The following is a 230,686-nucleotide window of genomic DNA, read 5'->3' on the forward strand; positions in this document are numbered from 1 at the left end:
TATATGAACGATGGAAATGAGATCCACGGCATTTTGAGTACCTTGGCTGAAAAAATTAATTATTATCCTTCTGTCATTGCTCAATTGGAAGAAGGGCAGAAAGGCATTATCGATATGGAAGTCGGGATTTTCTTCCGTTCTTATGCAGATGTCTTTGGCCTCGAGAAGGAAGGTGCCGACGATGAAGAACCCGAAGAAGAGTAACCGCAAAAACTTCAGTAAATCGATCGTTTTTTCACTGGTCTTTTTGGTTCTTGGTTTTATCATGGCTTATTCCTACAGCTTGTCGAATGCCAATAAAGAAACAGAAGGATTTACAGGTGGAGCCTTTTTTGAACAGGAAGAACGGTATCGGAAAGACCTGATCGAGCAGCAGGAACACAATAAGGAATTGCGTGAAGAATTGCAGGAAAAGCAAGGCAAGGTCCAAGAATTTGAAAAATCATTTGCGGATGGAGAAAATCGCTATACCGAATACGCAGCCGAAGCCGAAGAACTGCGGCGGTACCTTGGGTTGGTGCCAGTTCAAGGGAACGGTTTGAAAGTGACGTTGCAGGACGGCGATTACAATCCCAATTCAGTGAATCCGAACGATTACATTGTTCACGAAAGCCATGTTTTCCAAGTGATCAATGAATTGTATATTTCCGGAGCTGAAGCCATTTCCATCAATGGCCAGCGCATTCATGGAAACTCCTACATCGTCTGTACAGGGCCGGTCATCACCGTCGATGGCGTGCAATACCCAGCACCGTTTGTCATAGAAGCGATTGGTGAACCTGATGTATTGACTTCTTCGATGGAATTGACGGGTGGCATCATGGATCAATTGCTGAATGATAATATCATTGTGACGTTGGATGAGGGGCAATTGATTGAAATGCCTGCTCTTCTGGCGGAATCATGAGTCAGGGGGGAATTGCGTGAAGAAAAGGATTCTTACCCGATTTACGGTGATTATGTTTATAATCGGTTTAATGACAGCCATTCAGTACAATACGATCAATGAACCGGACATCCGTGATACACGGGATGCCTGGGAAATCAGACAGGAATTGGCAAGAGAAAATCAGCTTCAATCAGAGCTGTTATCTGAAATCAGCTCACTCGATGATACTTTAGGCAAATACGAAGCTGCTTCGGATGCGAGCCCAGAGCAAGCGCTGCGGGAAACAGCGGGTGAACTTAGAAAAGCCGCTGGCCTGGCAGAAACTGTTGGACCCGGCATCGAAGTCCTGATTGAACCTTCCCTGGAAGCGGTTGCGATGGGACTGGACATTGAAGGGATTTCACCAGATTTGCTTATTCGCCTGGTAAATGAAATCAACCGTTTCAATGGCTTATATGTATCGATTGATGGCAAACGAATCATCAACACGACAGCGATCCGGGATATAAACGGCCAAACGACCGTCAATACGAAACCGGTCGATACACCGCCGTTTTCCATCAAAATCATCTCGAAGTCGTTGGAAGACTCGGAAAAGCTGTATAATCATTTATTGGCGTCGCGTATTCTGGACGACTTCTATATCGATAACTTGACATTGACAGTCTCTGAGCCTCAAACTGACCTTGTCATCGAGGCATACGACGGTGCTATCGACACCAAATATTTACAGGCATCAGAGGGGGAATAGCGATGTGGTTGTCCATATTAGGTTTAATACTCGGAATATCGCTCGGGCTTTTGACGGATATTCAAATCCCTCCGGAATATGCCAATTACCTGTCCATAGCCGTATTGGCGTCACTCGATACGCTTTTTGGCGGAATTCGTGCACATCTTCAGCAGGTTTATGACGACAAGGTATTTGTATCCGGTTTTTTCTTTAATATCGCCCTTGCAGCAGGTCTTGCTTTTCTGGGTGTCCATTTAGGGGTAGATTTATACTTAGCGGCAATCTTTGCGTTCGGCGTTCGGCTATTCCAAAATATCGCAGTCATTCGACGCATCATTTTAGCGAAATGGGCAGAAAAGAAAGAAGTTAGAGAAATAAATTGAACAATTGAAGGAAATTTTTCTAAGTTTTGCGATTTTCTTAGACAAGGTGCATGATTTGCAATAGAATATAAGTACAGCAGTTTATAAGGAGGTGCCACGAATTGAGTCAATCAGAATTATACGTTAGTCTAGATATCGGTTCGTCATCCGTTAAAGTTTTAATCGGGGAAATGGCCAACAAGTCGCTGAATGTAATCGGCGTCGGAAATGTAAAATCTAATGGAATCAGAAAAGGTGCGATTGTTGACATAGATGCAACTGTGCAGTCCATTAAAAAAGCAGTCGATCAGGCAGAACGCATGATCGGAAAATCCATCCACGAGGTCGTATTGGGAATTCCGGCAAACAAAGCGGTGCTTCAACCTGTTAAAGGGATTGTGGCAGTTAACAGTGAAAACCGGGAAATTACAGACGATGATTTGGATCGCGTATTGGAAGCGGCACAAGTTATGTCGATTCCGCCAGAACGCGAATTGGTCAACATCATTCCTGAACAGTATGTGGTCGATCATTTGGGTGAAATCAAAGATCCACGGGGCATGATTGGTATCCGCCTTGAAATGGATGGTACAATGGTGACGACTTCAAAGACCATTTTACACAACGTACTTCGCTGTGTGGAAAGAGCAGGCTTGGAAATTCGTGATATTTACGTACAACCGCTTGCTGCAGGAAGCTACGCATTAACTGAAGATGAAAAAAATCATGGTACAGCGTGTATCGATATCGGTGGAGGTTCTACTTCTATTGCCATCTTCCAAGAAGGCCACTTGACCGCTTCTTCTGTTATTCCAGTTGGAGGCGACCACGTTACAAAAGATTTGTCCATCATTCTAAAGACACCGACGGATCAAGCTGAAAAAATCAAACTCGAGCATGGCCATGCATTTTTTGAAGATGCTTCAGAAGATGAAGTGTTTGAAGTTCCGGTCATCGGATCAGATTCCACAGAACAATATAATCAAAAATACATATCTGAAATAATCGGAGTTCGCCTGGAAGAACTTTTCGAACTGATTTTGGATGAGTTTTACCGCTTAGGTGTACAAGACCTGCCAGGAGGAGTCGTTTTAACCGGTGGTATGGCTAAATTAGATGGCTTGCCTGAACTTGCACGGAACATCCTGCAAACGCGTGTCCGTCTGTTCACTCCGGAGTTTATCGGTGTACGCGAACCTCAGTACACAACAGCAGTTGGCCTGATCCAATACGCATACATGGAAGATGTCTTCTATGGCCGAGTTGGAACTGGAACAGCTGCCGCAAGCGCTGTGAAAGTTGAGCACCAAGAAGTACAACAGCCTAAGAAACAAAAACAGCCAAAACAAAATTCCGAAGGTGTCGTAACTAAAGCCAAGAAGATGTTTGATCGATTCTTTGAATAAAATCAACATTGTATCTAGCTTGCAAGTAAAAAAGCTGAGCAATTTTAGGAGGAAAAAGAATGTTGGAATTTGATACAAATATTGATGCAATGGCCATAATTAAAGTCATCGGTGTAGGCGGCGGCGGGAACAACGCTGTCAACCGGATGATCGAGCATGGAGTCCAAGGTGTAGAATTTATTGCAGTAAATACAGACGCACAGGCATTGAACTTGTCAAAAGCGGAAGTACGCCTACAAATCGGCGGTAAATTAACGCGCGGCCTTGGTGCTGGAGCAAACCCTGACGTAGGGAAAAAAGCTGCAGAAGAAAGCAAGGAACAGATTGAAGAAGCATTGCGCGGAGCGGATATGGTATTCGTAACTGCAGGAATGGGCGGCGGTACAGGTACTGGCGCAGCACCGGTTATTGCCGGAATCGCTAAAGAACTTGGCGCTTTGACTGTTGGTGTCGTAACTCGTCCTTTCACATTTGAAGGCCGCAAGCGTTCAACACAGGCAATCGGCGGAATTTCCATTATGAAGGAATCTGTTGATACACTGATCGTTATTCCAAACGACCGTTTGCTTGAAATCGTAGACAAAAACACACCGATGCTTGAAGCATTCCGTGAAGCGGATAATGTGTTGCGCCAAGGTGTATCGGGTATCTCAGATTTGATCGCCGTCCCTGGATTGATCAACCTGGATTTTGCCGATGTTAAAACAATCATGTCCAACAAAGGTTCTGCATTGATGGGAATCGGTGTCTCTTCAGGAGAAAACCGTGCCTCTGAAGCTGCTAAAAAAGCAGTTTCGAGCCCGTTGCTTGAAGTATCCGTTGATGGGGCAAAAGGCGTCTTGATGAACATTACAGGCGGCTCTAACCTTAGCCTTTATGAAGTACAGGAAGCAGCGGATATCGTAGCTTCAGCGTCTGATGAAGAAGTGAACATGATTTTTGGATCGGTTATCAACGATAACTTAAAAGACGAAATCATCGTTACTGTAATTGCTACTGGATTTAATGAAGAACAGTTGCAGCCAAGAACTCCTAGAGGTTCTGGATTGAACTCGAGCCGTGTCCAGTCGATCCAACAGCAGACTCCTGCACCTTCAATCCGTGATGCACGCCGTGAAGAACAACGCCGCGACGAGCAACGCCGTGAAGAGCAGCAGCCGTACTACAATCAGGAACCACAAAGACAAGAAAAACATAACGAAGATGCATTGGACATCCCGACGTTCTTGCGTAATCGTCAAAAGAGACGTTAATCCGAACAGCTGCCGGTTGGGCAGCTGTTTTTTTTAGGAAATGGCTTAATTGATAAATCAGCCGAATCTTGTTACAATATACTGGACTTCTATAGAAAAGTTGTGAAAGCATGGAACCTATCAAACCAGTTTTTGAAGAAATCACTGAACAGTTAAATTCGATAAGAGAACACATCCAAGTGATTGCTGTCACCAAACAAGTAGGTGTGGAACGCACCAAAGAAGCCATACAGTCGGGAATCCGCCATTTAGGTGAAAACCGTCCTGAAGGGTTGGCCCAAAAACTTGAGGCGATCGACGAAGATGTTTGCTGGCATTATATCGGCAATCTTCAAACCAGAAAAGTAAAAGACGTCATCGACGAGATTGATTACCTGCATTCCCTGGACCGTTTAAGCTTGGCAAAAGAAATTCAAAAACGTGCGACCCGCCAAGTAAAATGTTTTGTACAGGTAAATGTATCGGGTGAAGAGTCAAAGAGTGGAATTGCTCCGGAAGAGGCAATTGATTTTATACAATCCTTGGAAGCCTTCGACAAAATCCAGGTAGTCGGATTGATGACGATGGCACCGAATACAACGGATGACCAAGTGATTCGTAAAGCATTTAAAGGATTAAAATTACTCCAACTCCAAGTATCAGAGAAACAGTGGGCGCATGCTCCATGCACAGAATGCTCCATGGGCATGTCCAATGATTACTTAATCGCTGCAGAAGAAGGGGCAAGTTTCGTCCGGATCGGAACAGCATTAGTCGGGTCGGAAAGTGAGGCAAAACAATGAGCATGAAAAATAAATTTAAAAACTTTTTCTACTTAGATGAATACGAAGAAGAACAAGTTCGTGAACAGCCTGTTCGTGAACAACCAGCAATTCAACAAAAGCCAGCTCCGCGGTATGAAAAACCGGCAGTCATGCAAGAGCCGAAAAAAACACCAAAAGAACGGCGCCAGAAAGTGGAGGAGACCATTGTGCCTAATTTAGTTAGTTTGCAGAGTGCTTCAAAATCTTCAAAAGTCAGCTTGGCAGAACCACGGGTTTATGCAGAAGCGCAGGATATTGCAGAAAGCCTGAAAAGCAAGCAGGCCGTTGTCGTAAATCTTCAACGTATTGAAAAAGATCAAGGTCTTCGGATCATCGATTTTTTGAGTGGAACAGTTTACGCCCTAGGTGGAGATATTCAACGCATCGGAACTGACATCTTCCTATGTGTACCAGACACTGTTGAAGTGGATGGCGCCATTTCAGGATATTATTACGATGATCAAGAATAAGAGGGGTGCCATAAAATAATATGATAGTTCTTGTAAATTTATTGCTCTCGGCCATTAATATCTATTTTTACATTTTAATCGTCAGCGTCTTTATGAGCTGGGTGCCGAGCATCAAGGAATCAGGATTCGGCCAAATGATTTCTAAAATCACCGATCCCTATTTGGATATTTTCAGGCGTTTTATCCCGCCGATCGGAATGATTGATATTTCACCGATTGTTGCGATTTTCACGTTAAGCCTGGCTAGCCAGGGGATTGTTGTATTAGCGAATTACTTCATTTAACTCAAAACCTCACGTGATGTGAGGTTTTTTTCTTGAACACATGACCATAGGTAAAGGAGCATCCATATGGAAGAGATATTTCAGCATTTCAGAAAAGAAGAACAGCAATTTATTGAGCAGGTATCAGGCTGGCTGCGTGAAGTGGAAGACCGCTATTCACCGAAATTGACTGATTTTCTGGATCCGCGCCAGCGTTTTATCGTTGAGGCGGTCGTTGGCTCGAGTGATGTGCAGATAATGGCTTCGGGACGCTTTAAAGATGCGGAAAGACAGCGTGTGCTGTTGTATCCTTCCTATTTTGAACCACAGCAGGAGGATTTCAACATCACAGTCTTCGAGTTGAAATACCCTTCGAAGTTCGTGAACCTGCGCCATCCTGATATTCTGGGTTCGTTGATGTCGTTAGGTTTGGACCGCAGTAAATTTGGTGACATCCGGATAGAAAATGAGCGCGTACAGCTGGCTGTCATGGATGAAATCAGCCCTTATCTGCAGAGCAATTTCGTCAGTGCGGCTAAAGTGAAGGTGCATTTGAATGAAGTGACCGTTGCTGAAGAGCTGATTGAGACGCATGAGGAATGGTTCGAAGAATCGTACACAGTCAGTTCGATGAGATTGGATACTGTCATGAGCTCGGTCTATAACATTTCACGGCAGAAAGCGTCTGCTTTAATTCATGGCGGAAAAGTGAAGGTCAATTGGACGCTGCAGGAGCAGCCATCTTTTGAACTGCACGAATCGGACATGATTTCTTCAAGAGGCTACGGACGTGTTCGTTTGATCATGATTGAAGGGCGCACGAAAAAAGACAAGGTCCGTCTGCAAGTCGGCCGCCTGGAAGCGAAAAACTAGGCGGCTTTTAAAAAAAACGAAATAATACTGAAATTTTGGGCCGTGGACTGTATAATAGGAAGATAAGATGACAAGTTAAGGAGAGGTTTACTCAATGCCATTATCCCCGTTAGATATACATAACAAAGAATTCAGCCGAGCATTCCGAGGATATCAGGAAGATGAAGTAAATGAATTCCTGGAACAGATCATGAGAGATTATGAAATCCTTTTGAAAGAAAAGGCGGCACTTGAAGATCGTTTGAAAACGACCGACGAGCGTGTGGGCCATTTCAATACAATCGAGTCGACCTTGCAGAAATCGATTTTTGTAGCTCAGGAAGCTTCAGAAGAGGTTCGCCGGAATTCACAGAAAGAAGCGGAATTGATCATTAAGGAAGCTGAGAAAAATGCTGACCGGATCGTCAATGAGTCATTGACGAAAGCACGTCGCATCGCTTCAGAGATCGAAGAATTGAAAAAGCAGTCGCGCATTTTCAAAAACCGTTTCAAAATGTTGGTTGAAGCCCAATTGGATTTGATCGATACAGATGATTGGGAAACGTTGTTGGAATACGATATTGATACACAGAACTTAGAAAAGATTGAGAAGGATAAAGAAGAGTCGAACTCTTGACTCTGAGACTTTCTGCTTCTATAATTACGACATACAAAAAAACGCGCTGATAGAGACAGTACGCCATGCAGGAAGGCAAAGCGAACCAGGGACAGTGAAAGCCTGGCACGGATGCATGGAAGAAAATCACTCTTGAGCAGGATTGGTGAACGACAGTATCCAATTCCGTCTACGCCACGTTACGGTGATCGAGTGGCAGCTATCTAGCTGCAACAAGGGTGGTACCGCGAGTCTAAGCTTCTCGTCCCTTTCCAGGGATGGGGGCTTTTTATTATGCCTACAGGAGGAATAGAGATGGAATACAAAGATACCTTATTAATGCCGAAAACAGATTTTCCGATGCGCGGCAATTTGCCGAACCGGGAACCGGAAATGCAAAAGAAATGGGAAGAGATGGACATTTACAAAAAAGTATTGGACCGGACAAAAGGCCGTCCTTTCTTCGTCCTTCATGACGGACCGCCTTATGCGAACGGCGATTTGCATATGGGCCATGCCTTAAACAAAGTTTTGAAAGATATGATCGTCCGTTCCCGTTCAATGATGGGCTTCCATGCACCATATGTTCCAGGCTGGGATACCCACGGCTTGCCGATTGAGCAGGCTCTAACGAATAAAGGTGTAAATCGCAAAGAAATGTCTCTGGCTGAGTTCCGCAAACTCTGTGAAGAATATGCTTACCAGCAAATCGACAGCCAGCGTTCGCAATTCAAACGCATTGGTGTGCGTGGGGATTGGGAAAATCCTTATGTGACATTAAAACCGGCATATGAAGCACGCCAAATTGAAGTATTCGGCAAAATGGCCAATAAAGGCTATATCTATAAAGGCTTGAAACCTGTCTATTGGTCCCCATCAAGTGAATCGTCACTTGCTGAAGCGGAAATCGAGTATCATGACAAAAAATCTCCGTCCATTTATGTCTCTTTCCCTGTCACTGACGGAAAAGGCGTATTGGCTGAAGGCACGAACTTAGTGATCTGGACGACGACTCCTTGGACAATCCCGGCAAACCTTGGGATTTCTGTACATGCCAAATTGGATTATGCAGAAGTTTCCGTAAACGGATCGCTGTACATCATTGCACAGGAACTGTTGAAGGAAGTTGCTGATGAATTGGGCTGGACGGATTATGAAGTTGTCCGTCTGTTGCAGGGGGCTGAGTTGGAGCATATTCTGGCGAAACATCCATTGTATGACCGCACATCGCTAGTGATGCTTGGCGACCACGTAACGACCGATTCCGGTACAGGCTGCGTTCATACAGCTCCTGGACACGGTGAAGATGACTTCTTGATCGGCAAAAAATACGGACTGGATGTTCTGTGTCCAGTGGACGAACGTGGAGTCATGACAGACGAAGCGCCTGGATTCGAAGGTGAATTCTACGACAAAGCCAACAAGTCCATCACAGAAGCATTGGATAATGCAGGAGCTCTTGAAAAACTTTCATTCATCACACACTCGTATCCGCATGATTGGCGGACGAAAAAACCGGTCATTTACCGTGCGACAGCTCAATGGTTTGTTTCGATCGATGCTTTCCGTGATCAGATCCTGAAAGCGATCAAAGAAACGTCCTTCACACCGGCATGGGGCGAAACACGCCTGTTCAACATGCTGCGTGACCGCGGCGATTGGAATATTTCACGCCAGCGCGTGTGGGGCGTTCCGATTCCGGTCTTCTACGCTGAAAACGGTGATCCGGTCATCACAGAAGAAACCATTGCCCACATTGCGGATCTGTTCCGCGAGAACGGATCAAATATCTGGTTTGAACGTCCAGCGGCAGAGTTGTTGCCACCAGGATTCACTCATCCGAGCAGCCCGAACGGCTTGTTCACAAAAGAAATGGACATCATGGATGTCTGGTTCGATTCAGGATCATCTCACCAAGGTGTACTGGTTGAGCGCGAAGATCTGCAATACCCGGCTGACCTTTATCTTGAAGGATCTGACCAATACCGTGGCTGGTTCAACTCATCGTTGACGACAAGCGTAGCCATCAACGGCATCGCACCATATAAAGGCATCCTGAGCCATGGCTTTACGCTTGACGGCAATGGCCGCAAGATGAGTAAATCATTGGGTAACGTCATCGTGCCGGCTAAAGTGATGAATCAAATGGGAGCGGATATCCTGCGTTTATGGGTGGCTTCTGTAGATTACACAGCGGACGTCCGTGTGTCTGACGAGAACTTCAAGCAAGTATCGGAAGTTTACCGCAAAATCCGCAACACGCTGAAATTCCTTCACGGAAACTTGGCTGATTTCAAAGAAAAAGAGCATCGCGTGGCATTTGAAGATATGCGCGAAATGGATCAATACATGGCGATGAAATTGCAGAAGATGGTGGAAACTGTGCGCAAAGCGTATGAAACTTACGAGTTCTCATCCATCTACCATGCATTGAACAACTATTGCGCAAATGACTTGAGCTCATTCTACTTGGATGTTGCAAAAGACGTTGTTTACATCGAAAGCCAGGATCATCCGCATCGCCGTGCTATGCAGACAGTGATGTTCGATTCACTGATGGCAATTCTTAAGTTGTCAGCACCGATCATCCCGCACACAGCAGATGAATTATGGTCATACTTGAGCTTTGTTGAAGAAGAAAGTGTTCAATTGACCGACTTCCCAGAAGCAGTTTCCAATCCGGCATTTGAAGGCCTGGATGAAAAATGGAGCCGTTTCATGGATGTTCGAGATGATGTGCTGAAAGCACTTGAAGAAGCGCGTGCAGCTAAAACGATCGGTAAATCACTGGAAGCGAAAGTGACAGTTTACGGCAATGAAGAATTGGCCGCATTGCTCGCTTCAACAGACGACAACCTGGCCCAATTGTTCATCGTATCCAAATACGAATACGGTGGTGCACAAGACCAGGCACCGGCTCACGCAGTGAAATTGAACGAAGTTTCGGTAACAGTCGAAAAAGCTGAAGGCGAAAAATGCGAACGCTGCTGGACGATTTCAGAAGAAATTGGCCAAAGTGAAGCGCATCCGGCATTATGCCCGCGCTGTGCAAGTGTCGTAGAAACACAATACGCTTAATTCCAGCAATGGATAAAGCCGATAGTAGAGGTCTGGAAAACCGGAATGCCGGTTTTTCAGACCTTTACTTTTTTTGCTGACATTGTGTTAAAATAGATTGACTGCTGAATTGACGGAGGATACGGATGTTTATTTATTATGGAATCGCATTGTTGATAATTGCATTGGATCAATGGACAAAATGGCTGGTCCTGAAGAATATGGAATTGGGTGAACGGATTTCAGTGATCGACCCTTATCTCGGGTGGCTTTCACACCGCAACCGTGGCGCTGCCTGGGGGATGCTGGAAGGGCAGATGTGGCTGTTTGCAATCATCACGGTAGCGGTCATCATCGGAATTCTATACTATTTTCATAAACATGCAAATGGACAGCCTTTATTCCAGCTGAGCCTGATGGTTCTTTTAGGCGGAGCAGTCGGCAATTTTATTGATCGCATGCTGCGTGGGGAAGTCGTCGATTTTGTTGATGTGCTGATTCCAGTGATCAATTATGATTTTCCGATATTTAATGTTGCGGATGCCGCTTTAACGATCGGTGTCGTATTGATGATCATCTATATTATTTATGACGAAAAACAACAAAAGAAAAAGGTGTCTTAATGGAAGATTTAACGATTGAAATCACAGAAGAAATGGCCGGCGAACGAGTAGATAAAGCCGTGTCATCGATAGATGAAGACTGGTCGCGTTCACAGATCGCGAACTGGGTTAAAGAAGGTGCGGTAAAAGTGAACGGCATTACCGTGAAGCCGAATTACAAAGTGCGTTTGCAGGATGTCATCATCGTCACACCTCCAGAGCTTGAAGAACTGGATGTCGTGCCCGAAGACCTTAACTTGGAAATCGTTTACGAAGACGAGGATGTGCTGGTCGTCAACAAACCGAAAGGCATGGTTGTTCACCCGGCTCCCGGACATGCCAAAGGGACATTGGTCAATGGCCTTATGCATCATTGCACAGACCTTTCAGGAATCAACGGCGTCGTACGCCCAGGAATTGTCCATAGAATCGATAAAGATACGTCTGGTTTGCTGATGGTGGCGAAAAATGACGTTGCCCACACCTCATTGGTTGATCAATTGGTGAAAAAAACCGTAACACGCAAATACGTGGCATTGGTCCATGGCCATATTCCGCATGATAAAGGAACAATCCAGGCGCCGATTGCCCGTGATCCGAAAGAACGCCAGAACATGGCAATCGTCGATAAAGGCAAGCATGCCGTGACACATTTCCGTGTCTTGGAACGTTTCGGCAATTTCACGCTGGTGGAATGCCGCTTGGAAACAGGTAGAACCCATCAAATCCGTGTCCATATGAAGTATATCGGCTATCCGCTTGTGGGCGATCCGAAATACGGACCGAAAAAAACGATGGATATCGGGGGACAAGCTTTGCACGCTGAAGTGATCGGATTTGTTCATCCGAAAACGAATGAATACATGGAGTTTTCTGCAGAGCCGCCGTCTGAATTTGCAGAACTTCTTGAAACTCTTCGAGACAAGGATTGACAAACCACACCATCTATATCTATACTTGAAAAAACGAATCGAATATTGAACACCTTTAATAACAGTCCAGAGAGGCTGAGAAGGTATTTACGCAAGCCGGAAGTCTGTCTTCCGTGCTGAATTTTTCTGCGCATCTATCCTCTTGCCTCTCAGGCAAGAGGTTTTTTATTTGCAGAAAAGGAGCGGATCTCATGGTTGAAAAAGCGGATATTTTGGATGAACAGGCGATCAGCCGAGCGATCACACGCATTGCACACGAAATTATCGAGCGGAACAAAGGCATCGATGAATGCATACTGGTCGGCATCAAAACGCGGGGAGCTTTCATCGCGAAGCGGCTGGCAGAAAAGATTGAAAAGATCGAAGGGCGTCCAATTATGGAAGGCGAACTCGATATCACCCTTTACAGAGACGACTTGAGCGTCAAAACAAAAAATCAGGAGCCGCTAGTCCAACAGGTCGATATCAAGCACAGCATTCTTGATAAAAAAGTGATTCTGGTGGACGATGTGCTTTACACAGGGCGGACAGTCCGGGCTGCGATGGACGCAGTTATGGATCTGGGGAGGCCCTCACAAATCCAACTGGCAGTGCTGATTGACCGAGGTCATCGTGAGTTGCCGATCCGTGCGGACTTTGTCGGAAAAAACATTCCGACTTCAAGCGATGAACGGATTGTCGTCCAGATGATTGAAAGCGATCAGGTTGACCGGGTAGCCATTCACGAATAGAGAGTTAGAGACAGGGGAGAACGGAAATTGAGCGAAGCCATTTTAGATGTACACGATAAACCGAAAGCCGGGCAATGGATTTCATTAAGCCTGCAGCATATGTTCGCGATGTTCGGCGCAACCATCCTGGTGCCACAGTTGGTCGGCTTGAGCCCGGCCATCGCCTTATTGACAAGCGGCATTGCCACGATCATCTTCATCATCATCACCCAATTTAAAGTGCCGGCCTATCTGGGATCTTCATTCGCCTTTATCGTGCCGATTACCATCGCCACTGAAACCGGCGGAATCGGATCGGCAATGATCGGTGCCATGTTCGTGTCATTGGTTTACGCCATCGTCGCGCTGATCATCTGGAAGACAGGCTATCAATGGCTGATGAAATTGCTGCCTCCGATTGTGGTGGGGCCTGTCATCATCGTCATCGGACTGGCTTTATCCGGAACAGCGGTGGATATGGCAATGACTATTCCAGTCGGCGACGCTTCGGAGTACAGCCTGCTGCATTTCTCAGCAGCGCTCGTAACATTGATGACCGCGATCATCTGCAATATTTACTTCAAGAACATCATTTCCTTGATGCCCATCCTGATCGGCATCATCGTGGGTTACGGCTACTCAGCCGCGATCGGCATCATCGATTACACGGCAATCAGTTCAGCGAAATGGTTTGCAGTGCCGGAATTCCTGATTCCAGGAGTGGATTATTCATTCCAAGTAACACCCACCTTGCTGTTCGTCATGGTTCCGATTGCCATCGTCACGATTTCTGAACATATCGGACATCAGCTGGTTCTCGGCAAAATCGTAGGCCGCAATTACATAAAAGATCCGGGCTTGCACCGCTCAATCTTGGGCGACGGAATCGGAACGTTCATCTCTTCACTGGTCGGCGGTCCACCAAAGACCACATACGGTGAAAACATCGGTGTATTGGCCATCACGAAAGTGTTCTCGGTCTATGTCATCCTCGGTGCTGCTATATTCGCCATCGTCTTTTCTTTCTTCGGCAAACTGATGGCAGTCATCGAGACGATTCCGACAGCAGTTCTTGGCGGAATTTCCATCCTGCTGTTCGGCATCATCGCTTCTTCCGGATTGCGCATGCTGGTGGACAATAACATCGATTTCGGCAATAACCGCAATTTGGTGATCTCCTCGGTTATCCTGGTCATCGGCATCGGAGGAGCCAAGCTGGAGTTCAGTGAAACCTTCTCGATTGAAGGAATGGCGCTCGCAGCAATTGTCGGCGTAATTCTGAATTTGATACTGCCGGGTCTGGACAAAAACGAATTAGATGACGGAACTGAATAATCACCTTTTAATGAATGTCCAGAGAGGCATGGAAAGGGTTGAAGAATGGGGAGTACTCTGCCCTTTTTTCCTCACACCTTCCTGCCCCTGGGAAGGTGTTTTTTTTGTAGGATGGATGAAAGGATGAGAAGACTATGCCGAACTTACTATCCATGAACAACCTGGAAAATAAAACGATTATGAGTTTGCTGGAACGTGCAGAACAATTCCGGCAGGGAGAAAAGGCCCCAATCGATGGGGCGGTCGTCAATCTGTTTTTTGAACCGAGCACGCGGACGAAGATGAGCTTTGAAATGGCCGAGCACAAAATGGGGTTGGCGGTGCTGCCCTTTGAAACAGCTTTTTCCAGCATCTTGAAAGGGGAAACGCTGTACGACACAGTCAAGACGATGGAATCGATCGGCGTGGACGCAGTCATCATTCGCCATGAAGAAGAAGAATATTACCAGCAGCTTGAAGGCTGCCAGGTAGCGGTCATCAACGGAGGAGATGGATCGGGGCAGCATCCGACGCAGTCCTTGCTGGACTTGTTGACGATTTTTCAAGAGTTTGGCCGCATCGAAGGCGTACATGTGACGATCGTCGGAGATATCGCACACAGCCGTGTGGCAAAATCGAATGCAGCGGCTCTTCAGCAGTTGGGTGCAGAAGTGAACTTCATCTGTCCGGCTGAGTGGAGCGGTGAGTATGATTCATCGGAACACTTGGATGACTTTATTGACAAGACGGATGTCGTGATGATGCTTCGGGTTCAGCATGAACGCCACGCCGTATCAGCTCTCTTTTCGAAGGATAATTACCATGAGCAGTACGGCTTGACGGTTGAACGGGAGAAAAGAATGAAAGACGGTGCCATCATCATGCATCCGGCGCCCATCAACCGAGGCGTGGAGATTGCAGATTGCCTCGTTGAATGTGAACGCTCACGGATCTTCAAACAGATGGCTAACGGAGTATTTGTCCGGATGGCAGTACTTGAATACGCATTGAAAGGGAGAGATTGAATTGAATTTATTCATTAAAAACGTAAACATGCTGCAAGATGGAGAATTGGCACCAACGAATGTTCGCATCACAGATGGCAAGATTGATGAAATCGGTCAAGAGTTAGCAGCGAACAACGAAACAGAAATTGACGGCAAAGGCCGGATGATCGCACCAGGATTTGTTGATGTCCACGTGCATTTGCGTGAACCGGGCGGTGAGCAGAAAGAAACGATCGAAAGCGGGACGAAGTCAGCAGCTAAAGGCGGATTCACAACCATTTGCGCCATGCCGAATACACGCCCTGTACCCGATACGAAAGAAAATCTGCAGCTGGTCAACGGATTGATCGAGAAAAATGCGCTTATCCGGGTTTTGCCGTACGCCTCTATCACGATCAGGGAAGCCGGAAAAGAACGCACGAACTTGCAGGAACTCAAGGAAAACGGCGCATTCGCTTTCACTGATGACGGCGTCGGCATACAGCAGGCAGGAATGATGTATGAAACGATGCAGGATGCAGCGAAAATCGATATGGCAGTCGTGGCCCATTGTGAAGACAATAGCCTGATCTACGACGGTGTCATGCACGAAGGCAAGCGCAGCAAAGAGTTGGGGTTGAAGGGCATACCGTCGATTGCGGAATCGGTGCATATCGCACGCGACATCCTTCTTGCGGAAGCAGCAGGCGCACATTATCATGTCTGCCACGTCAGTACGAAAGAATCGGTCCGCGTCATCCGTGATGCCAAACGGGCAGGGGTCCGCGTCACAGCTGAAGTGACGCCGCACCACTTGTTGTTGACAGAAGATGACATTCCTTCAGACGACGCGAATTACAAGATGAACCCACCGCTCCGCGCGAAGGAAGATTGGCAGGCATTGCACGAAGGCTTGCTTGACGGGACGCTGGACTTTATTGCAACGGACCATGCTCCCCATACAGCGGCAGAGAAAACAAACGGCATGAACGGTTCGATGTTCGGCATCGTGGGATTTGAAACAGCATTTCCACTGCTCTACAGCAAGTTTGTCAAAACAGGCAAATGGACGCTGCAGCAATTGATCGACTGGCTGACGATCAAGCCGAGTGAAACTTTCCAGTTGCCGTATGGCAGCATGGAACCCGGACAAACAGCAGACTTGGTACTGCTGGATCTGGAAAAAGAGCAGACGATTCAAGCAGATGCCTTTTTATCAAAAGGCAGAAATACACCATTTGACGGCTGGAGTTGTACAGGCTGGCCGGTAATGACCATTTTTGGCGGAGAAATCGTATGGCAGGAGGAGACAAATTGATGAAACGTTATTTGATCTTAGAAGACGGTACGGTATTTGAAGGAACAGCATTCGGGGGCGAGGGCGCTTCAGTAGGGGAAATCGTTTTTAATACCAGCATGACCGGCTATCAGGAAATCTTGTCAGATCCTTCTTACTGCGGACAAATCGTCACTATGACTTACCCGCTGATCGGCAACTACGGCATCAACAGCGATGATTTCGAATCAATCGAACCGGCAGTCAAAGGAATGGTTGTCCGTGAAATCGCTGAGTTCCCATCCAATTTCAGAAACAACGCAACGCTGGATGAATTATTCAAAATTAAAGACATTCCCGGAATTTCAGGAATTGATACACGGAAATTGACGCGTCTGATCCGTTCGAAAGGTTCCATCAAAGGCGTATTGACTGCAGCAGGTGAAGACGTTCAAGTTGAAGAAGTGGTCAAGACCCTTCAAGCAACCGTTTTGCCAAGCAATCAAGTGTCACAAGTTTCAACAGCACGCCCTTATCCAAGTCCGGGACGCGGCAAACGAGTGGTGCTGATCGATTATGGCATGAAGCATGGCATCCTGCGCGAGCTTAACAACCGTGACTGCGACGTCATCGTCGTGCCGTACAATACTTCCTCAAAAGAAATTTTGGCATGGGGGCCGGACGGCGTCATGCTGTCGAATGGCCCGGGAGATCCAAAAGACGTGGAAGAATGCGTAGAAGTGGTCCGCGAGCTGCTTGGAGAAGTTCCGATTTTCGGCATTTGCCTAGGGCATCAATTGTTCGCGAGAGCCTGCGGAGCGGATACGTTTAAACTGAAGTTCGGCCATCGGGGAGGCAACCATCCGGTACGCGATCTGGTCACCGGTAAAATTGAAATCACTTCCCAAAACCATGGCTACGCTGTAGATGAAGAGACGCTTCAAGGCACCCGGTTGAAAGTGACGCACAGCGCATTGAACGACGGAACGAATGAAGGACTGGCACATCTGGACTATCCTGCATTCACTGTCCAGTACCATCCGGAATCCTCACCGGGACCGGAAGACTCGAACTACTTATTCGACCGCTTTATTGATGTTATGAACGCAACTCGAAAGGAGCAACAACATGCCTAAAAGACAAGATATTCAAAGTATACTCGTAATCGGATCCGGACCAATCGTCATCGGACAAGCAGCAGAGTTCGACTATGCAGGAACGCAAGCCTGCCTGGCTCTAAAAGAAGAAGGCTATCGCGTCATCCTGATCAACTCGAATCCGGCGACCATCATGACGGATACCGAAATTGCAGATAAAGTCTATATCGAACCGATCACTTTGGAGTTCGTCAGCCGCATTCTGCGCAAAGAGCGGCCTGATGCCTTGCTTCCGACACTTGGTGGCCAGACTGGGCTGAACATGGCGATTGAGCTCGACGAGTCAGGAATTTTGGACGAATTGAATATTGAAATCTTGGGCACTAAGCTTGAAGCGATCCATAAAGCGGAAGACCGTGATTTGTTCAGAACCTTGATGAACGAGCTCGGAGAACCGGTGCCGGATTCAGACATCATCCACAACATGGCAGAAGCCGAAAACTTTGTCGCACGTGTCGGTTATCCGGTCATCGTCCGTCCGGCCTTCACGTTAGGCGGAACGGGTGGAGGCATTTGCCACGATTATGAACAGCTCCAGGAAATCGTCGCCAGTGGTTTGAAATACAGCCCGGTTACACAATGCTTGCTGGAAAAATCAATCGCCGGCTTCAAGGAAATCGAATACGAAGTGATGCGCGATAAAAACGATACGGCGATAGTTGTCTGCAACATGGAGAACATCGATCCGGTCGGCATCCATACTGGCGATTCGATTGTCGTGGCACCAAGCCAGACCTTATCGGACCGTGAATACCAGATGCTGCGCAACGTGTCGCTGAAGATCATCCGCGCATTGAAAATCGAAGGCGGCTGCAACGTGCAGCTGGCACTCGATCCATTCAGCTTTAATTACTACATCATCGAAGTAAACCCGCGTGTCAGCCGGTCTTCAGCTCTGGCTTCAAAAGCGACCGGTTACCCGATCGCCAAACTGGCTGCCAAAATCGCAGTCGGCCTGACCTTGGATGAAATGATGAACCCAGTCACGGGCCGGACCTATGCTGCATTCGAACCTGCACTGGATTACGTTGTAACAAAGATTCCGCGCTGGCCTTTCGATAAGTTCGAAGCAGCAAAACGCAATCTGGGTACACAGATGAAAGCGACAGGCGAAGTGATGGCGATGGGCCGTACTTTTGAAGAATCCATCTTGAAAGCGGTCCGGTCATTGGAGACAGGACAATTCCATCTGGAGCTGAAAAATGCGGATGCCATGAGCGATGAGTGGATACAAAAACGCATCTGCCGTGCGGGAGATGAGCGTTTGTTCTTTATCGGAGAAGCGCTGCGCCGAGGCGTGACAATTGAAACCATCAATGAATGGAGCCAAATCGATCTATTCTTCTTGAAAAAGTTCGAGAACATCGTCAAATACGAAGATGTGCTGAAAAACGCCGCTTTCGACTACGATACTGCCAAGCGTGCGAAACGCCTTGGCTTTGCTGACCGGACAATCGCCAAACTATGGAATACGACGGAACAGCAAGTGTACAACTGGCGCAAAGAAAATAACTTAATGCCGGTCTATAAGATGGTCGATACATGCGCGGCAGAGTTCGAATCCGAAACGCCTTATTTCTACGGTACGTATGAAGATGAAAACGAATCAGTGAAAACGGACAAAGAATCGGTCATTGTTCTCGGTTCAGGACCGATCCGCATCGGACAAGGAGTCGAATTCGACTACGCAACCGTGCATTCTGTCTGGGCAATTAAAGAAGCAGGCTATGAAGCGATCATCGTCAACAACAACCCGGAAACCGTTTCAACGGATTTCTCGATTTCAGACAAACTCTATTTCGAACCGTTGACGATCGAAGATGTCATGCACATCGTCGACTTGGAGCAGCCGAAAGGCGTCGTCGTCCAATTCGGCGGACAGACAGCCATCAACTTGGCCGAGAAGCTGGAACAGAATGGTGTTACCATTTTGGGTACATCACTGGAAGATACAGACCGTGCAGAAAACCGCAATAAATTCGAAGCGGCCCTTCACGAAATCGGCATTCCACAGCCATTAGGCAAAACGGCTGTCAACGCAGAAGAAGCAATCATCATTGCAGCAGACATCGGCTATCCGGTCTTGGTCCGCCCATCTTATGTACTCGGCGGACGCGCAATGGAAATCGTCTACAACGAGGAAGACCTGAAGCATTATATGGAACATGCCGTAGAAGCAAGCCCGGAACATCCGGTCTTGGTCGACCGTTACCTGACAGGCATTGAAATCGAAGTGGATGCCATCTCGGACGGAGAAAACGTCTTGATTCCTGGCATCATGGAGCATATCGAACGCGCAGGCGTCCATTCGGGCGACTCGATTGCGGTTTATCCAACGCAAAATATTTCAGCGGAATTATTGGATACGCTGGTCGACTATACGACGCGCCTTGCAAAAGGGCTGAACATCGTCGGGTTGCTGAATATTCAATATGTCATTTCCAAAGGTGAAGTGTACGTCATCGAAGTCAACCCGCGCTCAAGCCGGACGGTTCCGTTCATGAGCAAAATCACATCGATCCCGATGGCCAATATCGCGACAAAAGCGATTTTAGGGCAAAGCATCGTCGATCAAGGCTTTACGCCTGGGCTTGCACCGATTTCAAAAGGCGTCTTCGTTAAAGTCCCTGTCTTCTCATTTGCGAAGCTTCGCCGTGTCGACATCACACTTGGGCCGGAAATGAAATCGACAGGAGAAGTCATGGGCAAAGACACGACACTTGAAAAAGCGTTGTACAAAGGATTGGCAGCAGCTGGCATGGAAGTCAAAGATCATGGCACTGTGCTCTTGACGGTGGCAGATAAAGACAAAGAAGAAGCGGTTGGTTTGGCAAAACGCTTTAAAGCGATCGGCTACCAGATCATGGCGACCGGCGGCACAGCGAAAGCTTTCGAAGAAGCAGGCATTGTTGTTGCGCCGATCGGAAAAATCGGATCAGAAGGCAAGACCTTACTGGACGTCATCCAAAACGGCGATACGCAAATTGTCATCAACACGTTGACAAAAGGCAAACAGCCACAGCGTGACGGTTTCCGCATCCGCCGCGAATCTGTCGAAAACGGCATTCCGTGCCTGACTTCGCTGGATACAGCCGAAGCGATGCTGCGTGTCATCGAATCAATGACTTTCTCTGCGGAGGAAATGGGTGCAGGCGTATGATCAAACAAGAGCGCATGCAGGTCGTCAAACAGCAGGAAATCGCCAAGCATATCTTTGAATTAACGGTACAGGGCGGGCTGGCCAATGAAATGGCCGAGCCCGGGCAATTTGTCCATATCCGTGTCGCAGACAGCTTTGAACCGCTGCTGCGCCGGCCGATTTCTGTGGCGTCCATTGATTTGGAAGCTTCACAATTCACGATGATTTACCGGGCAGAAGGCCGCGGCACCGGATTGCTTTCAGAAAAAAAACCGGGTGATCTATTGGATGTCCTAGGACCGCTCGGCCACGGGTTTCCTGTGGAAGAAGCGCAGAAAAAAGCGTATTTGATCGGCGGCGGCATCGGTGTGCCTCCTTTATACGAACTCGCCAAGCAATTAAATGAACGGGGCATTGAAACCGTCCATATTCTCGGATTCGAAAGCAAGCAGGCTGTGTTTTACGAAGACAAGTTCCGAGAACTTGGCGACACGCATATTGCTACAGTCGACGGCTCTCATGGCACCCAAGGGTTTGTTACGCATATTCTCAATGAACTCCCGAGTGATTTTGATACGTATTACAGCTGTGGCCCGACGGCAATGTTAGAGGCTGTGCAATGGGCGTATCCCCAGAAAAAAGGCTTCTTGTCTTATGAACAGCGGATGGGCTGCGGCATCGGGGCATGTTTTGCCTGCGTCTGCCGTACAACGAAAAGCGAAACGGATTACATCAAGGTATGTTCAGATGGACCGGTATTTCCAGCAGGAGTGGTGATTTCATGACAGATTTAACAGTTGAACTTCCAGGACTCGATTTAAAAAATCCAATCATGCCGGCATCCGGCTGCTTCGGGTTCGGCAAAGAATATGCGCAGTTGTACGACTTGTCTCAGCTTGGCGCCATCATGATCAAAGCGACGACGGTTGAAACGCGGCTGGGAAATCCGACGCCGCGGGTTGCGGAAACGGCATCCGGCATGTTGAATGCCATCGGACTGCAAAATCCCGGACTTGAAAAAGTAGCGGGGCAGGAACTGCCTTGGCTTGAACAATACGATGTGCCGATCATCGCGAACGTGGCTGGCACGACGACTGAAGATTATGTGGAAGTCGCGAAAGCCATTTCGGAGGCGCCGAATGTCCATGCACTGGAAATCAATATTTCCTGCCCGAACGTCAAACTCGGCGGCATCACTTTTGGAACAGACCCGGATGTAGCCCGCGAACTGACGCGTGCAGTGAAAGAAGTTTCTTCCGTGCCTGTCTATATCAAATTATCGCCGAATGTCACGGATATCGTGTCGATCGCCAAAGCGGTCGAAGAAGGTGGAGCGGATGGCATCACCATGATCAATACACTGCTCGGCATGCGCATGGACACCAAAACAGGACGCCCGATCATCGCCAACATCACAGGGGGCTTGTCAGGTCCTGCCATCAAGCCGGTAGCGCTGCGGATGGTCTACGAAGTCAGCAAGCACACCAAGCTGCCGATTATCGGAATGGGCGGCGTCACCAATGTGGATGATGTCATCGACTTCTTATCAGCTGGGGCCAGTGCAGTGGCTGTCGGTACAGCCAACTTCGTCAATCCTTTTGTCTGTCCCGAAATTATTGGGCAATTGCCTGAACGCTTGCATGAACTTGGATTTGATTCGGTAAAAGAACTTGTCGGAAGGAGCCACCGTCTGTGAATAAACCCATCATCGCTTTAGATTTTGCATCGAAGGAACAAGTAGAGGAACTTCTGTCGCGGTTTTCCGAGCCGCTTTTTGTGAAAGTGGGCATGGAACTTTATTTCCAGGAAGGTCCGGATCTCATCCGTTACATCAAGTCACAGGGGCACGACATTTTCCTGGACCTGAAACTGCACGATATTCCGAATACGGTGGAATCCGCTATGCGGGGCTTGGCCAAACTGGGTGTGGACATGGTCAACGTCCATGCCGCAGGCGGGCTGGAAATGATGAGAGCCGCCAAACGCGGATTGGCAGGCAGCAGCACAAAACTCATTGCCGTCACGCAATTGACGTCGACGAGCGAAGAAGAGATGCATGAAGATCAGCTTGTCTATGTCAGCCTTGAAGAATCCGTGCTGCATTATGCAAAGCGGGCGATGCAGGCAGGGTTGGACGGAGTGGTTTGTTCGGTTCTGGAAGCTGAAGCCATCACCAAAGTCTGCGGCCCGGATTTCCTTATGGTGACACCGGGAATACGGCCGGCATCGGTTTCAGCCGATGATCAAAAACGGGTGGCGACACCTGCGGAAGCGCGTGTAAAAGGCTCTAGCCATATCGTCGTTGGGCGAGCTATCACGAAGTCGGAGAATCCGGCAGAAAGCTATGCACAAATTGCAGCAGAATGGAGTGGAAGATCTTGAAAAATGAAATTGCAGACCACTTATTATCCATCGGAGCGGTCGAGTTGCGTCCGCAAGATCCTTTTACGTGGGCATCAGGGGTCAAATCACCGATTTACTGTGACAATCGCCTGACGATGTCCTATCCCGCGGTGCGCAAAGACATTGCGGCTGGATTAGCAGAAACCATCAAAGCGTATTATCCGGAATGCCAAGTGGTTGCCGGAACAGCGACTGCGGGAATCCCGCATGCAGCATGGGTCAGCGACTTGCTTGAATTGCCGATGGTCTATGTCCGGTCCAAAGCGAAAGAGCATGGCCAAACGAACATGATCGAAGGCAAAATTGAGCCTGGCCAAAAAGTGGTAGTGGTGGAAGACCTCATCTCTAAAGGCGGATCGGTGCTGCAGGCGGCACAGGCACTTGAAGCAGCCGGTTTTGAAGTATTGGGCATCGTAGCCATCTTCACTTACGAGTTGCCGCAGTCGATCCAAGCGATTACCGGAGCAGGCTATACGTTCCATACGTTGACGGATTTTTCTACACTGGTGGAACAAGCTTTAAATACCGGTGCTATTAGTGAAAACGACATGCCGATGCTTGCGGATTGGCACGAAAAATTAAAAGCAGGAACTTTGTAAAGCCGGCCTCTTGGTCGGTTTTTATAATGAATCAAGAGAATTGGTTGACAAAATGAAATTGAATGAATACAATGAAAACAACTAATTGGTAATGCAAGGTAGTTATTTTTTTGGATCACTATCATGTATCGCCAAGTACCGTAAGGAGGAACAGATATGGCTCTCAGAAGCCAGTTGCTGAAAGGGGTACTGGATGCTTGTGTCATGGCGGTAGTAGAAGAACAGCCTGTTTATGGCTATGAGCTTTCGCAAAAACTGCAAGGAATCGGTTTGCCGGACATCAGTGACGGCACCATATATCCGGTATTGCTGAGGCTTCAGAAAAACGGATTTATCCGAGGTGAAATGAGGCCGTCTGCATCGGGACCCAACCGCAAATATTATTTTTTGACCGATCAAGGAAAAGCGGAGTTGGAACAAATTGCTGCTGAATGGCTGGAAATCGCCAAACCGGTCAGCCAATTATTGAAAAGGGGTGGAGGATATGAGGGAGACAATGGAATTAATTAAAGAGAATAACCACAAAAGAGATTTTTTAAATGCGGAAAACGAGAAAATTTACGAAGATTTATTGCTATATATCCGGACAGACTTACGAGTCAATGAACAGGCAGCAGAAGAATTATTAATGGATTTACTAGACCATTTGATCGAAGCGCAAGAAAATGGTAAAGCTGCTGCAGATCTTTTCGGTGATTCTCCTGAAACCTATGCAGATGAACTCATTGCCAATATGCCGAATGAAGACAAGAGAAATCTCATGTTGCTTTTCGCGTCAGGAATATTGGGGCTAGTCGGTTGGTTTGCAGTTTCTTATGGAATAATAAATGCTGCCATTTCTATTTTTACTTCTGTAGAAAATGATTTTGCTTTAGGAAGCGGTTTAATGATTTTAGTGGCATTAATTCTTGTTGGAGTGATTGGAGTTTTTTTCATTTTCCGTATTATCCGCTCTACTGTTTTCAAACCGGCAAATCAGGAATGGAAAATTTATGTGTACTCAGGATTATTCAGTATGGCAGCATTTGCTTTTGTTTTAGGAATTGGTTTTTTCTTTGATGGAATTGGTCCAGTCATCCATATACAATGGTGGTTATTCATTGTAATTGGCTTAGCTCTACTAGGAATTAACAAAGGAATGAGCCGGTTGTCTGCCAACCAGTAAAAACATACTTTATGAGGATTAATTTTTTATAGTGGTCCTGTATGATTAAACTAACCGCATGAACGACTGAAAGGGGATTCGTAAGATGAGCATGGGACAACAGGAATTAAACAGCTGGATCGAAAAGTATCCATTGCTGAAGACTATCATCGATTTGAAACCGGTCGTCTGGCAAAATCCGAAACGGCAAAAAATCAATGCAATGAAGCTTCCTATCGGTCTGCAGGACATGGAGCAGGCAGAAAAGCTGTGGCAACGATTTGCCCCGTATCTGTCAACGGAATTTCCGGACACCGCAGCAACAGGCGGTATTGTGGAATCGCCGCTGCGCGAGATTCCATCCATGAAAAAGCGGCTCAGTGAATATGTTGATGGAGCTATAGCTGGCCGGTTGTTTCTTAAATGCGATAACGAATTGCCGATAGCGGGATCGATTAAAGCTCGCGGCGGCGTTTATGAAGTGCTGCATCATGCGGAAAAATTGGCTAGTGACGCCGGCTTGCTGGAAGCCGGGAAATCCTATGAACAATTCTCATCTGATCGGTTCAAGCAATTTTTCAGCCAGTATGCCATTGGTGTTGGCTCAACGGGGAATTTGGGCCTCAGCATCGGCATCATCAGTGCCAAACTCGGTTTCCAGGTATCTGTTTATATGTCTGCAGACGCCAAGCAATGGAAAAAAGACTTGCTGCGTGAAAAAGGTGCCAGGGTGGTGGAATTTGAAGGAGATTTCAGCGAAGCAATTTCTGAAGGGCGAAGAGAGACACTTGCCAAGCGGGATGCTTATTTTGTCGACGACGAGAAATCCAGACACCTGTTTTTGGGCTATAGCGTCGCGGCTTTCCGACTCAAAAAGCAATTGGAGGATAGGGGCATCCAAGTGGATGCCGAGCATCCGCTGTTTGTCTATCTTCCGTGCGGAGTGGGAGGTGCTCCCGGCGGCATTGCATTCGGTCTGAAGCAGGTTTTTGGTGACGCTGTCCACTGCTTTTTTGTGGAACCGACGCATTCGCCTGCCGTGCTGATTGGATTGATGACCGGTGAAAAAAACAAAGTCAGCGTCCAGGATTTTGGCATCGACAATGTGACCGAAGGCGACGGGTTGGCTGTCGGCAGGCCATCGAGCTTTGCTTCAGGCATCAGTGAACAAACAGTCAGCGGCATCTACACGGTGGAAGACCGGGAGCTGTTCAAATTATTGGCGCTGCTGGCGGACAGCGAAACGATTTTTGTTGAGCCATCGGCCACTGCCGGACTGCTGGGGCCGTTGAAAATACAGGCGACAGATTATGCCGAAACAAATCAGCTGCAGATGGCTGCGGCTAGTCATATCGTCTGGTCGACTGGAGGCGCCTTGGTGCCGAAAGAAGAAATGGAAGGGTTTTACCAACGCGGAAAAACCTATTTGGGAGGTGCTGAATAAATGGATTTGTCATGGATTATGATTATTATTGGGGCTGTTCTTGTATTGGTCTATATCTTTTATAATGCCACGGAACAGCGGATTAAAGCCTTGGAAACCAGAGTCAGGCATATGGAGAAACTTCTCCAGAAATCCTCGCAAGGTGAAACGTTTACAGAACCTGAAATCAATAAAGAACTCCGGCGACTGCTGCAGCAAGGGAAAAAAGTCGAAGCCGTCAAACGAACCAGACAGGAATTCGGCTGGTCACTGTTGGAAGCGAAACAATATGTAGACGGGCTGAAGGGTGGAGAATGATGCAGCGATGTGAAATCTGCCAGACTTCATTTACTTGGAAACAAGTCAGCAAGTCTCTTTGGCTGGCCTATAAACCGATTGCCTGCCCGGCTTGCGGCAAGCTCTATAAAGTCCAATTCCTTTCAAGGATTTTGGCATCGGTTTTGCTAGTTGGACCAATCTTCGCTTTCAGCTCCTTTGCCTATCCAATTAGCACATATGCATTAATTTTTAGCGTCTTGGTCTTGTTTCCGGTTATTTCTCTCTTGCTGCCTTATATATTGCGATACCGCCTGGCTTAAAAGATCCTTTTAAAGGATCTTTTTTTTATTGGGCAGGAGATTTTGTTCTAACAGAGAATAATGCAGATAACAAAAAAACAGGAAAGGAGGGGAGAAAAATGAGTGTCCAATCCAAGCATATTTTTGTCAACTTGCCGGTAAAAAATTTAGATCGGTCCAAAGCATTTTTCGAAGAAATGGGCTTTGGGTTTGATGAAGAGATGACAGATGAAAAAGGAGCCTGCATGATTATCGGGCCATCGATTTACGGGATGCTGCTGACTGAAGAGTTTTTCAAGAGTTTTTCAAAAAGAGAAATTGCGGATACCTCGAACAGTGCGGAAGTGATCACAGCTATTTCTGCAACCAGCAAAGATGAAGTGGATAGCCTGGTCAATGCTGCTTTCGCAGCAGGAGCTCAACAAGCCGGTGAAAAAATGGATGATGAATATATGTATCTCAAGAGTTTCAAGGACCTGGACGGGCATATGTGGGAAGTCCTCTATATGACTGAGGAAGAAACAAAATAAAGTAAAAAAAAGCATCTCGGAGAAAAATCTCCGGATGCTTTTTAAAGGTAGTCCGCATAACGCTTTTCAAGGTAGTTCTGCAAAATGGTCATCGCTGAACAGATCGCCCAGTAGATCAACGCCACCAAAATCAACATGGTCAATAAATCATATTCACGGGCGCCGACGATCCGCGCTTTCTGAAAAATCTCCGGAACGGTGATCATGGCAGCCAATGAAGAGGCTTTGATCAAATCCAAGTAGACATTCGATAAAGGCGGGACCGCAATCCGCACTGATTGCGGCAAAATGATCCGGCGCATCGATTGCCAATAGGTCAAGCCGAGTGCAGTGGATGATTCCCATTGCCCTTTATCGACTGAGGCAAGAGATGAACGGAATACTTCAGCGATATAAGCGGCGCTGTTGATGGTGAATCCGATCAAGGCGGCCTGTACGGCTGAAAATTCAATGCCGATGACCGGCAGGGCGAAATACAGCAAGAACAGGATCACCAGAATTGGAACACCTCGCATAAAGGAAATATACAGGCGTGCAGGAAATTGCAGAATCTGTAACCGCGATGTACGGGCGAGTGCCAGGAAAAAGCCGATGAATATGCCAAGAACCATACTGACTACGGAAATCAATAAGGTATAGCCGATTCCTTCCAGTACGTAGGGAAGGGATTCGATCGCCAATGCCGGGTCAAACAGCAATCCCCATTCGATATCATTCATCAGACAACCTCCTGCTTAATTTTCTTCAATGTCCGGTTTGACAGAGACATCCGCACCGCCGAAAAATTCTGCAGAGATTTCAGTGATCGTGCCGTCTGCAAGCATCTCTTCCAATGCTTTATTGACGTTATCGGCCAATTCGGTATTGTCTTTGTTCATAACGAGCCCAACTTCTGACGGAGCATATTTGATGTCAGGGTGAATGGTGATATTCAAGTCAGGAAAAGCTGCGACACCGAATGTGGATAGATAATAATCGTTCAGGATAACATCGGTACGGCCGATTGAAACATCGCGCAAATACACTTCGTTTGTGGCGTTGTCATAAGTTACTTCTTCTGCGCCGTATTCACGTGCAATTTCCATATAGATTGACGTAGAAGCACCTGCTGCTTTTTTCCCAGGAAGGTCTTCCAAACTTGCGATGCCGGACAAATCATCTTTTCTCACAACCGCAGTCCCATAGGAATGCTTGATCGGAGTCGAGAAGATAAACTCTTCCGCACGGTCTTCAGTGATTTCAATATCATTGGCTGCAATGTCAATTTGCCCTGTATTGACACTTGTCAGCATTTCATCAAATCCGATTTCAGTGAACTCAATATCAAGATCCAAACGTTCCCCAAGTTCCCGGACAACTTCCACTTCAAAACCCGTCAGTTCATCCGTCTCCGCGTCATGAAAAGATGTGGCCAATAGCGTCCCGGAAGTCGCAACAGTCAATGTTCCTTGTTCCTGAATTTCATCCCACGCGGTTTTCTTTTCTTCAGTTTGTGTTTCGTCATTGCCACAGCCTGCCAGCATAGCTACAGCAATGGCACTTGCAGCAAAAAATAAATTTCTCTTAGTTGAGTATGTATACACGTGTAAAGCCCCCTTAAATTTTCAATCCTTTATGAACATAGCATTTAAGTCTGGCAAGGGCAACGGGTTATGCTTAATATGTGTGAAAACTCTTTCGGTTTAACATATTAATGTTATGTAAACTAAATGAGTGCAGCCATTACGCTTTCAATTTCGCAGTAAATAAACTTGTTAACATGATGTCTAAGAGTGATGAAGGAGTAAACAGACTGCTTGGATAAATAGGTCAATTCTCTCCAATAAACTGTGGAATTCCATGTTAATTGCAGTTCACTGATTAACTTCAATAAAAAACCGGAAAGCATAAAGCTTTCCGGCATCCTAACTTATTTTTTCAATTTAATGACCAGTTCTTCATCTGGCGTGACGAATACGGTTTTCTGTTCAAAATAAATGACGAATCCAGGTTTTGAGCCATTCGGCTTTTTCACTTGGCGGACTTCAGTGTAATCGACCGGTACAGAAGAAGATTCACGTGCTTTGCTGAAGTAAGCAGCAATCGTAGCAGCTTCGAGTATAGTCGTTTCATCGGGATTGCTGTCATGGATGATGACGTGTGAACCCGGAATGTCTTTTGTATGAAGCCATGTATCGGATTTGGAAGCTACTTTGAATGTCACGTAATCGTTTTGCTTGTTGTTTTTGCCGACAGAGATTGGCGTTCCGCTAGAAGAAACATAGGCTTCTACAGAAGGCTTGGTCGGTTTTTTCTTTTTCTTTGATTTTTGAGCCTTCATAAACCCTTGCTCAGCGAGTTCTTCACGGATTTCTTCGATATCGGAAATGCCGGCTTGTTGGACTTGAGACATCAAGGTCTCGAAATACTCGATATCCTCTGTCGTTTTGTCGATTTGTTCCTGGGTTTTGACGACGGCTGTTTTCGCTTTCTGGTAGCGTGAATAATAACGCTGGGAATTGTCGATCGGCGTTTTCCGCGGATCCAACGTGATGGTGACTTTTTCATCGTTGTAATAATTGTCGACTTCGATTTCCTTCATGCCTTTGGTGATGCGGTGAAGGTTGGCCATGATCAATTCGCCATTTAATTGAAGCGTTTCACGTTTTTCAGCCTGATCCTGTTCTTTTTTCAATTTCTTCAGCTTCAGTTTCAACTTGGAAATTTCATTTTGCAGCCATCTTTCCAGATCCCCGGCCTGCTGTTTAACACGGTCGCGTTCGGCTTTTGCGTAATACATCCGGTCAAGCAGTTCACCAAGTGTCGGGAATTCCAGTCCTTCTTCTTGGATATGGGTCAACGGAGTGGCAGAGAAAAAGCTTTTGCCGCCATGTTCGACATAATAGCCTTGTGGCTGCTGTTTCAGGAAATCTGCCAGAAATGCTTCAGCAATTGCCGCCTTCTTGTCGGAAGTTTCCAGACGAAATGCAAGTTCACGCGCATTTAATGGAGAAAATCCGGAAAATTGGCTGACGATTTCTGTTGGCTCTGTAACCGCTAATTCCTCAGCAGCTTCGAACGGATCTTTTTTCTCCTGGGATGGAGGGAAGATATAGGGCTGGCCGGGAAGAATGGTGCGGAAAGAGTTGACGCTTGGGGGCAAATGTTTCAAACTGTCGAGAATCATCGTACGCTCCGCATCAATCAGGATGACGTTCGAATGCCGACCCATCATTTCGACGTGGAGTTCACGTTCGATGTCATCGCCGATTTCATTTTTTGCTTTGATCTTCAACATGATCAGGCGGTCCATCCCGTATTGCGAGATTTCGGTGATGACGCCGCCTTCGATGTGCTTGCGAAGCAGCATGCAGAACATCGGCGGTTCAGAAGGGTTGATGTTTGCTGCGGCCGTCAAGTGAATCCGTGAATAGGACGGATGGATGGAAATCAACAATTTATGGTTCTTTCCTTGGGCACGTATATGTAGAAGCAGTTCAAGCTGGTTGGGCTGATGAACTTTTGAAATTCTGCCGGTGACGAGCTGTTGAAGTTCGCTTGTCATCGATTTTGTAAATAATCCATCAAATGCCATTAAATATCCCTCTTTCAAATCGTTTTGTTCCATCTTATCATTTTCTCGGTGTATTATGATATAATAAGACAGTTAGTTAGAAAACGAAGAATAAGGTTCAGCAGAAAATGTCCGTGAAACAATCTGTGAAAAGCAGGAGAATTCAGTTCGATTTGCTGGATGCGAAAATGGAACGGCACATCGGGTGATCCGGTAACGGCAGAGCAGGAACCTGTAGTTCTGGCGTTTGAAAGAAAATGATGATGAGGCAAGTGAGGGATAAAATGAGAAACCAACGTGGACTGCTGATAGTCCTATCAGGGCCTTCGGGTGTTGGAAAAGGCACCGTAAGAAAAGAGCTGTTCTCACAGCCGGATACAAATTATGAATACTCCATCTCGATGACGACTAGAGCGCCACGGGAAGGGGAAGTTGATGAAGTCGATTATTTCTTCAAAACACGCAGTGAGTTTGAGGAATTGATCGAGCAGGATCAACTGCTCGAATATGCAGAGTTTGTCGGAAATTACTATGGGACACCACTTGAGTACGTCAACAAGATGCGCGATGCGGGTCGTGATGTATTTCTGGAAATCGAAGTACAGGGTGCTGCCCAGGTCCGTTCGAAAGTTCCGGATGGCCTGTTTATCTTTTTGGCGCCGCCGAGCCTGTCGGAACTTGAAGAACGGCTGGTCGGGCGTGGCACCGAATCGGATGACGTGATCGCTTCCCGCCTGCAAGCCGCGAGGCAAGAGTTGGAAATGATGAACTTGTACGATTATGTAGTCGAAAATGATGAAGTTGAAAATGCCTGTGACCGAATCAATGCCATCATTATTGCGGAGCATTGCAAACGTGAACGTGTTGAAAAACGATATTTTGATATGCTAAAGGAGAATGTCTGATGTTATACCCATCCGTTGATAAACTGAAAAGCCGAATTGATTCAAAATACTCGCTGGTTGCGCTTGCTTCTAAACGTGCACGCCAATTGCACGAACACGGTGATGAAAAATTGGATTCATATGTTTCTACTAAATCGGTCGGAAAAGCACTTGAAGAAGTAGCCGCCGGCGCTTTGACACAGGAAAAACAAGATGAATTTGCAGTATACGAAGACGAAATTTAACCATTAATCGCAACAGACGACTCCCAGAGCAAACTTGTTCTTTGGGAGTTTGTTGTTTAGAAAGGGTGTTTGAGTTGTTGGAGAATCGTAAAATCCTACTATGTGTCAGCGGAGGAATTGCCGTCTATAAAGCTGTGGCGCTTGTCAGCAAGCTTTCTCAGGCGGGAGCTTCCGTTAAAGTCATCATGACCCGTTCAGCACAGCAATTTGTGCAGCCGCTGACGTTCCAGGTCATGTCCAGAAACGATGTCTATACCGATACATTTGATGAGAAGGATTCTTCCGTCATCGCGCATATCGATCTTGCGGATTGGGCAGACCTGATCATTGTTGCGCCGGGCACAGCCAATGTCATCGGCAAATTGGCCGGCGGCATTGGTGACGATATGGTCACGACTACTTTGTTGGCAGCAACCGCTCCTATCTGGATTGCTCCGGCAATGAATGTCCATATGTACGACCATCCGGCAGTGAAACGCAACATCCAGCAGCTTCATGCAGACGGCATCCGTTTTATCGAACCTTCCGAAGGCTTTTTGGCCTGTGGCTATGTCGGCAAAGGACGCCTTGAAGAGCCGGAGAAAATCACAGAGCTCGTCAAAGGTTATTTTACGCGCGAGCATAAACTTGCTGGAAAAAAAGTCATTGTTACCGCTGGGCCGACACGTGAACGCATCGATCCTGTTCGGTTTCTGACCAATTTTTCAAGCGGCAAGATGGGCTATGCCATGGCAGGTGCTGCTGCGGAGATGGGAGCCGAAACCATTTTAATCAGCGGTCCCGTGTCATTGCCGGTGCCAAGCGGCGTTACCCGGATACTGGTGGAAAGTGCTGAAGATATGCTGCAGGCAGTCGAAGCGCATTACGACAGTTCAGATTACGTCATCAAAACGGCTGCTGTGGCTGATTACCGACCAAAAACAGTAGCTGATCGAAAAATGAAGAAACAAGAAGGCGGCTCGACCATCGTTCTTGAACGGACAGTCGATATCCTTCAACAGTTAGGCGAAAACAAGAAAAACCAGGTGTTGATCGGTTTCGCGGCCGAGACCAATGATGTTGGACAATACGCCAAAGATAAATTGGAACGTAAAAATGCAGATTATATTATTGCCAATGATGTAACAGAAGCACAGGCGGGCTTTGAATCGGATACCAATCGGGTGACAGTCTACGGGAAAAACGGCTTTGAACAAGCATTTGACATGATGTCCAAGCAGCAATTGGCCCGCCAATTGCTTGACTTGATTACGGAAAAGGAAAAACTGCATGATAGCTGAAGTCATTGTGGACGTAGCTGCCCATCCGATCGACCGCCCTTTTGATTATGCCATTCCAAAAGAAGTGGCAGTACTGGCAGAGCCGGGAATGCGTGTCAAAGTGCCTTTTGGCAACCGCAAAGTACTGGGGTTCATCACTAAGCTCAAAGAGACTTCAGAATTTGACCCGAAACGCCTGAAACCGATTCATGAGCTGATGGACGTGGTGCCGGTTTTAAATGAAGAACTGCTGAAGATGGCCCAATGGATGAAAGAGCAAACGGTTTGTTTTGAAATTGACGCGCTGCAGGTCATGGTGCCAGCAGCTTTGCGGGCAAAATACGAGAAGCGTTTTGTACTGAATGCACCGCTTGAAGAAATTGCAGCGCCTTTGCGCATTTATTTCGAAAAACGGCCTTTTATCCGGCTGCAGGACGCAGTGGACATATACAGTCTGCTGAAAAAAGAGATGGAAAAAGGCACAATCATTGCGGATACCGATATTCAACAGCAAACCGCTGTTAAAAAAGTCCGTATGATTCATATCTCTGACAGCATTGAAAAGCTGGAAGCCATTGAAATTCGTGCCAATGCCAAGCAACAGCTCAAGTTGATGGACTTTTTCCTGAGAAATGCAGGCCGCTCGATCGAATCTTCCCAACTTCAGAAAGAAGCGGAGGTTTCGCTGCCGACAATCTACAGCTTAGTGGAAAAAGAAGCCGCTCAGATTTCCAATATGGAATCGTACCGGGATCCGAAGCTGCTGACTGAAATCGAGCAAAAATCGTCGCTGCAATTGACCGGAGCCCAACAAATTGCTTTTGATTCGATTGAAAATGCATTGAATACACCGAAGACCTTTCTGCTGCATGGCATTACTGGCAGTGGGAAGACCGAAATCTATCTGCAGACCATCGACCAGGTGCTGAAGCAAGGAAAAGAAGCGATCATGCTGGTGCCGGAAATTTCGCTGACCCCTCAAATGACCATTCGCTTTAAAGAGCGTTTCGGAGACCAGGTCGCTGTTTTGCACAGTGGATTGTCGGCTGGCGAAAAATACGATGAATGGCGAAAAATCCAGCGGGCTGAAGTGAAAGTGGTAGTAGGGGCACGTTCGGCTATTTTTGCGCCTTTTCAGAATCTGGGTCTGATCATTCTGGATGAAGAGCATGAATCCAGCTATAAGCAGGACGATTCCCCACGCTATCACGCACGCGACATGGCCATTTGGCGCAGTGAATACCATAATTGTCCGGTTATTCTTGGCAGCGCAACGCCTTCATTGGAATCATATGCACGTGCACAAAAAGGCGTCTATGAATTGCTGGTACTGGAAAAACGGGCAAAAAACCAACCATTGCCCGATGTCCATATTGTGGATATGCGGGAAGAACTGCGCAACGGCAACCGGTCCATGTTTTCGGTGCAATTAGCGGATGCTATCCGCGACCGTCTGGAGAAAAAGCAGCAGACCGTATTGTTCCTCAATAAACGCGGCTATTCATCATTTGTGTTATGCCGGGATTGCGGAACGGTCATGCAATGCCCCAATTGTGATATTTCGCTGACTTACCACCGCTCAAGCGAAACGATGAAATGCCATTATTGCGGCTATGATGAACGCGTACCAAAAACCTGTCCGGAATGTGAAAGCGAGCATATTCGGTTTTTCGGAACCGGCACGCAGAAAGTCGAAGAAGAGCTGGCGAAAGTGGTGCCGGAAGCACGCGTTCTTCGAATGGATGTCGACACGACGCGCAATAAAGGTGCGCATGAGAAAATCCTGTCCGCTTTTGGCGAAGGCAAAGCAGACATCCTGCTGGGTACCCAAATGATCGCCAAAGGCTTGGATTTTCCGAATATCACATTAGTAGGTGTGTTGTCGGCGGATACTACTTTGCATCTGCCTGACTTCCGGGCGGCGGAAAAGACCTATCAATTGCTGACGCAGGTCAGCGGCCGCGCAGGGCGGGATATTCTGCCGGGGACGGTTTTTGTCCAATCCTATACGCCGGAACATTACGCCATCACATTGGCGAAAGACCAATTGTATGAGCCGTTTTATGAACAGGAAATGGCCATGCGCAGAGCGAGCGGTTATCCGCCGTATTACTATGTCGTCAACATCCAGTTTACGCATGAAGATTTAATGACAGTGGCTGAATATGCCGATCAAACGGTCCGTTATTTGAAGAGCCACTTGTCTCCCAATACCTTGATCATCGGGCCCTCAGCTTCCCTGATCGCCCGTGTCAACAATAGATATCGCTATCAATGTTTGATAAAATACAAAAAAGAACCGAAACTGACCGATACGATGCAGCAACTGATCAAAATCCATCGTACGGAATGGCTGAAAAAAGGCGCCACGCTGTCGATTGACATGAATCCGACATCGGTCATGTAAAAGAAAAGAGGAAATGAATATGTCTATTCGAATGGTAGTAAAACACCCGAACGAAGTATTGGAAACGAAATGTCAGCCGGTGACGGCTTTTGATAAAAAACTGGCGGCTCTTTTGGATGATATGCATGAAACGATGGTGGAATCGGATGGCGTCGGCATTGCCGCCCCTCAAGTAGGCGTAGCAATTCGTGCCGCGATCGTTGATTTCCGTGAAGGGCAGGATCCGATTGAAATGATCAATCCGGAACTGGTGCTATTTGAAGGTGCTGAAACCGATATTGAAGGCTGTCTCAGCTTCCCAGGGATTTTTGGGGAAGTGGAGCGCTATGATCACATCAAGATTAAGGCACAGGAACGCGACGGTTCCTGGTATGAGCTGGAAGCAGAAGGTTATGAAGCCCGCGCGATCCAGCATGAAATGGACCATTTGGACGGCGTCTTGTTTACCAGCAAAATAACAAAATATGTGACACAGGAAGAATTGGATGAAATGATCCGCCAGCAGGAAGAAGAGGAGGAACAGGTTTGACCAAAATCGTATTTATGGGAACCCCTGCCTTTTCCGCACCGATCTTGCGGATGCTCGTCGAAGAAGGCTATGAAGTCATTTCCGTCGTTACGCAGCCGGATCGGCCAGTCGGTCGCAAAAAAATTATGACGGCAACACCGGTTAAAGAAGAAGCGATGCGCCTTGGATTGCCGGTCTATCAGCCGGAAAAACTGAAAAATCCGGAAGAGCTTCAACATGTGTTGGATCTTGAAGCTGATTTAATTGTTACTGCAGCTTTTGGGCAGATTTTGCCAAGTGAGATTTTGGAAGCACCGAAACTTGGAGCCATCAATGTCCATGCGTCGTTGTTGCCGGCATACCGCGGAGGCGCGCCGATCCATCAAGCCATCATGGATGGCCAGAAAGAAACAGGCGTTACAATCATGTACATGGTGGACCGGTTGGACGCTGGCGATATCATCTCGCAGGTGGTCGTACCGATTGAAGAACGCGACCATACCGGCAGCATGTTCGACAAGCTGAGCATTGCTGGTCGTGATTTGTTGAAGAGAACGCTGCCGCCGATTATTGCGGGAACAAACGAACGCATACCTCAGGACGAACAGGCGGTTACTTATGCCCGCAATATTTCGCGTGAGCAGGAACGCATCGACTGGTCGAAGCCAGCTGCGGCCATCTATAATCAAGTTCGGGGATTGCATCCATGGCCAGTTGCTTACACAACGTTCAATGGAGCGAATATGAAAATCTGGTGGGCTGAAAAAACGTCATCAAATGCCAGCGGCCAAGCCGGCAAAGTTGTCGGCTTGACCGAAGACTCGATTTTGGTCCAGACCGGAGACGGCGTTTTGGCCATCACCGAATTGCAGCCGGCAGGAAAAAAACGCATGACGGCAAAAGAGTATTTAAAAGGACCTAAAATCCAGGCAGGAGATTTATTCGAATGAAAAATAAAAAACTTCAAGGCAACGTCCGCGATGCCGCATTCTCAATCCTATGGGCAGTGGAGAACAAGCAGGCTTACAGCAACTTATTGCTTCACCAGACGATTGAAAGCTATGGCATTGCAGCTAAAAACAGGGGCTTGCTGACGGAAATCACATATGGCACTCTCCAGCATCAAATGACACTGGATTATTACCTGGAACCTTACCTGAAAGGGAAAATCGAACCTTGGGTTAAAACCTTGCTGAGATTATCCTTGTACCAGATTGTCTACTTGGATCGGATTCCTGCACACGCAGTGGTCCATGAGGCGGTTGAAATCGCAAAACGCCGTGGACATGGCGGAGTGGCTTCTGTGGTCAATGGCGTTCTGCGTTCAGTTCAGCGCAATGGCGTCCGTTCGTTCAACACCATCAGTGACCCATACGAAAAGATTTCCATCGAAACGAGCCACCCAATCTGGATGATCAGACGTTGGGCAGAACAATTCGGTTTGGAAAAAACACGTGAAATGGCATTGGAAAACAACAAAACGCCATTGCAGACTGTCCGTGTCAACACCACCCGTGCCACAGTCGAAGAAGTGATTGAAATGCTTGAATCAGAAGAACTGGAGGCAGTGCCGAGTAAATTCATCCCGGAATGCCTGATTGTCACAAATGGCCAACCTGCCCGCACGGCTACATTCGAAAAAGGTTTTATCACCATCCAAGATGAAAGTTCCATGCTGCCGGCTTATGCCCTGCAGGTTGAACCGGACATGACCGTGCTTGATATGTGCGCAGCACCTGGCGGCAAAACCACCCACATTGCGGAAAAGATGAACAATAGCGGAACTTTGTATGCGCTTGATCTGCACGCACATAAAGTAAAGCTGATTGACGAAACAGCCAAGCGATTGGGCCACAAGGTCATTGAAACAGAAGTGGGCGACGGCAAGAAAAGCGTTGAACGTTTCGGTGAAGAAAAATTCGACCGCATCCTGGTGGATGCTCCGTGCAGCGGTTTGGGTGTCATCAAACGTAAACCTGATATTAAGTATACGAAAAAAGAAGAGGACTTCGCCCGTCTGCAGAAAATCCAACTCGAGCTGCTGGACCAGGCAGCCCGCCTATTGAAAGAAGGCGGCATACTGGTCTACAGCACCTGTACAGTGGATGCCATGGAAAACAGAGGGACAGCTGAACAGTTTTTGAAAGAACATCCTGAAATGGAGAAAATCCAGGCAGCCTTGCCTGCAGCCATGGGCATCAAGCATACAGGCTTTGTTCAGGTATTTCCGCAGGATTATGGAAGCGATGGTTTTTTCATCGCGGCTTTTCAAAAGACCCAGAAAACAGCAACAGCTTAAAGCAGGATAAGATTAGAATCGGGGTGTCATGATTTGTTTCGGTATGTGGTAGAAAGTGATACAGGTAGGATCCGTGAAGTAAATGAGGACAGTGTGGCGGTATTAAAACGCCCCGACGGCCTCCTATTGGCAGTCGTGGCGGATGGAATGGGCGGACATAAAGCCGGCGATGTTGCCAGCAAAATGACCGTCGATCAGCTCAGCCAGTATTTTCTGGAAGATGAGGCAATGTCGTTCCTGACGCTTGACAGCAAAAGAAAATGGCTTTCGGAACGTATTCAAACAGTCAACCGGCTGGTTTTTGAACATTCGTTGGCCAATCCGGAATGCAAAGGGATGGGCACGACGTTGATTGCGGCGCTGATTGATGACAAAGAAGGCATTCTATGCCATATCGGCGACAGCCGTGCTTACTTGATCAATGGCGGCATCAATCAGATTACACGAGACCATTCGTATGTCAATGTGCTGGTCGACAGCGGGGAAATCAGCCAGGAAGAAGCTGAAGAACATCCGAAGAAAAATTGGATTGTCCGGGCGCTCGGGACCGAGGCTGAGATTGAAAGGGAAATGATCAATTTCTCTTTTGATGAAGCCTCCTATCTATTGATTTGTTCAGATGGTCTCAGCAATAAAGTTTCGAAAGAGGAATTGGCTTCCATCGTCAGATCAACAGCTCCGCTTTCCCAGAAAGGGCAGGAGCTGGTCACTTTGGCCAATGATCTTGGAGGAGAAGATAATATTTCCTTGATTCTTCTGTACTCTGTGGATGAGGAGGTATAAGTATGTTGATAGGCAAAAGCGTCAACGGCCGCTATAAAATCAAGGAATTGATTGGCGGCGGTGGAATGTCCAATGTGTATTTGGCACATGACATGATTTTGGACCGTGACATCGCGATCAAAATCCTCCGTTACGATTTTTCAAATGAAGAAGAACTGCGCAGACGTTTCCAACGGGAAGCGTTGTCCACCACCAGTCTGGCACATCCGAACATCGTCAATATTTTTGACGTGGGCGAAGATGGATCTGTCCATTACCTGGTGATGGAATACGTTCCAGGAAAAACCTTGAAAGAGTACATAATCGAACATTCACCAGTATCGCCTGAGCGGGCTGTTGAGATTATGAAACAATTGACATCGGCTTTGGCACATGCCCATCACAATCAAATCGTCCACCGGGACATTAAACCTCAAAACATTTTGATGGATGCAGAAGGCAATGTGAAGATTTCCGATTTCGGTATTGCCATGGCGTTGAGTGCAACGTCCTACACCCAGACCAATTCTGTGCTGGGGACCGTCCATTACTTGTCTCCTGAACAGGCACGCGGGGGCACAGCAAATAAAAAATCCGATATTTACTCACTCGGTATTGTCATGTACGAATTGATCACGGGCAAGCTGCCGTTTTCCGGTGAATCGGCTGTATCGATTGCCTTAAAGCATCTGCAGACCGAAACACCTTCTTTGCGTGATACAGTTCCGGCACTTCCTCAAAGTTTGGAAAATATCGTTTTAAAAGCCACGGCAAAAAACATGCAACACCGTTATCAGTCGGCTGATGAAATGGAAGAAGATCTGGCTACAGCTTTATTGCCGGAACGTCTGAATGAACCCAAATTCATGGTTCCTGAGGATCAGGATGAAACGCGTGCCATGCCAGCAATCAAAGACGCCGCTGCTTATACGACTGTGACGGATACGAAAACGATGCCATTGCCGGTCAATGAAGTGAAAAATGAACAGCAAGTTCCACCCAAGAAGAAAAAGAAAAAATGGCCATGGATTTTAGGGATTCTAGCTTTTCTGCTGATCAGCGGATTGGTTCTCGCTATTGCTTTTCCGGGTTTATTCGAACCAAGACAAGTAGCTGTTCCGGATATAACCGGCATGGAGCGCAACGAAGCACTTGAAGAACTGCAGGCCGCAGGGTTTATTGCGGGTGAAGAAACAGATGAATACTCGGAACAGATAGCAGCTGGTCATGTGGTTCGAACGATACCGGAAGCCGGAAAAATGAGGGATCGCGAAACCCAAATTCAATTATTTGTCAGTATGGGCAAAGAAGTTGCTGAAATGGATGATTTTGTCGGCAGTACCCTCGAAGAGGCAGAAGAAGCACTGGAAGAACAGAAATTTGCGCCAGCTGAGTCCAGTGAAGAATTTTCCGATCAGCCGGTGGGCACCATTCTGACTCAAGAACCCGCAGCTGGTGAAGAAGTCATCATCAGTGAGACCACTGTAGAGTTTATTGTCAGCAAAGGTCCGGATCTTCGCAATGTGGAGAATTTGGCAGGATTTACAGAAGAGAACCTCAATGAATACGCCCGTTCTTCCGGATTTAATATCCGCATAATATCGGAACAAGCATCTGATGAAGTCGAAGCGGGGAAAGTCATGTCCCAGACCCCTGCTGCTGGAGAACAGTTGGAAGCTGGCAGTACAATTGAAGTCGTTATCTCAGCAGGCCAACCGGAAAAACCGATGAAAACCTATATCCATACTGTAGAAATTCCATATGAACCTGCTGAACCCGCCGCAGAAGGCGAAGAGCCTGTGGAGCAGACCGTCCAGATCTATGTCCAGGACAATTCACAGACGATGGTAGAGCCTGTCGAGGAGTTTGCCATTACAGAAGACAAGCAGCATCGCATCGAAATGCAGATTGCCGAAGGAGAAAGGGCTTCTTACAGGATCGTCCGGGATTCTACGGTCATCCAAGAAGAAACTTTTGAATATTCAAGCGTAGACTAAACAGCAACTAAAGGAGTGGAAAGATGCCGAAAGGTCAAATCAGAAAAGCATTGAGCGGATTTTACTACGTATTGGATGAAGACGGACAGCGTTACATCCAATGCCGTGGCCGTGGGGTATTTCGCAATCGCCAAATAACGCCGCTCGTCGGGGATTATGTTGACTACAAAGCGGAAAACAACGATTTGGAAGGGACGATCCTGCATGTTTATGAGCGGAAAAACGAATTGGTGAGGCCCCCAATTTCAAACGTCGATCAAGCCATCCTTGTTTTTTCAGCCAAACAGCCGGACTTCCATCCGTTGTTATTGGACCGTTTTTTAACCGCTATTGAGTCGCATTCGATTCAGCCGATCATTTGCCTGACAAAAATGGATCTGCTGAAAGAGGCAGAGAAAGACAAAATCCAACGCTATGTAGCTGATTACGAAAAGATTGGTTATGAAGTAATTCCGACTTTCATTGATGATCCTGCGTTAAAAGATCGTTTGATGCCCGTCCTGGAAGGGAAGATCAGCGTTCTGGCAGGGCAGTCGGGAGTGGGGAAATCAACTTTGTTGAACACCATCCTGCCATCTTTGGAGTTGAAGACGGACGATATTTCCAAAGCGCTGAACCGCGGAAAGCATACCACGCGCCATGTTGAACTGATTGCTGTCAATAATGGCTTATTGGCGGATACGCCTGGCTTCAGTTCATTCGATTTTGAAACCATCGAACGGGAAGAGTTGTCTGCCTGTTTCCCGGAATTCGCAGCGCGTTCCAATGACTGCAAATTCCGTGAATGTTTGCACATGAATGAACCTAAATGTGCGATTAAAGCGGCCGTAGAGGCTAATGAAATTCCTGATTACCGTTATAAGCATTACCTGAAATTCCTGGAAGAAATAATGAGCCGAAAGCCGAGGTATTCAAATGATTAAAATTGCACCGTCTATTCTAGCAGCCGATTTTGCAAAACTTGGAGAAGAAGTATTGGAAGTGGAAAAAGCAGGAGCAGATTGGATCCATGTGGATGTTATGGATGGCCATTTTGTACCGAATATTTCATTTGGGCCGATTGTCTTGAATGCCATCCGTCCGTTGACCAAATTACCGATGGATGTCCATTTGATGATTGAAAATCCGGATCTTTATATTGAAGAGTTTGCGAAAGCAGGTGCTGACTTTATCACTGTTCATGTAGAGGCATGCCCGCACCTTCACCGGACTATTCAATTGATCCGTTCGTTTGGCGTCAAACCGGGTGTCGTTTTGAACCCGCATACACCGATAGAAACGATACAGCATGTGTTGGAAGATATCGATTTGGTCCTGTTCATGACTGTAAACCCTGGTTTTGGTGGACAGAAATTCATTCATTCTGTCGTTCCAAAAGTCAAGCAGCTGTCGGATATCATTAAGGAAAAAGGCCTTTCCATCGAAATTGAAATAGATGGCGGCATCAACGAAGAAACCATCAAACCTTGTGCAGAAGCTGGCGCGACTGTCTTTGTGGCAGGATCAGCCATCTACAGCAAGAAAGACCGGACGCAGGCTCTTCAAGCGATCAGGAAAGCGGGAGAAGAGGCGATTTCGTGAAACTCATCCTGATTGCAGGAGGTCCGGCAGGTGAACTGCCGGACTTTTCTTTTTTTCCGGAAGCTTCTTATATCGGCGTCGATTCGGGTACGTTGACGCTTCTCGAAAAAGGCATTCGGCCATTAGCGGCCATAGGCGATTTTGATTCGGTTACTGCTGAAGAATATGAAAAAATACTTGCAGTCATGCCGGAATTGACACGGGCTCCATCTGAAAAAGAACAGTCCGATACCGAGTTGGGGCTGGAGAAGGCGATGACCTATCATCCGGATCAAGTCATCTTGACAGGGGTAACAGGCGGGCGGCTCGATCATTATATGAGTGCTTTGCATATCATGTTCAGTTACCAGCAGAAATTCCCGGAAACCCACTTTCTCCTATTGAATAACCAAAACCGCATTCGCTTCCTAAGTCCAGGCACGCACGCCGTGGAAAAGGATGAACGCTACCGTTATGTTTCGTTTTATCCATTTGCAGAGGAAGTGGAGGGGTTGACTTTGTCAGGATTTAAATACCCAGTGACCGATGAAGCTGTACCTTACGGGACCACGCGCTTTGTCAGCAATGAACTGCTTGGGCATGGCAGTGTCATTATACAAAGCGGAAGCTGTCTGATGGTGGAAAGTTCCGACGCTTAAACATTCAAAGCGACACAAAACAGGCAGCGAGAAGGAGACTCCTTCTCGTTGCCTGTTTTACAGTTTTATATTACGTTGAAGCGATTATGTAAGCATACTTTTACAACGAAAAAATGCCGGGCTGATTAGATCAGCACCGGCATTATCCATGAGCGATTATACGCGCTCAACTTTTCCTGATTTCATGGCTCTTGCAGAAACCCATACACGTTTCGGTTTACCGTCTACAAGGATGCGAACTTTTTGAAGGTTTGCTCCCCATGTACGTTTCGTCGAATTCATTGCGTGCGAACGGGCATTTCCGGCGCGAGCTTTACGTCCACTAATTGCACATACTTTAGGCATGTAAGTCCCTCCTCACAAGTGAAGCTGAAAATTATTATAGAATTTCAGTTCGTTTTTCGTTTCACATACTTTAATAATTTACCACAGACATATCGGGTTTGCAACTATATTTCGAGGTCTTTAAAGAAAAAAACCTTTACACCCTAAAACGCCTCCTTTTCTTCTATAAGGGTTTAAGGTAGAATGAAAAGAGTGAAATAGGACTCAAGGAGGAATTTCAATGTCGATTGAATTGAAGAACGAATATGGTCAAATCGATATTTCCAATGATGTAATTGCTCAAATAGCAGGCGGCGCCGCTATCGAATGCTATGGTATTGTAGGCATGGCAACGAAACACCAGATACGTGACGGCTTGACAGATATCCTTCGCAAAGAAAATTTTGCTAAAGGAGTGCTTGTGCGCCAGGAAGATGACGATTTGGTCATTGATATGTATGTCATCATCAGTTATGGTACGAAAATTTCTGAAGTGGCTTATCAAGTCCAGTCCAAAGTGAAATACACAGTAAACCAAACATTAGGAATGTCAGTAAAAGCAGTAAACATTTTTGTCCAAGGAGTTCGTGTAACGAACCCGTAGGAGGAGGAAGAGTCAGTTATGAAGTCATTAAACGGATTAAAGTTCGCTGAAATGGTTCAGATGGGATCACACCATCTTTTTCAAAATGCGGATTATGTTGATGCATTAAACGTGTTCCCGGTGCCTGATGGCGATACAGGAACGAATATGAATTTATCGATGACTTCTGGAGCGAAGGAAACGACTGCCCAAGCAGAAGAACACATCGGCAAAACAGCAAACGCTTTATCAAAAGGCTTGTTGATGGGTGCCCGAGGAAATTCGGGTGTTATTCTTTCTCAGCTTTTCAGAGGTTTCAGCAAATACATTGCAGCCGAAACGGAATTGTCCGCACTTAAGTTTGCTGAAGCTCTTCAGCATGGCGTAGAGACGGCGTATAAAGCTGTAATGAAACCGGTTGAAGGAACAATTTTGACGGTCGCAAAAGATGCGGCTGCCAAAGGCATGGAAACAGCGAAGACAGAAGAAGATATCATTGTATGGTTCGAAACGGTTTTGGCGGAAGCACAGGCTTCTTTAGAGCGGACTCCGGATCTTTTGCCCGTTTTGAAAGAAGTGGGTGTCGTTGACAGTGGCGGACAAGGTCTTGTATATGTCTACGAAGGTTTCTTGGCTTCATTGAAAGGCGAAGAATTACCGGAAAAACATGCGCATAACTCAATGACGGACTTGGTCAGCGCAGAACATCATAAAAATATTGCCAGCTTCATGGATACAGCTGATATTGAATTTGGCTACTGCACGGAGTTTATGGTGAAATTTGAAAAAGGCAAGAAAGAGTTTAACGAAGCTTTATTCCGTTCTGATTTGAGTGAGTATGGAGATTCTTTGCTGGTCATCGCTGATGATGAAATCGCAAAAATTCATATCCATTCGGAAGAACCAGGAAAAGTGCTTACATATGGGCAGGACTACGGAAGCCTGATCAGCATGAAAATAGAAAATATGCGCCAGCAGCATATTGATATTGTCGGCGAAGACTTCCAGAAAAATGCGCCAAAACAGCAGACAGTACAGCCATACGCGGTGGTGACGGTTGCAATGGGCGAAGGTATCGCAGACTTGCTTCGCAGCATCGGCGCTTCCTATGTTATTGAAGGCGGCCAGACGATGAACCCATCGACAGAAGATATCGTCAACGCGGTCAAGTCGATCGGCGCAGAGCGCGTGCTGATCTTGCCGAACAACAAGAACATTATTATGGCTGCAGAACAGGCAGCTGAGCTTTTGGATATAGAAGCAGCAGTCGTACCGACAAAAGATGTACCTCAAGGGATGTCTGCTTTGCTGGCCTTTAATCCAGATGCTTCGGTGGAAGATAACCAGGCTGCCATGGCGAGCGCTTCCAAACATGTGAAGTCAGGATCTGTGACATTTGCGGTCCGCGATACTTCAATCGATGGCATCGAAATTAAAAAAGATGACTTCATGGGGATTTCTGAAGGCAAAATCGTTGTCTCTGACAGCAACCTGGATTCGGTAACCGAAAAACTGGCTAAACAGCTGGTGGACAGTGAAGCGGAAATTGTCACCATTCTTTTCGGTGAAGATGTGACAGCGGCTGATGCTGAAAAGTTGGGTCAATTCATTGAAACGCTGAACAGCGACGTCGAAGTTGAAATTCATGAAGGCAAACAACCTCTTTATCCGTTTATAATTGCTGTAGAATAATATTATTTTTTAGATTTTCCAATAAAATTAAGATTTGAGCGCATACCCTGTATGCGCTTTTATTTTTGTTAAATATGTCGAAATAGTGTAAACTATTGATATACGTAAATTGAAAGAAAGGGGTTTGAGCCATGAAGTTCAAATCTGTTTTTGATATAATCGGCCCAGTCATGATTGGGCCATCCTCTTCGCATACTGCGGGAGCAGCCCGCATCGGAAGAGTAGCGAGGGATTTATTCGGCAGACAGCCGGACTGGGCAAAAGTGCATCTTTATGGCTCGTTTGCAGAAACCTATAAAGGACATAGCACGGATGTCGCAATCATTGGCGGGTTGTTGGATTACGATACGTTTGACGAACGCATCAAAACCTCATTCGAGGAAGCAGAGAAAGTGGGCATGACGTTTGAATTCATTCCCGAAACCGGACATGTAGACCACCCGAACACTGCTCGCATCGTCATCGGTGACAAGGATTCTGAAATGTCGATGATGGGCATTTCAATCGGCGGCGGAAAAATTGAAATTACGGAATTGAACGGTTTTCCGCTTCGCTTGTCAGGGAATCATCCGGCCATACTCGTAGTTCATGAAGACCGTTCAGGCTGTATTGCGAATGTGGCAAACTGCTTGTATAAATACGACATCAATATTGGCCACATGGAAGTATCCCGAAAAGAAAAAGGGCATATGGCATTGATGGTCATCGAAGTTGATCAAAATGTGGATCGAGAAGTAATGGATGAGTTGAGAAAACTTCCGAACATCACGCAGGTGACGAGAATCGCCGATTAAATTGGAGGGTATAAAAATGGAAGCTTTATTCCGCAATGTACGAGAATTGGTTGAACGGGCTGAAAAAGAGCAGAAATTGATTTCTGAAATCATGATTGAACAAGAAATGCTCATGACAGACCGTTCACGTGAAGATATTATGAAGCAGATGGACCGTAATTTAACGGTCATGGAAGAAGCCGTAGAAAAAGGCCTGCAAGGCGTTCATTCCGTATCAGGATTGACAGGTGGAGACGCCGTCCTGTTGCAAGCTTATCGTGCGAAAGGCAACACGCTCTCAGGCGACCTATTGCTTGATGCAGTCAGCAAAGCAGTTGCGACCAACGAAGTAAACGCTGCCATGGGAACTATTTGTGCTACACCAACAGCAGGATCAGCTGGCGTTGTACCGGGAACATTATTTGCGGTACAGAATAAATTGAATCCGACTAGAGAGCAGATGATCCGTTATTTGTTTACAGCAGGTGCCTTCGGATTTGTCGTAGCCAATAATGCTTCGATTTCCGGAGCTGCAGGCGGTTGCCAGGCAGAAGTAGGATCGGCAGCCGGAATGGCATCGGCGGCGATAATCGAAATGGCGGGCGGAACACCTCAGCAAAGTTCGGAAGCCTTTGCAATCACGATGAAAAACATGCTTGGCTTGGTCTGCGATCCAGTGGCGGGATTAGTGGAAGTGCCATGTGTGAAGCGTAATGCAATGGGAGCCGCCAATGCAGTTGTAGCTGCGGATATGGCCTTGGCCGGTGTCACCAGCCGTATTCCATGCGATGAAGTGATCGGTGCCATGTTCGAAATCGGCCAATCCATGCCGAGTGCATTGCGGGAAACTGCAAAAGGCGGACTTGCTGCAACACCTACCGGAAAGTGGCTTGAGTCCAAAATCTTTGGTGGAGCAGTTGTTGGCAGTGGGCAGTAAAGATTCAGTCGCCACATTAAAAGGGGTCGGCAAACAGGCTGCCGAAACCCTGCAGGAAATGAAGATTGAGACTATACATGACTTGATCATGACATTTCCGTATCGCCATGAAGATTTTCAGTTGAAGGATTTGGCAGATACACCGCATAATGAACGCGTGACGGTGGAAGGAAGGGTGGAGAGCGAAGCTTCCATCCTTTTTTTGGGTAAGAAAAAGTCACGCACACAAGTACGGGTGTTGGTTGGACGCCACTTGGTTAAGGCTATTTTCTTCAATCAGCCCTATGTGAAAGCCAAATTGCATCTAGGGGAAGTCATCACACTTACAGGGAAATGGGACCGTGGCCGCCAGGTAATTACGGTATCAAGCCATTCCATCGGTCCGCGCACCGGCGGAGCGGATTTTGAACCTGTCTATAGCCTGAAAGGCAGTATCCACCAAAAAACGTTCCGTAAGCTGATGAGGCAGGCATTAGATTTGGCGAAAGAAGACATTGAAGAATGTCTGCCACAGCGATTTCTTGCCACTTATCAGTTGGCTTCAATTCAAGATGCCTTGGAATGGGTTCACTTCCCGCCGGATGGTGAAGCAGTCAAACAAGCGCGCAGGCGTTTTGTTTATGAAGAATTATTGATGTTTCAATTGAAGATGCAGGCGCTCCGCAAAAAGAACCGCGAAGAAGAAGGCGGTTCGTTTATCGATTATGATTTGGAGCGATTGAAGCTCTTTATTGACGCCTTGCCTTTCGATTTGACTGCTGCGCAAAAACGCGTAGTCAATGAGATTTGCAAGGATATGAAAGAGCCGTTCCGCATGAATCGCCTGTTGCAGGGCGACGTGGGTTCAGGGAAGACAGTTGTGGCAGCCATTGCGCTATATGCAGCCCATACGGCTGGGCTGCAGGGTGCTTTGATGGCGCCGACTGAAATTCTCGCTGAACAGCACGCCAATACATTGTCCCAATGGTTTCAGCCGTTTTCTTTGAATATCGCTTTATTGACGGGGTCGGTAAAAGGCAAGAAGCGCCAGTTGATCCTGCAGCAGCTGGCAGCGGGAGAAATCGATTTGCTGATCGGTACACATGCGTTAATTCAGCCGGAAGTGCAGTTCCGTAAACTCGGGCTTGTCATAACCGATGAACAGCACCGTTTTGGTGTAGACCAACGCCGTGTCCTGAAAGACAAAGGTTATAATCCGGACGTGTTGTTCATGACAGCCACGCCGATTCCAAGGACTTTGGCCATTTCTGCTTTCGGGGAAATGGACGTGTCCATTATTGATGAAATGCCGGTTGGCCGAAAAGAAATCGAGACTTACTGGATGAAAAAAGAGATGTTCGGAAAAATTGTTGGCCGAATGGAAAAAGAATTGTCAGCTGGACGACAAGCTTATGTCATTTGCCCGTTGATCGAGGAATCCGATAAATTGGATTACCAAAACGCAGTCGATCTGTTTCAACAGCTGGCGATGTATTTCAAAGACCGTTTTACGGTCGGGCTGATGCACGGCCGCCTGCATTCTGAAGAAAAAGAACAGACCATGCGCGAGTTTACAGAAGGAAAAATCGATGTATTGGTATCGACCACCGTAGTTGAAGTCGGAGTCAACGTACCGAATGCGTCCTTTATGCTCATTTATGATGCTGAACGTTTTGGGTTGTCACAGCTGCATCAATTGCGCGGCCGTGTCGGACGCGGCAGTGAGCAATCCTATTGCGTCCTATTGGCGGATCCGAAAACGGAAATCGGCAAAGAACGTATGGCGACGATGACTGAAACCAATGACGGGTTTGTGCTTGCAGAAAAAGATCTGCAGCTGAGGGGTCCTGGAGACTTTTTCGGCCGTAAGCAAAGCGGTATTCCCGAATTTAAAATGGCAGATCTCGTGCACGATTATCGGGCATTGGAAACAGCCAGAAAAGATGCAGAACAATTGATCAACAGTGAAGAATTTTGGCAGGCGGATGACATGCGCTGTCTGCGCCGCCAAATAGAACAGTCCGGTGTATTATCAGGTGGAAGATTGGATTAAGAATGCAGGGTGCATAATTTCCCTTGCATTCTTTTTTTGTTATTTATATACTGATGTTAGTACCAAGTGCTAATAGCGGGCGGTGACATAGTGAGAAGACCAAAAAAAGAGCGGCAACAAGCATTGAAGGATACGATCAGGGATAATCCATTTGTAACGGACGAAGAGCTGTCGGTTGAATTTGATGTCAGCGTGCAGACGATCCGTTTGGACCGGATGGAACTTGCCATACCGGAATTGCGGGAGCGCATTAAGCACGTAGCCGTAAAAACCTTTGAAGACGAAGTGAAATCCCTCCCGATTGATGAAGTCATTGGGGAGATTATTGATATTGAATTGGATAAAAAAGCAATTTCGATTTTTGATGTAAAACCGGAGCATGTTTTTCAGCGAAATCAGATTGCCAGGGGACATCACCTGTTCGCGCAGGCCAATTCTCTGGCAGTTGCGGTGATGAACGAAGAGTTGGCATTGACCGTGAAATCGGAACTGCAATTTTTGCGTCCGGTTACAGCGGGCCAACGTGTCGTTGCGAAAGCGGAAGTGGTCGACAGCCATCCTGAAAAAAATCGGGCGTTCGTGAAAGTCGTTTCGGCAGTCGATCAACTGACGGTTTTCATCGGAACATTTGAAATGTATCGAATGACAGAGCAAAGTGAAGGTGACGAGAAATGAAAATAGCGGTTGACGCAATGGGTGGAGACAATGCCCCCAAAGAAATTATCGCAGGAGTATACAAAGCATTGGATGAATTCAGTGATATTGAAATCCAACTATACGGCCATCAGGAAAAAATGCAGGAATTTCTTAAGGAACATGAACGCCTGACAATCGTCCATTGTGAAGAGGTCATCGAGTCGGAAGATGATCCGGTCCGGTCAGTCAGACGCAAGAAAGACGCTTCCATGGTCCGTATGGCTCAAGCTGTAAAAGACGGCCAGGCAGACGCATGCGTATCAGCAGGAAATACAGGAGCACTCATGTCAGCAGGCTTGTTTGTTGTAGGCCGAATTGACGGTGTGGACCGGCCTGCATTGGCACCAACCTTGCCGACTATTGATGGAAAAGGGTTTGTTATGCTGGACATGGGCGCCAATGCAGAAGCCCGGCCGGAACACCTTGTGCAATACGCCATCATGGGAAGCATCTATGCGGAAAAAGTCCGAGGTATTGAAAATCCGACGGTCGGGTTACTGAATATCGGGACGGAAGAGAAAAAAGGCAATGATTTGACCAAAGCAGCTTTTCCTTTATTGAAGGAAGCGCCTGTCAACTTTATCGGCAACGTGGAATCGCGTGATCTGTTGAATGGTGTTGCGGATGTTGTGGTCACCGATGGGTTTACAGGCAATATGGTGTTGAAAACAATAGAAGGTACGGCAATGAATGTCTTTTCCATGATTAAAGATGTGTTCATGAGTTCTGCTAAAACAAAAGTTGCCGCTTTCTTGGTGAAAGACAATATCAAAGGCTTGAAAGGCATGCTGGATTACAGCGAATACGGCGGTGCTGGCCTGTTTGGTTTGAAGGCGCCTGTCATCAAAGCGCATGGTTCGTCGAACGCTACAGCATTGTTCAATGCGATACGCCAGACACGCACGATGGTGGAATATGATGTAACCGGAACAATTTACAGTACGCTGAAAAAGGAGACTGTCCATGAAGACTAAAATTGCATTTATCTATCCAGGCCAAGGATCTCAGGCGGTCGGAATGGGCGAAAGCTTTTTAACTGATGATACAAGCCGGAAGTTTTTTGAAAACGCGGATCAGTCCCTAGGCCTGAACTTATCCAAACTGATGCTTGAAGGGCCGCAGGAAGAATTGACGCTGACTTATCATGCTCAACCTGCCTTGCTGACAGTCAGTTCAATGATTACAGAACGGTTGATCCGTGCTGGTATCCGGCCTGACTATACAGCCGGCCATAGCCTTGGTGAATACAGCGCGCTGGTTACTTCCAATGTGATGGAATTTCCGACAGCTGTCGACATCGTACATAAACGTGGTTTGTTCATGAATACCGCTTTTCCTGCAGGAGAAGGCACGATGGCGGCTATTCTGGGTATGGACAGTGCAGAGCTGGAAAAAGTGACCAATGAAGTCACTGATACCACAGGTGTTGTTCAATTGGCCAACTTAAATTGCCCAGGACAAATCGTTATCTCTGGAACAAAAGCAGGAGTGGAGCAGGCTTGTCTGCTGGCCAAAGAACGCGGTGCCAAAAGAGCGATTCCGCTTGATGTCAGCGGACCCTTCCATTCGGAATTGATGCGTTCGGCATCGCAGGACCTGGCAAAAGAATTGAGTGCTGCTTTCCTATTGGATGCTAAAGTACCGGTGGTTTCGAATGTTACGGCCAAATCGGAAACGAATGCTGCTCAAATACAGGATCTATTGGTACGCCAATTGTATTCACCGGTGCTATGGGAGCAATCTGTCCGTGAAATGATCGATTTGGACGTTACGGTCTTCATCGAAATCGGCCCAGGAAAAGTATTGAGCGGACTTGTGAAAAAAATTGACCGTTCGGTTAAAACCTTGCCGGTCTATGACCTGGAGTCATTTGAAAAAGCGGTAGAGGAGTTGGCGAAATGAGCAAATTAGCTGGGAAAACAGCAATCATTACCGGAGCGTCCCGCGGGATCGGAGCGGAAATCGCTCGGCAATTCGCAGCAAACGGAGCTAAAGTGGTTGTCAATTACAGCGGCAGCCAAGAAAAAGCGGAAGCGGTTGTAGCAGATATCCAAGCAAACGGCGGAGAAGCGATTGCAGTCAAAGCCAATGTCTCAGATTCAGAATCAGTCAAGGCATTGGTGGATGGAGCCATGAAAACTTTCGGGTCTGTGGATATTTTGGTCAATAACGCCGGAATTACCCGTGATAACCTGATGATGCGCATGAAGGACGATGAATGGGATGATGTCATCAACACCAATTTAAAAGGTGTCTTTGTTTGCACCAAAGCGGTGACCCGCCAAATGATGAAACAACGTGCTGGCCGGATCATTAACATCGCTTCAATCGTAGGTGTCATGGGCAATGCGGGACAGGCAAACTATGTCGCATCAAAAGCGGGTGTCATCGGATTGACTAAAACAACAGCCCGTGAATTGGCAAGCCGCGGCATCACAGCCAATGCTGTAGCGCCCGGATTCATCACGACCGATATGACCGACCAATTGACCGAAGATGTCCAAAAAGCGATGTTGGGACAAATTCCGTTGGGCCGGTTCGGTGCGCCTGAAGATGTCGCGAAAGCTGCGCTTTTCCTGGCTTCTGATGATGCTTCCTATATGACGGGCCAAACGCTTCATCTTGATGGCGGAATGGTCATGTAAGAAAGTTTTTTGTATACTGATTTGAGGGGAGGTGACGACATTGTCAACAGTATTAGAGAGAGTAACTAAAGTAATCGTGGATCGTCTAGGTGTAGAAGAAAGCGAAGTGAAACTTGAAGCTTCATTTACCGGTGACCTAGGTGCAGATTCATTGGACGTAGTGGAATTGGTTATGGAACTTGAAGATGAATTCGATATGGAAATTTCTGACGAAGATGCTGAAAGCATGGCTACAGTAGGCGACGCAGTAACGTACATCGAGAAGAAGCAAGCTTAAGGCCGAAATGCTGAAGCGATCGTTAAGACCCGACAGGCATAAGGCGCGTTGACGAAGCGGCGTGTTTTTGCCGCACAGTCGACGTGACTTATGACCCCGAGGGTCTGATCGCTGAAGCTGGACACCACGAAATGCAGAAGCGCCTGTGTAGCTCTGACGGGCATAAGACGCTCCGTCGAAGCGGCGTTTTCAGCCGCCTAGCTGGAGTGGCTTATGACCCTAGAATCTGGCCGTTGAAGCTGGACACCAAGAAATGCAGAAGCGACCAAGCGGTCCTTTCGAAAAAGATACTTAAACACCCATTGACGCACAATTGCTGTTATACTAAGCAGTTGTGCGTCAATTCTCTTTTTGCACAATAGCTGAAAAAAAGGTAAAATTGATGGAAGTCCACAAAGGAAGGCAGATAAAAAATGGCAATGAATAGAAAAGCGAATCATCAAAAGCCAGGCGTTATAAAAGAAAGTGCCAAAGCGGCGTTTGAACAACTGCAAAAAGAGCTGAACGTTTCATTTAATAAACCCGCCCTGCTGTATCAGGCATTTACGCATTCATCTTATGTGAATGAGCATCGGAGAAAACAATTTACCGATAACGAACGATTGGAATTTTTGGGAGATGCAGTGCTGGAACTATCGGTTTCGCATTACCTCTATATGAAATATCCTGAAATGAGCGAAGGCGAATTGACGAAGCTGCGTGCAGCCATCGTTTGTGAACCGTCACTTGTTTTATTTGCCAATGAACTCCAATTCGGCAAATACATCCTGTTAGGAAAAGGGGAAGAGCTGACAGGGGGCCGGACGCGTCCAGCTTTGCTTGCAGATGTATTTGAATCCTATATCGGCGCTCTGTACCTGGATCAGGGAATGGACCCAGTTGTCGCGTTTTTGGAGAAGATATTGTTTCCAAAAGTAGAAATCGGTGCTTTTTCGCATGTGATGGATTATAAAAGCCAATTGCAGGAATTAATACAGCAGAAGAATAATGGGGCATTGAGTTATGAAATTATCGATGAAACCGGACCTGCACACAGCCGTGTGTTCGTGACGCGAGTGTCTCTGGCAGACCAGGAGCTCGGAGTCGGCAACGGCCGGTCCAAAAAAGAGGCGGAACAGCAGGCAGCTCAGCTGGCAATCCGTAAATTGCAAGAAGCAGCGGAGGATTAACGATGTTTTTGAAGAGATTGGAAGTCATGGGGTTCAAATCGTTTGCTGATCGCATTGGCATTGATTTTGTACCCGGAGTAACAGCCGTCGTCGGACCGAACGGCAGCGGCAAAAGCAATGTCACCGATGCCATCCGTTGGGTGCTCGGTGAACAATCCGCGAAATCACTGCGCGGAGCCAAAATGGAAGATGTGATCTTTTCAGGAAGCGATTCCCGAAAACCGCTGAATTTTGCGGAAGTCACGTTAATTTTAGATAATGCAGATGGCCGTGTCCCTCTCGATTACAGCGAAGTCAGCGTAACGAGAAGGGTTTTTCGCAGTGGCGAAAGTGCCTATTTGCTGAACAAGCAAAATTGCCGGCTAAAGGATATCACCGACCTGTTTATGGATTCAGGGCTTGGAAAAGAAGCCTTTTCCATCATTTCACAGGGGCGTGTAGACGAGATCCTGAATTCCAAAGCAGAAGAGCGCCGGTCGATTTTTGAAGAAGCCGCCGGTGTCCTGAAATACAAACAGCGCAAGAAAAAAGCTGAAGTGAAATTAAACGAAACCGATGAAAACCTGAATCGGGTGCTGGATATCCTGCATGAATTGGATGGCCGGATGGAACCGCTTCAGATCCAAGCTTCTACAGCGCGCGATTATTTGGATATGAACGAACAACTGAAAGATGCCGATATCGCTTTATTGGCATTTGATGCGGGCAACTTGGAGCAGGAATTGGAACAGCTGACGTTCGATGCTGCAGCACATACGGAAAAAGAACAGCAATTATCAGCTGATATCCATCTGAAAGAACGTGCAGTTGCAAAAATCCGCCGTACTTTGGCTGATCTGGATAATAAAATAGATCAGGCGCAGAATTCTCTTGTGGAAGCGAGTGCGGAGACCGAGAAATGGCAAGGGCGCAAATTGCTCATGTCCGAGAAAAAGAGCAATGCCCATCGGCAAGCCAAGCAATTGCAGGGAAATGTGGATGCTGAAAAAATAGAAAATGTTTTTTTGCAAAAGAAGCATACCGAGCAATTAGTTTTGCTGGAAGAGCGCAAAGTGGAGCTGCAGACAATTAGAGCGGCAATCAAACAACTTGAAGAACAATTGAACCGCAGCCCGGCTGACATCGAAAATGAAATTGAAAACTGCAAGTCTATTTATATTGAATTGATGAATGAACAGGCAACAGTTAAAAATGAATTGAAGAATATCGGTTTGCAGGCACAGCAATTATCCGAGTCGACAGGACGCATCGAATCACAGCGCACGGACTTTACGGCAGAGTTGTCCAAGCTGGAAAGTGAAAAAACGAAAGCGGAGCAGAACGCTCAAGAAATCCGAACGTTATTGGATGACAAACGCCAGCAATACAAAGACAGCGAAGCTGCCTACCAACAGCAGAAGCAAAACTTCGAACAAAAACAGTCGATGCTGTTCCAGGCGTATCAATCGCAGAAGCAATTAGCTGCACGGATTGGCACACTTCAAGAACTGGAAGCTGATTTTTCGGGGTTTTTCCAAGGGGTACGTGAAGTGTTGGTAGCGCGTGAAAAAGGTCATCTAGCAGGAATTAGAGGGGCTGTCGCTGAGCTTGCGCAAGTGGAGAAAACCCACGCCAAAGCCATCGAAACGGCTTTGGGCGCTTCCAGCCAGCACATTGTCACGGAAAATGAACAGCATGCCCGTGAAGCCATCGATTTTCTTCGGAAGAAAAGAGCAGGCCGTTCCACGTTCCTGCCGATGACTGTCATGAAGGCCAGAAAGATTCCAGAACATACACTGGCCACAGTCCGTGAACATCCTTCCTATATCAGCATGGCTTTTGAATTGGTCAGCTACGATTCACAATACAGCATGATCATTGAAAACTTATTGGGCAATGTCATCATTGCGACTGATTTAAAAGGTGCCACGGCTATTGCAAGAGCAACCGGCAACCGTTTCCGTGTTGTGACACTAGAAGGCGATATCGTCAATGCCGGTGGATCGATGACAGGCGGAGCCAGCAAAATGCAAGCCTCTTTCTTTACGCGAAAAGCGGAGCTTGAACAATTGCTGGTACAGGCTTCGGAATTGAAAGAAACGATCCTGAATGCAGAGAAAACCGTTCAGAAAGAGCAGGCGGATGTCAAAGCAGCTGAAGAATCGATTCAAATTCTGCGGGCCGAAGGCGAAAAATACCGCGATATGGAAGCCGAAAGTGCCATTATCCTGCGTGAAATTGAGGCGGTACTAAAAACCACCATTGAGCGTTTCCGCCTTTTCGAAGCGCAACAGAAAAACAGGGAATACGATTTGACGGCCATTACCGGGCGTCAGGAAACAGCCGCCAGCCGCCTTGAGAGCATCGTTAAAGAATTGCACGCCATTACTGTGAAAATCGACGAATTGACGCTGTTCAAGCAGCAAAATGAATCAGCACGCGATCAGGTTCTGGAGAAATTAGCTGAACAGAAGTCCTTATATGCGGTGACAAAAGAACGTGTCACGCAATTGACTGCCAGCGAAGCTGAACTTTCTGAACGCTTGGAGAAAAGTAACCGCAAGCTGCAGGAACATCAAAAAGAACTGCAGTGGATCCAGTCGGAAGAAGCGGCAAAAGTCTATTCGGATGAGGAAATCCTTCGTGAAATCGAGTCTTGGTCAGCGAAGAAAGTGCAGATTCAGCAAACTGTCAACCAGACGAAAGAACAGCGGGCAGAGCAGCAAAATGGCCTGAATGAGCTTGAAGAAAACCTAAGGGAACAACAGCGCATCTACAAAGGCTATGTAGAGGCCATCCGAATCTGTGAAGTCAAATCGACGCGATTGGATGTCCAGATCCAAAGCCTTATTGCGCAGCTTGAAGCCAGTTACCAGCTGACACTGGAGCAGGCGAAACAATTTGAAATGATGGACGAAGAAACAGTTGTCCGCAGAAAGGTCAAGTTGCTGAAGCAGTCGATTGAGGAACTCGGGCCGGTGCATCTTGGCGCCATCGAGGAATTCGATCATGTTTCTGACCGCCATGCATTTTTGACGGAGCAGCGCAATGACTTGAATGAAGCAAAAGATACTTTGCGTACATTGATTCGTGAAATGGATGGGGAAATGACCAGCCGTTTCGATGAAACCTTCCACGCAATCCGCAAACAGTTCCAACGTGTCTTCAAAGAGCTTTTTGGTGGAGGTTCGGCGGATCTCGTACTGACCGATCCGCAGGACTTGCTTATGACCGGTGTGGAAATAATCGCTCAGCCGCCAGGCAAAAAACTGCAGAACCTGACCCTTTTATCGGGAGGGGAACGTGCACTGACTGCCATCGCTTTATTGTTTGCGATTTTGAATGTGCGCCCTGTGCCATTCTGTGTCCTTGACGAAGTAGAAGCGGCGCTTGATGAATCGAATGTCGTGCGTTACAGTCAATACCTGAAGAAATTCAGCGAAGACACACAGTTCATCGTCATTACGCATCGTAAAGGAACAATGGAAGGCGCGGATGTTTTGTATGGCATAACCATGCAGGAATCTGGAATTTCGAAATTGGTTTCCGTTAAACTTGAAGAGAAAATTTAAAAGAGGAGTGGTCACGTGAGTTTCTTTAAAAAATTAAAAGAAAAATTTGCTGGGAACGCCGAGGCTGAAGAATCAACTGAAAAATACAAAGAAGGCTTAGCCAAAACCCGTACAGGCTTTACTTCAAAAATCAATGATTTAGTGGCGAAATACCGCAAAGTCGACGAAGACTTTTTTGAGGAACTGGAAGAAATCCTTTTGCAGGCGGACGTTGGATTTGAAACAGTCCTTGAGTTGATGGACGACTTGCGTTTTGAAGTGCAGCGGAAAAACGTCAAGGACACATCAAACGTTCAATCTGTCATCTCTGAAAAATTGGTTGAAATCTATCAGGCTGGCGAAGCCGAAATCAACGAAATCAATTTCGTTGAGGGTCTGACGGTTATTTTAATGGTCGGCGTCAATGGGGTCGGAAAAACTACCACAATCGGTAAATTAGCGCATCGTTTCAAAAACGAAGGCAAAACCGTCATGTTGGCCGCAGGTGATACATTCCGTGCGGGAGCAATCGAACAATTGGATGTTTGGGGCCAGCGTGTAGGCGTTGACGTCATCAAGCAAAGCGAAGGTTCAGATCCTGCGGCCGTCATGTATGACGCTGTCCGTTCGGCTAAATCCCGCGGAGTGGATGTTTTGATCTGTGATACGGCTGGCCGTCTCCAGAACAAAGTCAATCTGATGAATGAACTGCAGAAAGTGCACCGTGTCATATCACGTGAAGTTCCAGGCGCGCCCCATGAAGTGCTGCTGGCACTTGATGCCACAACCGGACAAAATGCCATGATCCAAGCGCAGACGTTCAAAGAAGTAACGGATGTCACAGGCATTGTCCTGACCAAATTGGATGGAACGGCAAAAGGCGGTATTGTCTTGGCGATCCGCAACAAGCTGAAGATTCCTGTGAAATACGTAGGCTTGGGTGAAAAATTGGATGATCTCCAACCGTTTGACGCCCAAAAATATGTCTATGGTTTATTTGCTGAAGGCTTGGATAAAGAGCAGCAATTGGAAGATGCACAGACAGACAAGTAAAATTACTTGACAGCACTATTAAAATTCAGTATTCTAAGCAGTAGAATGAGTGGGGTGAGCATCAATGATGGGATTGGAAAAAACAACACGCATGAACTATTTGTTTGATTTCTATCAGGAGCTCCTGACGCCTAAACAGCGCAGCTATATGATGCTGTATTATTTAGATGACCATTCACTGGGCGAAATTGCGGAAGAATACGACATCACCCGCCAGGCAGTTTATGATAATATCCGCCGAACGGAAGCGATGCTCGAAGAATATGAACGCAAATTGCAGCTGTTCGAGAAATTTCAGAAACGGCAGCAATTGGTTTCGTCATTTGAAAAACAGCCATTCACAGAAGAACACGTCCAGCAATTTCTGGACGAACTGAAGGAATGGGACTAGGAGGCGGAAAGAATGGCATTTGAAGGATTATCCGAACGCCTGCAAGGCACCATGACAAAGATCAAAGGCAAAGGAAAAGTCAACGAAGCAGACGTTAAGGAAATGATGCGGGAAGTCCGTTTCGCCTTAATCGAAGCGGATGTCAACTTGAAGGTCGTCAAAGAATTCGTCAAGAAAGTCAGCGAACGCGCGGTTGGTGAGGATGTCATGGAAAGCCTGACTCCTGGCCAGCAAGTCGTCAAAATCGTTAAAGATGAACTGACTGAATTGATGGGCGGCGAAGAACGGAAAATCGAATTTTCCACAAAACAGCCAACCGTCATTATGATGGTCGGGCTGCAAGGAGCCGGTAAAACGACCACTACCGGAAAACTCGCCAATCTGTTGCGCAGAAAACACAACCGTAAACCACTGCTGGTAGCAGCCGATGTTTACCGTCCGGCTGCAATTCAGCAGCTTGAGACAATCGGTAAACAACTGTCTCTTCCAGTCTTTTCGAAAGGGACAGAACTGTCTCCTGTTGAAATTGCCCGCCAGGCGATTGAACATGCAAAAACAGAACATTTGGATACAGTCATCATCGATACGGCAGGCCGTCTGCATGTCGATGAAGCCTTGATGCAGGAATTGAAGGATATTCGTGCCCTTAAAGAGCCGGATGAGATTTTCCTGGTCGTTGATGCTATGACTGGTCAGGATGCCGTAAACGTGGCGCAGAACTTCGATGAAGCTGTCGGCATTTCAGGTGTCGTCTTAACGAAACTGGATGGCGATACGCGAGGCGGTGCAGCTCTGTCAATCCGTTCTGTTACCCAGAAACCGATCAAGTTTGTCGGGATGGGTGAAAAAATGGATGCGCTGGAAGCTTTCCATCCGGAACGTATGGCATCGCGTATCCTTGGGATGGGCGATATGTTGTCGCTGATCGAAAAGGCGCAGTCAAGCGTGGATGAAACAAAAGCCAAAGAACTGGAAGAGAAGTTCAGAACTTCCACGTTCACTTTTGATGATTTCCTTGAACAAATGTCTCAGGTCAAGCAAATGGGGCCATTGGATGAAATTCTGAAGATGCTTCCAGGGGCCAATAAAATTAAAGGCCTTGAAAACGCTAAAGTTGATGAAAGCCAAATGGATCGTGTGGAAGCCATCATCTATTCGATGACGACGAAGGAAAAAACCACACCCGAAATCATCAACGCAAACCGAAAAAAACGAATTGCCAAAGGTTCAGGAACGAGCATTCAAGATGTCAACCGGCTCTTGAAACAGTTTGAAGACATGAAGAAAATGATGAAACAAATGTCTGGCATGACCAATAAAAAAGGCAAAAAGAAAATGGGAATGCCAGGCCTGGACTCACTTTTCAAGTAAAAATTTAAGGTGTTAAGAAAAAATACTTTACAAACTATTTAAAGCTTGCTAATATAATATCTTGTGTGAAACTATTCGGAGGTGCTTTAAGAAATGGCAGTAAAAATTCGCTTGAAACGTATGGGAGCTAAGAAATCTCCTTTTTACCGTATTGTAGTAGCTGACTCACGTGCTCCACGTGACGGCCGTCAAATCCAGACAGTAGGTACTTACAACCCGCTGACAGTTCCAGCTGAAGTTAAGATCGACGAAGAACTAGTGTTGAAATGGCTTCATGATGGTGCTAAACCATCTGACACTGTGCGCAACTTGTTTTCTCAAAAAGGCATTATGGAGAAATTCCATAACGAAAAATTAAGCAAGTAAGGGAGATTTTCTTATGAAGCAGCTGATTGAGACCATTGTGAAACCGTTAGTTGATTATCCGGAACATGTTCATGTCGAAACCGACGAAAACGCAAGCCGAATCGTCTACAAGCTTTCTGTGCATCCTGAGGATACAGGGAAAGTGATCGGGAAACAGGGACGAGTAGCGAAAGCTGTCCGTTCAATTGTGTACTCAGCAGCAGGTGGTTATCATAAGAAGAAAACTTACCTCGATATTGTGGATTAAGAAGAAGGAAGGAGCCCTGGTTCCTTCCTTTTTTTTCAGAAAAAACGAAAGGATGTTTGCTTGTGCAATGGTTTAATGTAGGGAAAATTGTCAATACCCATGGAATCCGTGGCGAAGTGCGTGTTTTGTCGCGCACCGATTTTCCGGAAGAACGATTTGCGGTAGGAACGAAACTGGGGCTTTTCACGCCGGATGCAAAAAAACCGATCATGGTGAAAATCGCCAGCCATCGCCAGCATAAGAATTTTGAATTGGTGACGTTTGAAGGCTACCCAAACATCAATGATGTAGAACCGTTTAAAGAATCCTATTTAAAGATCGCTGAACACGATTTGTCGGAGCTTGAAGACAATGCGTTCTACCATCATGAAATTTTAGGCTGTACAGTTTTTTCAACTGATGGAGAGGAAATCGGAACCATCAGTGAAATTTTGGAGACAGGCGCCAATGATGTTTGGGAAGTGACCCCGAAAACAGGGAAGAAACACTACATTCCTTATATTGAAGATATTGTAAAAGAAGTGGATGTAGATGAAAAGAAAGTGATCATCGAAGTGATGGAAGGTTTGTTGTCTTGATGAACATTAACGTCCTATCGCTGTTTCCTCCGATGTTTGAAGGCGTCTTTCAACATTCGATCATGAAAAAAGCGCAGGAAAAAAATGCGGTCAGCTTGAATGTCGTGGATATCCGTGAATTTGCCGATAACAAGCGGCAAGTTGATGACTATCCATTCGGCGGAGGTGCTGGCATGGTATTGAAACCTGAGCCCATTTTCAATGCCGTTGAAAGTCTGACTCAAGAAAGCACGCCAAGGGTCATTTTGATGTGTCCGCAAGGCGAGCGTTTTACGCAGCAAAAGGCAGAAGAGCTGGCGGCTGAGAAGGAACTGGTATTCATCTGCGGCCATTATGAAGGCTATGATGAACGCATCCGCGAACACTTGGTGACGGATGAGATTTCGATTGGGGATTTTGTGTTGACTGGCGGGGAGCTTGCAGCCATGACAGTCATCGACAGTATCGTCAGATTGCTTCCAGGGGTATTAGGGAACGCAGACTCGCCGGTTCGCGACTCATTCTCTACCGGGCTCTTAGAACACCCACAATACACACGCCCAGCCGAATTCAGAGGGTGGAGGGTGCCGGAGGTCTTGACTTCCGGGAATCATGGCAAAGTCGATCAGTGGCGTGAAGAACAAACCTTGAAACGGACGTTGGAGCGCCGGCCGGATTTGCTTGAAAAAATCGAATTGAACGACAAGCAACAGAAAATAATCGCTCAGCTGAAAAAACAAAAATAGATCGCAGTATACTCTTGCACTGGAATATGTTTAGTGGTAGTATGGATACTGTACTTTTATGTGAAGTACAGGATCACGATGTTCCGCTGCAACAGTCCATTTGGGTGTAAGAGCATCTGTAGAAGGAGAGAAAAATAATGCAAAACATTATTACAGAAATCACTAAAGAACAGCTTCGTACGGATCTTCCAACGTTCCGTCCTGGAGATACTGTCCGCGTCCACGTTAAAGTTGTAGAGGGTACACGCGAACGTATTCAGGTATACGAAGGAGTAGTTATCGGTCGTCGTGGAGGCGGAATCAGTGAATCATTCACTGTTCGCAAAATCTCATACGGTGTTGGTGTTGAGCGTACATTCCCTGTACACACACCAAAAATTGCACAGCTTGAAGTTACCCGTCGTGGTAAAGTACGTCGTGCGAAATTGTACTACTTGCGTGATCTACGCGGTAAAGCAGCTCGTATCAAAGAAATTCGATAAGATTGCATTAATGAAAGAGGGCGCTTGCGCCCTCTTTCTTTTTGCTAAAAAGTTTATTTCCTTGTACAATTAAAGCAGTACGCATGGGGAGGAACACGCATGGAGACTGAAGTGAAGAAGAAGAATGAACTGTGGGAATGGTCCAAAGCTCTGTTGATCGCCTTCGGTTTGGCAGCAATTATCCGTTTCTTTTTATTCACGCCGATTGTAGTGGATGGAGAATCGATGATGCCGACTCTAGAACATGGAGATCGGATGATCGTCAACAAGATCGGTTATTCTGTCGGAGAACCTGACCGTTTCGATATCATCGTTTTTCATGCACCGGAACAAAAAGATTATATCAAGCGTATAATCGGATTGCCGGGAGATCATGTCGCCTATGAAAACGATCAGTTATATATAAATGGTGAAGCAGTTGAAGAGCCCTATCTGGATATCTACAAGCAAGGAATAACCGGTACATTGACAGAAGATTTTGCTCTGGAGGATGTAACGGGAGAAAGCACCATACCCGAAGGATCTGTTTTTGTGATGGGCGATAATCGCCGCCAAAGCAAAGACAGCCGCCATATCGGATTGGTCCCGACCGACGAAGTGATCGGGGATACAAGTTTCGTTTTTTGGCCGTTGGCTGAAGCGGGAGTTGTCAAATAAGGAGTGGTTTTATGACGATACAATGGTTTCCTGGACATATGGCAAAAGCACGGAGACAAGTTACTGAAAAATTAAAGTTGGTTGATATCATTTTTGAACTTGTGGATGCCAGGTTACCTTTATCTTCACGAAATCCGATGATCGATCAAGTGATTCAGCAAAAACCCCGTCTCATTATCTTGAATAAAATGGACATGGCAGATGAAGTTGAAACGAAAAAGTGGATTCGTTATTTTGAGGATCAAGGTACCCGGGCGGTAGCCATCAATTCCCTTGAGGGAAGAGGGCTCCAGCTCGTGACAAAAGCGTCGAAAGAAATACTGTCAGACAGATGGGATCGCATGATTGCCAAAGGCATCAAGCCCCGTGCCATTCGTGCGATGATTGTCGGCATTCCAAACGTCGGAAAATCGACGCTCATTAACCGTTTGTCGAAGAAGAGTCTTGCGAAGACCGGTAATATGCCGGGGGTGACAAAAGCACAGCAATGGATTAAAGTCGGCAAGGAAATTGAGTTGTTGGATACCCCTGGTATTTTATGGCCGAAGTTTGAGGATCCGGAGACCGGCTTGAAATTAGCGGTAACGGGTGCCATCAAAGATTCAGTCATCCAAATGCAGGAATTGGCGATTTACTCTTTGAAATTCCTGGAAGAGCGCTATCCGGAACGCATGATGGAGCGCTATGGCATTGACCATGTTGACGAGGAAATCGTCAATACCTTTGATCACATCGGCAAAAAACGCGGTTGTTACGACCAACATGGCGATATCGATTATGAAACGACGGCAGAAGTAGTGGTTCGGGATATCCGCAACCAGCATTTAGGTAAAGTGACGTTCGATTACAGAGATGAAATGATTGAAGAAGAGTGAGGATTCGCTCCATTCGGTAACTGGCTGTTCCTCAGGTTTGAGGAACAGCTTTTTATGTTGAAGCGAAGAATAATGGGCTTTTAGATCTTGGCAAGGTATGCGGCAAACGAGAAAAATTGCAAAAGAAAGAAGTTGGAAAGATGCAAAAAACAAATGAAATAAAAATCAGGCTGAACGCGACCACAGAATGGCAGCTGTGGATGGATGAACTCCAAGATGATCCACGCAAAAGCGTACAGGCTTTATTGGCCTCATGGCATAGAAAAAGAATGCAGCAGGAAAAATTGCTGGAAAACCATAATGCTAAATTGCATTTCGACAGTTTGTTTAGAAAGCAAGGCTCTGCCTTAGTGGCAGGCATCGATGAAGCAGGCAGAGGTCCGCTTGCTGGCCCGGTTGTCACGGCTGCAGTCATTCTGCCTGAGGATTGTTCCAGCCTTATAGGGTTAAATGATTCCAAACAATTAAGCAAACTTAAACGCGATCAGTTTGCCGAAATTATCAAACAAATTGCTGTCAGCTACTCAGTGCACGTTCAGCCGCCGGCAGAGATCGATCGTCTTAATATTTACCAGGCGACTAGGAATTCCATGACCAGAGCAGCTCTGGCACTTTCTCCTGCGCCTTCTGTAGTGCTGGCAGATGCCATGATGCTTGAATTGCCGATGCCTTGTGAATCCATCATCAAAGGCGATGCCAAGAGTTTGAGCATTGCAGCGGCTTCAATTTTGGCAAAGACCGGAAGAGACGCCATCATGGAAAAGTATGCAGTTCAATATCCACAATATGGTTTTGAGAAACATGCCGGATACGGCACCAAAGATCATGTTGCTGCACTTGAAATGCATGGTCCATGTGAGATCCATCGCAGCACGTTTGAGCCTGTTAAATCTCTTTTAACGCAAAGTTCTCTGTTTTAAGCATAGGAAGTTTCATCCATACAGCTAACTTCGGTGGACATTTTGTGTCAACTTTAATACAATGGTAAAGGTAGTGAAATAACGATACAGATGTTTGATTGGAGGATGACAGATGAATATCCATGAATATCAGGGAAAACAAATCCTAAAGCAATATGGAGTAGCAGTTCCTGAAGGTTATGTAGCTTTTTCTCCGGAAGAAGCCGTAAAAGCCGCTAAAGAACTTGGTACAGATGTTGTTGTGGTGAAAGCCCAAATCCATGCAGGTGGCCGAGGTAAAGCTGGCGGAGTAAAACTTGCAAAAAATTTAGACGAAGTGCGTACATATGCTAAAGAGCTTCTTGGCAAAGTGCTTGTTACGCATCAGACAGGTCCAGAAGGTAAAGAAGTGAAACGCTTGTACATTGAAGCGGGTAGCGACATTCAAAAAGAATATTACCTTGGATTGGTTCTAGACCGCGAAACTTCACGTGTAACTCTTATGGGTTCTGAAGAAGGCGGAATGGACATTGAAGAAGTAGCGGCAAACACGCCAGAACGCCTTTTCTATGAAGAAATCGATCCGGTTGTCGGATTGACTGGCTTCCAGGCACGCCGTATGGCTTTCAACATGAACATTCCTGCAAAATTGGTCAATAAAGCAGCTAAATTGATGCTTGGCTTGTATCAAGCTTATGTTGACAAAGATGCGGCAATCGTTGAAATCAACCCATTGGTTGTCACTGGAGATGGACAAGTTGTAGCGTTGGATGCGAAATTCAATTTTGACGCCAACTCTCTTTACCGTCACCAAGACATTATGGAGATGCGCGACTATGACGAAGAAGATCCAAAAGAAATTGAAGCTTCCAAGTACGACTTGAGCTATGTTTCTTTAGATGGGAATATCGGCTGTATGGTTAACGGCGCCGGACTTGCTATGGCAACGATGGACACGATCAACTATTACGGCGGAACACCCGCTAACTTCCTTGACGTTGGGGGCGGTGCCACTGCTGAGAAAGTAACAGAAGCTTTCAAAATCATTCTGTCTGATAAGAATGTAAAAGGAATCTTCGTTAACATTTTCGGTGGTATCATGAAGTGTGACATCATTGCGGAAGGTGTTATTCAAGCTGCTAAAGAAGTAAGTTTGGAAGTGCCGTTAGTTGTCCGTCTTGAAGGAACTAATGTTGATTTAGGTAAAAAACTGCTAAACGAATCAGGTCTTAATATTATCGCTGCTGGCACAATGGCAGATGGCGCTAAACAGATCGTAGAACTTGTAGGCTAAAGAAGGGCAGGGACAAAAATGAGTGTATACATTAACAAAGACACAAAAGTGTTAGTACAGGGAATTACAGGGTCAACTGCCCTTTTCCATACGAAGCAAATGCTTGAATACGGAACGAAAATCGTTGCGGGTGTAACACCGGGTAAAGGCGGAACTGAAGCTGAAGGCGTGCCTGTTTTCAACACAGTTGAAGACGCAGTTAAAGCTACAGGTGCCAATGTATCTGTAATTTATGTGCCGGCTCCTTTTGCAGCTGACGCAATTCTTGAAGCTGTTGATGCTGATCTTGATATGGCCATCTGCATCACTGAACATATTCCTGTATTGGATATGGTCAAAGTGAAGCGTTACATGGAAGGCAAGAAAACACGTCTTGTCGGACCAAACTGCCCGGGCGTAATTACTCCGGACGAATGTAAAATCGGCATCATGCCGGGCTACATTCACAAAAAAGGACATGTTGGCGTTGTTTCGCGTTCAGGTACTTTGACGTATGAAGCGACTCACCAATTGTCAGAAGAGGGAATTGGCCAGTCGACAGCTGTAGGCATCGGTGGTGACCCGGTCAATGGCACGAACTTTATCGACGTATTGAAGGAATTCAATGAGGATGAAGATACTTACGCAGTCGTAATGATCGGTGAGATTGGCGGAACAGCTGAAGAAGAAGCTGCTGCGTGGATTAAAGCGAACATGACGAAACCTGTAGTAGGATTTATCGGTGGACAAACTGCACCTGAAGGAAAACGTATGGGCCATGCCGGTGCGATCATTTCTGGCGGTAAAGGAACAGCTGCCGATAAAATCAAAGCTATGAACGAAGCAGGCATCGAAGTTGCAGACACTCCATCCGTTATCGGAGAAACTTTGATCAAAGTCATCAGAGAAAAAGGGTTGTACGACAAGTGTAAAACCCATTAATAATAAAGGCTCAAAACGCTGCTTATATAGCGTTTTGAGCCTTTTTCTTTGTATGTGTATTGATGAAGCGGAAAAGTCTTGCGCAGCTTCCAGTGGGCGTTTTTTGAAGGCAATGAAACTTTATGAAACCTTCGATAACTTTCCGTACATTCATTACTTTTTGCTTGTAAAAGCCCCGGAACTGCCAAAAGCAATTCCAATCCCTATGCCAAGTGCGATGCCAATAGCCAAATTATCCATAGCCACCCCGATAGCGGATCCAATAGATACCCCAAGTGCAATGCCGACGCCCATGTTGATAGCGTTGTCTTTGTTTCGTTTTTCTTCTTGAACATCTTTATTTTCACCCATACTTGCACCTCCATCATTTTATTCTGGAGAAGTTCGAATATCTTTATATACGGACAAAGTTAACGATGGTTTCAAGAATTCAACAAGTGAATTTCAGGGTGAGCTTTTTAAACTGCAAATCAGAAAGGGATAAGTGTTCATCTAGCGTATTTCTATTATTATATAGAAGAAAAACGGATTTTTGTGGATGGAATTTAGAGATGATGGCAATGCCATCCCCTTGTCGGTCTACCTAAATGTCCCTGTTAAAGCTAAAAACAGATCTGCAGTAAACCAAATGGCGAATCCGATATAGAAAATGAAAATAAACAAATTCACTTTGTTGAAGCCCAACCGACTTATAATGACAATAAAATATAAAAACAAGCTGACATACAACGGATTTTTCCAATACCCCGCATTCAAATAATAAATATAGACGAGATAAGCAGCAGAGAAAGACCAGAGGACTGCCGCTAAGCAATGAATGATGATTTTGATCTGCATTATATGGACTCCTTCCGATAATCAGCTCATAAAAAGCAGGAGGTTGTGTCTGATGGATAGCTATTTTTTTCAATGTGGTGTATGCGGAATGCCGGAAAACCAATTTTAAAAATCAAAAGGCAAGCCCACAAGCAATAATAATATTTTCCGGTTTACGGTTAGCCTAAAACCCATTAGTATAGAGACAAGGTGCTCTTTTGCTGAAGCAGTTTATTTTCATCCAAACTAGAACAGGAGGAACAAAATGGACAAAAAATTTACGAAGCGCTTATTGGCGTTGCACTATGTATTTCCGAAAAGCTTGCAGAAATTACTGCCGCTTTTGGCACAGGATCCGGATTTGACGAAGCTTGAACAAAAATCTCCATACGAGCTGATGCTGTTATTGAACATAAAACTGGAACAGGCGACCAAGCTGAAGGCCTCTTACCGACAATCTTTGACATTCCCCTTGATTGAAACCTACGAAAAGTATAAGATAATCCCCGTATCTTATCAACATCCCCTGTATCCTCAGAACCTGTTTGAATTGATCGATCCACCCGCTGTGCTCTATGCTAAGGGGGACCTTACTTTATTGGCTGAACCGAAAAAGATAGCGATCATTGGTTCACGAAAAGCATCCTCCTACTCACGGGCAGCGTTGCAGAAGATTGTGCCGCCACTCGTTGAAAACGGCTTTGTCATAGTCAGTGGACTGGCAAGAGGCGCAGATGCGATGGCCCACCAAAAAACGATCGATCTTGGTGGCCGGACGATTGCTGTGACCGGCAGCGGCTTTCTTCACCCTTATCCAAAAGAGAATGCGTCATTGAATAATATAATAGAAGAAAAACATTTGGTTATAACGGAATATCCACCGTATATGGAACCGAGAAAATGGAATTTTCCGATGAGGAACCGCATTATCAGTGGATTGTCTAAGGGCGTTGTTGTCACAGAAGCCTACGTGAAAAGTGGAACTTTGAGTACAATTGAACATGCCCTAGATCATGGCAGGGATATTTTTGCAGTGCCAGGGGACATTAGCTCTCCATTATCCGAAGGGCCGCATAAATTAATTTTAGAGGGTGCAAAACCAGTTTGGAATGGCTGGCAAGTGCTTGAAGAGTACCAACAAATGACAGCTGAAAAAGAATGAGGAAATGAAAAGCCTTGCATTAAGCGAAAATCTGTTATACATTTTGCAACAGGTAATTCTTTAAGCAGTTCTGAGAAACCTCTATGAGGAGGAAAATATTATGGCGGATTTTTTAGTGATTGTTGAGTCGCCTGCAAAGGCGAAAACAATCGAACGGTATTTGGGCAAGAAATATAAAGTCCGTGCATCACTAGGACATTTACGTGATTTGCCCCGCAGCCAAATGGCTGTGGATGTTGAAAACAATTATGAACCTCGTTACATTACAATCAGAGGCAAAGGGCCGATCTTGCAGGATCTTAAAAAAGAAGCGAAAAAAGCGAAGAAAGTCTTTCTCGCGGCTGACCCCGACAGAGAAGGGGAAGCGATTGCATGGCATTTGGCGACAGCGCTCGGCATTGATCAAACCTCGGATTGCCGAGTGGTATTCAACGAAATCACCAAGGATGCCATCAAGGAATCATTCAAGCATCCCCGCAAAATCGATATGGATTTAGTCGATGCGCAACAGGCGCGCCGAATATTGGATCGTCTCGTGGGCTACAGCATCAGCCCATTGTTGTGGAAAAAAGTTAAAAAAGGCCTATCGGCTGGACGCGTGCAATCCGTTGCACTTCGACTCGTCATTGACCGTGAAAACGAAATCAAAAACTTTGAACCAGAAGAATACTGGTCCATCACTGGTGATTTCGAGAAGGACAAGAAGAAATTTGAAGCGCAGTTCTACGGCAATGCAAAAGAAAAAATGAAATTACAGAATGAAGCTGACGTTAACGCCGTTATGGCCACCATGTCCGGCAAAGACTTTACGGTAAACCGCGTGGTGAAAAAAGAGAGAAAGAGAAACCCATCCCCCTCTTTTACAACCTCTTCACTCCAGCAGGAAGCTGCCCGCAAATTAAACTTCCGTGCTAAAAAAACAATGATGCTCGCGCAGCAATTGTATGAAGGTATTGCAGTGGGTAAAGAAGGCATCACCGGTTTGATTACGTATATGCGGACAGATTCCACACGGATCTCCGATACAGCGAAAAAAGATACAATCGATTTCATCGTTGATAATTACGGTGAACAATACGTCACGCAAAAAGCTGCTGCCAAGCAATCAGCGAAATCTCAGGATGCCCACGAAGCGGTGCGTCCGACAAGTGTGATGCGGACACCGGAATCGATGAAGAGCATTCTATCAAGAGATTTATATCGTTTGTATAAATTGATTTGGGATCGTTTCGTAGCGAGCCAGATGTCACCGGCAGTCCTGGACACGGTTATGGCTGAATTGCAGAACGGAGAAGCGGTATTCCGTGCGAATGGTTCCCAGGTCAAATTTCCGGGCTTCATGAAACTTTATATTGAAGGCACGGATGACCAAAAAGAAGAAAAAGACAATATTCTGCCGGAAATGGATGAAGGGGATATCGTGACAGCGCTTGAAGTTACGCCGAATCAGCATTTTACGCAGCCGCCTCCACGCTTTACGGAGGCCCGCTTAGTGCGGACACTCGAAGAACTGGGGATAGGGCGTCCGTCCACGTACGCGCCTACACTGGATACCATCCAAAAACGCGGCTATGTGACATTGGATGCCAAACGGTTTATCCCGACCGAATTGGGTGAGATTGTCCATCAGCTGGTGCTCGAATTTTTCCCGGACATTTTGAATATCGAGTTTACTGCCAAAATGGAACACGATCTAGATACCGTTGAAGATGGCGAAGTCGATTGGCGCGCTATTATTGACGCATTTTATCAAGACTTTGAAAAAAGTGTTGAAGTCGCGGAAAGTGAAATGGAAAAAGTCCAGATCAAAGATGAGCCTGTGGGAGAGGATTGTGAGTTATGCGGTTCGCCGATGGTCTATAAATTGGGGCGTTACGGCAAATTCATGGCTTGCAGCAATTTCCCGGAATGCCGGAATACAAAAGCGATCGTCAAACACATCGATGTCAAATGCCCGACCTGTAAAGAAGGCGAGATCGTTGAAAGAAAGAGCAAGAAGCGCCGGATATTCTACGGTTGCGAACGGTATCCGGAATGCGAATTCGTTTCATGGGATAAACCGATTGAACGGCCGTGTCCGAAGTGCAACGAATTGCTGGTAGAGAAAAAAGTGAAAAAAGGCGTTCAAATCAATTGCACGAGCTGTGATTACAAAGAAGAAGTTCAATAATAATTATAGAGGTGTTCGAAAATGACGAAATATGTAAACGTAATTGGCGCAGGACTGGCGGGCAGTGAAGCTGCTTGGCAAATCGCGAAACGGGGAGTAAACGTCCGTCTATACGAAATGCGTCCGGTAAAGCAGACAGCAGCCCATCATACGGACAAGTTTGCGGAACTGGTATGCAGCAATTCATTGCGCGCCAATTCCCTAACAAATGCAGTTGGTGTCATCAAAGAAGAAATGCGCAAATTGGATTCGGTGATCATTGAATCTGCAGACCGGGCATCTGTGCCAGCTGGTGGAGCACTTGCTGTGGATCGCCATGAGTTTGCCGGAGCTGTGACCGACAAAGTAAAAAATCACCCATTGGTGGAAGTGATCAACGAAGAAGTGACTGAAATTCCGGAAGGCATCACAATCATTGCCACTGGTCCATTGACTTCTCCGGCACTTGCGGAAAAAATTCGCGTTTTGACAGGCGAAGAATATTTGTATTTTTATGATGCAGCAGCGCCGATCGTCGAAAAAGACAGCATTGATATGGACAAAGTTTATCTGAAATCCCGTTATGACAAAGGGGAAGCGGCTTATCTGAACTGCCCGATGACAGAAGAAGAGTTCAAGCGTTTCCATACAGCTCTTGTCGAAGCAGAAGTGGTGCCATTGAAAGAATTCGAAAAAGAGATTTATTTTGAAGGCTGTATGCCAGTCGAAGTAATGGCAGCCAGAGGCGAGAAGACCTTGACGTTTGGACCGATGAAACCAGTTGGACTGGAAGATCCGAAAACGGGCAAAATCCCTTATGCAGTCGTTCAGCTTCGCCAGGATGATGCGGCTGGAACACTTTACAATATTGTGGGTTTCCAAACGCATTTGAAATGGGGACCTCAAAAAGAAGTGCTTAAATTGATTCCAGGACTTGAAAATGTTGAAATCGTCCGTTATGGCGTGATGCACCGCAATACATTCATCAACTCACCGCGCGTTCTGAAGCCGACATACCAATTGAAGGCTGATGAAAACATTTTCTTCGCGGGTCAAATGACTGGAGTCGAAGGCTATGTTGAATCAGCGGGAAGCGGATTGCTGGCAGGAATCAACGCAGCTAAAATGGCTTTAGGTGAAGAATTGCTGGTATTCCCGGCTGAAACAGCCCTGGGCAGCATGGCGCGTTACATTACGGAAGCCGACAGCAAGAACTTCCAGCCGATGAACGTCAACTTCGGACTGTTCCCGGACTTGGGTGAACGCATCCGTTCGAAGCAGGAACGAGCTGAGAAGCATGCCGATCGTGCATTGGCGGCAATTCAAAATTATATGAATACAGTGACTGTTTAATTGATAAAAGCCTCTAAATGTTGGTATAATTTAGAGGCTTTTGTATTTGGTGAAAGGTGGAGCATATATGGAAAAAGAAAAGATGCTTGAATCTTTTATGACCTATATTCAACTGGAGAAGAACTATTCTGAACACACCGTCCACCATTATGAACATGATTTGATGGATTTTTTTCTGTTTTTGAATGCCGAGGGCGTACCTGATATCAAAGAAGTCGAATATATACATGCACGAAATTACGTGACGAAATTATATGATGCCAAATTATCCAGAACGACGGTTTCCCGGAAGATTTCAGCAATCCGCTCATTTTTCCGTTATGGAAACCGTGAATTTGGATTGAATGAAGCAGCATTCAGGTCATTGTACCATCCGAAAAAAGAAGAGCGGCTGCCGCAATTCTTTTATGAAGAAGAGCTGGCTCAGCTGTTCAAATCGGTTGTGGGAGAAGATAAATTATCGATCCGCAACACCGCGTTATTGGAATTGCTGTATGCTACGGGCATGCGTGTCAGTGAATGCGTTTCGATTCGAATGGGAGATTTGGATCAAACGATGCAGATTGTCAAAGTGATGGGGAAAGGCCGGAAAGAGCGCTATATCCCATACGGACAGTTTGCCCAGGATGCCCTGGAACATTACATTGAGGATTCGCGTCCTAAGTTGATGAAGAATCAAAAACACGATCATCTGTTTGTTAACAGCCGGGGTGAAGCTTTGACAGACCGGGGTGTTCGCCATATTCTAAGTGAATGCATGAAGAAGGCATCTGTCAATTCATCGATTTATCCGCATATGATCCGCCACACATTCGCTACTCACCTGATCAATAATGGTGCTGATATCCGGACTGTACAGGAACTGCTGGGGCATTCCCATTTAAGTTCAACACAGGTATACACCCATGTCACCAAAGAGCATTTACGGAATACCTATTTAAATTCACACCCAAGAGCTTAGAGAGGAGATTTTATCATGCAAGAATTCCATGCCACCACGATATTCGCGGTTCAGCATAACGGCAAATGCGCCATGTCAGGCGATGGCCAGGTAACATTCGGCAACGCCGTAGTCATGAAACATACAGCCAGAAAAGTACGGAAATTATACAACGGGCAAGTGCTGACCGGATTTGCAGGATCGGTTGCAGATGCTTTTACCTTGTTCGAGATGTTCGAAGGGAAGCTGACGGAGTACAACGGCAATCTTCAACGCGCTGCAGTTGAACTGGCTAAACAATGGCGCGGGGACAAAATGCTTCGCCAATTGGAAGCTATGCTCATCATCATGAACAAAGACGAATTGCTGCTGGTATCCGGAACAGGTGAAGTCATCGAGCCGGATGATGGCATTTTGGCAATCGGTTCAGGCGGAAACTATGCATTGGCAGCAGGGCGTGCCTTGAAAAAATACGCAGGCGATAATCTGACCGCTGCGCAAATCGCACAATCCGCTTTGGAAACAGCCGCGGATATCTGTGTCTACACCAATCATCAAATCGTTGTGGAGGAATTGTCCTAATGAAAAATCAATCTGATTTAACGCCAAGACAAATCACTGACCATTTGGATCGCTACATCGTCGGCCAAAAAGAAGCGAAACGTTCTATTGCCATCGCATTGCGCAATCGGTATCGCCGAAGCCGGCTGGATGAAGAAATGCGTGGTGAAGTCATTCCGAAAAACATCTTGATGATCGGGCCGACAGGTGTGGGCAAGACGGAAATCGCCCGCCGTATCGCTAAACTGACGGGAGCGCCTTTCATCAAAGTGGAAGCGACGAAGTTTACGGAAGTCGGCTATGTCGGCCGTGACGTCGAATCGATGGTACGCGACCTGGTTGAAGCCGCTGTAAGAATCGTCAAAGAAGAAAAATTCGAAGCTGTGAAGTTCCAGGCGGAAACCGCTGCCAATGAGCGGATCGTCAAGTTGCTGGCACCGTCCATGCGCAAGAAACAAACGAACCAAAACCCGCTGGAAATGCTTTTTGGCCAGAAATTCGAGCAGGAAGAGGAAGAACCGACAGCGGAAGTGGAAGTTCGGGTGAAGAGAAGAGAAATTGCTGCAGACCTGAAAGCTGGAAAGCTGGAAGATGAATGGGTAACAGTGGAAGTGCTTGAAAACACATTGTCCATGTTTGATGCCATGCAAGGCTCGGGAATGGAACAAATGGGTGCGAACATGCAGGATGCGTTATCATCGCTGATGCCGAAGAAAAAGAAAAAACGGCGTTTGCAGGTAAAAGAAGCCCGCCGCATTTTAACGACTGAAGAAGCCGCTAAATTGGTGGATGATGAAGAAATTTCGCAGGAAGCGATTGACCGCGCTGAGCAGCACGGCATCATCTTCATCGACGAAATGGATAAAATCGCCAGCAAGAGCAATTCTTCATCTGCTGATGTTTCGCGTGAAGGTGTCCAGCGTGACATTTTGCCGATCGTTGAAGGTTCCACGGTTTCGACTAAGTACGGTGCAGTCCAAACGGATTATATGTTGTTTGTTGCTGCCGGGGCATTCCACATGTCGAAACCATCCGATCTGATCCCTGAGCTGCAAGGCCGATTCCCGATCCGTGTGGAATTGCAGAAGCTTGAAGTTGAAGATTTTGTCAAAATCTTGACGGAACCGAAACATTCTTTGATAAATCAGTATAAAGCCCTTCTCGAAACTGAGGGGATTGTGGTACACTTCAATGATGCCTCAATAGTCAGACTTGCAGAAATTGCATATGAAGTAAATCAGGACACAGATAACATCGGTGCTCGTAGGCTGCACACTATACTCGAGCGCCTGTTAGAGGATTTGTCTTTCGAAGCTTCCGAGATTTCACCAGCGCAAATTGACATTACCCCCCAATATGTGAATGAAAAGCTCGAAAATGTGGCGAAAAATAAAGACTTGTCACAATTTATTCTGTAAATCAAGGCGAATTAGTTTCAATAAAGAGTAAAAACCTTTAGAATATTGAATAAACAGGGTACGAATTATGTAGGAGGTTCATTTAAATGAATTTATTAGGAAAAACAAGACGAATTAACTCTATGCTGGAAGCAGCAGGCGGTAAAAAAGTAAACTTTAAAGACATGGCTGAGACATTGAGCGAAGTAATTGAATGTAACGCTTTCGTAGTTAGCCGCAAAGGTAAAGTATTAGGTTATGCAATTAACCAACAAATCGAAAACGAGCGTATGAAAGGGATGTTGGAAGAACGCCAATTTCCGATTGAATACACTCAAAAGCTTTCGAACATCACTGAAACAACTGAGAACTTGGATGTTAACAGTGAACACACGATCTTCCCGGTGGAAGAACGTGAATTGTTCAAAAACGGCTTAACAACAATCGTTCCGATCAATGGCGGCGGAGAACGTTTAGGAACACTTCTTCTTGGACGTGTAGATGCAGAATTCCATGACGACGATTTAATTCTTGGAGAATACGGCGCTACTGTAGTAGGGATGGAAATCCTTCGTGAAAAAGGCGACCGCATCGAAGAGGAAGCACGCAGCAAAGCTGTTGTGCAGATGGCGATTTCTTCACTTTCATATAGTGAGCTTGAAGCAATCGAACATATTTTCGAAGAACTTGACGGCAACGAAGGCTTGCTGGTAGCTTCGAAAATTGCTGACCGCGTGGGTATTACACGTTCAGTTATCGTAAACGCACTTCGCAAGCTTGAAAGTGCAGGCGTTATCGAATCACGCTCTCTAGGAATGAAAGGGACATACATCAAAGTATTGAACACGAAATTCCTTGCTGAACTTGAACAATTGAAAATGAACTAAGTAAACAAGAAACGATGCGGGGATCTGCCTGGCATCGTTTTTTTAATGGATTAAAACCGGTTTTTCTGTACTTAACGGATTGAAGCATACAAGTTCTTCTTTAAGAGCTCGGATGACTTGAATGTATGGAGGGCGCTTCTGCGAGAGTATTCCCGTAAAACTGCCAAAGTGATGAAAGAAAAGGCATTTGATCATTTTAAATTTGTTTTAGTTTTTATGAGAGAAACTTGTTGCGGTCTTCGCGTAAAGCGTGGTATAATTTCAAATGGTGTTAAATACACACGCATTTCGATTTGAGTCGTAGGTGCCCATGCGGGTAACGGTTCAGAGAAGAAAAATGCGGAGGGAAAAAATAACCTATCAGGAGGAAACAAATCATGGCAGTAATCTCAATGAAACAATTGTTAGAAGCTGGTGTACACTTCGGTCACCAAACTCGTCGTTGGAACCCGAAAATGAAAAAATATATTTTCGTGGAACGTAACGGTATCTACATCATCGATCTTCAAAAAACAGTCCGCAAATTGGAGGAAGCTTATAGCTTCATGAAACAAGTGGGCGAAGAAGGCGGTAAAGTACTTTTCGTTGGTACGAAAAAACAAGCTCAGGACGCAATCAAAGAAGAAGCAGAACGTTCTGGCAACTACTACATCAACCAACGTTGGTTGGGTGGAACACTTACTAACTTCGGTACAATCCAAAAACGTGTGAACCGTTTGAAACAAATCGAGCGCATGGAAGAAGATGGAACTTTCGAAGTTCTGCCGAAAAAAGAAGTTGTTCAATTGAAGAAACAACACGAACGCCTTGTTAAATTCCTTGGCGGTATCCGTGATATGAGTTCACTACCGGACGTTATGTTCGTAGTTGACCCACGCAAAGAACGCATTGCAGTTGCAGAAGCAATGAAATTGAACATTCCAATCGTTGGTATCGTTGATACGAACTGTGATCCGGATGAAATCGATTATGTTATTCCTGCAAACGATGATGCTATTCGCGCAGTTAAATTGTTGACTGGTAAAATGGCGGATGCTTTGCTTGAATCAAAACCGGAAGAAGAAGAAGAAACTCAAGCTGAATCTGCTGAGTAATTCGTAATTTACACAGGTGATAAGCGGCCAACCCCTCTTATCACCTTTTTTTGAGAAAATGATAGCAAGCAAATACAGAGGAGGAATTTAATCATGGCAGTTACAGCACAAATGGTAAAAGAATTGCGTGCAAAAACAGGCGCAGGTATGATGGATTGCAAAAAAGCATTAGTAGAAACAGACGGTAATATGGAAGCAGCTCTTGATTTCCTACGCGAAAAAGGCCTTTCAAGCGCTTCTAAAAAAGCAGACCGTATCGCAGCTGAAGGAACAACTTCTATTCTTGTAAAAGAAAACGAAGCAGTAATCTTCGAAGTGAATGCGGAAACTGACTTTGTTGCGAAAAACGAAGGGTTCCAAACATTAGTAAAAGAATTAGGCGAGCACTTGATCACAACTAAACCAGCTACAGTAGAAGAAGCCAACGCTTCAACTATGTCTAATGGTTTGACAGTTGCTGACCACATTTCTAACGCTATCGCTAAAATCGGTGAAAAAATTACTTTGCGCCGCTTTGAAGTACGCACAAAATCAGATGCAGATGCTTTCGGTTCTTACCTGCACATGGGCGGAAGAATTTCAGTACTAGTTGTTCTTGAAAACTCTACTGATTCAGATGCTGCACGCGATATCGCTATGCACATTGCTGCATTGAACCCTAAATATGTATCACGCGATGAAGTTTCTGCTGAAGAAGTAGAACACGAGCGCAAAATCTTGACTGAGCAAGCATTGAATGAAGGCAAACCTGAAAAAATCGTTGCTAAAATGGTCGAAGGCCGCCTTGGCAAATATTTCGAAGACATCTGCTTGCTTGACCAAGCATTCGTTAAAAACTCAGATCAAAAAGTTCGTGATTTTGCAGCTTCAACAGGTGGATCTGTTAAAGAATTCATCCGTTACGAAGTTGGAGAAGGCATCGAAAAACGTGAAGATAACTTTGCTGATGAAGTTATGAGCCAAGTTAACAAAAAATAAGATCATTTATCATATGATTCATTTCGGGGAACACGAGAATGTGTTCCCTATTTTTCAATAAATTATGTAATGGAGGGTACCGATGAGTGTTCAGCAATATAAACGCATTGTATTAAAACTAAGTGGTGAAGCAATGGCAGGAGGGCAAGGTTTCGGATTGTCCCCTGAAATTATCAAATCAGTAGCAAGCCAAGTTAAAGAAGTGGTTGAACTCGGAGTGGAAGTGGCAGTCGTTGTAGGCGGCGGCAATATCTGGAGAGGCAAAGTCGGTTCTGAAATGGGAATGGACCGTGCGACAGCTGATTACATGGGCATGCTGGCAACAGTTATGAACTCATTGGCTTTACAGGATTCATTGGAAAAGCAGGATGTGGAAACCCGCGTATTGTCCTCCATTGAAATGCGCCAAGTAGCTGAACCTTATATCCGCAGAAGAGCGATTCGCCATTTGGAGAAAAAGCGTGTCGTCATTTTTGCAGCCGGTACCGGAAATCCTTACTTCTCAACTGATACAACAGCAGCATTGCGTGCGGCAGAAATTGAAGCCGATGTCATCTTGATGGCGAAAAACAATGTTGATGGTGTTTATTCAGCTGATCCGAAGACGGATTCAGAAGCTGTGAAATACGAAGAGCTTTCTTATTTCGATGTGATCCAACAAGGCTTGCAAGTGATGGATTCTACAGCTTCCACACTTTGTATGGACAATGATATCCCACTCGTAGTATTCTCAATTATGGAAAACGGAAATATAAAACGGGCTGTTCTCGGAGAGAAAATCGGGACAGTAGTGAGGAGAACAATATAATGCCGAAAACAGTGATGAGTGAAACTAAATCTAAAATGACTAATGCAATTCAGGCTTTCTCGCGCGATTTGTCTTCAATCCGTGCCGGCCGTGCAACGCCGTCGATTTTGGATAAATTGACGATCGATTATTACGGTTCTCCAACACCGGTTAACCAGGTTGCTGGAATCTCGATTCCAGAAGCGCGTCTAATCATGATTCAGCCATACGACAAATCAGTTCTGGGCGATATTGAAAAAGCGATTCTTAAATCTGATCTGGGATTAAGCCCATCAAATGATGGTTCAGTGATTCGCTTGGCAGTTCCTGCTTTAACGGAAGAGCGCCGCAAAGACCTTGTGAAGCAAGTGAAAAAAGAAGCAGAAGAAGCGAAAGTCGGAATCCGTAATATTCGCCGTGATGCGAATGACGAGTTCAAGAAGCTGGAGAAGAAAAGTGAAATTACAGTGGATGACTTGCGTGGCTATACCGATGATGTCCAGAAATTGACGGATGACAACATCGCCAAGATCGACGAAATGGCTAAGGATAAAGAAAAAGAGATTATGGAAGTTTAAATCGAACTTCATTTCATGTCAGGCGTCCTGTTAAGCAGGACGCTTTTTCATGCCAAAAATAAATGCTGTATTGGGAAAGAAGCGCACAATGCCGTTTTTTTTGATATGATAAGCAATAGACATGCCGATTTGTAATAGGTGGAGGACTAACTATGTTTAATAAACTACTAAAGCGAAATACTGATTTGGTCTTGGAAAGTGGAGATCGCTCAGTTTTGATTTCGAATGAAGCCGTTCCGGCCCATATAGCAATTATTATGGACGGTAATGGACGCTGGGCAAAAAAACGTTCGTTGCCAAGAGTCGCTGGACATCACGAAGGAATGAAAACGGTCCGAAAAGTGACCAAACTGGCCAATGAACTTGGGGTTGGCGTATTGACCTTATATGCATTTTCCACTGAAAACTGGAAACGCCCAAAAATCGAAGTGGATTTTTTGATGCGTTTGCCTGAAGAGTTTTTGACAACTTTCCTTCCAGAACTCATTGAAGAAAATGTTCGTGTGGAAATGATGGGGTATCATCATAATTTGCCTTTGCATACATTGAGAGCCATCAAAAAGGCAAAAGAGGCGACCAAGGAAAATACGGGGCTTGTTTTGAACTTTGCTTTGAACTACGGCAGCCGCGCAGAAATAGTCGATGCCGTCAAAGACATTGCTGCACAGGTTGCTGCGGGAACGTTGGATGTCAGTGATATCAACGAAGACCTTATTTCGGGGGGCTTAATGACAAAAGGGCTGCCTGAGCCGGATTTATTGATCCGCACAAGTGGTGAAGTTCGTTTAAGCAATTTTATGCTTTGGCAATTAGCCTATACCGAGTTTTGGTTCACGGAAACTTTATGGCCCGATTTTAATGAAGATTCCTTACTGGAAGCGATTGAGAATTACCAAAAACGCAATCGCCGGTACGGAGGGTTGAAAGGAGACGAAGTGAAATGAAACAGCGTATTATAACAGGGGCTATTGCGGCTGCGCTTTTTATCCCTTTTGTCATTTATGGAGGAGTGCCATTTATCCTCTTGGTCTATTTGCTGGGGACAATCGCATTGCAAGAGCTTTTGAAAATGAAAGGCCGGAGTTTATGGAGTATTCCCGGCCTTATTTCTTTGTTGGCGCTATACGCGTTTATGCTGCCCGATCAATGGGCAGACAATGTACTTGAATGGACAGGCTATGAAAAAGTCGAATTTGCCTTTTTAGCTGTTATTCTTTTATTGATACATACGGTTATTGTGAAAAACAGCTTCACCTTTGATGATGCGGCTTTCGCTATTATGGGTACTTTATATGTCGGCATCGGGTTCTTTTATTTTATTGAGACACGTGAAGCCAGTTTAAGCTTTTTGATTTTTGCATTGTTGGTTGTATGGTTCACAGATTCAGGTGCTTATTTTACAGGCCGAAAAATCGGCAAGCGGAAGCTATGGCCGGAAATTTCCCCAAACAAAACAATAGAAGGTTTTGTGGGTGGCATCATCTGGGCGATTGGAATTGCTTTGATCTTCAATTATTTTATTCCTTTAAACCATTCAATCTTCCTGATTATCATTGTGACGATCATCGCCTCGATTTTTGGGCAAATGGGTGATTTGGTGGAATCTGCATTAAAACGCCACTTCAATGTGAAGGATTCAGGTTCGATTTTGCCGGGGCACGGCGGAATTCTGGATCGTTTTGACAGTATTTTATTTGTAATGCCTTTGCTTCATTTTTTACATTTCATCTAAGAGAGGAAATTGCTGAATGGTTAAGAAAATTACGTTGCTGGGTGCTACGGGTTCAATTGGTGTACAGACAGCTGACATCATCCGTGAACATCCACATGAATTTAAATTGGTCGGTTTTTCTGCCGGAAAAAATATGGACGTCACACGTAACCTGATTGCTGAATTCAAACCTGAAATCGTCTGTGTGCAGCGGAAAGAAGACGCTAAGGATTTAGCGGCTGAATATCCGGCTGTGGCAATCGTATCAGGCGCTGAAGGGCTTATCGACATTGCTGTTTATGAGGCTGACATTTTGGTTAATGCAGTTCTTGGCAGTGTGGGACTGGAACCGACCCTTGAAGCCATCAAACTTGGACGAACCATTGCGATTGCCAATAAAGAAACCTTGGTGACAGCAGGACATCTTGTGATGGAAAGCGCCAAACAATTCGGTGCGGCCATCCTGCCTGTTGACAGTGAGCACTCAGCTTTATTCCAAGCCTTGAATGGAGAAAAGAAAGACCAGGCAAGCCGTTTGATTCTAACGGCTTCAGGCGGCAGTTTCCGTGACTTGACGCGTGAACAGTTGAAAAACGTCACCGTCCAAGATGCGTTAAACCATCCGAATTGGTCAATGGGATCGAAAATCACCATTGATTCAGCCACTATGGTCAATAAAGGGCTTGAAGTGATCGAAGCACACATTTTGTTTGATTTCGCATATGCGGATATAGATGTGGTGCTTCACCGCGAAAGCATCATCCATTCCATGGTCGAGTTCCAGGACACCAGTGTTATGGCACAGCTCGGCACACCCGATATGCGTGTCCCGATTCAATATGCCTTATCGTATCCTGACCGCCTTCCACGTGAGCAGGCGAAACGGTTGAATTTGGCTGAAATCGGAAAACTGAATTTCCAAGAGATGGACTACACGCGGTTTCGGGCATTGCAGCTGGCATTTGATGCCGGTGTTGCAGGAGGCACGATGACCACTGTCCTCAATGCCGCAAACGAACAGGCTGTTGCGCTATTCCTGAATGAGGAAATTAAATTCCTTGAGATTGAGGAAATGATCGAGCGGGCGATGGATCAGCACGAAGTTATTGCAACACCTGACTTGGAAACGATCTTGCATGTCGATGCTGAAACGAGAAAATCTGTAAAAAACATGCTAAAATAGCTAAAGATCAAAACCGAATAACTTTATAAGGATGGGTTCAAAATGGAGACAGTTATCTCGTTTATAATAATTTTCGGTGCTTTAGTGTTTTTCCATGAATTTGGCCATTTCCTGTTTGCCAAACGCTCCGGCATTTTAGTGCGCGAATTTGCAATCGGAATGGGCCCGAAAATTTTAGGGATCACCAAAGGGGAAACGCTTTATACACTGCGTTTATTGCCGATTGGTGGATATGTACGCATGGCAGGGGAAGATATGGATACCATTCATCTTCAAGCAGGCCATCGCATCGGCGTTCTGTTGAACAAAGAAGGCCAGGCTAAAAAGATCATCATGAACCAAAAGCATGTTTATCCGGAGATCTTGTTTCTTGAAGTAGAAGAAGCGGACCTGGAAAAAGAATTGTGGATCAAAGGATATGATGAAGAGGAAAAGCTGATCCGCATCGAAGTGGCACGAGATGCAGTTGTAGAGGAAAATGGCAGAGAAACCATTTTGGCTCCTTACGACCGTCAGTTTGATTCGAAGTCAGTCGGAAAACGGTTTATGACGATTTTCGCAGGTCCGTTATTCAACTTCATCCTGGCGTTTCTGATTTTCACGGCGCTTGGCATGATGCAAGGAATTCCTACCTTTGAACCTGTCATTACCGAAGTGACAGAAGACAGTCCGGCAGCAGAAGCCGGGATGCAAAACGGCGATTTGGTGACTGAAATTGAAGGGAATCCGATTGGCACTTGGGATGAACTGGTTGAATCAGTTCAGAACAATGCCGGCAATGCTCTTGAGTTCGAAGTTGAACGTAACGGAGAGCCATTGAATTTCACCATCACTCCTGAGGTATCCGAACAATCGCCTGAAGAAATCGGCGTAATCGGCGTACTGTATCAAAGTCCTGTCGAAAAAGACTTTTTTGGATCTTTTGTGTACGGTGCTGAACAAACCGTCTTCTGGTTCAAAGAGATCTTCCGTTTGCTAGGAATGCTTGTAACCGGCCAATTTACGATTGATGCTTTATCAGGTCCGGTTGGAATTTACAAGACGACTGAAGAAGTAGCCAAATACGGTTTCTTCACATTGATGAGCTGGGCAGGTATGCTCAGCATCAACTTGGGAATCATGAACCTGCTTCCGCTTCCGGCATTGGACGGCGGACGTCTTATGTTCTTCATTCTTGAAGCGGTGCGCGGCAAGCCGGTTGATCGGCAAAAAGAAGGAATGGTTCATTTTGTCGGGATCATGCTTCTCATGCTGTTGATGATTGTCGTCACGTGGAACGATATCCAAAAATATTTCTTTTAATAATTGATTGAGCATTACCGGACAGGCGATTATTATTGCCTGTCCTGAACTTTTAATCCCTTTATAAAAATTCTATAGTCAGTTGAGGTGTATTCTGGAATGAAACAAACAGCAACTTTTATCCCAACATTACGTGAAACTCCAGCCGATGCCGAAGTAAAATCGCATCAGCTTTTATTGCGCGCAGGCTTTATCCGCCAAAACACAAGCGGCATTTACTCATTCCTGCCGCTCGGCAAACGTGTACTGCAAAAAGTGGAAACCGTTATCCGAGAAGAAATGGAAGCCGCTAACAGTGTTGAAATCTTTATGCCAGCACTTCAGCAAGCTGAATTGTGGCAGGAATCAGGGCGTTGGTATTCTTACGGCGACGAATTAATGCGTTTGAAAGACCGGAATGATCGTGAATTCGCTCTAGGTGCGACACACGAAGAAGTGATCACCAGCTTGCTGCGTGATGAAATCAAGTCCTATAAAAAGCTGCCTTTAAATTTGTTCCAAATACAGTCGAAGTTCAGAGACGAAAAACGTCCGCGTTTCGGGTTATTGCGCGGCCGCGAGTTCCTGATGAAAGATGCTTATTCATTCCATGCTACTCCTGAGAGCCTGGACGAAACTTATGACGTCATGATGAAAGCTTATACCAATATCTTCACACGCCTTGGTCTTGATTTCCGTGCTGTAATTGCGGATTCAGGTGCCATCGGAGGAAAAGACAACCACGAGTTCATGGTATTATCGGAAATCGGGGAAGATACGATTGCGTATTCCGACAGTTCTTCTTATGCAGCGAACATCGAAATGGCAGCAGTCAATGTTTCTTATCCGGTTTCAGACGAAACCCCGGGAGAAATGGAAAAAGTGGCAACGCCAGGCAAAAACACCATTGCAGAGGTAGCGGAATTCATGGGGACGACTGCTGAAAAATGCATCAAAACCCTGGTTTTCAAAGCGGATGACGAACTGGTAATCGTTTTGGCGAGAGGCGATCATGATATCAATGACGTCAAAGTCAAACACGCAACAGGTGCTAAAGTTGTTGAGATGGCAACACCTGAAGAAGTACAGCAATTACTGGCGTGTGACATCGGCTCTCTTGGACCGATTAATCTTCCTGCTGAAGTCCGCTTGTTTGCTGATCACGCGGTGGAAAACATAGTCAATGGTGTAGCTGGCGCGAACGAAAGCGGCTATCACTACAAAAATGTTACGCCCGGAAAAGACTTTAAGGTCGCTGCTTACCACGACCTTCGTTTTATCCAGGAAGGGGATGCATCGCCGGACGGCCAAGGCACAATTCAATTTGCCAAAGGCATTGAAGTCGGACATATCTTTAAATTGGGCACGACTTACAGCATTCCGCTTAAAGGCACATTCCTGAACGATCAAGGAAAAGCGATGCCTTATATCATGGGATGCTATGGAATCGGCGTATCACGTGTGATGGCTGCCGTTGCTGAACAATTCCAGGACGACAATGGCTTTACATGGCCGGACATCGTTGCTCCTTACGAAGTCCATCTCGTACCTGTAAACGTCAAAGACGATGCACAGCGCGAGCTGGGTGAAGAGTTGTATTCCCTGTTGAAATCAAATCACTACGAAGTGCTGCTTGATGACCGCAAAGAACGGGCAGGCGTGAAATTCACAGACGCTGACCTGATTGGGTTGCCGGTTCGCATCACCATCGGTAAAAAAGCGGCTGAAGGAATTCTGGAAGTCAAAATACGTCGGACAGGTGAAACATTCGAATGGACACGTGACGAATTGCTTGATCAATTGCAGCAGTTTTTTAAAAAATAACAGCAAAATCTGATATGATGAAAGGAAAGTACAAATTGTACTTTCCTTTCTTTTTCTGCTTGTTCGAGAAAATTGTAAATGTGAGTTTGCACTTTTTTAAGGTGAACGAAAGAAATGGTTTTAGCAAAATAGTTAAATGTGTAAAGTGTAAAGGAATCGTTGCGGGAAAGCAGATCAGTGATACAGCTCTCATTTTGTATCAGAGCTATCTCAGCTGTGCAGATGTTAAAGCTTGGGGTTTAGTGGAACTGGATGGCGAAAAATCCATACCAGCAAATGTTTAGTATGTTCAAATGTTAAATTGCCCTAATCCAACGCCGCCAGACAAAATGCACGTACGCTTTCTTAAATCACTACTACGAAGGGGATAATTATGACAAACCAGCAAGATCCTAAGATGCGGTTTAAAATGCTGCTTCAGCATCTCGACTTAACGGACGATGTACATATGCCCTTTTTCGAAGAGGCTGAACTGACACGGATGACTGTCCATAAAAAAGAACGATCGTGGAAATTCCTTGTAAAAGTAAAGAATATCCTGCCGATCGATTTGTACCTATTACTTAAAGAACGACTATATAGCACATTTTCTCCAATTGCTTCGGTTCAATTGAACATCGAATCTGCACAGGAGACAGCACAGGAAAACCTCGTCTTATCCTACTGGAGATACGCGGTTGAAGAATTGGCTGATATGGCGCCGCCGCTGCGTGAACGATTGCTGTCACAGGCGCCGGTTTGGAACGGCAACAAGCTTCTGCTGCAATGCAATCATGAACACGAAATGATGGCATTGAAATCAAAATACAGCGATAAATTAGCGGGTGTCTACCGCCAGTTTGGCTTCCCGCATGTTTCAATCGATTTCCAATTGTCAAACGAAGACCAGGAAGCGGCACATGCAGCATTCATGGCAGAACGTTTGCGTGAAGAAGAGGAGATGGCGAATAAAGCCTTGTCCGATATGAAAAAGCGGGAGACGAACCGAAAAGAGAACGGTACGCCTTCTGGGCCTTTCCAGATGGGTACGGCTATCAAACCGGATGAAAATATTGTGGAAATCCAATCGATTGTTGATGAGGAACGTCGAGTGACCATTGAAGGCTACGTCTTTGATGCAGAAGTCAGAGAACTTCGGAGCGGCCGTTCATTATTGACCGTCAAGATTACAGACTATACCGATTCGATTCTTGTGAAGATGTTCTCACGTGACAAAGAAGATGCTGAATTGATGGCCAATGCTAAAAAAGGCATGTGGTTAAGAGCTCGCGGTTCGATTCAGACGGATACCTTTGTGCGGGATCTAGTGATGATGGCACAGGATATGGTTGAGATCAAACCGGTTCTTCGCCAAGATACAGCTGAAGAAAAACGCGTCGAGTTGCATCTGCACACACCGATGAGCCAAATGGACGCCGTTTCGTCTGTTGAATCATTGGTCAGCCAAGCTGCCAGATGGGGCCATCCGGCGATTGCCATTACGGATCATGCCGGCGTACAGTCATTCCCGGATGCATATGCAGCCAGCAAAAAACATGGTATTAAAGCGATTTTTGGCCTGGAAGCGAATTTAGTGGATGACGGTGTACCGATCGCTTATGAAGAGCGCCATGCTTTATTGGAAGATGAAACGTTCGTTGTGTTTGACTTAGAGACCACGGGCTTGTCCGCTGTTTACGATACCATCATTGAATTAGCTGCTGTTAAAATCAAAGGCGGCCAGATCATCGATAAATTCGAGAGCTTTGCGAATCCTCATCATGAGCTTTCATCGACAACGATTGATTTGACTGGCATCACCGATGATATGGTCAAAAACGCACCGGAAGTGGAAGAAGTGATCCGCAAATACCACGAATGGGCAGGCGACCACATCATGGTTGCCCATAACGCTTCATTCGACATGGGCTTCCTGTATGTCTGCTATAAGAAATACGGTATTGAAACAAAGCATGCCACGATCGATACACTGGAATTGGCGCGTATGCTTCATCCAGAACTGAAAAACCACCGATTGAACACGTTGGCCAAAAAGTTCGGAATCGAGCTGACACAGCATCACCGGGCCATTTACGATACGGAAGCGACATCTTATTTATTGACGCATCTCTTAAAAGAAGCAGATCAAAAAGGCATTCTTTATCATGACCAATTAAACGATTATGTGGGCAGCGGAGACGCTTATAAACGTTCACGGCCGACACATTGCACACTGTTGGCGCAGAACGATGAGGGGCTGAAAAATCTCTTCAAACTGGTGTCTGCATCTCACATCGATTATTTCTACCGGGTGCCTCGCATTCCGCGTTCATTGCTCCAACGACATCGGAAAGGCCTGCTGGTCGGTTCCGGTTGTGACAAAGGCGAAGTTTTCGAAGCGGTCATGCAAAAATCAATGGAAGAAGTTGAACAGACTGCGCAATTCTACGATTATCTGGAAGTTCATCCAAAAGAGGTTTATTCCCATTTGATTGAGCGGGAAATGATCCGCGATGAATGGAACTTGGAAGACATTATCCGGAAATTGGTGAAAATCAGCCGTAAGTTGGAAATACCTTTGGTTGCAACGGGCAATGTCCATTACTTGGATGAGACAGATGCCATTTTCAGACAGGTACTTATCGGATCCCAAGGCGGGGCGAATCCGTTGAATCGCCACAAGCTGCCGAAAGTGCATTTTAGAACAACCAACGAAATGCTCGATGCATTTGATTTCCTCGGTGCTGAAACAGCCCATGAACTGGTTGTGGAAAACTCGGTTAAAATCTCCGAGATGATCGATGTTGTCAAACCAATTAAAGATGAATTGTATACACCGAAAATTGAAGGCGCTGATGAAGAGGTTCGGGAATTGAGTTACAACATGGCCCGACAAATTTACGGAGATACTTTGCCTGAAATCGTGGAAGCGCGGATTGAGAAAGAATTGAAATCCATCATTGGACATGGTTTTGCGGTCATCTATCTGATCTCCCATAAGCTGGTTAAAAAATCATTGGATGACGGTTATTTGGTTGGTTCCCGTGGATCGGTCGGTTCTTCGCTTGTAGCGACGCTGACTGAAATAACGGAAGTCAATCCGTTGCCGCCGCATTATATTTGCCGGAAATGCAAGAAATCGGAGTTTTTTGATGACGGTTCTGTCAGTTCAGGATTCGATTTAAAAGACAAGAATTGCCCGGATTGTGATGTTCCTTATCAAAAAGAAGGCCAGGATATTCCGTTCGAAACGTTCTTAGGATTTAAAGGGGATAAAGTTCCGGATATCGATTTGAACTTCAGTGGAGAATACCAGGCAGTTGCCCATAACTATACGAAGGAACTGTTTGGAGAAGACAATGTTTTCCGTGCAGGCACCATCGGCACAGTAGCGGAAAAGACGGCTTATGGCTATGTCCGCGGCTATGCCAATGATCGAGACATGACATTGCGCGGGGCGGAAATCGACCGGCTTGTACAAGGATGTTCGGGCGTTAAGCGCAGTACCGGACAGCATCCGGGGGGGATCATCGTTGTTCCGGACTATATGGACATCTATGATTTCTCGCCAATCCAATTCCCGGCAGATGCGCAGGATTCAGAATGGAAGACTACACATTTTGACTTCCACTCTATCCACGATAATCTATTGAAGCTCGATATACTTGGTCACGATGATCCGACAGTGATCCGCATGCTCCAGGATTTGTCCGGCATCGATCCGAAGACCATCCCAACTGACGATCCGGAAGTCATGAAAATCTTCGCCGGACCTGAATCACTCGGTGTGACGAAAGAGCAGATTGGCTGTAAAACAGGCACGCTCGGCATTCCGGAATTCGGTACGCGTTTTGTGCGCCAGATGTTGGAAGAAACAAAACCGAACACGTTCTCGGAACTTGTCCAGATTTCCGGATTGTCCCACGGGACGGATGTATGGTTGAGCAATGCGCAGGAATTGATCCAAAATGGAACCTGCCAGCTGTCCGACGTAATCGGCTGCCGTGATGACATCATGGTCTATTTGATTTACCAGGGACTTGAATCTTCCTTGGCATTTAAAATCATGGAGTCTGTCCGTAAAGGTAAAGGATTGACGCCTGAATTTGAAGAAGCCATGAAAAAAGAAGGCGTGCCGAACTGGTACATCGAGTCCTGCAAAAAAATCAAGTACATGTTCCCGAAAGCGCACGCCGCCGCCTATGTTTTGATGGCTGTCCGCATCGCCTACTTTAAAGTGCATTTCCCTGTTCTTTACTATGCGGCTTATTTTACAGTGCGCGCAGAAGATTTTGATGTCAACGCTATGGCCAAAGGATCACATTCGATTCGTGCTGTGATTGATGAAATCAACAGCAAAGGCCTGGAAGCATCGACAAAAGAGAAGAACTTGCTGACGGTTATGGAATTGACGCTGGAAATGGTGGAGCGGGGCTACAGCTTCCAAAAGGTTGATTTATACAAATCATCTGCTGATCAGTTCATCATAGATGGCAACAGCCTGATTCCGCCATTCAATGCCATTCCTGGATTAGGGACCAACGCCGCAAAATCCATCGTTGCTGCACGCGAACATGGGGAATTCCTGTCCAAGGAAGACCTTCAGCAACGTGGCCGCGTTTCAAAAACAATCATCGAGTACATGGATGATCATGGCTGTTTAGAAGGGATGCCTGAAGCCAACCAGCTGTCTCTCTTCTAGCCAGTTGCACCACAGCGCGATTTGTGGTATTATTGTAGTAACATTTACTGATAGCTCTGTCGCAGAAGAGTGGGTTCTCCCGCTCTTTTCTGTTTGTTATGGCATAAAATTGGCGGGAGGCATGTATGAGCAAAATTACAGAACAAATCGAGAAGATAGCACAACCCATCACCAGTGAACTAGCCCTGGAACTTGTAGATGTGGAATTCCTTAAGGAAGGCCGCAACTGGTTTTTACGAGTGTATGTGGACAATCCGGAAGCACCGATTGATATTGATCAATGTGCTTTAGTAAGTGAAAAGCTCAGTGAGATTTTGGATCAACTCGATCCGATTGAACAAAATTATTTCCTGGAAGTTTCATCTCCGGGTGCAGAACGTCCGTTGAAGAAGGAAAAAGATTTCGAGAAAGCTATCGGTAAATTTATTTACATCAAAACTTATGAGCCGGTTGAAGATGCAAAAGAGTTTGAAGGCTATTTAAAGTCCTATGACGATGAACAAGTGGAAATTGAAATTAAAATCAAAACACGCAGAAAAATAATCAACATTCCGAAAGATAAGATTGCGATAATCCGTTTGGCCATTGATTTTTCTGTTAAACCTGATTGAAGAACCTGGGAGTGAATAAAATGAGCAGTGAGTTATTGGATGCTTTTGAAGTACTAGAGAAACAAAAAGGGATTTCCCGTGAAGTCCTGATCGAGGCAATTGAAGCTGCATTGGTAACGGCATACAAACGGAATTTCAACCAGGCACAAAATGTCCGTGTGGATTTGAACTTGGACACCGGCACGATGCTGGTCTATTCCCGCAAGGATGTTGTAGAAGAAGTGGAAGACGAACGTCTTCACATTTCATTGGAAGATGCTAAAGTCATCAACCCTGCTTACGAGCTTGGAGATGTGGTGGAAGAAGAAGTGACGCCGCGTAATTTCGGACGTATTGCTGCACAGACAGCGAAACAAGTTGTAACTCAACGTGTTCGTGAAGCTGAGCGCGGCCTAATCTTCGAAGAGTTTGTTGATCGTGCTGACGATATCGTCAACGGCATCGTTGAACGCATGGACGCACGCAACTTGTACGTAGGACTTGGCAAAGTTGAAGCAGTGCTTCCACAGACTGAGCAAATGCCGAATGAGCATTACAAGCCTCATGACCGCATCAAAGTGTATATCACAAAAGTGGAGCGCACAACTCGCGGGCCACAGGTATTTGTGTCGCGCACCCATCCGGGATTGCTTCGCCGTCTGTTTGAAAACGAAGTGCCTGAAATTTATGACGGCATCGTTGAAATCAAGTCGATTGCACGCGAAGCAGGAGACCGTTCTAAAATTTCCGTATTCGCACACCGCGATGACATTGATCCAGTAGGGTCATGCGTCGGATCTAAAGGCGGACGTGTCCAAACGATCGTCAATGAGTTGAGTGGAGAAAAAATCGATATTGTTGAATGGTCTGAAGAGCCGGTAGTCTTTGTAGCCAATGCACTTAGCCCATCCAAAGTATTGGATGTGCAAGTCAATGAAGAAGCAAAATCAACGACGGTTGTTGTTCCTGACTATCAATTATCTCTTGCGATCGGCAAACGTGGGCAAAATGCCCGTTTGGCAGCAAAATTGACTGGATGGAAAATTGACATTAAAAGCGAGACTGACGCTCGGGAAATGGGCATCTACCCGAACCCGAATGCTGATATCGAATTAGTGGAATCCGGTGAAGAACTGGACGATTTTGATTTTTACGAAGAAAAAGAATAATGTAGAAAAGGTGATGTCCGTTGGCTCTGCAAAAGAAAATTCCATTACGGAAGTGTGTAGCTACAGGCGAGATGCATCCTAAAAAGGAAATGATCCGCGTTGTCCGTTCAAAAGAAGGCGAAGTAGCCGTCGATTTGACTGGCAAAAAATCAGGACGCGGCGCATACCTTTCGAAATCGGAAGATGCCATCGCGACTGCCCGCAAAAAGAAAGTGCTGGACAAGCAATTGGAAGTCAAGATTCCAGACGAAATCTATGATGAGTTAATTCGCGTCGTTCTCAGAGAGCAGTTGAAATAATGACGAAACAAAAAATTCTTCAATTACTTGGATTGGCGACACGTGCAAGAATGACCATTTCCGGTGAAGAAATGACCGTGAACGAAGTTCGAAAAGGAAAAGCGAAATTAGTGATAATTTCAGAAGACGCTTCGGACAATACCAAAAAGAAATTGCAGGACAAATGCAAATCATTTGGAGTGGATCTGCATGTTTTAGGATCGCGGTTCGATTTGGGACATGCGATAGGCAAAGAAGAGCGGGTAGTGATTGCAATCACCGATAAAGGTTTTGCAAAAAAAATAACCAGCTTATTCGAAGAAATTAATCGGGGGCGAGCAGATGACCAAAATTCGAGTACATGAATACGCTAAGAAGGTAGACAAGCCAAGCAAAGAAATCATCAATGAATTGTCTAAACACAATATTAACGTGCAAAACCATATGGCTACATTAGAAGACAATGCTGTTTCGAAATTAGACAGCATCTACAAAAATGCGTCTGCAGGACAGCGTCCAGCAGCACAATCGCGTCCATCAGGACAAAGCCAATCCCGTCCGTCACAAGGCGGCCAGTCCCGTCCATCAGGACAAGGGCAATCACGTCCATCACAAGGCGGCCAGTCCCGTCCATCAGGACAAGGGCAATCGCGTCCATCACAAGGCGGCCAGTCACGTCCATCAGGGCAAAGCCAATCACGTCCGGCAGCAGCTCCAAGCCAAGGACAATCCCGTTCGCAAGGAAACGGCCAGCGTCCGACTACACCAGCAAAAACTGGTTCGAACTTCACACCAAAAGCAGCTAAACCGACGGCAGGCCCAGGCCAACGTTCTTCAGGACGTCCAGGAGGCGGAAACCGCAATGGCTTCCAAAACCGCAACCGTAAAGGGAAGCAGCAGCAACCGGTAAATCCGTTGCCGCCAATGCCTAAAAAAGAGAAAGAATTGCCGGCTAAAATTACATTCAGCGAGTCATTGACTGTAGCTGAGCTGGCGAAAAAATTAGGGCGCGAGCCTTCTGAAATCATCAAAAAATTATTCATGCTTGGTGTAATGGCTACCATTAACCAAGAGTTGGATAAAGATGCAATTGAATTGATCTGTGCTGAATATGAGGTTGAAGTGGAAGAAGAGATTCTTGTTGATAAAACAGATCTTGAAGTTTACTTTGAACCTGAAGACGAAAGCCTGAACGAAGAACGTCCACCGGTTGTGACAATCATGGGGCACGTTGACCATGGTAAAACAACATTGCTTGATTCAATTCGCCACACGAAAGTGACGGCAGGAGAAGCCGGCGGAATTACGCAGCATATCGGTGCTTACCAAGTTGTAGACAACGGCAAAAAGATCACATTCCTTGATACTCCTGGACACGCAGCATTTACAACCATGCGGGCACGCGGAGCGAAAGTGACAGACCTTGCCATTATTGTTGTTGCAGCAGACGACGGCGTTATGCCACAAACAGTTGAAGCCATCAATCATGCTAAAGCTGCAGAAGTTCCGATCATCATCGCAGTCAACAAAATGGATAAGCCAAGCGCAAATCCAGACCGTGTTATGCAAGAACTGACTGAGCATGGCTTAGTTCCTGAAGCATGGGGCGGAGACACGATTTTCGTACCGATTTCCGCATTGACTGGAGACGGCATTGATTCGTTGCTTGAAATGATCTTGCTTGTTTCTGAAGTAGGGGAATTGAAAGCTAACCCGGCACGCCGTGCAATTGGAACGGTTATTGAAGCAGAGCTTGATAAAGGCCGTGGTTCAGTAGCTACACTTCTAGTACAGGACGGTACGTTAAATGTTGGAGATCCGATCGTTGTCGGCAACACATTTGGACGCGTCCGTGCAATGGTTTCGGATGTAGGCCGTCGCGTAAAAGAAGCGGGCCCATCAACTCCAGTTGAAATCACTGGGTTGAATGATGTACCACAAGCAGGAGATCGTTTTGTTGTCTTTGAAGATGAAAAAACAGCTCGTCAAGTGGGCGAAACACGTGCAACATCTGCGCTTCAAGTTCAGCGTTCAGAAAAAACACGCGTAACACTTGATAACTTGTTTGATCAGTTGAAACAAGGCGAAATGAAAGAATTGAACCTGATCGTCAAAGCAGACGTTCAAGGAGCAGTTGAGGCTATGGCAGCATCACTTCTTAAAATCGATGTAGAAGGCGTCAACGTGAAAATCATCCACACAGGCGCTGGTGCGATTACAGAATCTGATATCTCATTGGCAGCTGCATCAAATGCCATCGTTATCGGCTTTAACGTTCGTCCGGATGCAAACGCGAAACGCGCTGCTGAAGCAGAAGGCGTAGATATCCGTTTGCACCGCATCATCTATAAAGTGATCGAAGAAATTGAATTCGCAATGAAAGGGTTGCTTGACCCGGAATTCGAAGAAAAAATCATCGGCCAAGCTGAAATCCGCAGCACATTCAAAGTATCTAAAGTCGGAACGATTGCCGGAAGCTATGTAACCGAAGGCAAAATTACACGTGACAGCGGCGTTCGCGTCATCCGTGAAGGCATCGTAGTATTCGAAGGTGAAATTGACACATTGAAACGTTTCAAAGACGATGCAAAAGAAGTGGCTAAAGGCTATGAATGCGGTATTACAATCAAAAACTTCAACGATGTGAAGGAAATGGATATCATTGAAGCGTATATTATGGAAGAAATCGTACGCAAATGATCCTGTACATGGAATGCGAATTTTTCATTCCAACGGCACATTCGTTAAAAGATAAGCGGGCAGTCGTGAAAAGCATGCTGACCCGCAGCAGACAAAAATTCAACGTTTCCGCAGCGGAAATTGACCACCAAAATGTTTGGCAGCGGACCCGCATCGCTTTTGTTATCGTCTCTTCCTCAAAAGAAATGGCTGATAAGGAAATGGCGCAGGTTCTCTACTACTTGGAAAGCAACCCCGCTTGGGAATGTTTGGAGATTGAGAAAGAATATTTGTAAGAACGAGGTGGATTAGCAATGACAATGCGCGCGAATCGTGTAGCTGAGCAGATGAAAAAAGAGCTCAGCGATATCATCAGCCGAAAACTGAAAGATCCACGTATCGGATTTGTCACTGTAACAGATGTTGAAGTTACAGGAGATCTCCAGCAGGCAACTGTATATATCAGCGTGTTAGGTGAAGACCATGCAAAAGAACAGACATTGCTTGGGTTAACGAAGTCGAAAGGATTTATCCGCACCGAAATCGGACAGCGGATCCGTCTTCGCAAAACTCCTGAATTGTCTTTTGAAATCGATTCATCGGTTGCTTACGGCAATCGAATCGATACATTACTGCGTGATATTCAAGAACCAAAAGAAGATTAAAAAAAGCCTGCTGTCTATTTCAGATAGCAGGCTTTTTTTGCATCAAGCAAAGGAGTTAAGGCATATGGCGCTGAACGGAATTCTACCATTGTGGAAAGAAAAAGGGATGACCTCCCATGATTGTGTCTTTAAGTTAAGGAAGATCCTGCAAACGAAAAAAGTCGGACATACTGGGACTTTGGATCCTGAAGTGGATGGCGTACTGCCTATCTGCATCGGCAATACGACCAAAGTGGCAGAATATATCACCGACCAAGGAAAGACTTATGAAGCGGAAGTGACCATCGGCTATTCGACTGAAACAGAAGATGCAACAGGCGAAACGGTGGATACGGACCTTTCAGAGAAGCTCATTACCCGCCAGCAAATTGCTGAAGTCTTTTTGCAGCTTACCGGAAATATTAAACAGATTCCCCCAATGTATTCAGCCGTCAAAGTGAACGGCAAAAAGCTATATGAATATGCACGCCAAGGAATCGCCGTTGAACGGCCTGAGCGGACAGTCCGCATCGATTCGATTGAGTTATTGGATGATGATCTTCAATGGACTGGCCAGCAAATCAAATTCAATATCCGTATCCGCTGCGGCAAAGGAACTTATATCCGGACTTTGGCTGTGCAAATCGGAGAAGCATTAGGCTTTCCTGCGCATATGTCCCGGCTGACCCGGACAGAATCCGGTAAATTCGCCAAAAAAGATTGCGTAACACTTGCCGAAGTGGCTGAACTTGCTCAAAATGGAGTTATCGGCGACATTTTGAAACCGCTCAGCTATGGTCTAGAGGTGTTTCCATTCATGGAAATCGAACCGAAACAGATATTTGCTGTAAAAAACGGGCAAGTACTGGCGCGTCATGCCATACTTGATCAAATGGGATTTGTAGTTTTGACCTATCAGGGACAACCTGTGGCACTCTATAAAAACCATCCTGAAAAAGCGGATAAGATGAAGCCTGAAAAAATGTTCGGTTTTCCGACAGCGGACGAGGTGTAGTATGGAAATTATTCATTTAAGTTATCCGATTCACGTTAAACCCGATAGTGAGACGGGACCATTGTCCTTGGCCCTCGGCTTTTTCGACGGTGTACATAAAGGACATCAGCGCGTGATAGGCGACGCCATCAAACAAGCTGAAAGCAAAGGCATTAAATCAGCGGTTATGACGTTCGATCCACATCCTTCATTGGTTTTGGGCGGCAGAAAAGAAGAAGTCTTTTATATTACGCCTATGCAGCAGAAGATGGAAATCCTTGAAGGAATGGGCGTCGATTATTGCTTTATCGTGCGCTTTACTTCAGAGTTTGCCAAATTGACGCCGCAACAGTTTATCGAGATATTCATTAAGGAACTGAATGTCAGCCATGTCACAGCCGGGTTCGATTTTTCGTTCGGCAGCAAAGGCAAAGGCGATATGACCTTGATGAAAGAGCTGGGAGACGGGCAGTACGGCGTCACTGTCATAGAAAAACAGGAAGATGGCAATGAAAAAATCAGTTCGACACGCATCCGTGAGCTATTGAAAAACGGTGCAGTCGAGCAGGTTTGCCATTTGTTGGGCCGGCCATTCCGTGTTTTAGGAACCGTGGTCAATGGTGATAAACGGGGACGCACCATCGGATTTCCGACGGCCAATATAGAGCCGGAACTGGGTGCTGTCGTGCCAAGCCGCGGCGTTTATGCGGTGAAAATTCAAGTGCAGGGGCAGACTTACAATGGTGTCTGCAATATTGGCTTCAAGCCGACGTTTAATAATCCCGATGTGAAAAAGCAAGTCATCGAAGTGCATATTCTTGATTTTGACAAATCGATCTACGGGGAAATGGTGGAAGTCGAATGGCATGAACGGATCCGGGATGAGCAGAAGTTCTCCGGCATTGATGAGTTGAAAGCGCAAATTCAGCGAGACAAGATGACGGCTGAGCAGTTTTTCGCTGGCATTAATTAATCAGTGTGGTTGATTTCGGAAATGGCTTATGCTATTATTTATGAGTACTGAATGTACAAACCGTTGCTTGGCAAATCGAATCACCAACGTTTGCTCGGTAATTGGGGATATCAGAAATTAGGAGGTGGAAACAGTATGGCAATCACACAAGAACGTAAAAATGAATTGATCAATGAATACAAAGTGCATGACACTGATACTGGGTCTGCAGAAATTCAAATCGCCATTCTTACAGAAGACATCAACAACTTGAATGAGCACTTACGTACTCACAAAAAAGATCATCACTCACGTCGTGGTCTATTCAAAATGGTTGGACGCCGTCGTAACTTGCTAAAATACTTACGTGAAAACGAAGTTGCTCGCTACCGCGAGTTAATCGCAAGACTTGGCCTACGCCGTTAATAGCAAAAAGTAAAAGCGGGATTCGTCCCGCTTTTTCTTTATGGATAAAACTTTAAATTATCGCATCGCATACCGGATGCTTTTTTGATACACTACTATTGGATACATATAGTATAGAGAAACAAGGTAAGAGAGAGGAGCTCGATATTATGGGGCAAACAAAAAAAGTCTACACACTTGATTGGGCTGGCCGCGAATTACAGGTTGAGGTCGGCCAATTGGCAAAACAAGCAAACGGAGCAGCATTGATCCGTTATGGTGATACAGCAGTTCTTTCAACTGCAACCGCTTCAAAAACTCCGAAACCTTTGGATTTCTTCCCATTGACGGTCAACTACGAAGAGCGTCTATACGCTGTCGGTAAAATCCCAGGCGGATTCATCAAACGTGAAGGACGCCCTTCTGAAAAAGCGACTTTGACAAGCCGTTTGATCGATCGCCCAATCCGCCCGTTATTCCCGGATGGTTTCCGCAACGAAGTTCAAGTCATCTCCATGGTTATGTCTGTAGATCAGGATTGTCCATCAGAAATGGCTGCAATGTTCGGTTCTTCTCTAGCCTTGATGATATCGGATATTCCTTTCGGCGGTCCGATCGCTGGAGTAATCGTCGGTTTGATCGACGGACAATTTATCATCAATCCGACAAACGATCAGCTTGAGCAAAGCTCGATCAACTTGACGGTTTCCGGTACTAAAGAAGCCATCAACATGGTGGAAGCCGGAGCGAAAGAAGTTTCTGAAGAAGTGATTTTGGAAGCTATCATGTTCGGGCACGAAGAAATCAAGAAATTGATTGCCTTCCAAGAACAGATTGCTGCAGAAGTCGGCAAAGAAAAAACGGCAATCCAGCTTTACGAATTGGATGCAGAATTGACGGCGACGCTTAAAGAAGCAGTAGAAGCTGAATTGAATGCAGCTGTCCAAATCAATGAAAAACAAGCACGCAATGAAGCGATTGACGAAGTCAAAGCCCGTGCAATGGCGGCATACGAAGAATCGGATGATACTGTGAAAAAACAGGCTGGCCAGATCCTTGATAAAATGGTCAAAGACGAAGTACGCCGTTTGATCACAGATGAAAAAATCCGTCCGGACGGCCGTGGACCTTCTGAAATCCGTCCATTGTCATCAGAAGTCGGCATTCTTAACCGCACACACGGTTCAGGCTTGTTCACTCGCGGTCAAACGCAGGCGATGAGCATCTGTACGCTAGGCGCTTTAGGTGATGTTCAAATCATCGACGGCCTTGGCATCGAAGACACAAAACGTTTTATGCACCATTACAACTTCCCGTTGTTCTCGGTAGGTGAAACCGGATTCCTTCGTGGGCCTGGACGCCGCGAAATCGGACACGGAGCACTTGGTGAGCGCGCTCTTGAAGCAGTCATTCCAAATGAGAAAGATTTCCCTTATACGATCCGCCTTGTTGCAGAAGTATTGGAATCTAACGGTTCGACTTCACAGGCGAGTATCTGTGCTTCCACACTGGCGATGATGGATGCCGGTGTTCCGTTGACAGCTCCAGTTGCAGGTATTGCGATGGGCCTTGTCAAAAAAGGTGAAAACTACACAGTACTTTCTGATATCCAAGGCATGGAAGATCACCTTGGCGATATGGACTTTAAAGTAGCCGGTACTGCAAAAGGCATTACCGCTCTTCAAATGGACATCAAGATTGATGGCCTGTCACGTGAAATCTTGGAAGAAGCGTTGACGCAAGCTCAAATCGGACGTATCCACATCCTTGAATCGATGCTGGCGACGATTGCTGAACCAAGAACGACACTTTCCAAGTATGCACCGAAAATCATCATGGTGAAGATCAATCCTGACAAGATCCGTGATGTTATCGGACCTGGCGGAAAAGTGATCAACAAAATCATCGATGAAACAGGCGTTAAGATCGATACGGAGCAAGACGGTACGATCTTCATTTCTTCAGTAGACGAAGAAATGAATGCGAAAGCGAAAGCGATGATCGAAAATATCGTGCGTGAAGCGAAAGTCGGCGAATATTACGAAGGCAAAGTCAAACGCATTGAAAAGTTCGGCGCATTCGTTGAATTGTTCCCGGGCAAAGACGGACTCCTTCACATTTCGGAAATCCAGGAAGAACGGACGAAAGAAGTGGAAGATGTTCTGAAGATGGACCAGATCGTCCAAGTCAAAGTAATTGAAATTGACCGCCAAGGACGTGTAAACTTATCACGTAAGGTTGTTTTGAAAGAACAAAAAGAAGCAGCTGAAAAACAAAACCAAGAATAATCATCTATTCAAATTGCCGACTTTGTCGGCAATTTTTTACTATGAGGAGGAACATGCACATGGTGACTACACAGACTTGCAAAAATGGATTGCGCATTGTTTCCGAACACATTCCCCATTTTCATTCCGTAGCAGTTGGGGTTTTTGTCAATAACGGTTCACGGGATGAATTGCCGGAAGAAAACGGCATTACGCATTTTATTGAACACATGCTGTTCAAAGGAACGGATTCGCGCACTGCGAAAGAAATCGCCCGGGAATTCGACCGCATCGGCGGCGATATCAATGCCTATACATCAAAAGAATATACCTGTTACTACGCAAAGGTTTTGGACCATCATGCGGAACATGCTGTAACGGTACTCGCGGATATGCTGTTCAATTCGCAGATGGATCCGGTGGAATTCGACAAGGAACGCCAAGTCATCCTTGAAGAAATCAGCATGACTGAAGACATGCCGGACGACGATGTGCATGAGCAATTATGGCGTGTCATGTATCCGCAGAACTCGATCGGTGCACCGATTCTTGGGACCGCTGAAACCTTGGCAAGCTTTACGCCTGAGAAGATCCGCGACTATATGGATCGCCATTATACACCTGCAAATACGGTCGTTTCGGTGGCAGGCAACATCACTCCAGCTTTACTGGAAAAGATTGAAGCGTTATTCGGCTCATTCGAGAAAAAAGAAAGTCCGAAAAAGTACGAGCTTCCTGTTTTCACATCCGGCTATTCACTGAAAAATAAAGAAACAGAACAAGGGCATCTATGCCTTGGCTTTCCCGGCCTGTCTTTAAATGATCCGGATATCTACAGCTTCACGGTTCTGAACAACATCATCGGCGGCTCCATGTCTTCAAGGCTGTTCCAGGAAATTCGTGAACAACGTGGATTGGCCTACTCGATTTTCTCCTATCATTCTGCTTATTCCGATCATGGAACATTGGCGATCTACGGAGGAACATCAGATGAACAAATGGCTGAAATGCAGCAAGTCATTATGACCTTGTTAAAGGAATTGAAAAATGGCGGTATTACGGAAGAGGAAGTGACCGACTCCAAAGAACAGCTGAAAGGCAGTTTGATGCTGGGTCTTGAAAGCACAAGTGCGCGTATGAGCCGCAACGGCCGTCACGAACTATTGCTGGGCAAACATCAGACTTACGATGAAGTGCTTTCTCAAATCGACCAGGTAACATTAGAAAAAGTTTATTCCTTATTGGAGATCCTGGTGGAATCGCCAGCGGTTTCCATTATACGTCCGAAAGAAGCTTCCTTAGTATAAAGGGAGCTTTTTTGCTGTTTTGCTCCTTTAGCAGAGTAAATTATGTTACAATAATTCAAATCAACATTGAAGGAGCGAATATTGTGAAAACATTCAACGTAGCGATAATGGGAGCAACAGGTGCAGTCGGCCAGCAAATGACAGAGCAATTGGAGAAACGGAATTTTCCTATAAAAGACATTGTCTTTTTGTCTTCAAGCCGATCTGCCGGAAAAGAGATTACATTCAATGGCCAGACTTTCACCGTTCAGGAAGCCAAACCTGAATCATTTGAAGGCATTGATATTGCCTTATTCAGCGCAGGAGGAAGTGTTTCAGAAAAATTCGCCCCTGAAGCGGTTAAGCGTGGTGCCGTTGTTATAGACAATACCAGCGCGTTCCGTATGGACAAGGAAGTGCCTTTAGTTGTTCCTGAAGTGAATAAAAGCGATCTTTCTCTCCATAAAGGAATAATTGCCAATCCAAACTGTTCTACAATCCAGATGGTCTGTGCATTGCAGCCATTAAAAGAACTGTTTGGCATGACGAAAGTGGTGGTTTCCACTTATCAGGCAGTATCGGGAGCGGGAATTGATGCCATCAATGAATTGAAAGAACAAGCTGGCGACTTTGACAACGCAAAAACAGCTGATGCAAAAATGCTGCCGGTTAAATCGGCTGAACGCCATTACCCGATCGCTTACAATGTAATTCCGCAAATTGATCAATTCACCGACAACGGTTATACATTCGAAGAAATGAAAATGATCAACGAAACGAAAAAAATCATGCACGATGATTCCCTGGCAGTCGCAGCGACATGCGTACGCTTGCCGGTGGTCACAGGGCATTCTGAATCGGTTTATGTGGAACTCAAAGAAGCGGCAACTATTGAGCAGGTCAAGCAGGCAATTTCGCAAGCACCAGGCGTGGAACTGATGGACGATCCATCAAACCAGCTGTACCCGATGCCTTTGATGACTGCAGGGCTTGATGAAGTATTTGTCGGCCGTATCCGCCAGGACCTGGACAATCCAAATGGTTTCCACTTATGGGTCGTTTCAGATAACCTGGTCAAAGGCGCAGCACTGAACTCGGTTCAGATTGCAGAAGCCCTGATTGAAGAAAATATCATTTAATCCCGAACGGCAATCGAAAAAAAGAACCGGCCATTGCGCCGGTTTATTTTTTTCTTTGGACTGTTTCCGGTGATTCCCGTATAATGAATTCTATGGATGTGTACGGGTGAATTTTAGGAGGAAATAAATTGAGTAAAATTAAAAATGAAGTAATAAGAGTTATCCCTTTAGGCGGAGTCGGCGAAATCGGCAAAGCAATGTACGTAATAGAAATTGATGAAGATCTTTTCGTTGTGGACAGCGGTTTGATGTTCCCGGAAGATGAAATGCTGGGTGTCGACATCGTCATTCCGGATATGACTTTCCTGGAAGAAAACAAAGACCGTGTCAAAGGAATCTTTTTGACTCACGGCCACGAAGATGCGATTGGTTCAATCGCTTATTTACTGAAGAAGATCCAAGCGCCGGTCTACGGATCGAAATTGACAATTGCGTTAGCCAAAGAACATATTAAAGAACAAGGTTCTTTAAAACATGTCAAGTTCTTTGAAGTAACCAATAAGAGCCGCATGAACTTCGACAAAACACATGTGACGTTCTTCCATACGACACATAGTATTCCTGACGCATTTGGGATCGTCTTCCACACATCTGAAGGCGCAATCGTGCATACAGGCGAATTTAAATTTGATCAGTCAGCTAAAGGCAGTTACAAGCCCGATATCGCAAAAATGGCGAAATTAGGGGAAGACGGCGTATTGATGCTGCTGTCCGACTCTACTGAAGCTGAACGCCCAGGATATACAACTTCGGAAATTGTGGTTGCAGACCATATCCTGTCGGCATTCCTTGCTGCTGAAGGCCGTGTACTGGTATCCCTTTATTCATCAAACTTTATTCGTATCCAACAGGTATTCGATATCGCGGCAGCGACAGGCAAAAAAGTCGCTGTAGCCGGAAGAAGTCTGGAGAGCAGCTATGAAGTTGGCCTGCGCCTAGGCTACTTGACAGTCGACGAAGATACAGTCATTTCCCTGAAAGACCTGGAGAACTACCGTGATGACGAAGTGGTCATCATTGTTACCGGTAACCAAGGGGAGCCGCTTGAAGCTTTGGACAAAATGGTCCGCAAGCAGCACAAAGACGTAAAAATCAAAGAAACAGATACAGTATTAATTACATTCACACCATCACCCGGTATGGAAGTTCCAATGTTCCAAACAATGAATAAGTTGGCGAAAGCCGGCGCAAATGTTTTGACCGCCAGCAAAAAAGTCCACGTATCAGGACACGGCAGCCAAGAAGATCTTAAAATGATGCTGAACATGATGAAGCCGAAATATTTCATTCCGATCCAGGGTGAATACAAAATGCTGATTGCGCATTCTAAATTGGCGCAGCAGGTCGGCTTGCATAAGTCTGAAATCTTTATCGCCGATAAAGGCGATATCGTGGAATACAAAGAAGGCAAAGTCCGGATGAGCGGGCGCGTTACTGCCGGCAATGTACTTATTGATGGAATCGGCATCGGCGACGTAGGCAATATCGTTCTGCGTGACCGTAAACTATTGTCCCAGGATGGGATTTTCATCGTTGTGGTTACGCTGAACCGCAAAGAGAAGAAAATCGCTTCCGGTCCTGAAATGATTTCACGCGGTTTTGTCTATGTCCGTGAATCAGAAGAGCTGATGGATGAATCTACAAGACTTGTACGCAAGGTCGTTGAAAAATATGTCACCAGAGACGCATTCGAATGGAATAACATCAAGCAGGAAATTCGCGATACATTGAATTCCTACCTATTCCAGCAAACGAAGCGCCGTCCGATGATCATCCCGATAATTATGGAATACTAAGAAAAAAGCAAAAGGATTTCCATACCGATCTAATCGGAGGGAATCCTTTTTCGATTATGGAAGAAAAGAGGGATCGCTATGACCAGGGCTCGTACAACTACGAAAGCAAAACCAAAAGCGAGAGCAAAAGCAAAACCACGGCAAAAGCCGAAAAATAAAAAAAAGCAGCCGATGCCGATGATCGCTTATGAAGTGATCGGTTTGGTACTGCTTGGAATCGCCGTGTTGATGGTGTTCCAGTTGGGCGTCATCGGCAAGATGTTCTACAATTTAGCCGAGTTTATCGGTGGCTATATGGCCTTCCTGATTCCACTGGCACTTGTCTATGTCGCTATCTATGTAATGGTTAAGCGGAAATGGCCAAAGCCAAGACTGAAAGTGGCAACAGGAGCCGGCTTTATCCTGATCGGCATTTTGTTGATTTGCCATTTAATCTGGGCGGCCGGATCCATCCTGCCGATTACATCAGCCAATGTCATTTCTGAAACCATTCGCCATACGCAAATGACCGGCACAATCTGGACTACGTATTTGGCGACAGGCGGCGGAATCGTCGGTGCCTTTTTATATGCGCTATTGCATGTATTGTTTGATACAGCGGGAACTTGGATCGTCGCGATTATCCTGATGTCGATTGGTGCCATCATCTTGACAGGAAAAGCGGCCGCACCGTTTATTGCCGAAAAAATTCCAAGTGCACGTCCGGCAATCGATTCGCTGATGAATCGTTTCCAGCGGAATGAGCCGAAAAAACTGCGCGCTCCGCGCAAGAAATCAGCACCTGAACAAGTGCTGGAAATCAATGAATCCCTGGCTTATGAAGAAGAGGAAGAAGAAGACCTTCTGTACCGCCCACAGCCTGAAGAACCGATCATATCGGCATTTACTGAAAACGTGAAACCCAAACAGCCGGAAGTGCAGAACGTGCCTGCTGCGGAAACTGCTGCAGAACCGGACGCCGGTGATATCCAGTTGATGTCGACTGCAGAAGAACTGGAAAACGAAGAATACCAGCTGCCGCCTCTCAGCTTGTTGACACTGCCGCCGCACCACGACCAAAGCGGCGAGTATTCGGGCATCCAGAAAAACGCCAAGAAACTTGAGAAAACGTTCCAGAGCTTCGGCGTCCGTGCGAAAGTGACGCAGGTCCATTTAGGGCCAGCTGTGACTAAGTACGAAGTGCTGCCCGATACCGGCGTCAAAGTCAGCAAAATCGTCAGCCTGCACGACGATTTGGCATTGGCCTTGGCTGCGCGCGATATCCGGATTGAAGCGCCGATTCCCGGAAAATCCGCAATCGGCATTGAAGTGCCAAACACGGAAGTCTCGATTGTCAGTCTTCGTGAAGTGCTGGAATCGGAAGAAAACAACCGGCCTGATGCCAAATTGCTGTTTGCCTTAGGCAGAGATGTTACAGGCCAAGCAGTGATGACAGAATTGAATAAAATGCCGCATCTGCTCGTTGCAGGATCAACAGGAAGCGGGAAGTCGGTGTGCATCAACGGCATCATCACCAGCATCATCATGCGGGCAAAGCCGCATGAAGTGAAAATGATGATGATCGATCCGAAAATGGTGGAGCTGAACGTCTATAATGGCATTCCACATTTGTTGGCACCGGTTGTCACAGATCCGCGGAAAGCGGCACAAGCGTTGAAGAAAATCGTTTCGGAAATGGAAAGAAGATACGAACTGTTTTCTCACACCGGAACTCGCAATATCGAAGGATACAATGAATACGTACGGGTCTTCAATGAGGAAAATGAAGACAAGCATCCAAAGCTGCCGTTTATCGTTGTCATTGTCGATGAGTTGGCTGATTTGATGATGGTTGCTTCAAACGAAGTGGAAGACGCCATTACTCGCCTGGCACAGATGGCGCGTGCAGCAGGGATCCATTTGATCATTGCGACACAGCGCCCGAGCGTCAACGTCATCACTGGCGTCATCAAGGCGAATATTCCATCACGCATCGCTTTTGCGGTGTCATCTTCCATCGATTCACGGACAATCCTGGATATGGGTGGAGCTGAAAAATTACTAGGACGCGGGGATATGTTATTCCTTGGAGCAGGCCAATCAAAACCGGTCCGTGTGCAAGGGGCATTCCTGTCGGATTCAGAAGTTGAAAAAATTGTTGACTTTGCAATTGAGCAACAAAAAGCTCAGTACCAGGAAGACATGATTCCAAGTGAAATCGACGAGACCAAAATCGATGAAGAAACAGATGAAATCTATGATGATGCGGTCCAGTTGGTGACAGAAATGCAGACAGCTTCGGTTTCCATGCTGCAACGACGCTTCCGTGTGGGCTACTCGCGTGCTGCCCGCATCATAGACCAAATGGAGCAGCGGGGAGTCGTCGGACCTTATGAAGGCAGCAAACCGCGGACAGTGTTAGTTCCAAAGCAGGAAGAATATTGAGTAATTTGGGTTTTTTTGTGACAAAATGATTAGTATTTTTGAATATAGGGAAATGAAAATTCGCTAAATTCGACAAATTGCTATTTATTTCATTTCTAATAAGTGGTATAGTAATTTTGATTAGTAGGAATGTTTTACATCAGATGTCTGATCTCTGTCATGGGTGGTGAATCATATGACAATTAAATCGGATCATCGTGCTTTGTACCTTCAGGTTATTGACCGAATGAAGCAGGATATTGCTGCGGGCGTCTACAAAGAAAAAGAGAAGTTGCCGTCCGAGTTCGAATTGTCAAAAACCCTGGGAGTCAGCCGGGCGACTTTGCGAGAAGCGCTCCGGCTGTTGGAAGAAGATAATATCATCGTCAGACGCCACGGAGTCGGCACATTCGTCAATTCAAAGCCTGTTTTCACATCTGGGATTGAACAATTGACGAGTGTGTCCGATATGATCCGTCAGGCAGGAATGGAACCCGGCGCTATCTACTTGAGCACGTCGGAGACCCTTTCTTCTGAGGAAGATATAAAACGCTTTCATTGCACCGCCGATGATACTGTCATTACAATTGAACGCGTTCGCACGGCAAACGGAGAGCCTGTCGTTTACTGCATCGACAAGGTGCCTTCGGACTATTTGCCTGCAAATTTTTTAGGGCGCAAGGAAAGTTCCATTTTTACAGCGATTGAAGAATCCGGCGATATTCATATATCCTACGCGGTGACGTTCATTGATCCGACTGGGTATCATGAAGATGCTTCTCCAATCCTGGAATGTGAACCGGAAACGGCTTTACTGGTATTAAAACAGCTCCATTACGATGAAGACGATCGATTGGTGCTTTATTCAAAGAATTACTTCAGAGCTGATAAATTTAGCTTTCATGTGGTTCGCAAACGCGTGTAAAACATCAAATTCCTGCTAATATCAAAAAAACCTTGGGGGTTATTACATTGACAAAACGTAAATTTGGTCTAGGTTTATCATTAATGCTTGCTGCTGGTACGATGCTTGCTGCCTGCGGAAGCGAAGAAGATACTTCAACAGGTGAAACTGGCGGAGGAGAAGGCACGGAAGAAGCTGCTGATTTCTCGGTTGCCATGGTTACAGATGTTGGCGGTGTGGATGATAAATCCTTCAACCAATCTGCTTGGGAAGGGGTCCAGCAATTTGGTGAAGAAAATGGCCTTGAAAAGGGCGATGGCGGCTTTGACTACCTTCAATCTGCATCAGATGCGGATTACAACACCAACTTGAACAACTTGATCCGCCGTGATTTTGATGTCGTATTCGGTATCGGCTACCTTATGGAAGGTGCTGTAGCAGAAATTGCTGAGCAGCAGCCGGAAGCTCAAATCGCCATCATTGATGCGGTAGTAGAAGCTCCAAACGTTGCAAGTGTCCTGTTCAAAGAGCAGGAAGGCGCATTCCTTGCGGGTGTAGCAGCAGCTCTAATGACAGAAACGAAAAAAATCGGATTTGTCGGTGGGATGGAAATTCCAGTAATCGAACGTTTTGAAGCAGGATTCCTTGAAGGGGTTGCAGCTGTAGACGAAACAGTTGAAGTCGATGTTCAATATACAGGGGCTTTTGATAAAGCGGAATTAGGTAAAACAACTGCAAACCGTATGTACTCAGCTGGAGCTGATATCATTTTCCACGCAGCTGGCGGTACTGGAAACGGTGTATTCACTGAAGCAAAAGAACGCAAAGAAGCAGATCCGGATGCAAACATCTGGGTTATCGGCGTAGATGCTGACCAATACGATGAAGGCCAAACTGGCGATGCCAACGTAACTTTGACATCTGTATTGAAAGGTGTAGACAAAGCAGTAATCAACATTTCTGAACAGGCAATGGCTGGAGATTTCCCAGGTGGCGAAACAATCACTTACGGCCTTGCTGATGATGGTGTAGGCCTTGCGGATTCTCGTGGAGCAATTCCAGAAGATGTGATGACTAAAATCGAAGACTTTAAAAAACAAGTTATCGATGGCGAAATCACAGTACCAGAAAAAGTAGAGTAACAGTCACTCAGAAACACGGTCATCATAAAGACCGGGTCAACCGGTCTTTATGATTTTTTTTGTCTAAAGAAGGAAGTTAATAGATGAAAGGCTTTTGGCAACGGAAGCCTTTCCTGTATTAATTAAATAAAAGAAGTCAGCAGTTTCGAGGGAGTGACAACAGTGGAATATGTAATTGAAATGCTGAATATCCGTAAAGAGTTCGGTACGTTTGTCGCAAATGACAATATTACGCTGCAACTGCAAAAGGGAGAAATTCACGCATTATTAGGGGAGAACGGCGCAGGGAAATCGACGTTGATGAACGTCTTGTTCGGTTTGTACCAGCCGGAAGGCGGAGAAATCCGGGTTCGGGGCAAGAAAGTGGATATTGCCAATCCGAATGTCGCAAACGATCTGGGAATCGGAATGGTCCATCAGCATTTCATGCTGGTCGAAAACTTTTCGGTCACCGAGAACATCATCTTGGGCAGTGAGCCAACCAAATACGGCATCACCAATAAAAAAGACGCGGCCAAGAAAGTTCAAGCGTTATCTGAACAATATGGGTTGAACGTAGATCCGTATGCGATTATTGAAGACATTTCTGTAGGCATGCAACAACGGGTCGAAATATTGAAGACTTTGTACCGCGGAGCCGAAATTTTGATTTTTGATGAACCGACTGCTTCCCTGACACCTCAGGAAATCACGGAATTGATTCAAATCATGAAAAGATTGATTGCTGAAGGAAAATCAATTATTTTGATTACCCATAAACTAAAAGAAATCATGGATGTGTCGGACCGGGTTACGGTTATTCGCAAAGGCCAGGGAATTGGCACAGTCATCACTTCAGAAACAAATCCAAATGACCTTGCGTCGTTGATGGTTGGTCGGCAAGTGGAATTCACCACCGTTAAAGGGCAAGCTTTCCCCGGCGAAGAAGTCTTGGATATTAAAGATTTGGTCGTCCAGGATTATCGCGGGATCGATAAAGTGAAAAGCTTGAATCTGAACGTTCGCAAAGGTGAAATTGTCGGAATTGCGGGAATTGATGGGAATGGCCAATCCGAATTGATCGAAGCCATAACTGGCCTTCGAAAAGTGAAAAGCGGTACTATTTTTGTCAATGGCAAAGACGTCACGAATATGAAACCACGCAAAGTGACAGAATCGGGAGTCGGCCATATCCCCCAGGATCGCCATAAGCATGGCCTTGTATTGGATTTCCCGGTAGGCCATAACATTTCACTTCAAACGTACTATACAAAACCCATCTCTAAATCAGGAATTATTGATTACAATAAAATCAATGAGAAGGCGCTTCAAATTATCAAGGATTTTGATGTCCGGACGCAAGGACCGTCAGAATTAGCCCGTTCACTATCGGGAGGAAATCAGCAAAAAGCCATTATCGGACGCGAAGTAGACCGCAATCCGGATCTATTGATTGCAGCGCTGCCGACACGGGGGTTGGATGTCGGTGCAATCGAGTTTATCCATAGCCGCTTGATTGAACAGCGTGACAACGGCAAAGCCGTTCTATTGATTTCGTTTGAACTCGACGAAGTCATGAACGTTTCAGACCGTATTGCTGTTATCCACGACGGAGAAATTGTGGATATTGTCACGCCTGAAACCACCACTGAGCAGGAATTGGGCTTGTTGATGGCAGGACACACCGGTCACAAAGATACACAGGATTTGACGAAGAAAGGTGAGGATCAGCATGTCGAATAGAGCGACCAATCTCCTGGTCCCCATCGTTTCCGTTATTTTAGGATTGCTAGTCGGTGCAGTGATCATGCTGGCCAGCGGCTATAATCCATTGGAGGGCTATGCCGCCCTTTGGAACGGAATTTTTGGAGACATGTATACGATCGGAGAAACGATTCGCCAAATCACTCCTTATTTACTGGCTGGTCTGGCAGTTGCTTTTGCGTTCCGCTCAGGACTTTTTAACATTGGTGTGGAAGGGCAACTGATCGTTGGCTGGTTTGCTGCGGCGTATGTCGGAGTAGCCGTCGAATTGCCGAAGATCATCCACTTGCCATTAGCCATTATCGCAGCAGCAGTAGCTGGAGCTTTATGGGGCTTTGTGCCAGGTCTTTTGAAAGCGAAATTCCATGTCCATGAAGTAATTGTCACAATCATGATGAACTACATCGCTTTGCATGTTACAAATGCATTGATTCGGACCGTTTCTGATGGCGGTGACCGCACAGAAAGCATTTTTGCAAGTGCTTCCCTGCGCTCAGAGTTTTTAGAGAATCTGACGGAATTTTCGCGTCTGCATCTGGGAATTGTCATTGCTTTGCTTATGGTCGGTGTCATGTGGTTCATTTTGGAGAAAACAACGCTCGGCTTTGAGCTGAAAGCTGTTGGATTTAACCAGAATGCTTCTCAATATGCCGGCATGAATGTCAACAAAAACATCATTCTCGCCATGGTCATTTCAGGGGCGTTTGCTGGATTGGGTGGAGCGATGGAAGCACTTGGAACATTCGAGTACGTTTCTTCCAAGGGTGGATTTACCGGAATCGGTTTTGATGGAATCGCCGTTGCCTTGCTCGGCATGAATACGCCACTGGGTGTCATCTTCGGTGCAACCTTGTTCGGTTCCTTGAAATATGGAGCTTTGAATATGCCGAACGCTGCCGGTATTCCAATTGAGATTGTAGAGATTGTAATTGCGGTTATCATCTTCTTTGTAGCTTCAGGCTACATCATTCGCTTGCTGCTGCTCCGCGCATCAGCTAAGAAGAAGGAGGCGAAGTAATATGAGTTTCCTTGACGTTCTATACTTCATCATTCCTTCAGCGATCTTCTATGCAGCGCCACTGATCTTGGTGGCGATCGGCGGCGTCTTCTCGGAAAGATCGGGTGTTGTCAACATCGGCCTTGAAGGGCTGATGGTCATTGGTGCGTTTGTCGGGATTTTGTTCAACTTATTGTTTGCCGATACGTTCGGCGCAGCCACACCTTGGATTTCATTGATCGCCGCCATGGTTGCCGCATTGCTGTTATCTCTATTGCATGCAGTTGCATCCATATCATTCCGCGCAGATCAGGTAGTATCAGGTGTTGCCATCAACTTATTGGCAGTTGCGTTGTCTTTGTATCTGGTGAAAAGAATTTTCGATAAAGGGCAGACAGACTTTATCACTGAGCGCTTTTCGCGCTACAATGTTCCGTTCCTTTCGGACATACCGGTTATCGGTCCATTATTCTTTACTTCTGTTTACAATACATCGTTCTTCGCGATTGGGGTTGCCTTTGTAGCCTGGTTCATCATCTATAAAACGCCGTTCGGCTTGCGCTTGCGTGCTGTAGGTGAGCACCCAATGGCAGCGGATACGATGGGAATCAATGTAGCGAAAATGCGTTATGTCGCGGTTATGATTTCCGGTGCGTTAGCGGGAATCGGTGGTGCAATCTATGCGCAGACCATCACCAATGATTTTGGCCATGCCACAATCAATGGCCAGGGCTTCATGGCGCTGGCAGCGATGATTTTCGGTAAATGGCATCCGCTTGGTGCAATGGGAGCTGCTTTGTTCTTCGGATTCGCGCAATCCTTGAGTATCGTCGGATCATCTATACCGATAATCCAGGAAATTCCGAATGTGTTCCTATTGATTTTGCCGTACGTCTTGACGATCTTTGCACTAGCCGGATTTATCGGACGCGCCAATGCACCACTGGCGAACGGAAAACCATATATCAAAGGACAACGATAAAGTATTTTGAAAGGGGCTGTCCCAAAAGGTCATGAAAGATGACTTTTGGTGACAGCCCTTTTGTCGTTCCCGAAAGACCTGGCTGATGTCCAATGCGGCGGATGCGTTCCGCGGGCACGTCTTCTGCCGCTTTCCTTTCCATCAGCCGGCTGCTCTCAGAAAACGTATTCCTACATCCAAAAATAACCGGAGAGAAAGGCTTTTTATCTCTCCGGCCATGTTATTTTAGAGACTTACGAAAAAGCCACTTTTTATTGTATGCCGATCCAGCCGCTTTCGCTTTTCTTATGATCCAGCTCCGACGCCCGGTCCCTCGAGGTCGCTTCAGACTTGCTGATGATGGCAAAAAGCGCCATTAACAGCAAATCCTTCAGCGCTTGTCAGGGCGAATACGGGCATCTTCGCTTTTCTTTATTTGCAATTAACGGAAAAGGTTCGGTATAGTTAGAACATGAACGACGAGAGGGGATTCAACATGTTTGAAACGATTAACATTGCTAAAGGCGTTAATGTGCACGTCAATGAAACTACACAGTTTAAAACGATAAATTTCTCGATTAAATTCAAAGATAAACTTACCAAGGAAAAAGCATCTGCCCGTTCGATTTTGGCAAATGTATTGCAGCACAGCAATGAGGTCTATCCCTCACACACGGCGCTGCGTATGGTTCTTGACGACCTGTACGGTACATCTCTTTACATAGATTCTTCAAAGCGGGGCAATGAGCATATTGTGACGCTGAACGTTGAAACGGTGAATGATCAATACCTGTCTGAAAAAGGGGTTTTGGAAAAAGTCCTGAATTTGATGTACATCGTTTTGTTCAAGCCGAATTTTGAGCATGGCTTATTTAAGGAAGCTATTTTTAAACGTGAGAAAAATGCCATTATCCAACGCATTGAATCCGTTTTTGATGAAAAGACGCGTTATGCGCAGCAGCGTATGATGGAATTGGCATTGCCCAATCATCCGGCTTCAATCACATCGAATGGTACTATTGAGGATGTAGAAAATGTCACCAACGAACAATTGGTTGCCGAATACAAAGAAATGTTGACTGAAAATGAAATTGAAATATATGCAGTGGGTGACGTTAAACCGGAAATGATTGCGTCTCATATCCGTGAATTTTTTCACTTCAAGGATCGGGAAAAAGCGATAGCTGCACCGCCTTTGGAATTGGTTAAACCGGAACAGTCACGCGTGCTTGAATATGAAGACATGAAACAAGGGAAATTGCATATGGCATTCTTTACACCAATTACGTTCCGCGACGAAAAATTCCCCGTCATGCAATTGATGAACGGCGTCTTTGGCGGTTATGCACATTCGAAGCTGTTTGTTAATATTCGCGAAAAAGAAAGCATGGCTTACTACGTATCAAGTTCTTTCGCTTCGCAATTTGGCTTGATGTTTGTGCTGGCAGGGATTGATTCAAAACTGGAAGAAAAAGCAGTGGCATTGATTCTGGAACAATTGGAAGAAGTCAAAAAAGGCAATATTTCTGATATTGAGCTTGAACAGACAAAGGCCTTGCTGACCAACCAATTGAAAGAGGCATTGGATTCAGCGCGTGGACAAATCGATATTTATGATCAATACATGGAATTGACGGATTCATTTGAACCGGAATTTATGATCAACAGATGGAAACACGTTACCAAAGACGACATTGCCGCTGTTGCTCAGGAACTGTCTTTGGAAATGACTTATTTCTTATCAGGCAAGGAGGATGAAAAAGATGCATAAAGTCGAATTTGAACAATTGGAAGAAACGCTTTTCCACGAGAAGTTGGATAATGGGCTGGACGTTTATATTCTGCCAAAAAAAGGATTTTCGAAGACTTTTGCGACTTTTACTACTAAATACGGTTCGATCGACAACCATTTTGTCCCTCAAGGTGGAATGGAACCGATTAAAGTGCCGGACGGCATCGCTCATTTCCTTGAGCATAAAATGTTCGAAAAAGAAGAAGGGGACGTTTTCCAGGAGTTCAGCAAACAGGGTGCTTCAGCAAACGCCTTTACTTCATTTACCCGGACCGCTTATCTGTTTTCGGCTACGGGCGAAATCGATAAAAACGTCAAAACACTTTTGGATTTTGTCCAAAGCCCTTATTTTACGGAAAAGACCGTAGAAAAGGAAAAAGGCATCATTGCGCAAGAAATTACGATGTACGATGACCAGCCTGATTGGCGCCTGTATTTTGGCATCATCGAAAACCTTTATAAAAACCATCCGGTGAAAATTGATATTGCGGGCACTGTAGAATCCATCCAGGACATCACGGCTGAACATTTATACACGTGCTACAACACGTTCTATCATCCGTCCAATATGTTGTTGTTCGTCGTCGGAAATGTCGATCCGGATCAGGTGATGAAATTGGTGAAAGAAGATCAAGCGCAGAAAACATTTGAAGCGCCAACAGAAATCAAACGCATTTATCCGGAAGAGCCGAAAGAAGTGGCAATCAAGGAACGCGTACTGGAAATGAGCGTTCAGAAGCCGAAAGTCTTTTACGGCATCAAACCGGAAAAGTTGGATTTGATTGGGCCTGATATGCTCAAGCATGAATTGGCAGCTCAATTGGCCTATGAATTGCTGTTCGGTCGGACATCGGATTTTTATCATCATGCTTACGAAAACGATTGGATCGATGAATCTTATTCTTTTGATTATTCATTAGAGCATGGTTTCGGATATGCTTTGATCGGTTCTGATACCCACAAACCCGAAGTGCTGATAAAGGAAATCAAACATACGCTTCAAAATGCAATTGAAAAATGGCCTTTTGGACAGGAAGACCTTGACCGTGTTCGCCGCAAGAAAATCGGTTTTTTCCTGAGAGCGTTGAATTCGCCTGAATATATCGCGAACCAGTTTACCCATTACGCGTTCAATGAAATGAACTTATTCGATGTTGTCCCCGTTCTGGAGAGCCTGGAAGTGGTTGACCTTCAAAATGCTTTTGCTTTAGTCAGCCATGAATCCCAGCAATCGATCTTCACTATTATGCCGACTGCGAAAGAAGCAGAGTGAAACGGTTTGCCGTCTTATTAGGAGCTTCTGGAGAAATCGGTGAAAGCATCGCTCATCAATTGGCAAAGAGCGGATGGTCGCTGTACCTGCATTGGAATTCGAATCCAGCAAGTAGGCTTGCGGCCCGGTTAACGGAACAGTATCCTGCACAGGAGTTTGTTCCGATACAGGCTGACTTTGCTGATGAAGCAGGAGCCGGGCAGTTGGCTGAAAATGTTTATGATGCAAGCTGCGTTATTGTGGCGAGCGGGCACTCCTTACAGAAAATGCTCATTGATACAACAGAACAGGACATGGAGTCACTTTGGCGTGTGCATGTGAAAAATCCGATTTCGGCGATCCGTTCGATTTCACCTTTTTTTCATCGTTACAATAAATCTTATGTTGTCTTTATCTCTTCAATCTGGGGTGAGACCGGTGCCTCTATGGAAACGGTGTATTCAGCTGTGAAAGGTGCCCAACTGGCATTTGTTAAAGCCTATGCCAAAGAAATGGCGCCGTCTGGAACACGTGTCAATGCAGTGGCACCAGGGTTCATCATGACGAAAATGAATGATTCCTTTTCTGCAGAAGAATTGCAGGAAATCGAGGACGATATCCCATTGGGGTTGGGGTCCCCTCAGGATATAGCGGATGCCGTCGAATTTCTGGTCGGCGGAACAGCGGATTATATGACTGGGCAAACCCTCCGAATTAATGGCGGATGGCTGATATAATCGCATTTCCTGTAACTATATGCCCCTTTCCCCATAGCAGTAAATCCGCTATCATATTAACTAGAGATTCCTGTAGAGAAAGGTCTGGTATTGCATGAAAGAATGGTATTTTGAATACGAAATTCAAGTGAACCGTCCTGGTCTGCTTGGCGATATCGCTTCTCTTCTGGGAATGCTGCGCGTCAATATCGTAACCATCAATGGTGTCGACCAAGGCCGGCGTGGAATGCTGCTGCGTGCTGAGCATGACGTTCAGCTGGAGCGCTTTGAACAGATACTGTCGACCATCGAAACTATCAAAGTGACGAAATTCCGCGAACCGAAGCTGCGTGACATCCTGGCAGTGCGCCATGGGCGTTATATCCAGCGTGACGCGGATGATCGGAAAACCTTCCGCTTTGTGCGTGATGAATTGGGTCTGCTGGTTGATTTTATGGCTGAAATCTTCAAGCAGGAAGGCCATAAGTTGGTGGGGTTAAGAGGGATGCCACGAGTCGGAAAAACCGAGTCGATTGTCGCAGCCAGTGTCAGCGCCAATAAAAAATGGATATTTTTATCTTCCACAATGATCAAGCAAACCGTCCGCAATCAATTGATGGGCGACGAACACAACGCCAATAATATATTTATCTTGGATGGCATTGTCACTCGCCGTTCATCCGATGAACGGCATATGCAATTGGTGCGTGAAATGATGCGTATGCCCACCATTAAAGTAGTGGAGCATCCGGATAAGTTTGTTGAGCAATCAGATTACAGCATTGAAGATTTTGATTATATTATCGAATTGCGCCATCATCCAGAAGAAAAAATCACCTATGAAGTGTTGGAAAAAAACACTTTTATGAACGAAAAATCACAAGGCGATATGTTTGGTGACGGATTCAACTTCTAAGTAGGCAGGTGATTGTATTGAGTGAATTGGGTACGCGGCTCAAAGAGGCCAGAATCGCCAAAGGGTATAGTTTGGAAGACCTGCAGGATTTGACCAAAATACAAAAACGGTATTTGGCTGGTATAGAAGACGGCAACCATAGTATGATGCCTGGCGCTTTCTATATACGTGCGTTTATCAGGCAATATGCTGCAGCTGTTGGGCTGAACGGGGAAGAATTGCTCGAGCAGCATAAATTGGAAATGCCGGCCGATCAACCTGCTGCTCAACCACAAATGCCAAATACCTTTTCTTCCAGAAGCCGCTCAGTCACAAGGACAGCGCCCAATGAAGCATATGCCGAATTTATCCCTAAAGTCTTGGTGGCGCTGTTTATAGTCCTGATCCTTGCGGTTGCCTGGTATTTTTACAGCGCATCAACAAACAGGGATTCTACGGGTACGCCTGTGGAGGAGGGCAACGGTGTTCCTTATGAGACACCGGCTCCTGCTGTGCCGGAGGAGACGGAAGAACCTATTGAGGAAGAGCCTGCCGATGAGCCTGCTGCAGAACCTGAAGAGCCGGAAGCAGTATTGACTGTTGAAGGAACGCAAGGGGAAACAACGACTTACTCGTGGCAGGGGCCCGCTGAACGTGAGTTGGAAATAACGGCAAGCGGCCCGTCGTGGATTGCAGCTACTGATGAAAATCAGCAGGAATTGACTTCTGAAGCCCGTGTCATGCAAGCTGAGGAAACAGAAAAAATCGATCTATCGGAAGTGGAAAGCGTTCGTTTGCGTATTGGCGATTATTCAAATATTACCTTGACGCTCAATGGTGAACCGATTGAGTATTCCCAAAACATTCAACCCCAAAATATCGTTATTCAATTTAGGAACGCCGAATAGCCATCTTGGATGGCTATTTTTCTTGACAGTTTGAAAGGAGAAACAATATGAACATACCAAATCAGATCACCATTTCGAGGATTTTATTGATTCCAGTATTTATGGTGGTCATGCTAGCAGGTTTCGACTGGGGAAACATAACGCTTTTCGGAGCTGAAATGCCCGTCACTCATTTTGTAGGAGGACTTATTTTTATCTTTGCTTCATTGACGGATTGGGTGGACGGCTATTATGCCCGTAAATATAACCTCGTCACGACTTTCGGGAAGTTTTTGGATCCGTTGGCCGACAAACTATTGGTTTCAGCTGCATTGATCATTCTTGTAGAACTGGGCTTTGCCGCATCATGGATTGTCATCATCATCATCAGCCGTGAATTTGCAGTGACGGGCCTCCGATTGGTGCTTGCTGGAGAAGGCGAAGTGGTCGCTGCTGGCAGCCTGGGGAAAATCAAGACAACCGCGCAAATCTTGGCGATTGCAGCCTTGTTGCTGCATAATACTATTTTCACATTGGTTGGCTTGCCGTTCGGTGAAATTATGCTCTATATTGCTTTGATCTTCACGGTGTGGTCGGGCTGGGATTATTTCTATGCCAACCGCCGCGCATTGATGGCTTCAAAATAACTCAAAAAAATTGTAGGCAGTGGAGGTGTTTTTCTTCACTGGCTTTAACTGCAGGATAAACGCATGCAAAGGGGATTGAACAGATGAACGCTGAAATTATTGCGGTAGGTTCAGAATTATTATTAGGCCAGATCACCAATACAAATGCCCGTTTCCTGTCTAATCATTTAGCGGAACTGGGCATCAATGTTTATTATCATACCGTGGTGGGAGACAACTCAGACCGTTTGGAAGATGCAATTAAAATTGCAGAAAGCCGCGCTGATTTGATCTTGTTCACTGGAGGGCTGGGACCGACTAAAGATGATTTGACGAAAGAGTCGATCGCCCGACACTTGGACACGACGCTCGAAATGAACCAGGAAGCATTGGACTCCATCGTTGCTTTTTTTCAGCGAGCAGGCAGACCCATGACCGAGAACAATAAAAAGCAGGCGCTGGTATTGAAAGATAGCAATGTGCTCGTCAACCATAACGGAATGGCGCCGGGCATGATGTACGAAAAAGACGGACGCGTCTATATTCTGCTACCCGGACCACCAAAAGAAATGGAGCCCATGTTCCAGTTCGAAGCAAAACCGAAGCTGGCTCGACTGCTGAATAAGGCTGATGTCATTTTGTCGCATGTTCTGCGTTTTTATGGCATTGGCGAAGCTGAACTTGAAGACCGGCTGCAGCACATTTTAGATAAACAGTCGAATCCGACCATTGCGCCTTTGGCTGCAGATGGGGAAGTGACTCTTCGCATTACGGCCAAAACCAATACCGTGGAAGAGGCATGGCAATTGATCAACAGCACCAAGGACGAAATATTGGATTTGGTTGGTGACTATCTCTACGGCTATGACGACGATTCATTGGCTTCAAAAACGGTTGAACTTTTGAAGGGGCAGAAGAAAACGATTTCCGCCGCTGAAAGTTTAACCGCGGGTCTTTTTCAGTCTGAATTAGCATCGGTCGCAGGAGCAAGCGCTGTGCTTGCAGGCGGTGTCATCACTTATAATGAGGCAATGAAAATACAACAGCTTGGCCTGTCTTCTGAGCTTCTTGCTGAACACGGTGTGGTCAGTGAACAGACAGCGCTAGCGATGGCTGAAGCTGTGCGCAGCAAATTTAAGACTGATATCAGCGTTTCACTGACAGGCGCAGCAGGTCCCGATGCCCATGGCGATCAGCCGGCAGGTACGGTTTGGATCGGCATCGCTACAGAAAACGGTTCGCAGTCTTTTCGGCTCCAGTTATCTGGCATGCGGAATACAAATCGCTTACGGGCTGTTAAACTGGCGTTGCATTATGTGATTCGAACGTTAACCAATGAAGATGCACGCAAAATTTAATTTTGCGTGTTTTTTTCTGCCCATAAATGGGAATTGCACTTTATAAGGCGTTTAAATTTCGCTTTTAAATAAATAAAGCGAATAAACGTTCGCTTTTTTCTTGTGTATTTCTCAATAAGCTAGTATACTAGAAACAGGTAGAAAATTAGGTTTTCATTTAGAGGAGGATTTCTTTTGAGCGATCGTAAAGCAGCGTTAGACATGGCGTTAAAACAAATAGAAAAGCAATTCGGTAAAGGTTCTGTCATGAAATTGGGGGAAAAAACCGACCGTAATATCTCATCAGTTTCCAGTGGATCTTTGGCATTGGATACAGCGTTGGGAATAGGCGGATATCCGCGCGGACGTGTGATTGAGATATATGGTCCTGAAAGTTCAGGTAAAACGACTGTCTCGCTTCATGCGATTGCAGAAGTGCAGGCAACCGGCGGAACAGCAGCATTTATCGATGCGGAACACGCATTGGATCCGGTTTACGCAAAAAACCTTGGCGTTAATATCGATGAATTGCTATTGTCTCAGCCGGATACTGGCGAGCAGGCATTGGAAATCGCAGAAGCGCTTGTCCGTAGTGGAGCAGTTGATATCGTAGTTGTCGACTCGGTAGCAGCATTGGTGCCAAAAGCGGAAATCGAAGGCGAGATGGGCGATTCTCATATGGGATTGCAAGCGCGTTTAATGTCTCAAGCTCTACGCAAACTTTCTGGCGTCATCAACAAATCGAACACGATTGTGATTTTCATCAACCAAATCCGTGAAAAAATCGGCGTTATGTTCGGTAACCCGGAAACGACTCCTGGTGGCCGTGCGTTGAAATTCTATTCTTCCGTACGCTTGGAAGTGCGCCGTGCAGAAGCCTTGAAATCAGGTACTGAAATCATCGGTAACAGAACGAAGATCAAGATTGTGAAAAACAAGGTTGCACCACCATTCCGTACAGCTGAAGTTGATATCATGTACGGAAAAGGGATTTCTCGTGAAGGTGAAATCGTTGATATCGGTTCAGAATTGGAGATTATCCAGAAGAGCGGTTCATGGTATTCATACAACGACGAACGCATTGGCCAAGGCCGTGAAAATGTTAAACAGTTCTTGTTGAATAACCCTGAAGTCCGCAATGAAATTTCTGGGAAAATCCGTGAGTCTTACGGTATGGCGGCAGCATCCTACACAATTGCCGGCAACAAAGAAGACCCAGAAGACTTCAACCTGTTACTGGATGAAGACGACGAATAAAATCACTTGAATAAGCAGGGAAAAGCCGCCAAGCACATGCTTAGCGGCTTTTCTGCGATTTCAGGAATGAATTATTAGGTTCGATTTGTATAAGAACCAGGAAAGCGTATGTCTGATGGCTATCAGAATTCCACAGACTCTGAATCAGGTAACTGTTGATACAGGAAGTCTCATACTTAGGCTACTTCCCTTATATGATCGCTTGCGCTTTTCTCTAGTCCAGCTCCAGCGATCAGCCCCTCGGGGTCATAAGTCCCTCTGTCCATGCGGCTGAAGAGATGCCGCACAGCCAAAGTGCCTTATGCCTGTCAGGGCTAGACGATCGCTTGCGCTTTTCTCTAGTCCAGCTCCAGCGATCAGCCCCTCGGGGTCATAAGTCCCTCTGTCCATGCGGCTGAAGAGATGCCGCACAGCCAAAGTGCCTTATGCCTGTCAGGGCTACACGATCGCTTGCGCTTTTCTTGGTTGACACGACATAAGTCCATCTATACAATTAAAATTGTATAATTTACTAATTCTTAAATAGTTGCAGTTGAAAAAATTTTTACTTATTCATCTTTTAAACTGAAAAAAATCAATAGCAAGAGGAGGTGTCCGAATGGGTATTAACGAGTTCATCTTCGCTTTGCTTGGTATCATCGTCGGTGTGGTTGTTGGATATTTTGCATTGAAAAAAGCTAACGATTCCAATATTGCAGGCGCTAAAAACTCTGCGGAGCAAATAGTCGAAGATGCAAAACGAGAAGCTGAAGCGCTGAAAAAAGAAGCCTTATTGGAAGCGAAAGACGAAAATCATAAATTGCGTACTGAAACAGAATCTGAAATTCGGGAACGCCGATCTGAGTTACAAAGACAAGAGAATCGGTTGTTGCAGAGAGAAGAAAATTTAGATCGCAAGGATGATGCTTTAAACAAAAGAGAAGCGAGTCTGGAACGCAAAGACGAAGCGCTCGCAGAAAAACAACAGCATATTGAACAGATGGAAAGCAAAGCTGAGGAGTTAGTCCGACAGCAGCAGTCCGAAATGGAACGCATTTCATCTTTGACACGCGAAGAAGCGAAATCAATCATCTTGCAGGACGTTGAAAAAGAACTTTCAACTGATATTGCTGTAATGATGAAAGAATCGGAAGCCCGCGCCAAAGAAGAATCGGACAAAAAAGCGAAAAACATTTTGTCATTGGCGATGCAGCGTTTCGCAGCAGACCATGTAGCAGAAACTACCGTATCGGTAGTCAACTTGCCGAATGATGAAATGAAAGGTCGTATCATCGGGCGTGAAGGACGTAATATCCGTACGCTTGAAACCTTAACAGGAATCGATTTAATCATCGATGATACGCCGGAAGCGGTTATTCTATCAGGATTCGACCCGATCCGCCGTGAAACGGCGCGATTGGCACTTGAAAAACTTGTATCAGATGGTCGTATCCATCCTGCACGCATCGAAGAAATGGTCGAGAAGTCAAGACGCGAAGTGGATGAACAAATTCGTGAAATTGGTGAACAAACCACATTTGACGTAGGTGTACATAACCTGCATCCTGACTTGATCAAAATTCTTGGGCGCCTTCGCTACCGCACAAGTTACGGACAAAATGTACTGAAGCATTCTGTGGAAGTTGCATTCTTGTCAGGCTTGATGGCAGCAGAACTTGGAGAAGATGTTACACTTGCCAGACGTGCTGGCCTTCTGCATGATATCGGTAAAGCGATTGATCATGAAGTGGAAGGAAGCCACGTGGAAATCGGTGTGGAACTTGGAACCAAGTACAAGGAACATCCGGTTGTCATTAACAGTATTGCCTCTCACCATGGCGACACCGAAGCGACTTCAATCATTTCGGTCATCGTTGCAGCAGCAGATGCATTGTCTGCCGCTCGTCCAGGTGCACGAAGCGAAACACTGGAAAATTACATCCGCCGCTTAGAGAAGCTTGAAGAAATTTCCGAATCGTATGAAGGTGTTGAGAAATCATTCGCCATTCAAGCGGGACGCGAAATTCGCATAATGGTTCGCCCTGAACAGATCGATGACATGACGGCGCATCGTCTGGCCCGTGATATCCGGAAACGGATTGAAGAAGAGCTGGATTATCCAGGTCATATCAAAGTGACGGTCATCAGAGAAACCAGAGCAGTTGAATACGCAAAATAATAAGGGTGAGGCTTCGATGAATGTCTATTCAAAGAAGCCTTTTTCTTATGGAAAAAGGTGAGTTTGTGAAAATTTTATTTATTGGAGATATTGTAGGATCAATCGGAAGAGATGCATTGGAGTCATATTTGCCGAGATTGAAAAGAAAGTATTCGCCGGATGTCATCATCGCCAATGGCGAGAACGCCGCAGCAGGCCGCGGCATCACTAAAGCTATCTATCAGGATTTACTGTTCATGGGAGTGGACATGGTGACGATGGGCAACCATACATGGGACCAGAAAGAGATTTTTGATTTTATTGATGAAGTGGATTACTTGATCCGTCCCGCTAATTTTTCGGACGAAGCACCTGGCCGTGGCATGGCGACTGTGACGAAAAATGGCCAAACCTTGTCTGTCATCAACTTGCATGGCCGCGTCTTCCTGCCGCCGCATGAAGATCCCTTCCAAAAAGCAGACGAGCTGATAGAGGAAGCCAAAGCAATTTCTCCGTTAGTGTTTGTGGACTTCCATGCAGAAGCAACCAGTGAAAAAATCGCCATGGGCTGGCATTTAGATGGCCGTGCCTCCGTTGTAGTGGGAACCCATACGCATGTTCAGACTGCCGATGCACGTATTTTGCCAAATGGCACAGCGTATATCTCGGATGTCGGGATGACAGGTCCATATGATGAAATACTCGGCATGAATAAAGATGCCGTACTTTACCGTTTCAAAACCAATATGCCGACGCGTTTTGAAGTGCCGAAACGCGGCCGGTCAGTGGTCAGTGGATTCTTTACGGAAGTGGACGACCAATCGGGCAAGGCAAAATCATTTGAACGTGTATATATCAATGAAGATTATCCGTTCCAAGGCTAAATCTGCAGCTTCTTGACGAAACACCGACAATTCGAGCAGACGCCTTGTAGAACATGCGTGATTTTCAGTATAATAAGGTATCGAATGAAAGTTTTTATGCAATAGAAGTGAAGGCAATACTTTCAACTTGTCCATGCATTGTCTTCTTTTCATCGTGCGACTAAAACTTTCAGCGAATAATTGAAGGCATTGCTTGTACAAGGCGGAAATCTTGTCTGCCATATCCATTTACCTGTACAATCAGATTCAGTGGCAATAGTGAAGAATGCAGTATGCAACTATTCACGTCCGCACTGCATGGCGCATCAAGAATTACTAAAACTAAAACATGGTCATTGAACGGTGAACTTATGGAAGTCGTATCAGACCAAGAAGTGGGTGTCTATAAATGACGTATACAAAGCAGGAAATCATCGACAAAGCACGTGAAGTAGCAGATATGATCGCAGCAACAGAAGAAGTGGATTTCTTTAAACGCGCGGAAGCACAAATTAACGAGAACCAACAAATCCGCGAAAAAATCGCCAGCTTGAAGAGCTTGCAGAAACAAGCAGTCAACTTCCAGGCATACGGTAAAGAACGCGCATTGACTTTGATTGAAGGCAAAATCACTAAAATTGAAGAAGAAATTGACGCTGTGCCGATTGTCCAGGAATTCAAACAATCGCAAAGTGACGTCAACTCTTTATTGCAGATGGTCTCAACAGCCATCGCTAACCAAGTGACAAACAACATCATCACAGAAACAGGCGGCGACTTGTTGCGTGGCGAAACTGGATCAAAAGTCCGCAACGACACACCAGGAAGCTGCGATTAATAGAAAAGCGGAAGCGATCGTGTAGTCCTGACAGGCATAAGGCACTTTGGCTGTGCGGCATCTCTTCTGCCGCATTGCCAGAGGGACTTATGACCCCGAGGGGCTGATCGCTGGAGCTGGACAAGAGAAAAGCGGAAACGGCCGTTCAGCTCCGAAAGGCATAAGACGATTTGGCGAAGCGGCGTTTTTTCAGCCGCATAGCCAGAGTGGCTTATGACCCGAGGGGCTGGCCGTTGGAGCTGGACAAAAAGAAAAGCGGAAACGATCATTTAAGGAAGGTAACCTAAGTACGCGACGTCCTGTCGCAACGGTTACCTGATCCACATCCTGTGGACCTCCGTCAGGCATAAGACAGGCCAGCAGAGTGGCGCACTTTGCCACGCAGCTGGGTTGACTTATGACCCCGAGGAGCCGATCGCTGGAGCTGGACAAAGAAAAGCGGAAACGGCTGTGTGTTGAATACCAACACTGACTCATAACTTTTCCATCAGCATAAAACTGAAAGAGCCAAAGCTCTTTCAGTTTTTTCTTTTCCCCTTTGAATTTTGGTATAATAGAGAAACGACGAATCGATTTGAAAGAGGTTTTAAAATGGCACCGACACCAATGATGCAACAATATTTTCAAATAAAGTCCGAATACCTGGATGCGTTTTTATTTTTCCGTATGGGCGATTTCTATGAGTTGTTCTATGATGATGCCATCAACGCATCGCAGATTTTGGAAATTACGCTGACGAGCCGCGGAGGCACTGGAGATGACCGAATTCCCATGTGCGGCGTTCCCCATCATGCAGCGAAGAATTACATCGATCAATTAATACTGAAAGGCCATAAAGTGGCCATCTGTGAACAAGTGGAAGATCCGAAAACGGCCAAAGGAGTGGTCAAGCGTGAAGTGGTGCGCCTTGTTACCCCAGGTACGCATACAGAAGGGAAAAGCGTCGATTCCAAATCGAATGTATTCCTTGCAGCTGCTGACGAGTTATCGGATGGCTTCGGGCTATCGTATGTTGATATCAGTACAGGCGAAGCAACAGCTACATACATAATGGGGACAGAAAAAGCCCTTCTTCAGGAACTTCAATCGTTGAACATCCGTGAATTGGTAGTTTCCGAGCAGTTATTTGTCTTATTGACCGAAGAAGAGCAGGACCTGGTGCTGTCTATCGAAACGATGGAAGAAGCGGCTCCGTTAAGCCCTTCGCTTGTGGCTAACTGTCCGAATGACCTGCACATGAGCTGCCACCGTCTTCTGGCGTATATTGCGCGGACTCAAAAGCAATCACTTGATCACATTCAAGCGTTTGCCTACAAAGAGAACAATCAATTATTGAGCATCGATTTCCACTCGAAGCGCAACCTGGAGTTGCTGCAGTCGATCCGTGGAGGTGAAACAAAAGGCACTTTGTTGTGGCTCTTGGATGAAACCGTTACAGCGATGGGCAGCCGAAAATTAAAGCAGTGGCTGCACCAGCCTTTAGCGAATAAACGGATGATTGAAGAACGCCAGCACATGGTGGCCGCATTGATCGATCAATATTTCGTGCGTGTAGAGCTTCAGGGGCTGTTGAAGGAAGTCTATGACTTGGAACGCCTATCCGGCCGTATCGCCTTTGGGAGCGCCAGTGGGCGCGATTTGGCGCAGCTTCGGAGCTCGCTTGAGAAAGTGCCGGTGCTGATTGAAGAATTGGCCAATTCGGGAAATCCGGCATTGGTGGAGTTCAGTGAAAAACTGGATCGCTGCATCGAGGTCTGTGAATTGCTGCAGGCCATCAGTGAAAATCCACCCTTGTCTTCAAAAGAAGGCGGCGTCATCCGTGATGGCTTTAATCAGCAACTGGATGAATACCGGGATGCTTCACGCAACGGCAAAGACTGGATTGCAGAACTAGAACAGAAGGAACGTAAACTGACAGGAGTCAAATCCCTGAAAATCGGGTACAACCGCATATTCGGCTATTACATTGAAATGTCCAAAGCGAATATGCATTTGGCGGATTTGGAGCGTTATGACCGCAAACAGACGCTGGCGAACGCTGAACGCTATACAACGCCTGAACTGAAAGAAAAAGAAGCGTTGATTTTGACAGCTGAAGAAGAAAGTCTGTCACTTGAATATGATTTATTCGTAGCGATCAGAGATGAAGTCAAACAATACATTTCTCGTATTCAGCGATTGGCTTCCTCCTTGAGCGGGCTGGATGTCTTCCTGAGTTTCGCCAATGTAGCGGAAAAATATCGTTTTGTTAAACCTGATTTTAACGATGCCAATGAAATTTCCATCATCGAAGGACGGCATCCGGTTGTGGAAAAAATGCTCAACAAGCAGCATTATGTGCCGAACGATTGCGTGCTCGCAGAAGGCCAGAACATGTTGTTGATCACCGGACCGAACATGTCGGGTAAAAGTACGTATATGCGGCAAGTGGCATTGACAATTGTTTTGGCCCAGATCGGCAGTTATGTACCGGCTGAATCCGCAAATCTGCCGATCGTCGACCAAATCTTCACGCGCATCGGGGCAGCTGATGACTTGGTGTCCGGACAAAGTACATTCATGGTTGAAATGCTGGAATCGCAATATGCCATCACCCACGCGACCAAAAACAGCTTGCTGCTGTTTGATGAAATCGGCCGAGGCACCTCGACCTACGATGGCATGGCACTGGCACAATCGATGATTGAATACATCCACCGTGAAATCGGGGCTAATACGTTGTTTTCCACGCATTACCATGAGCTGACGGCGTTGGAAGGTACGCTTGATAAGCTTCATAATGTCCACGTGGCGGCAATGGAACAATCGGGCAAAGTGGTGTTTCTCCACAAAGTGAAAAAAGGCCCGGCGGATAAGAGTTACGGAATCCATGTCGCGGAGCTTGCGAACTTGCCGGAACCGATATTGGCACGCGCACGCGAGCTGCTGAAAACATTTGAACAAGATAAAAAGCAACAGCCAAAAAACATTGAACAGTTATCCTTCTTTGATGAGATGGATACCGAAAAAGATGAAATCCTTCAGACCATCACGGATGTGCAAGTTGCCGCGATGACACCGCTTGAAGCGTTGCAGCTCATTAACGAATTGCAGCAAAAACTGATTAATAAGGAGTGAAATCATGGGCGTCATTCGTTTGATGGACGAACCTTTATCCAATAAAATAGCCGCTGGTGAAGTGGTCGAACGCCCGACTTCAGTCGTTAAGGAATTGGTGGAAAATGCCATCGATGCCGGCAGTACAGCAATTGAAGTGCTGCTGATCGAAGCCGGACTGACGTCCATCCAGATCATCGACAATGGTGTGGGAATGGATGCCGACGATGCATTGTTGTCGTTCTCCCGCCACGCTACCAGTAAAATTGCCAATGAACATGATTTGTTCCGGATCCGCACGCTTGGATTCCGCGGAGAGGCGCTGGCCAGTATCGCCTCGGTCTCCAAAGTGACTTTGCACACATCCAATGGAACAAGTGGGACGTTTGTACAAATGGAAGGCGGACGCCTGACAGAGCATAGTGCCGGTTCTTTGAGAAAAGGAACCGACATTAAAATCGATCAATTGTTCTTTAATACGCCGGCGCGCTTGAAATACATGAAGACGCTGCAAACGGAACTGGGCCATACCATCGACTTGCTGAACCGGTTTGCATTGAGTTATCCCGCCATCGCCTTCAAATTGACCCATGACGGCAGAACCATTCTGCAAACAGCCGGCAGCGGAGAAATTAAGCGTGTACTGGCAGATATCTACGGAGTGGCTATCGCCAAGAAAATGGTGCCCTTTGAGGGTCAATCGCATGATTATAAGATATCAGGTTACGCGTCACTACCCGAAATCACCCGTGCCAATAAAAACTATATTTCGTTGTTCGTCAATGGCCGTTGGGTAAAACATTACGCGATCACCAATACAGTACACCGCGCTTATCATACCTTTTTGCCGCTTGAGCGGCAGCCGATTGTGGTGATGAATATTGAAGGCGATCCTTATTTGACAGATGTCAATGTCCATCCGGCGAAACTGCAGATTCGGTTAAGCAAAGAAAAAGAATTGATGGAATTGATTCATGAAACGATCCGCCGGACGATCAGTACGGTCGTTCGTGCACCCGTCATCGATAAACCAAAACCAGTAAAGCAGGCGCCGACCAAACAACTGGATCTGTGGAAAAGTTCCTTTACAGTCCAGGAGCCGAAGCAGCCTTTGCCTGAGAGGGCCGCGGAGGACTGGAGCGAACTGCCGATTGAAAAAGAAGTGGAGCCGGTTCGCCGGCAATCCGAGGAAGCCGCACCGGTCAAGGAAGTGCTGCAGCCATTGCTGGAACGTGAAGAAGATGACAGCCCGCAATTCCCTGAGCTGGAAGTAGTGGGGCAGATCCACGGCACTTATATTGTGGCGCAAAGCAATGACGGATTTTATCTCATTGATCAACACGCGGCACAGGAGCGCATCAAATACGAATATTTTCGCGAAAAAGTGGGCGATATCGACAGCAATGAGCGCCAATCACTGCTCTTGCCGTTGACGTTCCATTACAGCCGCGATGAAGCTTTGCGGTTAAAGGAAAATTTGAATGTGCTGGCAGACAGCGGGGTGTTTCTCGAGGAGTTTGGCGATACGTCATTCATTGTGCGTGAATACCCGACCTGGTTCCCGAAAGGCTTCGAACAGGAAGTCATCGAAGACTTAATTGAACAGGTCCTGACAGAACGCAAAGTCGATGTTAAAAAGTTGCGTGAAGACGCAGCCATCATGATGAGCTGCAAGCGGTCGATCAAAGCGAATCATTTTTTGCAGAAGCATGACATGGAGCGGCTGTTGGCGGATTTAAAGCAAGCGGAACAGCCGTTTACTTGTCCGCATGGACGTCCTGTAATCATTCATTTCAAAACCTATGATGTTGAAAAAATGTTCAAGCGAGTCATGAATTAGGTGTCTCAGTTTGGAGAGTTTTGGGTAAGTATAAAGAATAGGTGATATGACTCAGTGAGGAAGGGTGTGGAGAATGCAGGTACGCAAAGATTATATGCATGTGTCTGATGGACACGAACTTTATTATGTATGCTATGAACCGCCAAACCCAATCGGACATGTCCATATCATTCATGGAATGGCAGAACATATTGCCCGCTATGAAGAGTTTGCTGAGTATTTGGCATCGCGGGGGTTTATTGTTTCCGGCCATGATCAGCGCGGCCATGGGAAAACTGCGGAACGCAACGGTGTGCAAGGCTATTTTGCAGATCATGACGGTTTTAACGAAGTCGTTGAAGATGCCCGCTCAGTCATCACTGAAGTCCAGCAGGCAACCGGCAACTTGCCGCTTATTTTATTCGGCCACAGTATGGGGTCATTTGTGGCCCGGCGTTATATGCAGCTTTACAGCGAAGACATCAGCCGGGTCGTCTTATCAGGCACAGGCGGCAACCCGGGGGCTTCCGGAAAAATGGGGTTGGCTGTGGCATTGGCCTCTGCAAAAATGCAAGGCAAACAGCAGCCCAGTAAGACTCTTGGTAAAATGACCTTCGGCAGTTTCAATAAACCTTTTGGCGACGAAGGTTCAGCGAGTGCTTGGCTATCGAGTGATAAAGAAGCGGTTGCAAAATACGAAGCGGATCCTTGGTGCGGTTTTGAATCGACCAATCAGTTTTATGTGGATTTGTTCTCAGGCTTGGCCCTCATCAACAAACCGTCCGAAATTGACCGCATCCGCAAAGACTTGCCGGTGCTGTTGATCAGCGGCGCAATGGATCCTGTTGGCGGCAATGGAAAAGGGGTTTTCAGTTCAGCAAAGCAATTCGATAAAGCAGGCATGAAGAACGTCAAAATTTATCTTGCGGAGCAAGGACGCCATGAATTGTTGAACGAAATTGATCGCCATTTTCATTTTGAGCTGATCGGTGATTGGATGTGCGGAAATGATTGATGTAATAGCCATCGTTGGCCCGACCGCATCCGGCAAGACGGCATTGAGCCTCGAACTGGCTAAGCGATTGGACGGGGAAGTCATTAATGGGGACTCGATGCAGATCTATCGGGACATGACGATAGGGACGGCGAAGATTTTGCCGGAAGAAATGCAGGGGATTCCTCACCATCTTCTGGATATTAAAAATCCGGACGAAAGTTTCTCTGTTGCTGAATACCAAACGCTGGTACGCGAAAAAATTGCAGATATTCAATCGCGCGGCAAGCTGCCGATTATTGTTGGCGGCACTGGACTTTACGTGCAGGCGGTTTTGTTTGATTACCGATTCTCGGAGGAAGCAGTGGACCAGGAACTTCGAGACAGTCTGCATCAGGAACTGGAGGAACTGGGTCCTGACAACATGCACCGGAAATTGCTGGCACTTGACCCAGATTCGGACATCCATCCCAATAATACACGCAGGGTTATTCGTGCCATTGAAATCCTGATGAGCGGCCAGAAAAAAGGTGACCGGGAGTTAGCTTTATCGCCTATGTACAATGAACTGATCATCGGATTGGATATTCCAAGAGAGATCCTTTATGAGCGCATCAATCAGCGTGTAGAGGTGATGCTTGGGCGAGGCCTGATTGCTGAGGTTGAGTCATTGCGAAACAGGGGCATACGGGATGTCCAATCCATTCAAGCCATTGGTTATAGAGAAATCTACGCTTATTTGGATGGGCAGGCAACCCGTGAAGAAGCGGTTCGAAAACTCAAGCAAAACTCAAGGAAGTATGCCAAAAGGCAATTTACTTATTTCAAGAACAAATTACCGATATTCTGGATTGATGCATTGGCAGATCCCGAAAAGAATCTGCAGGAAATAATCGCCTTCATGCAGGAAAATGACAGAGACTGTCGAATTGATAAACTGACAACAAAATTTAATACAAGTAGAGAATTAGGGGGATTTTCATGAAACCGATCAATATCCAAGATGTCTATCTGAATCAGCTTCGTAAAAATAATATTTATGTAACTGTCTTTTTACTCAACGGCTTCCAATTAAAAGGAACCATTAAATCCTATGATAACTTTACGGTGCTGGTCGAAACGGAAGGCAAGCAGCAATTGATCTATAAACATGCTATCTCAACGTTTTCTCCAGCAAAAGCTGTAGCGATCGAACACGAAGAGTAAGGGAGATTCCGGACTGCCGTTGCAGTCCGGTTTTTTATTGGGCTTAGTTTCAGTTTTCTGTCGCTTTGCCAGAATGGCTTATGCCTGTCCAATCTAAACGGCTGTTTCAGCTTTTCTTGATGTTCAGCTTCAGCAGCCAGCTCAGGGTCATAAGTCACTCCGGCAATGCAGCTGAAAAGATGCTGCACAACCAAAGCGCCTTATGCCTGTCGGGTCTAGACGGCTGCTTCAGCTTTTCTGGTTGACAGGTGGCTTTTGACGGTATAGCATTTTCAGTGGAAAAGGAATTACATTCAGGAGGCGTATGTATGAAAACCATCACAGCAGATGAATTACAGCAACGAGTAGAAGCTGGAGAAGAACTGAACATCATTGACGTTCGCGAAGCGGACGAAGTGGCCGCGGGAATGATTCCTGGAGCTAAGCACATTCCTCTGGGGGAAGTGGCAGACCGCATCGAGGAACTGGATGCCGGGAAAGAATATCATATGGTGTGCCGTGCAGGCCGCCGCAGCGAAATGGCATGTGGGATTTTGGAATCAAACAACATCGATACAATTAACGTCGAAGGCGGCATGACTGCCTGGAACGGCGAGACAATCGCATAACATAAAAAATCAGACCGCCCGGGAAATTTAGCCGAGTGGTCTGTTTTCATGAAGTTTGGATTTTGCGTGCAGGCAATCTCCATTTGAATGTATAAGAGAGAATCCGCAAGGCTGTAATCAGCACAAACAAAGAATAGAGCATCAGGTCAGTTTGCACTAAATTAAAGCTGATAAACAATCCCGCCAAAGCAGCCCAGACCGCATAGATTTCCGCTTTCAAAACCAATGGCTTACGGCCTGCCAGCAAGTCGCGGATGATTCCTCCTCCGGATCCTGTCAGGACTGCTGCAACGATCACTGCAAAAAGCGGCAATTCCAAATCGACCGCATAAATGGCACCTTGTACGGCGAACGCCGACAATCCGATTGCATCAAAGAAATAGCCCCAGCGATTCCAATGGCCAAGCAATTTATGCGGGAATAAAAACACAATCGTGATAGAGATAAGGGCTAGCTGAAACATAAACTCCTGTTCCCACAGCGCCGAAACCGGCACGCCAATCAATAAATTCCGGACGGCACCGCCTCCAAAGGCAGTGACTACGCCAAGAAGGTACACGCCGAAAATATCGTATTCTTCTTCCATTGCAATAATGGCCCCGGAAATTGCAAAAGCAATCGTTCCAATGGCGCTCAGTACTTCCCAAGCCATAGCCTTTTATCCCCCTTTGCGTACGACTCTATGAATTGTATCAGAATTTGACGCTATTTCAAGTCGTGCCTCATAATAAGATGAGAAGTTTAACAGAATGGAGAATTGCATGCATACACAGATTAGAACAATAGAAGAAACTATCCAACTACAGCTCCAGCTGGCTGATGAAATTGCATACGTTAATCAGAAGAAAGTGCTGGATGCTTTCCATAACCAGCGTGTCAGTGATCACCATTTCAACCCGTCAACGGGCTATGGCTACGATGATGAAGGGCGCGATACGCTGGAACGCGTTTACGCAGATGTCTTTAAAGCGGAAGCGGCACTCGTGCGGCCTCAAATTATCTCTGGCACCCATGCCATCACAATTGCATTATTCGGTATCTTGCGGCCGGGAGATGAGTTGCTTTACCTTACAGGAAAACCCTATGACACCTTGGATTCCATCGTTTCAGGAGGAGAAAAAGATACGGGTTCGTTGAGGGATTTCGGCATCAGCTACCAGCATACAGATCTGGATGCCGGCAATAAAATCGATTGGGAAGCTGCTCAAAATGCAATCGGTGACAAAACAAAAGTCATTGCCATCCAGCGGTCCAGAGGATATGATACACGCCCTTCATTTACAATAGAAGAAATTGAAGAGATGATAGTCCGGGTTCGTGAGATAAAACCGGATGCAGTTATTTTTGTCGATAATTGCTATGGCGAGTTTGTGGAGATGCAGGAGCCGATTGAAGTGGGTGCGGATATGATCGCGGGCTCGTTAATCAAAAATCCGGGAGGCGGATTGGCGAAAATCGGCGGTTATATCGCAGGAAGAAAGGATTTAATCGAAAAATGCGGTTACCGGATGACGTCTCCGGGTATAGGAGGAGAGGCAGGTGCTTCTCTTAATGCACTGCCTGATATGTATCAAGGCTTTTTTATGGCACCGCATATTGTTTCGCAAGCGTTAAAAGGGGCCATTTTCACTTCAGCGCTTCTGGAACAGGCTGGCATGATGACGACGCCTCATTGGAGCGACAAACGGACCGACTTGATTCAATCAGTGTCGTTTCAGAATGCTGAACAGATGATTGCGTTTTGCCAAACCATTCAGGCGAGTTCACCGGTCAATGCGCAGTTTGCGCCTGAACCAGCTTACATGCCGGGCTATGAGGACGATGTCATTATGGCTGCCGGTACATTTGTGCAGGGATCCAGTATCGAGCTGACTGCGGACGGTCCGATTCGTCCACCTTATACAGCATTCGTTCAAGGCGGTCTTACGTATGAACACGTAAAAATTGCCGTATTGAATTCAGTAGATGCATTAAAAAAATTGAAGTTAATTTAAATGATTTCCCGTATGGAGCATACGGGAAATCATTTAATGTAAGAAAACATAACATGTTGTTGACAGGTAATCTGACATGATGTATGCTTTAAGAGTAGCAATTATGTGAAATGGGTGAAACTTATGACGAACCGGGTGCGACGAACGATGCCGCTTCTTCCAATCAGCATAGTTATGCAATTGACGGAATTGACCGCCAGGCAAATTCGTTATTATGAAGAGCATGAGTTGATCAACCCTGCCCGTACCGAAGGCAACAAGCGTATGTTTTCCCTGAATGATGTGGATACACTTCTCGAAATCAAAGAATATTTGGATCAGGGACTGAATATTGCAGGCATCAAGAAATTATATGATACAAAAGAAATCCCTAAAAACGAAAAGGCAGAGCCGAAAAACTTAAGCGATGCCGAGTTGCGCAAACTATTGCGCGAAGAATTGAAGCACCAAGCCCGTCCTTTTGAAAAAGGCGGTTTCAGACAAAGTGATTTAACCCGTTTCTTTAAATGAGATGGGGTTACATACAATATTTATAGGAGAGTGAAGAGAACATGGGCAAGTATTCAAAAGAAGACATTCAACGATTAGTAAAAGAAGAGAACGTTAATTTTATCCGTCTGCAATTTACAGATATTCTTGGGGTCATCAAAAACGTTGAAATACCGACATCCCAATTGGACAAAGCACTCGACAACAAAATGATGTTTGATGGATCGTCCATTGACGGTTTTGTACGCATTGAAGAATCTGATATGTACCTATACCCTGACTTGGATACATGGGTTGTATTCCCTTGGATCACAGGAAAAGGAAAAGTTGCACGTTTAATCTGTGACATTTACAGCCCAGATGGCACGCCATTTGCTGGAGATCCACGTACAAACTTAAAACGTGTATTAAAGGAAATGGAAGAGCTAGGATTTACGCATTTCAACCTTGGACCAGAGCCGGAATTCTTCCTGTTCAAACTTGATGAAAGAGGCGAACCATCTCTTGAACTGAATGACCACGGCGGCTATTTTGACTTGGCACCGATGGACCTGGGCGAAAACTGCCGACGCGACATCGTTCTTGAACTGGAAGAAATGGGCTTTGAAATCGAAGCTTCCCACCACGAAGTGGCACCAGGACAACACGAAATCGACTTTAAATATGCAGATGCCGTACAAGCATGTGATGAAATCCAAACCTTTAAGCTGGTTGTTAAGACCATTGCCCGTAAACATGGCCTTCATGCTACGTTCATGCCGAAACCACTATTTGGTGTCAGCGGTTCAGGAATGCACATGAACCTTTCCTTGTTTGATGGAAATCGCAACACATTCCTGGATGAAGACGGCGAAATGAAATTGAGTGAGACAGCTTACCAATTCATCGCTGGAATCATTGAACACGCGAAAGGCTTTACAGCTGTAACAAACCCGCTTGTAAACTCGTACAAACGTCTTGTGCCAGGTTATGAAGCGCCTTGTTACATTGCATGGTCAGGCCAGAACCGTAGCCCGTTAGTGCGTATTCCAGCATCACGCGGTTTGTCTACACGTGTAGAAGTGCGTTCAGTCGATCCGGCAGCTAATCCATACTTAGCGATGGCTGTTCTTCTTGGCGCAGGCCTTGATGGAATCAGAAGAAAACTGACTCCACCAAATGCCGTAGACCGCAATATCTATGCAATGAACCAAAAAGAGCGTGAAGCAGTGGGAATCGAAGATCTTCCGAGCACACTTTACAACGCCTTGCAGGAATTGCAAAAAGATGAAGTGATGAAAAAAGCATTGGGAAGCCACATTTTGAACAATTTCGTCGAAGCGAAAGAAATCGAATGGGATATGTTCCGCACAAGCGTCCACCCGTGGGAACGCGAGCAATACTTGAAAATGTACTAAAAATTACCTTAAGCCGTTGGTGCTGCAAAGCGCCAACGGCTTTTTTCTGTTTTCCGTCGAGTCCAGAAAGAGAAAATGAAAAAAATAATAGAAATTGAAAACTAATAGAAACTTATTCGTGTGCTAAAGCGACTAATTGGCAATGACCTGGCAGACTGAGATATTAAAAAGTTTTTAAAAAAAGAAAGTTAATATTTGACTATGTTGCTGATTAGTAAAAGAGGAGGAATCATTATGTTCATGATCTTATACGCAATTCTAATTTCTCTCTGGATCACGTCTTTAGTCGCTTTCGGAAAATCATACATCCGTTACCACAAAGAAGAGCGTGCTTATGAAGAAAGCCACCGCGTCGATTCTTGATCAGCAGAATGCTTCACGGTTGAGAATTAAGTGATTCTCGTTGATGGTGGAATATCTGTGTGTGTTTCCTGTTAAAGGGATTCCGGCTTCAATTGCTCCTCAAATAATTGGCGAAGAATTTCAACGGAGTTTTTAAAAGAAGCAGGCCACGAGATTAAAGAACAGTATGCCGTTTGGAATTTAGTGAACAGGTCGGGTGTGATTCTTACTGTCTTGGAAGAAAGCGTGATAGAAATAGAGCCTAGGCTGATGGAAGTTAACGAGCAGGCTCTCTTCGATGGAATCTTTAAATAAGTGAACTGGAGCAAAGAATCTCGGATTTACTGAACCGTTTCGGAGATATTGAAAGAACCCTGCTGATTCGTCGTACAGACATCTTTACTCTGCTCGAAAATGAATGGATAGGCATGGGCATTGAAGACACCTTGAAACTGGCTAAACGGCCATTAGAATATAAATTATTTAAACAATCAACATTGGAAAAGATACTGAAGAGATCGATAAATGAAATTTTTGTCGATTGGAGCCTCAAAGCCGATAAAGGTTATGCTGTTCTGACTCTATAGAAAAGTAAACATGAAAACAGTTTCTCCTCGGAGATGCTGTTTTTTTATGTGCTGGCAAAGAAAGATTCCAGAGGCAAGCGGATATCTCCTTGTCTTGCTGTTGCTTGAAAATATCCTGATTCTAACTAAACAGGCTTAATGAAATTTATGATGAAAATATGCAGAGTATGCGAAGAATACCTTTTTTTATAGTTTACAGCCGGCGAATTAAGGTTATAATTAGTTGCAGCCTGAAAAGTTAATAACTCATACTGAATTTTTCTTTCTCTTGAAAGAAGAAGGATTTTGTGGGAGGCGATTAATTTGAGGAAAATCCAAGGACTTTCGAATCTTGTAGAATATTTGGAATCAGTGAATTATCCATTGGCTGCAGAGCAGATTACAGATTTAATGTCGAAAAGAAAGATTCCGCACCGCAAAGCATTCCAAGACACTGTGATCTTTAATTTAGAACACATTGACTGGTGGATTGCTGAGCAGCAGAAACGATGATTAATTGATGAACATGCTTGAGTAAAAGAAATAACCTTGTCGTCCGTTCTGCAAAGAACGAACTGCGAGGTTATTCTTTTTTGGTAACTTTATACACTTTTTTGCGTCTACTGTTATAATAGTCTAAAAACGGAGGGGGAATCGGCTATGCGCTTTTTAATGTCTATCATTGTTTTTTTAATCTTCTTTTCGTTTGCAGGCATTGGCACATATGTTATCGGACCCGATTTGTCGACCGACCGGCTGGTTGCCGAGGCGACAGAAGAGCTTCGGAACAACGGGCAAATGGAAAAAGTGGTGGAATATGTTGAAAGTGATCCACAAATGCTTGAATATGTAGAAGAAGCCAAAATTGCAGAGGAAGAGAGTATGCCTTTGCCATTTGAAACAACTGGAGATGCAGCGGGTACAGTCATCAAAAAGGTCGGCATTGCGGATCTGGCTAAAATGAAATCGGGAATTGAAGATGGCACGATGTCAGCAGACGAAGTGATTCAGAAGCTTGAAGAGGATTTGAATGAAGAAGAGCTGCTTGCCCTGAAAGTGATCGTATACAAGGAATTATACAAACAGCAATAATAAAGGATATATGCTAAACTGAGTCACGAAGATAAAGTAAAAGTTTAAAGGAGGCTATTGCATGAAACCGTTTCGCGTAGAGTTTTATTTTGATCAAGGCAATACCATCGTACACAATGTCCAGGCTGTAGATAAAGAATCGGCATTAAGCAAGATTCCTTCCAATGGCACTTATGAAATTTCAGATGAACAAACAGGCAATATTTATCGCATTACTATCAATTTAGTTAAATATATTATCGTCAGCGAACTGTAGAAGATTTTTTCTCGGCAAGCTGCACTTGAGGTGTTGCTTGCGCAACTCCTTTTTTTAAAAGATTTTTTGCATGACAATTCAATTGGGAGGCAAATGAATGGAGTTCAGAGGATCGAGTGCTTACGAGGAAAAAGATTTTTTGAAGAATTTTCTGCAAAGAAGAAATCGGACGGAGAGCCCTAATAACAGCATTGAAAAACCAATAATCTATGGCTTGCTTGGCAACTTTCAAAACCAGGATATACTCGATTTAGGATGTGGAGATGCTTTATTCGGAAAAGAACTGTTGGAAGCAGGAGCGCATTATTATCATGGTGTGGAAGGGTCTGAAGAAATGATCGACTTAGCGGCTGCAAATTTGGAGGGTGCCAATGCCGATCTGACATTGGCAATTATGGAGTCATTTGTTTTTCCTGAAAATACCTATGACATCGTCTCCTCTCGACTAGCCATCCATTATTTACCGGAAGTGGACGAACTATTCCGAAATGTATATGAATCCTTAAAAGCTGAGGGGAAATTTGTGTTTAGTGTGCAGCATCCACTGACGACCTCATCTTTTTCAAGTAAAATGTCAGGAGAAAAAAGAAGCAATTGGCTGGTGGACGATTACTTTAAAGAAGGAGAACGGCACGAACCGTGGATCGATAAAATTGTCGTCAAGTATCACCGAACCATTGAAAGCTATTTTACCTCTTTGACAAATGCGGGATTTAGCGTAACGAATGTTCGGGAAGGGAAGCCCGAGCGTCAAAATTTCAGTTCTGATGAAGAGTATAGTAGGAGAATGAGAATTCCTGTAATTTTAGCTTTCAACTGCCATAAACGCTAAAATGAAATTGTTTACATAATAAAAATATCCATTAAAAAAACCGGGGATTTCCCCGGTTTTTTTAATGGATTTGGCGATAAACGCCTACAACTTTACCAAGAATCGATACTTGGTCTACAATGATCGGATCCATCGATGAATTTTCAGGCTGAAGACGGAAATAATTTTCTTCTCGGAAGAAGCGTTTAACTGTTGCTTCATCCTCAGTCGTCATTGCGACAACAATGTCCCCATTATCCGCGGTCTGCTGCTGCTTAACCACTACATAATCTCCGTTCAAAATTCCGGCTTCGATCATACTTTCACCCATGATCTCCAGCATGAAGATGTGATCATCTTCAGTGCCATAACTTTGCGGAAGCGGGAAATACTCTTCCACGTTCTCAATTGCTGTAATAGGAACACCGGCAGTTACTTTACCGATTAAAGGAACATGCAATACCGGACTTTTATCGATTAACGCTTCGTCAGTGCTTATTACTTCAATGGCTCTCGGCTTGGTTGGATCCCGTCTGATCAAGCCTTTGCTTTCAAGACGTGCTAAATGCCCATGTACAGTCGAACTGGATGCAAGACCGACTGCCTCACCGATTTCGCGTACGGATGGCGGATAGCCTTTCAGCCGAACTTCCTCTTTTATAAATGACAGAATGTCTTCCTGGCGTTTGGATACTTTTTTCAACAGTTTCACCTCATTTGAGTAATTCTACTTGATTTCTACCAATAGTATACCAACTCGGGCATTGAAATGCAAACATAGGTTCGAATTTTATTCTTGACAAAAACACCTGTTCGCATTAATATGAGAACATACATTCCGAACATAAATTCTTAGGAGGCGGTTCAAATGACATTCATTCGACAAAATTCTTATCTTATCGCATTTTTCTCATTAATTGTGGTATTTACTTTTTACGCAATACTGTCCCATAATACAAACAGTACATCAATGAGCCAAGTTGAAATAGAAGAAGGCGACACGCTTTGGACTTTAGCTGAATCTTTCAGTGGCGCGACTCCCCATCATGAATGGATAGAGGAGATTATGAAAGAAAACAACCTTTCTACTCCAAAAATCATTGCAGGACAATCCCTTAAGATTCCAAGCGACCAATTGAAATTTGCTCCTGATGAGACCATTAAATTTGCAGGTGATGCTGAATGAAGAAAAATGCATTAATTTATTGCCGTGTCAGCACGACCAAAGATACGCAGGAATCCTCCCTTGAGAGACAGGAAGAAGAACTGATGAAATTTGCGTTTGAACAATCTTATAAAGTGGATGGTGTATACACCGATCAGCACAGTGGATACGAAATGGATCGTGACGGTCTGCTTGAAATGCTTAATTGCATCAAGGCAGAAAAAATCGATGCCGTTTTTATTCAGGATGAAACGCGTTTGGGCAGAGGGCATGCACGTATTGCTCTTTTGCATGTCATGAAGAAATATGGCGTGGAAGTTTATACCTTATCGGATATGGGGCCAATAGCCCTTAATGATATGGATGACATGGTGCTTGAAATTCTGGCAATCGTTGAAGAATATCAGCGCAAAATACATAATGCCAAAATCAAGCGGGGCATGAAACGCGCTGTGGAAAATGGCTATAAACCGGAAAAAAATCTAAAAGGCAAAGGCAATCCTGATGGACGGGAACGCTTGGATTTGCCTATCGATCAAATTGTCAGCCTGAAAACCAATGGGCTGACTTTCAGTGAAATTGCTGTAACCCTGCAAGGATTCGGCTACCAAGCGAGCAAGGCGACGGTTCATCGGCGATATAAGGAATACGAAAAGCTGATGAAAGACTAAAACATTGCAGAAACCTTACTTTTTTTGTACCATATGAAAAGAAGAAAGGTGGATGTCTATGTTATCACCAGACAAATTAACTAGAATTAATGAACTATCACGTAAATCGAAAACGACTGGATTATCCAAAGAAGAAGCAAAAGAACAATCTTCTTTGCGCCAGGAATATTTGCAAACGTTCCGTAAAACGATGCGTGGAACAATTGAAAATGTAAAAGTAATTGACCCGAATGGGAACGATGTAACACCAGAAAAGGTCAAAAATATTCGAGAGAATAAGTATTTGAATTAAATACTTATTCTCTTTTTCATTGTATTCTTTTCTATTGTTGACTAAACTAGAAAGGGATTATATTTTTGTTTGAGAGAGGATGTTACTATGTCAACCCACGCAGATCAACTTGCAGTGACAACAATTCGTACACTTTCCATCGATGCAATCGAAAAAGCAAATTCTGGTCATCCAGGATTGCCAATGGGCGCAGCTCCAATGGCATATACTTTGTGGACTAAGCATATGAACCACAATCCAAAAAATCCGGATTGGTTTAACCGTGACCGTTTTGTGTTATCCGCTGGACATGGTTCCATGCTTCTATACAGTTTGCTTCATTTAAGCGGCTATGGTTTAGAAATGGATGAAATCAAAAACTTCCGTCAATGGGATTCAAAAACACCTGGACATCCCGAATATGGCCACACTACAGGCGTTGAAGCCACGACCGGTCCACTTGGACAGGGAATTGGTATGGCGGTCGGTATGGCAATGGCTGAGCGTCATTTAGCAGCTACTTACAATAAAGAAGGCATGAATATCGTCGATCACAACACTTTCGCTTTATGCGGTGATGGAGATTTGATGGAAGGCGTTGCCGGAGAAGCTATTTCTCTTGCAGGCCACTTGAAATTAAATAAATTGGTTGTTCTATATGATAGCAACGACATTTCGTTGGACGGTCCACTCGGCAAGAGTTTCTCTGAAAATGTTCAAAAACGTTTTGAGTCATACGGCTGGAACTATTTGCGCGTAGACGATGGCAATGTATTGGACGACTTATCAGAAAAAATCGCACAAGCCAAAGAATCTTCAGACAAACCGACATTAATCGAAGTCAAAACCGTTATCGGTTACGGAGCTCCGAACAAATCAGGTAAAGCAGACGCACACGGTGCACCGCTTGGTGAAGATGAAATGAAATTGGTTAAAGAATACTACGAGTGGACTTTCGATCAAGATTTCCATGTGCCGGAGGAAGTATATGAAACTTTCCAACAGGCAACTGAAGAGCTTGGGGCAAAAGCTGAATCACAATGGAACGAATTGTATTCACAATACGAATCAGCACATCCGGAATTGGCGGAACAATTGCAGATGGCGATCCGTGGAGATCTTCCAGAGAACTTTGATGCAGAGTTCCCGACATATGAATTCGGTAACAAACAAGCAACTCGTTCTTCTTCAGGAGATATGATCAATGCAATCGCTAAAACAGTTCCTTCCTTCTTCGGGGGAAGTGCTGACCTTGCTGGATCCAACAAAACGAACATCAAAGGCGCTGGCGATTTCGACGCTGAACATCCTGAAGGACGCAATATCTGGTTTGGTGTGCGTGAATTTGCAATGGGAGCAGCCTTAAACGGTATGGCTCTTCATGGCGGACTTCATGTCTTCGGCGGAACGTTCTTCGTCTTCAGTGATTATGTCCGTCCAGCAATCCGTCTGGCTGCATTAATGGGGCTTCCTGTCACTTATGTCTTCACACATGATAGCGTAGCTGTAGGCGAAGATGGCCCAACACATGAACCGGTTGAACATTTGGCTTCTCTTCGTGCAATGCCGAACTTGAGCGTTGTTCGTCCCGCTGATGCCAACGAAACAAAAGCGGCATGGCGTTTGGCGTTGACGGCGAAAACTACACCGACTTTATTGGTTCTTTCTCGTCAGGACTTGCCAATTTTGGAAAACAGCGCAGAACTTGCAGAAGCTGGCGTGGAGAAGGGTGCATACGTTGTGTCCCCTGCTGAAAATCCACAAGCGCTATTGCTTGCGACTGGATCGGAAGTTAGCTTGGCTGTAGCTGCACAAAAGCAATTGGCTGAAGAAGGAATTGCGGTTTCTGTCGTTTCAATGCCATCATGGGATCGTTTTGAAAAACAGGATAAAGAATACAAGCAATCCGTCATTCCAAGAACTGTCAAGAAACGCCTGGCTATTGAAGTCGGTACTTCATTCGGTTGGGATCGCTATACAGGCGACGAAGGCGATATTCTTGCAATCGACCGTTTCGGTGCAAGTGCACCGGGAGATCGCATCATGGAAGAGTTCGGCTTCACAGCTGACAATGTTGCAAACAAAGTGAAAAACTTAATCAACGAAAACTAATATGGAAGGGCTGTCCCAAAAGATCATGAAAAATGACTTTTAGTGGGCAGCCTCTTTTTTATTTGATGAGCAGTGGAAAAGGTGAAGTTTCACTTTATCCCGCTTTAACGGGCAGTATGGTCTCCTGCTTTGACAAGCAGGAGATCCACTGACCGTAAAAGTCCGATTGGTTCAACTAACAATCAGTAAGGGGGAGACCCCTACTGATTGAAGTTTCACTTTATTATTTTCCTCCTTATGGTCACAATTACTTTTTTATAGTATAATCCATTGTGGTGCACTACTTATTTACGCAACACGAAGGAGGTAACAAGAATGGATACATGGATCTGGATCGTAATCGTTATCGTGGCTTTACTCGCAGGTGTTGCACTTGGATTCTTTATCGCACGTCGATATATGATGAAATATTTGCAAGATAACCCACCAATCAATGAAGAAATGCTGCGAATCATGATGATGCAAATGGGACAAAAACCGTCTCAGAAAAAAATCAATCAAATGATGACTCAAATGAATAAAGCGTCAACCAAACCTAGCAAAACTGCTAAAAAATAAAAAGTACTCTTCGGAGTGCTTTTTTTATTTTGTTCGAATCTGCTATTAGAATTTCGGATTTCGGGTATTGAGCCAGTAAGATGCCAATTTTTGATGGCGGCTTGTATGCAGAAATCAAAGGAGGAATTCAGGATGGCGGAAAATGAAGAACTGTTGTTTTATTTACCGGTCATTGAAGAAGATGACAAGGAAGCAGGGAAGTTTCATCTTGAAAGCAATCAATTGAAAAAGGCTTTTCCCGTCTCATTGGATAAGATCGATGATTTGGTGAAAGATATGACAGATTATAGCTTAGATACAATCGAACTCCACGTTACCGGTATTGTAAAAAGTGGACCGATTACGGAATTGTTCATTGGCGCTGAAGGGCAGGCAGGCATGAAGTTGGTCCTCAACAAAAAGAAGAAACCATAATAAAAAGCACTCCGCGGAGTGCTTTTGTCATTTTACGATAGACACGGCCGAATTTGCTGAGATAGTGTGTAGGTCCTGTTGTTTAGGCGTCAGTAAATCATACTTCATCAGGAAATTTGCAACTGCCTCTTCGTATTGATCAGGGTTGCTGTTGAAAGATTGCGCATGTGCGCCTTCTTCAAACATTTTCAATTGTTTTGGTCCTTCTTTTAATGCATAAAGTTCCTCACTCATTTTCGCCAGGACAAAATCATCATGAATACTGTGTATGAAGAGCACAGGTTTTTTTATATTGGCTACTGTTTCCCTCGGAGAAACAGTAGAAATGGAATAGCCATCACGCATTTTCATGAACAAACTGGCGAGTCGCAGAGCCAAAGTTGTGCGCAGGGGAGTCGTGGTTTTCATGACATGCAGAATCTGTTCATAAATGTCGGAATAAGCGCAATCAGAGATGTAGAAATCTGCGGTGTCCTCCATACCGGCGTAAAGCAAAGTTGTAGCAGCCCCCATGGATTCACCGTGGATGCCATAAAACAGCTCATCACCAACATGCAGTTTTAATGCAGCTACGACAGCTTTCAAATCGATTTTTTCAAAATGTCCGAAACTGGTTGTTTTTCCTCCGGAATCTCCATGGCGCCGATGGTCATAAACCACCGAATTAAACCCTAAACGCTCAAACATCCGTGCGTACTTAAAAGAATTGACTTTCGTTTCGGTCACGCCATGGCAAATGATGACATAGCGATTAGTATCGTGAGGTTCGAGAAAAATAGCTTTTATCGGGTAGCCATTCTCGGATTCGATCCATTGCTCACTTTTAGGGACATTGGCATACCAGACTTCATCATAGCGTTTAGCGCTCGTTTCCCTTTCTAGAATCAGCTTTTCATCTTTTTTCTTTACATACATCAGCCGGTTGCTGGCGATAAATCCCGCAACTGTAGCTGTTGCTGTAAGGACGCTTGATATAATGGCGGAAGTCCAAAGCAATCTTTTTTTCATGGCATAAGCTCCTTAAGGTTGGTTTTTATATAAGGTATACATGCCTGTGGCAACTGGATTGGTTACGTGGGGCTCGATTTTTTCGATGGCTTGACATAAAAGATTCTCATCAATTCCTGTATCGATGCCCATCCGGTGGAGCATATTGACGACATCCTCTGTGGCGACATTTCCGGTTGCGCCTGGTGCGAATGGACAGCCTCCGAGGCCGCCTGCAGAAGCATCAAAACGAGTGACGCCAGCCTGCAACGAAGCCAGTATGTTGGCAAGGGCCATTCTACGGGTGTCGTGGAAATGGGCTGTTATCAAAACATCTGGAAATGCTTCGATTAGTTTAGTAAACAGTTCATAACTTTCCTTCGGATTCGCCATGCCAATTGTATCGGCGACACTCAGTTCGTCGACTCCCCATTCCACAAATTGGCGGCATAAATCCAGTGTCGCTTCCGGTGATACCGCTCCTTCAAATGGACAGTAAAAGGCAGTCGATATACAGGCGCGGACAAAGATGCCTTGTTCTTTCAAGTTAAGAATCAACGGTTTTAAAGTTTCCATGCTTTCAGCCGTAGTTTTATTGATATTTTTTTTATTGAAGGTATTGGAAACGCCAACAAAGACGGCGAGTGATTGAGCTCCAGCTTCGAGAGCTGCATTGATGCCGCGTTCATTTGGTGTCAACACGAATTGGCGCCCGGTTTTTTTCGTCTGTGTGACGATATCCCGGGCATCACCCATTTGCGGCACCCATTTAGGAGACACAAAGGATGTCAACTCCATTTCCTGAACTCCGGCGTCCTGCAAAGCAGCTATAAATTGAAGTTTATTTTCAGTAGTAACAAGTTTTCCTTCATTTTGGAGACCATCCCTTGGTCCGACCTCGATAATTGTTGCATTTTTTGGTAAACTGAACATAATATCCCCCCTGCTTTCCATTGTATATAGGGAAGGGATAAAAGAGCAACTAACAGACAATCACTCAAGGGGGAAAAGTACATGTCACAGGAAATCGTTATTGTAAGCGCTGTCCGTACAGCGGTAGGTTCATTTCAAGGGTCATTAAAAGACGTGCCGGCTACACAATTAGGAGCGATCGTCATCAAAGAGGCGATCGGACGCGCCGGGATTCAGCCGGAGCAAGTTTCTGAAGTCATTATGGGGAATGTTCTTCAGGCCGGGTTAGGCCAAAATCCAGCACGCCAGGCATCCATCCATGCGGGGCTGCCGGAAACTGTGCCCGCTATGACCATCAACAAAGTCTGTGGATCTGGATTGAAATCTATTCAGCTCGCTTACCAGGCGATTTATGCTGGGGATGCAGACATTGTCGTTGCAGGTGGAATGGAAAACATGAGCCGTGCACCGTATCTCATGGAAAATGCCCGCAGTGGATTCCGCATGGGGGATCAGAAAGTAGTCGACAGCATGCTCGTTGACGGCTTGACCTGTGCATTCAATGATTACCATATGGGAGTCACTGCAGAGAATTTATGTGATCGTTACGACATCACACGTGAAGAACAAGATCAATTCGCTGCCCGCTCACAAGCACGTGCCACCGCTGCAGTCGAATCTGGCAGATTTGATGACGAAATTGTGCCAGTGGAAATTCCCCAGCGCAAAGGAGATCCAGTTATCTTCAAGGCAGATGAATACATTAAGAGTGATTCCAATGAAGCGCGTTTAGGAAAGCTGCGTCCGGCTTTCAAAAAAGACGGTAGTGTGACAGCGGGCAATGCATCAGGCATTAACGATGGTGCAGCTGCAGTTGTGGTCATGTCCAAAGCGAAAGCGGATGAACTTGGACTGACGCCGCTGGCAACTGTAGTAGCAAACGGCAGTGCAGGAGTTGATCCCGCTGTAATGGGAATCGGTCCCGTGCAAGCTGTGAAAAATGCCTTGAAAAAAGCCGATATGGCATTAGAAGACATTGAACTGATCGAGGCAAATGAAGCGTTTGCTGCGCAGTCGATTGCGGTTGACCGTGAGCTGAAGTTTAATCATGATATACTGAATGTCAATGGAGGAGCCATTGCGATTGGTCACCCGATCGGCGCAAGCGGCACACGCATTTTTGTCACTTTGCTGCACGAAATGATCAAACGTGACGCTAAGACGGGATTGGCGACTCTTTGCATCGGCGGCGGCCAAGGGATCGCAACGGTTATTAAACGTCCTTAAGGAGAGAGAGCAATGGCTAAAAGAAAAGAAGAATCCAACAGTATGCTGTCTGACGATGTGTTGGCAAAACTGAAGGAAACGAAAAAAGAATTGTTGAAACACGAACAGAAGTTGGAAGAAGAAAAAGAAGCACAGCGTTTATTCGAACGCAAAGAACGCGAGAAGAATCTATCATTTGCTGAACTTCTGGAGCGCCATGGAGATAAAGGGAATAAATTTTAGTTTTAAAAAGGAACACAATAGTTCTTATATGAAAAGGCAACGAATCTACTCATCACAGCAGCCAACCTCGAAAATTGAGGTTGGCTGTTTCTGTTTCAAGAAATCGGGTGGTTTGAACTATTTCTGTTGAGGGCAGTGAAGATAACGTGATTTGAGAACCAGAGATAGAACGAAAATGATAAACGCCAATATTGCAGAAACAACAAGCGCTGTTTGTTCTCCGTATTTATCGATGATAAAAGTGTAAAAAATGGGTGAAATCGCAGACAACAAGAAGCCAGGTACTAATAATTTTCCTACGGTGGCTCCGTAAGTATTGTGGTCAAACAGAATCAACGGCAGGGTTCCACGCGTAATCGTCATCAATCCGTTGCCGGCTCCGAAAAGAAATGCAAACAATAAAGCAGCTATAAGGAACCGGCCGCTGAGAAGTCCGCTGAAAAAACCAAGGGGCAATATACCTGAAGCTAAAATTGTCAATGAAATAGGATGGAGGCGGGCGCCGAACAGAACTTCGCAGACACGCGCAAAGGATTGTCCTATTCCCCGGAGAGTTGAAATCCATACTGAAAGAGCGGCGGTCAAACCGAGGCCGGCAAGAATAGTAATCATGTAAGTCGACATGGCAGAGTTCAAAATATTTAACAGCGTGAATATCAATGCATAGAGGCTGCCTGCGACCCATCGTTCTTTGTCTGCAGTAATGACAGGAAGGAGAGAAGGCGGCAGCTCCTTTTTATTATTGAACCGCTGTTTAGGAAGAGATAGATGCAAAGGGATGGTTAAAAGGGAAAATCCCGCATAAATTAGAAGAGCTGCTCTCCATCCGAAAGCTTCAGCTAACATGAAACCGACAGGCCAAAAGACGCTGGAAGCCAATCCGCCCAAAAGAGTGATTTGTGAAATGGGGCGTTTTGCATGTATGCCACCTATACGCGCTAATGCTGCAAATGCCGCATCATAGAGAGTCAAGCGCATAGCAAACCCGAGCAGCACCCACGACACATAATAAATCCCAATAGAATAGGATAAAGCAATGCCGCTGCAGCCTAATGACAATAGGGCAGATCCCCCCGACATAACGAAGCTTCCGCCATAGCGGTCGATTAATCTTCCCGTCAGTGGAGATGTAATTGCCATAATCACTAAGGCTGTTGAAAATCCACCATAGACAGTCGTTTCGCTCCAGTCCAAATCAGCAGCGATCCGTGTCCCGAATACAGCGATCGAATAATAGGAAATTCCCCAGCAGATAAGTTGAGAGATACCGAGTGAAATAACAGTTCGGCGAGTGATCATTGTTTCACTTCCTTACTATTCCTTATCGATAAAGCCATTATAGAATTTTTTAAGGGGCTATGGTTAATTTATAAGGAATATCTCGGATGCTATTCGGACGAAAAAAAAGGAACCCGCGGCTGCAGGTTCCTTTTTGAAAATTAATGTGTTTCATCATATTTCAATGCTCTGTCCATGAAGACAGCAAACTCTGCTCTCGTGACGTCGGCTTTTGGATTGAATTTTCCATTAGTTGAACCGATGGTGATCCCAGCAGCGTACAAAGTATCGATATACTTATCTGACCATCCGCCCTTTTTAACATCTGGGAAGTTATGGGAGCCTTTTGCTTCGATATCAAACGCTGTTACTAGCACCTTAGCCATCTCTTCGCGTGTCAGCTTGCTTTTCGGTTGGAATAGGTTGTTATATCCTTCGAAAATTCCGGCACGTTGTGTTGCTGTGATTGCATCGAAATTCGGATGCGATTTCGGAACATCTTTGAACGCTTTATATGGAAGTTCATTTTCTAAGTCCACTGCGCGATCGAACATCAGTGATACATGTTGACGTTGAATTCCATCTCTCCATTTGAAAGTTCCGTCTGGATGTCCTTTAATAATGCCTTCTGCTGCCATGCGCTCAATTGCTTCGTAAGCCCAAGCAGGCTTTTCAGGCGTTACATCCGGGAAAGTTGGTTTTGTCGGTTCTGGTTTTGGATCTGGTTTTGGATCCGGTGCAGTTGAACCAGTCGTAAATTGATAAATTGGTGATTTTTCACTCTCGCCTGCCGCATTGGTTATATTCATGTACCAATGATAAACGGTGTTTTTGCTTAAGCCTTTCCACTCGGCAGAAGCCACTTCGCCTGATTTCAAGTCTTTATCCTGGCCGATAGCCTGGTCGGTATAGATGTTGACGGCCACATAATCCGTTTCGATTTGTCTAGGGTTGTCTTTTGCTTTTACATCCGCTAAATCGAATTGCGCTGTAAAGCTTTCTTTTGCAGGATCAAATTGTTCGAAATCATAATCATTTTCAAAAGGAGAGTATGATACAAAATCCAATGTTTCATCTGTTGGATCGAACGTCAGCTTCTTCAAATAGCCTTGTCCACGGTCAGGAGCAGTATTGCCCTGATGATTTGCCAACACTTCCAACACTTCACGTGTTGAGCCATCTTCATTTTCAACCTGTTTGACACGGTAGTTAGCGCCGTGATGATGGCCACTGAGGACCATTTTAACATTTTCATTAGGGACGACAATTTCTCTGTTGACCACTCGTGCTTGTTCGGTTACGTATTGTGCCAATGAATTGATATTCTCATGCATGCCGACAATGGCATTGCGGTCTGCATGCTGCTTAAGAACTTTGTTTGCCCAAGCGACGGTTTCAGCTGATCCATCTCTTCCGTAGCCAAGATATAGAAAAATGAAATCATGATCGCCGAAAGAAAACAAATCGTAATGGTTTTGATTTTCTTCGTTCATTGCTTCACCAAACCACGATTTGTCTTTAAAGCGATCGATTCCAGCGTATCTCGCGAAAATGGAATAATCATAAGTTTTGTTGAGGGTGTCGATTCCTACATCATGGTTACCGGCTAGTACCCCATACGGAATGTTGGCAGCATCGAGCCGATCCAAGTTTTCCTCTGCAACTTTCCATTGTTCCTCATCGATTACATTATTGACAAGGTCTCCGGTATGCATGGCGTACTCATAAGTTCCTTTTTTGTATTCGTCGATCATCCAGTCTGTCATGGATGTCCAGACTTCAGGGAAATCCTGTGCATAGTATTGGGTATCCGTAAACCAGACCATAGAGAAGTCTTCATCTTTGGAATCTGTCAGCGTTCCGGAATCGTGGACCATGGCCTGAACTTTTCCATCTTTGACGAATCTCTCTTTATCAATTTCAGCTTTCAGGACAATTTCTTCGCCCTTTGCATTTCCTTCCGCCTGGTTCAAAGCGACCCAGTTGCCCGCTTTATAATCCCATGCTGAAAGATTGGCTAAACCACTTGCCAAAGTTTTTCCTTCCCAATACAGCTGGATCGCGTTGCCGGCTGCCAAGTCCTTGGAGACGTCAACTACAAAACGTTGAGAAGGAAAGCCGTTGCTGCTTTTGGTGACGGCTGTTTTTCCGTCGTCAGCTGCCATTGCTTTTATTTGTTCACCCGTTAAAGGAGTGGCATTTGTTTGGATCGGCACAGTAATCGGGTTGTCGGCTGAATCATTTGCAAAGCCGGTTATCCCTTTGCCTGCAAAATCATATTTGAATCCTTTTTTGAAATCGACGGTTTTGATGCCTGCCCCTGTTGAATCTTTTACAATAGCCTCTAAGGTGGGTGTAAGGCTGACATCTTTTGAGTAATTAGCAGGCTTTACCTGTTCTGGTTTTTGCGGGGCTGCCAGTGGAGTTAACGAAACACTGGTTAGCACTAAAGCTACTGCCGCTGTGGTGGTGAAAAACTTTTTAATCATCTGTTGTCCTCCTTTAATGGGTGTTGCATGTTTAGTAGGTAAAAAGACTTAAATAAACAAAATTAATTATAAAAAAATAGTTTACTAGGGATATATATCCTTTCTTTTATTTTTTAGTGAACCTATTTATTCATAATAACAAATAAAAAATAAAAAACAACTTAATTTTCCATATTTTTAGAATATTTAATTATCTGAAGCATTACCTTCAGCTTACATGGGATAAAACAAGGCAGGATTACCTGCTTTATAGTTGGATAACATTGTCATAAAAAAAGGCAAAGTTTTTGAACCTATTTAGAGGGAAGAGTACAATGACTGGAGATTTATCAATAAATATTCATAAGATTGAAAGGGCGGCGAAGTGAAGTGAGTAAAGATAAGATGAATGTATTAGGCTTTTATAATCCAGGATCGAAAACAGCGGCGCCGAATTTTGAGAAGGTTGAAATTGACCGTCCAAAAGCGGCAGGAAGAGATTTGCTTGTTGAAGTCCGTGCGGTATCGGTCAATCCGACGGATCTGCGGACTCGTGACGCCAAAGGGGAAGATGATCAGACATTAACGGTCGTTGGACGTGATGCGTCAGGAATTGTTGTAGAAACAGGGGATGACTGCAAGTTGTTTCAGGTGGGAGAAGAAGTGTTTTATGCCGGTACAAGCATTGCGCCGGGAAGCCTTAGCGAAGTCCAGCTGGTAGATGAGCGGATTGTTGGAAAGAAGCCGAAAAGCATCGGTTTTGCGGAAGCTGCAGCACTGCCTCTGACCAGCGTCACAGCCAGCGAAGCGCTTTTTGATCGGCTTGGTGTATCACGGAATCCGACTGATAACAAAGAAAAAGTAATCTTGATTATCGGTGCAGCAGGCGGGGTGGGATCTGTGGCCACTCAAATGGCTAAATTAGCCGGATTGACTGTCGTAGGAACTGCTTCCCGTCCAGAATCAAAAGAGTGGGCGTTGAATCATAAAACAGACTTTATCATCAATCATCACGAAGCTTTTGAACCGCAATTGGAAGCTTTGGGTATTTCGGGGGTTCATTATATATTCTGTTTAACCAATATCGATGACCACATGGAGAGCATGGCTAATGCTATCCTTCCACAAGGTAAAATCTGTTCGATCTTACCGGCAATGAAGCCGCTTCATCCAGCTTTGTTTTCAAAATCGGTCAGCTTTTCCTATGAGTTGATGTATACGCGCTCAGTGTATCAAACAAAGGATATGATTTCACAGCATCATATTCTGAACCAGTTAGCAGATTGGGTGGATGAAGGGGAAATTCGTTCGACAATGTCCAAAAAACTTGCGCCTCTCAACCCAGAGACATTAAAAGAAGCCTATGAGATCCTGCTCACAGGGCGAACTATCGGAAAAATTGTCGTTGAGGGTCCGATTTGTCCCTAAAATGCCAAAAGAAAACTGAGTCAAAATTATTCCATAAATTTTCTTCTGTTTTGAATAATCAGAAAAATGATGTTATGGTGAATATGTATCCACCCACACTTCTGCTTGATGGAAATTTAGTTGACAATCATTAAAAGGAGGAACATCAATGGCTGATGAAAAAAAACCGGAAGAAACTTATTCAAGCAGGGCTGAAAGAGAACGGATTGGCCGTGAAACGAATGCAGGTTTTGCGCGAGTGGAACGTGCGGAAAGAGAGAATAGTTCCACTGATATTCCGACAGGACCCATCGGAAGAAAGTTAACTGAAGATGAAATTCGCCAAAGGGTTGGTCAAGGGAATTTTGATTCTGCAAAAGACGACAATCAAACCAGTTCAATCAATAGCTGAATAAATTAAGAGGCTGCATCTTCTATTAAAGAAGAACAGCCTCTTTTTTGATTTATTCAGTTGTTCTGCTGATTCGAATCTTGCTTACAGATTCTCGAGAGTAGGTGCCAAAAACGTCCAGATTAGCCCTGCTTCTTCAGGAGAACGTGGGGTGATGACAGACGATTTCGGATAAGGCAAAGCGGCAATCCGTTGTTCGACATATTTCTTTACGTATGGATTTTGATCGATGGCTTCTATATAAGTCGTTTGAGCAGTTTGGGAAAGTATTCCTTTCTGCCGCTCCATAGACCACCTCAACCAAGCATAGAATGCATTATCGTTGAGTTCTTCTTCGTAATGGCTGATCAGACTCTCGGCTTCTTTAAGGCGGCCCAAGGCGATTAACGCCGAAACCGCTAAATATCTTACCCCCTGATGATCTCCTGGGTTCAAACGCAGCACCTCATAATAAATAGGGAAAGCCTCTTCGAAGCGGGCTTGCTCCCAATAGAAATTTCCAAGCAAAAATAGGGATCTCAAATACGGCCGGTTTGGAACGTACAACCAAGCTACATCCATTTCCGGTTCAAAGCGTTCTTTTCCGCTGGAAACCGCTTTTTGAAGAAATTGTTCTTTTAAGGACAAATTCTCTTCCATTTCAGCTGCCAGTAGGAAGGCATCTGTATTTTGGGGATCCAACCTCTGAATCTGCTCCACTTGGCTGGTCCGATTTATAGTTGTATAGGCACTGTAGGCAAGAAGTTGAGCTTTTTCAGCTTTGGTTTTCGGTTCATAGGATTTGCTGTGGTAGTACTCCATCTGGCGTTTCAATTCATTTTCACTTGTAATGGTCGCATTTTTCAAATGCATATATAATTGCCAATTCTGCAGTTCATTGCCTTTGGGATCCGTTCCGACTTCAAATGCATAAACGGCTCCTTTCTCTGGGTCTTCTTTGCTTTTGGCGGTGTGATAAAAAGAACCGAGGTCATTTTTGAAAAGTGTCAGTCCTTCTGTATCCACGCCAAAATGCTGTGCGGTTTCTTCAGTCTTCCAGTCGAGCTTCACCAATTGGTGATCGATGGCAAATTGGACTGCGCCGGCGACCGCTTCTTTAGGAATCATTGCTAAGGGTTCTGCGTAATGAAAGAAGGCTTCGATTAATTCGTCACTCTTCAAATCATGGGCAATTAGGAAATTCTCCAATTCCTCCACAGTTTCAAGAACAGCATAAGCGACTTTTTCGGTGCTCAGAAGGCCACTGCTTAGGAGCTGGTAAACAGCCAAAATGTTCCGGCTGTAGAATTCCTTTGCGTTTGCCGTTTCGGATGACTGATACATCTCCTGAAGCTTTCGGACACTTTCCGGTTTCACTTTAACAGCAACCGTCAGGCTGTTCAACACCATCATGAAATGCTCGCCTATCCGGACATCGGGCAAATAGAAACCGGTGGCTATGGTTCCAGCTTCAACCGGAAAAGACTCATTAACTTCAATTTCCATAATATCTTTAGTCAGCAAATCACGGACTTGAGCTTGGTAATTGGAAACGGAAAGAACTTCGCCGGCCATAAACAGTGGGTTAAGCCAGGATTCAAGGATCAGTTTGATTTGCATTCTTTCTTCCTTGATGATCTTCCGTTCAATAAAACTATTCCATACATCGACGCGTTCAGAAAAGAAAAAGATATCTCCGATAATGCCATTCGATTTATCTTCTCCGTAAAGTGGGACGAGAAGGTTTTCGACTTTATCTTTCCATTTCACCAATTCTTTCTGTTCTGACCGACGGGGATTATTTTCAAAAAAATCCCGAAGCGTCCCTTGCAGTACTTTGTTTTGTTCTTCAATCATCAGCTTGGAGGATCCGCCCGTCCCACAGCATTTTTTATATTTTTTGCCGCTTTCACAATGGCAAAGCTCGTTTCTGCCAATCGCTTTTATCATATAGAAGGCTCCTGAAGCAGCAGACGTTCTTCATCGCGGCTATGGATGGCGTTCACTACCAAAAGTGCATGAAACTGTTTCATGACTTCATAGCTGAGGCCTTCTTCTGCAAGCAATATTTTGATGTCAGCCGCAATGATGCGCAAGATATCATGATCGCGTGTCAAATCAGCCACTGTTTGCTTGAGTTCTGGTTTCTGGTCGATCATTTCCTGGTAAAATCCTTCTTCCTCTGCATCCGCATGGCTGATGATCCGTGTTTCCCAATACTCCAGCAAATGATCCGCCGCTTGATGGGCAACTTCGTATTCTTTAGCTCTCAATAAATCTTCAACTTCTTCTGTTTTAGTTACTGCTCCAGATAAGGCGCCTTCATGGATGGCATGATGGGCATGCAGCTGGCGCAAAGATGGTCCTGACATAGTCATTCATTCCCCTCATTTTTTTTCAGTATAACATGCCAAAAACCGCTGATTTTCCAGCTAGGGCATTTCCTTTGGTGAAAGAGGGAACTCCCTTATCCGATGAGAAACGGGGAGTTTTGAAGCTGGAAAAATAGATGGAAATCGGCATTTTTTTTCGGTTTTTCATTGGAGAAAATAAGAATCTGCTGGAATTCACTGTCTTGAGGCATATCTCAATGAAAAACAACCTGATTTTATTGGACAGCTTATCGGAAACCCTCGATAAATAATGGAATATGGAAATTTTGGGCTAAACAGTATTTTTGCAGTTTTCAATGAACAAGGGAATTCCAGTGCTTCTGTAGGACATTCCCTAATGGGAACTTGTATAGGGGACTAACATAATAAAAGCATACGAATGAATTTGTAATTGATTCCCTTCAATAGTTTTCATTCATGAGAAGGAGTGGGTATACGCGATGAAGAAAAAATTTGGATTGAATTTCTTTAAACCAGTCGAAAGTTATTCGGGCAGTTGGTCCATCCTGGAGGAAAAAAGCCGGGATTGGGAAAATATGTACCGCCAAAGATGGTCGCACGATAAAGTAGTCCGCACCACACACGGAGTAAACTGTACAGGATCATGCAGTTGGAAAGTATTCGTGAAGAATGGAATCATCACGTGGGAAAATCAGCAGATCGATTATCCTTCCTGCGGACCTGATATGCCTGAATTTGAACCGCGCGGCTGTCCAAGGGGTGCTACATTTTCTTGGTATGAATACAGTCCACTGCGAGTGAAATACCCTTATATGCGCGGTAAACTTTGGCGTCTTTGGAAAGCGGCGCGAGCCAGCCACCCGAACCCGGTGGATGCATGGGCAAGTATTGTAGAAGATCTTGAGAAAGCGATGTTCTATAAATCTGCCCGTGGAAAAGGCGGACACATCCGCGTCAATTGGGAAGATGCTTTGGAATTGATCGCAGCACAATTGATCTACACCATACAGAAATACGGACCAGACCGCGTGGCTGGCTTTACGCCAATTCCAGCGATGTCGATGGTCAGCTACGCTTCAGGAGCAAGATTTATTTCACTTCTTGGTGGTGAAATGCTTAGTTTTTATGATTGGTATGCGGATCTCCCACCTGCATCTCCACAAATATGGGGAGAACAGACAGATGTACCGGAGTCATCGGATTGGTATAACGCCGGGTATTTGATGATGTGGGGATCGAATGTTCCAATGACCAGAACACCGGATGCGCATTTCATGACAGAAGTCCGCTATAAAGGAACAAAAGTGGTATCGGTAGCTCCTGATTATGCAGAGAATGTTAAATTCGCCGATAATTGGCTGGCTCCTCACCCTGGAACGGATGCAGCACTAGCTCAAGCCATGACGCACGTTATTCTGGATGAATTCTATCAAAAGCGCCAAGAGCCGATGTTCATCAATTACGCGAAACAATATACGGATATGCCATTTATGATTTTATTGGATCCGCATGAAGATACATTAAAAGGTGGACGATTCTTGCGCGCCAGCGATTTGGGAGATACATCAGAGCATGCAGAATGGAAACCGGTCATCTTTGACGAGGCGGCCGATAAATTGATGGTGCCGAATGGCACGATGGGGCAGCGATGGGAAGAAGATAAAAAATGGAACCTGATTCTCGAAAATGAAGATGGCTCCAAAGTGAACCCGGCGATGAGTGTTGTTGGCCACCAGGAAGAATGGAAGGAAATCGTCTTCCCGTATTTCGATAATCAGGGAAATGGCGTCTTCAAGCGGGTTATTCCTGCAAGAAAAGTAATATTGGCAGATGGTACAGAACGCTACGCGGCAACTGTTTATGATCTGATGATGAGCCAATACGGAATTATTCGTACGGAAAGTGAATATAATGCAAAAGGCTACGACGATGAAACCTCATTTTATACTCCTGCATGGCAGGAAAAAGTGACATCCGTCAAAGCATCAATCGTTACGCAGATTGCACGTGAATTTGCACAAAACTCGATCGATACAGGCGGACGCTCGATGATCATCATGGGTGCTGGCATCAACCATTGGTTCAACAGTGACACGATTTACCGCGCAATTTTGAACCTGGTCATTCTGACAGCTTCCCAGGGCGTCAATGGTGGTGGATGGGCGCATTATGTCGGACAGGAAAAATGCCGTCCGATTGAAGGATGGTCGACTGTCGCTTTCGCGAAAGATTGGCAAGGCCCTGCAAGACTGCAGAATGCAACTTCCTTCTTCTATTTTGCAACAGAACAATGGAGATATGAGGAAAGTGGCGTAGATGTGTTGACGTCACCTTTGGCAGAAGATGTCGCCTATCAGCACCCGGCTGACTATAATGTGCTGGCAGCACGATTAGGCTGGCTCCCTTCTTATCCACAATTCAATAAAAATAGCTTGCTGTTTGCAGAAGAAGCTGCTGAAAAAGGTGCAAAGACCAATAAAGAGATTATCGATTACGCAGTGGAAGAAGTTATTTCCCGTAAAACGAAATTTGCGGTGGAAGATCCAGGTGCACCGGAGAACTTTCCGAGAACACTGTTCATCTGGCGTTCCAACTTAATTTCGAGTTCTGCTAAAGGCCAGGAATACTTTATGAAGCATCTGTTAGGTGCCAAAGATGGCTTGTTGGCTGAACCGAACGTCGATGAAAAACCAGAAGAAATCGTTTGGAGGGAAGATGTTGAAGGCAAACTGGATCTTATGGTTGCACTTGATTTCCGGATGACTTCGACTCCTCTATACGCAGATATTGTCTTGCCTGCAGCGACTTGGTACGAAAAGACCGATCTGTCTTCAACTGATATGCATCCTTTTGTACATCCATTTAATCCGGCAGTCAACCCCCTGTGGGAATCCCGTTCTGATTGGGATATCTACGCTAAATTAGCTGAAAGATTCTCAGAGATGGCGAAAACACATTTGCCTGGCGTCTATAAAGATGTGGTCATCACCCCTCTTGCACATGATACAAAAAGTGAAATTTCACAGCCGATGGGTGTCGTTAAAGATTGGACTAAAGGGGAAATCGAAGCAATCCCTGGCAAAACAATGCCGAATTTCAGTATTGTAGAGCGGGATTACACCAAAATACATGACAAATACATTACCTTGGGACCTAATTTAGCTGTCGGCAAAACCGGTGCGCATGGTGTCAGCTTCTCTGTAGCGGATGAGTATGAGGAATTGAAGCACATCAACGGTACGTTCTTTGATGAAACCATCAAAAATGGTTTGCCAAAAATCCAAACGGCTCGACAAGTGGCGGATGCCATGCTGAACCTTTCATCGGCAACAAACGGACGTGTTTCACAAAAAGCATATATTGAAGCAGAAAAAGATACAGGCGTAGAGTTGAAGGATATTTCAGCAGACCGCGCAGCAGAAAAAATCACGTTCCAAAGTATCACTGTCCAACCGCGTGAAGTTATTCCGACGCCGGTGTTCAGTGGATCCAATAAAATGGGGCGACGGTATTCTCCATTCACAACAAATATTGAGCGTTTAGTGCCATTCCGGACATTGACAGGCCGACAGCATTTCTATATCGACCATGAAATTTTCCAGCAGTTCGGCGAAGCTTTGCCAATCTATAAACCGACATTACCGCCGATGGTATTCGGCAAGAATGATAAAAAGATAAGAGGCGGCGTTGATTCGCTGGTGCTGCGTTATTTGACGCCTCACGGCAAATGGAATATCCACTCCACCTATCAGGATAATCAGCATATGCTGACGCTATTCCGCGGCGGTCCGACTGTCTGGATCAACAACGAAGATGCAAAAGCACACGATATCGACGATAATGCATGGCTCGAAGTGTATAACCGAAACGGCGTTGTCACAGCGCGCGCTGTCGTCAGCCACCGGATGCCGAGGGGTACGATGTTCATGTACCACGCTCAAGACAAACACATTCAAGTGCCTGGTTCTGAAATTACGGATACCCGTGGCGGCAGCCATAACGCGCCGACCCGCATTCACCTCAAACCGACTCAAATGGTCGGCGGATATGCTCAGCTCAGTTACGGCTTCAATTACTACGGCCCTATCGGTAATCAGCGCGATGAATACGTGGCAGTTCGGAAAATGAAGGAGGTTGACTGGCTTGAAGATTAAAGCGCAAGTAGCGATGGTGATGAATTTGGATAAATGTATCGGTTGCCATACCTGCAGTGTCACGTGTAAGACCACGTGGACCAACCGTAAAGGTGCAGAGTATATGTGGTTCAACAACGTGGAAACAAAACCTGGCATCGGGTATCCGAAGCGCTGGGAAGATCAGGAACTTTATAAAGGCGGCTGGCAGCTCCGCAAAGGGAAACTGGAATTGAAGTCAGGGAATAAATTATCAAAAGTCGCGTTGGGGAAAATCTTTTACAACCCGGATATGCCGGAAATGAAGGATTATTATGAGCCTTGGACATATAATTATGAGCATTTGACCAACGCTGGAGAATTGGAACACTCACCGGTTGCACGTGCACATTCAGCCATCACTGGGAAGAAGATGGACCTTGAATGGGGTCCGAACTGGGAAGATGATCTGGCAGGAGCGCATATTACGGGACCGTTGGATCCGAATATCCAAAAAATCGAAGAAGAAATCAAATTCAATTTCGATAAAGCGTTTATGGTGTATTTACCGAGACTTTGTGAACACTGCCTGAATCCGAGCTGTGTAGCATCATGTCCCTCTGGCGCGATTTACAAACGCGAAGAAGATGGTATCGTCCTGGTCGACCAGGAAGCTTGCCGAGGCTGGCGCTATTGTATGACAGGCTGCCCTTACAAAAAAGTTTACTTTAACTGGCAAACCAATAAAGCCGAGAAATGCACATTCTGCTTTCCGCGGATCGAAGCGGGGCTGCCAACCGTTTGCTCAGAAACCTGTACGGGCCGCATCCGTTATTTAGGGGTGCTTTTGTATGATGCAGATCGCGTGCTGGAAGTGGCTTCCACACCAGACGAAAAAGATTTATACAAAGCGCAATGTGACCTATTTATTGACCCGTTTGATCCTGAAATGATTGCGATGGCCAGAAAAGATGGCATATCAGAAGACTGGATAGAAGCAGCGCAGAACTCGCCGGTTTACAAACTGGCGATTGAACATCAACTCGCTTTCCCGTTACATCCGGAGTACCGGACTTTGCCGATGGTTTGGTATGTGCCGCCGCTTAGTCCAATCATGAACTATTTTGAAGGCAAAGATTCTATTAAAAATCCGGATATGATTTTCCCGGCAATCGAAGAAATGCGGACCCCGATTCAGTATTTGGCGAATATGCTGACGGCCGGCGATACGGAAACAGTTAAGAAATCGCTGCAGCGCATGGCAATGATGCGCTCGTATATGCGTGCCAAGACAACTGGCAAGGAATTCGATGAAAGCCGCCTGGAACGGATCGGCATGACAGCCCATCAGACTGAGAAAATGTACCGCCTTCTGGCAATCGCCAAATATGAGGATCGTTTCGTCATTCCAAGTACGCATAGAGAAGGACGTGTCAATCCGTACCGTGCGCAGGGGATGGAAGGGTTTGATACAGAAGGCATGGGAGGGTGGGGAACTGACTCCGGTGGATCCTGTGACAGCTGTGGCCCGGCAACGCCAAGCCCAACTGGAACAGCTACGAAAACCGGTAAAGAAATTTATGAAGAAAACTTCTACGGAGGTATATGGCGTGATTAATTTAGAGAAACTATATCGTTATAAATTGTCATTCGGTTTTTTTGCCCATCACTTGACCTATCCGCAGAAGCTTGATTTTCATCCATCGTTGATTGAGGAATCATTCGATGCGGATCATCCGGCGTATAATTATGTTCAGCAATATTGGGAACTGATGCATGAATTGAGCTTGGATGAAATCCAGGAAATGTATACCGATATTTTTGATTTTGACAAAGACAGCACGCTGTTCATGACCTATTTCAAGTTTGAAGATGCCAAAGAACGGGGCCAGATGCTTGCTAAACTGAAAGTCTCGTATGAAATGTTCGGTCTTGAAATGCCGGATTCGGAATTATCCGATTTCCTGCCACTCATTTGCGAATTTCTTTATGCAGCTGAGTGGCTGGGGGATCCACGGGCGCCTCAGAGTTTCCGGATGCTGATTGCCGTTCTGGAGGATGGAACCTATCATCTGTTGAAATCACTTGAGAAAAAAGACAGCCCCTATTTCCATCTTGTTAAAGGATTGCGTGAAACGTTTAAAGTCTGTATCGAGCAGGAGGTGCCTGTCGATGGAAACGCTTGATAGATTAATTTGGGTGGTCTTTCCTTACCTCTGCATGGCCATCTTCGTTTTTGGGCACATCTATCGCTACCGAGTTGATAAATTTCATTGGACAGCCAAATCCAGTGAATTTATTGAAAAAAAACAATTAATGATTGGCAGCTTGATGTTTCACCTTGGCATTATTCCTGTCATTTTTGGCCATATCGGAGGGTTGGCAATTCCGATTGCCTGGATGAATGCTATTGGCGTCAATGATCATTTGTATCATATCGGTGCTATCTATATCGGTGGGATTTTTGGTTTCATGACGTTGATCGGCATGATTATTCTCACTTTTCGACGCTTTTCGCTGTCCAGTGTCCGCAAATTAAGTTCTTTTTCTGATCTTGCAGTAAACTCACTGCTTTTGTTCATTGTGTTCGTCGGAATGTATGCCACGTTGGTCACGAATGTAGTGCAGCCCGACTTCGATTATCGCATGACGATTTCAGTCTGGTTCAGGGATTTGTTCTTGTTTAGAGCAAATCCGGCTATCATGGCAGACGTGCCTTGGTCGTTTAAAATTCATGTTTTAACAGGCTTTGCCATATTTGCTTTTTGGCCGTTTACCCGTCTTGTGCATGTTTGGAGTGTACCGTTGAATTATGTAGGCAGAAGTTATATCCTGTACAGGAGACATAAACCAACAAATTAAAGAGATGTTCTCTTTTTAGTTTAATAGGAGACAAAAGCATGGATTATACAGAAGAATATCAATTGCAAATTGAAAAAATCCGGGAAGCTCTTGGTTGTGATATTATTGCGCTTGCTTTAGTCGAACCGGCGGAAAACTTGCATGTATTAAAATGGCAATACATTTCAGGCAACATAAGTGAACGCATAAAAAAAGTAGTGCTGCAATCAGGCAAAGGAATAGCGGGAGGCGTTTTTAAGAATGGCAAACCTATTCTGGTGGCTGATGTGGAAAAATTTGCAGCAAAGGAAGATTTATTCAACTATCCTATTTTAAAACTTGAAAACCTAAAGAGTATTGGCGCTGCTCCGTTATGGCATAGCGGAAGAGTGGTAGGGGTGCTGTTGGGCGGCTTTAGAGAACCCCATTTGATGACACCGGAAAGATTTCAGATGCTGATCAGCATGTCTAAATCCGACATAGGAACGCTGGACGGGAAGGAATTGATGTGGAATTGATTTCGGGGAAAAAAGATCAATTGATTGATCTCATGCTGAAGATGTACGAAAACAGCACAGAAGCAATTTTCTTTTTTACGAGCGAAGGCAGTACCATTTCAATGAACCCGGCAGCAGAAAATATAATGGATGACCATGTGCTGGAACAGCTGAAAAAAGGAGCCGAAAACGCCTTATGCAATGTCTGCAGAGGGTATACCAGCGAAAGCGATCTGACAACCTGCAAAGACTGTTATTTCACAAGTTCCAATCATGAGGACTTCACCTCTTTTCAGGTTTTTTTGGAAACAGTCGGAAAAGGCATTGTTCCGTACGCAGCAACCTTCCATGTTATCGATGCGGAAAAAGGCACGAGGGTCTTCATCTTAAGGGATTTGTCGATGCAATTTGAAACGCAAAACAAACTGCAGCAAAACAAAATGATGAAAAATGTCATTAAAGCCCAGGAAAATGAACGCAAGCGGATTTCAAGAGAGCTGCATGACAGCGTTGCGCAAGAACTTTTAAGTGCGGTCGTGGATTTGCGTGCACTTAAATACATGACAGATGACACAGAAGTCTTGAAGAAAACCAATGAAAGTACGTCAACATTAATCCGGTTGATGGACGATATCCGTAATCTGTCTGTAGAACTGCGTCCCTCAGCGCTTGATGACTTTGGGCTGGAGGCGGCTTTCCGTTCCCACTTTAAACGGGTGGAGGAAAGTTTCGGTTTAACCATTGATTTTAAGTCGACAGTCAAAAAGACCCGTTATGAAAATGAAGTCGAAACCGTATTGTATCGGATCTGCCAGGAAGCTGTTTTGAATGCGATAAAATATGCGCAAGTGGAGACTATCCAAGTTCATTTATTCGAAGAAGGGGATAGCTTGCAGTTGAGCGTAAAAGACAAAGGTGCAGGTTTTATCGTTGGAGACCATCCGATGGGCACAGGGCTTGGCCTTTATGGCATGAACGAACGAGCTGAATTGGTATCGGGGAATGTAACCATCGATTCTGAAGTCGGTAAAGGAACGACCGTGCATTTGCGTGTGCCTTTAGACGAAAAGCGGGAGGTGGCGAAATGAAGATAGTCATAGCGGATGACCACGCGATTGTGCGCAGCGGGTTTTCAATGATCCTCAATTTCCAAGAGGATATGGAAGTGATCGCCATGGCAGCTGATGGAATTGAAGCTTACCAGATGGTAGCCAAGCATCAGCCGGATGTGCTGCTGCTGGATTTGAGCATGCCGCCTGGCGAGAGCGGATTAGTGGCGACAGGGAAGATCAAGGAAGATTTTCCTGAAACCAAGATTCTTGTGCTCACGATGCATGATGATGAAGAGTATTTGTTTCATGTATTAAAAAATGGCGCTTCGGGTTATATGTTGAAAAGTGCGCCGGATGAAGAATTGCTTCAGGCCATTCGCGTCATCTACAATGGTGGAACCTACATCCATCCCAAAATGGCTACTTCATTGGTACGCGAATTAGTCAATAAAGACCACAAAGTAAAAGAATCGGATCCTTTTGAATTATTGTCTAAACGGGAGATCGAAGTTCTGCCATTGGTTGCGAAGGGTTATGGCAATAAGGAAATTGCCCAAAAGCTCTTCATTTCTGTAAAAACGGTCGAAGCCCATAAAGCAAAAATTATGGAAAAGCTCCAGTTGAAGAGCAGGCCTGAATTAGTGGAATACGTATTAAAGAAAAAACTATTGAATTTTTGACGAAAAGCTGGGAGTTGGTCTTTTGATGACAGAAAAATCAGAGCTTCGTTTTAAGGAACCTGGTATGAGGCTATTGGAAAATGAACATGCTTATTTAACGTTCTTAATGAATGAATGGCATGCGCTGGTCCTGTCTTTTGAAGATGAAGGGCTTAGCCTGGAAGCTGGCCGTGAAAACATGAAGATTTTACGCCAAAAACTTTTTGAGTTTATTGAGCCTTTTAAAAATCATACGGACAAAGAAGAAGAATTCTTTTTTCCCGCATTAGGAAATTATATCGGATTCGAGCAGGGCCCGCTCGTCGGTATTCAAGACGAGCATCAGGAGATCGATGCGTATATCGGTCATTTCTTTCACCATACCCGTGACAATATCGACTTATTGACATTGGAACAGATGAAGACAGTCGCTCAGGATGCGGCAGAGGCATTTGAAGTCTTGACGGTCCATTTCATGAAAGAGGAAACCGTGCTGTTTCCGATGGCTGAAAAAGCCATGAAAGCAGCCGATCAGGATGAATTATACAAAAAACTGAATACCCTTATCACCTGAAAAGCTTGAGGGGCTGTCCCAAAATCATAAAAAATGATTTTGGGACAGCCTTTTTTTATTGGTCAAGAGATTAGGCGCTTGCGCTTTTCTTATTTTTTCAGACTCCAGCGCCCAGTCCCTCGAGTCGCTTCGGCAATACCGACAATGGCAAGAAACGCCATTACCGGCATTTCCTCCAGCGCTGGTCGGGACTAAACGGGCGCTTGCGCTTTTCTTAATTTAAGGGTTTCCCCTCCCAGTAGAAGGGCTCTCCCTTATTAAAATGCAGGTACTCTCGGGATACAATGAAGGCAGGGAATCAATATGAAAAAATCGTACAGAAAATTCAGTGGAAAAGGTGATTTTGATGATCAAGAAACTGCAATTGCCCCTTCAAACAATGAATCTCGTGGTCGGTTTTATGGTGTGGGTGATTATATCTTCCCTGATTCCATTTATCAGCGAAGATATAACCATAGCTCCAGAAAGACTGGCTATCGTAACGGCTGTGCCGGTTGTTCTGGGCTCAATTCTGCGGATTCCACTTGGCTATTACGCCAATGTCTTTGGAGCGCGAATTATTTTTCTAGTAAGTTTTATCCTGCTTTTGTTTCCGGTCTTTTACTTAAGTGAAGCCTCCAGTTTTACAGACCTCATCATCAGTGGATTATTCCTGGGAATCGGCGGAGCAGTCTTTTCAGTAGGGGTAACCTCGCTTCCGAAATACTATCCGAAGGAGAAACACGGACTCGTCAACGGAATTTATGGTGCCGGTAACATCGGTACAGCCGTCACTACATTTTCTGCTCCACTGATTGCCACACAGATTGGCTGGTCAAACACTGTCAAGATCTACCTGATCCTGTTGCTGATTTTTGCAGCATTGAATTTCTTCTTTGGTGACCGCCATGAACCGAAAGTGAAAACCCCTATTATTGAGCAGATTAAGGGTGTTTATAAAAATGAAAAACTTTGGTTCTTTTCCTTGTTCTATTTCATCACATTCGGCTCTTTTGTTGCATTTACGATTTATCTGCCCAACTTCCTTGTCAGCAATTTCGGATTGGAAAAAGTGGACGCGGGCATGCGGACTGCCGGCTTTATCGCACTTGCGACTTTTCTTCGGCCGGTAGGCGGATGGCTTGCCGATAAACTGCAGCCTTTGCTGCTGTTGATGGGGACGTTCTTCATCTATACCATCGCTGCGATCGTGTTGGCTTTTTCTCCAACAATCGGAATTTACACAGTCGGTACGCTGGCTATTGCAGTAAGTGCGGGTATTGGCAACGGCGTAATCTTTAAACTAGTGCCGTTTTACTTCAATAAGCAGGCCGGTATTGCAAACGGAATCGTATCCATGATGGGTGGCCTCGGCGGATTTTTCCCACCGATTATGCTGTCGATTATCTTTTCAGTTACGGGCCAATATTCAATCGGATTCATGCTCCTCTCCCAAGTAGCATTGGCGAGTCTCGTGCTGGTTGTCTGGATGTACTACCAGGACCGTCTGCAGCTGGCGGCCGAAGTTTTCAAGTCAACCGGACAAGGCATTTTGGTGACAGACATTTCCGGAAAAATAAAAACGGTGAATCCGGCTTTCACTAAATTGACCGGCTTTGAAGAATCGGATGTCATCGGCCAAAACCCAAACATCATGAAATCCGACAGACAGCCAAAAGACTTCTATAAAGAAATGTGGCAGGAAATTGAGCAGAAGGGAATGTGGCAAGGCGAAATTTGGAACCGCCGCAAAAATGGCGAGGAGTACCTTCAATGGTTGAATATCAGTGCAGTAAAGGATGATACGGGTGAAGTCGTCCGATATGTCGGTACATTCACTGATATCACTTCTGAATACAAGAAAAAAACCGTCACCATTCCAGTGATGACTACATGAACAAGAGACCAAAAAATCTCTTTTATACGAATGAAGTGTTTAAGAAAGGTGGATAAGATGATGGAACCATTGACCGATCAACTGGGGCGTCCAATGAGGGATTTGCGCATTTCTGTTACAGACCGCTGCAACTTCCGGTGTTCTTACTGCATGCCAAAAGAGGTGTTCGGTGACGACTATGCATTTTTGCCTAAACAGGAATTGCTGACTTTTGAGGAAATCCAAAGGCTTACCAGATTATTTGTGTCGATGGGGGTTAAAAAAATCCGATTAACGGGCGGAGAACCTTTATTGCGCAGGGGGTTGCCGGAATTGATCAAAATGATCTTTTCAGTTGAAGGAGTAGAAGATGTCGGATTGACCACTAATGGCTTGCTGCTTAAACGGCATGGCCAGGCTTTGTACGATGCGGGACTCAGAAGGCTGAACATCAGCCTCGACGCACTGGATCCGGAATTATTCGGAAGCTTGAACGGTCGAGGGGTCAGCTCAGAAAATATTTTGGAACAAATAGACTACGCAAAAGCTCTTGGATTTGAAATCAAAGTGAATATGGTGGTCCAAAAAAATGTCAATGATGCTGAAATCCTTCCTATGGCGGCATATTTCAAGGAACGGGAAATCACATTGCGTTTTATTGAGTTTATGGATGTCGGAAATGACAATAATTGGAGCTTTGAAAAAGTCGTAACCAAACAGGAAATCCTCCGGAAGCTCGAATCGGTTTATACATTAACGGCTGTCGACGAAGATTATTTTGGGGAAGTGGCTAAACGGTACCGTTATGAAGGCAGCGAAGCCCAAGTTGGTTTTATTACTTCCGTTTCAGAATCGTTCTGTTCTTCGTGTACAAGGTCCAGATTATCGTCAGATGGTAAATTCTACACGTGCCTTTTCGCTACGGAAGGATTCGATATCCGCAAACTTCTACGGGATGATTGGGATGATCTACAGCTACTTGATGCAATCGGTGCAGTTTGGAGCGGGAGAAGAGATCGTTATTCCGATGAACGGACTGAAGAAAGTGCCAAAAGCCGGAAGAAAATCGGCATGTCTTATATAGGCGGTTGATCTTTCGGGTATAGTTAAAGGAGAGATTTAACTATATAGATCAATACAGGAGGGAAAGTATGGAGAGCAATGGGTTAAAGCAACCATCTTCGCCACATGAGCATCTATGTGTATCCATCGTTCCAATTTTTAACCATCTTGAACAAGCCGAACTGAAAGAAGTCGCTGCTACGACCAAAGGGCGAAAGTTGCCAAAAGGCGAAATTCTCTACAGGGCTGGCGAAAAATCCAATTCCTTGTACATTATCCATAAAGGAAAATTGAAAGTATACCGTTTGACTGAAAGTGGCAAAGAGCAGGTGATCCGGATTTTGCAGCCGGGTGATTTCACAGGAGAACTAGCTCTTTTTACAGACAATGTCCACGATTCTTATGCAGAAGCGATGGAAGCTACAGAATTGTGTACGATCAGCAGTGGAGACATAAACGACTTGTTTTTGAAATATCCGCAAATATCTTTGAAAATCATCAAGGAATTTTCATTGAGACTGGATCAGGCAGAACATCAAGTGATCAGTTTTACAACAGAAGATACGGAGACGAGAGTTGCGTTGTATTTGATCCAGCAAGCTGAATCCAGCCAAAGCAAAGAGATCCGATTGCCGATGTCGCGAAAAGATCTTGCTTCTTATCTCGGAACTACGCCGGAAACGATCAGCCGGAAATTGGCCAAGTTTGAAGATGAAGGATGGATCCAGCAATTCGACCAACGGGCCATCCGGATCGTGGATATGGAAAACTTGTCGCTTTATAAATAGAAAACCAGCAGCAATCCCGTCGGTTAACAACGGATTGCTGCTGGTTTTTTTGTTAGGTTTAGCTTATTCTCGATGATCCTGATAGAGATCTTGGCGAGTCAGTGTTTCAGCCTCTGTGATTTGCTCGGTGGAAACCGGTGTTTTGTATGCTTGGATAGTCGTTTTGAGCTGATCGGCTGAACTGGCTCCAGCGACGACAGAACTGACCGTGTCGTGCTGCAATACGCTCTGTAATGCCAAGGCATGCAGGTTGTCATGGACTGCCGATAATTTCTGAAGAGTGGTTTTCAATTCCTCTGCCGCATACCCCATATAGCTGCCCATTTTTTCTGCACGCTGAAGTCCTTCACCAGTCAATAGACCTTTCGCAAGCGACCCGCGTGTAACGACTGATTTTCCAGCTTGTCCAATGCTGTCGAGAAGTTCTTCCGGCCGGCGGTCCAGTAGGCTGTATTGCATCATGATTGAAGAAATATTACTTTTTTCGAGAAAGCGTTTGATGACGTTAGGCCGGATGGAGGAAATGCCATACGCACGAATGAGCCCTTCTTCTTTTAATTCTTCAAAAGCCTCAATGGTTTCTTCGGAATCATCCGTGATCATGCCGCCATGCAATTGATACAAGTCGATGTAATCTGTCTGCAGGCGTTTTAAACTCGCGTGAATCTGTTCTTTGATATACGCTTTTGTCGGATTCCACTTGACCTCATCAGAATGCGTATTCCATTGGTTGCCCACTTTAGTGGCTAGGACAATATCTTTTCGGTGGCGCTTTAAAGACTGCCCAACTACCTCCTCATTGATGCCTTTGTTATACAAATCCGCCGTGTCGAAATAATTGATGCCATGGGCAATTGCGGCATCTACAATGATGCCTGCTTCTTTTTTTTCTGTTGGCAGGGACATGCAGCCCAAGCCGATTTCACTTACCTCAATTCCGCTATTTCCCAAAAAACGTTTCTTCATTTCTGCACCTCATTTAGTCTGTCGTATCTTATATGGTATACTTTTCCTCAGAGAAACAACAAATGAAAAGAGGATTCCAATGAAAAAGTTTGAAGAAAAGACGATCTCTTCCAATCGTATATATGAAGGGAAAATTATTAACTTGAAAGTTGACGATGTGTCTCTTCCGAATGGCCATACGTCAAAACGTGAATTGATTGAGCATCCTGGAGCGGTCGCAATCATCGTTATTACGCCCGAAAACAAAATTGTTTTGGTGGAACAATACCGTAAAGCGCTTGAACGGTCCTTGGTGGAAATTCCTGCAGGAAAGCTGGAGCCGGGAGAGGCACCTGAATATACGGCAATGCGTGAATTGGAAGAAGAAACAGGGTACACAGCAGAGAAATTGGTTAAAATACAAACTTTTGCCACATCTCCCGGATTTGCGGACGAAGTGGTTCATTTGTTTGCGGCAGAAGGTTTAAGCAAAGCAACAAACGGCGCTGTGTTGGACGACGATGAATTTGTGGAATTAATGGAAGTAACGATTGAAGAAGCAGAACAAATGGTTTTGGACGAACGAATTTATGATGCCAAAACAGCATTTGCGATACTGTGGGCAAAGCAACGATTATCAATTGAGAATTGAAACAATTATCACTTTGTAACGATTCTAATTAAACCACAGATAGTATGGTTGTAATTGAGAACTCCCTTTTGATATAATAGAGGCAGTTTAAGGGAGGGCGTCGCATGGAAACCAGAATCGATCGGATTAAAAAGCAATTACACGCTGCGAGTTACAAATTGACGCCACAGCGTGAAGCGACAGTTCGAGTTTTGCTAGACCATGAAGAAGACCATCTGAGTGCTGAAGACGTCTATCTTTTAGTGAAAGACATTGCACCGGAGATTGGATTGGCAACTGTTTACCGAACGTTGGAGCTTTTAACGGAATTAAAAATTGTCGACAAAATAAATTTTGGTGACGGCGTGTCGCGTTATGATTTGCGTCAGGAAGGCGCAGCACATTTCCATCATCACCTTGTCTGCTTGGAATGTGGAGCAGTCGATGAAATACAGGAAGATCTATTGGAAGATGTCGAGAATATAGTAGAGAAACGCTGGAATTTTCAAATTAAAGACCACCGTCTTACTTTTCATGGCATCTGCTGGCGCTGCAATGACAGCAATTCTCAAAATCCATCAGAATAACTGATGCCAAAAGGACGGCCCATACTGGCCGTCCTTTTTGAATGGGAAAACTGTCAGATGTTTACGAAGACTAGGATTTACTTACCGGGCAATAAATAAAGGGGGCAGACAGATGAACTTTGGCAAAGATGCACTCGACGATTATGTGCATTTTCTCCGTGTTGAAAGACAGCTTGCCGACAACACATTATCGTCTTACGAACGCGATTTGAAAGCTTATTTACAGTATTTAAAAGAAGTGGAGCAGCTGGAATCCTTGAGCAGGGTCGAACGGGTACATATCTTAAATCATTTGCGCCATCTGAAAGAATCGACCAAAACTCCGCGGACAGTCGCACGCCATATATCTTCCATTCGGTCATTCCATCAATTTCTGATTCGGGAACGGATCGTTGAAACGGATCCGACCGTCCATCTTGAGATGCCTCAAATGGATAAAAAGCTGCCGAACATCCTGTCAATTGAAGAAGTGGACGCTTTAATTCAGGCGCCCGCCACCAACAAAGCAAATGGGTTGCGGGATCAGGCAATGCTGGAATTATTATATGCCAGTGGAATGCGTGTCAGTGAATGCATCAATTTGGATATAGAAGACATCCATCTAACAATGGGGTTTGTCCGATGCACTGGTAAAGGCGGAAAAGAACGCATCATTCCCTTAGGCAAATCCGCATTGAAATCATGCCAGACATATTTAGAGGTGGGACGCATGGAGTTGCTTAAGAGCGGAGAAAAAACAGATGCCATGTTCATCAATCAACGCGGCAAACGGCTGACGCGCCAAGGCTTCTGGAAACTGCTGAAGCAGCATGCCCAAAAAGCAGGAATCCAAAAAGAATTGACGCCGCATACGCTGCGCCATTCTTTTGCGACGCATTTATTGGAAAACGGAGCAGATATCCGTGCCGTCCAAGAAATGCTTGGACATGCAGATATCTCGACTACACAAATCTATACACACGTCAGCAAAACCCGTTTAAAGGATGTCTATTCTCAATTTCATCCGCGCGCTTAAAAGAGGTCTGACTTCCGACGAGAGGCGGATGTGTGGTAAAATTAAATGAAAATAAGGAGGAACATATATGACAATCAAACCATTTAAACGCGTTCATTTAGTAGTGCTGGATTCAGTGGGCATCGGCGAAGCGCCAGACGCTGAAGCTTTTGGGGATACAGGTTCAGATACATTAGGCCATATTGCGGAAGCGGTAGGCGGACTTAATATGCCGAATATGGAGAAGCTGGGTCTTGCAAACATCGTTCCCGTGAAAGGGCTTGCATCTTCAGACTCACCGGCAGCTTATTATGGTAAATTGCAGGAAGCCTCTGTCGGCAAAGATACCATGACTGGCCACTGGGAAATCATGGGTTTGAACATTGATACACCTTTTAAAGTATATCCGGATGGTTTTCCTGAAGAATTGATCCAACAACTGGAAGAAAAAACAGGCCGGAAAGTTCTCGGCAACAAGCCGGCGAGCGGAACCGAAATACTGGACGAGCTTGGCCAACAGCATATGGAAACAGGCGCAATCATTGTTTATACATCTGCTGATCCGGTCTTGCAGATTGCAGCTCATGAAGAAATCATTCCACTCGAAGAGCTTTATCGCATCTGTGAAATTGCACGCGAACTGACGTTGGAACCTGAATACCTGGTTGGCCGCGTCATTGCACGCCCATTCTTGGGACAGCCTGGAGCTTTCAAACGGACATCGAATCGTCATGACTATGCGTTGGCGCCTTTTGAACGCACTGTAATGAACGAATTGAAAGATGGCGGCAAAGACGTGATCGCTATCGGAAAAATAGATGATATTTATAACGGAGCAGGCGTCACGAAAGCTTTGCGTACGAAAGACAATATGGACGGCATGGATAAACTTGTGCAAGTCGTAGGTGAAGAATTTAATGGATTGAGCTTCCTGAACTTAGTAGATTTCGATGCGCTTTACGGCCATCGCAGAGATCCGCAAGGTTATGGCGATGCGCTTGAGGCATTTGATGCCCGCTTACCGGAAGTGCTGGAAAAAATGCAGCAGGACGACTTATTGATTATTACAGCCGACCACGGCAACGATCCAACCTTCCCAGGGACAGATCATACGCGTGAATATGTTCCGTTATTGGCTTATTCTCCGCGCTTCACAGGCGGCGAACAGCTGGAAACCGGCAAAACATTTTCGGATATCGGCGCGACGATCGCTGAAAACTTTTCAGTGGCAATGCCGAAATTCGGCAAAAGCTTTTTGGCCCGGTTAAACGGATAGTCCAATAAACGTTGATTCACCTGATTTAAAACAAAACCAAGAAGGTGGTAAAATTCATGAGAATGGTAGATTTGATTGAAAAGAAAAGAGACGGCCACGAGCTGTCGACTGAAGAAATTAAGTTCGTTATCACGGGCTATACAAGTGGCGACATCGCAGATTATCAAATGAGTGCTTTTCTGATGGCTGTTTATTTCCAAAACATGACTGAGCGCGAACGGGCTGACCTGACATTGGCGATGGCTGAATCAGGCGACCAGATCGATCTTTCTGCAATTGACGGAATCAAAGTCGACAAGCATTCCACGGGCGGTGTCGGCGATACAACGACTCTTGTTCTGGGTCCATTAGTGGCAGCTTGCGGCGTTCCTGTTGCAAAAATGAGCGGACGCGGCCTTGGCCATACCGGCGGTACAATCGATAAATTAGAGGCGATTGATGGATTCCACGTTGAATTGTCAACAGAGGATTTCATCAAACAAGTGAACGACCATAAATTGGCGGTTATCGGACAAAGCGGCAACTTGACTCCTGCCGATAAAAAAATGTATGCATTGCGTGATGTAACTGGAACTGTCAACAGCATCCCGTTGATTGCGAGCTCCATCATGAGCAAAAAAATCGCTGCAGGAGCCGACGCCATTGTCTTGGACGTGAAAACAGGTGAAGGAGCGTTTATGAAGACGCCTGAAGATGCTAAGGAATTGGCTCATGCCATGGTCGGAATCGGCAACGCGACCGGCAGAAAAACAATGGCCATCATTTCTGATATGAGCCAACCGCTTGGCTTTGCAATCGGCAACGCTTTGGAAGTCAAAGAAGCAATTGAAACCCTGCAAGGAAAAGGTCCGGAAGATTTGACGGAATTATGCATGGTCCTCGGCAGTCAGATGGTTGTAGTCGGCGGAAAAGCGGAAACTTTGGAGGAAGCCCGCACCATGTTGGAACAAGTGATTGAAAATGGACAAGCGTTGGAAGTTTTCAAGCAGTTTATAAAAGACCAAGGCGGAAATCCAGCAGTAGTGGATGATGTCACATTATTGCCACAAGCTGAATTCGTGACAGAAGTTCCTTCTAAAGAAGAAGGCTACATTTCCTTCATGGAAGCGGATGAAATCGGTACAGCAGCTATGGTGCTGGGTGCAGGCAGAGCAACAAAAGAATCAGAAATCGATTTGGCTGTCGGCATCGTCCTCCACAAGAAAGTGGGAGACTTCGTTAAGGCCGGAGAATCGATTGCAACTATTTATTCCAATGCAAAAGAAGTCGCAGAATGTTCTAAAATGATATATAATAGTATCGAATATACAAGTGAACCGGTTGATAAAATCAAGCTGATCTCAGCTTTGATCACCGATTGACAAAAATCTTGCTGGGTAGTTGCTCAGCAAGATTTTTCGCATATAGACATAATCAGGAGGGGCTTTTATTGCATTTATACGGCACACAAACGATTAATGAGCAGGGCCATTTGACGATTGGCGGAACCGATTCAGTTGAATTGGCGAACACCTACGGCACACCACTTTACGTCTACGACATCCAATTGTTCCGGGACCGGGCAAGAGCATTCCAGCAAACTTTCGAAGAGGCAGGAATCGGCTATCAGGTTGCATATGCCAGTAAGGCATTTTCAACGATCGCCATTTATCAAGTGGCTGCAGAAGAGAGCCTGTCGTTGGACGTGGTTTCTGCAGGTGAATTGTACACCGCCATCAAAGCCGGATACCCGGTTGAAAAAATTCACTTCCATGGCAACAACAAAAGTCTGGAAGAACTCCAAATGGCTTTCGAGGCAGGGATTGGCTGCATCGTTGTGGATAATTTTCACGAAATCGATTTATTGAAGAAACTTTCAGAACAATTGAAACGACCAATGAATATTCTATTGCGTGTAACACCGGGAATTGAAGCCCATACACACGATTACATCACGACAGGACAAGAAGATTCGAAATTCGGTTTTGACTTGAAAAATGGACAGGCTGACAAAGCATTCCAGCAAACCTATGATCATGGCTATCTAAAACTGATGGGCCTTCACTGCCATATCGGATCGCAAATTTTCGATACAGCGGCATTCCAGCTGGCTTCAGAAAAACTGCTCCAGAAAATGGCTGCGTGGAAAGAAGAGACGGGCTATACGTGTCCGGTCTTAAACCTTGGCGGAGGATTCGGCATTCGTTATACAGAAGAAGACCAGCCGTTGGAACCGGCTGTCTATGTAAAACAAATGATTGAAACCGTCAAACAGACTTCCGAAGCATCGGGTTATCCAATTCCGGAAATTTGGATTGAGCCGGGCCGTTCTTTGATCGGTGATGCGGGGACGACACTGTACACCATCGGCTCGATGAAGGAAGTACCGGGCACCCGCAAGTACGCAGCGGTAGACGGCGGCATGTCGGACAATATCCGTCCGGCATTGTATGGAGCGAAATACAGTTCTCTATTGGCCAATAAAGCAAATGCTGTACTGGACGAAACCTATACCATTGCAGGGAAATGCTGCGAGTCGGGGGATAAGCTGATTGAAGAGGCTAAATTGCCGGCAGCCGAACCTGGTGATATTTTAAGTGTTTTCTGTACGGGAGCTTATGGCTATTCGATGGCCAGCAATTACAACCGTATTGCAAGACCGGCAGTTGTTTTCGCAGAAAACGGCAATCATCAGCTGGTAGTAAAACGCGAAACGAATGAGGATCTGATTAAACAAGATCTCTCGTATTCGCAGCAGGCATTGAAGAAATGAGAAAAGGAAACGTAGTTTTATTGCTTTTCATCTTGGCAATGGCAGTGGCTTGGGGAATTGTTTATTGGATCTTTTTTGCAGAAAATGTCATAACCGGCTAAGCGATGCTCTCTTGAGTTATCGGAAGATCTATAGTAGTATGGTAAAAGCCGCTTATAGACGAAAATGAGGGATTTGACTATGCTGTACAGATATAAGAAATCATTCGAGAAAATCGCTATGGGCCTGTTGTCGTTTATGCCGAAAGAGCGAGAGCTGAAAAAACTTCAGCAAACCATGCACATCTATGAAGAGAATCCCGATTGGCAATTATTCCTTTGGAAAAAAGGGGATGATTTTGTCGGGTTATTAGGAGTGGAAGTCGGCGAAGAAACTTATACGATTCACCATTTATCGGTAAATCCATCGCATCGCGGATATGGAATCGGCCATGAAATGGTGGACAAGATCCAAGATATCATGCAGAATCGTAGAATGCTTGCAACAGAAGAAACCGAAGCATTTCTAAAAAAATGCCCAGTAAAAAAAGGCGGCCTTTAAGTTAAAGGTTCCGTCTTTTTTTTTGTTCCCGCAAACTGATGATGGAAGTGCGGTCACGAAGTCTATGTTTGTGCATCAGAAAGTAGGGATCCTGCTGTGCAAGCGGATGTTCTGAATGATAGGCATCCACTGCTTTTTTCAGCTCTTCTGAAACAATCGGGATTTCCTGCACAAAAAATGGGCGGCGGTCAGTGACAGCTTCAATCGAATCGGTTAAAATGCTGATCAGCTTTTCGTGGTCGAAACCCTCGACCCAAACGCCTTCTGCAGCCAATTTTACTTTGGCGCGGATGAACGAGCGCAAAGCACCAGGGTAATTGCTTCTTCTCCAATGATACATGCCGACCGCCAGTTGGATCCAGCCGGTAAGCGGGTGCATTTTGTCTTTAGGGGCCACGGCTTTCCAGTATTCTTCGCCAACTTCGTGGCATTCGAAAAAGTCTTTCTCTTCATTGAAATTGATGATGTATTGAATAAACAGCGGATGTTGAAGTGGATGCATTTTGATCCCCTTTCTACTATAATAAAGGTTAACTGCCCATTAATTGGGATGGATGAGTATTTTAACAGTCAGGTGGTACAGTCATGTCGTACGAAGTAAAAGTGGAGGCTTTTGAAGGCCCTCTAGATTTATTATTGCATTTAATCCACCGTTTGGAAATTGATATTTACGATATTCCTGTTTCACAGATTACTTCACAGTATATGGAACACATACGGGCGATGCAAGTCCTGGAATTGAACGAGGCAAGTGAATACCTTGTGATGGCCGCTACTTTATTGGCAATCAAAAGCAAAACGCTGCTGCCGGTCCATGAAGGAGAACTGGATGAAATTGAATTTGAATTCGATGAACAGGACCCCCGGGAAGAGTTGGTATCACGACTGGTCGAATATCGGAAATTCAAGGAAGCTTCTGAAAATCTAAAGGACTTGGAAAGCCAGCGCTCCTTTATATACACGAAAGCACCGATGGATCTATCGGAAATACAAGCAGCCATTCCTCACGATCAAGTTGATCTTGAAGTGAACGCATACGATATGCTAGGCGCGTTTCAGAAAATGCTTCGGCGCAAACAGTTAAAAGCGCCATTATCGGCGCGTGTTGCCAGACAGGAAATTTCCATCAAGCATCAGATGACTGCAATCGTTGACCAATTAAAGATATCGAAAGGACGCACGACTTTCAGCAGTTTGTTCCCTTCAGATGATAAATCCGTACTGGTTGTGTCTTTCCTTTCGATTTTGGAATTGATGAAACGCCAAGTGGTTGCGGTAGAGCAGGAAATGAATTTCACCGATCTGATGGTGGAACTCAGAAAGGAAACGTGGGAATATGAAGACGAATCTTACGAGTAAAATAGAAGCTTTGCTTTTCGTTGCCGGAGATGATGGATTGACGCTCAAGCAGCTTCAATTTTTAACGGAAGCAGATAAAGAAGAAGTGCTGGAAGCTTTGAAAGAGCTGGAGACGCGTTATTTAAACACAACCAGTGGCATTTGTTTAAAAGAATTGGCAGGCGTTTTTCAGCTTGTGACCAAACAAGAAGTGGCTGAGACGATTCAGAAACTGGTGGAAAACCCTACTGTTCAAGCACTTTCGCAGGCATCTCTGGAAGTATTGGCGATTATTGCATACAAACAGCCGATCACGCGTGTGGAAGTTGAGGATTTGCGCGGAGTAAAAAGTGAAAAAGCGCTGCATACATTAGCTGCAAAAGGCTTGGTTCAGGAAGCGGGCCGTGTTGAAGGGACAGGAAGAGCCATTTTATATGGAACGACCAAAGAATTTTTGAATTATTTTGGCTTGAAGAATTTGGATGAGCTTCCGCCATTGCCTGAAGAAGCGGCAAATGACCTCGACGAGGATGCGGATTTGTTTATGACCAATTTTCAAGAAACCTTTAAAGAAGAAGTGAAAGTATAAAGATGTTTCCGGAAGACTGAGCCATTGACAGTCTTCTTTTCTTTTGAGCTAAGCACTTTCGCTTTTCGGGGAAATGTGACATAATTCCGAGAGGAACGAACGGCATATCGAGTTATTGTAAAAAATTTGCAGTACTTGGCTAGGCAAGGCCGAAAGTGGGTTCTTGCACTTTTCTGCTTGTCTGGCTTCAACCTCCTTCATTCTTTTGAATGGGAAGGTGCGTACGCTTTTCGAAAAAAATACTAATGAGGTGAACTTATTTATGGAAAGATTACAGAAAGTACTTGCACATGCAGGCGTGGCATCACGACGTAAGTCGGAACAATTGATTTTAGACGGCAAAGTGAGGGTCAACGGAAAAACGGTGAAAGAATTAGGGGTGAAAGTTTCCAGTTCAGATAAAATTGAAGTGGAAGGCGTTCAGCTTGAAAAAGAGCAGAAAGTTTATTATTTATTGTATAAACCACGGGGCGTTATTTCTGCGGTTTCTGATGACAAAAACCGCAAAGTCGTTACCGATTTCTTTGGCGATATTGAAAAACGGATTTATCCGGTCGGACGATTGGACTATGATACATCTGGCTTGCTGATAATGACCAATGATGGGGAATTTGCCAACATGCTGACTCATCCGAAGTTTGAAATCGAGAAAACCTATGTAGCCCGTTTAAAAGGGATTCCCGAAAGAGAAGACCTGAAGAAATTGGAGCGCGGCATCAAGCTGGAAGACGGCATGACGGCCCCTGCTAAAGTGAAGTTTCTGTCAGGCGATAAAAAGACGGGCAAAGCCATTGTCCAGATCACCATACACGAAGGAAGAAACCGTCAGGTCAGAAGAATGTTTGAAGCGATCGGCTATCCTGTCCAGAAATTGAGCCGGGAACAATTTGCATTCCTGACATTGCACGGACTGAATGCAGGCGAATCACGCGAGCTGTCTGCCCATGAGGTGAAGTTGCTGCGTGTTATGGCTGAAACAGGCAAGCGCATCTAACGTTCACAAACCCTTCAAAAGTCGCGATTTTTGACAGTTTAAACTTTGCTATAATTGAGTTTGCATAATATCCCTCGAAGGAGGATCATGTATGGGCGAACAAGTAAAACAGAAGAAGAAGAACAAGAAACAAAAAAGAGCTGTGATGAGAACGGTCATCCTGGCGGTTTTAGTAGCCGCTATCGGTTACACCATCTACAATAGCGCTACAGCTAAAGATGTCACGCTGCTGGAAGTCGGAGATAAAGCACCCGACTTTGCCTTAGTGGATCTTGAAGGCAATGACCATAAATTATCGGATTATGAAGGCCAAGGAGTCTTTTTGAATTTCTGGGGTACATGGTGCAAGCCGTGTGCAAAAGAGATGCCAGCTATGGACCGGCAATACGAAGCTTTCTCTAATGACGGCGTTCAAGTGCTTGCAGTAAACATTGCTCAATCAGATTTTGAAGTCCAATCTTTCGCTGATCAATATGGTTTGTCTTTTCCAGTAGTGATTGACAAAACGAAAAGTGTGATGACGGCCTACAACATCAGGCCATTGCCAACTACCGTGCTTGTGAATCCGGAAGGGAACATCGAGCGCATCATTACGGGTGAAATGACGGAACAGGATATTGCAGGGTTTATGGAAGAAATCAAACCTGAATAAGGAGATTTTTTGGATGGAAAATTTACAATGTCAATGTGGTCATACGAATCCGCCTGGTACGAAGCTTTGTGAGTCGTGCGGGCGGTCTTTGACTGAAAAAGAGCAAAACAGCAAACTCGTCGATATGCGGTACGAAGGAACGGCCAGAAGGTCGCAAACTTACAACAAATCCATCATCGACAAAATTTGGAATTTCTTTTCAAGCGTAAAAGTGGGAGTCAGCATCATCGTCATTCTGCTTGTAGCTGCAGCAATCGGTACGATTCTTCCTCAACAGGCCTTTGTGCCAGCTAGCACTGAAGCGACAATCAAGGACTACTATGCCGACACATATGGCAGCGTAGGGCGTGTCTACCATTTCCTCGGATTTCATGACTTATACAGTTCTTACTGGTTTATCGCGTTGGTCGGGATGCTTGCCATCTCGCTCGTCATTGCCAGTCTAGACCGTTTTGTGCCTCTTTATAAATCATTGAAAAACCAACGGGTTCTGCGCCATCCGAGCTTTATGGACAAGCAGCGGATTTACGCTGAAGGTCCGGGAGCGGAAGATACGCTGTTAAAAGCGGAAGAGAAATTAAAAGAATTGAAATACAATGTCCGCACAGATAAGAATGGCTTGCTGGCTGAAAAAGGCCGGTTCTCCCGATGGGGCCCGTATGTGAATCACATCGGTTTGATTATTTTCCTATTTGGTGTGATGTTGCGTATGGTTCCTGGTTTCTATATCGATGAAAGCCTATGGCTGCGCGAAGGAGAAACAAGAGCAATTCCTGAAGTGCCAGGCTATTATCTGGAAAGCAAAAACTTTGAGCTTGAAAACTATACGGGTGAAGACGGCGAAGAAGTATTCGGCGAAGCCCTCGACCGTGTAGGTACTGTAGCGAAAAATTACCAAACGGATGTTATTCTGTATCAGAAAGCAGAAGAGGCATTGCCGGGGGCTTCTGACAGTCAAGAGGCCGTTGGAGAATATGCGATCCGCGTCAATCAGCCTTTGAAGTTTGACGGCTATGCCATCTATCAGATGGATTACCGATTGGACGAGCTGAAAGCGATGAAATTTGCTTTCACCAACAAGGAAACAGAAGAATCCCTGGGCGAGTTGACCATCGATTTGATCGACCCGGAAAAAACGTATGAACTTGAAAGTGGTGCAAAAGTTGAATTGCTTGGGTATTATCCGGACTTTTCAGGATTTGAAGGCGGAGAACCCCAAACGGCAACACCGCTGCCAAATAATCCGGGCTTTCTTGTAAAACTGACTACTCCTGAAACGCCTGAAGGAGAGACCAGTTTTATCACCATTCAAAACACGGTTGAGCCTTTAGGGGAAAATGATTACAAATTAACTTTCCAAAGCGTAGAAACACGTGATGTTTCGGGGCTAACCGTACGGAAAGACAGCACTTTGCCGATTCTTGGACTTGGCGGTTTAATCTTCATGATCGGTGTAGCGCAAGGCATGTACTTCAACCATCGCCGTTTCTGGATTCAACAGAAGGCTGATGGTACGATCTTACTGGCTGGCCATACCAATAAAAACTGGTTTGGCTTGAAGAAAGACCTTGATCAAGTTGTTGACTATGCATCATTGCCTGCTTACACAGACCAGCAAGATGAAATCGACAAAAAAGAGAAAGCGGAAAAGGAAGGTGAAGCATTGTCATGACGTTAGCTGAAATGAGTTCAAATCTATTATACGTTGCCTTTATTGCTTACCTTATTGCGACATTCGTCTTTGGCGGAGCAGTAAAAGGAAATAAACAAGGTACGTTCAAGTCTGAAAAACGATGGGGCATTGCCGCGATTACCATCACTTTGATCGGTTTTGCAGCCAATCTTGGTTACTTCTTTACACGTTGGGGCGCAACTGGACATCCGCCACTAAGCAATATGTTCGAGTTTACAACAGCATTCGGCATGACGTTGGTCGGTGGATTCATTATTTTGTATTTCCTCTATAGAACACCTGTCCTTGGCATGATTGTATTGCCTGTCGCTTTATTGATTATCGCATTTGCAAGTATGTTTCCAAGTGAAGTCAGCCCGCTTATTCCGGCTCTTCAAACAAACTGGTTGGCGATCCACGTCAGTACAGTAGTGATTGCAGAAGGAATCCTGGCCATCAGTGCGGCTGCGGGTCTGATTTATCTATTGAAAGTTGTGGATCTTACAAAGAAATCAAAACAGCGTTTTTGGCTTGAAGCCATCATGTATTCATTGGTATTGGTAGTTGGCTTTGTAGTAGCCAGTTCGTTCTTCTCGTTGACCGGTTATGAAGCTGAATTCAACTATGTGGATAAGGAAGACAATGAAGCGGCTATTACCTATGCTATGCCTCCTGTCTTTGGTATGAACGAATACGTGGCGTTGACAGATGGCGCCATGACGCCATTAGTTGAAACACCGGCAATGGTTCATGCCGGAAAATTGACGACAGTGTTCTGGTCAGTGCTGTTCGGTACCGTTATTTATTGGCTGATCCGCTTGATTTTCAGAAAGCGCATTGCCGGCATATTGAAACCGTTCGTCAAGAACGTCAATCTGCAATTGATGGATGAAATCAATTACCGCGCCATTATTATCGGCTTCCCGATCTTTACTTTGGGTGCTTTGATCTTTGCTATGATTTGGGCGCAAATCGCTTGGTCACGCTTCTGGGGCTGGGACCCGAAAGAAGTATGGGCATTGATCACTTGGTTGTTCTATGCCGCTTACTTGCATTTACGATTGGGCAAAGGCTGGCAGGGCGAGAAATCCGCCTGGTTGGCTGTGATCGGTTTTGCCATCATCATGTTCAATCTGGTCGCAGTAAACTTAATAATCGCGGGATTGCATTCCTACGCATAAAGCTGGATGAACAAATGGGCCTTTTCCGGAAACGGAAAAGGCCTTTTATTGATTGTTCGGGCTTAGACGTTGAGATATGGCGTGGGTTAGCGCTTTTCTTTATTTTTGACAGGGTTATCGTTACAATAGAAATTAACAGAAGAAAGTTGGAGGGGTTAGCATGTCTGAAGAGATAACGGTATTGGTAGTAGACGATGAAGAACGGATTCGGCGCTTGCTGAAAATGTATCTGGAGCGCGAAGGATATTTAGTGGAAGAAGCCGAAAATGGCTTACAGGCATTGGATATGGCAATGGAAAAAGATTATCATTGCATCCTTCTCGATCTGATGATGCCTGAAAAAGATGGCGTCGAAGTGGCAACTGAACTTCGCGAAACGAAAATGACCCCGATCATTATGCTTACCGCTAAAGGGGAAGAAGCTAACCGTGTAGAAGGCTTTGAATCTGGAGCGGATGATTATATCGTCAAGCCGTTCAGCCCGAGAGAAGTCGTGTTGCGCGTTAAAGCAATCTTGCGCAGATCATCGGCCTATTCTCCGGTTTCCAATTCCACCGTTTCAAAAGATTTGGTCGTCTTTCCACATCTGACCATCGATCACGATGCACATCGCGTAACAGCTGATGGTGTGGAAGTAAATTTGACGCCAAAAGAATACGAACTCTTATACTTTTTGGCGAAGGCGCCGGATAAAGTATTCGACCGGGAACATTTGCTGAAAGAAGTTTGGCATTACGACTTTTTCGGTGATTTGCGGACTGTCGATACGCATGTTAAGCGCTTGCGCGAAAAATTGAATCGTGTGTCTGAATCTGCAGCGAAAATGATTGTCACTGTATGGGGCGTCGGTTATAAATTCGAGGTTGGCAATGAATAGAATATGGAATAGTGTCGTCGGGAAGCTTTGGATTACGATCCTGCTTCTCGTTTCCTTTGTCCTTTTTATTGTGACAGTCCTGCTTTTGGAGTTTCTTGGGAACTATCACAGTGAAACAGTGGAAGAAGCACTGAACAGTGAAGCGAACATGATTGCCAACATTTTTAACGAACATGACGAAGTGGAAACTTCACTCGAGGTCATTAAAGATGTATTAGGTCCGGAGACCAATGCGGTTATCGCTGAGGAGCCTTATGAAAGCAGCTATTACATTCATGATGGGTTGAATGGCGATGACACGAGAGAAAAAATATTAAATGAACCGTCCTTCCAAAAAGTTTTTGAAACCAGTGAAACGGTCATGAAGGAAATGCTGTTGCCTTCATTGACAGAAGAAAATCGCCTTGAGTCCTATATTGTTCTGGCAAACCCTCTAAAGACCAGTGAAGAGCAGCATGGCGTAGTATTTATCTATCAATCCCTTGAAGTGATGGACCGAACAGCAGAGCGGACTACAAATATCGTCTTTCTGTCCGCATTTATCGCTCTAGTATTAACGACCTTTTTTGCGTTCTTTTTGTCGTCGCGGATTACGTCGCCGCTCCGTAAAATCCGGGAAGGCGCATTCGAATTGGCGAAAGGGAACTTCGATACTAAAGTCACAGCCTCTTCAAGTGATGAAATCGGCCAATTGGCTACTGCTTTTAATCAGATGGGCCGCCAGTTGAAGCATCATGTCGAAGTGATCAATCAGGAGAAAGAGCAATTATCCAGTATTTTGACATCCATGGCCGACATCGTCATCACTTTTAATCAGGATCGAACTATTCTTTTAAGCAATCCGCCAGCAGAAAAATTACTGCAGCAATGGATTTTTAAGAACGGGTCTTCTGAAGCGCAACCATTGCCTTCCGAAATGCTCCATATGCTTGACCATGTGTTGGATTTTGAAGAAGAAATCGAGGAAGAGCTTGAAATCGAAGGGGCTTATTATGCCATCAATTTCAGTCCTTTATACAGCGGCGCGTCTATTCGGGGAGCGGTTGCTGTCCTGCACAATATGACGGAACAGCATCGCTTGGAGAAGCTTAGAGAAGACTTTATCGCTAATGTATCGCATGAATTGCGGACACCGATTGCCATGCTCCAAGGCTATAGCGAAGCGATTCTCGATGATGTTGGTGCAACGGAAGAAGAACGCCGTGAAATGACGAAGATCATCTATGAAGAATCACAGCGGATGGGCCGTCTGGTTACCGATTTATTGAATTTGGCACGGATGGAATCGGGCCATATGCGCCTTTACAAAGAAATCGTTCAGCTGAATACTGCCATTGAAAGAATGACGCTTAAATTCTCCCAAATCGCTAAAGAAAATGACATTCAGTTGTTGTTTGAAACCGAGATTGATGATTGGGCGGCTTGTGATATGGATGAAGACCGGATTGAACAGGTCATGACCAATTTGATCGATAATGCAATTCGCCATACGCCTAAAGGAGGGCAAGTGGTGGTCCGTGTCGAAAATCAAGAAGAGTACGCCAAAATCTCGATCAACGATAATGGTGTAGGAATTTCAGAAAAAGATCTGGAATTCGTTTTTGAGCGATTCTATAAAGCGGATAAAGCCCGTACGCTCGGCAAGGGCGGTACAGGTCTGGGTCTTGCGATCGCCAGCAATATCATCCAGGCGCATGAAGGGAAAATCTATGCAGAAAGCAGAATGGGGCAAGGAACTTCATTTGTCTTTTTGCTGCCTTTGAAGAAAATGTAACTTTCTTTTAGGCTGGACGACTAATCCTAAGAACGGGGGGAGTAGAGTGAATGACTCCGTTTTTCATCGGTTATATGAAGAATACCATCAGGATGTTTTTCAGTTCCTGATTTATCTTGTGAAAAACAGGCACTTATCAGAAGACTTGATGCATGAAGTTTATATTCGTGTATTTCGTGCATATGACCGGTTTGAAGGGAAGAGTTCTGAGAAAACATGGCTTTTTTCGATTGCAAAAAATGTAGCAATCGATCATTTTCGGAAAACAGCTGTGCGAAAAAAACATTCCATGGAGTTTTTTGATTGGGAAACCCAGCAATTGGTGTCGACCGAAAGGATTCCTGAAGAAGTCTCCATGTTGAACGAAGATAAGATTTTACTCTATAAAACATTGGATACCTGCACAGGCGATCAGAAAATGGTGATCATCATGCGTTTTTTTCAGGATTTGTCGATAGCCGAAACGGCCGATATTTTAGGCTGGACGGAAGGCAAAGTAAAAACCACTCAACATCGTGCAATCAAAGCCTTGCGTGAAAAAATAATAGCCAAGGAAGGGGGAGATGAAAATGCCGAATAACAAATGGACCGATGATTCCATCGAAGATTTGTTGAAGGATTTCCCCGCAATAAAAGACCATCGGCCAAAAGAAGAAGTTTACAATCGGTTGGTTCAGAAAGAGAAAAGTCCAAAACGGCCGAAAAAATGGTTGCCTTTGCTGGCAGCTGCATTGGCGTTTATTACTATCGGCATTTTGGTTACTGCAATCATCAATCAAAATGGTATTGATTCTGCCCAAAACCCCCAAAATCCGGTCGAAGAACCTCAAGAACCTTCTGCTACCCAAGATGGTGCAGCAGAGGAAACAGGCGAGGTTCCTGAAGCGGAAGGAGCAGGAGGGTTTACCACAGCGCAGGTGGACGAGCCGTCACGGACTGCTGCCTATGAAGAACTGATCGGTGACCAAACACTGATGACGATCGGCCTCACTGAAAATGCATTTGTCGTGCCGGTATCGTTTTTGGTTCCTGAAGAACAGATAAATGCGGTTTTTGGAAATGCCGCTCCGTCTTCACTTGAGCTTTATCAGGAATTTGCAGATGACATCGATGAGACACTTCTCGGCTTTGACGAATACCATCCGTACGCTGGAAGCTTTGAAGAAACATCCATGGGTATTCGGCATCTATTGCCGCCTGACCATGCATACGACTTGGCTTCTGCAAGCATCGGTGTCTACTTCAATACCTTGGCAGCGACATTCCCGGATGCAAATGAAATTGAAATTGCCAATGAAGATGGATCGCCAGCAGAATTCGGCGAAATCGGTCCAGTAGAACCAATGAAACCTGAAGTGGAAAATCTCGCTTATTATTCTTATTCTGCTGCTAACGGCGAAGTTTACCTCGTTCCTGGATACGATATGCCGTTTGATACAGCAAATGAAGCAATTGAAGCGTTAGCGAAAAATCCAAATGATTTTTATCAGGCAACCATACCAATTGATACGGACTTTGAAATTACGGAAGCGGAAGGCATAATGCAAGTTGAATTTAAAGAGACAGTTGATTTGGACTCGCTAGATCAGCGGGAAGCGGTTCGGATGATTGAAAGTCTGGCCATGACCGCTGCGGCTTTTGATAAAGAACTGGCTATAACGGGCGTTCAGCCGGAAAAGTGGAACAGTTTCGACTTTAGCCAACCTTTGCCGGTTCCGTTAGCGCCGAACTTAATGGACTGGCCGATACCTTAATAAAAGAAGCGTTGTAAAACAAATATGTTTACAACGCTTCTTTTTTATACTAAGATTAGGCCATAACAAAATATCGATTCATCTTCGGGGCAGGGTGCAATTCCCTACCGGCGGTAATTGAACTCTGTTCATAAGCCCGCGAGCCGTAAAACGCAGGATTTGGTGAGACTCCAAAGCCGACAGTATAGTCTGGATGGGAGAAGGTGAAGGTGCGGACGTTTGTCGTTTACATGTAGACGGAACGCTTATTAAGTGTGCCTTTTCTCCCTTAAGTGTTTGTTGCTTAAGGGTTTTTATATGTAAATGCAGGGTCCAAGCCTTTCTTCTGGTGAATCACGACAAGGAGAGAGGAATATGAAGAACAAGAAGTTACAAACGATGATCGTAATTGGGATGTTGAGTAGTATTTCATTTATTTTAATGCTTTTCAATTTTCCGTTGCCAGCTTTACCTGCATTTTTGAAAGTTGATTTCAGTGACGTTCCTGCTTTGATCGCAGCCGTTACAATGGGGCCAGTTGCCGGAATATTAGTGGCATTCTTCAAAAATGTATTGGATTGGCTATTTGCTGGAAGCCCGACAGGCGTTCCCGTCGGCCATATGGCCAATTTCGTGACAAGCCTGCTATTCATCTTGCCGGTTTATGCCATCTACCACAAAGTAGCGACAAAGAAAGGCATGGCATTCGGATTGGCGATCGGTACATTATCGATGGCGATCGGCATGAGTGTATTGAATTACTTGGTCTTTCTGCCAATGTACACTTACTTCCTTAATATGCCAGCAGAAACAGGCAATGCCCTATTTGGCACCATCGTTTTAGGGATCCTACCATTCAATTTAATCAAAGGCGTACTTTTGACTGCGGTCGTTCTGTTGATGTTCAGCAGTATGCACACGTGGATCGAAAAGCAGCGTTCCTATTATTTATCATAGATAGAAAAGCGTAAGCAGCCGTTAAGCCCCGACAAGCGCTTGAAGCTTTACCGGGAATGGCGTGCTTTGCCATACAGCTGGGTTGACTTATGACCCTAGGACCTGGGCCGCTGGAGTCTGGCCTTAAAAGAAAAGCTGAAGCTGACATAACGCAATAAAAAGAAGGCGTTCGGGAGTATATACTCCCGAACGCCTTTTCCATTTAAATCAGTCTTCGTATTTTAAAGGGTCGCCTTCGAATGATGAATCTGCAACTTTGATGGAGTCTGTTGGACATCCTTCAAATGCATCTTCCATGTCTTCCTCGAGTTCGTCTGGAACTTGTTCTGTCCCCATGTTATTATCTAAAATAACAAATGCGATTCCTTCGTCGTCATAATCATAAATATCAGGTGCCGCTGCACCACAAGCACCACAAGCGATACAAGTATCCTTGTCGACAATGGTATACTTAGCCATATTGTTTTCCTCTCCTTTATCTCCGAACAAGTTCAGTTATACTATCGTTTTTATTCTAAAGGTGTTTGAGTAGTTTTTCAACCCAAAACCGCTAGGGGGCGCAAGCTTGTTATTCACCGAACTGATTTTGGCCATTATGAAAGCCGTCGACAGGCAGCGGACGCTCACTTCCCCATTTCATTTGATCAAAGGAAAGAAGTCCGGCCAGACCATCCAGGATATCGGTTATTTCAACCTATATCCTTATTTCGGCGTGTTACCTAAACTGGATAAGAAAGCCTATGACCAAGCGGTTCAGCGCTTGTTTATGGAGGGGTATTTGTTGGAAAATGAACAGGTAATTGAATTGACTCCGAAAGCGCTGGATGCTGAGGTCGCTCCATCCCCGTTAAATGGCTGGAAATACCGTGGAAATGAGATTATTTTCTTTCAACGGTTGTCACTAATTGTTCAAACTTTATCTAATACGAGCCAAGGCATTAAAATATTTGATCCCATTGTCAATAAGGAAGAAGTGCAGGCATGGGTCAAAACGTATTTGAAGCGAATCGGATTTCGGGATTTAACAGTCGTACAAACGTTTAAAGAGCAACTATTGGCCACCTTAACCAATACGAAAATATCAGAAATACATAAAATGATCCTGATGGAGCGTTTATCAGGACATGAATTGAGTGGGCTAACATGGCAGCAGATCGCCGATTCCAAGGAGTTGGCGATTCTGGATGCCCAATTGATGTTCGTGGAAGCACTGCATGGATGGATGGCTGCCATTGAACACGCAAAACCATCCCTGCTCATTGGATTAATGGAAGGAATCATTCAGCAGTCTTCTTTGACAGAAACCGCCAAACGCACAGAAAAATTATTTGAAAGAGGATTTTCATTGGAACAAATAGCTTCTTTGCGGCAATTGAAAACCAGCACCATAGAAGATCACTTCGTGGAATTGGCGATGAACGATCCCTATTTCAATTTTACGCCGTTTGTAGATCCGCAGTTGTATGAAGCCATCATTGCTGAAAGCCGGCAACGAAAAACGAAAAGATTGCGTGATATCAAAGAGCATTTGCCTCAAGCCAGTTATTTTCAAATCCGTTTGGCTTTAGCCATTAGGGAGGAACAAGGATGAATCTAGAGAAATTATTGTATTCTGCCTACGGTTTTTCTTCATTCCGTCCAGGTCAACGGGAGATCGTCGAGCAGGTATTGGCTGGAAAAGATGTCATTGCACTGCTGCCGACAGGAATGGGGAAATCCATCTGTTACCAGCTTCCAGCAAAGATTCTGCCTAACAGTGTATTGATTATTTCCCCGTTATTGTCTTTAATGCAAGATCAAGTGGCGCAGTTGAAGAAGATGGGGGAAAAATCAGTAGTTGCTATCAATTCTTTTCTGAAGCCTGAGGACAAAGAAAAGGTATGGAGCAATCTGGGCTCCTATAAATTCATTTTTGTTTCACCGGAAATGCTGGTTCAGCCATATGTGAAACAAAAGCTTCAGCAAATACGAATTTCCTTACTGGTTGCTGATGAAGCCCATTGCATTTCTCAATGGGGATTTGATTTCCGGCCGGATTATTTGCGGATTTCAGAAATCCTGCCCGCTTTAAACTTTCCGCAAGTACTGGCATTGACGGCGACTGCTACAGATAAAGTAACGGAGGAAATAAGGGAATACTTATCCTTGAAAGAACCCTATATCTATAGGCATCCAATGGACAGGGAAAATATTGTCTATGATATCAAGAAATTCGATGACCAACGTGACAAGCTTGAATTTCTGAAGGGGTTTATTCGTAAGTTCAGCGGTCCCGGAATCATTTACGCAGGAACTAGAAAAAAGTCCCAAGAACTTTCTTCTCTTTTGGCAGAACAGGGAGTTTCTTCGGCATTTTACCATGGCGGTATGGAACATCAGGACCGTGTCTTTGTCCAACAGCAATTTCAAAACGGAGAGCTGCAATGGATCTGCTCAACAAATGCTTTTGGCATGGGTGTCCATATACCGAATATCCGGCACGTCATCCACTTTCAATTGCCGACTTCGATAGAAGGTTATGTTCAAGAAGTGGGAAGGGCCGGACGGGATGGACAGCCGGCATTGGCTACCCTGCTTTATGCGCAAGGAGATGAAGCTTTGCTGGAAAGTTTGGTGATGGATGACTTGCCGACACAGCATGAAATCGAAGCTGTTTATCGAAACGGCACGGCTGCAACTCATTTAATCGACCAAGGAATTGTCCGGGAGACGGCTTTTCGGGTTGCTTCTTATTGGATCACCAAATTGCCATTGGAAGGCGTAAACAAGCAAATGGAGCTTCTGAGACGAGGGAAATGGGAGCAGGCGGCAAAAATCCGTGAATTGCTGTCATTGGAAAGTTGTTTGCGGAGCTATATCATCAGCTGTTTTGATCAACAGCTTGCCGATAAGCCTTCGAATTGCTGTATCAACGATGGAATCAATTATGAAGTGTTTGCGGAGTTTTTGCCTCCGGCAGAAAAGCAGCAACCGCTTGATTGGCAAGATCGATTGCGTGTAATATTACCTATATAAGATTCTCGTTAACTGTCATTTACAAATGAGTCTTTTTTCGTCATAATAGATATATTAGTACAGATAGGGGTCGTCATGAATGGGAAATAACAGTTATTATGAGTCGGTTGAAAAAAACCGGCAGGAAATATCGATAGACAAAAATTCTGCTTTGTCGAGAGCAGCTCAGCGACAGGCACAAAAGCCTAGGCCAAACCCTAAAAAGAACAAAAGCCTATTGATGCCTGCGTTATTCTTTATTTTTATCTTAATACCCGTTACTTTACTGATTTTTGTAGCTTTCTTATATGAACCCGATGATTCATTGACAGCTAAACCTGCAGAAAATGAAGTGAGTTTTGAGATGAATTCCCAACCATCCAATTCTGCTGTAGTGGCGGCCGAGGAAGAAGAAAAAGAAAAAGACAAAGAAAAAGCGAAAAAAGCAGCTGAAGAAAAAGAGAAAGCTGCTGCAGAAAAAAAACAAGCTGAGAAAAAAGCTGCTGCAGAAGCCGATGCCGCTGAGAAAGCTGAAGCTGAAGCAAAGGCGAATGCTGAAGCTAAGGCAATAGCCGATGCACAAGCGAAGGAAAAAGCTGAAGCAGAGGCCAAAGCGAAGGCGGATGCAGAAGCGAAAGCCGTTGCTGATGCTCAAGCGAAAAAAGAGGCAGAAGCGAAAGCCGCTGCTGAAGCCCAGGCGAAAAAAGAAGCGGAAGCAAAAGCTGAAGCGGATAAAAAAGAAGAAGTGCCAAGCGCAAACGGCAAAACTTACGTGGTCCAGTCCAGTGAAACGCTTTACCGCATCGCCGTCAATAATTACGGTGCTGCAGGAGCCGCTGCGGCAGTCGAAAAGATCAAACAGGCTAATGGCTTGAGTTCAAACAGCATCAGCCCTGGCCAGACATTGATTCTGCCATAAGCAAATTCGGCTGATTAATAAACTTCCGAAAAGGGAATAGATGTTTATAGATTATAGAAGTGAGGCGAGCAGATGTTTGTAAAAAGCGTAATGGTCAAAAGAGAAAAATGCCATACTGTGCAGTTGGATGATTCCGTACAAGTAGGTTTTGAGTTGCTGGAAAAATACACAATTGATGCATTGCCTGTAGTGGAGGGAACCGAGTACAAAGGGATCTTCACTTGGTATTATGCCTATCGCGCATTTTTCCATTCCGGAAAAACAAAAGAAGAGTTTGCCAAAACCACTAAGGTCCGTGACGTCATTGTAAATGAAGATGTGTATTTGAATATCAATGATGTTTATGAAAAAGCATTGGTGGAATTGAATGATTTCCCGATCATTGCAGTTGTTGAAGACCATCAATTTTTGGGGATTGTAACGAGGTTTGATGTTGTCAATCAATTGCAAAGTGCTTTTGGCATGGACAGACCGGGCTATCGCATCACATTTACATCCGTAGAATCAGAAGGCCGTATCGGCCGCCTTGGTGAGATCATCGAAAAGTTCAAGGAATCGGTTGTTTCCCTTGTGACATTTGATGAGACCAATAAAATGGTTCGCCGCATTGTCCTGAAAATTGAAAAGAAAGACAACATTGACCGTTTTGTAAAAGAACTGGAGAAATCCGGCTTCCGTGTCTTGGATATCGCAGAAGATTAATTTTAAACTAAAATGAAAAAGCATAAGCCTCGCTTATGTTTTTTTCGTTTTTTGGAAGGACGCATCCCCTGATGAAATATTTTATCCGATTAGCTCTAGCAGCTTTTGCGCTGCTTCTTTTTATGGTGCGAAACGCTTTTGCGGAAAAGCTGAATAAGCAAACTATCCATCTGGCCTCAGAAAAGCCATTTGATCCATTTCAACTTCTTTTCATAGCAGATATCCATAGACGAACCATTAAAGCTGATCTTATTGATTTTCCGATCGATCTTATTGTCATCGGAGGCGATCTAGTCGAAAAGGGAGTGCCTTTGAAGCGAGTCGCTGAAAATATCAAAAACCTGACAGCTATCGCACCTGTTTATTTTGTATGGGGAAATAATGATCGTGAAGTGGATGAAACTTCACTCAGAAAAATTTTCGCGCATTACGGTGTGACTGTGCTGGATGACGAATCGGTGTCGCTATTCGGCAATAGCCGGTTGAAACTGGTTGGGCTGGATCATTTCGCTTACAAACCTGATGGCTTTGACAATGCATTTAAAGCTGTTGAAGTCGGTGATACCGTATTGTTTGTATCCCATACCCCTTTTGATTTTTGGAAAATCAAAGGGCCTTATTCAGCCGAATTGCTGCTGGCTGGCCATACTCACGGTGGCCAGATACGCATTGGTCCTTTCGGACTGTTTAAAAAAGGCTCGCTGAAAGTGAAAGAGGACCGGGTGGAGTTGATCAGCAATGGATTCGGTACGACAACACTCCACTTGCGTCTGGGAGCTCCAGCCGAATTTCATGTGCTGACCATAAAGCCTAAATTGAAATAAAATTTGTCACAAAGTGGATCCATCCATTATGCTTAAACAAGGATCAAGTACAGGAGATGTTTTGGAATGGAATATGTAGATGCTCTTATTATTGGAGGCGGCCCATGCGGATTGTCGGCCGCCATTGAATTGAAAGAAATCGGACTGCAGACGGTTGTGATTGAAAAAGGCAATATCGTTAATGCGATTTTCAATTACCCGACGCATCAAACCTTTTTCAGCACAAGTGAAAAGCTGTCTATAGGCGATGTCCCGTTCATCATTGAAGGACGCAAGCCGAAGCGCAATCAGGCGCTGGTCTATTATCGTGAAGTGGTAAAACGGAGCGGCATAAAAGTGCAGCCGTTTGAGACCGTGGAGCACGTGGAACGGAACGAGCAGGACGGTTCGTTCAGCGTCAAGACTTCAAAAGGCTATTATCAAGCAAAATATGTCATAGCGGCAACGGGCTATTACGATCAGCCCAATGCCTTGAATGTAGAAGGTGCAAAACTGCCGAAAGTGATGCATTATTTCAAAGAAGGCCATCCTTATTTTGATCAGGATGTGTTAATCATAGGGGGCAAGAACTCTGCTGTCGATGCTGCTCTGGAATTACATAAAGCAGGCAGCCGCGTCACGGTCTCCTATCATGGAACGAGCTACTCGAAAAGCATAAAACCATGGATTCTTCCGGAATTTGACGGTTTGGTAAGAAAAGGTGAAATCACCATGTTGTTTGATTCGATGGTCGACAAAATAACAGATACCAGCGTGGAACTGACTGTCAACGACCAAAAAGAAACGATTCCCAACCACTTCGTCTTTGCCATGATCGGCTATCATCCAGACCATGCTTTCTTAAAGTCGATGGGAATTTCCATTGATCCGGCTTCCGGTCGCCCGACTTTCAATGAGCAAACAATGGAAACCGAAGTGGAGAACCTTTATATCGCCGGCGTGATTGCGGCAGGCAATAATGCCAATGAAATCTTTATTGAAAATGGGCGCTTTCATGGACAGCAAATTGCGGAAGCTATTGCAAAAAAAGAAAGCACAGTTTAAATGTGCTGAGCTTGTAGCCAAAAGAATATTTATGTCGTTCAAAGAGTGAATATGCAATTTATTGTCTTTCTATTGGATCCTACACTCCAGGCGGACGCTTTCCTGCGGGCTTGCGCCGAACTAACTCGGACTGGCGCCCGAGTGGATTTCGACACTTCGCTATCCCGCAGGAAGCGAGTCGGGCTGTGCCTGACTCGTTTGCGACGAAGCTAGCGAAGCGATGCAGGAGCATATCTTTGCCCTTCGCCGCCTTGCGCTTCGGATCTTTGTATGAAGAAGCTACCAAGTTTATTGGGACGATGGTTTCCGGATTCTGACTAGCAGGCGATTTCCTTTGTTTGAAGCTACACGCCTCTGATCGGGCCGGCCACGGAGACTCCTCTGGAAGCAGCGCAGCGATGCAGGAGCACTGGTTTTTCGAGTGACGAGGAGGCTGAAGCTGAGTCCATGGAAAGCGAAGTGGCCAGTTCGGTTGGAGTTATACACTGTTATTCATTTTGAATAGACTTTGTCTCTAGTCTGAGCACAGTTTAAATGTGCTTTCTTTTTTTGTTTTGATTTGAACGGATATAAACCGTGAACAAGAAAGGGTGTTTATTTATGAAAAAGAAAGTTTCACTAATTACAACGGGCGGAACAATTGCCAGCAGGCAGGTGTCTAACGGGCTCTTGAAATCCGGAGCGATTTCAGGAAAGGAATTGGCTGAACTTTGCCAACTTCCTGAAGAAATAGAAGTCAAAGTGATTGACGTATTTCAATTGCCGAGCATGCATATCGGATTCGATCAAATGCTGGAAATCAGAGAAGCCATCCTCCGGGAACTTCAGGATCCGGAAGTGGAAGGGGTTGTCGTTACACATGGCACGGATACATTGGAAGAAACCGCTTATTTCCTGGACCTGACAATCGGCGATGATCGGACGGTTGTCGTTACGGGGTCTCAACGTTCACCTGAAGAAGTTGGAACCGATGTTTATTCAAACCTGCGCAATTCCATTTATGTGGCTGTAGATCATAATTTAAGAGGCATAGGGGCTGTGGCAGTCTTTAACGAACGGATTTACAGCGGCAAATACGTAAAAAAAGTCCATTCCAGCAATCTGCAGGGATTTGATTCGTTTGGGCATGGTTATTTAGGTATCATCGACAATGACACGGTACGTGTATACCAGAAACCTGTAATGCACGAAGTCCATTTGGTTGAAAGTCCATTGCCAAGAGTGGATATCATAAAATGCCATTCCGGACAGGATGGTTACTTGATTGATATGTTGGTGGCAGGGCCAACTAAAGGGATTATTTTGGAAGCGGCAGGAAGAGGCCAGGTATCACCGCATATGGTGGAAGCGATTGACCATGCAATCAGACAAGGGATTCCCGTAGTAGTGACGACCAGTGCGGAGGAAGGAAATGCTTATCCGGCTTATAGCTATCCGGGAAGCGCGCATGATTTGCTGACTCGGGGTGTCATTCTTGGAAGTGACTATGACAGCAAAAAAGCGCGCATCAAACTTGCGGTCTTATTGTCTGCCGATGCGGACATTCCAGCGAATGCTTTTGAAAGATAGGGAATCTTAAAAGACAGCTCAGGAAACCTGAAAATCATGGCAATAAACATGATACAATTAAGGTAATACAAACAAAGGGGTATAGCGTATGATTATTTTATTAACTGTAGCAATAGCCCCGAGTTTAGCACTGTTCAGTTACTTGTATTTGCGTGATCAATTTGCCAGTGAACCTTCGAAGCTGCTGTTTCAAAGTTTTTTATACGGAGCTATTTTGACTTTTCCAATTCTATTTGTCCAATATGTATTCGATGCTGAAGGCGTTTTTACCAGCGGCTTTGCCCAAAATGTCATTTTTTCCAGTGTAATCGAAGAATTTTTCAAATGGCTGGTTTTATTGATAGCTGTATACCGCCATGTCGATTTTGAAGATCCTTATGACGGGATTCTTTATGGAGCCAGTGTTTCTCTGGGATTTGCGACGGTGGAAAACATTTTGTATTTACTGGAATTTGGATTGCAGACCGCATTTCTGCGGGCATTTTTGCCGGTATCCAGCCATGCTTTGTTCGGCGTTGTCATGGGCTATTATTTCGGGAAAGCAAAATTCTCGAAAAGCAGCCAGCGCAGGCGTTGGCTTGGCTGGGCATTCCTCAGCTCAGTGATTCTGCACATGGCTTATAATACCAGTCTATATGTCTACGATAATATCATGTATGGAGCGATTCCATTTATGCTGTTTCTCTGGTGGTTTGGCCTTAAAAAAGTCAAACAGGCGCATTTGCTCTCTTTATCGCATTACCATGACCGCAATTCATCGATGCAATCCAGCGAACTGAAATAAATACCCGAAGAAAAGCCTCGATCTTAAAGGCTTTTTTTGTTGGAGAAATTTTGCTTTCAGCCGATCATTTTATGTTTGGAGTTAAGTTCAGCCCGGGCGCTGGTGCATTTCTTATGGTAAAATATGATGAATACATATGATGAGGTGACTATTTTGACGAAACCGATACAAATAGCAATTGATGGACCGGCAGCTGCGGGCAAAAGCACGATTGCAAAAATCGTGGCCGAAAAGCTGGGTTATGTTTACATCGATACGGGTGCAATGTACCGAGCTATCACATTAAAAGCATTAAATGAAGGCATTAATATGGCCAGCAATACAGAGGCAGGCAAATTATTGGCAGAAACGGAAATTGATCTGCAGCCGTCAGAAGATGGCCAATTGGTTTTTTTGGATAAAAAAGATGTAACAGAAGCAATCCGTTCTCAGCATGTGACAAAGGCTGTTTCAGAGATGGCTGCACATGAATTGGTCCGGTTGCGTATGGTGGAGCTCCAACAGCAATTGGCTGAAGCGCGCGGAGTGGTTATGGATGGCCGGGATATCGGAACACATGTCCTTCCACACGCTGCGCTGAAAGTGTTTATGTCGGCATCCGTAGAAGAACGTGCGAGAAGAAGATTTGAAGAAAATAAGAAAAGAGATATCCTGACTCCGCTAGAAGAGCTTCAGGCTGAAATCGCCAAACGGGATAAAATGGACAGCGAACGTGAAGTTGCTCCGCTTCGGCAGGCGGATGACGCCATTTATCTCGATACAACCGCTTTGACGATTGATCAGGCGGCACAGAAAATATTGAAACTGGCTGAAGAGAGGTTGGTGTAAAGTGAATTTATATGCAGTTGGCAAAGGTTTGGTCAAAACCGTATTAAGCCCTTTATATCGTTTCGAAGTCATCGGAGCTGAAAATTTTCCGAAAGAAGGCGGCATTCTTCTATGTTCCAATCATATTCACGCGCTCGATCCGCCTGTTGTCGGAATGACAGCACCAAGAACCGTTCATTTTATGGCAAAAGAGGAACTATTTAAAGCTCCGATCCTCGGACCGATCCTTCCGAAAGTCAATGCCTTTCCTGTAAAACGTGGGATGAGTGACCGCGAAGCGCTCCGGACTGCTTTAAAGATCCTAAAAAGCGGCGAAGTTGTCGGACTGTTTCCTGAAGGAACCCGTTCAACTGACGGCGTCCTAAAAAAAGGGCTGAGCGGTGCAGGTTTTTTTGCGCTGCGAGGCAATGCGGATGTAATGCCTTGTGCAATCATCGGACCTTATAAAGCGTTTCGCAAAGTAAGGGTGGTGTACGGTGAGCCGATTCTAATGCAGCCGTTCCGTGAACGAAAAGCATCGGTAGATGAGGTAACCGAAGCCATAATGGCAAGCATCCAGAAGATTCTGGACAACTATGCTGAGAATAAGTGATAATTTTTGTTTTTATTAGAGAATTCGAATAAAATAGAAGGTGGATAGTTTGTGAAGGAGGGCTACTTATGTCAGAGGAAACGAACATGATGGAAAACCGTGACTTCCAAACAGGAGATCGCGTGAAGGGGATAGTGGCAAAAATTGAAGAAAAGGCAGTAACCGTAACAATTGAAGGGGCACCTTTTGATGGCATTATACCCATTAGTGAGTTATCGAGCCTGCATATCGAAAAAGCGTCGGATTCTGTACAAGTCGGTGATGAACTGAATCTGATCATCACGAAAGTGGAAGATGAAAATTTTGTTTTATCCAAACGCAAAGTCGATGCCGAACAGGCATGGGACGAATTGGAGAAAAAGTTTGAATCTGGTGAGATTATCGAAGCTGAAGTGAAAGACGTTGTGAAAGGCGGTTTGGTAGTCGATTTGGGCGTGCGCGGATTCGTACCGGCTTCTTTAGTGGAAGACTATTTTGTTGAGTCTTTCGAGGACTACAAAGGCAAAGTGCTGACTTTCAAGATTGTAGAAATGGAAAAAGAAAACAATCGCCTGATTCTTTCTCACCGAGCGGTGGTCGAGAAGGAAAAAGAATCCCAGAAAGAGCAGGTAATGGAACACATTCACGCTGGAGACGAGCTGAAAGGGAAAGTTCAACGGATTGCTTCTTTCGGTGCTTTTGTCGATATCGGAGGAGTGGACGGTTTGGTCCATATCTCGCAGCTGTCGCATGAGCATGTAGAAAAGGTATCTGATGTTGTTACGGAAGGGCAGGAAGTGACTGTCAAAGTGCTGTCTGTCGACCGTGATTCAGAACGCATTTCCTTGTCCATTAAAGATACCTTGCCAGGGCCATGGGATTCCATCGATGAAAAAGCGCCGAAAGGTTCTGTTCATGCCGGAACAGTTAAGCGCTTGGTCAGCTATGGTGCATTTGTGGAAGTATTGCCCGGAGTTGAAGGGCTGGTCCATATTTCTCAAATCGCCCACAAGCATATCGCGACACCGAATGAGGTGCTGACAGAAGGCCAAGAAGTTCAGGTCAAAGTGTTGGAAGTCAACAAAGCAGACAAACGCTTGTCCCTCAGCATCAAAGAATTGCTGGAAAAAGAAAGCGGCCAGGATTTTTCTGAGTACGATATGCCTGAAGAATCGACCGGATTCTCGATCAGTGATGTAATCGGTGATAAACTGAAAGGCTTTAAATCCGAATAATATGTCGAGAGCTCAGCGTAAAATGGATCATATACAATATGCTTTATCCACAGGACAAAGCAAAAAAAACATGTTCAATGATATTCGTTTCGTGCATCAGGCTTTACCGGATAGCGCGGTATCAAGTATCAGCATAAAACCGAAAACAGGTGATTTGAACTTGAAATCACCTGTTTTTATTAATGCCATGACAGGTGGCGGAGGCAGAGATACTGAACAGTTGAATGGCCTGCTTGCGCGAGTTGCCAAAGAGACGGGAGCAGCCATGGCGGTCGGATCACAAATGTCGGCACTTAAAGACCGTAATGAGCGGCAATCTTATGCTATCGTGCGAAAAGAAAATCCGCATGGCATCCTATTTGCCAATCTGGGAAGCGAAGCTACGGTCCAGCAGGCACAGGAAGCAGTCGAAATGATCGAAGCCAATGCTCTGCAAATCCACTTGAATGTGGTGCAGGAATTGACGATGCCTGAAGGGGATCGTGATTTCCGTGGGGCATTCGACCGTATACAGGCAATCGCTGAACAGCTCCAAGTCCCGGTGATTGTTAAGGAAACAGGTTTTGGAATGTCCCGGGAAGCGGCTGAAAAATTAGCGGGAACTGAAGTTGCAGCTATTGATGTCAGTGGCTTTGGCGGCACGAATTTCGCCTCGATTGAAAACGAACGCCGCAGAAGAAAGCTGGCCTATTTTGAAGATTGGGGAATTCCGACAGCCGCAGCAATTGTGGAAGTGAAGAGCGTCTTTAAAAAGATGGTTCTCGCATCTGGTGGCATACAGGATGCCCAGGACATGATCAAAGCCTTTTTATTGGGTGCGGATGCTGTCGGCTTGGCAGGCTCTTTTTTGAAGACAGCCATGCAAGAAGGCGAAAAGCAGCTGATCGAAGAGATAGAAGCGCTGCATGAAGACTTAGCGATGATGATGACGGCTCTCGGAGCTGAAAACCTGACGGATCTGCAGAAATGTCCTGCGGTCATTTCGGGAGAATTGGCGCAGTATCTCAGTGCCAGAGGCTTTAGTCCGGCTTCATATGCAAATCCGAAGAAAAACTGAATATTACACATTTAAAGGGGATGGACATTTAACTGATGCCATCGCCTTTTTCGTGTATAATAGGCATATCAGAAGTGGAAGGATGAATTTTATATGTCAAAACCGGTAGTAGCAATAGTTGGCCGGCCGAACGTTGGTAAGTCCACGATTTTTAATCGCGTGGTAGGAGAACGGGTTTCCATAGTGGAAGATATTCCAGGAGTAACGCGTGACCGTATTTACAGCTCGGCAGATTGGCTGACACATGAATTTAATATTATAGATACGGGAGGCATCGATCTTCGTGACGAGCCATTCCTTGAACAAATCCGTCAACAGGCAGAAATTGCCATGGACGAAGCGGATGTCATCATTTTCCTTGTCAACGGGCGTGATGGTGTCACAACGCAAGATGAACAAGTAGCCAAAATTCTTTATCGTACAAAAAAACCGGTCATTCTGGCCGTCAATAAAATCGACAATCCCGATATGCGCCACCTGATCTATGATTTTTACACATTGGGAATGGGCGAGCCTTTTCCTCTTTCAGGATCTCACGGATTGGGTCTAGGGGATCTTTTGGACGAAGTGGCCAAAAACTTTCCGACCGAAGACGATGAGGAGTATCCGGATGATGTCATCAAATTCTCATTGATCGGCCGTCCAAACGTCGGCAAATCTTCTCTTGTAAACTCATTTTTAGGGGAAGAACGCGTTATTGTGAGCGAAGTCGCGGGAACGACACGCGACGCTATCGATACGCAATATGAATACAATGATCAGCCGTATGTCATTATCGACACGGCGGGAATGCGCAAAAAAGGGAAAGTTTATGAAACAACTGAGAAGTACAGTGTATTGCGCGCTTTGCGTGCCATCGAACGCTCAGACGTTGTTTTAGTGGTCTTGAACGCAGAAGAGGGCATTCAGGAGCAGGACAAAAAAATTGCCGGTTATGCACATGAAGCTGGCAAAGCAGTCATTATCATTGTCAACAAATGGGATGCTGTTGAAAAAGATGAAAAAACCATGAATGTCATGACACGCAAAATCCGTGAGCATTTCCTGTTTCTGGATTATGCACCGATTATGTTTGTGTCGGCAATCAGCGGCAAGCGCGTCCACAATATTTTGGAAATTGTCAATAAAGTCAATGACAACCATTCAAGACGAATCCAATCGAGTATTTTGAACGAAGTGATCGAAGACGCAGTAGCCATGAACCCGGCACCATCAGACAAAGGCCGTCGTCTGCGTGTTTATTATGCAACCCAAGTGGCCATCAAGCCTCCGACATTCGTTGTCTTTGTCAACGAGCCGGAGATGATGCACTTCAGTTATGAACGCTTCTTGCAAAACCGGATTCGTGAGAGTTTCGATTTTGAAGGAACTCCGCTTCGTCTTATCACGAGAGCGCGTACTTAAGGTAAAAAGGTGGTTTAATCTTATGGAAAAAGTTTCTGTTTTTGGAGCAGGAAGCTGGGGAACTGCGTTGAGTTATGTACTTGCTCAAAACAACCACAATCTATTGCTCTGGACACATCGTCAGGAGCAAGCAGACGAAATTAACCAGCATACCAATAAACGCTATTTGAAAGATACACAGCTACCGGAAAATCTGAAAGCAACCAGCGATTTATCAGAAGCTGTTGAGCATGGAGATATTTATGTATTGGCTGTTCCGACCAAAGCCATCCGTGAAGTCTGCCAGGACATTAAAAAAAGTCTGAATCGGAAAATTCTGTTCGTCCATGTTTCTAAAGGAATCGAACCGGATTCCTTAAAACGGATCAGCGAAATGATCCGTGAAGAAATTCCGGAGCAATGGATTGAAGATGTTGTCGTCCTGTCCGGACCCAGCCATGCGGAAGAAGTAGTGCAAGAGCATCCAACGACTGTAACGGCTGCCTGTGCGAACACAGAAGCAGCCAACCGCATTCAGGATCTGTTCATGAACCATTATTTCCGTGTTTATACGAATACCGATGTAATCGGTGTGGAAATCGGCGGAGCCTTGAAGAACATCATTGCTCTGGCTGTTGGAATCACAGACGGCTTGGGCTACGGCGACAACGCCAAAGCTGCTATCATGACGCGGGGGCTGGCTGAAATTGCACGCCTCGGTGTGAAGATGGGTGCAACTCCGTTAACTTTCTCCGGTTTGACCGGTGTGGGTGATTTGATCGTGACTTGCACCAGTGTGCATTCACGTAACTGGCGGGCAGGAAACATGCTTGGCAAAGGAAAATCATTGGACGAAGTGCTGGAAGAAATGGGCATGGTTGTCGAAGGGATACGGACGACGAAAGCAGCGTATCAATTATCAAAAGCTTATGACGTTCCGATGCCGATTACGTCTGCACTTTATGCCGTTCTATTCGATAATGTGTCGACCGATGACGCTGTTGAAAAGCTGATGGGCCGCATGAAGAAGAACGAAATGGAAGATTTGATCAACTTGCTTTAATTGTCACAAAAGAAGAGGGTGCAAGCTGCAGCCTCTTCTTTTTTTATGCTATACTATTGACTGAAACAGTATGAAAGGCGGGCATTTATGAGTGCGTTAGATAAAATGTGGGTATCGTTTGCCGGAATTGCTTTTTTGATGATTTCGATGGGTTTTATCTACTTGAGCAGATACAAGTTAAAAAATGGCATCCTTAAATTTATTTTTGCGCTAGTTGCTTACATTTTGCTGATTCTTGGATTCTTTATCATGATATTCATAGTATTCAGCGGCCCTACAGGCGGCGCTTGAGGTGAGGAAAATGAAAAAACCGACAATGTTTATTCTGCTTTTGCTCATTACCGTCTTTTTGACGGCCTGCGGATATCCGCAAAGTGAGAGAGCGGAGAACCAGATTCCTTATGAGGATCAATTGATTACCGTACAAAATGCAGTAAATCAATACAGAGGTGCATCAGGCGGCTTGTTGCCGATCAAAACTCGGGATATGGAAGTGGACCAATATATTAAGTACCCGATCGATTTTTCGAAAATCGTACCGGATTATACAGCAGAGGTCCCGACTAACGCATTTGAAACGGGCGGCATTTTTCAATATGTCCTGATGGATGTAGAAGAGAATCCAACCGTAAAACTTGTGGATTTGCAGGCGGCAGAAGCAATCAGATCCGTGAATGTGCGGAAAAGTGCAAACGGCGGAAAAGCGCCGATTTCTGAAATCCTTGCAGACAATGTTTATAAGTTCAATCACGATGCGATGGGGTTCTCGGAAGAACCGACAGTAGTCAGCCCATACAGTGGCCGTAATTTGCCGATGGTCATTACGGGCAGCGGAGATGTCTATATTGATTACTCGATGGATCTCTATTCAGCTCTTCAGGAATATGAAGGGGAGCTGGAAGCCGGTCAAGACATTCGCTTTATTCTGTACGAAGACCATGCAGTGGTGCCAGCTTATTCACTTCCGTACACTATAAATGAAGACAACGAACCGGTATTCTTAACCGAGTAAAAAACATTGATATGACGCGTTTTTAATAGAAATGACCCCTTTTTAGAAAATTTTGTTAGTATTTGGGGGTTTTATTGAAAAAGCAGGCTGTTTGTTGTTGCTATGCGATTTTCGATGTGATACTCTTTTTACAGGATTGATGGTTGCATCCCCTTTGAGAGGAGGTGAATAGCATGAACAAAACAGAATTAGTGAACTCTGTTGCTGAAGCAGCTGAACTTTCTCGTAAAGACGCTGCCAAAGCAGTTGACGCTGCATTTGAGACGATTCAAGACGCTCTTACTAAGGGTGAAAAAGTACAGTTGATCGGATTCGGTAACTTTGAAGTACGCGAACGCGCGGCCCGCAAAGGACGTAACCCACAAACTGGTGCTGAAATTGAGATCGCTGCAAGCAAAGTTCCTGCATTTAAGCCAGGTAAAGCGCTTAAAGACGCAGTGAAGTAAGCTTTAGCCTCTGTACATAGGATGACTTTTGCGAGACACAATCTTGCAGAAGTCATTCTTTTTTTGAGTCAACAATTTTGCGAAACACCTGTGCGTATGCTACGATTCATGTGAGAAAAGCGGAAGGAGCCGTTAAGACCCGACAGGCATAAGGCAGACCGGCAGAGTGGCGTTTTTTGCCGCACAGCTGGGCTGACTTATGACCCCGAGGGTCTGGCTCCCGACGCTAGACAGTGAGAAAAGCGGAGGCGATCGAGCAAAACCCGACGGGCATAAGACGGGCCGCCGAAGTGGCGCACTTTGCCACACAGGCGGCACGGCTTATGACCCCGAGGGTTTGATCGCCGAAGCTAGACAGTGAGAAAAGCGGAGGCGGCCGTTCTGCTCCGACAGGCATAAGACGATCTGGCGAAGCGGCGTACTTTGCCGCACAGCCAGAGTGGCTTATGACCCGAGGTGCAGGCCGCCGAAGCTAGACGGTGAAAAAAGCGGAGGCGGCTAAGGAAGGTAACCTAAAACCGCGGCTTCCTGCCGCAACGGTTACCTGACCCACATCCTGCGGGCCGCCGGAGCTGTACAATGAGAAATATGCACATACAAGTGGAGATTGCTGACATACAAAGAAAATCCACCGGTTAGCCATCCTGCTGCCAAAAAAATAACCGATTCGTCTTCAACAGGAGGAAACAGAATGATAGATGTGAAAGCACAAACAGTAGACCTAGATAAAATTGAAAAAGCTGTCTCGATGATTTTGGAAGCAGTTGGGGAAGACGTAAGCCGAGAAGGATTACAGGATACGCCTAAAAGGGTAGCTAAGATGTACGCCGAAGTATTTTCTGGATTAAAAGAAGATCCAAGAGAATATTTTAAAACAGTTTTTCATGAAGGCCACGAAGAACTCGTGCTCGTTAAAGATATTCCTTTCTACTCGATGTGCGAACATCATCTTGTTCCGTTTTTCGGAAAGGCACATATCGCCTATATTCCTCGCGACGGAATCGTGACAGGATTAAGCAAACTGGCTCGTGCTGTGGAGACGGTCGCTAAACGCCCGCAGCTGCAGGAACGCATTACTTCTACGATTGCAGACTCTCTGATGGAAACCTTAAACCCGCATGGCGTATACGTCATGATTGAAGCAGAACATATGTGCATGACTATGAGAGGCATTAAGAAGCCAGGATCCAAGACGGTAACCGCTGTTGCACGCGGCATTTTAGAAACGGACGACATAAAGCGTTCAGAAGTAATCACATACATTAATATGAATTAAATTGGAAAAGCAGGTGTAGACATGGCTCAAACGGAATACATTGTAATTCGCGCCCAAGAAGATGGCGTGAACGTAATCGGACTGACACGCGGTAATGACACAAAATTTCACCATACTGAAAAATTGGATAAAGGCGAAGTGATGATTGCTCAATTTACGGAGCATACTTCAGCTATGAAAATCCGCGGCAAAGCGGAAATTCATTCTGCCCATGGTATCGTTGAAAGTGACGCTAAAAAATAAACGATATTGGATGAAGGCAAGGCTTTGCCTGTGATATACTATTGTAGTATGGCTAAATCATGAATGGAGCAAGCAGTATGAATGGACACCAAATACAATCGAAAATTATTTCCATGGGGATTGAAGTCTTGGACGCTGTGCGCCAGCGGACACTCGATCAATATACAGAAGGTCCATCGGTAAAAGAATCCCGTTTGTTTTTTTTGCTACTGCCTTTTTTTGACGGAAAAGAGTGGTCGCCTGAAATTGAAGCCTCAGCAAAGACAGTTTCCATCGTTTATGCCGCTTTGCATGCCCATGATCAAGTAAGGGAAGATGCTCCAATTATCAAAGAGCAGCAGCTAACGGTGTTGGCTGGAGATTTATACAGCGGCATTTATTACCAGATGCTGGTCAATACGAAAAATATTGCGATGGTCCAGCGATTGGCTTCAGCTATCATCCAAGTGAGCGAAAAGAAAACATCCTTTTTTGAAGGAGTTGTTCGTCCGCTGGAGGAAGTGGAAGATGCCATCAGCATTATTGAAACAGAACTTTTAATGTCATTTTATCGATTTTATGGTTTTACCGAATACGAAACGCTTGCTAAGCAAGCATTGCTTTATATCCGCTACGCTGATGAATTGCAGCGGTTGCAGTCTAAAAACTATTCGCATGCATTGCGCGAATTGAATACCAGTTTTGTTCACGAAATCTATACAGAGCATTGGCTGCTGGAAAAACTGGACAGTCTCCATGGGAAAATTTTGACGTCCATTGCTGACTGTTCGTTGGATTATGAACTGGAAAAATATTTGCTCCATCAAATAACCCCGCACCAGCATAGAGCTGAGCAGCTGACCCGAGAAGGATGACTGATATGCCTAAAACGAAAGAACAAAGAGTCCACGAAGTATTTGAAAAAATATCCGAGAACTATGACCAAATGAATTCGGTCATCAGCTTTCAACAACATAACAAATGGCGTGAAGATACCATGTACAAAATGCAGGTTCCTAAAGGTGCCGCTGCCATTGACGTATGTTGCGGAACGGCTGATTGGACTATTGCACTTGGTAAAGCAGTCGGTGAAACAGGACAAGTGGTAGGGCTGGATTTCAGCCAGAATATGCTGAATGTCGGACATGAGAAGATCAAGGATATGCCTCAGATCAAGTTGATCCAAGGAAATGCGATGTCTTTGCCATATCCTGATAATTCATTTGATTTTGCGACAATCGGCTTTGGTTTGCGGAATGTTCCGGATTACCGACAAGTCCTTTCCGAAATGCACCGTGTGCTGAAACCGGGTGGGATGATTGCATGCCTAGAAACATCGCAACCGCAAAACATCGTGTTCAAACCGTTTTTCAGAATTTATTTCCGGTTCATCATGCCGGTTTTCGGTAAGCTTTTTGCTAAAAGTTACAAAGAGTATTCATGGTTGCAGGAATCGGCAAAAACATTCCCAGGCATGAAACAATTGGCGAAGTTGTTTACAGAAGTCGGGTTTGAAAAAGTGAAATACAAGCCTTACACCGGAGGCGCCGCAGCCCTCCACCTAGGTATAAAAAAGTAAATTAGCGGGAGAAGGATTTTAGTGGAAAAGATGAAGTTGAAATTGCTCTATTCCGACCTTGGACCGGAACTGGAAATGATCGAAAAGGAATTGGAACAGGCAGTGGATTCCGAGTCTCTCCTATTAAATGATGCATCTCTTCATTTATTGCAGGCCGGAGGGAAAAGAATCCGACCTGTTTTTGTTTTGCTTGCAGGAAAATTTGGCGATTACAATATAGACGTCATGAAACGCGTAGCTGTGCCGCTCGAGCTGATTCACATGGCTTCTTTGGTCCATGATGACGTTATAGACGAATCGGAGATCCGAAGAGGGCGCCCGACCGTCAAGGCACAGTGGAACAACAGTGTTGCGATGTATACAGGTGATTTCATACTGGCACGTGCATTGGAACGAATTACGGAAATTGAATCGCCTCGCATCCATGAGATTCTTTCTAAAACGCTCATTGAAGTTTGCCGGGGTGAGATTATTCAGATCAAGGATAAGTACAAGCTTGATCAAAACTTGCGGGATTATTTTCGGCGTATCAAACGGAAGACGGCCCTACTCATTTCATCAAGCTGTGAATTAGGGGCATTGGTGTCAGGTACGGATGAAAAGACCGCAGCGCATTTGCGCCGCTTTGGTTACTTTATTGGCATGTCGTTCCAGATTATCGATGACATCCTTGATTTCACTTCAACGGATGAAGAGTTGGGGAAACCGGCTGGCAGTGACTTTATACAAGGCAATATCACTTTGCCGATTTTATGCGCACGAAAAGATACGGAAATCTATGCCATGCTGAAAGCTAACCTCAATAAGGAGCTCAGCAATGAAGATCGGCTGATGATTGTCGATACGATTCGCAGCAGCTCTGCCATTGAAGAAGCGAAGGCCATGAGTGACCGTTATTTGGAGAAAGCCTTGCGGGAACTTTCCTTTTTGCCTAAAGGGAAAGCGGTGAAGACCATGCGCAAAATCGCGTATTTCATCGGCAAGCGCAATTTTTAAGTTGCTGGTTGACAAATGAGCCGACAATGATAGTATTTTTTAAGGTGGGCAAAAAGCCCGAGCTTTTAATAGAGGAGTGTTTACATTGGAAAAAACATTTTTAATGGTTAAACCGGATGGCGTTCAACGCAACGTAATCGGAGAAATCGTCGCACGTTTCGAGAAAAAAGGATATCATTTGGCTGGTGCTAAATTGATGCAGATCCCTACTGAATTGGCTGAAGAGCATTACGGCGAACACAAAGAACGTCCATTCTTCGGAGAATTGGTTGAATTCATCACTTCAGGTCCTGTATTCGCAATGGTTTGGGAAGGCGAAAACGTGATTTTGACTGCACGTCAGATGATGGGCGCTACAAACCCTAAAGATGCGGCTCCAGGAACAATCCGCGGAGACTTCGCAGTCACTGTCGGCAAAAACATGATTCACGGTTCAGATTCTGCTGAAAGCGCAGAACGTGAAATCGGCTTGTTCTTCAAAGAAGAAGAATTGGTTTCATATGAAAAAACAATCAACAGCTGGGTTAACTAATCCAACGTGTTAAAAGCAGCCTAGCTGCTTTTTTTTATTTGATGATAGAGCCGTCCTGGTTTGGGGTTGGCTCTATTTTTTTAATTGGTTGAAATGAACAATTCATGAAGGTAAAAATTCTCAATTGATTGAAGTTTCACTTTATCTGAATTTCATATAGAATTGAAGAAATGCCTTATGGTATAGTGATACATAAATACTTTAGCACGTTGAAGGGAGAAAGCGTAAATGCGTTATTTAACAGCAGGAGAATCACACGGTCCGCAATTGACTGCCATCATAGAGGGGTTGCCGGCGCAATTGCCTTTGACGGCGGAGATGGTCAATAAAGAATTGAAAAGACGCCAAGGCGGACATGGCCGCGGAAGACGGATGCAGATCGAGAAGGATACGGTGGAGATCGTTTCCGGCGTTCGACACGGCAAGACATTGGGCTCTCCTGTCGCTTTAGTCGTCAAAAATGACGATTGGAAACATTGGACTTCCATCATGGGGATTGAACCAATTGAAGATACAGAAGAAGTAAAGCGCCAAATCACGCGCCCACGTCCCGGCCACGCTGATTTGAACGGTGGTATGAAGTATGGCCACCGGGATCTCCGGAACGTCCTGGAGCGGTCGTCAGCACGCGAAACGACTGTCCGTGTGGCAGTTGGTGCAGTAGCGAAGCAATTGCTTGCTGAACTGGGCATTAAAATCGTCTCGCACGTAACAGAAATTGGCGGAATCAAAGTGAATCCGGAAAGCTATCTTGGAAAGTCTGCAGATGAAATCCGTGACATCGTTGAAAATGATGCGGTGTATTGTGCGGATCCTTCCGTCACAAAACAGATGACGGATTTGATTGACCAAACCAAAAAGAACGGCGATTCCATCGGCGGGACAGTAGAAGTGATTGTAGAAGGCATGCCGGCCGGAATCGGCAGCTATGTGCATTACGACCGCAAGCTGGATGCAAAACTGGCGGCGGCCATCATGAGCATCAATGCTTTTAAAGGGGTGGAATTCGGCTTAGGCTTTGAAATGGCCAGAAAACCCGGCAGCGAAGTGCATGACGAAATCCTGTGGGATGAAGAAAATGGCTATACGCGTAAAACCAATAACCTGGGTGGATTCGAAGGCGGCATGACGACCGGGATGCCGATTATCGTCAGAGGCGTCATGAAACCGATCCCGACTTTATACAAACCATTGAATAGTGTCGATATCGAAACAAAAGAACCGTTCCAGGCAAGCATTGAACGCTCGGACAGCTGTGCCGTTCCGGCAGCTTCCATCGTTGCTGAACACGTTGTAGCGTGGGAAGTGGCGAACGCTTTACTGGATCAATTTGATGCAGACCAAATGCCGCGCCTGATCGATAACTTGAAAAATTACATGAATTACACGAAGGAGTTTTAAGCATGAAGCAATTGCGGGTCGAAGCTGACCATCCTTATACAGTCCATATCGGAGCAGGAGCATTCGGGTTGTTTGCCAATGAATACCGCCCTTTGCTGGATGCAGCAGACCGCATTGTGGTCATAGCGGATGAACAGGTGGCGGAACTGCATTTGCAGTATCTATTGGATTTTTTGAAAGAGTGGGATGTCCGTGTGTTGACGGTGCCGTCGGGTGAAGCCGCAAAATCCGTCGAAACCTTCATGGCTTGCCATAGTTTCCTCTTATCCGAAAATTGTTCGAGAAATTCATTGCTCATGGCATTTGGAGGAGGCGCAACAGGCGACGTGGCCGGGTTTGTCGCTTCGACGTTCATGCGGGGTATTCCATTCATCCAACTCCCCACCACCATTTTGGCCCATGACAGTGCGGTAGGCGGAAAAACAGCCATCAACCATGAACTCGGCAAAAACATGATCGGGACGTTCTACCAGCCGAAAGCTGTTTTATACGACAGCAAGCTGCTCGAAACCTTGCCTCCCGGTGAAGTGCGGTCCGGCATGGCTGAAGTGATCAAACATGCTTTTATTTCCAATGCCACATGGTTGGAGGAGCTTTTGGCTATCCGTGACTTCAAAGATATGGCTCAGGAAGAATTGAACCAACACCTGGAAAAAGGCATTGCTGTGAAAGCGGCTATTGTCGAAGAAGATGAATTTGAAGGCGGCGTCCGGAAATACCTCAACTTCGGCCATACGCTGGCACATGCTCTAGAAGGCCATTTGGGTTATGGCAATCTCACCCATGGAGAAGCTGTGGTTCTTGGCATGTCCTATGCCTTGTTATTGTCCGAGCACGAAAAATTGGATGACTACATCCGATGGGCACATGAAAACGGCTATCCGCTTCATATAGTAAAGGACATCCGATTTGATGCGTTATTGCCTTACATGAAAAAAGACAAAAAGTCTTCACAGGGAATATTGAATTTTGTTCTCCTTAAACAGACGGGAATGCCGTTTGTGGAAAAAGTGGAGGAGCAGCGGGCAAGATCCGCCTATGAAAAATTAATCCTACAGATAGAAGAGGTGATTTGATGATACGTGGAGTAAGAGGAGCAATCACAGTTTCGGCAGACCAGCCGGAGGAAGTCCTGCAAGAAACCAGACGCCTGGTGCTGGAAATGGCGCGGGAAAACAAAATCGAACCTGACCACGTTGCTTCTGTGATCATTTCGACTACGACAGATATTTCATCTGCTTTTCCTGCTAAAGCTGTACGCACCATTGAGGAGTGGAATTTTGTGCCGGTCATGTGCACACATGAAATGGATGTTCCAGGCAGCATGCCTTTATGCATCCGAGTCATGATGCATGTCAATACAGAGTTAAGCCAAAAGGAAATCCATCATGTTTATTTAAATGAAGCAACAAAATTGCGTCCGGATTTGACGGCTAAAAGCCAGGTGAGTTCCACGTGACAACACATATTTTGATCATCGGCCTGGGCTTGATTGGCGGATCGTTGGCTAAAGCGCTGCAGCGCAACAGCGATGTTCATGTGGCAGGATACGATGCCGACGCTTTAACGGCTAGAAAAGCTTTTAAAATGGGCATTATACATAGTTCTCCGCCATCTCTTGAACAGGCTGCTTCTGAAGCGGACGTTATTGTTTTTGCTACGCCGGTCGGTGCCACAATCAAGTTGATGGAACAAAGCAAATACTGGGATTTGAAAAAAGACGTTATTTTGACGGATACTGGCAGCACGAAAATCCAAATCATGGAATCAGCTAAAAATCTGGATCATGTCTTTATTGGCGGCCATCCAATGGCGGGTTCGCATAAAAGCGGTGTAGAAGCAGCCAAGGATGTCTTATTTGAAAATGCCTTCTACATCCTGACGCCCGGGGATAAAGCTGATGGCAAGAGCCTCCAGCTATTGAAAGGCCTATTGGTTGCCACAAAAGCAAAAATCGAAGTGCTGTCAGCAGAAGAACACGACCACATGACAGCCATTGTCAGCCACTTCCCCCATTTGATTGCTGCTTCTTTAGTGCATCAATTGGATCAAGAAGAGAAATTTCCTTTTGCACGGCAATTGGCTGCCGGTGGGTTCCGTGATACAACACGGATTGCTTCATCGAACCCGGAAATGTGGCGCGATATCACCACACAAAACAACACCATGATCGTCCAGCAATTGAACAATTGGATGGAACAGATGGATCAACTAAAGGATATGCTCGTGAAAAACGATCCTGAACCGATTCAACAATTCTTTTCGCATGCCAAAACGGTTCGTGATGAATTGCCGATAGCGGGGCATGGTGCCATGTTTTCTGTATTTGATTTGTATATTGATATCCCCGATGTTCCGGGAAGCATTTCAGAATTGACGGGTTACCTGGCTGAAGAACAGATCAGCATCGTCAATCTGCGGATTTTGGAAACACGCGAAGACGTATTCGGTATTCTCGTCATCAGTTTCCAGACAGCGGAAGACCGTGCCCGTGCACAAAAATGCATTTCGGCACGGACAGTTTACGATTCGTATATTTCCTGAAAGGACGGATACGCCCATGGCATTATCGTTAGCATATAAAAAACCTTCCCTGACAGGCAGCATTCAAGTGCCCGGGGACAAATCCATCTCCCACCGCGCCATCATGTTCGGTTCTATGGCTTCGGGTACCACCACAGTGAAAGGCTTCCTGATGGGAGATGATTGTTTAAGCACCATTTCCTGCTTTCAAAAGCTGGGAGTGAAAATTGACATTTCGGATGAAGTCGTGACAATCCAGAGTGAAGGAGAAGATTCGTGGAAAGAGCCTTCTGAAGTGCTAGATACCGGGAACTCTGGAACTACGACGCGCTTGATGCTTGGACTGTTGGCGGGAACTTCATTTCATTCTGTGCTCGCCGGTGATGAGTCGATCGCCAAACGCCCGATGAAACGCATTATTAATCCACTGCGTGAAATGGGTGCAGACATTCGCGGTCGTATGGATGGCCAGTATACGCCTCTAGCGGTACAAGGAACGGCTCTTAAAGCGATTGACTACACGTTGCCAGTTGCCAGTGCGCAAGTGAAATCCGCTATCTTGCTGGCTGCATTGAAGGCAGAAGGAAAAACGGTCATTCACGAGCCGATCGCTTCACGTGATCACACTGAAATTATGCTGGAACATTTCGGAGCGACGATTACACGTGAAAACCAGCTGATCAAGTTGGAGGGCGGCCAAAAGTTGACGGCTGCCCATGTTCAAGTGCCTGGCGACATTTCGTCCGCTGCGTTCATGATCGGGGCTGCCTTGGTTACAGAAAACAGCAAAGTGACGTTGAAGAATGTGGGAATCAATCCGACACGCACCGGCATTCTGGATGTAATCGAAAAAATGGGCGCCTCTTTCGAGCTGGTGGAAAACGATACGGAGGGAGAACGTTCTGCGGACGTAACCGTCTATTCCAGCAAGTTAAAAGGTACAGAAATCGGTGGAGAGCTGATTCCTCGATTGATTGACGAGATTCCGTTGATTGCTCTGATTGCGACGCAGGCAGAAGGAACGACGGTCATTAAAGATGCAGAAGAACTCCGGGTTAAAGAAACCGACCGCATCGCTGCAGTCGTCAAGGAATTGTCAAAAATGGGAGCGAATATCGAAGCGACAGAAGATGGCATGATCATTCAAGGGCCGACTGCTCTAACTGGAGCAGAAATGACTTCCTACGGAGACCACCGCCTTGGCATGATGGCTGCAATCGGTGCTTTGGCTGCATCTGGAGAAGTCGTAATCGATGATCCGGAATGCATATCGATTTCTTACCCTAATTTCTTTGAACATTTGAATTTACTGACAAAATGACTCTCCTGTTGGAGAGTTTTTTTATTATGATAAAGCAGGTATTTCGTGTAGGATGAGAGTAAGAACGTGAAGGAAAAGGTGATAGGATGTCTAATATTGAAGAGATACAGAATGCCGTTAAGCAAGGAGATCCCAATCTCCTGAACACATTGCTGGATAAATATTTGCTGCAGGGAGATCCAGATGAGCAATATGGTTTGTCGGAATGGCTGGCAGAAATCGGTTTTGTGGAAGAAGCGATCAAAGTGTTGGAACATCTGCAGTACATTTTCCCGGAAGAAGCCCAGCTCATCATTGATCGTGCGAACCTTTTGATCGACGCTGACCGTGAAGACGATGCGTTGAATGCATTGATGGAAGTGCCGAAAGACGACGAGCTTTATGCTCAGGCGCTGGTGACACTGGCGGATTTGTTCCAGTTGCAGGGCTTGCTGGAAGCCGCTGAAAACCGTTTAAACGAAGCGATAGAGCTTATGCCGGACGAACCGCTCCTGCAACAGGCGAAAGCCGAGTTGCTGCTGGATTCGGGGCGATACCTGGAATCGGCAAAAATCTATCAGGAATTGGAAGGGCGCAATATTGAGATTGAAGGCGTCAACTTTTCCGAAAGGCTTGCTGAAGTATACAGTGCAGGAGCTGCTTATGAAGAAGCTTTGCCTCATTATGAAAAAGCCTTGGAAGACCAAACAACTCCGGATGTCCTGTTCGGGGCAGCATTTGCTGCCTTCCAGACACGCCAGTATGAAATGGCTGTCCGGCGTTTGGATGAATTGATCGATATCGATCCGGATTATTTTTCCGCTTACTTGCTGAAGGCGCAAAGCCTGAATATGTCAGAAGACTATGATGCTGCATACAAAGCAATAATTGAAGGCATAAGCCGTGATGAATTCGATAAGGAACTATACTTGTTCGCCGGCAAACTGGCGATGAAACTCGGCAAACCCGAAGAAGGAGTCAACCATCTGCGCCAGGCAATCGCATTGGATCCCGAATACATGGAAGCCATCTACACCTTGGTGTCTTACTTCCATGGCGAAGAGATGGATGAAGATGTTCTGGAACTTGCAGAAATGGTGATTGAAAGCGGCGATGACTGGGCTGGCCTTTACCCGATGATCGCGGAAGCTTACGAGCGCTCTGAAAATTACAAGCAGGCGACAGTTTATTACGAGAAAGCTTACCCGTCATTTAAAGACGATGCGGCTTTCCTTAAAAACTACGCTTTATTTCTCATAGAAGAAGGAAAAAGAGGGGCGGCCCTCGAAATGATTAAAGAGCTGCAGGCCCTGGAACCGGAAAATCCGGAATGGTTCGACTGGCAGCAATCGTTTGAATGAAAGGAGGAAATTTCATGACCGCTTCAGTATCGATAGGTGAAAAAAAGCAATTCGTCCGTTGGTTTCTGCAATCGTACAAAATGAAAAGACGCGAATGCATTTGGATTCTTAATTATATGTTGAGCAACGAAGAACTGCTTGAAAAAACCCATTTTGTTGAAGAAGCGCATTATTGTCCACGTGCAATGGTCATGTCCTCAACAGAATCAAAAGAAATCCCGTTCCGCTTCTACAAAGGGAACCTAATGACAGCAGATGCAGAAAAATCGTTCCACGATCTGCGTCTGAATCCAGATGATGATTTATACGTCCAGTTGAATTTCCCGAACATTCCTCCACCGTCCTTGTATTTATCGGTTTTGGAAGAAAATCCGTATATCCCTAAAAATGTCTCTGTCAGCGAGCAGGACCAATTAATCGCTGAAAAGATTCTGGAAGAGAGTATGCAGATTTTCCAGGAGGAAACGATTCATAAGCAAATTGATGAAGCACTGGATGCCAACGACCGCGAAAAGTTCTTTGAACTATCGGCTATGCTCCAGGCATTTAAAACCTTAAAAAAAGATGGAGTGTGAAATAGCTTTATGCATTTTTTCGGAAAAGAGATCGATCAATATTTGAACCAGCAGGATTATGTCGATACGGCTGTAATTCCGCTTCTTCCGTTGGACATGAGCGCTGCCGGAATGAAGTCGAGTGCCGGTGCTTCTGAATACCTGCAATCTTTGACTGCTTTATTGGAGAAACAATTCAAAGGGCGGATACTTTTGCTTCCGCCTATTTCTTATGCCAAAATAGCAAATCGCCAGCGGATAGCAGAAGAATTGACGGAAGAATTAAAGCAGACAAAGTTCAAACATGTGTTTTATTTGACCACTGATGCCGAATGGCGGACCATTGACAGTTTAAAAAATGTATTATGGCTGCCGGCGATTCCAATCGAAGATATGGACCAATCTTTTAAGAAATCCGTAATGGAAGACCAGTTGAGACAAGTATTGCCGCTATTTATGAAAGAATGGTCACATCATTCATGAAATGTTCACAATCTGCAGGAATAGGCTCTTTGCGATATTGACCTAAAGATTTGATTGATATATTATTAGGTTGTCCTAGTAATTATATTTGAATGAGTATGTCCATTGGACTGACCTTGAATGTTAGAGGGGGGAAAAGGATGAGTAACAATCGTGTATCACGACGTCAATTTTTAGGCTACACATTAACTGGTGTAGGTGGCTTTATGGCAGCAGGGATGTTGATGCCAATGGTTCGTTTTGCGGTAGACCCGATACTTCAGCAACATGAAGGCGGAGATTTCGTTTTAACTGATCAAGCTGTAGCTGATATTACGGAAGAGCCAGTACGTGTCGACTTTGCATTTGAACAAGTTGATGCATGGTATACATCTGAAGTAACGAATTCAGCTTGGGTGTATAAAGAAGGCGATAAGTTAATCGCGCTTTCACCTGTCTGCAAACATTTAGGTTGTACAGTGAACTGGGCGGGCGACACAGAAAACCCGACACAATTCTTCTGTCCATGCCACGCAGGCCGTTATGAGAAAAACGGACAGAACATCGCAGGAACACCGCCGCTTGGGCCACTGGATGAGTACGAAGTACGAGACCAGGATGGCTTTGTTGCAATCGGTGCAGTAAGAGACAACACATTAGTTTAATAGTTAGGGGGTACGACACCAGTGCTAAACAAGTTATATGATTGGGTTGATGAGCGATTAGACATTACGCCTATCTGGCGTGATATTGCTGACCATGAAGTACCTGAGCACGTAAACCCCGCACACCACTTCTCAGCATTTGTTTATTGTTTTGGGGGACTTACATTTTTCATTACAGTGATTCAGATCTTATCCGGTATGTTCTTAACGATGTATTATGTACCAGATATTGAAAATGCTTGGCAGTCGGTTTATTATCTTCAAAACGAAGTTGCTTTTGGAGAAATTGTGCGTGGTATGCACCACTGGGGAGCTTCACTTGTAGTTGTTATGATCTTCCTTCATACACTGCGGGTATTCTTTACAGGTTCTTATAAGAAACCTCGTGAATTGAACTGGGTCGTAGGGGTTATGCTATTCGGCGTTATCCTTGGATTGAGTTTCACAGGTTACTTGCTTCCATGGGATATGAAAGCTCTATTTGCAACAAAAGTTGGGATTGAAATTGCAGCATCTGTACCGGTTATCGGTGAATCAATCAAGATTCTATTGGCTGGGGATTCAACAATCCTTGGTGCACAGACTTTGACACGATTCTTCGCTATCCACGTCTTCTTCTTGCCTGCGGCTTTGCTTGGGTTGCTAGCTGCTCACTTTATCATGATCAGAAGACAGGGTATTTCAGGACCGCTATAATTTAGTCTGCAACAAGGATTTATTAAGGAGGGAACACTTATGCATCGCGGAAAAGGGATGAAATTTGTAGGGGATTCGCGTGTTCCGAGTATGGAATTCCGTAAGCCGAATGTTCCTAAAGATTACTCCGAATACCCTGGTAAAACAGAAGCTTTCTGGCCGAACTTCCTTTTGAAAGAATGGATGATCGGTGCAGTCTTCTTGATCGGTTATCTGCTTTTGACCGTCGCACATCCGTCGCCTCTTGAAGGCCAGGCAGATCCGACTGATACAGCTTATATTCCTTTGCCAGACTGGTATTTCTTGTTCTTATATCAATTACTGAAATACGAATTCGCTTCCGGCCCATACAACGTGGTTGGTGCCATCATCGTTCCAGGACTTGCTTTTGGAGCTTTGGCATTAGCACCATTCTTGGATCGCGGACCGGAAAGACGTCCTTCGAAACGTCCTTTGCCAACTGGCTTCATGCTTCTTGCCGTAGCTTCTATCATCTTCCTTACTTGGGAGTCGGTAGCAAACCACGACTGGGAAGCTGCAGCAGCGCAAGGTGAAATTACGGAGGAAGTAGAAATTGATACAGCGGACCCGGGATATGAAATTTATTCTGGAGCTGCATGTATCAGTTGCCATGGCGACAATTTAGAAGGCGCAGTCGGACCGACACTTATCGGAACTGGCTTGTCTCCTGAAGAAATCGCTGACATTGCTGTCAACGGTATTGAAAAAGACGGGGCTCAAGTAATGCCTCCTTCATGGGACGGAACAGATGAAGATCTGCAAGTCCTATCGGAATTCATTTCAGGCCTTGAAGCTGAATAATAAAAATAAAAAAAGAGCCGGGAAACCGGCTCTTTTTTTCTACCTTGAAAGGAAGAAAAACGATGCTTTCCTTCGCGATTAAGATTTCCACGTGGCTGATGTACCGGCCTTTTCTAATTCTTCTGTTCCTCATCAATTTGGGCGGTACGATATATGGATACATATGGTACGGTTGGCAATTGAAGATTACAGAGCCGATCTTTTTGATTTTCGTTCCAGACAGTCCGACAGCCAGTCTCTTTTTTACGATTGTGTTGGGACTCTGGATTATTGGAAAACGGAGCCGTTTGTTTGAGGCTTTGGCTTTTGTGACCTTAATTAAATATGGTCTGTGGGCAGTCGTCATGAACTTGCTGACGCTGTGGGAAACAGGGTCCATCGGTTGGATGGGCTGGATGCTTATCGCATCCCATTTTGCAATGGCGCTTCAGGCAGTGCTGTATATTGAGCATTTCCGCTTTGGCTGGCTGGCAGTGGCCTTGACCGCCGTTTGGACTTTGCATAACGACGTCATCGATTATGTCTTTGGACAGATGCCGATCTACAGCACTTTAAGTGAATACAGCAGCCAAATCGGCTACTTTACTTTCTGGTTATCGATTGCTTGTGTCAGTTTTGCCTTATATGTTGCTCATCTGAATCGATCTCAATCCATATCAGTTGACCATTATTGACTAACACAAGTAAAATAAAGGTATCAAGCAGAAAGAAAGAGGTGCGATTTACACATGGGTATGAGCTATATCTTCTATTTTATCCTTTTGCTGATCATTCCAATTTGGGCACAATTTAAATTAAAAAGAACGTATGGAAAATATTCGAAAGTCCGGTCGACATCCGGCCATACAGGTGCACAGGTAGCACGTACCATCCTCGATGCCAATGGACTCCAGAACATCAAAGTCGTTGAAAGCCGTGGGATGTTGAGTGACCATTACAATCCATTAACGAAAACAGTGGCACTCAGCAGCCATAACTACCATGAAGCTTCTGTTGCGGGAACCGCAGTAGCCGCTCACGAAGTAGGGCATGCGATTCAAGACGCAGAGGATTATTCCTTCTTGCGCCTTCGCCATCGCATGGTGCCGATCGTTAATATTTCATCGAATATGTCATGGGTTTTCATTATGATCGGTTTCTTCTCCGCTTGGAGTGGCGCATTGTTGATCGGTATCATCCTGCTTGCTGCCGGTGTGGTATTCCAATTGGTGACTTTGCCGGTTGAGTTTAATGCATCGAGCCGGGCGATGGACCAATTGCTGTCGAATAACATCATCCGCAACGAAGAAGAACGCCATGCGAAAAAAGTACTGAGCGCAGCCGCGATGACTTATGTCGCAGCTACTGCAGTCGCAGTTCTTGAATTGGCTCGACTGATTTTGATCTATACAAGCATGAATCGTTCGTAAAAAAAAACGGCCCTGTAAAAGGGCCGTTCAGCTTGTAGACAAAAGAATATTTATGTCGTTCAAAGGGTGAATATGCAATTTATTGTCTTTCTATTGGATCCTGCACTCCAGGCGGACGCTTTCCTGCGGGCTTGCGCCGAACTAACTCGGACTGACGCCCGAGTGGATTTCGGCACTTCGCTATCCCGCTGGAAGCGAGTCGGGCTGTGCCTGACTCGTTTGCGACGAAGCTAGCGAAGCGATGCAGGAGCATATCTTTGCCCTTCGCCGCCTTGCGCTACGGATCTTTGTATGAAGGAGTTACCAAGTTTATTGGGACGATGGTTTCCGGATCCTGACTAGCAGGCAATTTCCTTTGGTTGAAGCTACACGCCCCCGATCGGGCCGGCCACGGAGACTCCTGTGGGAGCAGCGCAGCGATGAAAGCTGAAGACCCCGCAGGAACGCAGTGACGAGGAGACTGAAGCTGAGCCCACGGAACGCGAAGTGGCCGGACCGGTTGGGGTATGCACTGCTATTCATTTTGGAAAGACTTTGTCTATAGTCTAAACGGCCCTGTAAAAGGGCCGTTTTTTCTATGCTTCTTAACCGATCGGCTGTTTTTCCTCATCAAGCGTAAACCCTTCGCCCATGACATCGTGGACTTCCATTAAGGAAACAAAGGCGTGGGGGTCGACGGAGTTGATGATATTCTTTAAACGGACAATTTCATTCCTCGCGACGACGCAATACAATACTTCGCGTTCTTCTTTTGTGAAATGGCCATAGCCACGCAGAATGGTAATTCCGCGGTCCATCTCAACAGCAATGCGGCTGGCGATTTCTTCCTGAGAATTTGAAATGATCAAAGCGCCTCTGCCGGCGTACGCACCTTCCTGCACGAAATCAATGACACGTGCCCCGACAAAAACTGCGACCAGCGTATACATCATAGAGCGATGATCCAGGAACGTCAGCCAGGAAAGCATAATGACGCAGGCATCGAACAGGAACATCGTTTTTCCCATGCTCCAGCCGATGTATTTCTGCGCCAAACGCGCCAAAATGTCGACGCCTCCTGTAGTGCCGCCAAAACGGAAAATGATTCCGAGCCCCACTCCGACGAAGACCCCAGCGAACAAAGCCGCAAGGAATAAATCATCCTGCAAGTTGATCTGGATTTCGTAGATCAGAAAAATCTTCAGAAACACCGAAACAGCTACTGTGCCGATAATCGTGTAAAGAAAAACTTTTCTTCCGAGAAGCTTCCAGCCAATAAAAAACAAAGGAATGTTCAATAGCAAGTTCATCAATGCCGGGTCCCAATGGAAAATAAAGTACAAAATCAATGTAATACCGGCAAATCCGCCCTCGCCCAATTCATTTTGAATATTGAAGTGGACAAATCCGAAGCTGTAGATGGCAGCTCCGAGCAGGATGAAAAAGATATTTTTCATTTTCAATTCTTTCAATTTACTCAAACCCCTTTCGTGAATATCAACTTCTGTATTATCGTTTAATTAATGTATTTTGACAACATCATCAGTTTTCTTTACGATTGACTGAGGAGTGTGATGATATGAGCGGAGATAAAACGATGAAACAGCTTCAGCTGGACGTGGACCGATACATAGGACAGTACAAAGAAGGCTATTTTCAGCCGATGGAAATGATGGCTCGCATGACCGAAGAACTGGGCGAACTGTCCAGAGAAGTGATGCACCAATATGGTCCGAAGAAAAAGAAAAGCTCGGAAGCTGAAAACAGTATTGAGGAAGAGATGGGCGATGTCCTGTTCGTCTTGATTTGTATGGCGAATTCAATGGATATCGATTTGGCGCATGCCCATGACCGGGTGATGGAGAAGTTTGCGAGCAGAGACAAAGACCGCTGGACAAGAAAGGATGGAGACAAATGACGATTCGCGTGTCAATTGCAGGAGCAAGAGGGAAGATGGGCAAAGAGGCTGTACATACAGTCATGAACAATCCGGATATGGAATTGGTTTCTGTTCTGGATTACAAAGAAGTTGGAAATACATTGGCAGATACGAACTTGTTTCCTTCTTCCTATACCGTACCGGTCTTTACGGATTTGCAGAAACTGCACTCGAAAACCAAACCGGATGTATTGGTTGACTTAACGACGCCTGAGTTTGTTTACGAGCATACGAAACAGGCTTTGGAATTGAAAATTCGTCCGGTGGTCGGAACAACCGGCTTTTCGGATGAACAGCTTGAAGAGTTGACCGCTCTTTCAAAAGACTCGAAAATCGGCTGCATCATTGCACCGAACTTTGCAGTAGGGGCAGTTCTTATGATGAAGTTCGCTGAACAGGCGGCCAAATATTTGCCCGATATCGAAATCATCGAAATGCATCATGACCAAAAATTGGATGCCCCTTCCGGAACCGCAATGAAGACGGCCCATTTGATTTCACAGGAACGCCCAATCCATGAGCAGGGGCATGCCCGTGAGAAAGAAACGCTTCCAGGGGCACGCGGAGCCAATTACGACGGCATGCGCATCCACAGTGTGCGTTTGCCGGGTCTTGTTGCGCATCAGCAGGTGCTGCTTGGAGGAGACGGCCAATTATTGACGCTTCGCCACGACTCGTTTAACCGCGGTTCATTTATGTCAGGCGTGGTTTTGTCCATCAACACTGTTATGGAAAAAGAAGAGTTGATCTATGGTTTGGAACACATAATCGTTTAAAGGGGAAGATGATATGAAAATTGCCTTGATTGCCCATGACCGAAAGAAAGACGATCTGATCCAATTCGTTACAGCATATCAGCCGATATTGGCTCAGCACACGCTTTATGCGACGGGGACGACCGGCCAACGGGTCATTGATGGAACAGGATTGCCGGTCATCCGTTTTCAATCCGGCCCCCTTGGCGGCGACCAGCAGATTGGTGCCATGATAGCCAAAAATGAAATGGATATGGTCATTTTCTTCCGGGATCCATTGACTGCACAGCCTCATGAACCTGATGTAACGGCATTGATTCGTCTGTGTGATGTCTACGGAATCCCATTGGCCACCAATATGGGAACTGCTGAAGTGCTTTTGAAAGGGTTGCAGGAAGGCTTTATTGACTGGCGGCTGCTCGGAGAAAGAAGAGGATAGGAGAGAACATTGTGCGAAAAATGAAAATCGGCATCACCTGCTATCCAACGGTTGGAGGATCAGGTGTAATTGCCACGGAATTAGGAAAAATGCTGGCAGAAAAAGGGCACGAGGTGCATTTTATCACGTCCAGTACGCCTTTTCGCTTGAATAAAACATATGCAAATATCTACAGCCACCAAGTGGAAGTCAATACGTATTCCGTTTTCCAGTACGCACCTTATGACATTGCGTTGGCGACGAAAATCGCGGAAGTCATCAAAAATGAAAAACTGGATCTGATGCATGTCCATTATGCAATTCCACATGCCGTCTGTGCCATTCTTGGGCGGGACATGGCAGGCTCCAATATCGGCATTGTGACGACTCTGCACGGTACGGACATTACAGTATTGGGGTCAGATTCTTCCTTGAAAGAAGCGATTCGCTACGGCATCGAGAAGTCCGATATCGTCACAGCCGTTTCAGATTCGTTAAGAGACCAGACTTACGACCTCATCAAACCGGATAAAAAGATAGAAACTGTCTATAATTTTGTTGATGAAAGGGAGTATTTTCCGCAGGACTCTAAAGAACTGAAAGCTGAATTAGGAATAGAACCCGATCAGAAAGTGATGATCCATGTTTCGAATTTCCGGAACGTCAAGCGTGTCCAGGATGTTGTAGAGACATTTTCACAGGCACGTCAGCAGCTGGATTGTAAATTATTGCTGGTCGGGGATGGACCTGAAATGGGACGGATCATTCAGCAAGTGCGGGACCTTGGATTGGAAGACCATGTGTTGTTCCTTGGAAAACGGGACAGTCTGGCAGAATTCTATAACATCAGCGATATCAAAATTCTTTTATCTGAAAAAGAAGCGTTCGGCTTGGTGTTGCTGGAAGCGATGGCATGCGGGGTGCCGGTGATCGGATCCAATATCGGGGGTATGCCCGAAATTATCGAACCGGGCGTGAATGGCTATCTGGTCGAACTGGGTGACACTCAACGAGCTGCTGAATATGCAGTGGAGATGATGAGCGATGAAGGCAAGCTGGAAGAATTGCGTGAAGGTGCTTTGAAAACGGTATCTGACCGGTTCCATTCCTCTAAAATCCTCGAACATTATGAAGGCTTATATGAACAATTGCTGGCAAAGGATGACGCACAATGAAGACGGCGATTAAAGTGATCGGCGTCTTGCAGGAAGCAGGTTTCGAAGCTTATATGGTCGGTGGAGCAGTGCGCGATTTTCTGCTTGGCCAGACGCCTCATGATATTGATGTGGCTTCTTCCGCATCACCGCAGCAAGTGAAAACGCTGTTCAAGCGAACGGTCGATACCGGAATTGAGCATGGCACAGTATTGGTGCTGATTGACGGTGAAGGCATAGAAGTGACGACATTTCGGACGGAAGGCAACTATTCCGATAACCGCCGGCCTGATTCGGTGGAGTTTGTCCAATCGTTGGAAGAGGATTTAAAGCGCCGCGATTTTACCATCAATGCGATGGCGATGACGGAAAACTTGAAAATCATCGATCCGTTTGGCGGGACAGAAGACCTCCGAAATCATATTATTCGGGCGGTGGGAGAACCAGATCAGCGCTTTCAAGAAGACGCACTGCGCATGCTGCGAGCGGTGCGTTTTTCGGGGCAGCTGGATTTTTCAATCGAGCAACGCACACTTGAGTCAATCCGCCGCCATGCATCGTTGATCCAGGCCATCGCGGTCGAACGTTTAAAGTCGGAAATCGATAAGATATTCGCCAATCCTCGTACGGCCCGCAGCATGGATTATCTGGGGAAAACAGATTTAACGGCTTATCTTCCCGCCGGCAAGCTTTTCGAAATGGATTGGAGCCGTTACCAATCCAGCGGCAAAGCGGTATTTGGCTGGTTTTATTTATTGCATAAAAACAATCGGCCATTTTCAGAAATAAAGGATTACCGTTTTTCAAATGAAGACAAGCGGCTCATAGAGAAAAGCCTGGAGTTGGCCAAGCTGGAATTTTGGGATCAATGGACGTTCTACTATTATGCTGTTGACCAATTGGAGATGGCAGCTAAAGCAAGCGGGAAATTGCTTGACCCGGCAGCCGCCAAAGCCGAATTGCCCATTCAATCAAAATCCGATCTTGCAGCAAGCGGACGGGAGTTTATGGAATGGAGCGGAGAGCGTTCCGGCCCATGGCTGAAAGTGTGGATAGAAAAGTTGGAAAAACTGATTGTCTATGGTGAATTGAAGAATGACAAAGAACTCATAAAGGACTGGTTTGTGAATGAATATCACCGTCACGCATAAGTTAGCGAAGCGATTAATCGAATCGAACGGTGAAGCCGTGTCGGGCCAACAATTGGCAGAAGAATTCGGAATTTCCCGGACAGCAATCTGGAAGCACATCAAGGAGCTTGAAGAAAAAGGCTATGCCATTGAGTCAGTCAAGAAAAAAGGCTACCGCATCGTTTCCATTCCGGATACATTAGAGCCCTTGGCCATTCAAACAGGATTGAAGACGAAACACATCGGACAGAACATCGAATATGTGGAAAGCTGCTCTTCGACTCAAATCATCGCCCATAAACTGGCACAGGAAGGGGCGCCAGGCGGCACTGTCGTGCTGACAGAGACGCAGACAGCCGGACGTGGGAGAATGGCCCGGAAATGGGATTCAGCGGCAGGAAAAGGTGTCTGGATGAGCGTTATCCTGCGGCCGGATGTCGTGCCGCAAAAAGCGCCTCAGTTTACGCTGGTCACTGCCGTCGCAGTGGTAAGAGCGATTGAAGAAGTCACCAAATTGCAGCCGAAGATCAAATGGCCGAATGACATTCTCCTGAACGGCAAAAAGTGTACCGGCATTTTGACAGAGCTGCAGTCAGATGCAGATGGCATTCAGGCATTGATCATCGGCATCGGCTTGAACATCAATCAAGAGAAAACGGATTTCGATCCGGAAATCCAAGCTATTGCGACTTCGCTGAAGATGGAGAGCGGGGACACGGTAAGCCGCCAAAAACTGGTCCAGTCCCTGCTGTATTACTTGGAAATTTATACACAGATGTACATTGAAGAAGGCTTCGGCCTGCTTAAAGTCATGTGGGAAAGCTACTCGACGACCATCGGACACCCGATCCGGGCGCGTATGACGAACCAGACACTTGAAGGCATCGCTGAAGGCATCACCGAAGACGGAGTTCTGCAATTGCGGACAGCGGACGGCAAACTCCACGGCATCTATTCAGCTGATATCGAAATGACCAACTAGAGGGTGCAGGATTCATTCCTAGCATATTGCCTCCAACTTGCATAACCCTTAAGCATGGAATATGTTTTTTTCTGGATTTCTGGTATAGTGTTTTTAACGGGCAGTATCGCTTGCGAACTGTACCGAGCAACCGCAACACACCCAAAAATTCATAGTAATCTAGTTCTGCCTTGATCACTTATACGACAGGGACGGAGGAAACCAAACGTACATTTACTGTCCTTCTGTCTTTTTTTCGGCGGAAGGGCTTTTTATATGGTTTTCTTCCCGAGAGGAGAGAAAAAATTGTTGATTTTACAGACGGTGGACGAACTTAAAAAATGGGTTCGGGAAACCAAAAAAGCAGGCGAGACCATTGGTTTAGTGCCGACGATGGGTTTTTTGCATGAAGGGCATTTATCTTTAGTGAAAAAGGCCAAATCAGAAAACGACAGGGTGGTCATGAGCATTTTCGTCAACCCTGCGCAATTTGGGCCGAATGAAGATTTCGACCGCTACCCGAGAGACCTGGATCGCGACCGGCAGCTGGCTGAAGGAGCAGGGACGGATGCAATTTTTGTACCGGGTGTAGAAGAGATGTATCCACGGGAAAGCCAAATCAAAATTACAGCCGGTGCACAGGCGGATGTCCTGTGCGGCGCTAAAAGACCCGGACATTTTGATGGCGTACTGAAAGTAGTCACCAAGCTGTTTCATTTAACTGAGGCGGATATGGCGTATTTCGGCCAAAAAGATGCCCAGCAGTTGGCGATCATCGAGTCGTTGGTTGCAGATTTCAATTTTCCGATGGCGATCCGCCGTGGGGAGACTGTCCGCGAAGAAGATGGATTGGCAAAAAGCTCACGCAATGTTTATTTGAGTGCTGCTGAACGCGATGAAGCGCCTCATTTGAAAAAAGCATTGGAGATGGGCAAAACCCTATTTTTGCAGGGGCAGGATCCAATTGCGCCAATGACTGGCTATCTCACCGAAAACACGTCCGGAAAAATCGATTACATCGAATTGCTCGATTATCCGACTTTGACCGCGGATATTCAAAACGATGCTATATTGGCTTTGGCTGTGCAATTCGAAAAAGCACGATTAATCGATAATATCATTTTTAACCCAAAGGAGAACTGACTCATGCTTAGAATGATGCTGAATTCAAAAATCCACCGTGCAACGGTGACAGAAGCTGACTTGAATTATGTAGGAAGCATTACCATCGATCAGGATTTGCTGGATGCTGTGGGGATGCTGCCAAATGAAAAAGTGCATATCGTCAATAATAATAATGGCGCCCGTTTTGAAACGTACATCATTGCCGGAGAACGCGGCAGTGGCGTGATTTGTGTGAATGGAGCGGCAGCGCGCCTGGTGCAGCGTGGGGACATCGTCATTATCCTTTCTTATGCCTATGTCATGAACGAAAATGCCCGTGACCACAAACCAACTGTTGCCATTATGGATGCCGACAATCAAATCAAGGAAATCATCCATTACGAACCTGAAGCAACCGTCTTGTAAATTGTGCAGCCTCC

Annotated in this window: 231 protein-coding genes, 1 riboswitch and 1 other annotated feature (1 of these 233 cut by a window edge); of the genes, 212 read left to right on the forward strand and 19 right to left on the reverse strand. The window is 45.4% G+C overall.

Going from position 1 to position 230,686, the window contains the following annotated elements; translation table 11 throughout:
• From QMA01_RS02115 to QMA01_RS02260, 30 genes are all read left to right on the forward strand, one after another.
• Positions 1-204 carry the end of a cell division protein FtsQ/DivIB gene (locus tag QMA01_RS02115; protein ID WP_290214210.1) on the forward strand. 582 nt of this gene lie to the left of the window's left edge, so the window shows 204 of its 786 coding nt (coding positions 583-786); its start codon lies beyond the left edge, outside the window; the stop codon is at positions 202-204.
• On the forward strand, positions 182-907 hold the full coding sequence (locus QMA01_RS02120; RefSeq protein ID WP_203339398.1) for a DUF881 domain-containing protein: 726 nt from the start codon (positions 182-184) through the stop codon (positions 905-907). The genes QMA01_RS02115 and QMA01_RS02120 overlap by 23 nt, the downstream gene beginning before the upstream one ends.
• A 16-nt stretch (positions 908-923) precedes the next feature.
• On the forward strand, positions 924-1,640 hold the full coding sequence (locus QMA01_RS02125; RefSeq protein ID WP_191713996.1) for a DUF881 domain-containing protein: 717 nt from the start codon (positions 924-926) through the stop codon (positions 1,638-1,640).
• 2 nt (positions 1,641-1,642) lie between these two features.
• On the forward strand, positions 1,643-2,005 hold the full coding sequence (locus QMA01_RS02130; protein WP_191713997.1) for a small basic family protein: 363 nt from the start codon (positions 1,643-1,645) through the stop codon (positions 2,003-2,005).
• 101 nt (positions 2,006-2,106) lie between these two features.
• The gene (ftsA, locus tag QMA01_RS02135; RefSeq protein WP_191713998.1) at positions 2,107-3,390 is read left to right on the forward strand and encodes a cell division protein FtsA; all 1,284 of its coding nucleotides are present in this window, start codon (positions 2,107-2,109) and stop codon (positions 3,388-3,390) included.
• 59 nt (positions 3,391-3,449) lie between these two features.
• On the forward strand, positions 3,450-4,643 hold the full coding sequence (gene ftsZ, locus QMA01_RS02140; RefSeq protein WP_191713999.1) for a cell division protein FtsZ: 1,194 nt from the start codon (positions 3,450-3,452) through the stop codon (positions 4,641-4,643).
• 110 nt (positions 4,644-4,753) lie between these two features.
• Positions 4,754-5,425, forward strand: a complete 672-nt coding sequence (locus tag QMA01_RS02145) for a YggS family pyridoxal phosphate-dependent enzyme (RefSeq protein WP_191714000.1) — start codon at positions 4,754-4,756, stop codon at positions 5,423-5,425.
• On the forward strand, positions 5,422-5,916 hold the full coding sequence (locus QMA01_RS02150) for a cell division protein SepF (protein WP_290214211.1): 495 nt from the start codon (positions 5,422-5,424) through the stop codon (positions 5,914-5,916). The genes QMA01_RS02145 and QMA01_RS02150 overlap by 4 nt, the downstream gene beginning before the upstream one ends.
• Before the next feature lie 20 nt (positions 5,917-5,936).
• On the forward strand, positions 5,937-6,200 hold the full coding sequence (locus QMA01_RS02155; protein WP_191714002.1) for a YggT family protein: 264 nt from the start codon (positions 5,937-5,939) through the stop codon (positions 6,198-6,200).
• Positions 6,201-6,266: 66 nt separating this feature from the next.
• Positions 6,267-7,052: a YlmH family RNA-binding protein gene (locus QMA01_RS02160; RefSeq protein WP_191714003.1), complete on the forward strand. Its 786-nt coding sequence runs from the start codon at positions 6,267-6,269 to the stop codon at positions 7,050-7,052.
• Positions 7,053-7,146: 94 nt separating this feature from the next.
• Positions 7,147-7,668, forward strand: a complete 522-nt coding sequence (locus tag QMA01_RS02165; protein WP_191714004.1) for a DivIVA domain-containing protein — start codon at positions 7,147-7,149, stop codon at positions 7,666-7,668.
• A 37-nt stretch (positions 7,669-7,705) separates the two neighbouring features.
• Positions 7,706-7,920: a binding site (T-box leader), on the forward strand.
• A 42-nt stretch (positions 7,921-7,962) separates the two neighbouring features.
• Positions 7,963-10,725 carry an isoleucine--tRNA ligase gene (gene ileS / locus QMA01_RS02170; protein ID WP_203339401.1) on the forward strand — a complete coding sequence of 921 codons (2,763 nt, stop codon included), beginning with the start codon at positions 7,963-7,965 and terminating at the stop codon, positions 10,723-10,725.
• A gap of 125 nt (positions 10,726-10,850) precedes the next feature.
• Positions 10,851-11,327 (forward strand): signal peptidase II, encoded by a 477-nt coding sequence (gene lspA / locus QMA01_RS02175; protein ID WP_191714006.1) that lies wholly within the window; start codon positions 10,851-10,853, stop codon positions 11,325-11,327.
• Complete coding sequence (locus QMA01_RS02180; protein ID WP_290214212.1) at positions 11,327-12,238, forward strand: RluA family pseudouridine synthase; 912 nt, start codon at positions 11,327-11,329, stop codon at positions 12,236-12,238. Before lspA ends, QMA01_RS02180 begins: the two co-directional genes overlap by 1 nt.
• Positions 12,239-12,429: 191 nt before the next feature.
• Entirely contained in the window at positions 12,430-12,969 is a 540-nt protein-coding gene (gene pyrR, locus QMA01_RS02185) for a bifunctional pyr operon transcriptional regulator/uracil phosphoribosyltransferase PyrR (RefSeq protein WP_191714008.1), read from the forward strand.
• Positions 12,970-12,996: 27 nt separating this feature from the next.
• The gene (locus tag QMA01_RS02190) at positions 12,997-14,283 is read left to right on the forward strand and encodes a solute carrier family 23 protein (RefSeq protein ID WP_290184574.1); all 1,287 of its coding nucleotides are present in this window, start codon (positions 12,997-12,999) and stop codon (positions 14,281-14,283) included.
• Between the two features lie 134 nt (positions 14,284-14,417).
• On the forward strand, positions 14,418-15,287 hold the full coding sequence (locus QMA01_RS02195; RefSeq protein ID WP_290184577.1) for an aspartate carbamoyltransferase catalytic subunit: 870 nt from the start codon (positions 14,418-14,420) through the stop codon (positions 15,285-15,287).
• Between the two features lies 1 nt (position 15,288).
• The gene (locus tag QMA01_RS02200; RefSeq protein ID WP_290184578.1) at positions 15,289-16,566 is read left to right on the forward strand and encodes a dihydroorotase; all 1,278 of its coding nucleotides are present in this window, start codon (positions 15,289-15,291) and stop codon (positions 16,564-16,566) included.
• On the forward strand, positions 16,563-17,660 hold the full coding sequence (locus tag QMA01_RS02205) for a carbamoyl phosphate synthase small subunit (RefSeq protein ID WP_290184580.1): 1,098 nt from the start codon (positions 16,563-16,565) through the stop codon (positions 17,658-17,660). The genes QMA01_RS02200 and QMA01_RS02205 overlap by 4 nt, the downstream gene beginning before the upstream one ends.
• Positions 17,653-20,841 (forward strand): carbamoyl-phosphate synthase large subunit, encoded by a 3,189-nt coding sequence (gene carB, locus QMA01_RS02210; RefSeq protein ID WP_290184582.1) that lies wholly within the window; start codon positions 17,653-17,655, stop codon positions 20,839-20,841. The genes QMA01_RS02205 and carB overlap by 8 nt, the downstream gene beginning before the upstream one ends.
• On the forward strand, positions 20,838-21,605 hold the full coding sequence (locus QMA01_RS02215) for a dihydroorotate dehydrogenase electron transfer subunit (RefSeq protein WP_290184584.1): 768 nt from the start codon (positions 20,838-20,840) through the stop codon (positions 21,603-21,605). The genes carB and QMA01_RS02215 overlap by 4 nt, the downstream gene beginning before the upstream one ends.
• The gene (locus QMA01_RS02220; protein ID WP_191714015.1) at positions 21,602-22,516 is read left to right on the forward strand and encodes a dihydroorotate dehydrogenase; all 915 of its coding nucleotides are present in this window, start codon (positions 21,602-21,604) and stop codon (positions 22,514-22,516) included. The genes QMA01_RS02215 and QMA01_RS02220 overlap by 4 nt, the downstream gene beginning before the upstream one ends.
• Entirely contained in the window at positions 22,513-23,202 is a 690-nt protein-coding gene (pyrF, locus tag QMA01_RS02225) for an orotidine-5'-phosphate decarboxylase (protein WP_290184586.1), read from the forward strand. The genes QMA01_RS02220 and pyrF overlap by 4 nt, the downstream gene beginning before the upstream one ends.
• Positions 23,199-23,822, forward strand: coding sequence for an orotate phosphoribosyltransferase (gene pyrE, locus QMA01_RS02230; protein WP_290184588.1), 624 nt, complete (start codon positions 23,199-23,201; stop codon positions 23,820-23,822). The genes pyrF and pyrE overlap by 4 nt, the downstream gene beginning before the upstream one ends.
• Before the next feature lie 156 nt (positions 23,823-23,978).
• A complete protein-coding gene (locus QMA01_RS02235) occupies positions 23,979-24,332 on the forward strand; it encodes a PadR family transcriptional regulator (protein ID WP_290184590.1) in 354 nt (117 codons plus the stop codon).
• A complete protein-coding gene (locus tag QMA01_RS02240) occupies positions 24,319-24,987 on the forward strand; it encodes a DUF1129 family protein (protein ID WP_290184592.1) in 669 nt (222 codons plus the stop codon). Before QMA01_RS02235 ends, QMA01_RS02240 begins: the two co-directional genes overlap by 14 nt.
• An 85-nt stretch (positions 24,988-25,072) precedes the next feature.
• Positions 25,073-26,410, forward strand: coding sequence for a D-serine ammonia-lyase (locus QMA01_RS02245; protein ID WP_290214213.1), 1,338 nt, complete (start codon positions 25,073-25,075; stop codon positions 26,408-26,410).
• A gap of 6 nt (positions 26,411-26,416) precedes the next feature.
• Positions 26,417-26,707: a hypothetical protein gene (locus QMA01_RS02250; protein ID WP_191714493.1), complete on the forward strand. Its 291-nt coding sequence runs from the start codon at positions 26,417-26,419 to the stop codon at positions 26,705-26,707.
• The gene (locus QMA01_RS02255) at positions 26,704-26,988 is read left to right on the forward strand and encodes a TIGR04104 family putative zinc finger protein (RefSeq protein WP_225218328.1); all 285 of its coding nucleotides are present in this window, start codon (positions 26,704-26,706) and stop codon (positions 26,986-26,988) included. Before QMA01_RS02250 ends, QMA01_RS02255 begins: the two co-directional genes overlap by 4 nt.
• A gap of 98 nt (positions 26,989-27,086) precedes the next feature.
• Positions 27,087-27,497, forward strand: coding sequence for a VOC family protein (locus tag QMA01_RS02260; protein ID WP_290184596.1), 411 nt, complete (start codon positions 27,087-27,089; stop codon positions 27,495-27,497).
• Between the two features lie 41 nt (positions 27,498-27,538).
• Here QMA01_RS02260 and QMA01_RS02265 read toward each other — a convergent pair whose 3' ends face one another.
• The 3 genes from QMA01_RS02265 to QMA01_RS02275 form a co-directional block, all read right to left on the reverse strand.
• The gene (locus QMA01_RS02265) at positions 27,539-28,219 is read right to left on the reverse strand and encodes an amino acid ABC transporter permease (RefSeq protein ID WP_225218383.1); all 681 of its coding nucleotides are present in this window, start codon (positions 28,217-28,219) and stop codon (positions 27,539-27,541) included.
• Positions 28,220-28,231: 12 nt separating this feature from the next.
• On the reverse strand, positions 28,232-29,020 hold the full coding sequence (locus QMA01_RS02270; RefSeq protein ID WP_290184697.1) for a transporter substrate-binding domain-containing protein: 789 nt from the start codon (positions 29,018-29,020) through the stop codon (positions 28,232-28,234).
• A gap of 386 nt (positions 29,021-29,406) precedes the next feature.
• Positions 29,407-31,071 carry an Rqc2 family fibronectin-binding protein gene (locus QMA01_RS02275; protein ID WP_191714023.1) on the reverse strand — a complete coding sequence of 555 codons (1,665 nt, stop codon included), beginning with the start codon at positions 31,069-31,071 and terminating at the stop codon, positions 29,407-29,409.
• Positions 31,072-31,334: 263 nt separating this feature from the next.
• Here QMA01_RS02275 and gmk point away from each other — a divergent pair, with 263 nt between their 5' ends.
• The 12 genes from gmk to QMA01_RS02335 all read left to right on the forward strand — a co-directional run bounded on the left by gmk (position 31,335) and on the right by QMA01_RS02335 (position 43,630).
• Positions 31,335-31,955 (forward strand): guanylate kinase, encoded by a 621-nt coding sequence (gene gmk / locus QMA01_RS02280; RefSeq protein ID WP_191714024.1) that lies wholly within the window; start codon positions 31,335-31,337, stop codon positions 31,953-31,955.
• Entirely contained in the window at positions 31,955-32,179 is a 225-nt protein-coding gene (gene rpoZ, locus QMA01_RS02285) for a DNA-directed RNA polymerase subunit omega (protein ID WP_142826599.1), read from the forward strand. Before gmk ends, rpoZ begins: the two co-directional genes overlap by 1 nt.
• A gap of 74 nt (positions 32,180-32,253) precedes the next feature.
• Positions 32,254-33,459 carry a bifunctional phosphopantothenoylcysteine decarboxylase/phosphopantothenate--cysteine ligase CoaBC gene (coaBC, locus tag QMA01_RS02290; protein WP_191714025.1) on the forward strand — a complete coding sequence of 402 codons (1,206 nt, stop codon included), beginning with the start codon at positions 32,254-32,256 and terminating at the stop codon, positions 33,457-33,459.
• Complete coding sequence (gene priA / locus QMA01_RS02295) at positions 33,449-35,845, forward strand: primosomal protein N' (RefSeq protein WP_191714026.1); 2,397 nt, start codon at positions 33,449-33,451, stop codon at positions 35,843-35,845. The genes coaBC and priA overlap by 11 nt, the downstream gene beginning before the upstream one ends.
• Positions 35,846-35,864: 19 nt before the next feature.
• Complete coding sequence (gene def, locus QMA01_RS02300) at positions 35,865-36,374, forward strand: peptide deformylase (protein ID WP_191714027.1); 510 nt, start codon at positions 35,865-35,867, stop codon at positions 36,372-36,374.
• Positions 36,371-37,303, forward strand: coding sequence for a methionyl-tRNA formyltransferase (fmt, locus tag QMA01_RS02305; RefSeq protein ID WP_290214214.1), 933 nt, complete (start codon positions 36,371-36,373; stop codon positions 37,301-37,303). Before def ends, fmt begins: the two co-directional genes overlap by 4 nt.
• Positions 37,300-38,652: a 16S rRNA (cytosine(967)-C(5))-methyltransferase RsmB gene (rsmB, locus tag QMA01_RS02310; protein WP_290214215.1), complete on the forward strand. Its 1,353-nt coding sequence runs from the start codon at positions 37,300-37,302 to the stop codon at positions 38,650-38,652. Before fmt ends, rsmB begins: the two co-directional genes overlap by 4 nt.
• Before the next feature lie 33 nt (positions 38,653-38,685).
• The gene (locus QMA01_RS02315; protein WP_290214216.1) at positions 38,686-39,435 is read left to right on the forward strand and encodes a Stp1/IreP family PP2C-type Ser/Thr phosphatase; all 750 of its coding nucleotides are present in this window, start codon (positions 38,686-38,688) and stop codon (positions 39,433-39,435) included.
• Between the two features lie 2 nt (positions 39,436-39,437).
• Positions 39,438-41,411 carry a Stk1 family PASTA domain-containing Ser/Thr kinase gene (pknB, locus tag QMA01_RS02320; protein WP_290214217.1) on the forward strand — a complete coding sequence of 658 codons (1,974 nt, stop codon included), beginning with the start codon at positions 39,438-39,440 and terminating at the stop codon, positions 41,409-41,411.
• 23 nt (positions 41,412-41,434) lie between these two features.
• Positions 41,435-42,334: a ribosome small subunit-dependent GTPase A gene (rsgA, locus tag QMA01_RS02325; protein ID WP_191714032.1), complete on the forward strand. Its 900-nt coding sequence runs from the start codon at positions 41,435-41,437 to the stop codon at positions 42,332-42,334.
• Positions 42,327-42,992 carry a ribulose-phosphate 3-epimerase gene (rpe, locus tag QMA01_RS02330; RefSeq protein WP_290214218.1) on the forward strand — a complete coding sequence of 222 codons (666 nt, stop codon included), beginning with the start codon at positions 42,327-42,329 and terminating at the stop codon, positions 42,990-42,992. The genes rsgA and rpe overlap by 8 nt, the downstream gene beginning before the upstream one ends.
• Complete coding sequence (locus QMA01_RS02335) at positions 42,989-43,630, forward strand: thiamine diphosphokinase (protein ID WP_191714034.1); 642 nt, start codon at positions 42,989-42,991, stop codon at positions 43,628-43,630. The genes rpe and QMA01_RS02335 overlap by 4 nt, the downstream gene beginning before the upstream one ends.
• Positions 43,631-43,786: 156 nt before the next feature.
• Here QMA01_RS02335 and rpmB read toward each other — a convergent pair whose 3' ends face one another.
• Positions 43,787-43,975, reverse strand: coding sequence for a 50S ribosomal protein L28 (gene rpmB, locus QMA01_RS02340; protein ID WP_049693306.1), 189 nt, complete (start codon positions 43,973-43,975; stop codon positions 43,787-43,789).
• Between the two features lie 220 nt (positions 43,976-44,195).
• Between rpmB and QMA01_RS02345 the strand changes: the two genes are divergently transcribed.
• The 25 genes from QMA01_RS02345 to sucD all read left to right on the forward strand — a co-directional run bounded on the left by QMA01_RS02345 (position 44,196) and on the right by sucD (position 68,147).
• A complete protein-coding gene (locus QMA01_RS02345) occupies positions 44,196-44,558 on the forward strand; it encodes an Asp23/Gls24 family envelope stress response protein (protein WP_191714035.1) in 363 nt (120 codons plus the stop codon).
• Positions 44,559-44,576: 18 nt separating this feature from the next.
• Entirely contained in the window at positions 44,577-46,229 is a 1,653-nt protein-coding gene (locus tag QMA01_RS02350) for a DAK2 domain-containing protein (protein ID WP_191714036.1), read from the forward strand.
• Positions 46,230-46,360: 131 nt separating this feature from the next.
• Entirely contained in the window at positions 46,361-47,023 is a 663-nt protein-coding gene (gene sdaAB, locus QMA01_RS02355; RefSeq protein WP_290214219.1) for an L-serine ammonia-lyase, iron-sulfur-dependent subunit beta, read from the forward strand.
• 16 nt (positions 47,024-47,039) lie between these two features.
• On the forward strand, positions 47,040-47,939 hold the full coding sequence (sdaAA, locus tag QMA01_RS02360) for an L-serine ammonia-lyase, iron-sulfur-dependent, subunit alpha (RefSeq protein WP_203339424.1): 900 nt from the start codon (positions 47,040-47,042) through the stop codon (positions 47,937-47,939).
• The gene (gene recG, locus QMA01_RS02365) at positions 47,929-49,971 is read left to right on the forward strand and encodes an ATP-dependent DNA helicase RecG (protein ID WP_290184699.1); all 2,043 of its coding nucleotides are present in this window, start codon (positions 47,929-47,931) and stop codon (positions 49,969-49,971) included. Before sdaAA ends, recG begins: the two co-directional genes overlap by 11 nt.
• A 90-nt stretch (positions 49,972-50,061) precedes the next feature.
• Positions 50,062-50,646 (forward strand): transcription factor FapR, encoded by a 585-nt coding sequence (gene fapR, locus QMA01_RS02370; RefSeq protein ID WP_290184616.1) that lies wholly within the window; start codon positions 50,062-50,064, stop codon positions 50,644-50,646.
• Positions 50,643-51,641: a phosphate acyltransferase PlsX gene (gene plsX, locus QMA01_RS02375; protein WP_290184618.1), complete on the forward strand. Its 999-nt coding sequence runs from the start codon at positions 50,643-50,645 to the stop codon at positions 51,639-51,641. The genes fapR and plsX overlap by 4 nt, the downstream gene beginning before the upstream one ends.
• Complete coding sequence (gene fabD, locus QMA01_RS02380) at positions 51,631-52,569, forward strand: ACP S-malonyltransferase (RefSeq protein ID WP_191714041.1); 939 nt, start codon at positions 51,631-51,633, stop codon at positions 52,567-52,569. The genes plsX and fabD overlap by 11 nt, the downstream gene beginning before the upstream one ends.
• On the forward strand, positions 52,566-53,312 hold the full coding sequence (fabG, locus tag QMA01_RS02385; RefSeq protein WP_290214220.1) for a 3-oxoacyl-[acyl-carrier-protein] reductase: 747 nt from the start codon (positions 52,566-52,568) through the stop codon (positions 53,310-53,312). Before fabD ends, fabG begins: the two co-directional genes overlap by 4 nt.
• Positions 53,313-53,352: 40 nt before the next feature.
• Entirely contained in the window at positions 53,353-53,589 is a 237-nt protein-coding gene (locus QMA01_RS02390; RefSeq protein WP_146556574.1) for an acyl carrier protein, read from the forward strand.
• Positions 53,590-54,002: 413 nt separating this feature from the next.
• A complete protein-coding gene (gene rnc, locus QMA01_RS02395; protein WP_301610302.1) occupies positions 54,003-54,758 on the forward strand; it encodes a ribonuclease III in 756 nt (251 codons plus the stop codon).
• 2 nt (positions 54,759-54,760) lie between these two features.
• Positions 54,761-58,309, forward strand: a complete 3,549-nt coding sequence (gene smc, locus QMA01_RS02400) for a chromosome segregation protein SMC (protein WP_290214221.1) — start codon at positions 54,761-54,763, stop codon at positions 58,307-58,309.
• Between the two features lie 15 nt (positions 58,310-58,324).
• Positions 58,325-59,341, forward strand: a complete 1,017-nt coding sequence (gene ftsY, locus QMA01_RS02405) for a signal recognition particle-docking protein FtsY (protein ID WP_191714044.1) — start codon at positions 58,325-58,327, stop codon at positions 59,339-59,341.
• A 67-nt stretch (positions 59,342-59,408) separates the two neighbouring features.
• Positions 59,409-59,732, forward strand: coding sequence for a putative DNA-binding protein (locus tag QMA01_RS02410; protein WP_191714498.1), 324 nt, complete (start codon positions 59,409-59,411; stop codon positions 59,730-59,732).
• Positions 59,733-59,744: 12 nt separating this feature from the next.
• Complete coding sequence (gene ffh, locus QMA01_RS02415; RefSeq protein ID WP_191714045.1) at positions 59,745-61,103, forward strand: signal recognition particle protein; 1,359 nt, start codon at positions 59,745-59,747, stop codon at positions 61,101-61,103.
• Positions 61,104-61,196: 93 nt separating this feature from the next.
• Entirely contained in the window at positions 61,197-61,469 is a 273-nt protein-coding gene (rpsP, locus tag QMA01_RS02420; RefSeq protein ID WP_191714046.1) for a 30S ribosomal protein S16, read from the forward strand.
• A gap of 13 nt (positions 61,470-61,482) precedes the next feature.
• Positions 61,483-61,716, forward strand: a complete 234-nt coding sequence (locus QMA01_RS02425; protein ID WP_191714047.1) for a KH domain-containing protein — start codon at positions 61,483-61,485, stop codon at positions 61,714-61,716.
• Positions 61,717-61,778: 62 nt separating this feature from the next.
• Positions 61,779-62,294 (forward strand): ribosome maturation factor RimM, encoded by a 516-nt coding sequence (gene rimM / locus QMA01_RS02430; protein ID WP_203339427.1) that lies wholly within the window; start codon positions 61,779-61,781, stop codon positions 62,292-62,294.
• Complete coding sequence (trmD, locus tag QMA01_RS02435; RefSeq protein ID WP_290214644.1) at positions 62,294-63,019, forward strand: tRNA (guanosine(37)-N1)-methyltransferase TrmD; 726 nt, start codon at positions 62,294-62,296, stop codon at positions 63,017-63,019. The genes rimM and trmD overlap by 1 nt, the downstream gene beginning before the upstream one ends.
• A gap of 137 nt (positions 63,020-63,156) precedes the next feature.
• On the forward strand, positions 63,157-63,501 hold the full coding sequence (gene rplS / locus QMA01_RS02440; RefSeq protein ID WP_191714049.1) for a 50S ribosomal protein L19: 345 nt from the start codon (positions 63,157-63,159) through the stop codon (positions 63,499-63,501).
• A gap of 99 nt (positions 63,502-63,600) precedes the next feature.
• Positions 63,601-64,158: a signal peptidase I gene (gene lepB / locus QMA01_RS02445; RefSeq protein WP_191714050.1), complete on the forward strand. Its 558-nt coding sequence runs from the start codon at positions 63,601-63,603 to the stop codon at positions 64,156-64,158.
• A gap of 11 nt (positions 64,159-64,169) precedes the next feature.
• The gene (ylqF, locus tag QMA01_RS02450) at positions 64,170-65,033 is read left to right on the forward strand and encodes a ribosome biogenesis GTPase YlqF (protein WP_290214222.1); all 864 of its coding nucleotides are present in this window, start codon (positions 64,170-64,172) and stop codon (positions 65,031-65,033) included.
• Positions 65,034-65,173: 140 nt separating this feature from the next.
• Positions 65,174-65,953: a ribonuclease HII gene (locus tag QMA01_RS02455; protein ID WP_290214223.1), complete on the forward strand. Its 780-nt coding sequence runs from the start codon at positions 65,174-65,176 to the stop codon at positions 65,951-65,953.
• A gap of 112 nt (positions 65,954-66,065) precedes the next feature.
• Entirely contained in the window at positions 66,066-67,226 is a 1,161-nt protein-coding gene (gene sucC / locus QMA01_RS02460; RefSeq protein WP_191714053.1) for an ADP-forming succinate--CoA ligase subunit beta, read from the forward strand.
• 18 nt (positions 67,227-67,244) lie between these two features.
• Positions 67,245-68,147 carry a succinate--CoA ligase subunit alpha gene (sucD, locus tag QMA01_RS02465; protein WP_191714054.1) on the forward strand — a complete coding sequence of 301 codons (903 nt, stop codon included), beginning with the start codon at positions 67,245-67,247 and terminating at the stop codon, positions 68,145-68,147.
• A 153-nt stretch (positions 68,148-68,300) separates the two neighbouring features.
• Here sucD and QMA01_RS02470 read toward each other — a convergent pair whose 3' ends face one another.
• Entirely contained in the window at positions 68,301-68,498 is a 198-nt protein-coding gene (locus QMA01_RS02470; RefSeq protein ID WP_290214224.1) for a glycine zipper domain-containing protein, read from the reverse strand.
• Positions 68,499-68,726: 228 nt separating this feature from the next.
• Positions 68,727-68,984: a hypothetical protein gene (locus tag QMA01_RS02475; RefSeq protein WP_203339430.1), complete on the reverse strand. Its 258-nt coding sequence runs from the start codon at positions 68,982-68,984 to the stop codon at positions 68,727-68,729.
• 244 nt (positions 68,985-69,228) lie between these two features.
• Here QMA01_RS02475 and dprA point away from each other — a divergent pair, with 244 nt between their 5' ends.
• From dprA to QMA01_RS02660, 37 genes are all read left to right on the forward strand, one after another.
• Positions 69,229-70,125 carry a DNA-processing protein DprA gene (dprA, locus tag QMA01_RS02480; RefSeq protein ID WP_290214225.1) on the forward strand — a complete coding sequence of 299 codons (897 nt, stop codon included), beginning with the start codon at positions 69,229-69,231 and terminating at the stop codon, positions 70,123-70,125.
• 100 nt (positions 70,126-70,225) lie between these two features.
• Positions 70,226-72,295, forward strand: coding sequence for a type I DNA topoisomerase (gene topA, locus QMA01_RS02485; protein ID WP_191714117.1), 2,070 nt, complete (start codon positions 70,226-70,228; stop codon positions 72,293-72,295).
• A 21-nt stretch (positions 72,296-72,316) separates the two neighbouring features.
• Positions 72,317-73,627 (forward strand): FADH(2)-oxidizing methylenetetrahydrofolate--tRNA-(uracil(54)-C(5))-methyltransferase TrmFO, encoded by a 1,311-nt coding sequence (gene trmFO, locus QMA01_RS02490; protein ID WP_191714118.1) that lies wholly within the window; start codon positions 72,317-72,319, stop codon positions 73,625-73,627.
• Between the two features lie 67 nt (positions 73,628-73,694).
• On the forward strand, positions 73,695-74,588 hold the full coding sequence (gene xerC / locus QMA01_RS02495) for a tyrosine recombinase XerC (protein ID WP_191714119.1): 894 nt from the start codon (positions 73,695-73,697) through the stop codon (positions 74,586-74,588).
• Positions 74,589-74,603: 15 nt separating this feature from the next.
• Positions 74,604-75,149 (forward strand): ATP-dependent protease subunit HslV, encoded by a 546-nt coding sequence (gene hslV, locus QMA01_RS02500; protein ID WP_146556600.1) that lies wholly within the window; start codon positions 74,604-74,606, stop codon positions 75,147-75,149.
• A complete protein-coding gene (hslU, locus tag QMA01_RS02505; RefSeq protein ID WP_191714120.1) occupies positions 75,149-76,546 on the forward strand; it encodes an HslU--HslV peptidase ATPase subunit in 1,398 nt (465 codons plus the stop codon). Before hslV ends, hslU begins: the two co-directional genes overlap by 1 nt.
• Before the next feature lie 86 nt (positions 76,547-76,632).
• Positions 76,633-77,412 carry a GTP-sensing pleiotropic transcriptional regulator CodY gene (codY, locus tag QMA01_RS02510; protein WP_191714121.1) on the forward strand — a complete coding sequence of 260 codons (780 nt, stop codon included), beginning with the start codon at positions 76,633-76,635 and terminating at the stop codon, positions 77,410-77,412.
• A 377-nt stretch (positions 77,413-77,789) separates the two neighbouring features.
• A complete protein-coding gene (gene rpsB / locus QMA01_RS02515; protein WP_142826560.1) occupies positions 77,790-78,506 on the forward strand; it encodes a 30S ribosomal protein S2 in 717 nt (238 codons plus the stop codon).
• Between the two features lie 93 nt (positions 78,507-78,599).
• Complete coding sequence (gene tsf, locus QMA01_RS02520; protein ID WP_290214226.1) at positions 78,600-79,484, forward strand: translation elongation factor Ts; 885 nt, start codon at positions 78,600-78,602, stop codon at positions 79,482-79,484.
• An 82-nt stretch (positions 79,485-79,566) separates the two neighbouring features.
• Positions 79,567-80,292 (forward strand): UMP kinase, encoded by a 726-nt coding sequence (gene pyrH, locus QMA01_RS02525; RefSeq protein WP_191714123.1) that lies wholly within the window; start codon positions 79,567-79,569, stop codon positions 80,290-80,292.
• A complete protein-coding gene (frr, locus tag QMA01_RS02530) occupies positions 80,292-80,849 on the forward strand; it encodes a ribosome recycling factor (protein ID WP_191714124.1) in 558 nt (185 codons plus the stop codon). The genes pyrH and frr overlap by 1 nt, the downstream gene beginning before the upstream one ends.
• Before the next feature lie 152 nt (positions 80,850-81,001).
• Positions 81,002-81,793 carry an isoprenyl transferase gene (locus QMA01_RS02535; protein WP_191714125.1) on the forward strand — a complete coding sequence of 264 codons (792 nt, stop codon included), beginning with the start codon at positions 81,002-81,004 and terminating at the stop codon, positions 81,791-81,793.
• Positions 81,790-82,581 (forward strand): phosphatidate cytidylyltransferase, encoded by a 792-nt coding sequence (locus tag QMA01_RS02540; RefSeq protein ID WP_191714126.1) that lies wholly within the window; start codon positions 81,790-81,792, stop codon positions 82,579-82,581. Before QMA01_RS02535 ends, QMA01_RS02540 begins: the two co-directional genes overlap by 4 nt.
• Before the next feature lie 16 nt (positions 82,582-82,597).
• A complete protein-coding gene (gene dxr, locus QMA01_RS02545; RefSeq protein WP_290184630.1) occupies positions 82,598-83,743 on the forward strand; it encodes a 1-deoxy-D-xylulose-5-phosphate reductoisomerase in 1,146 nt (381 codons plus the stop codon).
• A 42-nt stretch (positions 83,744-83,785) separates the two neighbouring features.
• Positions 83,786-85,045, forward strand: coding sequence for an RIP metalloprotease RseP (gene rseP / locus QMA01_RS02550; RefSeq protein ID WP_191714128.1), 1,260 nt, complete (start codon positions 83,786-83,788; stop codon positions 85,043-85,045).
• A 99-nt stretch (positions 85,046-85,144) separates the two neighbouring features.
• Positions 85,145-86,848 carry a proline--tRNA ligase gene (locus QMA01_RS02555; RefSeq protein WP_290214227.1) on the forward strand — a complete coding sequence of 568 codons (1,704 nt, stop codon included), beginning with the start codon at positions 85,145-85,147 and terminating at the stop codon, positions 86,846-86,848.
• A gap of 373 nt (positions 86,849-87,221) precedes the next feature.
• Entirely contained in the window at positions 87,222-91,529 is a 4,308-nt protein-coding gene (locus tag QMA01_RS02560; protein WP_191714130.1) for a PolC-type DNA polymerase III, read from the forward strand.
• Between the two features lie 125 nt (positions 91,530-91,654).
• On the forward strand, positions 91,655-92,140 hold the full coding sequence (rimP, locus tag QMA01_RS02565) for a ribosome maturation factor RimP (protein WP_191714131.1): 486 nt from the start codon (positions 91,655-91,657) through the stop codon (positions 92,138-92,140).
• Positions 92,141-92,160: 20 nt separating this feature from the next.
• Positions 92,161-93,288, forward strand: a complete 1,128-nt coding sequence (nusA, locus tag QMA01_RS02570) for a transcription termination factor NusA (protein WP_191714132.1) — start codon at positions 92,161-92,163, stop codon at positions 93,286-93,288.
• A gap of 20 nt (positions 93,289-93,308) precedes the next feature.
• Positions 93,309-93,587, forward strand: a complete 279-nt coding sequence (gene rnpM / locus QMA01_RS02575) for an RNase P modulator RnpM (RefSeq protein WP_191714133.1) — start codon at positions 93,309-93,311, stop codon at positions 93,585-93,587.
• Positions 93,587-93,931 carry a YlxQ family RNA-binding protein gene (locus QMA01_RS02580; RefSeq protein WP_191714134.1) on the forward strand — a complete coding sequence of 115 codons (345 nt, stop codon included), beginning with the start codon at positions 93,587-93,589 and terminating at the stop codon, positions 93,929-93,931. Before rnpM ends, QMA01_RS02580 begins: the two co-directional genes overlap by 1 nt.
• Complete coding sequence (infB, locus tag QMA01_RS02585) at positions 93,909-96,266, forward strand: translation initiation factor IF-2 (RefSeq protein ID WP_191714135.1); 2,358 nt, start codon at positions 93,909-93,911, stop codon at positions 96,264-96,266. Before QMA01_RS02580 ends, infB begins: the two co-directional genes overlap by 23 nt.
• On the forward strand, positions 96,263-96,541 hold the full coding sequence (locus QMA01_RS02590; protein WP_191714136.1) for a DUF503 domain-containing protein: 279 nt from the start codon (positions 96,263-96,265) through the stop codon (positions 96,539-96,541). Before infB ends, QMA01_RS02590 begins: the two co-directional genes overlap by 4 nt.
• 18 nt (positions 96,542-96,559) lie before the next feature.
• The gene (gene rbfA / locus QMA01_RS02595) at positions 96,560-96,910 is read left to right on the forward strand and encodes a 30S ribosome-binding factor RbfA (protein ID WP_191714137.1); all 351 of its coding nucleotides are present in this window, start codon (positions 96,560-96,562) and stop codon (positions 96,908-96,910) included.
• 64 nt (positions 96,911-96,974) lie between these two features.
• The gene (gene truB, locus QMA01_RS02600) at positions 96,975-97,904 is read left to right on the forward strand and encodes a tRNA pseudouridine(55) synthase TruB (protein WP_290184640.1); all 930 of its coding nucleotides are present in this window, start codon (positions 96,975-96,977) and stop codon (positions 97,902-97,904) included.
• A gap of 1 nt (position 97,905) precedes the next feature.
• The gene (gene ribF, locus QMA01_RS02605) at positions 97,906-98,856 is read left to right on the forward strand and encodes a riboflavin biosynthesis protein RibF (protein ID WP_191714138.1); all 951 of its coding nucleotides are present in this window, start codon (positions 97,906-97,908) and stop codon (positions 98,854-98,856) included.
• Between the two features lie 135 nt (positions 98,857-98,991).
• Complete coding sequence (gene rpsO / locus QMA01_RS02610) at positions 98,992-99,261, forward strand: 30S ribosomal protein S15 (protein ID WP_142826542.1); 270 nt, start codon at positions 98,992-98,994, stop codon at positions 99,259-99,261.
• A gap of 149 nt (positions 99,262-99,410) precedes the next feature.
• A complete protein-coding gene (pnp, locus tag QMA01_RS02615) occupies positions 99,411-101,528 on the forward strand; it encodes a polyribonucleotide nucleotidyltransferase (protein ID WP_290214228.1) in 2,118 nt (705 codons plus the stop codon).
• Positions 101,529-101,587: 59 nt separating this feature from the next.
• Complete coding sequence (locus QMA01_RS02620; RefSeq protein ID WP_191714140.1) at positions 101,588-102,814, forward strand: M16 family metallopeptidase; 1,227 nt, start codon at positions 101,588-101,590, stop codon at positions 102,812-102,814.
• An 80-nt stretch (positions 102,815-102,894) separates the two neighbouring features.
• A complete protein-coding gene (locus QMA01_RS02625) occupies positions 102,895-103,932 on the forward strand; it encodes an aspartate-semialdehyde dehydrogenase (protein WP_290184706.1) in 1,038 nt (345 codons plus the stop codon).
• 128 nt (positions 103,933-104,060) lie between these two features.
• Positions 104,061-105,728, forward strand: a complete 1,668-nt coding sequence (locus tag QMA01_RS02630) for a ribonuclease J (RefSeq protein ID WP_191714141.1) — start codon at positions 104,061-104,063, stop codon at positions 105,726-105,728.
• Between the two features lie 78 nt (positions 105,729-105,806).
• Positions 105,807-108,152, forward strand: coding sequence for an FtsK/SpoIIIE family DNA translocase (locus QMA01_RS02635; RefSeq protein ID WP_290214229.1), 2,346 nt, complete (start codon positions 105,807-105,809; stop codon positions 108,150-108,152).
• A gap of 175 nt (positions 108,153-108,327) precedes the next feature.
• The gene (locus QMA01_RS02640; protein ID WP_290214230.1) at positions 108,328-109,056 is read left to right on the forward strand and encodes a GntR family transcriptional regulator; all 729 of its coding nucleotides are present in this window, start codon (positions 108,328-108,330) and stop codon (positions 109,054-109,056) included.
• 47 nt (positions 109,057-109,103) lie between these two features.
• Positions 109,104-110,177 (forward strand): BMP family lipoprotein, encoded by a 1,074-nt coding sequence (locus QMA01_RS02645; RefSeq protein WP_191714144.1) that lies wholly within the window; start codon positions 109,104-109,106, stop codon positions 110,175-110,177.
• Positions 110,178-110,339: 162 nt separating this feature from the next.
• The gene (locus tag QMA01_RS02650; RefSeq protein ID WP_290214231.1) at positions 110,340-111,899 is read left to right on the forward strand and encodes an ABC transporter ATP-binding protein; all 1,560 of its coding nucleotides are present in this window, start codon (positions 110,340-110,342) and stop codon (positions 111,897-111,899) included.
• Positions 111,889-112,938 (forward strand): ABC transporter permease, encoded by a 1,050-nt coding sequence (locus QMA01_RS02655; protein ID WP_191714146.1) that lies wholly within the window; start codon positions 111,889-111,891, stop codon positions 112,936-112,938. The genes QMA01_RS02650 and QMA01_RS02655 overlap by 11 nt, the downstream gene beginning before the upstream one ends.
• Before the next feature lies 1 nt (position 112,939).
• Complete coding sequence (locus QMA01_RS02660) at positions 112,940-113,899, forward strand: ABC transporter permease (protein WP_191714147.1); 960 nt, start codon at positions 112,940-112,942, stop codon at positions 113,897-113,899.
• Here QMA01_RS02660 and QMA01_RS02665 read toward each other — a convergent pair.
• On the reverse strand, positions 113,883-114,041 hold the full coding sequence (locus QMA01_RS02665) for a hypothetical protein (protein WP_290214232.1): 159 nt from the start codon (positions 114,039-114,041) through the stop codon (positions 113,883-113,885). The genes QMA01_RS02660 and QMA01_RS02665 overlap by 17 nt on opposite strands.
• 333 nt (positions 114,042-114,374) lie before the next feature.
• Here QMA01_RS02665 and yfmF point away from each other — a divergent pair, with 333 nt between their 5' ends.
• From yfmF to QMA01_RS02750, 17 genes are all read left to right on the forward strand, one after another.
• Entirely contained in the window at positions 114,375-115,649 is a 1,275-nt protein-coding gene (gene yfmF / locus QMA01_RS02670) for an EF-P 5-aminopentanol modification-associated protein YfmF (RefSeq protein ID WP_191714148.1), read from the forward strand.
• Entirely contained in the window at positions 115,642-116,943 is a 1,302-nt protein-coding gene (gene yfmH / locus QMA01_RS02675; protein WP_290214233.1) for an EF-P 5-aminopentanol modification-associated protein YfmH, read from the forward strand. The genes yfmF and yfmH overlap by 8 nt, the downstream gene beginning before the upstream one ends.
• Positions 116,940-117,659: an elongation factor P 5-aminopentanone reductase gene (gene ymfI, locus QMA01_RS02680; RefSeq protein WP_290214234.1), complete on the forward strand. Its 720-nt coding sequence runs from the start codon at positions 116,940-116,942 to the stop codon at positions 117,657-117,659. The genes yfmH and ymfI overlap by 4 nt, the downstream gene beginning before the upstream one ends.
• A 94-nt stretch (positions 117,660-117,753) precedes the next feature.
• Positions 117,754-118,554, forward strand: a complete 801-nt coding sequence (locus QMA01_RS02685; RefSeq protein WP_191714151.1) for a DUF3388 domain-containing protein — start codon at positions 117,754-117,756, stop codon at positions 118,552-118,554.
• 8 nt (positions 118,555-118,562) lie between these two features.
• Positions 118,563-119,441, forward strand: a complete 879-nt coding sequence (locus QMA01_RS02690) for a helix-turn-helix domain-containing protein (protein ID WP_290214235.1) — start codon at positions 118,563-118,565, stop codon at positions 119,439-119,441.
• A gap of 47 nt (positions 119,442-119,488) precedes the next feature.
• Positions 119,489-120,067, forward strand: a complete 579-nt coding sequence (gene pgsA, locus QMA01_RS02695; protein ID WP_191714153.1) for a CDP-diacylglycerol--glycerol-3-phosphate 3-phosphatidyltransferase — start codon at positions 119,489-119,491, stop codon at positions 120,065-120,067.
• 83 nt (positions 120,068-120,150) lie between these two features.
• A complete protein-coding gene (locus QMA01_RS02700; protein ID WP_290214236.1) occupies positions 120,151-121,404 on the forward strand; it encodes a competence/damage-inducible protein A in 1,254 nt (417 codons plus the stop codon).
• Positions 121,405-121,578: 174 nt separating this feature from the next.
• Entirely contained in the window at positions 121,579-122,640 is a 1,062-nt protein-coding gene (gene recA / locus QMA01_RS02705; protein ID WP_191714155.1) for a recombinase RecA, read from the forward strand.
• A gap of 598 nt (positions 122,641-123,238) precedes the next feature.
• Positions 123,239-124,798, forward strand: a complete 1,560-nt coding sequence (gene rny / locus QMA01_RS02710; RefSeq protein WP_191714156.1) for a ribonuclease Y — start codon at positions 123,239-123,241, stop codon at positions 124,796-124,798.
• A gap of 65 nt (positions 124,799-124,863) precedes the next feature.
• Entirely contained in the window at positions 124,864-125,661 is a 798-nt protein-coding gene (locus tag QMA01_RS02715; RefSeq protein ID WP_191714157.1) for a TIGR00282 family metallophosphoesterase, read from the forward strand.
• Positions 125,662-126,049: 388 nt separating this feature from the next.
• Positions 126,050-126,478: a YlbF/YmcA family competence regulator gene (locus tag QMA01_RS02720; RefSeq protein ID WP_191714158.1), complete on the forward strand. Its 429-nt coding sequence runs from the start codon at positions 126,050-126,052 to the stop codon at positions 126,476-126,478.
• A gap of 591 nt (positions 126,479-127,069) precedes the next feature.
• Positions 127,070-129,595 carry a DNA mismatch repair protein MutS gene (mutS, locus tag QMA01_RS02725; RefSeq protein ID WP_191714159.1) on the forward strand — a complete coding sequence of 842 codons (2,526 nt, stop codon included), beginning with the start codon at positions 127,070-127,072 and terminating at the stop codon, positions 129,593-129,595.
• Positions 129,596-129,599: 4 nt separating this feature from the next.
• Positions 129,600-131,414, forward strand: coding sequence for a DNA mismatch repair endonuclease MutL (mutL, locus tag QMA01_RS02730; protein WP_290214237.1), 1,815 nt, complete (start codon positions 129,600-129,602; stop codon positions 131,412-131,414).
• Positions 131,415-131,487: 73 nt separating this feature from the next.
• Positions 131,488-132,408, forward strand: a complete 921-nt coding sequence (locus QMA01_RS02735) for an alpha/beta hydrolase (RefSeq protein WP_191714161.1) — start codon at positions 131,488-131,490, stop codon at positions 132,406-132,408.
• Positions 132,386-133,372 (forward strand): tRNA (adenosine(37)-N6)-dimethylallyltransferase MiaA, encoded by a 987-nt coding sequence (miaA, locus tag QMA01_RS02740; protein ID WP_422766033.1) that lies wholly within the window; start codon positions 132,386-132,388, stop codon positions 133,370-133,372. Before QMA01_RS02735 ends, miaA begins: the two co-directional genes overlap by 23 nt.
• The gene (gene hfq / locus QMA01_RS02745; protein ID WP_146556690.1) at positions 133,369-133,593 is read left to right on the forward strand and encodes an RNA chaperone Hfq; all 225 of its coding nucleotides are present in this window, start codon (positions 133,369-133,371) and stop codon (positions 133,591-133,593) included. The genes miaA and hfq overlap by 4 nt, the downstream gene beginning before the upstream one ends.
• A gap of 308 nt (positions 133,594-133,901) precedes the next feature.
• On the forward strand, positions 133,902-134,201 hold the full coding sequence (locus QMA01_RS02750) for a rhodanese-like domain-containing protein (protein ID WP_191714163.1): 300 nt from the start codon (positions 133,902-133,904) through the stop codon (positions 134,199-134,201).
• Between the two features lie 46 nt (positions 134,202-134,247).
• On the opposite strand, the gene QMA01_RS02755 is transcribed toward QMA01_RS02750, so the two are convergent.
• The gene (locus QMA01_RS02755; RefSeq protein WP_191714164.1) at positions 134,248-134,853 is read right to left on the reverse strand and encodes a trimeric intracellular cation channel family protein; all 606 of its coding nucleotides are present in this window, start codon (positions 134,851-134,853) and stop codon (positions 134,248-134,250) included.
• Between the two features lie 109 nt (positions 134,854-134,962).
• Between QMA01_RS02755 and QMA01_RS02760 the strand changes: the two genes are divergently transcribed.
• From QMA01_RS02760 to QMA01_RS02795, 8 genes are all read left to right on the forward strand, one after another.
• Positions 134,963-136,195, forward strand: a complete 1,233-nt coding sequence (locus QMA01_RS02760) for a methionine gamma-lyase family protein (RefSeq protein WP_290184664.1) — start codon at positions 134,963-134,965, stop codon at positions 136,193-136,195.
• Between the two features lie 123 nt (positions 136,196-136,318).
• The gene (locus QMA01_RS02765) at positions 136,319-136,705 is read left to right on the forward strand and encodes a MerR family transcriptional regulator (RefSeq protein WP_191714166.1); all 387 of its coding nucleotides are present in this window, start codon (positions 136,319-136,321) and stop codon (positions 136,703-136,705) included.
• 41 nt (positions 136,706-136,746) lie between these two features.
• Entirely contained in the window at positions 136,747-138,081 is a 1,335-nt protein-coding gene (gene glnA / locus QMA01_RS02770; protein WP_290184667.1) for a type I glutamate--ammonia ligase, read from the forward strand.
• A 234-nt stretch (positions 138,082-138,315) separates the two neighbouring features.
• Positions 138,316-138,444: a hypothetical protein gene (locus QMA01_RS02775; RefSeq protein ID WP_263615925.1), complete on the forward strand. Its 129-nt coding sequence runs from the start codon at positions 138,316-138,318 to the stop codon at positions 138,442-138,444.
• 869 nt (positions 138,445-139,313) lie between these two features.
• Positions 139,314-139,502, forward strand: a complete 189-nt coding sequence (locus QMA01_RS02780) for a hypothetical protein (RefSeq protein WP_191714169.1) — start codon at positions 139,314-139,316, stop codon at positions 139,500-139,502.
• Between the two features lie 147 nt (positions 139,503-139,649).
• Positions 139,650-140,081 (forward strand): hypothetical protein, encoded by a 432-nt coding sequence (locus QMA01_RS02785; RefSeq protein WP_191714170.1) that lies wholly within the window; start codon positions 139,650-139,652, stop codon positions 140,079-140,081.
• Positions 140,082-140,142: 61 nt separating this feature from the next.
• Positions 140,143-140,337 (forward strand): hypothetical protein, encoded by a 195-nt coding sequence (locus tag QMA01_RS02790; RefSeq protein ID WP_191714171.1) that lies wholly within the window; start codon positions 140,143-140,145, stop codon positions 140,335-140,337.
• A 97-nt stretch (positions 140,338-140,434) separates the two neighbouring features.
• On the forward strand, positions 140,435-141,169 hold the full coding sequence (locus tag QMA01_RS02795) for a class I SAM-dependent DNA methyltransferase (RefSeq protein WP_290214239.1): 735 nt from the start codon (positions 140,435-140,437) through the stop codon (positions 141,167-141,169).
• Positions 141,170-141,230: 61 nt separating this feature from the next.
• Here the strand turns inward: QMA01_RS02795 and lexA are convergent, their stop codons facing one another.
• Positions 141,231-141,851, reverse strand: coding sequence for a transcriptional repressor LexA (gene lexA, locus QMA01_RS02800; protein ID WP_191714173.1), 621 nt, complete (start codon positions 141,849-141,851; stop codon positions 141,231-141,233).
• Between the two features lie 165 nt (positions 141,852-142,016).
• On the opposite strand from lexA, the gene yneA reads away from it, so the two are divergent.
• The 6 genes from yneA to QMA01_RS02830 all read left to right on the forward strand — a co-directional run bounded on the left by yneA (position 142,017) and on the right by QMA01_RS02830 (position 146,339).
• Positions 142,017-142,334 carry a cell division suppressor protein YneA gene (gene yneA, locus QMA01_RS02805; RefSeq protein WP_203339456.1) on the forward strand — a complete coding sequence of 106 codons (318 nt, stop codon included), beginning with the start codon at positions 142,017-142,019 and terminating at the stop codon, positions 142,332-142,334.
• Positions 142,331-142,984, forward strand: a complete 654-nt coding sequence (locus QMA01_RS02810; protein ID WP_290214240.1) for a YneB family resolvase-like protein — start codon at positions 142,331-142,333, stop codon at positions 142,982-142,984. The genes yneA and QMA01_RS02810 overlap by 4 nt, the downstream gene beginning before the upstream one ends.
• Before the next feature lie 58 nt (positions 142,985-143,042).
• Positions 143,043-143,276, forward strand: coding sequence for a DUF896 domain-containing protein (locus QMA01_RS02815; protein ID WP_191714505.1), 234 nt, complete (start codon positions 143,043-143,045; stop codon positions 143,274-143,276).
• 87 nt (positions 143,277-143,363) lie between these two features.
• A complete protein-coding gene (tkt, locus tag QMA01_RS02820; RefSeq protein ID WP_290214241.1) occupies positions 143,364-145,367 on the forward strand; it encodes a transketolase in 2,004 nt (667 codons plus the stop codon).
• A 315-nt stretch (positions 145,368-145,682) separates the two neighbouring features.
• On the forward strand, positions 145,683-145,925 hold the full coding sequence (locus tag QMA01_RS02825) for a YneF family protein (protein ID WP_191714177.1): 243 nt from the start codon (positions 145,683-145,685) through the stop codon (positions 145,923-145,925).
• Between the two features lie 132 nt (positions 145,926-146,057).
• The gene (locus QMA01_RS02830) at positions 146,058-146,339 is read left to right on the forward strand and encodes a hypothetical protein (protein WP_191714178.1); all 282 of its coding nucleotides are present in this window, start codon (positions 146,058-146,060) and stop codon (positions 146,337-146,339) included.
• Between the two features lie 27 nt (positions 146,340-146,366).
• Here the strand turns inward: QMA01_RS02830 and QMA01_RS02835 are convergent, their stop codons facing one another.
• On the reverse strand, positions 146,367-147,347 hold the full coding sequence (locus QMA01_RS02835) for an alpha/beta hydrolase (RefSeq protein WP_191714179.1): 981 nt from the start codon (positions 147,345-147,347) through the stop codon (positions 146,367-146,369).
• A 12-nt stretch (positions 147,348-147,359) separates the two neighbouring features.
• Entirely contained in the window at positions 147,360-148,259 is a 900-nt protein-coding gene (locus tag QMA01_RS02840) for a hydroxymethylglutaryl-CoA lyase (protein WP_290214242.1), read from the reverse strand.
• Positions 148,260-148,340: 81 nt separating this feature from the next.
• Between QMA01_RS02840 and QMA01_RS02845 the strand changes: the two genes are divergently transcribed.
• Together QMA01_RS02845 and QMA01_RS02850 are read left to right on the forward strand one after the other, a co-directional pair.
• Positions 148,341-149,525 carry an acetyl-CoA C-acetyltransferase gene (locus QMA01_RS02845; RefSeq protein ID WP_191714181.1) on the forward strand — a complete coding sequence of 395 codons (1,185 nt, stop codon included), beginning with the start codon at positions 148,341-148,343 and terminating at the stop codon, positions 149,523-149,525.
• A 12-nt stretch (positions 149,526-149,537) separates the two neighbouring features.
• The gene (locus QMA01_RS02850; protein ID WP_191714182.1) at positions 149,538-149,747 is read left to right on the forward strand and encodes a YqkE family protein; all 210 of its coding nucleotides are present in this window, start codon (positions 149,538-149,540) and stop codon (positions 149,745-149,747) included.
• 117 nt (positions 149,748-149,864) lie between these two features.
• Here QMA01_RS02850 and QMA01_RS02855 read toward each other — a convergent pair whose 3' ends face one another.
• Positions 149,865-151,046, reverse strand: a complete 1,182-nt coding sequence (locus QMA01_RS02855; RefSeq protein ID WP_290214243.1) for an MFS transporter — start codon at positions 151,044-151,046, stop codon at positions 149,865-149,867.
• Between the two features lie 140 nt (positions 151,047-151,186).
• On the reverse strand, positions 151,187-153,514 hold the full coding sequence (locus tag QMA01_RS02860) for an S-layer homology domain-containing protein (RefSeq protein WP_290214244.1): 2,328 nt from the start codon (positions 153,512-153,514) through the stop codon (positions 151,187-151,189).
• Between the two features lie 369 nt (positions 153,515-153,883).
• Here QMA01_RS02860 and QMA01_RS02865 point away from each other — a divergent pair, with 369 nt between their 5' ends.
• Positions 153,884-154,921 carry a zinc-binding alcohol dehydrogenase family protein gene (locus tag QMA01_RS02865; protein ID WP_290214245.1) on the forward strand — a complete coding sequence of 346 codons (1,038 nt, stop codon included), beginning with the start codon at positions 153,884-153,886 and terminating at the stop codon, positions 154,919-154,921.
• A 148-nt stretch (positions 154,922-155,069) separates the two neighbouring features.
• Positions 155,070-155,312, forward strand: coding sequence for a hypothetical protein (locus QMA01_RS02870; RefSeq protein WP_203339461.1), 243 nt, complete (start codon positions 155,070-155,072; stop codon positions 155,310-155,312).
• Between the two features lie 84 nt (positions 155,313-155,396).
• Here the strand turns inward: QMA01_RS02870 and QMA01_RS02875 are convergent, their stop codons facing one another.
• Both QMA01_RS02875 and QMA01_RS02880 read right to left on the reverse strand, forming a co-directional pair.
• Entirely contained in the window at positions 155,397-157,241 is a 1,845-nt protein-coding gene (locus QMA01_RS02875) for a tetratricopeptide repeat protein (RefSeq protein ID WP_290214246.1), read from the reverse strand.
• Entirely contained in the window at positions 157,238-157,663 is a 426-nt protein-coding gene (locus QMA01_RS02880; RefSeq protein ID WP_290214645.1) for a hypothetical protein, read from the reverse strand. The genes QMA01_RS02875 and QMA01_RS02880 overlap by 4 nt, the downstream gene beginning before the upstream one ends.
• Before the next feature lie 461 nt (positions 157,664-158,124).
• Between QMA01_RS02880 and QMA01_RS02885 the strand changes: the two genes are divergently transcribed.
• From QMA01_RS02885 to QMA01_RS02935, 11 genes are all read left to right on the forward strand, one after another.
• Entirely contained in the window at positions 158,125-161,799 is a 3,675-nt protein-coding gene (locus QMA01_RS02885) for a nitrate reductase subunit alpha (RefSeq protein WP_290214247.1), read from the forward strand.
• Entirely contained in the window at positions 161,789-163,375 is a 1,587-nt protein-coding gene (gene narH / locus QMA01_RS02890) for a nitrate reductase subunit beta (RefSeq protein ID WP_191714188.1), read from the forward strand. The genes QMA01_RS02885 and narH overlap by 11 nt, the downstream gene beginning before the upstream one ends.
• Complete coding sequence (gene narJ / locus QMA01_RS02895; RefSeq protein WP_290214248.1) at positions 163,368-163,943, forward strand: nitrate reductase molybdenum cofactor assembly chaperone; 576 nt, start codon at positions 163,368-163,370, stop codon at positions 163,941-163,943. Before narH ends, narJ begins: the two co-directional genes overlap by 8 nt.
• Complete coding sequence (gene narI, locus QMA01_RS02900) at positions 163,930-164,619, forward strand: respiratory nitrate reductase subunit gamma (protein WP_191714190.1); 690 nt, start codon at positions 163,930-163,932, stop codon at positions 164,617-164,619. Before narJ ends, narI begins: the two co-directional genes overlap by 14 nt.
• 38 nt (positions 164,620-164,657) lie before the next feature.
• On the forward strand, positions 164,658-165,116 hold the full coding sequence (locus QMA01_RS02905; RefSeq protein ID WP_290186119.1) for a GAF domain-containing protein: 459 nt from the start codon (positions 164,658-164,660) through the stop codon (positions 165,114-165,116).
• Between the two features lie 32 nt (positions 165,117-165,148).
• The gene (locus QMA01_RS02910) at positions 165,149-166,183 is read left to right on the forward strand and encodes a sensor histidine kinase (protein WP_191714508.1); all 1,035 of its coding nucleotides are present in this window, start codon (positions 165,149-165,151) and stop codon (positions 166,181-166,183) included.
• Complete coding sequence (locus tag QMA01_RS02915) at positions 166,180-166,827, forward strand: response regulator transcription factor (protein WP_191714192.1); 648 nt, start codon at positions 166,180-166,182, stop codon at positions 166,825-166,827. The genes QMA01_RS02910 and QMA01_RS02915 overlap by 4 nt, the downstream gene beginning before the upstream one ends.
• A 25-nt stretch (positions 166,828-166,852) precedes the next feature.
• Complete coding sequence (locus QMA01_RS02920; RefSeq protein WP_191714193.1) at positions 166,853-167,380, forward strand: hemerythrin domain-containing protein; 528 nt, start codon at positions 166,853-166,855, stop codon at positions 167,378-167,380.
• Between the two features lie 346 nt (positions 167,381-167,726).
• A complete protein-coding gene (locus QMA01_RS02925) occupies positions 167,727-169,256 on the forward strand; it encodes a nitrate/nitrite transporter (RefSeq protein ID WP_191714194.1) in 1,530 nt (509 codons plus the stop codon).
• 57 nt (positions 169,257-169,313) lie between these two features.
• Positions 169,314-170,327 (forward strand): GTP 3',8-cyclase MoaA, encoded by a 1,014-nt coding sequence (moaA, locus tag QMA01_RS02930; RefSeq protein WP_191714195.1) that lies wholly within the window; start codon positions 169,314-169,316, stop codon positions 170,325-170,327.
• A 59-nt stretch (positions 170,328-170,386) separates the two neighbouring features.
• On the forward strand, positions 170,387-171,085 hold the full coding sequence (locus tag QMA01_RS02935; RefSeq protein WP_191714196.1) for a Crp/Fnr family transcriptional regulator: 699 nt from the start codon (positions 170,387-170,389) through the stop codon (positions 171,083-171,085).
• Between the two features lie 63 nt (positions 171,086-171,148).
• Here QMA01_RS02935 and QMA01_RS02940 read toward each other — a convergent pair whose 3' ends face one another.
• On the reverse strand, positions 171,149-172,051 hold the full coding sequence (locus tag QMA01_RS02940; RefSeq protein WP_290214249.1) for an aldo/keto reductase: 903 nt from the start codon (positions 172,049-172,051) through the stop codon (positions 171,149-171,151).
• Between the two features lie 79 nt (positions 172,052-172,130).
• Here QMA01_RS02940 and QMA01_RS02945 point away from each other — a divergent pair, with 79 nt between their 5' ends.
• The 7 genes from QMA01_RS02945 (at position 172,131) to QMA01_RS02975 (ending at position 178,810) form a co-directional block, all read left to right on the forward strand.
• Positions 172,131-172,682, forward strand: a complete 552-nt coding sequence (locus QMA01_RS02945; protein ID WP_191714198.1) for an NUDIX domain-containing protein — start codon at positions 172,131-172,133, stop codon at positions 172,680-172,682.
• Positions 172,683-172,786: 104 nt separating this feature from the next.
• Positions 172,787-173,248: a ferric iron uptake transcriptional regulator gene (gene fur, locus QMA01_RS02950; protein ID WP_008430965.1), complete on the forward strand. Its 462-nt coding sequence runs from the start codon at positions 172,787-172,789 to the stop codon at positions 173,246-173,248.
• A gap of 112 nt (positions 173,249-173,360) precedes the next feature.
• Positions 173,361-174,263, forward strand: coding sequence for a site-specific tyrosine recombinase XerD (xerD, locus tag QMA01_RS02955; RefSeq protein ID WP_290214250.1), 903 nt, complete (start codon positions 173,361-173,363; stop codon positions 174,261-174,263).
• Positions 174,264-174,330: 67 nt separating this feature from the next.
• Positions 174,331-175,518 (forward strand): phosphopentomutase, encoded by a 1,188-nt coding sequence (gene deoB / locus QMA01_RS02960; protein WP_191714200.1) that lies wholly within the window; start codon positions 174,331-174,333, stop codon positions 175,516-175,518.
• A 56-nt stretch (positions 175,519-175,574) separates the two neighbouring features.
• Complete coding sequence (locus tag QMA01_RS02965; RefSeq protein ID WP_290214251.1) at positions 175,575-176,879, forward strand: pyrimidine-nucleoside phosphorylase; 1,305 nt, start codon at positions 175,575-175,577, stop codon at positions 176,877-176,879.
• A gap of 68 nt (positions 176,880-176,947) precedes the next feature.
• Positions 176,948-178,270 (forward strand): diaminopimelate decarboxylase, encoded by a 1,323-nt coding sequence (lysA, locus tag QMA01_RS02970; RefSeq protein ID WP_191714202.1) that lies wholly within the window; start codon positions 176,948-176,950, stop codon positions 178,268-178,270.
• A 180-nt stretch (positions 178,271-178,450) separates the two neighbouring features.
• Positions 178,451-178,810, forward strand: coding sequence for a GNAT family N-acetyltransferase (locus tag QMA01_RS02975; RefSeq protein ID WP_191714203.1), 360 nt, complete (start codon positions 178,451-178,453; stop codon positions 178,808-178,810).
• 1 nt (position 178,811) lies between these two features.
• On the opposite strand, the gene QMA01_RS02980 is transcribed toward QMA01_RS02975, so the two are convergent.
• Positions 178,812-179,312: a DUF309 domain-containing protein gene (locus tag QMA01_RS02980; protein WP_191714204.1), complete on the reverse strand. Its 501-nt coding sequence runs from the start codon at positions 179,310-179,312 to the stop codon at positions 178,812-178,814.
• Between the two features lie 83 nt (positions 179,313-179,395).
• Between QMA01_RS02980 and QMA01_RS02985 the strand changes: the two genes are divergently transcribed.
• The 11 genes from QMA01_RS02985 (at position 179,396) to QMA01_RS03035 (ending at position 190,577) form a co-directional block, all read left to right on the forward strand.
• A complete protein-coding gene (locus QMA01_RS02985; RefSeq protein ID WP_191714205.1) occupies positions 179,396-180,169 on the forward strand; it encodes a segregation/condensation protein A in 774 nt (257 codons plus the stop codon).
• Positions 180,147-180,737, forward strand: coding sequence for an SMC-Scp complex subunit ScpB (gene scpB / locus QMA01_RS02990; protein WP_191714206.1), 591 nt, complete (start codon positions 180,147-180,149; stop codon positions 180,735-180,737). Before QMA01_RS02985 ends, scpB begins: the two co-directional genes overlap by 23 nt.
• 262 nt (positions 180,738-180,999) lie before the next feature.
• Positions 181,000-181,731, forward strand: coding sequence for a pseudouridine synthase (locus QMA01_RS02995; protein WP_191714207.1), 732 nt, complete (start codon positions 181,000-181,002; stop codon positions 181,729-181,731).
• A gap of 91 nt (positions 181,732-181,822) precedes the next feature.
• The gene (gene resA / locus QMA01_RS03000) at positions 181,823-182,383 is read left to right on the forward strand and encodes a thiol-disulfide oxidoreductase ResA (RefSeq protein WP_191714208.1); all 561 of its coding nucleotides are present in this window, start codon (positions 181,823-181,825) and stop codon (positions 182,381-182,383) included.
• Positions 182,384-182,396: 13 nt separating this feature from the next.
• Complete coding sequence (locus tag QMA01_RS03005) at positions 182,397-184,055, forward strand: cytochrome c biogenesis ResB family protein (protein ID WP_191714209.1); 1,659 nt, start codon at positions 182,397-182,399, stop codon at positions 184,053-184,055.
• On the forward strand, positions 184,052-185,236 hold the full coding sequence (gene ccsB, locus QMA01_RS03010; RefSeq protein ID WP_290214252.1) for a c-type cytochrome biogenesis protein CcsB: 1,185 nt from the start codon (positions 184,052-184,054) through the stop codon (positions 185,234-185,236). Before QMA01_RS03005 ends, ccsB begins: the two co-directional genes overlap by 4 nt.
• 160 nt (positions 185,237-185,396) lie before the next feature.
• Positions 185,397-186,113 (forward strand): response regulator transcription factor, encoded by a 717-nt coding sequence (locus QMA01_RS03015; protein WP_191714211.1) that lies wholly within the window; start codon positions 185,397-185,399, stop codon positions 186,111-186,113.
• Positions 186,106-187,887 (forward strand): ATP-binding protein, encoded by a 1,782-nt coding sequence (locus tag QMA01_RS03020; RefSeq protein WP_203339475.1) that lies wholly within the window; start codon positions 186,106-186,108, stop codon positions 187,885-187,887. Before QMA01_RS03015 ends, QMA01_RS03020 begins: the two co-directional genes overlap by 8 nt.
• Positions 187,888-187,933: 46 nt before the next feature.
• Positions 187,934-188,467, forward strand: a complete 534-nt coding sequence (gene sigX, locus QMA01_RS03025; protein ID WP_422766030.1) for an RNA polymerase sigma factor SigX — start codon at positions 187,934-187,936, stop codon at positions 188,465-188,467.
• Positions 188,457-189,641, forward strand: coding sequence for a hypothetical protein (locus QMA01_RS03030; RefSeq protein WP_290214253.1), 1,185 nt, complete (start codon positions 188,457-188,459; stop codon positions 189,639-189,641). Before sigX ends, QMA01_RS03030 begins: the two co-directional genes overlap by 11 nt.
• 76 nt (positions 189,642-189,717) lie before the next feature.
• Positions 189,718-189,850, forward strand: a riboswitch (FMN riboswitch).
• Positions 189,851-189,995: 145 nt separating this feature from the next.
• A complete protein-coding gene (locus QMA01_RS03035) occupies positions 189,996-190,577 on the forward strand; it encodes an ECF transporter S component (RefSeq protein WP_191714215.1) in 582 nt (193 codons plus the stop codon).
• 207 nt (positions 190,578-190,784) lie between these two features.
• Here QMA01_RS03035 and QMA01_RS03040 read toward each other — a convergent pair whose 3' ends face one another.
• A complete protein-coding gene (locus tag QMA01_RS03040) occupies positions 190,785-191,036 on the reverse strand; it encodes a ferredoxin (protein ID WP_142826477.1) in 252 nt (83 codons plus the stop codon).
• A 106-nt stretch (positions 191,037-191,142) separates the two neighbouring features.
• Between QMA01_RS03040 and QMA01_RS03045 the strand changes: the two genes are divergently transcribed.
• The 36 genes from QMA01_RS03045 (at position 191,143) to QMA01_RS03220 (ending at position 222,806) form a co-directional block, all read left to right on the forward strand.
• The gene (locus QMA01_RS03045; protein WP_290186089.1) at positions 191,143-192,168 is read left to right on the forward strand and encodes a YpbB family protein; all 1,026 of its coding nucleotides are present in this window, start codon (positions 191,143-191,145) and stop codon (positions 192,166-192,168) included.
• Positions 192,165-193,592 carry a RecQ family ATP-dependent DNA helicase gene (locus QMA01_RS03050; protein WP_290214254.1) on the forward strand — a complete coding sequence of 476 codons (1,428 nt, stop codon included), beginning with the start codon at positions 192,165-192,167 and terminating at the stop codon, positions 193,590-193,592. The genes QMA01_RS03045 and QMA01_RS03050 overlap by 4 nt, the downstream gene beginning before the upstream one ends.
• 79 nt (positions 193,593-193,671) lie before the next feature.
• Complete coding sequence (locus tag QMA01_RS03055; protein WP_290186085.1) at positions 193,672-194,490, forward strand: LysM peptidoglycan-binding domain-containing protein; 819 nt, start codon at positions 193,672-193,674, stop codon at positions 194,488-194,490.
• A gap of 72 nt (positions 194,491-194,562) precedes the next feature.
• Entirely contained in the window at positions 194,563-195,192 is a 630-nt protein-coding gene (locus tag QMA01_RS03060) for a CBS domain-containing protein (RefSeq protein WP_191714219.1), read from the forward strand.
• A gap of 71 nt (positions 195,193-195,263) precedes the next feature.
• A complete protein-coding gene (locus tag QMA01_RS03065) occupies positions 195,264-196,016 on the forward strand; it encodes a metallophosphoesterase (RefSeq protein ID WP_191714220.1) in 753 nt (250 codons plus the stop codon).
• A gap of 66 nt (positions 196,017-196,082) precedes the next feature.
• Complete coding sequence (locus QMA01_RS03070) at positions 196,083-197,060, forward strand: YpdA family putative bacillithiol disulfide reductase (RefSeq protein WP_290186082.1); 978 nt, start codon at positions 196,083-196,085, stop codon at positions 197,058-197,060.
• A 600-nt stretch (positions 197,061-197,660) separates the two neighbouring features.
• The gene (locus QMA01_RS03075) at positions 197,661-198,629 is read left to right on the forward strand and encodes an asparaginase (protein WP_191714222.1); all 969 of its coding nucleotides are present in this window, start codon (positions 197,661-197,663) and stop codon (positions 198,627-198,629) included.
• An 88-nt stretch (positions 198,630-198,717) separates the two neighbouring features.
• Complete coding sequence (gene prsW / locus QMA01_RS03080; RefSeq protein WP_191714223.1) at positions 198,718-199,413, forward strand: glutamic-type intramembrane protease PrsW; 696 nt, start codon at positions 198,718-198,720, stop codon at positions 199,411-199,413.
• A gap of 153 nt (positions 199,414-199,566) precedes the next feature.
• Entirely contained in the window at positions 199,567-200,241 is a 675-nt protein-coding gene (cmk, locus tag QMA01_RS03085) for a (d)CMP kinase (RefSeq protein ID WP_191714224.1), read from the forward strand.
• A gap of 1 nt (position 200,242) precedes the next feature.
• The gene (locus tag QMA01_RS03090; RefSeq protein WP_191714225.1) at positions 200,243-200,833 is read left to right on the forward strand and encodes a lysophospholipid acyltransferase family protein; all 591 of its coding nucleotides are present in this window, start codon (positions 200,243-200,245) and stop codon (positions 200,831-200,833) included.
• A 68-nt stretch (positions 200,834-200,901) separates the two neighbouring features.
• Complete coding sequence (gene rpsA / locus QMA01_RS03095) at positions 200,902-202,047, forward strand: 30S ribosomal protein S1 (RefSeq protein WP_191714226.1); 1,146 nt, start codon at positions 200,902-200,904, stop codon at positions 202,045-202,047.
• A 22-nt stretch (positions 202,048-202,069) separates the two neighbouring features.
• Complete coding sequence (gene fni, locus QMA01_RS03100; RefSeq protein WP_290214255.1) at positions 202,070-203,104, forward strand: type 2 isopentenyl-diphosphate Delta-isomerase; 1,035 nt, start codon at positions 202,070-202,072, stop codon at positions 203,102-203,104.
• Between the two features lie 93 nt (positions 203,105-203,197).
• On the forward strand, positions 203,198-204,508 hold the full coding sequence (der, locus tag QMA01_RS03105; protein WP_191714228.1) for a ribosome biogenesis GTPase Der: 1,311 nt from the start codon (positions 203,198-203,200) through the stop codon (positions 204,506-204,508).
• Between the two features lie 22 nt (positions 204,509-204,530).
• Positions 204,531-205,550: an NAD(P)H-dependent glycerol-3-phosphate dehydrogenase gene (locus tag QMA01_RS03110; RefSeq protein ID WP_290186073.1), complete on the forward strand. Its 1,020-nt coding sequence runs from the start codon at positions 204,531-204,533 to the stop codon at positions 205,548-205,550.
• Between the two features lie 87 nt (positions 205,551-205,637).
• Positions 205,638-205,841, forward strand: coding sequence for a DUF2768 domain-containing protein (locus QMA01_RS03115; protein ID WP_191714230.1), 204 nt, complete (start codon positions 205,638-205,640; stop codon positions 205,839-205,841).
• Between the two features lie 10 nt (positions 205,842-205,851).
• Entirely contained in the window at positions 205,852-206,562 is a 711-nt protein-coding gene (locus QMA01_RS03120; protein ID WP_191714231.1) for a hypothetical protein, read from the forward strand.
• A 173-nt stretch (positions 206,563-206,735) separates the two neighbouring features.
• Entirely contained in the window at positions 206,736-207,008 is a 273-nt protein-coding gene (locus QMA01_RS03125; RefSeq protein ID WP_006829858.1) for an HU family DNA-binding protein, read from the forward strand.
• Between the two features lie 691 nt (positions 207,009-207,699).
• Positions 207,700-208,284 carry a GTP cyclohydrolase I FolE gene (gene folE / locus QMA01_RS03130; RefSeq protein ID WP_191714232.1) on the forward strand — a complete coding sequence of 195 codons (585 nt, stop codon included), beginning with the start codon at positions 207,700-207,702 and terminating at the stop codon, positions 208,282-208,284.
• A 21-nt stretch (positions 208,285-208,305) separates the two neighbouring features.
• Entirely contained in the window at positions 208,306-208,527 is a 222-nt protein-coding gene (gene mtrB, locus QMA01_RS03135) for a trp RNA-binding attenuation protein MtrB (protein ID WP_142826459.1), read from the forward strand.
• Positions 208,528-208,604: 77 nt separating this feature from the next.
• Entirely contained in the window at positions 208,605-209,381 is a 777-nt protein-coding gene (locus tag QMA01_RS03140; RefSeq protein ID WP_191714233.1) for a heptaprenyl diphosphate synthase component 1, read from the forward strand.
• Positions 209,382-209,386: 5 nt separating this feature from the next.
• The gene (locus tag QMA01_RS03145; RefSeq protein ID WP_290214256.1) at positions 209,387-210,085 is read left to right on the forward strand and encodes a demethylmenaquinone methyltransferase; all 699 of its coding nucleotides are present in this window, start codon (positions 209,387-209,389) and stop codon (positions 210,083-210,085) included.
• Between the two features lie 21 nt (positions 210,086-210,106).
• Positions 210,107-211,081, forward strand: a complete 975-nt coding sequence (gene hepT / locus QMA01_RS03150) for a heptaprenyl diphosphate synthase component II (RefSeq protein ID WP_191714235.1) — start codon at positions 210,107-210,109, stop codon at positions 211,079-211,081.
• Between the two features lie 85 nt (positions 211,082-211,166).
• On the forward strand, positions 211,167-211,613 hold the full coding sequence (gene ndk / locus QMA01_RS03155; RefSeq protein WP_191714236.1) for a nucleoside-diphosphate kinase: 447 nt from the start codon (positions 211,167-211,169) through the stop codon (positions 211,611-211,613).
• Positions 211,614-211,841: 228 nt separating this feature from the next.
• On the forward strand, positions 211,842-213,014 hold the full coding sequence (gene aroC / locus QMA01_RS03160; RefSeq protein WP_191714237.1) for a chorismate synthase: 1,173 nt from the start codon (positions 211,842-211,844) through the stop codon (positions 213,012-213,014).
• Between the two features lie 2 nt (positions 213,015-213,016).
• Positions 213,017-214,090, forward strand: coding sequence for a 3-dehydroquinate synthase (aroB, locus tag QMA01_RS03165; protein WP_290214257.1), 1,074 nt, complete (start codon positions 213,017-213,019; stop codon positions 214,088-214,090).
• Positions 214,090-214,473 (forward strand): chorismate mutase, encoded by a 384-nt coding sequence (gene aroH, locus QMA01_RS03170; RefSeq protein WP_290214258.1) that lies wholly within the window; start codon positions 214,090-214,092, stop codon positions 214,471-214,473. The genes aroB and aroH overlap by 1 nt, the downstream gene beginning before the upstream one ends.
• Complete coding sequence (locus QMA01_RS03175; protein ID WP_191714240.1) at positions 214,470-215,558, forward strand: prephenate dehydrogenase; 1,089 nt, start codon at positions 214,470-214,472, stop codon at positions 215,556-215,558. Before aroH ends, QMA01_RS03175 begins: the two co-directional genes overlap by 4 nt.
• A 16-nt stretch (positions 215,559-215,574) precedes the next feature.
• On the forward strand, positions 215,575-216,858 hold the full coding sequence (gene aroA, locus QMA01_RS03180) for a 3-phosphoshikimate 1-carboxyvinyltransferase (RefSeq protein WP_290214259.1): 1,284 nt from the start codon (positions 215,575-215,577) through the stop codon (positions 216,856-216,858).
• 86 nt (positions 216,859-216,944) lie between these two features.
• Positions 216,945-218,198: a tetratricopeptide repeat protein gene (locus QMA01_RS03185; RefSeq protein ID WP_203339493.1), complete on the forward strand. Its 1,254-nt coding sequence runs from the start codon at positions 216,945-216,947 to the stop codon at positions 218,196-218,198.
• Between the two features lie 14 nt (positions 218,199-218,212).
• The gene (locus QMA01_RS03190; RefSeq protein ID WP_191714243.1) at positions 218,213-218,773 is read left to right on the forward strand and encodes a ReoY family proteolytic degradation factor; all 561 of its coding nucleotides are present in this window, start codon (positions 218,213-218,215) and stop codon (positions 218,771-218,773) included.
• Between the two features lie 9 nt (positions 218,774-218,782).
• Entirely contained in the window at positions 218,783-219,235 is a 453-nt protein-coding gene (locus tag QMA01_RS03195) for a YpiF family protein (RefSeq protein ID WP_191714244.1), read from the forward strand.
• Between the two features lie 140 nt (positions 219,236-219,375).
• On the forward strand, positions 219,376-219,879 hold the full coding sequence (locus QMA01_RS03200; RefSeq protein WP_191714245.1) for a QcrA and Rieske domain-containing protein: 504 nt from the start codon (positions 219,376-219,378) through the stop codon (positions 219,877-219,879).
• Positions 219,880-219,900: 21 nt separating this feature from the next.
• Positions 219,901-220,575, forward strand: a complete 675-nt coding sequence (gene qcrB / locus QMA01_RS03205; RefSeq protein WP_191714246.1) for a menaquinol-cytochrome c reductase cytochrome b subunit — start codon at positions 219,901-219,903, stop codon at positions 220,573-220,575.
• A gap of 39 nt (positions 220,576-220,614) precedes the next feature.
• The gene (locus QMA01_RS03210) at positions 220,615-221,397 is read left to right on the forward strand and encodes a menaquinol-cytochrome c reductase cytochrome b/c subunit (protein ID WP_191714247.1); all 783 of its coding nucleotides are present in this window, start codon (positions 220,615-220,617) and stop codon (positions 221,395-221,397) included.
• Between the two features lie 62 nt (positions 221,398-221,459).
• Positions 221,460-222,071, forward strand: coding sequence for a lipoprotein heptaprenylglyceryl N-acetyltransferase LhaT (lhaT, locus tag QMA01_RS03215; RefSeq protein ID WP_290214260.1), 612 nt, complete (start codon positions 221,460-221,462; stop codon positions 222,069-222,071).
• A gap of 54 nt (positions 222,072-222,125) precedes the next feature.
• Entirely contained in the window at positions 222,126-222,806 is a 681-nt protein-coding gene (locus QMA01_RS03220) for a zinc metallopeptidase (RefSeq protein ID WP_290186059.1), read from the forward strand.
• Between the two features lie 584 nt (positions 222,807-223,390).
• On the opposite strand, the gene QMA01_RS03225 is transcribed toward QMA01_RS03220, so the two are convergent.
• Positions 223,391-224,242: a YitT family protein gene (locus QMA01_RS03225; RefSeq protein ID WP_290186145.1), complete on the reverse strand. Its 852-nt coding sequence runs from the start codon at positions 224,240-224,242 to the stop codon at positions 223,391-223,393.
• Positions 224,243-224,364: 122 nt separating this feature from the next.
• Between QMA01_RS03225 and QMA01_RS03230 the strand changes: the two genes are divergently transcribed.
• From QMA01_RS03230 to panD, 8 genes are all read left to right on the forward strand, one after another.
• Positions 224,365-224,703 (forward strand): nucleotide pyrophosphohydrolase, encoded by a 339-nt coding sequence (locus QMA01_RS03230; RefSeq protein ID WP_191714250.1) that lies wholly within the window; start codon positions 224,365-224,367, stop codon positions 224,701-224,703.
• Complete coding sequence (gene dapB / locus QMA01_RS03235; protein ID WP_290214261.1) at positions 224,700-225,500, forward strand: 4-hydroxy-tetrahydrodipicolinate reductase; 801 nt, start codon at positions 224,700-224,702, stop codon at positions 225,498-225,500. The genes QMA01_RS03230 and dapB overlap by 4 nt, the downstream gene beginning before the upstream one ends.
• 13 nt (positions 225,501-225,513) lie before the next feature.
• Positions 225,514-225,918, forward strand: a complete 405-nt coding sequence (gene mgsA, locus QMA01_RS03240; protein WP_290214262.1) for a methylglyoxal synthase — start codon at positions 225,514-225,516, stop codon at positions 225,916-225,918.
• A gap of 11 nt (positions 225,919-225,929) precedes the next feature.
• A complete protein-coding gene (gene bshA / locus QMA01_RS03245; protein WP_290214263.1) occupies positions 225,930-227,072 on the forward strand; it encodes an N-acetyl-alpha-D-glucosaminyl L-malate synthase BshA in 1,143 nt (380 codons plus the stop codon).
• Complete coding sequence (locus QMA01_RS03250; protein WP_290214264.1) at positions 227,069-228,202, forward strand: CCA tRNA nucleotidyltransferase; 1,134 nt, start codon at positions 227,069-227,071, stop codon at positions 228,200-228,202. The genes bshA and QMA01_RS03250 overlap by 4 nt, the downstream gene beginning before the upstream one ends.
• Entirely contained in the window at positions 228,180-229,163 is a 984-nt protein-coding gene (locus QMA01_RS03255) for a biotin--[acetyl-CoA-carboxylase] ligase (RefSeq protein ID WP_191714255.1), read from the forward strand. Before QMA01_RS03250 ends, QMA01_RS03255 begins: the two co-directional genes overlap by 23 nt.
• 285 nt (positions 229,164-229,448) lie before the next feature.
• Positions 229,449-230,285 (forward strand): pantoate--beta-alanine ligase, encoded by an 837-nt coding sequence (panC, locus tag QMA01_RS03260; RefSeq protein WP_290214265.1) that lies wholly within the window; start codon positions 229,449-229,451, stop codon positions 230,283-230,285.
• A 3-nt stretch (positions 230,286-230,288) separates the two neighbouring features.
• A complete protein-coding gene (gene panD, locus QMA01_RS03265) occupies positions 230,289-230,672 on the forward strand; it encodes an aspartate 1-decarboxylase (RefSeq protein WP_290214266.1) in 384 nt (127 codons plus the stop codon).
• Positions 230,673-230,686 lie beyond the last annotated feature (14 nt).

It is taken from the genome of Planococcus notacanthi, assembly GCF_030407825.1.
In the GTDB taxonomy this organism is placed as follows: Bacteria; Bacillota; Bacilli; order Bacillales_A; family Planococcaceae; genus Planococcus; species Planococcus notacanthi.

What these genes read in the sequence shown, in the direction of transcription:
- QMA01_RS02855 (WP_290214243.1), bottom strand. Translation starts at nt 151,046, where the DNA reads ATGATCACTCGCCGAACTGTTATTTCACTCGGTATCTCTCAACTTATC.
- QMA01_RS02345 (WP_191714035.1), top strand. Translation starts at nt 44,196, where the DNA reads ATGTCGATTGAATTGAAGAACGAATATGGTCAAATCGATATTTCCAAT.
- ccsB (WP_290214252.1), top strand. Translation starts at nt 184,052, where the DNA reads ATGACGTTAGCTGAAATGAGTTCAAATCTATTATACGTTGCCTTTATT.
- QMA01_RS02235 (WP_290184590.1), top strand. Translation starts at nt 23,979, where the DNA reads ATGGCTCTCAGAAGCCAGTTGCTGAAAGGGGTACTGGATGCTTGTGTC.
- scpB (WP_191714206.1), top strand. Translation starts at nt 180,147, where the DNA reads ATGAAGACGAATCTTACGAGTAAAATAGAAGCTTTGCTTTTCGTTGCC.
- nusA (WP_191714132.1), top strand. Translation starts at nt 92,161, where the DNA reads ATGAGCAGTGAGTTATTGGATGCTTTTGAAGTACTAGAGAAACAAAAA.
- QMA01_RS02560 (WP_191714130.1), top strand. Translation starts at nt 87,222, where the DNA reads ATGACAAACCAGCAAGATCCTAAGATGCGGTTTAAAATGCTGCTTCAG.
- priA (WP_191714026.1), top strand. Translation starts at nt 33,449, where the DNA reads ATGATAGCTGAAGTCATTGTGGACGTAGCTGCCCATCCGATCGACCGC.
- QMA01_RS03050 (WP_290214254.1), top strand. Translation starts at nt 192,165, where the DNA reads ATGAATCTAGAGAAATTATTGTATTCTGCCTACGGTTTTTCTTCATTC.
- QMA01_RS03200 (WP_191714245.1), top strand. Translation starts at nt 219,376, where the DNA reads ATGAGTAACAATCGTGTATCACGACGTCAATTTTTAGGCTACACATTA.
- QMA01_RS02640 (WP_290214230.1), top strand. Translation starts at nt 108,328, where the DNA reads ATGACAATTAAATCGGATCATCGTGCTTTGTACCTTCAGGTTATTGAC.
- rpsO (WP_142826542.1), top strand. Translation starts at nt 98,992, where the DNA reads ATGGCAATCACACAAGAACGTAAAAATGAATTGATCAATGAATACAAA.
- sucC (WP_191714053.1), top strand. Translation starts at nt 66,066, where the DNA reads ATGAATATCCATGAATATCAGGGAAAACAAATCCTAAAGCAATATGGA.
- QMA01_RS03195 (WP_191714244.1), top strand. Translation starts at nt 218,783, where the DNA reads ATGCATTTTTTCGGAAAAGAGATCGATCAATATTTGAACCAGCAGGAT.
- sdaAA (WP_203339424.1), top strand. Translation starts at nt 47,040, where the DNA reads ATGGAAGCTTTATTCCGCAATGTACGAGAATTGGTTGAACGGGCTGAA.
- QMA01_RS02775 (WP_263615925.1), top strand. Translation starts at nt 138,316, where the DNA reads ATGTTCATGATCTTATACGCAATTCTAATTTCTCTCTGGATCACGTCT.
- QMA01_RS02165 (WP_191714004.1), top strand. Translation starts at nt 7,147, where the DNA reads ATGCCATTATCCCCGTTAGATATACATAACAAAGAATTCAGCCGAGCA.
- glnA (WP_290184667.1), top strand. Translation starts at nt 136,747, where the DNA reads ATGGGCAAGTATTCAAAAGAAGACATTCAACGATTAGTAAAAGAAGAG.
- QMA01_RS03230 (WP_191714250.1), top strand. Translation starts at nt 224,365, where the DNA reads ATGAGCGGAGATAAAACGATGAAACAGCTTCAGCTGGACGTGGACCGA.
- pknB (WP_290214217.1), top strand. Translation starts at nt 39,438, where the DNA reads ATGTTGATAGGCAAAAGCGTCAACGGCCGCTATAAAATCAAGGAATTG.
- QMA01_RS02755 (WP_191714164.1), bottom strand. Translation starts at nt 134,853, where the DNA reads ATGGCTTGGGAAGTACTGAGCGCCATTGGAACGATTGCTTTTGCAATT.
- QMA01_RS02795 (WP_290214239.1), top strand. Translation starts at nt 140,435, where the DNA reads ATGGAGTTCAGAGGATCGAGTGCTTACGAGGAAAAAGATTTTTTGAAG.
- QMA01_RS02995 (WP_191714207.1), top strand. Translation starts at nt 181,000, where the DNA reads ATGGAAAGATTACAGAAAGTACTTGCACATGCAGGCGTGGCATCACGA.
- QMA01_RS02620 (WP_191714140.1), top strand. Translation starts at nt 101,588, where the DNA reads ATGGTGACTACACAGACTTGCAAAAATGGATTGCGCATTGTTTCCGAA.
- QMA01_RS02120 (WP_203339398.1), top strand. Translation starts at nt 182, where the DNA reads ATGAAGAACCCGAAGAAGAGTAACCGCAAAAACTTCAGTAAATCGATC.
- aroA (WP_290214259.1), top strand. Translation starts at nt 215,575, where the DNA reads ATGGCATTATCGTTAGCATATAAAAAACCTTCCCTGACAGGCAGCATT.
- QMA01_RS02965 (WP_290214251.1), top strand. Translation starts at nt 175,575, where the DNA reads ATGAGAATGGTAGATTTGATTGAAAAGAAAAGAGACGGCCACGAGCTG.
- mutL (WP_290214237.1), top strand. Translation starts at nt 129,600, where the DNA reads ATGGGCGTCATTCGTTTGATGGACGAACCTTTATCCAATAAAATAGCC.
- mgsA (WP_290214262.1), top strand. Translation starts at nt 225,514, where the DNA reads ATGAAAATTGCCTTGATTGCCCATGACCGAAAGAAAGACGATCTGATC.
- QMA01_RS02945 (WP_191714198.1), top strand. Translation starts at nt 172,131, where the DNA reads ATGAAAAAGTTTGAAGAAAAGACGATCTCTTCCAATCGTATATATGAA.
- pnp (WP_290214228.1), top strand. Translation starts at nt 99,411, where the DNA reads ATGGGGCAAACAAAAAAAGTCTACACACTTGATTGGGCTGGCCGCGAA.
- fni (WP_290214255.1), top strand. Translation starts at nt 202,070, where the DNA reads ATGGATCATATACAATATGCTTTATCCACAGGACAAAGCAAAAAAAAC.
- QMA01_RS02590 (WP_191714136.1), top strand. Translation starts at nt 96,263, where the DNA reads ATGATCCTGTACATGGAATGCGAATTTTTCATTCCAACGGCACATTCG.
- QMA01_RS02275 (WP_191714023.1), bottom strand. Translation starts at nt 31,071, where the DNA reads ATGGCATTTGATGGATTATTTACAAAATCGATGACAAGCGAACTTCAA.
- ribF (WP_191714138.1), top strand. Translation starts at nt 97,906, where the DNA reads ATGGAAATTATTCATTTAAGTTATCCGATTCACGTTAAACCCGATAGT.
- pyrH (WP_191714123.1), top strand. Translation starts at nt 79,567, where the DNA reads ATGAGTGTTCAGCAATATAAACGCATTGTATTAAAACTAAGTGGTGAA.
- QMA01_RS02255 (WP_225218328.1), top strand. Translation starts at nt 26,704, where the DNA reads ATGATGCAGCGATGTGAAATCTGCCAGACTTCATTTACTTGGAAACAA.
- topA (WP_191714117.1), top strand. Translation starts at nt 70,226, where the DNA reads ATGGCGGATTTTTTAGTGATTGTTGAGTCGCCTGCAAAGGCGAAAACA.
- QMA01_RS02220 (WP_191714015.1), top strand. Translation starts at nt 21,602, where the DNA reads ATGACAGATTTAACAGTTGAACTTCCAGGACTCGATTTAAAAAATCCA.
- QMA01_RS02685 (WP_191714151.1), top strand. Translation starts at nt 117,754, where the DNA reads ATGAAAGAATGGTATTTTGAATACGAAATTCAAGTGAACCGTCCTGGT.
- QMA01_RS02830 (WP_191714178.1), top strand. Translation starts at nt 146,058, where the DNA reads ATGGCGGAAAATGAAGAACTGTTGTTTTATTTACCGGTCATTGAAGAA.
- QMA01_RS02155 (WP_191714002.1), top strand. Translation starts at nt 5,937, where the DNA reads ATGATAGTTCTTGTAAATTTATTGCTCTCGGCCATTAATATCTATTTT.
- QMA01_RS02660 (WP_191714147.1), top strand. Translation starts at nt 112,940, where the DNA reads ATGAGTTTCCTTGACGTTCTATACTTCATCATTCCTTCAGCGATCTTC.
- QMA01_RS02245 (WP_290214213.1), top strand. Translation starts at nt 25,073, where the DNA reads ATGAGCATGGGACAACAGGAATTAAACAGCTGGATCGAAAAGTATCCA.
- deoB (WP_191714200.1), top strand. Translation starts at nt 174,331, where the DNA reads ATGACAATCAAACCATTTAAACGCGTTCATTTAGTAGTGCTGGATTCA.
- QMA01_RS02910 (WP_191714508.1), top strand. Translation starts at nt 165,149, where the DNA reads ATGCTGAAGATGTACGAAAACAGCACAGAAGCAATTTTCTTTTTTACG.
- QMA01_RS02700 (WP_290214236.1), top strand. Translation starts at nt 120,151, where the DNA reads ATGAACGCTGAAATTATTGCGGTAGGTTCAGAATTATTATTAGGCCAG.
- QMA01_RS03250 (WP_290214264.1), top strand. Translation starts at nt 227,069, where the DNA reads ATGAAGACGGCGATTAAAGTGATCGGCGTCTTGCAGGAAGCAGGTTTC.
- QMA01_RS03185 (WP_203339493.1), top strand. Translation starts at nt 216,945, where the DNA reads ATGTCTAATATTGAAGAGATACAGAATGCCGTTAAGCAAGGAGATCCC.
- xerD (WP_290214250.1), top strand. Translation starts at nt 173,361, where the DNA reads ATGAACTTTGGCAAAGATGCACTCGACGATTATGTGCATTTTCTCCGT.
- sucD (WP_191714054.1), top strand. Translation starts at nt 67,245, where the DNA reads ATGAGTGTATACATTAACAAAGACACAAAAGTGTTAGTACAGGGAATT.
- dapB (WP_290214261.1), top strand. Translation starts at nt 224,700, where the DNA reads ATGACGATTCGCGTGTCAATTGCAGGAGCAAGAGGGAAGATGGGCAAA.
- xerC (WP_191714119.1), top strand. Translation starts at nt 73,695, where the DNA reads ATGGAAAAAGAAAAGATGCTTGAATCTTTTATGACCTATATTCAACTG.
- def (WP_191714027.1), top strand. Translation starts at nt 35,865, where the DNA reads ATGTCTATTCGAATGGTAGTAAAACACCCGAACGAAGTATTGGAAACG.
- QMA01_RS02825 (WP_191714177.1), top strand. Translation starts at nt 145,683, where the DNA reads ATGGATACATGGATCTGGATCGTAATCGTTATCGTGGCTTTACTCGCA.
- QMA01_RS03120 (WP_191714231.1), top strand. Translation starts at nt 205,852, where the DNA reads ATGAAAAAACCGACAATGTTTATTCTGCTTTTGCTCATTACCGTCTTT.
- QMA01_RS03190 (WP_191714243.1), top strand. Translation starts at nt 218,213, where the DNA reads ATGACCGCTTCAGTATCGATAGGTGAAAAAAAGCAATTCGTCCGTTGG.
- QMA01_RS02860 (WP_290214244.1), bottom strand. Translation starts at nt 153,514, where the DNA reads ATGATTAAAAAGTTTTTCACCACCACAGCGGCAGTAGCTTTAGTGCTA.
- QMA01_RS03065 (WP_191714220.1), top strand. Translation starts at nt 195,264, where the DNA reads ATGAAATATTTTATCCGATTAGCTCTAGCAGCTTTTGCGCTGCTTCTT.
- QMA01_RS03020 (WP_203339475.1), top strand. Translation starts at nt 186,106, where the DNA reads ATGAATAGAATATGGAATAGTGTCGTCGGGAAGCTTTGGATTACGATC.
- aroH (WP_290214258.1), top strand. Translation starts at nt 214,090, where the DNA reads ATGATACGTGGAGTAAGAGGAGCAATCACAGTTTCGGCAGACCAGCCG.
- QMA01_RS02580 (WP_191714134.1), top strand. Translation starts at nt 93,587, where the DNA reads ATGACGAAACAAAAAATTCTTCAATTACTTGGATTGGCGACACGTGCA.
- aroB (WP_290214257.1), top strand. Translation starts at nt 213,017, where the DNA reads ATGAAGCAATTGCGGGTCGAAGCTGACCATCCTTATACAGTCCATATC.
- infB (WP_191714135.1), top strand. Translation starts at nt 93,909, where the DNA reads ATGACCAAAATTCGAGTACATGAATACGCTAAGAAGGTAGACAAGCCA.
- QMA01_RS02410 (WP_191714498.1), top strand. Translation starts at nt 59,409, where the DNA reads ATGGGATTGGAAAAAACAACACGCATGAACTATTTGTTTGATTTCTAT.
- QMA01_RS03210 (WP_191714247.1), top strand. Translation starts at nt 220,615, where the DNA reads ATGCATCGCGGAAAAGGGATGAAATTTGTAGGGGATTCGCGTGTTCCG.
- QMA01_RS02535 (WP_191714125.1), top strand. Translation starts at nt 81,002, where the DNA reads ATGTTTAATAAACTACTAAAGCGAAATACTGATTTGGTCTTGGAAAGT.
- lepB (WP_191714050.1), top strand. Translation starts at nt 63,601, where the DNA reads ATGGAGACTGAAGTGAAGAAGAAGAATGAACTGTGGGAATGGTCCAAA.
- rpoZ (WP_142826599.1), top strand. Translation starts at nt 31,955, where the DNA reads ATGTTATACCCATCCGTTGATAAACTGAAAAGCCGAATTGATTCAAAA.
- smc (WP_290214221.1), top strand. Translation starts at nt 54,761, where the DNA reads ATGTTTTTGAAGAGATTGGAAGTCATGGGGTTCAAATCGTTTGCTGAT.
- rny (WP_191714156.1), top strand. Translation starts at nt 123,239, where the DNA reads ATGGGTATTAACGAGTTCATCTTCGCTTTGCTTGGTATCATCGTCGGT.
- QMA01_RS03055 (WP_290186085.1), top strand. Translation starts at nt 193,672, where the DNA reads ATGGGAAATAACAGTTATTATGAGTCGGTTGAAAAAAACCGGCAGGAA.
- fabG (WP_290214220.1), top strand. Translation starts at nt 52,566, where the DNA reads ATGAGCAAATTAGCTGGGAAAACAGCAATCATTACCGGAGCGTCCCGC.
- QMA01_RS02150 (WP_290214211.1), top strand. Translation starts at nt 5,422, where the DNA reads ATGAGCATGAAAAATAAATTTAAAAACTTTTTCTACTTAGATGAATAC.
- QMA01_RS02635 (WP_290214229.1), top strand. Translation starts at nt 105,807, where the DNA reads ATGACCAGGGCTCGTACAACTACGAAAGCAAAACCAAAAGCGAGAGCA.
- QMA01_RS02555 (WP_290214227.1), top strand. Translation starts at nt 85,145, where the DNA reads ATGAAACAAACAGCAACTTTTATCCCAACATTACGTGAAACTCCAGCC.
- QMA01_RS02160 (WP_191714003.1), top strand. Translation starts at nt 6,267, where the DNA reads ATGGAAGAGATATTTCAGCATTTCAGAAAAGAAGAACAGCAATTTATT.
- trmD (WP_290214644.1), top strand. Translation starts at nt 62,294, where the DNA reads ATGAACATTAACGTCCTATCGCTGTTTCCTCCGATGTTTGAAGGCGTC.
- QMA01_RS02180 (WP_290214212.1), top strand. Translation starts at nt 11,327, where the DNA reads ATGGAAGATTTAACGATTGAAATCACAGAAGAAATGGCCGGCGAACGA.
- QMA01_RS02195 (WP_290184577.1), top strand. Translation starts at nt 14,418, where the DNA reads ATGCCGAACTTACTATCCATGAACAACCTGGAAAATAAAACGATTATG.
- QMA01_RS03005 (WP_191714209.1), top strand. Translation starts at nt 182,397, where the DNA reads ATGGAAAATTTACAATGTCAATGTGGTCATACGAATCCGCCTGGTACG.
- QMA01_RS02850 (WP_191714182.1), top strand. Translation starts at nt 149,538, where the DNA reads ATGGCTAAAAGAAAAGAAGAATCCAACAGTATGCTGTCTGACGATGTG.
- QMA01_RS02425 (WP_191714047.1), top strand. Translation starts at nt 61,483, where the DNA reads ATGAAGCAGCTGATTGAGACCATTGTGAAACCGTTAGTTGATTATCCG.
- dprA (WP_290214225.1), top strand. Translation starts at nt 69,229, where the DNA reads ATGGACAAAAAATTTACGAAGCGCTTATTGGCGTTGCACTATGTATTT.
- QMA01_RS02350 (WP_191714036.1), top strand. Translation starts at nt 44,577, where the DNA reads ATGAAGTCATTAAACGGATTAAAGTTCGCTGAAATGGTTCAGATGGGA.
- QMA01_RS02145 (WP_191714000.1), top strand. Translation starts at nt 4,754, where the DNA reads ATGGAACCTATCAAACCAGTTTTTGAAGAAATCACTGAACAGTTAAAT.
- rpsB (WP_142826560.1), top strand. Translation starts at nt 77,790, where the DNA reads ATGGCAGTAATCTCAATGAAACAATTGTTAGAAGCTGGTGTACACTTC.
- QMA01_RS02240 (WP_290184592.1), top strand. Translation starts at nt 24,319, where the DNA reads ATGGAATTAATTAAAGAGAATAACCACAAAAGAGATTTTTTAAATGCG.
- QMA01_RS02475 (WP_203339430.1), bottom strand. Translation starts at nt 68,984, where the DNA reads ATGCAGATCAAAATCATCATTCATTGCTTAGCGGCAGTCCTCTGGTCT.
- QMA01_RS02975 (WP_191714203.1), top strand. Translation starts at nt 178,451, where the DNA reads ATGCTGTACAGATATAAGAAATCATTCGAGAAAATCGCTATGGGCCTG.
- QMA01_RS02980 (WP_191714204.1), bottom strand. Translation starts at nt 179,312, where the DNA reads ATGCATCCACTTCAACATCCGCTGTTTATTCAATACATCATCAATTTC.
- mtrB (WP_142826459.1), top strand. Translation starts at nt 208,306, where the DNA reads ATGGCTCAAACGGAATACATTGTAATTCGCGCCCAAGAAGATGGCGTG.
- folE (WP_191714232.1), top strand. Translation starts at nt 207,700, where the DNA reads ATGATAGATGTGAAAGCACAAACAGTAGACCTAGATAAAATTGAAAAA.
- rseP (WP_191714128.1), top strand. Translation starts at nt 83,786, where the DNA reads ATGGAGACAGTTATCTCGTTTATAATAATTTTCGGTGCTTTAGTGTTT.
- yfmH (WP_290214233.1), top strand. Translation starts at nt 115,642, where the DNA reads ATGCATAAAGTCGAATTTGAACAATTGGAAGAAACGCTTTTCCACGAG.
- yfmF (WP_191714148.1), top strand. Translation starts at nt 114,375, where the DNA reads ATGTTTGAAACGATTAACATTGCTAAAGGCGTTAATGTGCACGTCAAT.
- QMA01_RS02885 (WP_290214247.1), top strand. Translation starts at nt 158,125, where the DNA reads ATGAAGAAAAAATTTGGATTGAATTTCTTTAAACCAGTCGAAAGTTAT.
- narI (WP_191714190.1), top strand. Translation starts at nt 163,930, where the DNA reads ATGGAAACGCTTGATAGATTAATTTGGGTGGTCTTTCCTTACCTCTGC.
- QMA01_RS02935 (WP_191714196.1), top strand. Translation starts at nt 170,387, where the DNA reads ATGGAGAGCAATGGGTTAAAGCAACCATCTTCGCCACATGAGCATCTA.
- rpsA (WP_191714226.1), top strand. Translation starts at nt 200,902, where the DNA reads ATGTCAGAGGAAACGAACATGATGGAAAACCGTGACTTCCAAACAGGA.
- carB (WP_290184582.1), top strand. Translation starts at nt 17,653, where the DNA reads ATGCCTAAAAGACAAGATATTCAAAGTATACTCGTAATCGGATCCGGA.
- QMA01_RS02905 (WP_290186119.1), top strand. Translation starts at nt 164,658, where the DNA reads ATGGATTATACAGAAGAATATCAATTGCAAATTGAAAAAATCCGGGAA.
- QMA01_RS02790 (WP_191714171.1), top strand. Translation starts at nt 140,143, where the DNA reads ATGAAACCGTTTCGCGTAGAGTTTTATTTTGATCAAGGCAATACCATC.
- QMA01_RS02920 (WP_191714193.1), top strand. Translation starts at nt 166,853, where the DNA reads ATGACAGAAAAATCAGAGCTTCGTTTTAAGGAACCTGGTATGAGGCTA.
- QMA01_RS03015 (WP_191714211.1), top strand. Translation starts at nt 185,397, where the DNA reads ATGTCTGAAGAGATAACGGTATTGGTAGTAGACGATGAAGAACGGATT.
- QMA01_RS02785 (WP_191714170.1), top strand. Translation starts at nt 139,650, where the DNA reads ATGCGCTTTTTAATGTCTATCATTGTTTTTTTAATCTTCTTTTCGTTT.
- frr (WP_191714124.1), top strand. Translation starts at nt 80,292, where the DNA reads ATGCCGAAAACAGTGATGAGTGAAACTAAATCTAAAATGACTAATGCA.
- tkt (WP_290214241.1), top strand. Translation starts at nt 143,364, where the DNA reads ATGTCAACCCACGCAGATCAACTTGCAGTGACAACAATTCGTACACTT.
- QMA01_RS03255 (WP_191714255.1), top strand. Translation starts at nt 228,180, where the DNA reads ATGAATATCACCGTCACGCATAAGTTAGCGAAGCGATTAATCGAATCG.
- QMA01_RS02215 (WP_290184584.1), top strand. Translation starts at nt 20,838, where the DNA reads ATGATCAAACAAGAGCGCATGCAGGTCGTCAAACAGCAGGAAATCGCC.
- QMA01_RS02270 (WP_290184697.1), bottom strand. Translation starts at nt 29,020, where the DNA reads ATGCTGGCAGGCTGTGGCAATGACGAAACACAAACTGAAGAAAAGAAA.
- prsW (WP_191714223.1), top strand. Translation starts at nt 198,718, where the DNA reads ATGATTATTTTATTAACTGTAGCAATAGCCCCGAGTTTAGCACTGTTC.
- QMA01_RS02845 (WP_191714181.1), top strand. Translation starts at nt 148,341, where the DNA reads ATGTCACAGGAAATCGTTATTGTAAGCGCTGTCCGTACAGCGGTAGGT.
- QMA01_RS02665 (WP_290214232.1), bottom strand. Translation starts at nt 114,041, where the DNA reads ATGGAAAGGAAAGCGGCAGAAGACGTGCCCGCGGAACGCATCCGCCGC.
- rbfA (WP_191714137.1), top strand. Translation starts at nt 96,560, where the DNA reads ATGACAATGCGCGCGAATCGTGTAGCTGAGCAGATGAAAAAAGAGCTC.
- QMA01_RS02455 (WP_290214223.1), top strand. Translation starts at nt 65,174, where the DNA reads ATGCAAAAAACAAATGAAATAAAAATCAGGCTGAACGCGACCACAGAA.
- QMA01_RS03125 (WP_006829858.1), top strand. Translation starts at nt 206,736, where the DNA reads ATGAACAAAACAGAATTAGTGAACTCTGTTGCTGAAGCAGCTGAACTT.
- QMA01_RS02925 (WP_191714194.1), top strand. Translation starts at nt 167,727, where the DNA reads ATGATCAAGAAACTGCAATTGCCCCTTCAAACAATGAATCTCGTGGTC.
- tsf (WP_290214226.1), top strand. Translation starts at nt 78,600, where the DNA reads ATGGCAGTTACAGCACAAATGGTAAAAGAATTGCGTGCAAAAACAGGC.
- QMA01_RS02470 (WP_290214224.1), bottom strand. Translation starts at nt 68,498, where the DNA reads ATGGGTGAAAATAAAGATGTTCAAGAAGAAAAACGAAACAAAGACAAC.
- QMA01_RS02260 (WP_290184596.1), top strand. Translation starts at nt 27,087, where the DNA reads ATGAGTGTCCAATCCAAGCATATTTTTGTCAACTTGCCGGTAAAAAAT.
- QMA01_RS02835 (WP_191714179.1), bottom strand. Translation starts at nt 147,347, where the DNA reads ATGAAAAAAAGATTGCTTTGGACTTCCGCCATTATATCAAGCGTCCTT.
- QMA01_RS02870 (WP_203339461.1), top strand. Translation starts at nt 155,070, where the DNA reads ATGGCTGATGAAAAAAAACCGGAAGAAACTTATTCAAGCAGGGCTGAA.
- yneA (WP_203339456.1), top strand. Translation starts at nt 142,017, where the DNA reads ATGACATTCATTCGACAAAATTCTTATCTTATCGCATTTTTCTCATTA.
- ffh (WP_191714045.1), top strand. Translation starts at nt 59,745, where the DNA reads ATGGCATTTGAAGGATTATCCGAACGCCTGCAAGGCACCATGACAAAG.
- QMA01_RS02840 (WP_290214242.1), bottom strand. Translation starts at nt 148,259, where the DNA reads ATGTTCAGTTTACCAAAAAATGCAACAATTATCGAGGTCGGACCAAGG.
- QMA01_RS02720 (WP_191714158.1), top strand. Translation starts at nt 126,050, where the DNA reads ATGACGTATACAAAGCAGGAAATCATCGACAAAGCACGTGAAGTAGCA.
- fur (WP_008430965.1), top strand. Translation starts at nt 172,787, where the DNA reads ATGGAAACCAGAATCGATCGGATTAAAAAGCAATTACACGCTGCGAGT.
- rsgA (WP_191714032.1), top strand. Translation starts at nt 41,435, where the DNA reads ATGCCGAAAGGTCAAATCAGAAAAGCATTGAGCGGATTTTACTACGTA.
- trmFO (WP_191714118.1), top strand. Translation starts at nt 72,317, where the DNA reads ATGACGAAATATGTAAACGTAATTGGCGCAGGACTGGCGGGCAGTGAA.
- rimP (WP_191714131.1), top strand. Translation starts at nt 91,655, where the DNA reads ATGAGCAAAATTACAGAACAAATCGAGAAGATAGCACAACCCATCACC.
- QMA01_RS03220 (WP_290186059.1), top strand. Translation starts at nt 222,126, where the DNA reads ATGGGTATGAGCTATATCTTCTATTTTATCCTTTTGCTGATCATTCCA.
- QMA01_RS03060 (WP_191714219.1), top strand. Translation starts at nt 194,563, where the DNA reads ATGTTTGTAAAAAGCGTAATGGTCAAAAGAGAAAAATGCCATACTGTG.
- QMA01_RS02540 (WP_191714126.1), top strand. Translation starts at nt 81,790, where the DNA reads ATGAAACAGCGTATTATAACAGGGGCTATTGCGGCTGCGCTTTTTATC.
- hslU (WP_191714120.1), top strand. Translation starts at nt 75,149, where the DNA reads ATGAAAAATCAATCTGATTTAACGCCAAGACAAATCACTGACCATTTG.
- rplS (WP_191714049.1), top strand. Translation starts at nt 63,157, where the DNA reads ATGCAAAACATTATTACAGAAATCACTAAAGAACAGCTTCGTACGGAT.
- QMA01_RS02880 (WP_290214645.1), bottom strand. Translation starts at nt 157,663, where the DNA reads ATGTCAGGACCATCTTTGCGCCAGCTGCATGCCCATCATGCCATCCAT.
- gmk (WP_191714024.1), top strand. Translation starts at nt 31,335, where the DNA reads ATGAGAAACCAACGTGGACTGCTGATAGTCCTATCAGGGCCTTCGGGT.
- QMA01_RS03040 (WP_142826477.1), bottom strand. Translation starts at nt 191,036, where the DNA reads ATGGCTAAGTATACCATTGTCGACAAGGATACTTGTATCGCTTGTGGT.
- QMA01_RS03030 (WP_290214253.1), top strand. Translation starts at nt 188,457, where the DNA reads ATGCCGAATAACAAATGGACCGATGATTCCATCGAAGATTTGTTGAAG.
- codY (WP_191714121.1), top strand. Translation starts at nt 76,633, where the DNA reads ATGAATTTATTAGGAAAAACAAGACGAATTAACTCTATGCTGGAAGCA.
- rsmB (WP_290214215.1), top strand. Translation starts at nt 37,300, where the DNA reads ATGAAAAATAAAAAACTTCAAGGCAACGTCCGCGATGCCGCATTCTCA.
- pgsA (WP_191714153.1), top strand. Translation starts at nt 119,489, where the DNA reads ATGAACATACCAAATCAGATCACCATTTCGAGGATTTTATTGATTCCA.
- pyrR (WP_191714008.1), top strand. Translation starts at nt 12,430, where the DNA reads ATGGTTGAAAAAGCGGATATTTTGGATGAACAGGCGATCAGCCGAGCG.
- QMA01_RS03035 (WP_191714215.1), top strand. Translation starts at nt 189,996, where the DNA reads ATGAAGAACAAGAAGTTACAAACGATGATCGTAATTGGGATGTTGAGT.
- aroC (WP_191714237.1), top strand. Translation starts at nt 211,842, where the DNA reads ATGCGTTATTTAACAGCAGGAGAATCACACGGTCCGCAATTGACTGCC.
- QMA01_RS02940 (WP_290214249.1), bottom strand. Translation starts at nt 172,051, where the DNA reads ATGAAGAAACGTTTTTTGGGAAATAGCGGAATTGAGGTAAGTGAAATC.
- QMA01_RS02130 (WP_191713997.1), top strand. Translation starts at nt 1,643, where the DNA reads ATGTGGTTGTCCATATTAGGTTTAATACTCGGAATATCGCTCGGGCTT.
- rpe (WP_290214218.1), top strand. Translation starts at nt 42,327, where the DNA reads ATGATTAAAATTGCACCGTCTATTCTAGCAGCCGATTTTGCAAAACTT.
- fabD (WP_191714041.1), top strand. Translation starts at nt 51,631, where the DNA reads ATGAAGACTAAAATTGCATTTATCTATCCAGGCCAAGGATCTCAGGCG.
- QMA01_RS02750 (WP_191714163.1), top strand. Translation starts at nt 133,902, where the DNA reads ATGAAAACCATCACAGCAGATGAATTACAGCAACGAGTAGAAGCTGGA.
- dxr (WP_290184630.1), top strand. Translation starts at nt 82,598, where the DNA reads ATGGTTAAGAAAATTACGTTGCTGGGTGCTACGGGTTCAATTGGTGTA.
- QMA01_RS03225 (WP_290186145.1), bottom strand. Translation starts at nt 224,242, where the DNA reads ATGAAAAATATCTTTTTCATCCTGCTCGGAGCTGCCATCTACAGCTTC.
- ylqF (WP_290214222.1), top strand. Translation starts at nt 64,170, where the DNA reads ATGACGATACAATGGTTTCCTGGACATATGGCAAAAGCACGGAGACAA.
- hslV (WP_146556600.1), top strand. Translation starts at nt 74,604, where the DNA reads ATGCAAGAATTCCATGCCACCACGATATTCGCGGTTCAGCATAACGGC.
- moaA (WP_191714195.1), top strand. Translation starts at nt 169,314, where the DNA reads ATGATGGAACCATTGACCGATCAACTGGGGCGTCCAATGAGGGATTTG.
- QMA01_RS02875 (WP_290214246.1), bottom strand. Translation starts at nt 157,241, where the DNA reads ATGATAAAAGCGATTGGCAGAAACGAGCTTTGCCATTGTGAAAGCGGC.
- QMA01_RS02655 (WP_191714146.1), top strand. Translation starts at nt 111,889, where the DNA reads ATGTCGAATAGAGCGACCAATCTCCTGGTCCCCATCGTTTCCGTTATT.
- QMA01_RS02985 (WP_191714205.1), top strand. Translation starts at nt 179,396, where the DNA reads ATGTCGTACGAAGTAAAAGTGGAGGCTTTTGAAGGCCCTCTAGATTTA.
- truB (WP_290184640.1), top strand. Translation starts at nt 96,975, where the DNA reads ATGGCGCTGAACGGAATTCTACCATTGTGGAAAGAAAAAGGGATGACC.
- ftsZ (WP_191713999.1), top strand. Translation starts at nt 3,450, where the DNA reads ATGTTGGAATTTGATACAAATATTGATGCAATGGCCATAATTAAAGTC.
- QMA01_RS03070 (WP_290186082.1), top strand. Translation starts at nt 196,083, where the DNA reads ATGGAATATGTAGATGCTCTTATTATTGGAGGCGGCCCATGCGGATTG.
- QMA01_RS02915 (WP_191714192.1), top strand. Translation starts at nt 166,180, where the DNA reads ATGAAGATAGTCATAGCGGATGACCACGCGATTGTGCGCAGCGGGTTT.
- lhaT (WP_290214260.1), top strand. Translation starts at nt 221,460, where the DNA reads ATGCTTTCCTTCGCGATTAAGATTTCCACGTGGCTGATGTACCGGCCT.
- resA (WP_191714208.1), top strand. Translation starts at nt 181,823, where the DNA reads ATGGGCGAACAAGTAAAACAGAAGAAGAAGAACAAGAAACAAAAAAGA.
- QMA01_RS02765 (WP_191714166.1), top strand. Translation starts at nt 136,319, where the DNA reads ATGACGAACCGGGTGCGACGAACGATGCCGCTTCTTCCAATCAGCATA.
- rnc (WP_301610302.1), top strand. Translation starts at nt 54,003, where the DNA reads ATGGCAATGAATAGAAAAGCGAATCATCAAAAGCCAGGCGTTATAAAA.
- plsX (WP_290184618.1), top strand. Translation starts at nt 50,643, where the DNA reads ATGAAAATAGCGGTTGACGCAATGGGTGGAGACAATGCCCCCAAAGAA.
- hfq (WP_146556690.1), top strand. Translation starts at nt 133,369, where the DNA reads ATGAAACCGATCAATATCCAAGATGTCTATCTGAATCAGCTTCGTAAA.
- QMA01_RS02760 (WP_290184664.1), top strand. Translation starts at nt 134,963, where the DNA reads ATGCATACACAGATTAGAACAATAGAAGAAACTATCCAACTACAGCTC.
- rpsP (WP_191714046.1), top strand. Translation starts at nt 61,197, where the DNA reads ATGGCAGTAAAAATTCGCTTGAAACGTATGGGAGCTAAGAAATCTCCT.
- lspA (WP_191714006.1), top strand. Translation starts at nt 10,851, where the DNA reads ATGTTTATTTATTATGGAATCGCATTGTTGATAATTGCATTGGATCAA.
- ileS (WP_203339401.1), top strand. Translation starts at nt 7,963, where the DNA reads ATGGAATACAAAGATACCTTATTAATGCCGAAAACAGATTTTCCGATG.
- QMA01_RS02735 (WP_191714161.1), top strand. Translation starts at nt 131,488, where the DNA reads ATGCAGGTACGCAAAGATTATATGCATGTGTCTGATGGACACGAACTT.
- panD (WP_290214266.1), top strand. Translation starts at nt 230,289, where the DNA reads ATGCTTAGAATGATGCTGAATTCAAAAATCCACCGTGCAACGGTGACA.
- sdaAB (WP_290214219.1), top strand. Translation starts at nt 46,361, where the DNA reads ATGAAGTTCAAATCTGTTTTTGATATAATCGGCCCAGTCATGATTGGG.
- QMA01_RS03145 (WP_290214256.1), top strand. Translation starts at nt 209,387, where the DNA reads ATGCCTAAAACGAAAGAACAAAGAGTCCACGAAGTATTTGAAAAAATA.
- der (WP_191714228.1), top strand. Translation starts at nt 203,198, where the DNA reads ATGTCAAAACCGGTAGTAGCAATAGTTGGCCGGCCGAACGTTGGTAAG.
- mutS (WP_191714159.1), top strand. Translation starts at nt 127,070, where the DNA reads ATGGCACCGACACCAATGATGCAACAATATTTTCAAATAAAGTCCGAA.
- QMA01_RS03075 (WP_191714222.1), top strand. Translation starts at nt 197,661, where the DNA reads ATGAAAAAGAAAGTTTCACTAATTACAACGGGCGGAACAATTGCCAGC.
- QMA01_RS03140 (WP_191714233.1), top strand. Translation starts at nt 208,605, where the DNA reads ATGAATGGACACCAAATACAATCGAAAATTATTTCCATGGGGATTGAA.
- QMA01_RS03110 (WP_290186073.1), top strand. Translation starts at nt 204,531, where the DNA reads ATGGAAAAAGTTTCTGTTTTTGGAGCAGGAAGCTGGGGAACTGCGTTG.
- QMA01_RS02810 (WP_290214240.1), top strand. Translation starts at nt 142,331, where the DNA reads ATGAAGAAAAATGCATTAATTTATTGCCGTGTCAGCACGACCAAAGAT.
- rpmB (WP_049693306.1), bottom strand. Translation starts at nt 43,975, where the DNA reads ATGCCTAAAGTATGTGCAATTAGTGGACGTAAAGCTCGCGCCGGAAAT.
- QMA01_RS02815 (WP_191714505.1), top strand. Translation starts at nt 143,043, where the DNA reads ATGTTATCACCAGACAAATTAACTAGAATTAATGAACTATCACGTAAA.
- QMA01_RS03115 (WP_191714230.1), top strand. Translation starts at nt 205,638, where the DNA reads ATGAGTGCGTTAGATAAAATGTGGGTATCGTTTGCCGGAATTGCTTTT.